Source organism: Paraburkholderia phenoliruptrix, from assembly GCF_047325075.1.
Taxonomy (GTDB): Bacteria; Pseudomonadota; Gammaproteobacteria; order Burkholderiales; family Burkholderiaceae; genus Paraburkholderia; species Paraburkholderia phenoliruptrix.
In genome coordinates this window covers 1,022,251-1,249,180 of sequence record NZ_CP168531.1, presented here as the reverse complement: position 1 = coordinate 1,249,180, position 226,930 = coordinate 1,022,251, and the positions used below count along the sequence as shown (strand labels likewise).

Below are 226,930 nucleotides of genomic sequence, written 5' to 3'. Positions count from 1 at the left end.
CGAAGAAATTCTCCGGATCGTAGGGCACGATATGCGGCGCGGCAATCGCCACCACGATCAGCAGCAGCACAAAGATGCCGGCGGCGAGCGCCACATGCTGCTTGCGAAACTTGCGCCAGAACTCGCTCCACGGCGTGCGGATCGCGCGCTCGGCGCGGGCGGTCTGGGCGGCATCCGGCCCGGTGGCTGTCGTGCTCATGCGGACCTCACTTGAAACGGATAGTCGGATTGATCACGGCGTACAGCACGTCCACGATCAGGTTGATGATGATGAATTCGAGCGAGAACAGCAGTACCTCCGCCTGGATCACCGGATAGTCGCGCATCGACACGGCATCCACCAGCAGGCGCCCGAGCCCCGGCCAGTTGAACACGACCTCGACCACGATCGAGCCGCCGAGCAGGAAGCCGAACTGCAAACCCATCATCGTGACGACGGGAATCATCGCGTTGCGCAGGCAGTGTTTGACGATCACGAGCGGCTCGGGCACGCCCTTCGCGCGCGCGGTGCGCACGAAGTCTTCGTTCATCACTTCGACGAACGAGGCGCGCGTGAAGCGCGCCATCACGGCCGCGACAGCCGCGCCGAGCGTGAGCGAAGGAAGAATGTAGCTCTGCCATGATCCGTCGCCGACGATCGGCAGCCAGCCGAGCTTCACTGAGAAGATCTCCATCAGCAGCATGCCGAGCGCAAAGGCGGGAAACGAAATGCCCGACACGGCGAGCGTCATGCCGAGCCGGTCTGGCCAGCGGTTACGCCATACCGCCGAAACGATGCCGATACCCATGCCGAGCACGACTGCCCACACCATGCTCGCGAGCGTGAGCAGCAGCGTCGGCATGAAGCGTTCGCCGATCTCCTGACTCACCGGCCGCTTGCTGCGCGTCGAGGTGCCGAAATCGCCGTGCGCGATCTTCACGAAGAAGTGGGCAAACTGCTGCGGCATCGGCTTGTCGAGGCCGAGATCGGCGCGTACGAGCGCGACGGTCGCTTCGTCGGCATCCGGACCGGCAGCAAGCCGCGCCGGGTCGCCGGGCAACAGATGCACGAACAGAAAGACCAGCACCGCGACGATGAAGAGCGTCGGCAGCAGGCCAAAGAGACGTTTGACGAGGAAGTTCAGCATTGAAGCTCAATCCGGCAATGATACGGGCAACGAAATGTCATGTACCGCCATGAGGCAGGCGCACGGCGCGGCGCGCCCGCTTGGGGCAGGTCGCGCCGCACGCGAGGCCCATTACTTGATCGCGATTTCGTCGAAGTTGAACGAACCATCCGGCGCGACATAAGCACCCGACAGACGCTTGCTGCGCGCATACACGACCTTTTCCTTGACGAGGAAAATCCAAGGCGCGTCGGCCCAGATGCGCTTTTGTGCATCCGTGTACAGCTCGTTCTTCTTCGTGCGGTCAGTGGTTTCCAGCGCCTGCTTCAGATCGCCGTCGACGGCATCGTTCTTGTAGTAAGCCGTATTGACCATCTTCGGCGGGAAGGACACCGAAGCAAGGAGCGGCGTGATCGCCCAATCGGCCTCGCCCGTCGACGACGACCAGCCCGCGTAGTACATGCGCACCGGCGCGCTGGCCGCGTCCTGCGCGCTTTCCACCTTCGCGACGCGCTGGCCTGCCTCGAGCGCTTCGACCTGCGCCTTGACGCCGACTTGCGCCAGTTGCTGCTGCACGAACTGAATGACCTTCTGCGCGGTCGAGTAGTTATACGCGGACCACAGCGTCGTTTCGAAGCCGTTCGGATAACCGGCTTCCTTCAGCAATGCGCGCGCCTTGGCCGGATCGTACGGCCACGGGCCGAGCTTCACCGCGTAATCGACACCTTGCGGCACCACGCCGTCAGCGGGCGTGGCATAGCCGCCAAACACGACCTTCGTCAGCGCCTCCTTGTTGACCGCGTAGTTGAGCGCCTCACGCACCTTCGGATTGTCGAACGGCTTCTGATTCATGTTCAGGCTGATATAGCGCTGAATGATGGACGGCGACGCGATCAGATCGACCTTCGGGCTCGACTGCAATTGCGCGGCCTGTTCGAACGGCACCTGGAAGGCGAAATCCGCTTCGCCCGTGCGCATCAGCGCGGCGCGCGTGTTGTTGTCGACCACCGGCTTCCAGTCGATTGCGTCGATCTTCGGATAGCCCTTCTTCCAGTAGCCGGCGAACTTCTTCACCGTCAGATCGCCTGCCGGATCCCACTTCACGAATTCGAACGGGCCTGTGCCGACCGGATGAAACGCGATGTCCTTGCCGTATTTCTTCAGCGCGTCAGGCGAGATCATGACCGCCGACGGATGCGCGAGCACGTTGACGAACGCCGAGAACGGCGCCTTCAGCGTGATCTTCACCGTGTACGGATCGACCACCTCGGTCTTCTCGATACGGTTGAACATGTTGTAGCGCTTCAGCTTGTTCGCCGGATCCGTCACACGATCGAAGTTCGCCTTCACTGCCGCCGCGTTGAAGTCCGTGCCGTCCTGGAACTTCACGCCGTGACGCAACTTGAACGTATAGACGCGCGCGTCAGGGCTCGCCTCATAGCTGTCGGCGAGCACGTTGACGAGCTTCATGTCCTTGTCGAAGCCGAAGAGCCCTTGATAGAACGACTTCGCGACCGCTTGCGAGAGCGTGTCGTTGGCGTCGTACGGATCGAGCGTCGTGAAGGTCGAGGCGACGGCCATCACCGCGGTGGTTTCGGCGTGCGCTACGTTGCCCGCGAGCATCGCGAACACCACTGCGCCGCCGCCGAGCAGCGCGCGCAAACGAAACGGGGAAGACGGGACCAGCAGGTTCATGAGTTGACTCCAGGCTGCAAGGTGAAACGGGTTAGATTGCTCTTGTGAGGATGGGCCCTGCGACATCAATAAGCACCGCCCACGCTGTGCTGGGCGACGAAGTGATCCGGTCCCACGGCGACGAGCGGCGCCACGGCGGGTTCATCGTCCAATGCGCGGATGGGGCTCGGGATTTCATCGGCGGTGAGCATGCGTTTCGCGTGACGCCGCGCCGGGTCGGCCACGGGCACCGCGCCCATCAGCTTTCTCGTGTACGGATGCTGCGGCGCTTCGAACACCGCGCGGCGCGGACCGATTTCGACGATCTGCCCGAGGTACATCACCGCCACGCGGTGGCTCACGCGCTCGACCACCGCCATGTCGTGCGAGATGAACAGGTATGCAACGCCCAGCTCGCGCTGCAAATCGAGCATCAGATTGACGATTTGCGCCTGCACGGAGACATCGAGCGCGGAAACGGATTCGTCGGCGATCACGACTTTCGGATTCAATGCGAGCGCGCGCGCAATCGCAATGCGCTGCCGCTGACCGCCCGAAAATTCATGCGGATAGCGGCGCGCCGCGTCCGCCGGCAAGCCGACTTTCTCCAGCAGCCACGCGACGCGTGCCTGCGCCTCGGCGCCCTGCGCGACGCCGTGCACGAGGAGCGGCTCCATGATGGAAAAGCCGACCGTCAGCCGCGGATTGAGCGATGCAAAGGGGTCCTGAAAAATGAACTGGATATCGCGGCGCAGCGACTGCAAGGCGGCGCCCGTCAGCGAACTGATTTCCTTGCCGTTGAATTCGATCGATCCGCTCTGGCTCTCCACGAGCCGCAACAGCGAGCGGCCCGTGGTCGACTTGCCGCAGCCCGATTCGCCGACGAGCGCAAGCGTTTCGCCCGGCCGTAAGTCGAAACTGACTTTTTCGACCGCATGCACGCGGCCCGTCAGCCGGCCGAAGAGCCCGCTTCTCACTGGAAAGCGCGTGACGAGATCGCGCACGCGCAGAATAGGCGGGGTGCTTTCGTCGACGCGCGGCTGCGCTTCTTTCGCGACGGACGCCGCGGGGCGCACCGGCTCGTCGGCGCCGCTCGCGCTCGCCTGCTCGAGCGTCAGGATCGGAAACTTCGCGGGTTGGTCGGTGCCCTCCATGGCGCCCAGACGCGGCACGGCGGCAAGCAGCGCCTTCGTATAAGCATGCGACGGCGCGGCGAAAAGCGCGTCGGACGCGCCCTCCTCGACCTTTTCGCCTCGATACATCACGAGCACGCGGTCCGCGACTTCCGCGACCACGCCCATGTCGTGCGTGATGAAAATCACGCCCATGTTCATCTCGTCCTGCAAGCCGCGAATCAGTTGCAGGATCTGCGCCTGAATGGTCACGTCGAGCGCGGTGGTGGGTTCGTCGGCGATCAGGAGCGCCGGTTTGCATGAGAGCGCCATCGCGATCATCACACGCTGGCGCATGCCGCCCGACAGTTGATGCGGAAAACGCGCCGCCACGCGCCGCGCCTCCGGAATACGCACGAGTTCCAGCAGCCGCAGCGTTTCCGCGAAAGCCGCGGAGCGGCTCTTGCCCTGATGCAGCGAAATGGCCTCGCTGATCTGATCGCCCACCGTGAAGACCGGGTTGAGCGAGGTCATCGGCTCCTGGAAAATCATCGCGATGTCGGCGCCGCGAATCGAGCGCATCGAGCCGGACGACGCCTTCGCGAGGTCGAGCACGCCGCCGTCGCGGCGCCGGAACACGATGCTGCCGCCGGCAAGGCGCCCACCGCCCTGCTCGATCAGCCGCATCAACGCGAGCGATGTCACCGATTTGCCCGAGCCCGATTCGCCGACAATCGCGAGCGTTTCCCCGCGCTCAACCGTGAACGACAAATTGCGCACCGCGTTGAAAGTCGTCTCGCCGCTGCGAAATGCAACCGACAGGTTGTCGACCGCCAGCACTCGCTGTGGCGGCAAGGTGTCGATAAGCGAGCTGGCGATGTGCGATGAAGTCGGCACGGTGGTTCCTTTGAATTCGAACGCGCTGGCGCGCTTCGGCAATATTCAGGGTAACGAACTAACGGTAGATGGCCGTGACCGGTGTCTCGCCTACACGCGCGAAACCACGGTACATGCCCTCGGTATTGAACGGCAGCGCGATGTTGCCGCGTGCGTCGACGGCGATCAGGCCGCCGCGTCCGTCGATCTTCGGGAGGTGGTTCATGACCACGTCGTGCGCGGCGTCCTGCAAGGACACGTTGCGGTAGGCCATTTGCGCCGCGACGTCGTAGGCAGCGACCATGCGCATGAACATTTCGCCGGAGCCGGTCGTGGACACGGCGCACGTCGCGTCGTCCGCATAGCAGCCCGCGCCGATCAGCGGCGTGTCGCCGACGCGGCCCACCTGCTTGTTCGTGATGCCGCCAGTGGATGTCGCCGCGGCCACGTGGCCGTGCGCGTCGAGCGCGACCGCGCCCACCGTGCCGAACTTGCGGTTGGGATCGAGCGGCTCGTGCGGCGTGGGATCGTCGCCACCGCTGGCAGACGACGAAAAAGCAAAGCTCGCGCCGTCGTGATCGAGCATCGCGCGTTGCTGATCGCGCGCGAGCAGCCATTGGCGATGACGGGCCTCGGTGTCGAAATAGTCGGGCTCGACGAATTCGAGCCCCTGCGCCGCGGCGAAACTTTCGGCGCCTTCGCCGGTGAACAGCACATGCTCGCTGTGCTCGAGCACGCTGCGCGCTGCGAGGATCGGATTGCGCACGCGCTTCACGCAGCAGATCGCACCGGCTTCGAGCGTGCTGCCGTCCATGATCGCCGCGTCGAGCTCGTGCGTGCCCGCCGCCGTGTACACCGCGCCTCGCCCCGCGTTGAAGAGCGGACAGTCTTCGAGCAGGCGCACCGCTTCGCTGACGGCGTCGAGCGCGCTGCCGCCGTCGGCGAGCACGCGTTGGCCGGCGGCGAGCACCGCGTGCAGCGCCGCGTGATATTCGGCTTCGGCGTTGGCGGTGAGGGACGCGCGCACAATCGTGCCCGCCCCGCCATGAATGGCAATGACTGCGTTGGTGTTCATCGTTTGAGTTTGGGTTTGGCTTGCGTCGCACCGGGTTTTGCAACTGCGGTACGCGCCGGTTCGCGCGCGGCTTGGCCTGGCGCCTGCGTTGGCGTTGCGGTTGGCGCTTTCGTTGTTGACGTTTTTGTTGACGCTTTCGCTGCCGCGTTCGGGACCGCGGAGAGCGGATCGGTGAGCCACGGCAAGACGAATTCGGTGACTTCCGCGGCGGCCTTCACCGAACGTTTCGCGCGATATGCGACTGCGTCGCACAGCGCTTCGATCACGGCAAGAACAGCCGCGTCCGCGTTGGCCGCGAGCCGGCGTTCCGAGCGCACGTACAACGACAGATCGGCGAATTGCGCGAGCGGCGAGCGCGGACCGTCGGTCAGCGCCAGCACGCGTGCGCCGCGCGTGGCCGCACGGCGCGCCAGTTCGATGGTGTCGTCGACATAACGCGGAAACGCAATGCCGATCACGAGATCGCCCTCGCCGCAATTGAACAGACGCCGCGCCGCATGCGACGGCCCGCCGATGAATGCCAGCGACTGCACATTGTCGTGATACGCCATCAGCCCGTGCTCCATCAGCCCGGCGAGAAAGGCGCTCGTGCCGGCGCCGAGCACAAACACGCGACGCGCGGCGAGGATCGCCTCGACCGCGGCTTCGGCGGCGGCATTGTCGATCGCGGTGCGCGTCAGGTGCAGATTGTTGGCCGCCTGTTCGAGCGACGCGTCGACCACGTCGTCGCCGTCGGCGAGCGATTCCTGCGCGCTGCGCAGCCGTTCCACCGGCGCGAGCGTCGCCTCGAAGCCGCGCACGAGCGCGTCACGGAACTGCGGATAGCCGTCGAAACCGAGCGCGCGCGCAAAGCGATTCGCCGTCGCCACCGAAGCGCCGACCACGCTCGCCAGCTCGTCGATCCGCATGGTGGCCGCGCGAAACAGATTGGCCAGCACGTACTCGCCCATGCGCCGATGAATGGGCGTGAGCGTAGACATGGCTGCCTCGATGCGGGCGGCGATGGCCTGCTCGGCGGGATTGGATGCGACGGACGGTTGATGAATCATGCGGGCGAATGAGCGAGCGAGATGGATGGCCTCATGGCGTAAGCGAAATGCATGAAAGTATATTTACATGGAAATCGTCCGGAAAAAAATTCATTTTCATTTTTACGGGTTTGTCCTGGCGCTCGGTTCGCGTGGCTTGACCGTGGTCAACGTGATGCGCGGGCGGCACGCGAGGCTCCTGGCGGTGTTATTCTTCGCTCGCCATGAATCTCGAAAGCATTCTCTTTAGCCAGGGCTTCGGCTCGCGCCGCCAGTGCCGCGCGCTGATTGCCGACGCGCGCGTGAGCATCGACGGCACCGTCTGCACCGACGCCGATGCCGATTTCCCCGCTGGCGACGCAGCGTTTTGCTTTAGCGTCGACGGCGTGGTCTGGCCGTATCGCGAACGCGCCTATCTCCTGCTCAACAAGCCGGCGGGCTATGAGTGTTCGCGCGACCCGCAGCATCATCTGAGCGTGTTCAGTCTGTTGCCGCCGCAATTCGCCGAGCGTGGCGTGCAGTGCGTGGGCCGGCTCGATCAGGACACGACCGGCTTGCTGCTGCTGTCCGACGACGGGAAGTTCGTGCACACGTTCACATCGCCGAAACGCAAGGTGCCGAAGGTCTACGTGGCGACCACGCGCCATCCGCTCGACGACGCACAGTTGAGCCTGCTGCGCGACGGCGTGTTGCTGCACGGCGAGTCGAAGCCCGTCGCGGCCGTCGCCGCTGAGGCGCGCGGCGGGCACTCTCTCGCGCTCACCGTGATGGAGGGCAAGTACCACCAGGTCAAGCGGATGATCGCCGCAGCCGGCAATCGTTGCGAAGCGCTGCATCGCGAGCGCATTGGCGGACTGGCGCTGCCCGCGACGCTTGCGCCGGGCGCGTGGCAATGGCTCGATGAAACGGAGATCGCGTCCCTCGGATCTTCACCGAGCGGGTAAACCGGTACGACGCGCGTAACTCGCTGACGCCGCTGCGAAGTCACTGTGAGCAAGCGCACATTCGCGCGAAGACTGCCCGCACGTAACGCTGCGCCGCAGCATGCGGTTCGTCACGGCTCGCCCTATACTCGTTTAAACAAAGACTACAAAGAGTTCAAGGAGGGGCCATGATTGTCCATGGCGGAATCATGATCTCGTATGGGATGGTGGCGTTTGTGTGCCTCGGGGTGCTGCTGATCGGCGGATTGCTGATCGCAATGCGGGTGCGGCACAAATACCATCCGAATCTGATCGGCGCGCTGATCGGCGGATTGCTGTGTTTCCTGCTGCTCGAGGCGCTGCCCGCGCTGACCTGAGCGACGCGCAGCTATCTGTTTGACTTTGGCTGCGCTCGCGCGCTGCGCGTTACGCACGTTACGCCGGGTGCGGCTTGCCGCTCGCGGCTTCGTGCAAAAAATCGTCGACGCTCGGGTAGCGCAGGCGCACACCCAGTTCTTCTTTCAGGCGGCGGTTCACGAGCCGCCTCGACTCGCGCATGAACGACAGCAAGGTCGGCTCGATCTGCTCCTCGGCCTGCGCCCGCGTGATGCGCGGCGGGCGTGCCAAACCGAATGCATCGGCAACCCGATCGAAGTACTCGCCCATTTTCAGCGACGAGTCGTCGGACGCGTGAATCGCGCGCGCCGGCCGCCCGCGCAAGGCAAGGCGCACGAGGATCGCGGCGAGATCGTCGGCGTGAATGTGGTTCGTGTAGACGTCGTCTGCAGCGACGAGCGCGGGCGTACCTTTTTCGAGCCGCCCAAGCGGCAGGCGATTGCCCGCATAAATCCCCGGAATCCGCGCGATGCTCGCGGCAATCGCGCCGCGCGCCGTCGCGCGCCGCAGTTGCTGCTCGGCGGACACACGGCGCTTTGCACGTGCATTGGCCGGCGCGACGACGCGCGTCTCGTCGATCCATGCGCCGCCGCAATCGCCATATACGCCCGTCGTGCTTGCGTAGACGAGGCGCGGCGGCACGCGCGAAGCGGCGGTACGGCGAAGGCCGTCGGGTACAATATTGGCTGGTTCCGCGGCTGCCCACGAGGCGCGCGCGCGGCGCAGACGTCCAACCGGCGCAAAGGCGGCGCGAGCCCGCGGCAAAGCGAGATCGCGGCGCATACCGAGGGTTGCGAGCAACGCGCGGGTGCGGCGGTCGTCGTCGCCGGTTTTCTGCGGCGGTGCGAGATGCAGCACGGTCGGCGCGAGGCCCGCGAGCCGCTTCAGGCTGCGGCGCGCGTCGAGGTCGCCGACGAGCGGAGACACGCCCGCCGCGCGCAATTCGGCGCTGCGCGCCGCGTGGCTGGTGAGTGCGAAGACGTGAGCGTGCGGGCGCAGCAGCGGCACGCAGCGCATGCCGACATCACCGCACCCTACGATCAACACGCGTGGACGGCGGAAGTTTCGTGTCGCTTTCATGGTGCACGCATTGTAGCCGTCAAGCGCCGCGGGCACCGGGCGGTGTGGCGTGCCGTCGCGGCGCCTGCCGAAGCGGCCTGCTGGGCCGGCCAATTAACGATTACCGACTTTTCCAATTCGAACACTTATGGCATTTAACGTCACGCTCCGGCAAAGCGGCCGGCAGTTTCAGGTAGAACAGGACGAACCGGTGCTGAACGCGGCCTTGCGTCAAGGCATCGGTTTGCCGTACGGCTGCAAGAACGGCGCGTGCGGTTCGTGCAAGGGTGCCGTGGTGAACGGCCAGGTCGAGCAGCGCGCGCATTCGTCGTCGGCTTTGTCGAACGATGAAAAAACTCGCGGCATGGCGCTCTTCTGTTGCGCGACGGCGTGCTCGGATCTGGAAATCGACATCCGCGAAGTCGCGGGCGTGGGCGACGTGCAGGTGAAGAAGCTGCCGTGCCGCGTCAATGCAATCGAGCGCAAGGCCGACGACGTCGTGGTGCTCAAGCTGCAACTGCCCGCGAATGAACGCCTGCAGTATCTGGCCGGCCAGTACCTCGAATTCATTCTGAAGGACGGCAAGCGACGCAGTTATTCGATGGCGAACGCGCCGCACACCGAAGGCCCGATCGAGCTGCATATCCGTCATATGCCCGGCGGCGCCTTCACCGACCACGTGTTCAACACGATGAAAGAGCGTGACATCCTGCGCTTCGAAGCGCCGCTCGGTACTTTCTTCCTGCGCGAAGAGTCGGACAAGCCCATCGTGCTGCTCGGCTCGGGCACGGGCTTCGCGCCGCTGAAGGCGATCGTCGAACATGCGGTGTTCAAGAATCTCAACCGCCCGATGACGCTCTACTGGGGCGCGCGTCGCAAGAAAGACCTGTATCTGCTCGAACTGGCCGAGCAATGGGCGCGTGAGATTCCGAACTTCAAGTTCGTGCCCGTGCTCTCGGAGCCCGACGCGAGCGATGCGTGGACCGGCCGCGTGGGCTTCGTGCATCGCGCGGTGATCGAAGATCTGCCCGATCTGTCCGCGTATCAGGTGTATGCGTGCGGCGCACCGGTCATGGTCGAATCGGCGCAGCGCGACTTCACGCAGCACCACGGCCTGCCCGAAGACGAGTTCTACGCGGACTCGTTCACGAGCGCCGCGGATCTCGCGAATGCGGTCTGAGCGAAACGCCGACACCACGCGCCGATGCAAATTCATGGTTTACACCGGCGCTTTCCTTGTCGTATTCTTTCGCGCATGAACCGCATCCAGTCCGAACTTCGACGTCGCCGCTCGCCGCTTCCCTAGGGACGCCGCCGGCTTCGTCACGGATTCGCGCTATAACAGAGCGCACGCTGTTCGAATCATGAAAGCCACGGCATGCCGTGGCTTTTTTGTTTTTCCGCCTCATTCACCTCTTACCCGCTGCCTGGAGCCTGCCGTCATGAATTTCAATGAGTACCCGATCGAGTCGCTGATGTACATCACGAACCGGCCCGAAATCGTTTTCACGCACGGCAAGGGCTCGTGGCTCTACGATAACAACGGCAAGCGCTATCTGGACTTCATTCAGGGCTGGGCGGTCAATTGCCTCGGTCATTGCAACGAAGGCATGATCGAAGCCCTGAACACGCAGGCCACACTGCTCTTCAATCCGTCGCCGGCTTTTTACAATGAGCCGATGGCGAAGCTCGCCGGGCTTCTCACACAACACAGCTGCTTCGACAAGGTGTTTTTCGCGAACAGCGGCGCGGAAGCGAACGAAGGCGCGATCAAGCTCGCGCGCAAGTGGGGCAAGAAGTTCAAGGACGGCGCGTTCGAAATCATCACCTTCGACCACAGCTTCCACGGCCGCACACTCGCCACCATGTCGGCAAGCGGCAAGCCGGGCTGGGACACCATCTACGCGCCGCAAGTGCCGGGCTTTCCGAAGGCGGATCTGAACGACATCGCCTCGGTCGAAAAGCTGATCAACGCAAAAACGGTTGCGGTGATGCTCGAACCGATTCAGGGCGAAGGCGGCGTGATCCCCGCGACGCGCGAGTTCATGCAGCAACTGCGCGAGTTGACCCGCAAGCACAACCTGCTTCTGATCGTCGACGAAGTGCAAAGCGGCTGCGGCCGCGCCGGTACCTTGTTCGCGTATGAGCTGTCGGGCATCGAGCCGGACATCATGACGCTCGGCAAGGGCATCGGCGGCGGCGTGCCGCTCGCGGCGCTGCTCTCGAAGGCGGAAGTGGCGGTGTTCGAAGCCGGCGATCAGGGCGGCACCTACAACGGCAATCCGTTGATGACCGCGGTCGGCTACTCGGTGATCTCGCAACTCACGGCGCCGGGATTCCTCGAAGGCGTGCGCGCGCGCGGCGAATACCTGCGGGCGAAGCTGCTGGAGCTGTCGGAAGAACGCGGCTTTAACGGCGAGCGCGGCGAAGGTCTGCTGCGCGCGCTGCTGCTCGGCAAGGACATCGGCAACCAGATCGTCGAAAAGGCGCGCGACATGCAGCCCGACGGCCTGCTGCTGAACGCGGCGCGCCCGAACCTGCTGCGCTTCATGCCGGCGCTCAATGTCACGAACGAAGAGATCGACCAGATGATGGCGATGCTGCGCTCGATTCTCGACACGCTCTAACGAAAGCGGAGCACCTGATGAGCACGAGCGCCGCGGTCTCCGTCTCGATTCGCCGCTTCGAGGCGCGCGACACCGACGCGGTGATCGCGCTGTGGCAGGAAGCGTTTCCCGAGTATCGGGATGCCACGAAGCCGCAGCGCAACCCGCGTCTGTCGATTGCAAACAAGCTCGCCACGCAGCCCGAGTTGTTTTTCGTCGCGGTGCTGGATGAGCGCGTGGTCGGCAGCGTGATGGGCGGCTACGACGGCCACCGCGGCTGGCTCTACTCGCTCGCGGTCGACGAGTCGTTGCGGCGGCACGGCATCGGCTCGCGTCTTGTCGCGCACGTCGAGGCCGCGTTGACCGCGCTCGGCTGCTCGAAGCTGAATCTGCAGGTGTTGTCCGCGAAGAGCGAGGTCCGCGCGTTTTACGAGGCGCTCGGTTATCGCGCCGATGCGGTGGTCAGTTTGGGCAAGCGTCTTGGCGAACTCGCCGATAGCTCGGCGGGTTGAATCCGGAGCGGCGCGTTCGCGCCGGAAAGAGAAAGGCCGCATACGTTTTTTAACGCATGCGGCCTTTTTTCATGGCGGTTGAACTGCGAGCGCTTATTTGCCCGCTTGTTCGTCCGCTTGTTCGTCCGACTTATTCACCCAGATAAGCCGCGCGCACCTTCGGATCGTCCAGCATCTGCTTTGCGTCGCCCGACATCGTGACGAGACCCGAGTCCATCACATAGCCGCGGTTCGCGGCCTGCAACGCGAGCCGCGCGTTCTGCTCGACGAGCAGCACGGTCATGCCTTCCGCCGAAATCGCACGCACCACCTCGAAGATCTTCTCGACCATGATCGGCGACAGACCCATCGACGGTTCGTCGAGCAGCAACAGCTTGGGGCGCGAGATGATCGCGCGCGCCATCGCCAGCATCTGCTGTTCGCCGCCCGAGAGCGTGCCCGCGTATTGCGTGGCGCGCTCCTTCAGGCGCGGGAAAAAGCCGAACATGCGATCGACGTCGGCCTTGATGCCGTCGCTGTCGCTGCGCAGGTAAGCACCCATCTGCATGTTCTCGACGATCGACATGCGCGCGAAGATGCCGCGGCCTTCCGGCACCATCGCGAGGCCGCGCTTCAGAAGCTCGTGCGGCGGCACGCCCTTGATCGACTGGCCCATGTACTCGATGTCGCCCGCCGAGTAGGGCTTGAGACCCGTGATCGCCTTCATCGTCGTGGTCTTGCCCGCGCCGTTCGCACCGATCAGCGTGACCAGCTCGCCCTGCGCGACTTCGAGGTCGATGCCCTTGACTGCCTGGATGCCGCCGTAATTGACCTGCAGGCCCTTGATTTTCAACATTGTTTGCGTCGTGGACATCAGTGGACTCCCGCACCCAGATAAGCTTCGATCACCTTCGGATCCTTCTGCACGTCTTGCGGCAGACCTTGCGCAATCACCTTGCCGTAGTCGAGCACCGTCATCTGGTTGCACAGACCCATCACGAGCTTCACGTCGTGCTCGATCAGCAGAATCGTCTTGCCGTCGGCGCGGATCTTGTCGAGCAGGCGCGTCAGTTCGACCTTTTCCGTCGCGTTCATGCCGGCGGCGGGTTCGTCGAGTGCGAGCAGCTTCGGATCCGTCGCGAGCGCGCGCGCGATTTCGAGCCGGCGCTGGTGGCCGTACGACAGATTGCGCGACGTGTAGTCCGCGTACTGCGCAATGCCGACGTACTCCAGCAGCTCGATGGCGCGCTCCTTGATTTCACGCTCTTCCTTGCGCTCGGCCGGCGTCTGGAACACTGCGCCGAGCAGGCCGTGCTTCGTGCGCACGTGGCGGCCCACCATCACATTTTCCAGCGCGGTCATGCCGCCGAACAGACGAATGTTCTGAAACGTACGCGCAATGCCTGCCTTCGCGACCTGATACACGGCCGTCGGCGTGTAGTTCTGGCCGTCGAGCTTGAAGTCGCCGGAATCCGGCGTGTAAAGGCCCGTGATCACGTTGAAGAACGTGGTCTTGCCGGCGCCGTTCGGGCCGATCAGACCATAAATGGTGCCTTCCTCGATCTGAAGGCCGACGTCAGACAGCGCCTGCAAACCGCCGAAGCGCTTGTTCACGCCCTTCACGGACAGACGGATTTTTTTATCGCTCATGTTCATTTGCTCCTATCCGTCCGTTACGCGCGCACCGGCTTTTTGCCAGCCCGCTTCGACAGTTTCGCAATCTTGTCTTCGTGCTTCGGCGACGGCCACAGGCCTTCCGAGCGATACAGCATGATCAGCACCATCGCGAGTGCGTAGACGAGCTGACGGATCACTTCGGTATCGACGATTTCATGGCCGAAGATCATGTGTTGCAGCGGACCCATCGTCGAACGCAGGAATTCCGGCAGCACCGCGAGCAGCACCGCGCCGAGAATCACGCCCGGAATGTGGCCCATGCCGCCGAGCACCACGCAGGCGAGCACGACGATCGACTCAGGCAGCGTGAACGATTCCGGCGACACGAAGCCCTGGAACGCACCGAACATCGCGCCCGACAGGCCGCCGAACGACGCGCCCATTGCAAACGCGAGCAGCTTCACGTTACGCGTGTTGATGCCCATGGCCTTGGCGGCGATTTCGTCCTCGCGGATCGCGGCCCATGCACGGCCGATACGCGAATGCTGCAAACGCGTACACACCCAGATCACGAGCAGCGCGGCCAGCACGAACAGGTAGTAGTACGAGTACACCGACGGGAACTGCAGGCCGAACAGCGAGTGCGTCTGCGAGAGACTGAAGTCGCCCACGTGCACCGGTGCAATCGCCGTGATGCCCTTCGGCCCGTTGGTGATGTTCACCGGTCGGTCGAGGTTGTTCAGGAAAATCCGCACGATTTCCCCGAAGCCCAACGTCACGATGGCGAGGTAGTCGCCGCGCAGACGCAGCGTCGGCGCACCGAGCAGCACGCCGAACAGCGCGGCGATCGCCATCGCGCACGGCACGATGATGAGGAACGGCACATGCAGGCCGTTCGGCGCGAGCTGGGCGATCCACTCGAATTGCGACGACAGGTGCGGCGAGCTGAGCAGCGCCGCCGTGTACGCGCCGACCGCGTAGAACGCGATGTAGCCGAGGTCCAGCAGGCCGGCAAAGCCGACCACCACGTTCAGGCCGAGCGCGAGCATCACGTATAGCATCGCGAAGTCGAGCACGCGCACCCAGTAGTTGCCGCCGGCGGTGCCGATGATCATCGGCGCGGCGATCACGAACACGGCGGTGATGATGCCCACCGTCAGCGTCTTCGCGAGGTTGCGTTCGGGAATGAGCGTCGTGGACGGCTCGATCGGTTGAATTGAGGTCATTTGATTTACTCCTTGGCCTGGATCAAGCGCGATCCGCAACGCGTTCGCCGAGCAGACCCGACGGACGGAACACCAGCACGATGATCAGCACGATGAATGCAAACACGTCCTGATAGTTACTGCCGAACACACCACCTGTCAGGTTGCCGATATAACCGGCGCCCAACTGTTCGATGAGCCCCAGAATCACGCCGCCGACCATTGCGCCGCCCAGGTTGCCGATACCGCCCAGCACCGCCGCGGTAAACGCCTTGAGACCAGGGATAAAGCCCATGTAGAAGTGCGCGTTGCCGTATTCGGACGCGATCATCACGCCGGCGAGCGCAGCCAGCGCCGAGCCGATCATGAAGGTGGCCGAGATCACGAAGTTCGGGTTCACGCCCATCAGCGAGGCGACGCCCGGGTTCTCGGCAATCGCGCGCATTGCGCGGCCGAGCTTGGTCTTGTGCACGAGGAGCAGCAGGCCCGCCATCACGAGGAACGCGACGACGATGATGACGATTTCAGTCATCGAGATCACGGCGCCGGGCGTCGTGTCGGTGGCCTTGATCACGTTCAGCGGATCGGTGGGCAGCAGTTGCGGGAACGGCAGCGGGTTGCGCGACCAGATCATCATGGCGAGCGTCTGCAGCAGGATCGACACGCCGATTGCGGTGATCAGCGGCGCGAGACGCGGCGCCTTGCGCAACGGCCGGTAGGCCACGCGCTCGATGGTGTAGCCGACCACCGCACAGACGACGGCGGCGATTGCAAGCGCGATGCATAGCGTCGGCACATTGCCTAAGCCGGGGAAGTGATTCTGCAGCACGCCTATGGCGGAAAGCGCAACCATCGCGCCCACCATCAACACATCGCCGTGAGCGAAGTTGATGATGCCGAGAATGCCGTAAACCATCGTATAGCCCAGTGCGATGATGGCATAAACGCTGCCAAGCACCAGTCCGTTTAGGATCTGCTGGATGAAGATATCCATTTAATGCTCCTTAGCCCGTGCGACTGGATTCGCGTTCTTCATCAGCCGGTGGGCGGTGATGCGTCACGCAATCTCAATGGCACTGCGGGTACTGATGTAAAAGACCGGTAAGGGTTTATCCGCCGCCGGTTTGCGAAGACGACTGGGTCACAGTCGCTGGCTCGCCTTCGGCGGATGCAAAAACGGCACCGTTGGATGGTTCGGTGCCGTCAGGCTGAACGTCCCGTCATCACATCTTCACGACGTCGAGAACCGCTTTTTTGCCGTCCTTGAAGTCGTAAAGCGTAATGGCGCCCTCTTTCAAATCACCCTTGTCGTCGAACGCGATCCGGCCGATTACCCCGTTGTAATCGGTTGACGGCATCGCAGCCAGCACCTTGGGCGCCTCGATCGAATTAGCGCGCTTCATTGCATCGACAATCACGTACACAGCGTCATACGTGAACGGTGCGTAAATCTGCACCGGCGTGTGGAAGCGGTCGACGTACTTCTTTTCGAAGTCCGCTCCCCTGTCCATTTTCGAAAGCGCGAGTCCCGCTTCCGAACAGACCAGGTTTTGCACGGCGGGTCCCGCCAGCTCACCCACCTTGTCGGTACACACGCCGTCGCCGCCAAGGATTTTTGCCCTGATACCGAGCGCCGCCGCCTGTTTGGCAAACGGCCCGCCCGTCGCGTCCATTCCGCCGAACATGATGGCGTCCGGATGAACACTCTTGATCTTCGTGAGGATGGCCCGGAAGTCCGTGGCCCGGTCGTTCGTCGCTTCACGCGCGACGATCTTCGCTCCGTTCGCCTCGACGGTCTTCGCGAATTCCTCCGCGAGGCCCTTGCCGTAGGCGGTTGCATCGTCCACTACCGCGATGCGTTTGGCGCCCAACGCCTTCGTGGCGTAATTGGCGAGCGCCGGACCCTGCTGCGCGTCGGTGGCGACCACGCGGTAGGTTGTCTTGAAACCCTGCTGCGTGTAAGCCGGGTTCGTCGACGACGGCGAGATCTGCACGATGCTCGCATCGCTATAAATCTTCGAAGCCGGAATCGACACGCCCGAATTCAGGTGGCCGACAACGGCCACCACATGATCGTCCACCAGTTTCTGCGCGACCGCGGTGCCCGCTTTCGGATCGGCGGCGTCGTCCTGCGCGTCCAGTTGCAAGTCGATCTTGTGGCCGTCGATGGTCAGGCCATGTGCATTGATTTCCTCGACCGCGAGACGCGCGCCGTTTTCGTTGTCCTTGCCCAGATGCGCGATGCCGCCCGTCAGCGGGGCCGCATGGCCGATCTTCACGACAATTGCCGCGCTTGCCGGCGCGGCGGACGCCGCCACTGCCGCCGATGCGCCTGCTCCCGCCTCGCCATCCTGTTTTTTGCCGCACGCGGTCAACATCGCAACCGCGGCCGCGATGGACACGGCGTAAGCAAACTTGACTCGCATTAATTAGGTCTCCCGCCCTTGCTGAAACTCATGTTCGGAAGGCCCTGAGGCCTTGAGAACGCGCGCATTGTAACTCCAATTTTGCGACGGGCAATATTGTTGAACCGGCAGGGTTTTCCTGCATTGCAACCGTATTTTGAGACCACTTTCGAACAAAAGGCGCAACCGGGTTGCGACTGATTTTCGTGCATCAGTTGCACCAGCGCAGAACACCGCCGCATCAAGTGTTGCAGCCGCGCCGCGGCGCGCCCGCTCACAGCACGGTTTGCGTCACATTGCGGTCTTAAAATGCGCCTCTCGTGCTCGGCACCATCTTAGTGCGTCAAAAAAGTTTGCGGGCGCCCTCCACGCTAAAAACGGGGACGCATCGAGCGAAAGGGAATTAAATGCCAGATCATTTTTCAAAAAAGATTCAGTGTGAGGCAGAGAAAAAGCGTGGGGAGCCGTGATCTGTCGCCTATTTTGTTAGATCACCGGCGGCGGCGCGCAAAAAAAAACGCGCCCGAAGGCGCGTGTTTGACGACCCGTTGGCAGGCCTATCAGGCAGGCAAGCCCAGCCCGCGCGGCAGCGGAAACGCGATATTTTCCTCGATGCCTTCCAGCGCGCGTACATTCCGCACGCCCAGTTCGCGCAGGCGCGCAATCACCGCCTGCGCCAGCACTTCCGGCGCCGAAGCGCCCGCCGTGACGCCGATGCGGCGCTTGCCCTCGACCCACGCCGGGTCGATCTGATCCGGCGAGTCCACCATATAAGAAGGCACACCGAGTTTTTCCGCCAGCTCGCGCAAGCGGTTGGAGTTCGAGCTGTTCGGGCTGCCCACCACGATCACCACGTCGCACTGCGGCGCCATGAACTTGACCGCGTCCTGACGATTCTGCGTGGCGTAACAGATGTCCTGCTTTTTCGGCTCGCGAATAGACGGATATTTCGCCTTGAGCGCGCCAATGATTTCCGCGGCGTCGTCCACCGAGAGCGTGGTTTGCGTGACGAACGCGATCCGCTCGGGGTCCGCGAGCTGCAGCGCCTCTACGTCTTCGATGTCCTCGACGAGATGCATGCCCTCGCCCGCCTGGCCCATCGTGCCCTCCACTTCCGGATGACCCTTATGGCCGATCATTACGATGTCGAAGCCGTCCTGGCGCATCTTTGCAACCTCGATATGCACCTTGGTGACGAGCGGACAGGTCGCGTCGTAGACACGCAGCCCGCGCGACTCGGCCTCGCTGCGCACTGCCTTCGACACCCCGTGCGCACTGAAGATCACCGTGTTGCCGGGCGGCACTTCCTCCAGCCGCTCAATGAAGATCGCGCCCTTCTTGCGCAGATCTTCGACGACGTAGGCGTTATGGACGATTTCGTGACGCACGTAGATCGGCGAGCCGTGCAGCTTGATGGCGCGCTCGACGATCTCGATAGCCCGATCGACGCCGGCACAGAACCCGCGCGGCTGCGCCAGCAGGATCTCCGTTTCGGCTAGGGTCGTATCCGCGATGCTCATGTTTACAGAATCCCGATGATTTTCACTTCGAACGCCAGCGCCTGGCCGGCAAGCGGGTGGTTGAAATCGAACAGGGCCGACGTTTCGTTCACTTCTTTCAGAACGCCAGCGTAGCGGCCGCCGCCCGGCGCGTTGAATTCGACCAGGTCACCCGGCGAAAAATCCTCGCCGATCATGCTGTTTTCGCGCAGCGTGGCCAGCGACACGCGCTGGATCAACTCCGGGTTGCGCGGACCGAACGCGGCGCCGGGAGCTAGCTGAAAGGTCGAGTGGTGGCCCACCTTCAAACCCAGCAAAATGTCTTCCAGCGGCGGCGCGAGCTGACCGGCGCCGAGCAGCAGCGTGGCGGGCTTGTCGTTGAAGGTATTGATGACTTCGGCGCCATCGGCAAGGGAAAGCCGGTAGTGAAGCGTCACGTGTGAACCGGGCTTCACTTCGGAAATGTCGATGATGCTCATGCAGTGCTCGCTCAGTCGAAGCGCGCTCTCACGCGTGCGCCGCGGGCGCAGCCGACGCGTGCGGCAAACCGTCGGCGTGCCGTGCGCAAAGCGTCTATTGTAAGCCACATGGCCGGGCTCGGCTTGCGTCCATCGCGCGCACTGGCCCGAAACCTGAAACGGAGGAACTGTCTGTATATGTCTGATTATGCGTCTCCAATCGTCGCACCAACGTTCGATTTCGCTCGTTCGCCGCCGGTTGCCCCGGCTACCGACAAACCCAAGGCGCGTCGCAGGCGCAAGTGGCCGAAGCGCGACATGCCGCGCGAGCGGCTGATCGATCAGGGCCCCGGCGTGCTGTCCGATACCGAGATGATCGTGCTCGTCCTCGGCTCGGGCCTGCCGGGCCACGACGTGTTCAGCGTCGCGCGCGATCTGCTCGAGCGCTTCGGTTCGCTGCGGGCGATGCTCGACGCGACTTACGCCGATTTCGACGGCTTGCGGGGCATCGGCCCGGCGAAGAAGGCGCAACTGCTCGCCATCATGGAAATGGCGCGCCGCTCGCTCGTCGACAAGATGCGCCGGCGTTCGCTGATGAATTCGCCCGAGGCCGTGGAAGATTACCTGCGGCTTCTGATCGGCGGGCGTCCGCAGGAAGTGTTCGTATCGCTGTTCCTCGACGCCCGGCATCGGCTGATTCGCAGCGAGGAAAGCGCGCGCGGCACGCTCACGCGCATGGCCGTGTATCCGCGCGAGATCGTGCGGCGCGCGCTCGCGCTCAATGCGGCGAGCCTGATCGTCGCGCACAACCACCCCTCCGGCGCGGTGCAGCCGAGCGCGAGCGACTGCAGGCTGACGCGCACGCTGCGCGAAGCGCTCGCGCTGATCGACGTGCAACTGGCGGATCATCTCGTGATCGGCGCGGACAGCGTATACTCGTTCGCCCGCGCCGGGTGGCCGTGAAGCTGACTTGACGCTCTCGGCCCGAAGCTCCGGCCTGAAGCTCCCGGCTTCCGGCCCCGCTTGAGGCCTCCATCTGGCAGCCCGGCGAGCGGCCCTGCACGGCTCTTCGACTGGCATGAAAAGAATGCGAGCGAAAAGGAAAAACTCGCCAGACCATGTCTCGCCGCCGCAAATAAGGTTTGATTTTGCGGCGTTTTTCCTGCTAGAATTCCGGTTTGCCTATTTCCAACCCCCTGTTCCGAAGCCACCAAGGCGTTCCGGAAAGGATACGTGCCTGATTTCAGCGCGACTCTTTTCGGGAAACTTTCACGGCGTTCGAACTCAGAATTAGCGTATTAGGAGTGCTCTCATGGCACGCGTATGCCAAGTAACTGGGAAAGCGCCGATGAGCGGCAACAACGTTTCCCACGCGAACAACAAGACCAAGCGCCGGTTCCTGCCGAACCTGCAAAGCCGCCGCATTTGGGTGGAAAGCGAAAACCGTTGGGTGCGTCTGCGTATTTCGAACGCCGGCCTGCGCCTGATCGACAAGAACGGTATCGACGCTGTGCTCGCAGATCTGCGCGCACGCGGTGAAGCCTAAGGAGTAAATCATGGCGAAAGGCGCACGCGACAAGATCAAGCTGGAATCGACCGCAGGCACGGGTCACTTCTACACGACCACGAAGAACAAACGCAACATGCCGGAAAAGATGCTGATCAAGAAGTTTGATCCGGTCGTCCGCAAGCACGTTGACTACAAGGAAACCAAGATCAAGTAAGTCTTGACTCCTGCCTTTTGACGAAGGCGAAGACATGTGCAAAGAAGCCTCGCATTCGTGCGGGGCTTTTTGTTTTTGGCCAGTGGAATTCGCCGACGGCACGCCCTCTTCGCGCCAACAACGTCCTATGCCGTCCGGCCGGCTTTCCCTCGGCGGTCGCGGCGCGTATCCTCTCTCGTTTCAGCAGTGCGTGAACAACGCGTTGGCACAGCAAAACGAAAGACGGAGATGCAAGCAATGGAATTCGATGTGGCGATTGTCGGTAGCGGTCTCGCGGGGCTGAGCGTCGCGCTCAATCTCGCCGAGACGCGGCGAGTCGCGGTGATCGCCAAGCGGTCGATGACCGAAGGCGCGAGCGACTGGGCGCAAGGTGGCATCGCCGCAGTGCTCGATTCCGCGGACAGCGTGGAAAATCACGTGCGCGACACGCTGATTGCAGGCGGCGGCCTGTGCGACGAAGCAGCCACGCGTTTTATCGTCGAAAATGGGCGGGCCGCAATCGAATGGCTGATCGAACAAGGCGTGCCGTTCACGAAAGACGACGCCGCGGAGCTCGGCTTCCACCTCACTCGCGAGGGCGGCCACAGCCACCGGCGCATCATTCATGCGGCCGACGCAACGGGCCACGCAGTGGTCACCACGCTAAGCGAACGTGTGCGTCGGCATCCGAATATCACGCTGCTCGAAGACCATTACGCGATCGACCTCATCACGTCGGACAGGCTCGGGTTGCCCGGCCGCCGTTGCCACGGCCTCTACGCGCTCGACGTGCAAAGCGGCCGCACGGTCACCATCGAGGCGCCGCACACGGTGCTCGCCACGGGCGGCGCCGGCAAGGTCTATCTGTACACCACCAATCCCGACACGGCCACGGGCGACGGCATCGCCATGGCGTGGCGCGCGGGCTGCCGCGTTTCGAACATGGAGTTCATCCAGTTTCATCCGACGTGCCTGTTCCATCCGTACGCGAAGTCGTTTCTGATTTCGGAAGCGGTGCGCGGCGAAGGCGGTCTGCTGAAGCTTCCTGACGGCACGCGTTTCATGCCGAATCACGACGAACGCGCCGAACTGGCGCCACGCGACATCGTGGCTCGCGCCATCGACTTCGAGATCAAGAAGCGCGGCATCGACTGTGTGTATCTGGACATCAGCCATCAGCCGGCCGACTTTCTTCGCGAGCATTTCCCGACGATCCTCGCGCGTTGCCTCGAATTCGGCATCGACATCACGAAGGAACCCATTCCGGTCGTGCCGGCGGCGCACTATACGTGCGGCGGCGTCGTCACCGACCTGGCGGGCCGCACCGACCTCGCGGGCCTCTACGCGGTGGGCGAAACGTCCTGCACGGGGCTGCACGGCGCGAACCGGCTCGCCAGCAATTCGCTGCTGGAGTGCCTCGTGATTGGACGCTCGGCTGCGCGCGCAATCGAAGAGGAAGGCTTCTGCGGCGCCGTTCATGCCCCTCTGCCGGACTGGGACGAGAGCCGCGTCTCCGATCCGGACGAAGAAGTGGTGGTCGCGCACAATTGGGACGAGCTGCGCCGGCTCATGTGGAACTACGTGGGCATCGTGCGCACGGACAAACGGCTCGCGCGGGCGCGGCACCGGCTCGCCCTGTTGCGCGACGAGATACACGAGTACTACGCGAACTTCAAGGTGAGCCGAGACCTGCTGGAGTTGCGCAATCTGGTGGATGTGGCTTCGTTGATCGTCGACGGCGCACGGTCGAGGCGTGAAAGCCGCGGCCTGCATTTCAGCCGTGACTGGCCGGCAACGTTGCCTAAAGCACTACCTAGCGTGCTTTCGCCCGAGCACGTGCGCAACCGCAACGTCTGATGCAAGCTGAAACGCCATCGCGGCACGCACGGGCCGCAGATGGCGTTTGACGAATTACGACCAGCAGAAAGCAGCGTCAGACGATTCGCAACGAGTAGTCCGTCGCGCGCACGTCCTTCGTCAGGGCGCCGATGGACACGCGGTCCACACCGGTCTCCGCAATCGTGCGCACCGTTTCGAAATTCACGCCGCCGGACACTTCCAGCACCGCGCGACCCGCGGTGATGCGAACGGCTTCACGCATCGCGTCGAAAGAAAAATTGTCGAGCAGGATGGATTGCGCACGATGGGCCAACGCCGTTTGCAACTGCTCGAGCGTCTCGACTTCGATCTGAATCGACACGCCCGCGTTGAATGCGAGCGCCGCGTCCATGGCCGCGCCCACTCCGCCGGCTGCGGCGATGTGGTTTTCCTTGATCAGAATGCCGTCGTACAAAGCGAGCCGTTGATTTGCCCCGCCTCCCACGCGCACCGCGTATTTCTGCGCGAGCCGCAAACCCGGCAGCGTCTTGCGCGTGTCGAGGATGCGCGTATGCGTGTGGGCGATTGCGTCGACGTAACGGCGCGTCGCGCTCGCCACGCCGGACAGCAATTGCAGGAAGTTGAGCGCGTTACGCTCGGCAGTCAGCAGCGCGCGGACCGGCCCACGCAGTTCGCATACGGGCGTGTCGGCCGTCATCCGGCTGCCTTCGCGATAATGCCAGTGCACTTCGATCCGCGAGTCGACCTGCCGCAGCACGGCGTTGAACCACGGCACACCGCACAACACCGCGTCCTCGCGAACAATGACGCGCGCACTGCGAATCTCCTCCGCGGGCACGAGGCGGCCGGTCAGATCGCCGGCGCCGATGTCTTCGGCGAGCGCCTCCGCGACATTGCGAGCGAGCGCTGCGTCGAAAGCCGCGCCGTACTGCGCGCGAACCTCGCCGAACAGCGGCGACACCGCTTCTTCCTCACGATAGCCGGCGAAACCGCCCTCTGCTGAACTCTGCGCGACCGCGTTCATCAAGCGGCTCCCACGTTCGAGTACAACTGTGCGTCGCGCGCGAGGTCGCCGCTCGCCTGCACGCGCTTCTTGTGACGCGCCGCGAAGTCGAGCATGCGGTCGATGGGCACGCGCGCCCGCTCGCCAATGGCACGGTCGACGAAAATCTCGTTGTGGCCACGCTCGAGCACGTCCGCGAGATTCGCGAGCCCGTTCATGGCCATCCACGGACAGTGTGCGCAGCTCTTGCACGTCGCGCTAGTGCCGGCGGTCGGCGCGGCGATCAGCGTTTTGCCCGGCGCGGCGAGTTGCATCTTATGCAGAATGCCGAGATCGGTTGCGACGATGAAGTGCGTCGCATCGAGCTTTTGCGCCGCGTCGATCAACTGCGTGGTCGAACCGACGACATCGGCCAGCGCCACCACGTTCGCCGGCGACTCAGGATGCACCAGCACTTTCGCGCCCGGATATTCGGCGCGCAGCAAATCGAGTTCGATGCCCTTGAATTCGTCATGCACGAGGCAGGAGCCCTGCCACATCAACATGTCCGCGCCGGTCTTGCCTTGAATGTAAGCGCCAAGATGCCGGTCCGGCGCCCAGATAATCTTCTCGCCGCGCGCGTGCAGGTCGGCAACGATTTCGAGCCCGATGGACGAAGTCACCATCCAGTCGGCGCGAGCCTTCACCGCCGCGCTGGTATTGGCATACACGACCACCGTGCGATCCGGGTGCGCGTCGCAAAAAGCCGAAAATTCGTCGACGGGGCAACCGAGATCGAGCGAACAGGTTGCGTCGAGATCCGGCATCAGAATGCGCTTGTCGGGACTCAGAATTTTCGCGGTCTCGCCCATGAAGCGTACGCCCGCGACCACGAGCGTCTGCGCGTCGTGGTCGCGGCCGAAGCGCGCCATTTCCAGCGAATCGGCCACGCAGCCGCCGGTTTCATCGGCAAGCTCCTGCAATTCAGCATCGACATAGTAATGCGCAACGAGCACGGCTTTCTCGCGCTTGAGCAACGCGCGGATGCGCTCCTTCAGCGCCACTTTCTGCTCCGCCGACGGCATGTCGGGCACCTTCGCCCACGCCTGTCCGATTCCGCAGGACATGCCCTGCGCCTGCGGCCGGTCGTATTCGACGGTCCTGATCGCCTGCTGATTCATGATCTCCTCTGCCTTCGCTCTGCCGCCGCGGACTGCTCGTCGCGTCGCGCTACATTTTCCGCGGCCCAAAAAGCAAAACCCCGCCAACGCGGGGTTTTGTGACGTAACGAAATTTTAATGGATTTCGTGGTCAAGCATAACGGCGCAGTCGCATCGCGAATTCCTGCAGCGCCTTGATGCCGCTCGCCTCTGCACGATGACACCAGTCCTGCAACTGCACCAGCAGCTGATCGCGCGATGCGTTCGAGCGCTCCCACATGGCCGCCAGTTCGTTGCGCATGTCGATGTAGGTCTTCAGCTTCTGGCTGTTCGCGAAGATTTGCGGCAGCAGACGCTTCTGCGGCTCATCGAGCCCCGCTTCTTCCTTATGGAACCAGCTGCGCGCGCCGCGCATGACCTGGTACTTCTCGCGTGCGCCGACTTCCTTCAGATGCGCAAGCTCCTGTCGGTACGCGCGCTTGAGCGCCTTGCCGTAACGCGCCATGACTTCATAGCGGTTGGCCAGCACAGCCTGCAGCGTGTCCTGGTCGAGCACCAGCTTGCCGGTGGTCAGACGCGGCGTGGGCGCGACCTTCTTCACCTTCGCGAGACGGAAAGCCGACATGATGCGGATATACATCCAGCCGATGTCGAACTCGTACCACTTGTTCGACAGCTTGGCCGACGTCGCATACGTATGATGGTTGTTGTGCAGTTCCTCACCGCCGATGATGATGCCCCACGGGAAGATGTTCGTGCTGGCGTCCGACGAATTGAAGTTGCGGTAGCCCCAGAAGTGCGCAAGACCGTTGACCACGCCGGCCGCCCAGAACGGGATCCAGACCATTTGCACCGCCCAGATGGTCAGACCGACCACACCGAAGAGCGCGATGTTCAGCACCATCATCAGGCTGACGCCGAGGATCGGGTACTTCGTGTAGACGTTGCGCTCCATCCAGTCGTTCGGCGTGCCGTGACTGAATTTGCGCATGGTCTCTTCGTTTTTCGCTTCGACGCGATACAGCTCCGCGCCTTCGAGCAGCACCTTCCAGATGCCGCGCGTTTGCGGGCTGTGCGGATCTTCTTCCGTTTCGCACTTGGCATGGTGCTTACGGTGAATGGCCGCCCATTGGCCGGTCAGCATGCCCGTGGTCATCCACAGCCAGAACCGGAAAAAATGACTGACAATGGGGTGCAGCTCCAGCGCGCGGTGCGCCTGGCAGCGGTGCAGATAAACCGTCACGCCGATAATCGTGACGTGTGTCACCGCGAGCGTGTACAGCACAAGTTGCCACCACGAGAAGTGCAGCAGGCCGTGGGCAAGGAAATCGAGCAAAGAATTCAACAAGGCAATTTACCTGTGGAACGAGAGATACGAGAGACACAAGACGCGCGCGATCTGCGCGTGTCAAGAAAGTGAAAGCATACAGCGGGATTGGACGACATTCTACTGGAAGCGTTCCAAGTGTTTGTAACAAATAGGGATTTTTTGTGCGGCATCAACGCGCGATAGCCTGCAACAAACGAGTCGGCGTCCGCTGCAAGCCCGAAGGAGCCCCTTACAGCGCGGTGTCCACCTGATTGGCCGCGGGAGCGGTCATTGTTACCGATGGGGGCGCGACGCCGCCGAGGTTTGCCACGTTTGCGACGCTACCCACAATGCGCACTTCGCGTTGCGCGAAAGGAATGGAAATGCCGTGCGCGGAGAATAGCTGCCAGATGTTGCGATTGACCGCCGAGCGCACGGCCGAGGTGCCGGTCGCCGCATCCGCGATCCAGAAACCGAGCTCCAGGTTGATGCCGTCCGCGCCGAAGCTCACGAGGTAAGGCGTGGGCGCCGGGTCGGCCAGCACGCGCGGCACGCCGTCGGCGGCTTGCACGAGGAGCGCCATGGCCTGTTCGACGTCGGCGGTATAGGCGATCTGCACGGCCGCTTTCGCATAGCCGCGCGTGAGGTAGGACGACTGGTTCTGCACGACGTCGGTAATCAGCTTTTCGTTGGGAATGAGCGTTTCGATGCCGTCGAGGCCGCGCACCACCGTGTAGCGGGTGCGGATCTGCGTGACCATGCCTTGCAGGCCACTCACGTTGATCGTGTCGCCGATGCGCAGCGACCGGTCGATGAGGATGATGAAGCCCGACACATAGTTGCTGGCGATTTTCTGCAGACCGAAACCGAGCCCCACGCCGAGCGCGCCGCCGAACACACCGAGCACGGTGATGTCGATGCCGACGAGCGACAGGCTGATCAGCACCGCAGCCAGCATGAACGCCGCGCGGCCGACGCGCGCGACCACCACTTTGAGATTGGCGTCGAGCGTCGTGGCGCGCATCAGCCGGTCTTCGAAGGCCGAGCCGAGCCACATCGCGACGATCATCGTGACGCACACCCACAACAGGCCGGTGACGAGCGAGAGCAGCGTCATATGCGCATTGGCGACGCGGAAGTGCACGCTCGCCATCCACGCGACCACGTCGTCCTGAATACCCATCACCGTCAGGACCATGGCGACCCAGACGACGAGCGAAACAATCTTCTCGACGAGGAAAAGCCACGGGTGCGTCTCGCCGTCCTGACTAAAGACACGTCGCGCGAAGAAAAACACGATGTAAATCAAGCCGATGCCGAATAGCGGCACCAAGGCCAGATCGAGCAGCGACGTATGAATGAACTGGCCGGCGACAGACCGCGCGAGCCACACCAGCACCGCGCCGATCAGCGGGAAAAACGCGCGGTTCAGGCTTTCGGCGCCGAAGCGCAGCGTCTGGTAACGCGTCTGCCGGCGCAAGTCGAGCGCGCGGCGCAGCAGGCGCGCAAGGAGCCAGGCGAGCGCGAGCGTTCCGACCAGCACGCCGACCTGCCAGAGCATCACCGGCTGGCCGAAGTCGCGCGCAAGATCGCCGAATAGATGAGAAAAGATACGGTTTTGCATGATGTCGCAGGAAGGGCCGGGCCGCGCTTCACACCCCCGCGCGAACCGGCCTATAAGGCCAGGGCATCGAGCCCCGGCGCTCAGCTCTGCCGCTCGAGCACGGCGGCGAAGAAGCCGTCAGTCGCGTGACGATGCGGCCAGAGCGACAGATAGTCGCCCATTTCGAGATCGATGCGCTGCTCGGCCAGCACCTCGCGCGCCGGGACGAGCGCGAAGTCCGGGTGATCCGCGAGGAACTGCTGCACGACCGCTTCGTTTTCCGCTTCCAGAATCGAGCAGGTCGCGTAGACGAGACGCCCGCCCTTCTTCACGAGGCGTGCGGCGCTCGCCAGAATCGACGCCTGCTTGGGCGCGAGTTCGGCAACCGATTCGGGCGACTGGCGCCATTTCAGATCCGGATTGCGGCGCAGCGTGCCGAGGCCGCTGCACGGCGCATCCACGAGCACGCGGTCGATCTTGCCCGCGAGGCGCTTGATCTTCGCGTCGTGCTCGCTGTCGATCAGCACCGGATTCACATTCGACAAGCCGCTGCGCGCCAGGCGCGGCTTGAGCTTGGCAAGGCGCCGCTCGGAAATATCAAATGCATAGAGACGCCCGGTCGAGCGCATGGCCGCGCCCAGCGCGAGCGTCTTGCCGCCCGCGCCCGCGCAGAAGTCGACGATCATCTCGCCGCGCTTCGGCGCAACCAGCGAACACAGCAACTGGCTGCCCTCGTCCTGTACTTCGAGCCAACCTTGCTGGAACGCGTCGAGCTTGGTGAGCGGCGGCTTGCCGGCCACCCGCACGCCGAACGGCGCAAATGGCGTAGCGCCCGCCTCGATGCCCGCTTTCGACAGCGCGCCCAGCACCTCGTCGCGGCTCGCCTTCATCGGATTGGCGCGCAGATCGAGCGGCGCCGGGTAATTCAGCGCGGCGGCCAGTTGCGCAAGCTCGGCGGCCTCGAACCGCTTGGCGAGCGCCTGATGAATCCAGTCCGGCAAGTTCAGGCGAATGCGCAGCGGCAGGCTTTCCGGGTCGATCGTCGCGACGTGATCGAGCCATCTGGACTCCGCCTCGGACACGAACGGCTTGAGCGCCGCGCGACCGGCCGTCTGCATCAGGCCGAGCAGGGCCATGCGGCGCGCCGGGCTGCCGGTGCCGCTTTCGGCCAGATGCGCGAATTCCATGCGCCGGCGCAGCACCGCGAAGACCGCTTCGGCGATCACGCCGCGCTCGCCGTGGCCGAGCTTCGGGTGCGCGCGGAAAAAGCGGCTGGTGGTGGCGTCGGCGGGACCGTTCAGTCTTAGGACTTCAGCCAGCAGCGTCTCAGTTTGTCCAATCAGAAAACCATGCAATCTCATGCGCCCTCTCCGGCGGTGTGACCGGCAAAGAGCCATTGCGGCTCCGGCGGCGTAAGCGTGACGCGCAGGCCGTCGAGCGCAAGGCGCCCTTCGACGAACCAGCGCACCGCGCGTGGATAAATGATGTGTTCGGTGGCGAGCACCTTGTCGGCGAGCGTGGCCGGCGTGCCGCCGGCCTCGACGGGCACCGCCGATTGCACGACGATCGGCCCGTGATCGAGCTGCGACGTCACGAAATGCACCGACGCGCCGTGCAGGCGCACGCCGGCGTCGAGCGCCTGCTGGTGCGTTTTGAGCCCCGGAAAGCTCGGCAGCAGCGACGGGTGCACGTTCAGCATGCGCCCCGCATAACGGTCGACAAAACCGGCCGTCAGCACGCGCATGAAGCCGGCCAGCACGACGAGGTCGGGCGCGAAGCTATCGATCTGTTCGGCGAGCGCCGCGTCGAAGCGCTCGCGATCGGAAAACTGGCGATGGTCGACCACCGCCGTGACAATGCCGCGCGACGCCGCGAAGGCCAGGCCCGCGGCGTCAGGACGGTTGGCAATCACGGCGGCGACCTGCGCCGGCCAGCCTTCGTCCGTACACGCGCGGACGATGGCTTCCATGTTGCTTCCCCGCCCCGAAATCAGGATGACGAGTTTTTTCATGCGCGGATTTTATCATTCGGGGACACCCAAACCGCTCGGCGCCGCCGTCGGCCGCGCCGAGCGTTTATAATCGTTTGTTTTGCGGCCCCGTGGCCGCCCTACCCGACGCGCTATCGTGAGAGTCTTCCGCGGTCTTCCCAACGCTGAAAGCCGTGCGCCCTGTGCACTGACCATCGGCAACTTCGACGGTGTCCACCGCGGCCATCAGGCTTTGCTCGCGCACGTGCGCGCGGCGGCCGACGCGCGCGGCCTGCCCGTCTGCGTGATGACCTTCGAGCCGCACCCGCGTGAATTCTTCAACCCGGCCGGCGCGCCGCCGCGCATCGCGATGCTGCGCGACAAGCTGGAGGCGTTGCGCACCAACGGCGTGGACCGCGTGGTCGTCGAGCATTTCAACCACACATTCGCGAGCCAGTCGCCGGATGCGTTCGTCGAACGGATCATCGTCAACGGGCTGCATGCACGCTGGGTGATGATCGGCGACGACTTCCGCTACGGCGCGAAGCGTGCGGGCGACTTCGCGTCGCTCAAGGCGGCGGGCCAGCAGCACGGCTTCGAAGTCGAGCAGATGGCCACGGTCGCCGACCCGTCCGGCGCGCGCATTTCCAGCTCGGGCGTGCGCGCGGCGCTGGTGGCGGGCGACCTCGACGCGGCGCGCGCCGCGCTCGGCCGCGATTATCTGATCAGCGGCCACGTCGTGCACGGCATGAAACTGGGCCGCGACCTGGGCTTTCCCACGCTGAATCTGCAGATCGCGCACAAGCGTCCGGCGCTCGCGGGCATTTTCGTCGTGCGCGTGCACGGCGTCGCGGACGAACCGCTGCCCGGCGTCGCGAGTCTCGGCCTGCGCCCCACCGTCGACGATTCGGGCCGCGTGCTGCTCGAAGTGCATCTGCTCGACTGGCACGGCGACGCATACGGCAAACTGGTGCGCGTCGAATTCCTGAAAAAGCTGCGCGACGAGGAAAAGTACGTCGACCTCGAAACGCTCACCGCCGCCATTGCGCGCGACGTCGCCAATGCGCGCGCGTGGTTCGCGGCCGTCGGCGCAGGCACGCCGGGCAGCCGCTCCACCGGTTTCGCGACGTCGGCCACCGACCGAATTAGATAGCCGCCGCGGTCCCTGCGCGCGTGTCAAGCCGCATGGACCCTCGCTCGCGCGCATCGAGGGGCGTCGGCGCATTTGCGCGACATGTCCGCCGGGCGCGCCCAGCGCTCTCGCGCATCGTGCGCCAACCGCGCCCCGCTGCGCTCACAAAGAATTCACCGCGACCACATCATGAGCAACAAGAAAGCCGATTCCAAACCGCAGTCCCGCTACCCCGTGAACCTGCTCGACACGCCGTTCCCGATGCGCGGCGACCTGCCCAAACGCGAACCGCAGTGGGTCAAGGAATGGCAGGAGCGCAAGGTCTACGAGACAATCCGCGCCGCCTCCAAGGGCCGCAAGAAGTTCATCCTGCACGACGGCCCGCCGTATGCGAACGGCGACATCCACCTCGGCCACGCGGTGAACAAGATTCTGAAGGACATGATCGTCAAGGCGCGCAACATGGCGGGCTTCGACGCGGTCTACGTGCCGGGCTGGGACTGCCACGGCATGCCGATCGAAATCCAGATCGAAAAGCAGTTCGGCAAGTCGCTGCCGGCCGCTGAAGTCATGCAGAAGGCGCGCGCCTACGCGACCGAGCAGATCGAGAAGCAGAAGGTCGGCTTCCGGCGTCTCGGCGTGCTCGGCGACTGGGACAATCCGTACAAGACCATGAACTTCGCCAATGAAGCCGGCGAAATCCGCGCGCTCGCGAAGATCATGGAAAAGGGCTACGTGTTCCGCGGCCTGAAGCCGGTCAACTGGTGCTTCGACTGCGGCTCGGCGCTCGCCGAGGCCGAAGTCGAGTACAAGGACAAGACCGATCCGACCATCGACGTGCTCTTCAGCTTCGCCGAGCCGGACAAGACGGCGCAGGCGTTCGGCCTCGCCGCGCTGCCGCGCAACGAAGGCGGCATCGTGATCTGGACCACCACGCCGTGGACCATTCCCGCGAACCAGGCGCTGAACCTGCATCCGGAAATCGTCTATGCACTGGTCGACACGCCGCGCGGCCTGCTGATCCTCGCCGAAGAGCGCGTCGAGGCGTGCCTGAAGACATACGGCCTGGAAGGCTCGGTGATCGCGGTCACGCCGGGCGCCAAGCTCGTCAATCTGCGCTTTAACCATCCGCTCGCGTCCGCGCATCCGGGCTACAAGCGCACGGCGCCGGTCTACCTCGGCGACTACGTGACGACGGAAACCGGCACCGGCGTCGTGCACTCGTCGCCGGCCTACGGCGTGGAAGATTTCGTGTCGTGCAAGGCGCACGGCATGGCCGACTCCGACATCATCAATCCGGTCATGGGCGACGGGCGCTACATCGAATCCCTCGCGCTGTTCGGCGGCCTGTCGATCTGGGCGGCGAATCCGCAGATCGTCGAAGCGCTGCAAGGCGCCGGGTCGCTCCTGCGCACCGAAAAGTACACGCACAGCTACATGCACTGCTGGCGCCACAAAACGCCGATCATCTACCGCGCGACCTCGCAATGGTTCGCCGGCATGGACGTGAAGCCGAACGACAGCGGCAAGACGCTGCGCGACACGGCGCTCGAAGGCATCGAAAACACGGCGTTTTATCCGTCGTGGGGCAAGCAGCGGCTTTTCAGCATGATCGCGAATCGCCCGGACTGGACGCTGTCGCGCCAGCGCCAGTGGGGCGTGCCGATGGCGTTCTTCGTGCACAAGGAAACCGGCGAGCTGCATCCGCGCACGCTGGAGCTGCTCGAGGAAGTCGCGAAGCGCGTCGAACAGGCCGGTATCGAGGCGTGGCAAACGCTCGATCCGCGCGAGCTGATCGGCGACGACGCCAACCTGTACGAAAAGAACCGCGACACGCTCGACGTGTGGTTCGACTCCGGCACCACGCACTGGCACGTGCTGCGCGGCTCGCATAAAGACGAACTGCAATTCCCGGCCGACCTGTACCTGGAAGGCTCGGACCAGCATCGCGGCTGGTTCCATTCGTCGCTGCTCACGGCGTCCATGCTGGACGGCCGCCCACCCTACAACGCGCTCTTGACGCACGGCTTCACCGTCGACGGCGAAGGCCGCAAGATGAGCAAGTCGCTCGGCAACGGCATCGATCCGCACGAAGTGGCGAACCGCCTCGGTGCGGAAATCATCCGCCTGTGGATCGCGTCGACGGACTACTCCGGCGAACTGGCCATCTCGGAAGAAATTCTCAAGCGCGTGACGGAAAGCTATCGCCGCATTCGCAACACGCTGCGCTTCCTGCTCGCCAATCTGTCGGATTTCGACTACGAGAAGAACGCTCGCCCGGTGGACGACTGGCTCGAGATCGACCGCTATGCGGTAGCGCTCACGGCGAATCTGCAGAACGAGATCCTCGCGCACTACGACAAGTACGAATTCCACCCGGTCGTCGCCAAGCTGCAGACGTTCTGCTCGGAAGACCTCGGCGGCTTCTATCTGGACGTGCTGAAGGACCGCCTGTACACCACGGCCCCCGATTCGGTCGCGCGTCGCTCGGCACAGACCGCGCTGTATCACATCGCGCAGGGTCTGCTGCGTCTGATGGCGCCGTTCCTCTCGTTCACCGCCGAAGAAGCATGGAAGGTGTTCCAGCCGAACAGCGAGACCATTTTCACCGAGACGTATCACGCGTACCCGGCGGTGCCGGACGCCGGCGCCCTGCTCGACAAGTGGACGCTGCTGCGCGCCGTGCGCGGTGACGTCACGAAGGCGCTGGAAGAGGCGCGCGTCGCGAACCTGATCGGCTCGTCGTTGCAGGCAGAAGTGGAAATCCGCGCGAGCGGCGCGCGTTACGACGCGCTCACGAGCCTCGGCGACGACCTGAAGTTCGTGCTCATCACGTCGGCTGCGAGCGTCGTGCAAGTCGAGAGCGAAGCGGAAGAAGGCGTCGAGGTCATCACCTCGAAGTATCTGAAGTGCGAACGCTGCTGGCACTACCGCGCGGACGTCGGCGCGAACGCGGAGCACCCCACGCTGTGCGGCCGCTGCATCAGCAATCTGTTCGGCAACGGTGAAGCGAGGAGCGCGGCATAATGGCGAGAACCATGGCGAAAACCACATCGAAAGCGTCCGCCGGAAACAGTTCGCTGGCGCCTTGGCTCGGCGTCGCGCTAATCGTCATCCTGTTCGATCAGCTGACGAAAATCGCGGTGCAGAAGGTGTTTGCCTACGGGGTTCCGCACGAGGTCACGTCGTTTTTCAATCTGATCCTCGTGTACAACCGCGGCGCTGCGTTCAGTTTCCTGGCAATGGCGGGCGGCTGGCAGCGCTGGGCTTTCACCGCACTCGGCGTGATCGCCGCGCTGGTGATCTGCTATCTGCTCAAGCGTCACGGCGCGCAAAAAATGTTCTGCACGGCGCTTGCGCTGATTCTGGGCGGCGCGCTCGGCAATGTGATCGACCGGCTCGCCTATGGCCACGTGATCGACTTCCTCGACTTCCACGTGCGGGCGTGGCACTGGCCGGCGTTCAATCTCGCCGACAGCGCGATCACGGTCGGCGCGATCCTGCTCGTGATCGACGAGTTGCGCCGCGTGCGCGGCTCGCGCTAACGGCACGTCGCTCAAAGGCGCGCGGCCCGCTCGCTTGGTCGGCCTCTCGGCCGCGCGCATGAAGTTCGCTTTGACGGCCGGCAACGGTGCAAGCACGCCGCGCCCGGCCACCACGCTTTGTCGGAGGCTTTCGTTGGCAACCGCAGAACTCGCAGGGAAACACCTCGTCCTCGGCATGACGGGCGGCATTGCCTGCTACAAGATCGCCGAACTCACGCGTCTGCTGACCAAAGCCGGCGCGAGCGTGCAGGTCGTGATGACCGAAGCGGCCACGCAGTTCATCACGCCCGTCACCATGCAGGCGCTGTCCGGCCGCCCGGTCTACACGAGCCAGTGGGACGCGCGCATGCCGAACAACATGGCGCACATCGATCTTTCGCGTGAAGCCGACGCGATCGTGATCGCGCCCGCCTCCACCGACTTCCTCGCCAAACTCGCGCACGGCATGGCGGACGATCTGCTCGCCACGCTGTGTGTCGCGCGCGATTGTCCGCTGCTCGTCGTGCCGGCGATGAACCGGCAAATGTGGCAAAGCCCGGCGACGCAGCGCAACGTCGCGCAATTGCGGGCGGACGGCGTGGAAGTGCTCGGCCCCGACTCCGGCCCGCAAGCGTGCGGCGAAATCGGCGACGGCCGCATGCTCGAAGCCGCGGCCACCTACGAAGCCATTGCCTCGTTCTTTGCGCCGAAAATTCTCTCCGGCCGCCGTGTGCTGCTCACCGCCGGCCCCACGTTCGAGCCGCTCGATCCGGTGCGCGGCATCACGAACCGCTCGAGCGGCAAAATGGGCTTTGCGCTCGCGCGCGCCGCGCAGCAGGCCGGCGCCGACGTGCATCTGGTCGCGGGCCCGGTCGCGCTCGACACGCCGTGGGGCGTGTTCCGCGAAGACGTGCAAACCGCTCAGCAGATGCACGATGCAGTGATGCGCTCAGTGGCGGATGCGGACATTTTCATCGGCGTTGCCGCGGTCGCCGACTGGCGCGTCGATCACGCGAGCGAGCACAAGATCAAGAAGGCCGCCGACCGCGCGCTGCCGGTTTTTTCGTTCGTCGAAAATCCGGATATTCTCGCCGCGGTCGCGAAGCTGCCGCATCCGCCGTTCGCTGTCGGTTTTGCCGCCGAAAGCGGCGACCTGGAAGTGCACGGCGAAGAAAAGCGGGTGCGCAAGAACGTGCCGCTTCTGATCGGCAATCTGGGACCGCTTACGTTCGGCATGGACGACAACGAAGTGATTCTCTTTGAAGCCGCTGGCGCCACGCGGCTGCCGCGCGCCGACAAGCAGACGCTCGCACGCGCGTTGATTGCGGAAATCGCGAAGCGTCTGCCCGACACCAGTCTGATTCGCTGAGCCCGCCGCCGCTCGCTTTTCACCTTTCGCGGCTCAGGAAAGCGAACCGAAGCACCTGGAGCACACTGACATGACGCTACTTTCCGTGCTCGATCAAACGCCCGTCATTGCCGGGCACTCGGTGGCCGACGCGATCGCCGCGACCGTCGAACTGGCGCAGCTCGCTGACGACCTCGGCTACACGCGCTACTGGTGCGCCGAACATCACGGCCTGCGCGGCGTGTCAAATCCTTGTCCCGAAGTGATGCTGGCGCGCCTTGGCAGTGTCACGCGGCGCATCCGGCTCGGCTCGGGCGGCATCATGCTGCCGTACTACAGCCCTTTCAAGGTTGCCGAGCAGTTCATGATGCTCGAGGCGCTGTTTCCGAATCGTATCGACCTCGGCGTGGGCCGCGCGCCCGGCGGCGACATGCGCACCGCCCAGGCCGTGGCCGCCGGCGACTACAATCGCGGCGAATTCTTTCCGCAGCAGGTCGCGGATCTTGTCGGACTCATACACGGCTCGCTGCCCGCCGACCACCTCGGCCAAGGCGTGCTGCTGCAACCGCAAGTTGCCACGCGTCCGCAGCTGTGGATGCTCGGCTCCAGCGAGTTCGGCGGTCTGCTGGCTGCGCAGCTGGGCATTCGCTTCGCGTTCGCGCATTTCATCAATGCGCATTTCGGGCATCAGGTTGCGCGTGCGTATCGCGAGCGATTCCAGCCGAGCCAGGAGGCGCAGCAACCGTATCTGGCAGCCGCCGTCTTCGTGATTTGCGCGGACACCGAACAGGAAGCGGCGGACCTCGAAAAAGCCGTCGACCTGCGCCGCGTGCAAATGGCGTACGGTCTCAACGAGCCGATCCCGACCGTCGAACAAGGTGTCGCGCAGGAATACGGCGAGCGCGAGCAACTGGTGATAGACCGGGAAAAGCCGCGCAGCATCATCGGCACGCCGCAAGTCGTGACCGAGCGGATGCATGCGTTACAGGAACAATTCCAGGCCGACGAGCTGATCGTGCTCACCGTCGCGGGCAGCTATCGCGCGCGCCTGCGCTCCTATGAACTTCTCGCCGAAGCGTTCGAACTCGGGCGCCCGGCTTCCACTTCTTAACCCTTCCGATCTGCATGAAACTCGACCTGAAGATTCTCGATGCGCGCATGCGCGAACAGCTTCCCGCTTACGCGACCACCGGCAGCGCGGGCCTCGACCTGCGCGCGTGTCTGAACGAACCGCTGACGCTCAAACCCGGCGAGACCGCGCTGGTGCCGACGGGGCTCGCCATTCACGTCGGCGATCCGGGCTATGCGGCGCTGATCCTGCCGCGCTCCGGCCTCGGCCACAAGCACGGCATCGTGCTCGGCAATCTGGTCGGCCTGATCGATTCGGATTATCAAGGTGAACTGATGATCTCCACGTGGAATCGCGGCGAGACGACCTTCGTGCTGAATCCGATGGAGCGCCTCGCGCAACTCGTGATCGTGCCGGTCGTGCAGGCGAAGTTCAATATCGTCGACGAATTCGAGCAGAGCGAGCGCGGCGCGGGCGGCTTCGGCAGCACCGGCAAGCACTAATTCTGGCGGCATAAAAAAACGGCGTGGACTCGAGGTCCACGCCGTTTCTATCTGGCGACTGCCGGTAACTGACGTTAAGGCTTACTCGACTTCGACCGCTTCCGGATTCGGATTGCGCGGCGCCGGATGCTCGTCGAAGGTCAACTGCACCTTGTCTTCCGCATCGACGTCGACGGACACGCGGCCGCCGTTCATCAGCTTGCCGAACAGCAGTTCGTCGGCCAGTGCACGACGGATCGTGTCCTGGATCAGGCGCTGCATGGGGCGCGCGCCCATCAACGGATCGAAGCCGTGCTTGGCGAGATGCTTGCGCAGCGCGTCGGTGAAGAGCGCGTCGACCTTCTTTTCGTGCAACTGATCTTCCAGCTGCATCAGGAACTTGTCGACCACGCGCATGATGATTTCCTCATCGAGCGCACGGAAGCTGATAGTCGCGTCCAGACGGTTACGGAACTCAGGCGTGAACATGCGCTTGATGTCGACCATCTCGTCGCCAGTTTCGCGGCGGTTCGTGAAGCCGATCACCGACTTGCCCATTGCCTCGGCGCCCGCATTCGTCGTCATGATGATGATGACGTTGCGGAAATCCGCCTTGCGGCCGTTGTTGTCCGTCAGCGTGCCGTGGTCCATGACCTGCAGCAGCACGTTGTAGATGTCCGGATGCGCCTTCTCAATTTCGTCGAGCAGCAGCACGCAGTGCGGCTTCTTCGTGACCGCCTCGGTCAGCAGGCCGCCCTGATCGAAACCGACATAGCCCGGCGGCGCGCCGATCAGGCGGCTCACCGCGTGACGCTCCATGTATTCCGACATGTCGAAGCGGATCAGCTCGATGCCGAGCGTGAATGCCAGTTGCTTCGCCACTTCGGTCTTGCCGACGCCCGTTGGGCCCGAGAACAGGAATGCGCCAATCGGCTTGTCGAGCTTGCCGAGACCCGCGCGCGCCATCTTGATGGCGGCCGACAGCGCGTCGATAGCCGGGTCCTGGCCGAACACCACGCTCTTCAGATCGCGGTCCAGCGTTTGCAGCTTGCTGCGGTCGTCTTGCGACACGCTTTGCGCCGGCACGCGCGCGATCTTCGAGATGATTTCCTCGATCTCGTTCTTGCCGATCGTCTTCTTCTGCTTCGACTTGGGCAGGATGCGTTGCGCGGCGCCCGCTTCGTCGATCACGTCGATCGCCTTGTCCGGCAGATGACGATCCGTAATGAAGCGCGCCGACAGCTCAGCCGCCGCCGACAATGCGCCCGACGAATACTTGACGCCGTGGTGCTCTTCGAAACGCGACTTGAGACCGCGCAGAATCGCCACCGTCTGCTCGACCGACGGTTCCGTCACGTCGACCTTCTGGAAACGGCGCGACAATGCCGCGTCTTTTTCGAAGATGCCGCGATATTCGGTGAAGGTGGTCGCGCCGATGCACTTGAGCGTGCCCGACGAGAGCGCCGGCTTCAGCAAATTCGACGCGTCCAGCGTGCCCCCCGACGCGGCGCCCGCGCCGATCAGCGTATGAATTTCGTCGATGAACAGAATGGCGTGCGGACGTTCCTTCAGTTCCTTCAGAACCGTCTTCAGGCGCTGTTCGAAATCGCCGCGGTACTTGGTGCCGGCCAGCAGCGCGCCCATGTCGAGCGAATACACTTGCGCGTCAGCCAGAATGTCCGGCACTTCGCCGCGCGTGATGCGCCATGCCAGCCCCTCGGCAATAGCCGTCTTGCCGACGCCGGCCTCACCGACGAGAAGCGGATTGTTCTTGCGACGGCGGCACAACACCTGCACCACGCGCTCGACTTCCGACTCGCGCCCGATCAGGGGATCGATGCGGCCGTCTTTCGCCATCTGGTTGAGGTTCTGCGTGAACTGGGCGAGCGGCGTTTCTTTCTGCGCGGCGGCCTCGTCGGACTCGGCATTGGCGTCGCTCGCTTTCGTGGCGTCCGAGCCGCTCGTCTTGGCGATGCCGTGCGAGATGAAATTGACCACGTCGAGACGCGTCACGCCCTGCTGCTGCAGGTAGTACACCGCGTGCGAATCCTTCTCGCCGAAAATGGCGACCAGCACGTTTGCGCCGGTGACTTCCTTCTTGCCATTCGAGGTGGACTGCACATGCATGATCGCGCGCTGGATCACACGCTGGAAACCCAGCGTGGGCTGCGTGTCGACGTCGTCCGTGCCGGGCACGGTCGGCGTGTTGTCATGAATGAAGTTGCGCAGGTTCTGGCGCAGATCCTCGATATTGGCCGCGCATGCACGCAACACCTCCGCCGCTGTCGGATTGTCCAACAGTGCCAGCAAAAGATGTTCGACCGTTATGAACTCGTGCCGCGCCTGGCGTGCTTCCATGAACGCCATGTGCAGGCTGACTTCCAGTTCCTGGGCAATCATGCTTCCTCCATCACACACTGCAGCGGATGCCCGGCCTGCCGTGCGTGGGTAACGACTTGCTCGACTTTGGTCGACGCGATGTCCCGCGTATAGACCCCACAAACTCCCCTGCCCTCGCGATGCACCTTCAACATCACCTGTGTTGCGGTTTCACGATCTTTATTGAAATATTCCTGCACGATCATCACGACAAATTCCATTGGCGTGAAGTCGTCATTCAGCAGCACCACCTTGTACATGGACGGCGGCTTGAGCTTTTTCTCCTGCCGCTCCAGTACGGTGCCGTCCTGCTTGTCCGGGATAATCGCCATACACCCATTCTAAACAACTAGGACAGGCCCGCAATCCTGTCAAAACCCGGCCAGCCGGCCGGTGAGCCCGAACGCTGCCGCCCGGCGGAAATGCACCGCCCGCGTGCGCCAATCAACGAGCCGATTGCGGAGCCGGCCCCGATCCTGATCATGCTCGCGGCCTTGTTGCGCCGCAGTCGGATCGAGTATCGCACAACCTGCCGGAGCTGGCTGGCTGCGGCCCGCTGGCGCCACCGGCGGCGAGCGACCCGCAGAACAGCATGTGAGACGATTATGCGACTTTTCAAGACAGCCCGCTTGCGCAACCGCACATAACGAAAGCGGGAAAAACCCTGGAAACCGCCTGTTTGCAACGGGTGCAACGGCGTCTCAAAATTTTCTTGACACCCGAATAAAGAGCCCCAACAATCAAGCTGGCACTTTTTTCACTGCGCCAAATTTCGAAAAAATGCCGATGGTGAGCTTGTGAGGAGGGAGCGGCTGCATCGCGCGGTCGTCGAGCTTTTCGAGGGCTCGTGGTAGTGACATGAGTTACAGGGGAAGTTGGAATGGCAACTGGTACGGTCAAATGGTTCAATGACGCAAAAGGTTTCGGATTCATCACGCCGGATGAAGGCGGTGAGGATCTGTTTGCACACTTCTCGGCCATCCAGATGAATGGGTTCAAGACCCTCAAGGAAGGCCAAAAGGTGACCTTCGAGGTCGTGCAAGGCCCGAAAGGCAAGCAGGCATCGAACATCCAGGCACCCGCCTGATATCTGTTCGATTCCCGTCCTTTTGAAACCCGGCTTCGCGCCGGGTTTCTTTTTGGGTGCGGGTTTTGGAGGTTTCTTCAAGGTTTCTGGATTTATCGCCGCGACCGCTAAAAAAACCGCAAACAAGCCGATTTTCCCAAATAACGGGCCGGCAATCGGCGCGCAATCGAGTGCCGACCCGCGTATCGAGCGCGCACCGCGCCGCGACCAGGATATTCCGTCACGAGCCGCAAAAAACCCCGGCCGCCTGACGGCAACCGGGGTTCGGGTCGACACCATTGCGGCAAGGCGTGCCGGCTTTAAGGCCGGCCGCGCCCTTACATATTCTCGATCATCACCTGCCCAAAGCCCGAACACGAAACCTGCGTCGCGCCTTCCATGAGACGCGCGAAGTCGTAAGTCACGCGCTTTTGCAGGATCGACGTTTCCATCGACTTGATGATGAGGTCCGCCGCCTCGAACCAGCCGAGGTGGCGCAGCATCATTTCCGCCGAGAGAATTTCCGACCCCGGATTCACGTAGTCCTTGCCGGCGTACTTCGGCGCCGTGCCGTGAGTAGCCTCGAACATCGCGACCGAATCCGACATGTTCGCGCCCGGCGCGATGCCGATGCCGCCCACCTGCGCGGCCAGCGCGTCGGACACGTAATCGCCGTTCAGATTCAGCGTGGCGATCACGTCGTATTCCGCGGGGCGCAGCAGGATCTGCTGCAGGAAGGCGTCGGCGATCACGTCCTTCACGACAATGTCGCCGCCCGTCTTCGGATTCTTGACCTTCATCCACGGACCGCCGTCGATCAGCTCGGCATTGAACTCCTTTTGCGCCAGCGCATAACCATAGTCACGGAATGCGCCTTCCGTGTACTTCATGATGTTGCCCTTGTGCACGAGCGTCACCGAGCGGCGGTCATTGTCGATCGCATACTGGATCGCCTTGCGCACGAGACGCTCCGTGCCCTCGCGCGACACCGGCTTGATGCCGATGCCCGAGGTTTGCGGGAAGCGGATCTTCTTCACGCCCATCTCTTCCTGCAGGAACTTGATGACCTTCCTGGCCTGCTCGGACTCGGCGGGCCATTCGATACCCGCGTAGATGTCTTCCGAGTTTTCGCGGAAGATCACCATATTGGTTTTCTCGGGCTCGCGTACCGGCGAAGGCACGCCCTTGAAGTACTGCACCGGGCGCAGGCACACATACAGATCGAGTTCCTGGCGCAGCGCGACGTTCAGCGAGCGAATGCCGCCGCCGACGGGCGTGGTCAGCGGCCCCTTGATGGACACGACGTATTCTTTCAGCACCTGCAGCGTTTCTTCCGGCAGCCACACGTCCGGCCCGTAGACTTTGGTCGACTTCTCGCCCGCATAGATTTCCATCCAGTGGATTTTTCTCTTGCCCGCGTAGGCCTTTTCGACCGCGGCGTCCACGACCTTGATCATGACCGGCGTAATGTCGACGCCGGTGCCGTCGCCTTCGATAAACGGAATGATCGGCTGATCCGAGACATTGAGCGAGAAATCCGCATTGACGGTGATCTTGTCACCACCCGTCGGAACCTTGATGTGCTGATACGGCATGATCGGACTCCAGTGAAGGCTGTGCTGAAAGCTGGTGGGAGACTGCGAAAAGGATGCTCCTCGCGACGCGCAATGCCGGACGCGCGCACGCGGCCTGGCCGTTATTCTAGCCCACGCGGACGCGGCATCGCGGCGCGGTCGGCTCGGGGTTTTCCAACATGCATGAAGCGACGAATCGCGGCGCCGGCCGTCTGTCCTTCTGTCATGTAGCGGACCGGGGCCGTGCTCCGGTGTCGTATGCTTTATTATCCCGCCATTCGCCACAGGCATTGCCTCCCGCGGCGCTGTGCCGGTGCGTCATGCAGACGCATCGCGGTGCGCCTCCCTGATTAGCTATGCGCCTTCTTGCACTGAACAAGCCGTTTGGCACCATCTGCCAGTTTTCTCCGCATGAGACGCGCGCGTCGCTCGCCGACTGGGTCAAAGTGCCGGGCGTGTATCCGGCCGGGCGCCTCGACTCCGACAGCGAAGGCCTGCTGCTTCTCACCGACGACGGCGCGCTTCAGGCGCGAATCGCCGAACCGCGTCATAAGCTCGTCAAACGCTATTGGGCGCAGGTGGAAGGCACGGTGGATGCCGCCGCGCTCAAGAAACTCGCGCGCGGCGTCGATCTTGGCGACTATGTGACGAAACCGTGTCGCGCCGATTATGTCGAGCCCGCCGACACGCTGTGGACGCGCACGCCGCCCATTCGCTATCGCGCCGCCATTCCCACCAGTTGGATCGAACTGTCCATCACCGAAGGCAAGAACCGCCAGGTGCGGCGCATGACGGCTGCAGTCGGCTTTCCGACGCTGCGCCTCGTGCGGGTCGGCATTGGCGCGCTCGATATTTTTTCGCTCGGTCTGCAGCCGGGCGAGTATGTCGAGGTGTCGCCCAATGCACCGTGGGAAGGCCTCGCGTAAATCGCTAACTCCTTGTATGCGCGAATAAAACGGCGCGTGAAACGTCACGATATAAACCGTGAAACATCAACGCGCGCAGCACTTAGGCAAAGCCTGGTTCACCTCAACGTCTCACATTGGAAGTTTTCCGCGACATTCACGTCAACCGGCTTGCAAGCTCACGCGTTATTCGACGCAGATGCCGCCCGAAGCTGTCCGGCATTCAGCCTTAAGGGCCTTTGTACAAGCCGTTTGCGCGGTGGGTGCAGGCAGTCTGAGCGCTCGGCAGACGCGTCGAAAATTTGTTCGATGCGACTGTCAACCGAAAGGTGGATGGCACGTTTACCGACATGACTCAAACATAACCGGGTCATTTGGTTAATTAACTCAAGCTGAGGATTTTCAAAATGAACAAACTGATCGCCGCTCTGGTCGCTGGCCTCTTCGCAACGGCAGCATTCGCACAAGCTTCGGCACCGGCAGCAGCTTCGGCAGCTCCGGCAGCAGCTGCTTCGTCGGCAAAGAAGACCACGAAGCACGCTCACAAGAAGTCGCACAAGAAGGCAGCTGCTGCTGCAGCCGCTTCGGCAGCTTCGGAGTAAGTTTGTTGTAAAAAGCAGTCAAGAACTCGCTTCATTGCCGTTCTTACGGCGTTGAAAGGCAGATCACCGCAAGGCGATCTGCCTTTTTGTTTTTGACGCGCTCGCGTAACATTCCCCGGTTAATTTCAGCAAGGAGTCATGCCGTGCGATTTCCCCTGCGCTCGTTGATGGCGCGTTTCGCCGTTGCCGCAATCCTGCCGTTCGCGGCGATGTCGTTCTCCGCTCTCAACGCGCTGCCCGCTCATGCGCAGCAGATGCCGGCCGGCGCGAAACAGCCGGGCGAATTTCCGCGCGCGAAGCTGACCGCCGGCATGTTCGTGATCGACGCGGCCGTCGCCGCCAACGACGCGGACCGCGAGCAGGGTCTCATGTACCGCTCGAGCCTCGCGCCGAACGAAGGCATGCTGTTCGTGTTCAACGAAAACGCGGTGCACTGCTTCTGGATGAAGAACACGCTGATCCCGTTGTCCATCGCGTTCATGCGCGCGGACGGCACCGTGACCGACATCGACGAAATGCAGGCCGAGACGACCAACAATCACTGCCCGAAGAACAACGGCGTGTATGCGCTCGAAATGAGCAAGGGCTGGTTCTCGTCGAAGGGCATCAAGCCTGGCATGAAGATTCAGGGGCTGCCGGCGGCGCAGTGAGCGCGCAGGCTGCACCCGCTGCGCAGCGCGCGGCACAAGACCAGGTCCGCTGCGCGGGTTCAGTTGAACCGAAGCGCTGAACACGCAAACCGCTGCACCTTCTAAAGCACTCCCCGCAAAGGCGGCGCCTTCCTGAGAGGCGCCGCCTTTCGTCTTTGTCGCGCTGCGCCGCGATAGCGGTGTCGCCGCCGCGCCGCGCTGCACCACTCCCGACGCCGCCGCCCCGCAGCTTCCCAGACCCGCCCCCGCCTGGCAAGATTCCTGCAAAAGACGGGCCGACGCGCTATCCTAGTATTCTCAGCAACGCAGCAATCCCGCGGTCCGGGCGGCACTGACTGCCGCCCGGTCAGCGTTTCAGGCGCGCTATTCCAAGGAGGTTCACGTGCCCCGCAAGACTCCCATCGAGCGCTACCGGAATATCGGCATCAGCGCTCACATCGATGCCGGCAAAACCACCACCACTGAACGCATCCTGTTCTACACCGGCGTGACCCACAAGATCGGCGAGGTTCACGACGGTGCGGCGACGATGGACTGGATGGAACAGGAGCAGGAGCGCGGCATCACCATCACGTCGGCGGCCACCACGGCCTTCTGGAAAGGCATGGCCGGCAATTATCCGGAGCATCGGATCAACATCATCGACACGCCGGGGCACGTCGACTTCACGATCGAAGTCGAGCGCTCCATGCGCGTGCTGGATGGCGCCTGCATGGTCTACGACTCGGTCGGCGGCGTGCAGCCGCAATCGGAAACCGTCTGGCGCCAGGCGAACAAGTACAAGGTGCCGCGCATCGCGTTCGTCAACAAGATGGATCGCGTCGGCGCGGACTTTTTCCGCGTGCAGCGGCAGATCGGCGACCGCCTGAAAGGCGTCGCGGTGCCCATTCAGATTCCGGTCGGCGCGGAAGAGCACTTCCAGGGCGTGGTCGACCTCGTCAAGATGAAGGCGATCGTCTGGGACGACGATAGCCAGGGCATCAAGTTCGAATATCAGGACATCCCTGCCGAGCTGGCCGCCACCGCGAAGGAATGGCACGACAAGATGGTCGAGGCCGCCGCCGAGGCGAGCGAAGAACTGCTCGACAAATATCTGGGCGGCGAGACGCTCACCGAAGAGGAAATCAAGCAAGGTCTGCGTCAGCGCACCATCGCCAATGAAATCGTGCCGATGCTGTGCGGCAGCGCGTTCAAGAACAAGGGCGTGCAGGCCATGCTCGACGCGGTGATCGACTATCTGCCCTCGCCGGTGGACGTGCCCGCGATTCTCGGTCACGACGAGCACGACAACGAAGCGGAGCGTCATCCGAACGACGACGAGCCGTTCTCCGCGCTCGCCTTCAAGATCATGACCGACCCGTTCGTCGGCCAGCTGATCTTCTTCCGCGTGTATTCGGGCGTGGTCAATTCGGGCGACACGGTCTACAACCCGGTCAAGGAAAAGAAGGAGCGCCTCGGCCGGATCCTGCAGATGCACGCGAACGAGCGCAAGGAGATCAAGGAAGTGCGCGCGGGCGACATCGCGGCCGCCGTCGGTCTGAAGGAAGCGACCACGGGCGACACGCTGTGCGATCCGAACAAGGTCATCATTCTCGAGAAGATGATTTTCCCCGAGCCGGTTATCTCGCAGGCCGTCGAGCCGAAGACCAAGGCCGACCAGGAGAAGATGGGCATCGCGCTCAACCGTCTTGCGCAGGAAGACCCATCGTTCCGCGTGCAAACGGACGAGGAATCCGGTCAGACGATCATCTCCGGCATGGGCGAGCTGCACCTCGAAATTCTGGTCGACCGGATGAAGCGCGAGTTCGGCGTGGAAGCGACGGTCGGCAAGCCGCAGGTGGCCTACCGCGAGACGGTGCGCAACAAGGTCGAGGACGTCGAAGGCAAGTTCGTCAAACAGTCGGGCGGCCGCGGTCAGTACGGCCACGCGGTGATCACGCTGGAGCCGGCGCAGCAGGGCAAGGGCTACGAATTTGTCGACGCGATCAAGGGCGGCGTGATTCCGCGCGAATTCATCCCGGCCGTCGACAAGGGCATCCAGGAAACGCTGAAGGCCGGCGTGCTGGCGGGCTATCCGGTCGTCGACGTGAAGGTGACGCTGACGTTCGGCTCGTACCACGACGTCGACTCGAACGAAAACGCGTTCCGGATGGCCGGCTCGATGGCCTTCAAGGAGGCCATGCGCAAGGCAAAACCGGTGCTGCTCGAACCGATGATGGCCGTCGAGGTGGAGACGCCCGAAGACTTCATGGGCAACGTGATGGGCGATCTGTCGAGCCGCCGCGGCCTCGTGCAAGGCATGGAAGACATCGCGGGCGGCGGGGGCAAGCTCGTGCGCGCGGAAGTGCCGCTCGCGGAAATGTTCGGCTATTCGACGTCGCTGCGCTCGGCCACGCAGGGCCGCGCGACCTACACGATGGAGTTCAAGCATTACGCGGAAACGCCGAACAACGTCGCGGAAGCCGTCATCAACGCGAAGCAGAAGTGAGCCTCTGCGGTCACCTGGAGAGCCGCGGTGCCGCAGTGCGGCAGTCCTGCTGAAACGCTCGGGCTGACACTCCGGGGGAAACGCAAGAAGCCCGTCCCTTCCGGACGGGCTTTTTTTCGCCCCGCGGTCAATCGCCTTGGCGCACCTGCAACCCACGCACCCCACGCGTTTTTTAGCGTGTAAAAATGCCGGACGGCGCCGCGCACTTGGCGCGCCTCCCAAGCCCACGAGGAGACATGCGATGAGCCAGGATCACGAACATCCGCATTACAGCGACGAACGGGACAAGGGGGCGGCGCCGGTCGACTGGCGCGAGCACGGCGTCAAGGTAATTCGCGGCGATCAACTCGATACCAACACGCCGCAGACACCCGGCATGAATCGCGCGGCCGCGATCAATGCCGCGCGAGTCGGCGCGCAAAAGATCTGGGCCGGCACCGTGACGATTCATCCCAATGCGAAGACCGGCGCGCATCATCATGGCGCGCTCGAAAGCGTGATCTACGTAGTGCGCGGCCAGGCGCGCATGCGCTGGGGCGAGCAGCTCGAATTCACCGCCGAAGCAGGTCCCGGCGACTTTATTTTCGTGCCGCCGTATGTGCCGCATCAGGAGATCAACGCGAGTACCGACGAGCCGCTCGAATGCGTGCTCGTGCGCAGCGACAACGAAGCGGTCGTGGTCAACCTGAACATCGAGGCCGTCGAACAGCCGGAAACGGTCTACTGGGTCGATCCGATTCACAAACATCCGCACGATCACTAATTCACTTTCACGCGACTCATGACGCCGACCGCTTCGCTGCGCCCTCGCCTTCTCACGCTGTACGCCGTTCTGATCGCCGCCAATCTCGCCGCGTGGGGCTGGGCGCTGCTCGCGTTTCGCCACTATCCGCTGCTGCTCGGCACGGCGCTGCTCGCGTATGGTTTCGGTCTGCGCCACGCGGTCGACGCAGACCATATCGCCGCCATCGACGCCGTCACGCGCAAGCTCATGCAGGCAGGCAAGCGCCCGCTCGGCGTGGGTCTCGCTTTTTCGCTGGGACATTCGAGCATCGTGATTCTCGCGACGCTCGGCATAGCATGGACCGCGCATTCGCTGCATGGCCGCTTCGAGTCGTTCAAGGCAGTGGGCGGCACCATCGGCACCATCGTCTCGGCATCGTTCCTCCTCGTGCTCGCGGCTGTGAACCTCGCAATTCTGCGCGACGTATGGCGCCGCTATCGTCATGTGCAAGGCGGCAGCGAACCGGCTCCCGCCACGCCCGGTCTCGCCGAGGCGTCCGCTCACGGCGGTCTTCTGTCGCGCGCGCTGCGGCCCCTCTTCAGGCTCGTGACCAAAAGCTGGCACATGTACCCGGTCGGCGTGCTGTTCGGCCTCGGCTTCGACACGGCAACGGAAATCGGCCTGCTCGCCATTGCCGCGTCGGAAGCCGGCAAGGGCCTGCCTCTGTATTCGATCCTCGTGTTTCCCGCGCTCTTCACCGCGGGCATGACACTCGTCGATTCGACGGATAACGTGCTGATGGTCCACGCCTACGGCTGGGCAATGGACGACCCGAAGCGCAAGCTCTACTACAACGCGAGCATCACGTTCGTTTCGGCAGTCGTGGCCATCGTGATCGGCGGCGTGGAAGCGTTGGGGCTGCTGTCCGACAAGCTCGGGCTCAATGGCCGCATGTGGGACGCGGTGGCGCGCATCAACGAGCAGTTCGGTGTGCTGGGCTACGGCATCGTCGCTGCATTCATGGCGTGCTGGATCGGCTCGGTACTGTTCCACCGTTGGCGGCGGCCCGCCGTCGCAACGCGGTAAATGCAACCGCTCTCGAGCGGGTTATCGCGTTCGAGCGGTCAAGCTTTCCACGGCTTTCTTGCCAGTTCGTTCGCTATAGCGCCGTGACGCGGCACATCATGGCGTGAATGCCGCGCGCAACGCGTCGCGCAGCTTGCGCATCTCACTCGATGACAGGCGGCCACACGCGCCCCGACCGTTGTGACAACGACACACACCGGCCCTTTTATCCGCCGATCGCGAACGCCACGCCGCCGCAAGCGCTCCAATCCACGAGCAATCGCTTAAACTGAAGCCGCCTTGCATCGCCGAAATTTCGCCCGCCGCGCAGTCGACCCGACGCGCATCCGGCGCGGCTCCTCAGAACCGGCAACCGAACGGACTGGACATTCCAACGATGAAGACTCCCGCTGACCGATTCCCCGCTCTCGACCTCGCCCGCCGCCAAGCCGACGCTTACGGCAATCACGCCATCGACGAGTTTTTCGCGGGCCGCATCACGCGCCGCGAACTGCTGCGCTACGCGAGTGTGATCGGTCTGTCGCTCGTGGGCGGCGGCGTGCTGAACGCACCGCGCGCGTCGGCACAGGGCAGCACGAAACCCGGCACACCGTCGAACCAGACGATTCGCGTCGCGCATCTGACACCTGCCGGCGCAGTGGACCCGCTCACTGTTACAGACGCCGCGAGTCTCGCGCTACTCAACCAGACAGGCGAATTCCTGATCGACGACGACGGCGAGAAACTGATGCTGAAGCCCGCGCTCGCGTTGTCGTGGAAGCCGAACGACAAGGGCGACGTGTGGACCTTCAAGCTGCGCGAGAACGTCAAATTTCACGACGGTCAGCCGTTCACCGCGAAAGACGTCGTGGCCACGTTCGACCGCCTGGCCGATCCGGCCAGCGGCTCGGCGGCGCTGTCCGTGTTGAAGGGCGTGCTGTCCAAAGGCGGCGCGAAGGTAGTCGACGAACACACCGTCGCCTTTCATCTGGATGCACCCAACGGCAACTTCCCGTACTACGTTTCCTCGGACAATTACAACGCGGTGATCCTCCCGGCAAGCTACGCCGGCGGCTATGAAAAGAGCTTCATCGGCACGGGACCGTTCAAGCTCGAAAAGTATCAGCCGAAAGTGGGCGCGTCGTTCGTGCGCAATCCCGATTACTGGGGCGAGAAAGCGTTACCGGAACGCGTACAGTTTTCGTTCTATGCGGACCAGCAGGCGCAGTTGCTCGCGCTGCAAGGCCATCAGGCTGACGTGATGGGCACCTTCACCGTGCAGGGCGGCGCCGCGATTCTGAACAATCCGGATTACAAGGCAGTGGGCGTGAAGTCGAGCGCGCATCGGCAGATTCATATGCGCAACGACAATCCGCTTTTCAAGGACAAGCGCGTGCGGCAGGCGCTGGCCTTGTCGCTCGATCGGGACGTGCTCGTGCGCGGACTCTTCAAGGGCCGCGCGCAGCTCGGCAACGACAGTCCGTTTGCGCCGGTGTTTCCTTCATCCGATGCCGGTGTGCCGCAGCGCAAAATCGACATCGCGAAGGCGAAGCAGCTGCTCTCGCAAGCCGGCGTGCCGAACGGTTTCGACGTGACGCTGACTACCGAAAAGTACATGGAGATTCCCGACCTCGCGGTCGTCGTGCAGAACGCGGCGAAGGCGATCGGCGTGCGCATCAATCTGAAGGTGGAGAGTCAGTCGCTGTATTACGGCGCCGGCACGCCGGGCAAATCGGACTGGCTCGACTCGCCGCTCGGCATTACCGACTACGGTCATCGCGGCGTGCCCAATGTGTTTCTGAATGCGCCGCTCACGAGCACCGGCACATGGAACGCGGCGCACTTCAGGAATCCTCAATACGATCAACTGGTCGCGCAGTTCGTCGCGGCCGTCGACCTCGCGTCGCAGAAAAAAATCTCCGGCCAGATCCAGACGCTGCTGCTCGACGAAACGCCGATCATCATTCCGTTCTTCTACGACCAGCTGATCGCGATGCGCAAAGGCGTGAACGGTGTGCGCTTCACCGCGCTCGCGCAGCTGTATTTCGACCGCGCGGTGTTGAGCGCTTGAGCGGCTCGTTCACGCACCGCGTTTGACGGCAAGGCGTTCAACATGTCGACCACGGTGAATTCCCCCGCTTCCGCGCCGAACGGCAACGCCGGGCGCGTCGTGCGTTTTCTGGCGACGCGCGTCGGCTTGTCGCTGATCACGTTGTGGCTGTTGTCGGTGATCGTGTTTGCAGGCGGCCAACTGTTGCCCGGCGACATCGGCCGCGCGGTGCTCGGGCCGCTCGCCGACGCGCGCGCGGTTGCCGCGCTCAATCATCAGTTGGGCGCAGATCGTCCGCTCATGACGCAGTACGTGCAATGGATTACGCATTTCGTGCGCGGCGACATGGGGCTTTCATACGCGTATCGCGAGCCGGTGGGACCGTTTATCGCCGACGCGCTCGCGCACTCCGCGAAGCTCGGCTTCTTCGCGTTCATCGTCGTCGTGCCGCTCGGTATTGCGGGCGGCGTGTGGTCCGCCATGCATGCGGGACGCTGGCTCGATCGCACGATCAGCATCGCAGGTTTGTCGGCCACCGTGGTGCCCGAGTTCGTGTCGTCGATCGTGCTGATTCTTGTCTTCGGCGTGTGGCTGCGCTGGTTGCCCATTGAGGCTTCGTATCCGCCCGAGGCCGGCGCACTCGAGCAGCTGCGCCATCTCATCCTGCCGGTTCTGCCGCTCGTGCTCGTGTTCTTCGGCTACATCGCGCGAATGGCGCGCGCCGGCACGGTCGAAGCGCTCGATGCCGACTACACGCGCACCGCGATTCTCAAGGGCTTGCCGCAACATGTCGTGATCTGGCGGCACGTGTTGCGCAATGCATTGCTGCCCACCATTACCGTGGCGGCCACCCAGCTCGGCTATATGATCGGCGGCCTCGTGGTGGTCGAGACACTGTTCCGCTATCCGGGCATCGGCTCGCTGATCTACAACGCCGCGAAAGCCAAAGATTTTCCGATGCTCGAAGCCGGCGTGCTGACCATCGGCGTGGTGTACACGGTCGCCAACCTGGTCGCGGATGCGTTGCACGTGCTGCTCAATCCGCGCTTGCGCGTGAGGAGCGCCGAATGAGCGCGATCGTTCCGCCGGCCGCGCCGCGCGCCGCCCGCGAACCGCGCTTCGATCAATTGCGCGTGCTGCTGCGCTCGCCCACCTTCGTCGTGGGTGTGCTCATTGTCGCGTGGTGGATCGTGTGTGCGATTGCCGGCCCGTGGTTCGTGCCGCTCGACCCCTACGCGTCCGATCCGCTCAATTCGCTGACGCCGCCCGACCGCGCTCACTGGTTCGGCACCGATCAGCTCGGGCGCGACGTGTTCTCGCGCGTGATCGTCGGCGCGCGCGACATTCTCACCATTGCCCCGCTCGCGACGCTGCTCGGCACCGCGGCGGGCACGGCGCTCGGCCTCGTCGTCGGCTACTTCGACGGCTGGGTCGACAACGTAGTGGGCCGCGCGATCGACGCGATTCTTGCGCTGCCGCTCGTCATCGTCGCGTTGCTCGCGCTCGCCGCCGTCGGCGCGTCGAACTTCACCGTGATCCTCGTGATCGGCATCACGTTCACGCCAATCACCGCGCGCACGGTGCGCGCCGCCGTGTTCGCGGAGCGTCATCTCGACTATGTCGCCGCCGCGCAACTGCGCGGCGAACGCGCGCCGTACATCATGTTTGCGGAGATTCTGCCGAACGTGCTGCCGCCGATCATCGTGGAAGCCACCGTGCGGCTCGGCTACGCGATCTTCGCGGTGGCCACGCTGTCGTTTCTCGGCTTCGGCATTCAGCCGCCTTCCGCCGACTGGGGCCTCGCGCTTTCCGAGTCGTACACGCTGATGGCGGGCGGCGCATGGTGGACCGTCGTGTTCGCCGCCGGCGCGATTGCAACGCTCGTCGTCGGCGTGAATCTGATCGCCGACGGCGTTCAAGGTGTGCTCGATCGATGAACGGACCGCCGCCCTCCTCGTTCCCCGCCTTCGACGTGTCGAAGAGCGACCGCACCGATGCGCTGACCGTGGTCGGCCTGACGGTCACCTACCGGATGCGCGGACGCGATCGCGAGGTGCTGCAGGACGTGTCGTTTCGCGTGCGGCGCGGCGAAGCGTATGGACTCGTCGGCGAATCGGGCTGCGGCAAGTCGACCGTCGCGATGGCGGCGTTGCGCTATTTGCCGCGCAACGGCAAGGTGAAGGCGGGCAAGCTCGTCATTGCCGGCGCGGACGTGAACAAGCTCGACGCCGACGCGCTGCGCACCCTGCGCGCGAATACGATTTCGATGGTCTATCAGGATCCGGGCCGCGCGCTCAATCCGTCGCTCACCATTGCGCGGCAGGTGTCGGAAGCATTCGAAGCAGCGGGCGCCGCACCGGACGAAGCCTTGCAGCGCTCGCTCGAGATGCTGCAACGGGTGCGCATTGCGTCGCCGGAACGCGTGATGGACAGTTATCCTCATCAATTGTCCGGCGGCATGCAGCAGCGTGTGGTGATTGCAATGGCGCTCGCCTCGAACCCCGCACTGCTGATTCTCGACGAACCGACCACGGGACTCGACGCCACCGTCGAAGCCGAAGTGCTCGACCTCGTCGCACAACTGCGCGCGGAGTTCGGCACCGCGGTGCTCTTCATCAGCCACAATCTCGCGGTGATCGGGCGCATGTGCGAACGCGTCGGCGTGTTGTATGCGGGCAAGCTCGTCGAAGAAGGCGCGACAGAAGACGTCTTCACGCGGCCGCGTCATCCGTACACGGTGGGGCTGTTGCGCTGTTTGCCCACAGCGGGCCGCAGCAAGGACAGCGAGCGGCTCGACACGATTGCGGGCGGCCTGCCCGCGCCGGGCTCGGTGACGCAAGGCTGTATCTATGCGGAGCGCTGCCGTCTCGCCGACGAGCGCTGCCGCCGCGAGACGCCGCCGCCGTACCGGGTCGGCGCGGCGCATGGCGATCAGATGTCGCGCTGCCACTATCACGAGCGCGCCATCGAATTGCCGCGCGGAAGCGCCCAACCGCGGACATCGCCCGCACGCGACGACGCGACAGCCGGCAACCCGCCGCGCGCGCTCGTGCTGCGCGCCGAGAACCTGTCGAAGACATTCCACGTTTCCGGCGCGGCGCTGCGCGCGGTGGACAACGTGTCGCTCGAGCTCGCCGCCGGCGAGACGCTCGGCCTCGTCGGCGAATCGGGCAGCGGCAAGACGACGCTCGCGAAACTGATGCTCGGCCTTCTCACGCCCGACGCCGGCAGCGTGCTCGAACTCGACGGCGCGCCGCTCGCCGCGCGCGTCACGCGACGCAACGACGAGCAGGTGAAATCGCTGCAGATCGTGTTCCAGAATCCCGACTCGGCGCTCAACCGCGCGCATTCGGTGAAGCGGCTGATCGGCCGTGCGCTGTCGCGGCTTGGCGCGCTGCGCGGTGCCGCCATCGACGAACGGCTTGCCAGCTTGACCGCCGCCGTGCGCTTGCCGGAGCGCTATCTCGGCTCGCGCACGCGCCAGCTGTCCGGCGGACTCAAGCAGCGCGTCGCGATTGCGCGCGCTTTCGCGGGCGAGCCGCGCGTCGTGGTGTGCGACGAACCGACTTCCGCGCTCGACGTCTCGGTGCAAGCCGCGATTCTCAATCTGCTTGCCGATCTGCAACGCGAGCGCGGCGTCAGTTATGTATTCATTTCGCACGATCTGCACGTGGTGCGCTATTTGTCTGATCGCATCGCCGTGCTGTATCTCGGCAGGCTGCTCGAAGTCGGACCGGCCGCTGCCGTGTTCGACGGGCCGCAGCATCCTTATACCGAAGCGCTGCTGTCATCGGTACCGACGCTCGACGGCCATCCAGGCAGAACCCGCATACGCCTGTCCGGCGATTTGCCGAGCGCCGCATCGCCGCCCTCCGGTTGTGTGTTTCATACGCGCTGCCCGCGCAAGCTGGGCGCAATCTGCGAACAGCAGGACCCGCCGTTTGCGAATGCGGGCGACGGTGGCGCGCATCGGATCCGCTGTCATATTCCGGTCGACGAATTGCGCGCGCTGCAGACCGCCTCGCGCGAGCAGGTGTCTGGCGCTCCCGACGATGCGCCAACCGGCCCGGCGAAAAACGCCGACGGCGACGCTTCGCGATAGATGTGCGCGCCGCGCGCCGGTCCGGAACGCAACCCGGAACCGAGCCGGAACCAGCCCGGAACCAAAGCGCAGCAATTGCCTCATATCAGATTCAACGTTCGATATGAGGGCACCACAACATGCAAGCAAACGTCCCCTGCTCCGCGGCACGCGCGGTCGCCGGCCTCGCGGCGGCCGCCGCTTTCGGCTTCGCCTCGCTCGCGCACGCGCAAACCGGCGTGCAGAAGCCGGCGCCTGCTGCGCAGCCGCTGTCGCCCACGTTGTCGCAGGCCGCGCCGCCTGTCGATCCCAGCTTCTCCGCCTACTCGCTCGCGCAGACCTGCAAGCAGAAAAGCGATAACGTCGCGCAGGGTCAATGTGTCGGCGCCATTCGCGGCATCATCCACGGCTATCAGTACGGCGTGCTGTTCCTCGGTCAGCGCGCGTCCTTGCCGGCCAACGAAACGCAGCGCGTGTCGCTGTGCCTGCGCAATACGCCGGTGTCGTCGATCGTCGACGAATTCGTCGCGGACGCGGGCGAGGTCAACGACGACTCGCTCAAGCACACGCCGGCCGAAGTCGCGGTGCTGGGCTCCGTGCACATGCATCACAGCTGCAATTGAGGACGCGCGCCGTGCTTGTGAGCGTGCTTGTCCGCATGCTTGCGACCGGCGCGGCGAGCGCGGGGCACGGCGAGCGCGGCCGGCGCGGCGCTCAGAGCATTTCCAGCGCGCGCTTGCCGCGCGGCGGCTTGAAATAGCCGTCGATGGCAGCCAGTTCGTCGGCCTCGAGCCGCAATTCGAGCGCGCGGTGATTGTCGCGCACGTGCTCGACGCGGCCCGCCTTCGGAATCGCGAACACACCGGGCTGCTGCAGCACCCAAGCGAGCGCCACCTGAAACACCGACACGCCGCGCGCGCCGGCAATGTCGTCGAGCGGCGAGCGTTTCGGCAGACGCGCGTGATCGACGGGGCTGTAGGCCATGGCCGGCATGTTGCGAGCGGCGAGCCAGGGCAGCAGATCGAACTCCGGCCCGCGCCGCGCGACGTTATACAGAATCTGGTTGGTCGCGCACGCCGCGCCGCCGGCCACGGCCACGAGTTCCTCCATGTCGTCGGTGTCGAAGTTGCTCACGCCCCAGTGGCGGATCTTGCCGGCCTCGCGCAGTGCTTCGAACGCCGCGACCGTTTCCGCGAGCGGCACGGAGCCGCGCCAGTGCAGCAGATACAGATCGAGCCGATCCGTCTTCAGACGTTTGAGGCTCTGTTCGCACGCGGCGATCACGCCGCGCCGGCTCGCATTATGCGGATACACCTTGCTGACGAGGAACACCTGGTCGCGCAGTCCTGCAAGCGCTTCGCCGAGCAGCGACTCGGTCGCACCGTCGCCGTACATTTCGGCTGTATCGATCAGCGTCATGCCGAGCTCGATGCCGCATCGCAGCGCGTCGATCTCCGCCGCGCGGCGCGCGGGCCGCTCGCCCATTTCCCATGTGCCCTGCCCGAGTTTCGGGATGCGCTCGCCGTCGGGCAAGCTCACGCTTGCGATATCGCTCGTCATGCTGACTCCTGAAGTGACTGACTGTGGCTGAAGCTCCGCACATGCACCGGCGCAGCGAAGCGGCGCGCAAACACGGCGGTGCGGCTCCATGCGTACCGACGAGTTTAGCGGCTGCGCCCGCATCCGACCGGCGACCAGGCAAAAGCCCGCTATAACGCGGCGCGCCGATGTCTTAGAATTGCTCCTCGCCCTTCTAGCGTAAGCCCCATGACCTCTGCCTCGGAAGACCGCTGGCGCGATCTGCGCCCGGACCCGGAAAACGACACGCCGCTCTATCTGCAACTTGCCCGCAAGCTCGGCACGGCGATTCACGAGAACCGCTGGAATGCCGGCGAGGCGCTGCCGTCCGAGCGCGTGCTCTCGGAGGCGCTTGGCGTTTCGCGAATCACCTCGCGCAAGGCGATTGCCTTGCTCGTCGAACAAGGCTTGATTCGACGCACGCAAGGCGCCGGCAGTTTCATCACGCCGCGCTATGAAGATCCGCTGTCGCGGCTGTCGAGCTTCAGCGAAATGCTGCGTCGGCGCGGTTTTACGCCGAGCTCGAAGTGGCTCTCCCGCGAAATCGAGCCGGCCAATCGCGAGGAAGTGATCCAGCTGGGGCTTTCGCCGGCCGCGGCCGTGACGCGCCTGCGGCGCTTGCGTCTGGCGGACGGCATTGTGATGGCGGTCGAGAATTCGACCTTTCCCGCCGCGGTGATTCCTGATCCGCAGGCAATCGGCGATTCGCTGTACACGTATCTGGAGAATCGCGGGCTGACGATCGTGCGCGCGCTGCAGCACTTCCGCGCGGTGAATGCGAGCGAGGAAATCGCGCAGCAGATGAGCATCGCGCCGAACGAAGCGCTGCTGTTGATTACACGCGTCGGCTACACCGCGGATCAGCGCGCGATTGAACTGACCGACACGTACTGCCGCAACGATTACTACGATTTCGTGGCGGAACTGCGCAAATAATTCGTCGCTTGGGGAAAGACGCTCAGACGCAGCCGCATCGCGCCGTCAAAGCCACTTCGCCTCGTGCGCGCCGATCCGCGATGACGGCAACGCGAGGAACGCCGGCGTCTCTTCCAGTTGCTCGGCCGGCTGCACCGCCCGCACGCGGCCGAACTCGGACTGAACGGTATCGAGGCAGTCGCGCACGTCGTCGAGCGTGATGTCAGGCGCTGTCTGTCCATCCGGAATCTGCCCGAGCGATTGCAGCCACCGGCCCGTCTGTGCCAGCGATACCTTCACGTGCCAGCTTCCGCCTTCGGTCGCGCGTCGGGCCAGCGCGATCATGGCGCCGAAAGCGGCGAGATAGCCGGTCGCGTGATCGAGCGCCTGGCACGGCAAATGTCTCGGTTCTGGCGATGCCGCTGCCTGCCGCTCAGTCGCCGCAATGCCGCTCGCGGACTGCACGAGACTGTCGAAGCCGCGCCGCGAGGCCCATGGTCCGTCATATCCATACGCGCACACCGATACATACACGATGCCAGGCCGCATGCGCGCGGCGTCGTCGGGACCGAAGCCGCGCGCCGCCAGCGCGCCGGGGCGATAGGCTTGCAGAAAGACATCGGCGGCGCGCGTCAGTCCGCGCAGTGTGTCGCGGCCTGCCGCGTCGCGTAAATCGAGCACGGCGGAGCGCTTGCCGCGGCTGTTGTCGATGACGAGCGGCGCGATGTTCGGCAGATGCGGGCCGTTGATCATCAGCACCTCGGCGCCATGCTGCGCGAGCGCGCGGCCGCCGACCGGCCCGGCGATGATCCGCGACAGGTCCAGCACGCGCACGCCGGACAGCGGCCGGGTGCCGCCCTGACCGGATGGCGACAGATGACGCCGCGCCAGTTCCTGCGGTGCATCGCCGATACGCTCGATTTCGAAAAGCGGCAGTCTCGCGATTGCTTTCGCCTGATCGAGCGCGGCCCACTCGTCGGGCGTGCGGATCAGTGCCGCGCAGAGGCCTGCATCGGCGAGCGTCTGGTCGAGCGCGGCGCCGTCCCAGCCGTGTATCGCCGACGCGACCGCCGCGCGCTCGTTCTCGCAGCCGAGCACCTTCAACACGCCCGCGAGGTGATGCGCGAAATTCGTATGCAGCTGAATCCAGCGGCCGTCGCGCGTCTCGTAGAACCCGGTCACCGGATCGCGCAGCACGGGCGGCGGGCCGCCGTCGATTCCCAGATACCGTTCGCTGCGAAACGACGCCAGTGCGCGCCGCATGTCCACGGTGACGCGCTGCCCGCGTCCCGTGCGCAGCCGATGATATTCCGCCGCCGCGAGCCCCGTCGCCGCAATGGTCGCCGACGCGAGCGCGCCGACGCGAAACACCGACGGCAGGCCCGGCTCCTTGCCGGTCAGGTGGACGGAGCGAAGCGCAGCGGGCTCACCGCGAGCGAGTGTCCAGATGTGATCGAGCGCGAGTTCGGGGGTCATGGCGTTCACATTCGAGTCGAAGGAATGTGAACGAGTCTAGAAGCGTGCCTTGCACGAATCAATCTTGATTATGATAATCAATATATATTGAATTCTTTGGTTGTCGGCCGCTTACTACACCGACTTCGTCGCTTATCTTTATGTCTTCTTCCGACTCGTTGACCGCCCCTGAAGCCGCCGCCGAACTCGGCATCAGCGTCGCCACGCTCTATGCGTATGTGAGCCGCGGCTTGCTGGGTTCGTCGCCGGATGCGCAAGGCAAACAGCGCCGCTATGACGCGCGCGAAGTGCGGCGCCTCGCGCGGCGCAAGGCAGACGGCAAGCGCGCCGGCAAAGTCGCGCAGAAGGTGCTGGACTGGGGTGTGCCGGTGCTCGAATCGTCGATCACGCTGGTTGCCGACGGCCGCCTGCTGTATCGCGGGCGCGATGCGATGGCGCTCGCGCGCACGGAATCGCTGGAGGATATCGCGGCCTTGTTATGGGAATGCAGCGCGGCGCGCATTGCCGATGCGCCCGCCGTGCCGCTCGCCGCTGCTCAATGGGCCGCGTGGCTCAAACTCTGGAGCGACAGCACGCCGCTCGACCGGGCGCTCGTCCTGCTGCCGGCCGCGGCCGCGCAATTGCCGCGGGTCTGGGCGCTCGGGCGCGAGGCGCAACTCGACAATGCATGCGCCGTGATGCGGCTGCTGGCCGCTGCGATGATGTCCGCCGCGCCCTCGAATGCGCCGCTGCATCGGCAACTGGCGTCGGCGTGGCAGGTGCGCAACCGGCAGCAGGCGGCGCTGCTGCGCGCCGCGCTGGTGGCGTGCGCGGATCACGAGCTGAACGCATCAACGTTCACGGTTCGCTGTATTACGTCGACGGGCACGCACCTGTTCGGCGCGGTTGCGGGCGGCCTCGCCGCGCTGGCCGGCCCGCGCCACGGCGGCGAAACCGTGCGCATCGCGGCGCTATTGGAAGAAGCGTCGCGCGCCGGCGATCTCGACCGCTTTCTGGCGACGCGTCTGTCGCGACACGAACAAGGTGTGCAAGGACCGGTGCTGTCGGGCTTCGGCCATCCGCTTTATCCGGACGGCGATCCGCGCGCGCGGTTGCTGCTGGACCTGCTGCGGGAATGCGCGCCGGCACGCTCACCGCTCGGCGAGATCGAAGCGCTGGCGCGCGCGGTCCGCGATACGACCGGCGCAAAGCCCACGGTCGACTTCGCGCTTGCCGCCATTGAGCGTGTGCTCGGCTTGCCCGCCGGCGCGGCGTTCACGCTGTTTGCGGTGGGACGCGTGGTCGGCTGGATTGCGCACGCCATGGAACAGACGCGCGACGGCAGTTTGATCCGGCCGCGGGCGCGGTATGTCGGAGAGGTCGGCGGTTAGCAACCGGCGGTTAGCTGCCGACGGTTAGCAGCCGGCGTTTAGCAGCCGGCGTTTAGCGGCGGGCGGCATGGGCGGGGGTGTAGCCGGCCGCCCGCCGTCAGGCAGCGCCAAGCCAGCGGGGCAGCCAGTTCGGCAGCGGCGCACCGCGCGTCGGCTTCATGGCGCCACGCTCGGAGCCGCTCGCGAGCGCGAAGCGCGCGCCGGCTTGCCCCGCACTAATCCACGCGACGGCTCCGCGCGGCAGTTCGACCGATTCGCCCGTGGCGAGCCAGTAGTCCTCGCTGTCACCCTCGACCGTCAACCAGATCTCGCCTGAAATCACCTTGAAAGTGGACGGACGCGCGACACGCCAGGCGGTCGCCGGCTCCTCGTGTTCCAGTTCGAAAATTCGCACTTCACGCATGACCGTTCTCCTTCAAAGAACTTTTCTGGTGTAGCGATTATTGTCGTGCGAAGATCGGATACCCATGCACAGTTCCGAACAGTTTCGTCGGAACTGTGCAGTCGGAAAACCGAACAGTTGGCGCGGGAGGTTGTGTGGGTAGCCCGCGCCTCTGGCTCTTTTGACTGCGCGTCTCGTCCGGAAGGAAAGTGCATGCGACTTCAAATTCAACTCGATAGAGACAACGGCGTGCCGCTGACGGAACAGATCGTGACTGGCGTCACGATGTGGATCCGCTCGCGCGCCGCCCATCCCGGCTCAAAATTGCCGTCGATCCGCCAGTTTGCAGCCGACTACGGCGTGAGCCGCTTTCCGGTAATCGAGGCGTATGACCGGCTGGTGTCGCTCGGTTATGTGGATTCGCGCCACGGCTCCGGTTTCTACGTGGCCGACCGGCCGCCCGGCGGCTCGCCATGCGACGGCACCTCGGACCCGCGACGCGCCGAAGACGAATCCGGCCACCTGCTGCAGCAGTTCAACCATCCCGGCGAAACGCTGAAGCTCGGCAGCGGATTCATCCCCGAGGCCTGGCGCGATACGGAAAGCATTGCCCAGGCGATACGCCATGTATTGCGCACCGATCCCGCGAGCATGGTCGACTACGCGACGCCGCTCGGCAACCTGAGCTTGCGCGAGCACTTGCAGGCTCGCATCGCGCAACTCGGCATCCGCGCAGACACATCGCAGATCGTGATTACCCATGGCGCGAGCCAGGCATTCGACCTGTTGATGCGCTACATGCTCAAAGCGGGCGACACGATCTTCGTCGAAGACCCCGGCTACTACAACCTGTACGGGCTGCTGAAGCTGCACGGCGTTCGTCTCGTCGGCATCCCGCGTACGCGCAGCGGGCCGGACCTCGATGTCATGCAGGCGCAGTTGAAACTGCATAGACCGAAGCTCTTCTTCATCAACACGGTGTTCCACAATCCGACCGGCACGACCGTTGCGCCGCCGGTCGCGTTCCGGCTGCTGCAACTCGCGCGGGAGCACGGCTTCACGATCATCGAAGACGACATCTACGCCGACTTCCAGACCGACGTCACGGATCGCCTTGCGACCCTCGACCAGCTCGAACACGTGATTTACATCGGCGGACTGTCGAAGACACTATCGTCGTCGCTGCGGATCGGCTGCGTGGTCGCGAGCCACGCGATCATCAAGGACCTCGTCGATATCAAGATGCTGACGAGCATCGGCGGGTCGCTTTTTGCCGAAACCGTCACAGCGTCGCTGCTCGAGCGCGGCGCGTATCGCAAGTACCTCGAACGACTCCGCCGCCGGATGCGCGACGCGCTCGGCTCGACCATCCAGACGCTCGAAGAGGCGGGCTGGGAAGTGTTCGAGAAACCGGTCGGCGGCAAATTCCTGTGGGCGCGCGTGCCGCACGTGGAGAATGCCGAGCGGCTGGTGGAATGCGGCGCGCCGCTCGGCGTGACGGTCGCGCCGGGTAGCTACTTCCGGCCGGGCATGGAGCCGAGTCCGTGGATCCGGATTCATGCGGCGTTCGGCAACGAGCCGCGCGCACAGGCGTTTTTTCGGGCCGCGGCGCAATTGCGGTGAAGCTGGCGCCGCGCGCACCCGGGCCTTCCTGCGTGGTCCGCGGCTTTTCCCTAGAATAGCGAGTCCCTGCCCGTCCCCGCGCCTCGCCGCCACTTCATGTCCACGCCGCCGACTCCGCCCGCCCCCGCAACTGCCGCACCCAGCACTCCTTCTGCGCGCTCGCTCACCGTCATGTTGTGGCTCGTCGCGACGGGCTTCTTCATGCAGACGCTGGATTCGACAATCGTCAACACGGCCCTTCCCGCGATGGCGACGAGCCTCGGCGAACTGCCGCTGCGCATGCAGTCGGTGGTGATTGCCTATTCGCTGACGATGGCCGTCATGATCCCAGTCTCGGGCTGGCTCGCCGACAAGCTTGGCACCCGGCGCGTGTTCTTCAGCGCGATTCTCGTTTTCGCCGTCGGCTCGCTGCTCTGCGCCAACGCTCATACGCTGAACCAGCTGGTGATCTTCCGTGTCGTGCAAGGCGTGGGCGGCGCAATGCTGCTGCCGGTCGGGCGCCTCGCCGTGCTGCGGACCTTTCCGGCCGAGCGCTACTTGCCGGCGCTTTCGTTCGTGGCGATTCCAGGACTGATCGGCCCGTTGATCGGGCCGACGCTCGGCGGCTGGCTCGTGAAGATCGCGTCGTGGCATTGGATCTTTCTGATCAACGTGCCTGTGGGTGTCGCCGGATGCATCGCCACCTTTATCTTCATGCCCGACAGTCGCAACGAACAGGTCGGCAAGTTCGACCTGAAGGGCTATGTGCTGCTGATCGTCGGCATGGTGGCGATTTCCTTTGCGCTCGACGGCCGCACCGAATTCGGCATTCAGCATGCCACCGTACTCGTGCTGCTGATTCTGAGCCTGGCCTGCTTTGTCGCCTACGGCTTGCACGCCGTGCGCGAGCCCGCACCGATTTTTCCACTCGATCTGTTCAAGATTCACACGTTCAGCGTCGGACTGCTCGGCAATCTGTTCGCGCGGATTGGAAGCGGCGCAATGCCCTACCTGATTCCGCTGCTCCTGCAAGTGAGCCTCGGCTACAGCGCATTCGAAGCGGGCCTGATGATGCTGCCCGTCGCCGCGGCCGGCATGGCCTCGAAGCGGCTCGTGACCAAGCTGATCGTCAAGTACAGCTATCGCCGCGTGTTGATCGCCAATACGGTCCTCGTCGGGTTGACCATGGCGAGCTTTTCGCTGACGAGCGCCGGGCAGCCGTTGTGGCTGAGAGTCGTGCAACTGGCCTTGTTCGGCGGCGTCAACTCGATGCAATTCACGGCGATGAACACGCTGACGCTCAAGGATCTCGGCACCGGCGGCGCAAGCAGCGGCAACAGCCTGTTCTCGCTCGTCCAGATGCTCTCGATGAGCCTCGGCGTCACGGTCGCCGGCGCCCTCCTCGCCACGTTCACGGGCCTCCTGCCGCGGGTGACGGCGGCCAACTCCCTGCCCGCGTTTCACGCGACGTTCCTTTGCGTCGGCATCATCACCGCGGGTTCCGCGTGGATCTTCGCGCAGTTGTCGCCGGAAATCCGCACGCCGGGCAAGAAGACGGATCCTTCCGAGCGAACGTGAGTTTCTTTGACCCGCCGCGCTTGGGTCTGAGTCAGCACTCCTCTTCCCACCGGCACATACGCTTGCCCTGAATCCGACTTAATGTCCTCTAGGTCCACTTCGGTCCGCAATAGGGCGCGGCGCGCACCAGCAAAGTGCGGATTGCGGGCGCACACGCCAGGCTGATGCCCGACGTTCAGGGACGCACGCGTCAACTACACGCCTCCTCAGCGCTTCTGCATGCGCATAAATCTTGCTCACCTATCCTGTAAACTGCCGTGTTGCGCATGCAGATTCCGCATTCAACACGCCATCTCGCCGCCACCCACACGACTGACATGATGAGCATGATCGAACTCGATCCTCCCGGCTTCCAGCCTCCCCGCCCAATGGCCGGCGACGAAGGCTCGCGGCGCACAGTACTTTACGGCGCATACACCGTTTTCAGCGTGTTTCAGCCAGTCTTCTCCGTCTCGCACCGGCGCGCGATCGGCTATCACGCCTCGTTGCGTGCGCACGACGAGCATGCGCAGCAAGTGCCTTCGCACGAGGTTTTCACCCAGGCCGCGCGCCGAGGCGACCTGCTTGAACTTGGCCGACTGGCCGAGTCGCTGCACCTCGGCAACTTCAACGCGTTCGACAGTCACGACGAATGGCTCTTCTTGAGCCTCCATCCGGCCGCGCTGATGGATACCAGCTATGGCGACGCGTTGCTCGCCGGCCTGAAGGCGTTGGGCTTGCCGCCGCAGCGCGTGGTGCTCGAAGTGTCCGAGCAGGCCGGCGGCGAAACGACGCGCTTTGCCGAGATCATCGACGCGTTGCGCAAATCCGGCTTCCTCATCGCGCTGGACGGCTTTGGCGCCAAGCACTCGAACATTGACCGCGTGTGGAATCTGCGCCCCGACATCGTCACGCTTGACCGCTGCATCCTTGCACAGGCTAGCGAGCATTCGCATATTGAACGCGTCCTGCCGGGCCTCGTTTCGCTGCTCCACGAGTCGGGCCAATTGGTCTTGATGGGCGGCCTGACCACGGAGCGCGACGCCCTGATCGCGCTCGAATGCAACGTCGACTTCGTGCAGGGCGCGTTCTTTGCCGGCCCGAGCGTCGAGCCGGTCAAGCCCCAAACCGCTGCCGGCCTGATGGACTCGCTCTCCGCAGCGCTGCGCGAGCGCGTCGCCGCACGCGAACGCGCACAGGCCGCGCGGCTCGCCCCGTATGTCAGCGCGCTCGAAACGGCGGCGGCACAACTCGTTGCCGGGCAGCCTGCGGCTGAGGCGACAGCCCCGCTGCTCAAGCTCGGCGAGACGGCGCGCTGTTTCATTCTGGATGGCTCCGGACGGCAAATCGGCGATAACGTGCTGCCCCCCGGGCGCGCCTCGCAACGCGCGAAACGCTTTCGTCCGCTGTTGCATTCGGAAGGTGCAAGCTGGGAGCGCCGCCCTTATTTCATCCAGGCGATGCGGGCACCGGGCCAAGTACATCTCACCCCTCCCTATCTCTCAATCAATGAAGCACACCTGTGCGTGACGGCGTCTATTGCAGCGCATACACCGGGCGGCACGCAGGTGCTATGCGTAGACATCAACTGGGAAGTCGCGGCCCATCGCAATTGAATCCAGTGAGCGCTGCTGGATTCGCGCCAGCATTTCGGTGACAGCCGCGCGGCCGAGCAGGCGGTTGGCGGCCTCTAACCGCGACGCGCTCGTCACCGCGCGCAACGAGACGATCTTTGCCGCGCCGTCTGCGTAGCCGTAGACCGGGCTTGGGCCTCGCGGCTCGTCGCTCGTTAGGTGAGTTGTGGCGCCGGCTGCCGTGTCGGCTGCCGCGTCGGTTGTGACACCGGTTGCAGCACCGCTTCTCGCGCCGCCCCTGGCTGCAGCTGTCAGGCCTCTGTCAAAGCCTTCGGTTGAAACGTCGATCAACGCAACGACCTCGCCTTCGACAAGCAGCGCAATGGAAAGCGCTCCGTCCACCGACACCAGTTCCGCATGACTCGCCTGCTGCGCGAGCGACGTCACCCGCTCCATCCAGTCGCCGAATGCGAAATCCAGCGCGCTGGGCCCCGTCTCGGCGAGCGCCTTTGCCGGCACCCGGTGCGCGTGGGTGGCCGCCTCGGTAGGCGCAATGGCCGCTGAATGAGCCGCCGCGCTCGTCGCTCGGCACACCGGCTGGTCGGTGACGACTTCCGGCGCATCGCTAAACAACTCGAGTAAGCTCGCCCTGTCCTGCGCCTGCAGCGCATTGCGCAAACGCTCGACGATCCGCGCGTGCGCCTCCGGATCGCGCCGTTGCAACGGCGCACCCGCGCGCTGCAAGCGCGCCCTGGCCCGATGGACGATCTGCCGGCAACTCGCTGGCGCGCGCTCCAGGATCTTGCCGATTTCGGCGTAGTCGCAATCGAAGGCTTCGTGCAGCACGAAAGCCGCGCGCTCGTCGGGCTTCAAACGATCGAGCAACAGCATCACGCCATAGGACATTTCCGCAGCACGCAAGGCAAGTTCTTCAGCCGATGGCGCAACTTCGTCCAGCCACGGCTCAGGCGGCCATCCGGTAGCCTGGGAGTCGCGCTCGCGCTGCACATTTCGCAGACGGTCGATCGCCGTGCGCGTGGTGAGCGTAGTGAGCCACGCGGCCGGTGTTTGTACCTCATGCGTATCGGCAAGATGCCACTTCAGCCAGACGTCCTGCACGATGTCCTCCGCTTCCGCGCGGCTGCCGAGCATGCGGTACGCCAACGCGAGCAGACGGGCCCGCACCGCCCCGAAGCTGGATGCCTTGTCGATTTCGTGTTCTTTCATGCGTGGACCTCCAGATCATGCGTGGTGAAAAGCGCGTGCGCCGCCTACAGGATGCTTCGACGGCGCGCCGCAAAGGCATCCATTAGCAGCTTGACGGTTGGGCGGACTGCCGCGTGACAGGCGGGCGAAAAAAATTTCCTGTCACGCTGCCTGCAGCTGGGTCGTCATAGGGACAGTAGCCCACTTTGACGAGACAACCATGCAACCCAGCTATCTACCCGCCACAGGCCTCGGCCTCGTGCCAACCGTTATCGAGCAGTCCGGCCGCGGCGAACGTGCCTACGACATCTATTCGCGCCTGCTGCGCGAGCGGATCGTGTTTCTGGTCGGCCCGGTGAACGAGCAGTCGGCCAGTCTCATTGTGGCGCAACTACTGTTTCTGGAGTCGGAGAACCCGGACAAGGACATTTCGTTTTATATCAATTCGCCGGGCGGGTCGGTGTACGACGGGCTCGCAATCTACGACACCATGCAATTCATCAAGCCGGAGGTATCTACCTTATGCACCGGGTTCGCTGCGAGCATGGGCACGTTTTTGCTGTGTGCGGGCCAACGCGGCAAGCGGTATGCCTTGCCCAACGCGCGCATCATGATTCACCAGCCTTCCGGCGGCAGCCAGGGCACGGCCGCGGACATCGACATTCAGGCGAAAGAAGTGCTTTACCTGCGCGAACGCCTCAATGCCATGATGGCCGAACGAACCGGGCGCAGCGTGGAGGAAATCGCGCGCGACACGGACCGCGACAATTTCATGTCCGCGTTCGCGGCAAAAACGTATGGCCTCGTCGACGAAGTACTGGAAACTCGCGCGGCACTCGGCGCCTCTTCCAGCTCCTCTTCCGTCGCCTCCTCCGGCGCATCAAGCAGGCGCAATGACGTGTAGCCCGGCGCGGCTCTCTGCGTTGCCAGGACAAAATCTGATCCCGTTGGCTGGAATCGCTATCATGGTCGCGATTCGTCGACTCCGACGAGCGCTTCAATGGAGATCTACATGGCGTCATCCAACGAAACCGTCAGCATGGCGCTATTTTGCGACTTCGAGAATGTCGCATTGGGCGTGCGCGACGCGAAATACGACAAGTTCGACATCAAGCTGGTGCTCGAGCGTCTGTTGCTCAAGGGCAGCATTGTCGTCAAGAAGGCGTATTGCGACTGGGACCGCTATAAGAGTTTCAAAGGTGCAATGCACGAGGCCAATTTCGAGTTGATCGAGATTCCGCACGTGCGTCAATCGGGCAAGAATTCCGCGGACATCCGGCTTGTCGTCGACGCGCTCGACCTTTGCTATACGAAGTCTCACGTCAATACGTTCGTCATTATCAGCGGCGATTCGGACTTTTCACCCCTCGTGTCGAAATTGCGTGAGAACGCGAAACAGGTCATCGGCGTCGGCGTCCAGCAATCCACGTCGGACCTGTTGATCGCGAACTGCGACGAGTTCTTTTTCTACGACGACCTGGTGCGCGAGAGTCAACGCGCGGTCGCCAAACGGGAGTCGTCGCGGCAACAGAAAAGCGCTCAGCCGGCAGCCAAACCGTCGCAGGACGAAGAGAAAAGCCGCAACAAGGAAGACCTCGAAAAGCGCCGCACGAAGGCTGTCGAGATCGCCGTGCAGACGTTCGACGCGCTTGCTTCGGAGCGAGGCGACAGCGGGAAAATCTGGGCGTCGGTGCTCAAGAACGCGATCAAGCGGCGCAAGCCCGATTTCAATGAAACATATTACGGTTTTCGCGCGTTCGGGAACCTGCTCGAAGAAGCGCATGCGCGCGGCCTGCTTGAATTTGGCCGCGACGAAAAGTCAGGCGCCTATGTGTATAGGAGCACGGTTTCAGGCGTTCTCGGAGAAAGCGCGAGCGAGCCCGTGGCCGAGCAGACAGGGGCACCTGCGGGCACGCCTGTCGACATAACGGAGGAAGCGGAACAGCCTGACGTTCACCAGACCGTTGGAGCGGCGCAAGCGGATCAGGGAAAAAAGCAGGACTCTCGCCGTCGGGGTCGCGGTGAGCGAAAGCGAGCCGCGAGCCAGCCAGCCGCCCGCGAAGTCGCACATGAACGGGCGCGCCAAAGCGCGCGTGATACCACGCAGGAAAGCGCGCACGAAACAGGACCGCAAACAGCACAACAAACAGCATCGAAATCCACAAACGCAGGACACAGCGAAGAAGAACGAGAAGGAGAACACCGGCACGGTCAAGCCGAACCGGGAGATCCGCCAACCGTAACGACGCATGCGCCGGCGCGGGGAAACGACGCCTCGTCGGAATTGCAGCGACCGCCGACGGCAGAATCGGGCCATGCTTTAGACCACGATGCCACCGCCGAAAGCGCCGAATTGCAGCCCGCCGACGCGACGCAGTCCAAGCGTCGCAAGCAACGCGAGCCACGTAAGGCGGCGGCGAAGAAAACCAGCAAGCCGGCAGCCGCAGCGTCGGGCGGCAAGGCAGACACCGCGGAGACCGCAGACACCGCGGATACCGCTGAGACCGCACTATCCTCGACTCCGTCTTCGACCATCGCAGACGAAACACCCAAGGCCCGCAAAAAAGCGGCGCGAAAGACCACCTCGTCGCGCAACCGCGGGCCGCGCAAGACAGCGGGAGGCAATGACGCCGAATAGGTCACACCTGCGTCACGCCTCTCAGCCGCGGCATGCGGGCCTCAGTAGTAGGGGTAAGGCGCGTAAATAACCGGCGGCGGTCCGTAATAGCGGCGCGGCGGCGGCGCAACGTAGACGGGTGCCGGCGCATAGACCGGCTGCGGCACATACACCGGCATTTGCGGCTGCGAGATCGTATTGCCCTTCGAGGTCATGCATTGCGAGTAGGCCGCGTCGTACCGTGCTTGCAGGCTATTTGCCGAATACTGCGCACCGTTCGCGCCCGCGGCGCCGCCCACCAGCAAACCGCTGCCAGCGCCGATAGCCGCGCCCGCCCCTGCATTACCGGCTGCCGCGCCAATGAGCGCGCCGACAGCCGCCCCACCCAACGTGCCCACCGCAGCACTGTTGACGCTGTTCGTGGTTGCGCTCTGGGAAGCACCGGCCGGATCAGACGAGCGGAACGCATAGTCGCGGCAAGCGTAGTCGTCTTGCTGGAATTGACCGAGCGGCTCGCCGCTGCGCGGCAGAGCCACCACCGAAGGACCGCCCGGCGGCACCACGGCGCAGCCGCCCAGCAACGCAAGCGCGGCGGCGCACAGAGGAAACGCGACGCGTATGGGTGTGAGACTCGGAATCATGATGGTGCGATTAGCATGAGATTGGAAATCACACGTTATGCCAATGCACGCACGCAATGTTTACCGGATGGTTACCGTATGTTTTGCGCCGACCGCAAAGCCGCGCCGGGAGCCCGAGCCGCGCGCCTCGCCTCATCGCACGGTTACGAACGGTGACAAAGATTGCACGAGCCCGAAACCTCGAGCTACAGCGGCGCGCAAAAAGCAAAAAGCCCTCGCGCGGAGGGCTTTTCCCGATGCCTGGCTGATGCCTGGCTACAGTCAGAAATTACGCGAAGTTCTTCGACGCAAATTCCCAGTTGACGATGTTCCAATACGCTTCGACGAACTTCGGACGTGCGTTGCGATAGTCGATGTAGTACGCGTGTTCCCACACGTCAATGGTCAGCAGCGCTTTTGCGTCCGTGGTCAGCGGCGTGGCAGCGTTGCTCGTGGACACGAGATCCAGCGAACCGTCGGCCTTCTTCACGAGCCATGCCCAGCCCGAGCCGAACGTGCCGATCGCGGTCTTCGCGAACTCTTCCTTGAACTTGTCGAACGAGCCCCACTTCGCGTTGATCGCGTCCGCCAGCGCGCCGGTCGGTGCGCCGCCACCTTGCGGCGAGAGGCTGTTCCAGAAGAACGTGTGGTTCCACACCTGGGCTGCGTTATTGAACACGCCGCCCGACGACTTCTTCACGATTTCTTCGAGCGACAGGTTCTCGAACTCCGTGCCCTTGATCAGATTGTTCAGGTTGGTCACATAGGTCTGGTGATGCTTGCCGTAGTGAAACTCGAGCGTCTCTTCCGACATGTGCGGAGCGAGCGCGTTTTTCGCGAACGGCAACGGCGGGAGCGTATGTTCCATGGTGCTTTCCTTCAGTCTGTATCTGTTGTGGGGAGTCTGCGGATAACGCTTCAGAGCATTCGATTGTAGGCGACTTGGAATAACCCCGCAAACCAACGGACTTTATGTCCGACATCGGCGAGTGGTCCGCAAAAACGGCGTCATCGCTGCGTGCGTTTTGCTGCATTTTGCCGAGTTTTGCGGAGGAGGCGCCGCGTCGGACAGTCAAAACTACACGCACGCAATAAAGCCAACCCGATGTCAGAAACCATCGGCAAGACGCGGCTGCACGTCGGCCAATGCGACGTCGGCGGTGCCCTCGGCGAGATGCATCGTCAAGCGGCGCCCCGGTTTGAGCGACGAAGGCGCGCGCACCGCGCGACCGGTCTGCGCATCGAGCACGGCCGCGTAACCGCGCTCGAGCGTGCGCTGCGGACTCAACACCTCGAGCCGCGCCGACAGCGTGGCAATCCGCGCGGCCTGACGTTCGTGCTGGCGCAACAACGCGGCGTCGAGCCGTTGCGCGAGACTGCCGAGCCGCGCCTGATGCGCGGCGAGATCGGGACGCCAGCGCTGCCAGCGCATCTGCAGCAGCGAAAAACGCGCTCGAGCATCGCGCACGGGCCTTGCGCCCGCCGACGCGAGTCGCGCGCTCAGCTGCTGCAAATGCGTGCGCTGCCGCGCGAGACGTTCGGCGGGCGACACCAGCCGGCGCGAGAGCCAGTCCAACTGCTGGGCGCGCCGCTCCATCATCCGGCCGAAGCCGCGCGCCAGCGCCGCATGCCGATGATCGAGCTCGCGCAACAGCAGCACGCGCTGCGGGCTCACCAGTTCGGCCGCGCCTGTGGGCGTGGGCGCGCGGACATCGGCGGCGAAATCGGCAATCGTGAAATCGGTTTCGTGACCGACGCCGCTCACGACCGGAATCGCGCTCGCGGCAATGGCCCGCGCGAGCACTTCTTCGTTGAAAGCCCACAGGTCTTCAATCGAGCCGCCGCCGCGGCATACGATCAGCACGTCCACCTCGCGCCGCGCGCTGGCCGCATCGACCATCGCCGCCAGCTTCGCGCTCACGCCCGCCCCTTGCACCGGGGCGGGATAGATGATCACCGGAATATGCGGCGCACGGCGCGACAGCGTGGTGAGCACGTCCCGCAGCGCGGCTGCCTGCAACGACGTCACGATGCCGATGGCGCGCGGGTGCGAGGGCAGCGCACGCTTGCGTTCCGCGGCGAAAAGGCCCTCGGCTTCGAGCTGGGCCCTGAGTCGCAGGAACGCTTCGTAAAGACGGCCCTGACCGGTCCGCCTGACCGCCTCGACGTTCAGTTGCAACTCGCCGCGCGGCTCGTACATTGTGACGAGCGCCCGCACTTCGATACGGTCGCCTTCTTTCGGCATGAATTCGGCGTACTGTGCGCGGCCGCGGAACATCACGCAACGCATCTGCGCTTGCGCGTCCTTGATCGAGAAGTACCAGTGTCCGCTGGCGGCGCGCGTGAAGTTCGAGACTTCGCCCGCGACCCACACGAGCGGAAACGAGCGCTCCAGCATGCTGCCGATTGCGCGGTTCAGAGCGGAAACAGGAACGACGACTTCGCCGCCGGGCATCGTCGACGAGGTAAAGGGACTGTCGGAATTCATGCGAGGGATCGTGGTGACTGGCGGGACAGACGATAGACCGACCGGCCATTCCCGTCCAGCGCGCCGAGCAAATTGTTAAAAGTGTCCACATGTCGGGACTCACAAGGCAGATTCCGCCACGCGCCGGGCGAAACTACGGAAAAGAGGGGCATCCTCTTGATTTTTATGAAATTTAATGATGCCCCTCGCGGTGGTTTGCCGATGCAAGGCGCCTGCAACGGCCCTCGCGGCGAGGCGGTGGGCCGGTTCTCCACAAAGTTATCCACAGGCGCTACGAGGCCCACACGGCGCGGCGACGGCATAAGACGCAGTGCGCGCGACTTGCAGCCGGGGACGCGTGCGCGCTAGAGTGGCGGGTTCGGCAGTAACGGTAAGCCGCGCCGTGGGGCGCCGCCTCGGGCCTGCAACGGACGACGTCAACGCACGCCGCCCGCCTTGCCGCCACTTTTCCTTCTGTGCCACATTTCTCGACCGTCCGGAGAATCGCGCTGATGCCTGTCCCGCGTATTGCCCCTGGCGCCTTTACGCCGCCCTCGCGCCGACCCGCGAGCAGTGCGCCGCCTGCCCGCCCGGCTTGCCGATGAGTGGAATCTTCGATCGTCTCGAAACGCGCGTCGCGCGCGAGTGGCAGCACCGCGGACCGCTTGCCTGGTCGCTGACGCCGCTCGCGTGTCTGTTCGGCGCTGTCGCCGCGTTACGCCGCGCCGCCTTCTCGCTCGGCTGGTTGAAGTCCGTGCGCGTGGGCGTGCCGGTCGTCGTGGTGGGCAATGTGACCGTCGGCGGCACGGGCAAGACGCCGACTGTGATTGCGCTCGTCGAAGCGTTGCGCGCCGCCGGCTTCAATCCCGGCGTGGTGTCGCGCGGCTACGGCGCTCGCGTGAAGACGCCGACGCCGGTGACGCCCGCGTCGGCGGCCAGCGTGGGCGGCGACGAACCGTTGCTGATTTCGCGGCGCACCGGCGCACCGGTCTGGGTATGCCCCGACCGCGTGGCGGCGGCCGAGGCGCTGTGCGACGCGCATCGCGATGTAGATGTCATCGTCAGCGACGACGGCCTGCAGCACTACCGCCTCGCGCGCGACGCCGAACTCGTCGTGTTCGATCACCGTCTTGGGGGCAACGGTTTTCTGTTGCCGGCAGGTCCGTTGCGCGAGCCGCTCTCGCGCCCGCGCGACGCCACGCTGATCAACGACCCTTACGCCAAGACGCTGCCCGCGTGGCCGAACACCTTCGCACTTCAATTGGCGCCCGCCGATGCGTGGCACCTCGAGAACCCCGCGTTGCGGCGTCCGCTCGCGCAGTTCAGCGGCGAGCGCGTGCTGGCGGCCGCCGGCATCGGCGCGCCCGAGCGTTTTTTCGCCACGCTGCGCGCCGCCGGCCTCTCGCCGCAGACCCGCGCGCTGCCCGATCACTACGCGTTCGAGCGCAATCCGTTTGCCGACGCCCACGCCGATGCCATCCTGATAACAGAAAAGGATGCGGTAAAATTAGGGTCCTGGCGCGACGCGCGCATCTGGGTCGTTCCCGTCGAAGCCGCGCTCGATCATCGCCTGATTGCAATAGTTGTGGAGAAAGTCCGTGGACGCTCGCCTGCTTGAAATCCTCGTCTGCCCCATCTGCAAGGGCCCGCTCAGCTACGACCGTTCCGCGCAGGAGCTGATCTGCAACGCCGACAAGCTTGCGTATCCGATCCGCGACGGCATCCCGGTCATGCTGGTCGACGAGGCGCGGCAGACAGTCGAAGGCACGCCCGTCGATCTGAATCCGGGCTCCGTGGCCTGACGCACGACCGGCTAGCGGGCGGCGAATCCACGTTGAGGCACGACGGCGTCAGGCTTGCGCCCCGCGCAGGCGGCACGTGCCAGCAGTGTTCCGAGCGCGCCTGCGTGGTAGTTTGAACCTTGACTGCCTGTCGCCCGCCGGCTCCTGGCGGCGGCGTCGTTGCTGATCCGACGTCGCGGCCGTCGTCGCCGACCCACCTCCTGCATTCTCACCTTTGCCCTCTCCGATGAACCACATCGACACCGTCACGCCTCCGTTCATCGCCGTCGTGCCGGCGCGCCTCGCGTCGACCCGCCTGCCCAACAAACCGCTCGCCGATATCGGCGGCAAACCGATGGTGGTACGGGTCGCCGAGCGCGCACGCGAGTCGGGCGCACAGCAGGTGTTGATCGCGTCGGACGCGCAGTCGGTGCTCGACGCCGCCCGCGAACATGGTTTCGAAGCAGTGCTGACGCGCGCCGATCATCCGTCGGGCACCGACCGTCTCGCCGAAGTCGCGTCGCAATTCGGCTGGAGCGACGAGACGATCGTGGTCAACGTGCAAGGCGACGAACCGCTGATCGATCCGTCTCTCGTGTGCGGCGTCGCGTCGCACCTCGCGGCGCGCAGCGATTGCGCGATCGCGACCGCGGCACATCCCATTGCCGATGCCGCGGAAATCTTCAATCCGAACGTCGTCAAGGTCGTGCTCGACGCGCGCGGCGTCGCGCTTTACTTTTCGCGCGCGCCGATTCCCTGGGCGCGCGACGCCTACCAGCCGCACTGGCCCGACGTCGCGTCGATGCCCGTGCCGCCCGCGCCGGCAGTGGTTCATCGGCACATCGGGCTGTATGCGTATCGCGCCAAATTCCTGCGCAGCTACCCCGACCTCGCGATCTCGCCGATCGAACAGGTCGAAGCGCTCGAGCAATTGCGCGCGATGTGGCACGGCGAGCGCATCGCGGTTCTGGTCACGCCCGAGATGCCGCTTCCGGGCGTCGACACGCCTGCGGATCTCGCGCGTGTGCGGGCTTTATTCGGGTCTTGAGCGCAAAAACCCGTGGCATAATCGGACGCTTGTGCGCGCCTCCTGTTGTTAGCGAGAGCCAGGGTTTGCCCGGTCGCACCGCACGTGTTTCTGCAGCGCCGTCCTCGACGTGCAGCGCGAAATGCGAAGCGGCAGCCGACGCGGGTCCCTCGCCCCTCGTAGGATGGCTGCAGCGCCACCAAGAATTCACATAGATCTGGAGATACACATGCGTTTGATCCTTTTGGGTGCACCCGGCGCGGGCAAGGGCACTCAGGCAAACTTCATCAAGGAAAAGTTCGGCATTCCGCAGATTTCCACCGGCGACATGCTGCGCGCGGCCGTCAAGGCCGGCACGCCGCTCGGTCTCGAGGCGAAGCGCTTCATGGACGCGGGCGAACTCGTCACGGACGAGCTGATCATCAACCTCGTGAAAGAGCGTCTGCAACAGCCGGACTGCGCCAACGGCTATCTGTTCGACGGCTTTCCGCGCACCATCCCGCAAGCCGAAGCAATGAAGCAGGCGGGTGTCGCGATCGACTACGTGCTGGAAATCGACGTGCCGTTCGACGAGATCATCATGCGGATGAGCGGCCGCCGCTCGCACGCCGCGTCGGGCCGCACGTATCACGTGAAGTTCAATCCGCCGAAGGTCGAAGGTCTCGACGACGTGACGGGCGAGCCGCTGATCCAGCGCGAGGACGACAAGGAAGAAACGGTCAAGAAGCGCTTGCAGGTGTACGAAGCGCAAACCAAGCCGTTGATCGACTACTACAACGGCTGGGCAAAGAACGGCGACGCCACGACGTCGTTGAAGGCACCGCAATACCGCCGCATCTCGGGCCTCGGCACGGTCGAGGAAATCCGCGACCGCGTGTTCGAGGCGCTGAAGTAATCCAACGCTTCGGCCCTCACAGGCAAACGAAACCCGCCCTCTTCCGGCGGGTTTTTTATTGCCCGCTCGACTGCGTTCTTCACGCCCTTCCGCACGATCGTTTTAATTTGCTCCTCGGCGATGACGATGTGGGATCATCCATGATCGACAAGCGATTCAATCTGGACTTTATTTACCGCATCAAGCAAAGGAGCAGAGATGGAGATTCGTGACAACGCATTCCTGATCACCGGCGGCGCCTCGGGCCTCGGCGCCGCCACGGCGCGTCTTCTCGCGGAGAACGGCGGCAAGGTCGTGCTTGCCGATCTGAACCAGGACGCGGGCGAGGCGCTGGCGGGAGAACTCGGCGGCGTCTTCGTCAAATGCGACGTGAGCCGCGAAGACGACGCGACGCGGGCAGTCGAGGCGGCGACGAAGCTCGGCACGCTGCGCGGCCTCGTCAATTGTGCGGGCGTGGCGCCCGCCGCCAAGACCGTCGGCAAGGACGGTCCGCATCCGCTCGACTCGTTCACGCGCACCATCTCGATCAATCTGATCGGCACGTTCAACATGATTCGGCTTGCGGCCGCCGCGATGTCGAAGAACGAGCCCAATGCAAACGGCGAGCGCGGTGTGATCATCAACACGGCTTCGGTTGCTGCCTACGACGGCCAGATTGGCCAGGCGGCCTACGCGGCGTCGAAAGGCGGCGTGGTCGGCATGACGCTGCCCATCGCACGCGACCTGTCGCGCAACGCCATCCGCGTGATGACGATTGCGCCGGGCATCTTCGAAACGCCGATGCTGCTCGGCATGCCGCAAGAGGTGCAGGACGCCCTCGGTGCCATGGTGCCGTTCCCGCCGCGCCTCGGCAAACCGGCGGAATACGCAATGCTCGCGAAGCAGATTTTCGACAATCCGATGCTCAACGGCGAGGTGATCCGTCTCGACGGCGCGATCCGGATGCAGCCAAAGTAAGCCCATTTGCGCCGCACGCCGCTTTTTCCGCGCGGAGCGAAGCGGCGCAGCGCATTGCACTCCACTGCAATCCGGGCCAACGAAAAACGCCTGCACATGAAGCATGTGCAGGCGTTCGGTATTAACGCGCCCGAAAGCAGCAAGTGCCGGTTGCTAATCGCCTTCGTTGTGCTGCGTGCGCTGACGCAATTCCTGCAATTGCGACTCGACGACCGTTGCGTCTTCCGCATCCGGACATTCGCCGAGATAACGCTCGAGGTCTTCGAGCGCCGGGCGCAGATAATCGAGGCGCGCGTACGCGAAGCCGCGGTCGCGGACTTCTTCGATACTCTCGGGCAGCAGAATCACGAGACGCTGCTGCACGGCAAGCAGACGCTGCCAGCGCTCCGTCTGCAAGTAAGTGGACTTCAGATTGCGCAACATGCGCGCGATGATCTCGCGCCGCGTAGCCGGCTGCAGCAGCATGCGCAGCGCCCGGCTGACCGATTCGCCGGCCGAGGCCACATAGGGCTCCAGCATGTCGACCATTTCGGACTCCGACAGCGAATGTCCGCTGGTGGGGTCGAGCATGACGTCGCCGTCGGGTGTGGTGACGCGCAGCAGGAAATGGCCGGGAAACGACACGCCGCGCGCCGGAATCCCGACCTGCTCGGCCATCTCCAGATACAGCACCGCGAGCGAAATCGGAATGCCGCGGCGACGCTTGAGCACCGCGTTCAGGTGGCTGTTGTCCGGATCGTAATAGTCGTTCAGATTGCTGGCGAAACCGAGTTCGCGGAAGAAAAACCGGTTCAGAATGCCGACCTTCTGGCGAATGTCGGCGTCGTCCGGCATGCGGCGCTGCAGGCGCACCACGAGCTCGTCGATCTCGGCCAGCGTGCCTTGCAGATCGAGGTCGGGGTAAGCGTCCTGCGCGAGCGAGAGCGCCGCCTCGGTCAGCGGCAAACTGTCGTCTTCGGCGACGAGCGTGCTGAAATAGTCGAGAACTCGCGTCATCGTGATCACTTCACTCGCCTTTTGAAATACGCGTACTTGAAGCCCATCAGCCAAAGCATACCGAAATATAGCGCAGCAAACAGCACGAGGCAGGCCGCGAGCAGCGCGATACGGTCGAGTGGCCGGTCATGCATGCCGATCCAGTCGAAGCTGCGCGACAGCCAATGCATGGCACCCGCGAGGACGAGACACGCGCCGAGCAACTGCACGAAGAACTTGAGCCAGCCGCTCGACGGCATATAGATGCCGCGCTTGCGCAGGCCGAGGAACAACAGCAGCGCGTTGCCGCAAGCACCAAGCCCGACGCTCAGCGTGAGCCCCGCGTGCGCGAAAATCGGCACGAATACGTAGTTGCTCAACTGCGTGAGAAGCAGCACGACGATACCGATTTTCACCGGCGTCTTGATGTCCTGCTTCGCGTAGAAACCGGGCGCGAGAATCTTGATCAGGATGAGGCCGATGAGGCCGACGCCATAAGCCGCCAGCGCGCGCCCCACCATCACGACCGCGTTGCCGTCGAACTTGCCGTAGTGAAACAGCGTGGCCGTCAGCGGCTCGGCGAAGAAAAACAGCGCGACGGCGCTCGGCGCGGCCAGCAGAAACGTGACGCGCAAGCCCCAGTCGAGCAGCGAGGAATATTCGTGCGGGTCGGCGTCGACGTGCGCTTTCGAAAGGCTCGGCAACAGGATGGTGCCGAGCGCGACGCCGAGGAGCGCGGTCGGGAACTCCATCAGCCGGTCGGCGTAATTGATCCAGGACACGGCGCCCGGCCCGATGCGCGACGCGATATTCGTATTGATGATGAGACTGATCTGCGCGACGGACACCGCGAACATCGCCGGCACCATTTTCCAGAGCACACGCTTCACGCCGCGATGCGCGAGCGCGCGCAGCGGATTGAGCCCGATGCGCGGCACCATGTCGATTTTCTTGAGACCAGGCAGTTGCACGAGAAACTGCAGCAGGCCGCCGGCGATCACCGCCCACGCGAGCGCGTAGACCGGCGTATGCATGCGCGGCGCCACAAACACCGCGGCCACGATGAACGATACGTTCAGCAGCACCGGCGCGAACGCGGGCAGCGAGAAGTTTTTGTACGTATTCAGCACGCCGGACGCGAGCGACGTCAGCGATATGAAGATGATGTACGGGAACATGATGCGCGTCATGGCGACCGCGAGCGCGTAGGCCTGGCCTTCGTGAGCAAGGCCGGAGGCGACCACGAACACCACGCCCGAGGCGCCCAGCACGCCGAGAAGCGACAGCACCGCGAGCGCCCAGGCGAGCACCGTCGACGTGGCGTCGACGAGCGCCTTGGTCGCGTCATGTCCCTGCTGGTTCTTGAACTCGGCGAGGATCGGCACGAAGGCCTGCGAAAACGCGCCTTCGGCGGAAATGCGGCGCAGCAGATTGGGAATGCGGAAGGCGACGTAGAACGCGTCAGTGTATTGACTGGCGCCGAACGCGCGAGCGATCAGCGTTTCGCGGGCCAGTCCGGTCACGCGCGACAACAGCGTGAAGCCGCTGACCGTCAGCAGGGCTCGGAATAGATTCATGGGGCGCTTATTATACGGGTGCCGCAAAGGCGGACGACGAGCCAGGAAGCGATTCGGACCGGTTTGGCTCGCAGACGTTCGGCGGCGGCGGCGAAATCCGCTGGATTTTCTTGTCCGCGGGGTGCGCGGCGCGCGGCCGGCCGCGTCCCTGAGCAAAGTTCCGGCGGCCGAACCTTGCAGCGCCCGCAGCTCGGAGGCGCTGGCGCTCTAGTGCATTTCCGTTGCCACGTCCCTGATTTTGTTGCTATAATCGCCGGTTTCGAAGCTCGCTCAGTTGTCGAACGTTCGCGGACGGCTTCCGGATGAGGTCCAGGTCGGCACGAAGTTGCCTGCAGTAGTTACCTGCAGCTGCCGCCCATTCCTCCCTACATGCCGGAACATGGCGCCGCAAACGCGGGCCCGGCTTCGCGTAGTAGTTCGATCGTTTTTAGTTCGATCTCTTTCGACACTTTTGCGCTCTTGGACAATCGCTTCCAAGAGTTCGGATCTAAAAGCAGCGCCTCACCACTTGAAGGTCAGGTACTGGAAACAGGAACAGGATAAGGAACCGTCATGGCTAACTCCGCACAAGCACGCAAGCGCGCCCGCCAGGCCGCCAAGGCAAACTCGCACAACTCGGCACTGCGCTCGAAGTTCCGCACGGCTATCAAGGCAGTGCGCAAGGCGATCGACGCCGGCGACAAGGCTAAGGCCGCTGAAATCTTCCAGGCATCGTCGAAGACCATCGACATCATTGCCGACAAGAAGATCATTCACAAAAACAAGGCGGCTCGCCATAAGAGCCGCCTCGCCGCAGCCATCAAGGGTCTGCAGGCGTCCGCAGCACAGTAATTCCGGTCAGCCCGCTCCGGCGGGCTACCTCCTGTTTCCGCTGCGCATGAAAGCCCGCTTTGGCGGGCTTTTTTGTTTGCGCTGCATTTGCGCTGCATTTGCGCGTCGTCGCTCGCCGCCGCCGGAACCGCCACCGCCGCGCATAAAAAAACCCGCCGATTGCGGGTTTTGCTTTGCGGCGAGCCTGCTCGCCTTGCCTCAGATGATGTGCCGCTTCGCTTGCGGCGGGGGCGCATGCTCGAGTTCGAGCTCGCAGGCCTCGGTCACCACGAGGTCGTTGTCTTTCGCGAAGTTCATGACGAAATCGAACGCCATGGGTTCGATGTCACGCAAACGGGAATCGAGAATCACGCATTTCAGGTCACCAATCATGGTGGGCCGGACATACAGCGAGTACTGCATGTAAGCGTTCGGGCCTTTCTTCGCGCCCGGTCCAAATGCCGACATCACACCCGCGAGACGCTCCGACCAGTCGCTCGGCCGGAATCTTTTTCCCGTCGACGTGATGCCCTGAATGAAGTATTCGGTTGGAGCTGCTTCGGCCATGTAGAAATACCTGTGTGACTGCCCAGCGGAAGACGGCGACAGCAAACAATAGACGGACTGTAAAGCGCTGTGCCCCGCTTTGTGCCCGCTTTGTGCCCGCCGTGTGCCCGGCCTCCATGCGCCGATCGGGAGCGCCCGCACCGCGCAGACCGTAACTGTGCAGGACGGGCGGCCCTACGCTGACCGCGGTGTGGCGGCTTTGACGCGTGCCGCGCGCGGCGCCGCGCGTGCAGCGGCGACCCGTGTGCACCACGAACCGGCCTTGCGAACGGCGCTAGCGATGCCGTGCCCCGACGAGCCAGGCACCGGCCTGCTGGGCCTTGGAAGAACCCGCAGATTATAGCGCAGCGAGTGTTTTTCCGCACTGCACACAAGCTTGTTCCGACAGCGCAGCGAGACTTTCAAACCGCTTTCCCGGGCCTTACCCGGCCTTTTGGCCGACTCGTCAAACGAGGCGAAATCCTTTATGCTGCATTGAGTTACCACAAAACGACGGCGGCGCCGTCCGGCACTCCTACCGGGTGAGACCGCCGTATTTGTTTCATGACCGCCAAGAAAATTCGCCACTATCTGCAGTTCAAGGATTTCTCGCTAGACGACTACGAGTACGTGCTGGAGCGCGCGCGAATTCTCAAGCGCAAGTTCAAGAACTACGAGACTTACCATCCGCTGCACGACCGCACGCTCGCCATGATCTTCGAAAAGAATTCGACGCGCACGCGCCTGTCGTTCGAAGCCGGCATTTTCCAGTTGGGCGGCCATGCCGTCTTCATGAGCACGCGCGACACCCAGCTAGGGCGCGGCGAACCTATTGAAGACGCGGCGCAGGTTATCTCGCGCATGGTCGACATCATCATGATCCGCACGTTCGGTCAGGACATCATCCAGCGCTTCGCCGAAAACTCGCGCGTGCCGGTGATCAACGGGCTGACGAACGAATATCATCCGTGCCAGGTGCTGGCCGACATCTTCACGTACTTCGAGCATCGCGGTCCGATTCGCGGCAAGACGGTCGCGTGGGTCGGCGACGCCAACAACATGCTCTACACGTGGATCGAAGCGGCGCAGATTCTCGGCTTCAGGCTGCGCCTCTCCACGCCGCCCGGCTACAAGCTCGACCGCGCGCTCGTCGCGGCGGAAAGCGCGCCGTTTTTCGAGGAATTCGACGACCCGAACGAAGCGTGCGCAGGCGCGGATCTCGTCACCACCGACGTGTGGACCAGCATGGGCTTCGAAGCCGAAAACGAAGCGCGCAAAAAAGCCTTCGCCGACTGGTGCGTCGACGCGGAAATGATGTCGCGCGCTCATCCGGACGCGCTTTTTATGCACTGCCTGCCGGCCCATCGCGGCGAAGAGGTGAGCGCGGAGGTGATCGACGGTCCGCAAAGCGTCGTGTGGGACGAAGCGGAAAACCGTCTGCATGTGCAAAAGGCGTTGATGGAATATCTGCTGCTCGGCAAGCTCAACCACTGAGTTCGAGCGCCTTGCCGCGGCGGCGGCGTCTGGCGCGACGGGGCCTCGACCGCGAGGGGACGTGCGCCGCCTGGCGGTCGCAGCCGCGCGTGAAGCCGCAGCGCTCCTCGCAGCGCGCCGGCAAACTGCACCACCGGACGCCAAAAACGCGGACTCCCACCGATTTAGTGTCAAAATAGTTGTTTTCCGCGCTCCGGAACCGCCGGCGCGCCTTGTGTTCCCGCTTTCTCCAGCTACGAGTTCATCATGAGCGATATCAAGAAAGTCGTGCTCGCCTATTCGGGCGGCCTCGACACCTCCGTCATCCTGAAGTGGTTGCAGGACAACTACGACGCCGAAGTCGTCACGTTCACGGCCGACATCGGCCAGGGCGAAGAGCTGGAACCGGCGCGCAAGAAGGCCCTGCAATTGGGCATCAAGCAGGAAAACATCTTTATCGAAGACTTGCGCGAAGAATTCGTGCGCGATTTCGTGTTCCCGATGTTCCGCGCCAACACCATTTACGAAGGCGAGTACCTGCTGGGCACGTCGATCGCGCGTCCGTTGATCGCCAAGCGCCAGATCGAGATTGCCCGCGCCACCGGGGCGCAGGCCGTGTCGCACGGCGCAACCGGCAAGGGCAACGACCAGGTTCGCTTCGAACTCGGTTACTACGCGCTCGAACCGGGCATCAAGGTGATCGCGCCGTGGCGCGAATGGGACCTGCTGTCGCGCGAAAAGCTGCTCGCTTACGCCGAAAAAGCCGGCATTCCGATCGAAATGAAGCACAAGCAAGGCGGGGCGCCGTACTCGATGGACGCGAACCTGCTGCACATCTCGTTCGAAGGCCGTCACCTGGAAGACCCGAAAGCGGAAGCCGAGGCCGACATGTGGCGCTGGACGGTGTCGCCGGAAGCGGCACCCGATCAGCCCGAATACGTCGACATCGAATACGAACACGGCGATCCGGTCGCGCTGAACGGCAAACGTCTGTCGGCAGCGGAAATGCTGACTGAACTGAACCGCCTGGGCGGCAAGCACGGCATTGGCCGTCTGGACCTGGTGGAAAACCGCTACGTCGGCATGAAGTCGCGCGGCTGCTATGAAACGCCGGGCGGCACGATCATGCTCAAGGCGCACCGCGGCATCGAGTCGATTACGCTCGACCGCGAAGTCGCGCACCTGAAGGACGACCTGATGGCCCGCTACGCGTCGCTGATTTATAACGGCTACTGGTGGAGCCCGGAGCGCCGCGCGCTGCAAGTGCTGATCGACCACACGCAGGAAAAGGTCAACGGCTGGGTGCGCGTGAAGCTGTACAAGGGCAGCGTCTCGGTTGTCGCCCGCGATTCGAAGGAAACGCTGTTCGACAAGACCATCGCCACGTTCGACGACGACGGCGGCGCCTATAACCAGGCCGACGCCGGCGGCTTCATCAAGCTCAATGCGCTGCGTATGCGGATCGCAGAGAACGCGCGTCGTCAGCGCGGCTAGGCGCTAGCGCCGGCAAGGCTTGGCCAAAACGCTCCGGCGGGGGTGCGTTTGTCGCCTGCGCCGGCGCAGGCATCGAACGCCAGCGCAATAAACAGGCCAAAAAGAAAGGCGCCGGGAGGACACTCCGGCGCCTTTTTTTCATGTGCGACTCAAACCTCGGCCAATTCATGCAGTTCGCCTCACGCGATCACGAGCACACGAGCACACGAGTTCGCGCGCTCACAAGCAAACCGGCTCGGCTTCCAGCTCGACGCCGAATTTCTCCATGACGTCATGTTGGATCGCACGCGCAAGCGTCAGCATGTCTGCCCCGCTCGCGCCGCCGCGATTGACGAGCACGAGCGCCTGACGCTCGTGGACGGCCGCTGCGCCGATTGAACGGCCCTTCCAGCCGCATCGGTCGATCAGCCAGCCGGCTGCGAGCTTCACACGTCCGTCCGGCTGCGCGTACGAGACGATATCCGGCTCGCGGCGCTTCAGCGCGTCGAACTGGTCGGCGCCGATCACCGGATTCTTGAAGAAGCTGCCCGCGTTGCCCAGTTCGAGCGGATCGGGCAGCTTGGCGCGCCGCACGGCGACCACCGCGTCGAAAATGGCCCGTGCGTCGGGTTCCTCGCCGCCCGCCTCATAGCCGTTGGCCGCCAGTTGCCGCGCGAGATCCGCATAGCTCGCTCGCGGCTGCCACACCTTCGGCAAACGGAAGGTGACCGATGTGATGACGAAACGGCCGCGCCCTTCCCGCTTGAAAAAACTGTCGCGATAGCCGAATGCGCAGGCCCGCGCGTCCAGCTCGACGGTGTTGCCTGACGCCAGCTCGACGGCGCGCAGCCATGCGAAGCGCTCGCACATTTCCAGCCCGTACGCGCCGATGTTCTGAATGGGCGCCGCGCCGACCGTGCCCGGAATCAACGCGAGGTTTTCGAGACCCGGCAAGCCTTGCGACAGCGTCCATGCCACGAACTCGTGCCACGACTCGCCGGCAGCCGCCTCGACATAGATCGCCTGGGGGTCCTCGCCGACGACGCGGCGACCGCGCAGCGCAACGATGAGCACGAGTCCCGCGAAGTCGCGCGTCAGCACGACGTTGCTGCCGCCGCCCAGCACGAGCCGCGGCAAACCGGCCGCGCGCGGATCGTTCGCCGCGGCGAGCAACTGCGCTTCATGCTCGATGCGGCACGCCCATTGCGCGCGGACATCGAAACCAAAGGTGTTATGCGCCTTCAGCGGAAAGCCGGCAATAAACTCGGCGGAATCGGATTGGGACATCGGAATAGAGCGTTGACGACTGACGAAACTGCTGCGGGCTGCGGGGCCCGCGCGGCGGCGTTGGGCAAATGAGGGTGGCGTCGGTAAAATGACGTCGGTCCGTGATTATAGCGAGTGCCTCGCGACGAGCCGCCGGCCGCGTCGCGCACCGCCGCACTATTGGGAGAATGCAATGCCATCGTTTGACGTCGTCTGCGAAGCGAACATGATCGAAGTCAAGAACGCGATCGAGCAGTCCAACAAGGAAATCTCAACCCGCTTCGACTTCAAAGGGTCCGACGCGCGCGTCGAACACAAGGAAAACGAGATCACCGCCTATGCCGACGACGACTTCAAGCTCGGCCAGGTGAAAGACGTGCTGCTCTCGAAAATGGCCAAGCGCAATGTGGACGTGCGCTTTCTCGACTATGGCAAGATCGAGAAGATCGGCGGCGACAAGGTCAAGCAGGTCATCAAGATCAAGAAAGGCGTGTCGGGCGATCTGTCGAAGAAAATCGTGCGCCTTGTGAAGGACAGCAAGATCAAGGTCCAGGCGAGCATTCAGGGCGACGCCGTGCGCGTCACCGGCGCAAAGCGCGACGATCTGCAAAGCGTGATCGCCTTGCTGCGCAAGGACGTGACCGACACGCCGCTCGACTTCAACAATTTCCGCGATTAAGGTCTATTTGTCGAGGCTGACCGACGCTTACAGGCGCCTATCGACTCAGCGCCGGGCCCAAGCCGCAGCCGGCGCTGGGCAACCGTTCAACGTTCCTTGCCCGCCCCCACGCCGGCCGCGGCCGCCGCCTTCTTCTTGTCGCCGATCCTGCTTTCCTCGCCGCGCATCAGCTTGCCGATGTTGCCGCGATGACGCCACACGAGCAGCGAGCTCATCACGACAATGGCGAGCGCGATGATGTGCGGCCCGAACAGAAAGCCGTCGAAGATCGGCGCGAACACCGCCGCAGCCAGCGCTGCCAGCGACGAATAGCGCGTGAAGAACGCCACGATCAGCCAGGTGAGCAGCGTGGCCACGCCGAGAATGGGGTTGATCGCGAGCAGCACGCCGGCGGCCGTCGCCACGCCCTTACCGCCCTTGAAACGGAAGAACACCGGGTACAGGTGGCCCAGAAACACGGCGACCGAGGCGATCGCCACCGAGGTATCGTCGAGCCCGTAGCGCGCGCCGAAATGCACGACGAACCACACCGGCAGCCAGCCCTTGAAGGCGTCGCCGATCAGCGTGAGAATTGCGGCCGTCTTGCTGCCGCTGCGCAGCACGTTGGTCGCGCCCGGGTTGCCCGAGCCGTAGGAGCGCGGGTCGTCGAGCCCCATGGCGGCGCTCACGATCACGGCGAACGACACCGAACCGATCAGGTAGGCAACGACAGCAACGATCAGGTTTTGCATCTGTGACTCTTATAAGAATCGGCGGTCTGTAGCTGGATACCTCAACCGCAACGAGGGAACGGAAACCGGCCGGCACCGCAAGGCGGCGGGCCAAAACGGCGCACATTCTACCCAACGCACGCGCCGCGAAAACATTCAGGCAAACGTCAATCCACGCTCGCGCACTGCACCGGCTTCCCGCCCAGCAGATCGACCAGCACCTTCGGCTCGATACTGATGAGAAAACCGCGCCGCCCGCCGTTCAGCCAGATCCGGTCCAGCTCCAGAATGCTCGACTCCACGTACACCGGCATCTGCTTGCGAGTGCCGAACGGCGACGTGCCGCCGATCAGATAGCCGGAATGCCGGTTCGCCACTTCGGGCTTGCACGGCTCGACGCGCTTTGCGCCGATCTGCCGCGCGAGGTTCTTGGTGCTGACCGTGCGGTCGCCGTGCATGAGCACGATCAGCGGCTTGGCGTGCTCGTCTTCCATGACAAGCGTCTTCACGACATGATGCTCGTCCACGCCGAGCTGGCGCGCGGATTCGCCCGTGCCGCCGTGTTCGACATAGTCGTAGGGATGCTCGCCGAAGACGACGCCGTGCCGGCGCAGCAACTGCGTGGCGGGCGTCTCGGAAACGTGTCTGGATTTGCTCATCGGCGCATTGTAATGGCGACTTTGCACAACGCCTATTTGCCGAATGGCCAATTGTGCGGACCCGGGCATTGTGGCACGATCGTTCGAAAATGTTCCGGCGCGATGCACACCGGGCACGCAACCGCATTCAGGAGACGCCCTTGAGCAACCCTTCGCCCTCTCGTCCCGCCCTCGACGTTCCCGCGCTGCTGGCCGCGTTGCCCGCGCGCATTTCCGATCTTCCCGCGCTGGCCGCCGCGCGCGATCCGCAGCATGTCGCGCTCATCGAGGACGCGCGCCGCCTGAGCAACGCGCAGCTGCAGGAAGCCGTCGAGGCCGCCGCCGCTCTGTTGCGCCAATGGGGCGTGCGCGGCGGCGATCGCGTGATGATCGTGGCGGAGAACAGCATCGCTCAGATCGTGTTGCTGTTCGCCACCGCGCGGCTCGACGCGTGGGCACTGGTGTCGAATGCGCGGCTGTCGGCGGCGGAACTGGACGCGATTCGCGCGCACGCGCAGCCGCGCGTGACGGCGTACGTGACGGAAAGCTCCGTCGATGCCAGCCAGCACGCGCAGCGTCACGGGGCGACGCCTGCGCCGACCCTGGCGCCGGACATCGGTGCATGGTCCCACACGGTGGACGCTGCGGCCCAAGCGGAACCGGTCGAAGCCGCGAACCACCGCCAATGCGCGGCGCTGATCTACACCACCGGCACTACCGGCGCGCCGAAAGGCGTGATGCTGTCGCATCGCAATCTGCTTTTTATCGCCGCGGTGTCGAGCCGTCTGCGCCAGGTGCGTCCCGACGATGTCGTGTATGCGGTGCTGCCCATTTCGCATGTGTACGGCTTCGCGTCGGTGTGCCTCGGCAGTCTGCACGCCGGCGCGACCTTGCGCCTCGCGCCGCGCTTTGCGCCGGAAGCGGTGCGCCGCGCCCTCGCCGACGAACGTGTGTCGATATTCCAGGGCGTGCCGGCCATGCACGCGAAATTGCTGGAGCATCTGAAAACGCACGGACACGCGTGGCGCGCGCCGCATCTGCGCTTTGTCTACTCGGGCGGCTCGCCGCTCGACGCCGCGCTCAAGGCGCACGTGGAGAGCGTCTACGGTTTGCCGCTGCACAACGGCTACGGCATGACCGAAAGCAGTCCCACCGTCTCGCAGACCCTGCTCGACGCGCCGCGCAGCGACTGCTCCGTCGGCGCGGTGATTCCGGGCGTGGAAGTGCGCTTCGTCGGTCTGGACGGCGTGGATGCCGCGCCCGGCGAGATCGGCGAGCTATGGGTGCGCGGCCCGAACGTGATGCTCGGCTACTACCGCAATCCGGAGCAGACGCGCGCCGCCGTCACGCAGGACGGCTGGCTCAAAACCGGCGACCTCGCGCGGCAGGACAGCGACGGCGCGCTGCATATCGTCGGGCGCAGCAAGGATTTGATCATCCGCTCGGGCTTCAATGTGTATCCCGCCGAAGTCGAGCATGTGTTGAACGCGCATCCGCAGGTCGTGCAGTCGGCGGTGATCGGTCGTGCGGTCGAGGGCAATGAGGAAGTCATTGCATTCGTCGAACTGGCGGCGAACGCGACCGTCACACCCAACGAACTGGTTGCGTGGTGCGCCGAGCGTCTCGCGCCTTACAAGCGTCCCGCGGAAGTCAAGGTGCTCGCGGCGCTGCCGGCGGCATCGACGGGCAAGATCCTGAAGCACCGGCTGCGCGAACTGGTTTGAACGCGTAGCGGCATCAGCCCCGCGGATGATGCGTGGCATGCAGCGACTTCAGCCGTTCGCGCGCCACGTGTGTGTAGATTTGCGTGGTCGAAATGTCGGTATGTCCGAGCAGCAGCTGGACCACGCGCAGATCGGCGCCATGATTGAGCAGATGCGTCGCGAACGCATGCCGCAACGTATGCGGCGACAGCGGCGCATGCACGCCCGCGGCCGCCGCGTGACGCTTGATGATGTTCCAGAACTGCTGGCGCGTCATGCCCTCGGCGCGGTTCGTCACGAACAGCGCATCGGCTGCGCGCGCACCGAGCAGCGCGGGCCGCGCGTCGCGCAGGTAACGCTCGATCCACCCGTGCGCCTCTTCGCCGAACGGAATGAGCCGCTCTTTCGAGCCCTTGCCCATCACGCGGACCACGCCTTCGTTCAGGCCCACTTCCACGGTCTTCAGCGTGACGAGTTCAGTGACGCGCAAACCGCTCGCGTACATCAGTTCGAGCATGGTGCGATCGCGCAGACCCAGGGGCGTCTCGATGTCGGGTGCGCCGAGCAGCGCCTCGACCTGCGCCTCGCTGAGCGTGGACGGAAAGCGCGGCGGCTGCTTCGCCGAACGGATGCGCAGCGTCGGGTCCACTTTCGCGCGATGCTCGCGCACGGCCCAGCCGTAATAGCGGCGAAACACGGAGAGCCGCCGGTTGGCCGACGTCGATTTATCTTTCTGACGCGCCGCGCTGTAGGCGTTCAGATCGGCCTCGCTGGCCGTGTCGAGCGACGCGCTGCGCGTTTGCGCGAGCCATTCGCTGAAGAGGCGCAGGTCGCGCCGATACGCGTCGAGCGTGTTGCGCGACAGGCCGTGCTCAAGCCACAGCGCGTCGCAGAATGCGTCGATTGAAGCGGAGCTCGCCGTGAACAAAGGCGAGTGCGACAACTGCGCGCTTGCGTCGTCAACCAGGGTATCGCTCATGCGTAGGAACGCCTTCGTGCGCAAGCAGCCAGCGCTTGACGTTGCGAAAAAAGCCTTCTTCGGCATGATGCGCGAATCCGCCGATTCCGCTCGAACTCACCACACGGTGGCACGGGATCACGATCGGAAAGCAGTTGTCGCCGCACGCCTGGCCGACCGCGCGCGGCACGCTGCCAAGCTGCTTCGCCAGTTGACCATAAGTGACGACCGCGCCAGGCGGAATCTCCGCGAGCGCCTGCCACACGCGCCGCCGGAACGCTGTGCCGACGGGCGCAAGCGGCAATTCGAATTTCGCCGACGGCTCTGTGAAATACCGCTCGATCTGCTCGGCCACGCGCCGTGCCAACAGCGTGTCCGGCGCAACGTTTGGCGTCGACTCCGGCAGATAGACGATCTCGCGCACCGCCTCCCCTTCGAGACGAATGCCGACCTTGCCGAACGGCGCATCGATCACTGCGTTGAACATGCCGCCTCCTTTCTGCTTACTGCCGCCGCACCCATGAATGGCCGACGGATAGTTTACGCCGCTTCCAGCGCCCACTGCACATGCTCGCGCACGAGCGGCGAAGGGTCGTCGGCCCGGCGCGTGAGCGCCTCGACGATCGCCTCGCGCGCCTCGTCGCTCAATGCGTCGGGCGAGGCCCGCAGCGCATTGCCCATGCCCACGGCGAGGTTGCGCAACCAGCTTTCGTAGCCGATGCGCCGGATCGCGCTGCCCTGCATGCGCGTGTCGAACTCGTCCGCGCTCCAAGCGAAGAGTTCCAGCAGCGACGCGCGGTCGAGCCCATGCCGCACGTCGAAATCGGCGACCGGCGCCGCCTGCGCGAACTTGTTCCATGGACACACGAGCTGGCAATCGTCGCAACCATACACGCGGTTGCCGATCAGCGGACGCATCTCGACGGGAATGCTGCCCTTCAGTTCGATCGTCAGATACGAGATGCACAGACGCGCATCCACTTTGTAAGGACCGACGATCGCGCCTGTCGGACATGCGCCGATGCAGCGCGAGCAACTGCCGCAATGCGAGCCCGGCGTTTCGGGCGCGACTTCCGGCGACGTCTCGGCGTCCGTCGGCAAAGGCACATCCACATAGATCTCGCCGAGAAAGAACAGCGAGCCGGCATCGCGTTGCAGCAACAGCGTATGCTTGCCGCGCCAGCCGATACCGGCCTTCTGCGCAAGCTCCACTTCGAGCACCGGCGCGGAGTCGGTAAACACGCGATAACCGAACGCCCCGATCTCCGCCTGAATTTTCTCTGACAGATGTTGCAGACGGTTACGCATCACCTTGTGATAGTCGCGGCCGCGCGCATAAATCGATACGACGGCCGCCGACGGATCGGCGAGCCGTGCCTGCTCGGCGGCCCGCCAGTCGCGGTTGTGCGGGGCTTCGTGCCGCTCGCTCTCGGCTGGCTTTCCGCTCATGGACTGCTGGGGCAAATAGGCGATGCGGGCAGTGATCACACGTAGCGTGCCGGCCACAAGCTCAGCAGGCCGTGCGCGTTTCATGCCGTGTTTGGCCATATAATCCATTTCGCCGTGGCAACCCGCTTCCAGCCAGGCTGCAAGCGGCGCTTCGGCAGCGGAGAGATCGGTATCGCTAATGCCGATCGCCCCGAACCCCAGTTCGCGGCCCCACGTTTTGATGTTCTGCGCGAGCGCGCGCAGCGCCGCCTCATCGAATTGACGCTCGGCACGCGCCTCGCCGCCAGAGGCAGACGCGTCGGACACAGGGCTCACGGGGGATTCCGGACTTCGGTTCATCACGCCATTTTACGAGAATGCCTGACCATCCCGATCGCGCGATCGCGCCGCCCGCCGAAGTTCTGCTCGAACGCTTCTTCGCGTTCGCGGACGAAGCCGCCACACTCGCATTCGGCGAGCGCTTCGCACGGGCTATCGAAAGCGTGGCCCTTGCTCAGGAAGGCGAGCGCGGCGAGCTCAACGCGCAGGCATTTCACGGTCTACAAGTCCAACTGGTCGGCGACCTCGGCGCCGGCAAAACCACACTCGTGCGCGCCACCTTGCGCGGCCTCGGTCACACCGGCCGCGTGCGCAGTCCGACGTACACGCTCGTCGAGCCCTATGTGCTGGAACGGCCGGCCGGGGAACTCGCGCTTTACCACTTCGATCTGTACAGATTCACCGATCCGGCCGAATGGGCCGACGCAGGCTTTCGCGAATATTTCGACAGCGGCGCAGTGTGCCTCGTCGAATGGCCGCAGCGCGCGGGCGTGCTGCTCGGCGTGCCGGATCTCGTCTTCTCGCTCGACCTGGCGAGCGAAGGCGACGGCCGCGTACTCGTCGCACGGGCATACAGCGAAACAGGAAAGGCATGTCTCGAAAGATGTTGATCAAACCGTTCCGCTCGATCGAATCGGCGGCCACCGCCACGCATAACTGGCGGCGCCGGCAGATTCTCCGCGCGGGCGCGTCCACCCTCGTGCTGGGCCTCGTCGCGCCGCGTCTCGCGCGGGCCAGCTCGGTGCTCGGCGTGCGCGTGTGGCCCGCGCGAGACTACACGCGCGTGACGATCGAATCCGATCAGCCTCTGCAGAACGCGCAGCAGTTGCTGCAGAGCCCGGACCGGCTCGTGGTCGACCTGAGCGGTCTCGATCTGGACCAGGCGCTGAAGGATCTCGTCTCGAAGATCACGCCGAACGATCCGCAGATTCAATCGGTGCGTGTGGGGCAGTTCCAGCCGCACGTCGTGCGCATGGTGTTCGACCTGAAGGGCTCGGTGAAGCCGCAGGTGTTCACGCTGCCGCCTGTCGGCGCGTACAAGTACCGGCTCGTGTTCGACCTGTATCCGGCCGTCGCGCCCGATCCGTTGATGGAACTGCTCGCGCAAAGCGAGCGCAAGCAGCAAACGCTGAACGAAGAAAACAGCGCGCCGCCCGCCACGTTGAGCGGCCCGGGCACGACGCCGCCGCTCGCCGACAACAGCGAAGCGTTCTTCGAGCGCTATGCGCAGAACGGCGGCAACGGCTCGGCACAGGCCGTGCCGCATCCGCCGGCGCACGGGGGATCGCCGTCCGGATCGCCCTCTTTGCCGCCCATCATCGCCAAGCCGTCGACGCCCGGCGCGCCGGCCACGCCGCCCAGTGCGCTCGCCCGCAACAAAGGCAGCGGCAGCAGCGCGAACAGCACCAGCAGTCCCGGCAACGAGGACAGCGGCGAAGACACCTACGCGTTCACCACGCCGAAGTCCGGCAAGAGCAACACAGTGCGCCTGTTGACCGTCGCGATCGACCCGGGACATGGCGGCGAGGACCCGGGCGCGATCGGCGGTTCGGGCACTTACGAAAAGCATGTCGCGCTCGACATCGCGAAGAAGCTGAGGGCCAAGATCGACGCCCAGCCCAACATGCGCGCCATGATGACGCGTGACGCCGACTTCTTCGTGCCGCTGAACGTGCGGGTGCAAAAGGCGCGGCGCGTCGGCGCGGACCTGTTCGTGTCCATTCACGCGGACGCGTTCACCACGCCCGAGGCGCGCGGTTCGTCGGTGTTCGCTTTGTCGGAGCATGGCGCCTCGAGCGCGGCCGCGCGCTGGATGGCCAACAAGGAAAACTCGTCGGACCAGATTGGCGGCATCAACATCAAATCCGCCGACGCCACCGTCAACCGCGCGCTGTTCGACATGTCCACCACTGCGCAGATTCGCGATTCGATGCGCTACGGCAACTTCGTGCTGAAGGAAATTGGCGGCATCAACAAGCTGCACAAGGGATCCGTCGAGCAGGCGGGGTTTGCCGTGCTGAAGGCGCCGGATATTCCGTCCATCCTCGTGGAAACGGCGTTCATCAGTAATCCGGACGAGGAGCGGCGCCTGAACGACGACGCGTATCGCGACAAGATGGCGGACGCGATCATGAACGGCATCAAGCGCTATTTCGCGGCAAATCCGCCGCTTGCGAAAAACCGCATGACGTAGGGCGCGCGCAAAGCGCCTGCGCCGCCGGACAATCCAACGACAAACGGCCGCAGCAATGCGGCCGTTTTCGTTTCATGCAGCGACTCAGCGCGCGGGCGACAGGCGCTGCACGACCCAGCCGCCGAACACATTCACGGCCAGCCCCGCCATGACCAGCAGCGCACCGGCAACCTGCGCTCCGGACAGATGTTCGTCGAGAAAGACGGACGCGGACGCGAGGCCCACAATCGGCACGAGCAGCGAAAACGGCGCGACCTGGCTCGCCGGGTGGCGCGCCAGCAGGCGGCTCCACAAGCCATAGCCGAGCAGCGTGGCGATAAACGCGAGATAAACGATCGCGAAAATCGACATCGCGCTGATGCCGGAGAGCGCGGCGGCAATCCGCTGCGGCCCCTCGAACGCATAAGACAGCGCGAAGAACGGCAGCGGCGGTATCAGACTGCCCCACACCACGAGCCCCACCAGATCCACCTTGCCGACCTTCTTCGTGACGATGTTGCCGAGCGCCCACGAGCACGCGGCGCACAGCGTGAGCAGAAAGCCGGCGAGCGTCATGGCGTGGCCGCCCTGCATGCCGATGACGGCAAGCCCGGCGGCCGCGATCAGCAAGCCGACGACATTCGGCAAGCGAAAGCGCTCGTGCAGGAACAACGCGGCGAAGATCAGCGTGAAAAAAGCCTGCGCCTGCAATACGAGCGACGCGAGCCCGGCCGGCATGCCCACATACATCGCGGAAAACAGAAACGCGAACTGCCCGAATGAAATGGTGAGGCCGTAGGCAAGCAGCCAGCGCCACGGCAATTGCGGGCGCTTGACGAAAAACACGGCCGGCACTGCCGCGAGCGAGAAGCGCAGCGCCCCGAGCAGCATGGGCGGCACGCCATGCAAGCCCACCTTGATCACGACGAAATTGACGCCCCACGCGATCACGACGACCAGCGCGAGCAGCAGATCTTTGGGCGACATCCCCGTCTCCAATGAAGTATTGAACCCGTCAGTTTAGCGGAGGGTGGCACGGCATGGGATCACCCGCCCTACGGGTTTCCGCACGGCGGTGTCGGTAAAAACTCGTCGTTTCGCCTGCCGCAGTAGAATCGTCCATTCAAGCCTCTTCCCTTCTCAGCCGAGCCCGCCCATGTCCTCTTCCATCAAGGCAGTTCTCAAACCGCATCTGCGCGATGTCGGCAGTCTGACTGTGCGCCGTGTGCTGCCGGCAATGGCCGCCCGTCTGATCGGACCTTTCATTTTCTTCGACCATATGGGCCCCGCGACACTCGCTCCCGGCGTCGGCCTCGACGTGCGTCCGCATCCGCATATCGGCCTCGCCACGGTGACCTTTCTGTTCGAAGGCGCGATCATGCATCGGGACAGTCTCGGCTCCGAGCAGAAAATCGTCCCCGGCGACGTCAACTGGATGACGGCCGGACGCGGCATCGTCCATTCGGAGCGCACGCCCGCCGAAGACCGCGCGAACGGCCAGACCATCCACGGCATTCAGACGTGGGTCGCGTTGCCGCTCGAAGACGAAGACGTGGAGCCCTCTTTCGCGCATCACGCCGCGAGCACGCTGCCGGTCGTCGAGCGCAACGGCGTGACGCTGCGCGTGATCGCGGGCACCGCCTTCGGCGAAAGCTCGCCCGTCAGCACGTTTTCCGGCACGCTCTATGTGGCGGGCGAGTTCGCGCCGGGCAGCGCGTTTGCGCTGGAACCGGAGCACGAGGAACGCGGCGTCTACCTCGTGGAAGGCGATCTGGAAATCGACGGCACGCCGCTCGAAGTCGGCCAGATGGCCGTGCTCGCGCTCGACGAAACCGTCACGCTCGCGAGCACGCACGGCGCGCGCGTCATGGTGCTCGGCGGCGAGAAGCTGGACGGCGAGCGCTTTATCGAATGGAATTTTGTCGCGAGTTCCCGCGAGAAAATCGAAGCCGCGAAACTGGCGTGGACGAATCAGGAAATGGGCCAGGTGCCGGGCGAAACCGAATGGATTCCACTGCCGCAAAAGAAATGACGGCGGAAATGACGGCGGTGGCGGCAGGCGGCGCGACGCGCATTGAATCCGCGCCGTTCGGCCCCATGTAACAGACCAACCGTTTTATCGACGAGGATGCAATGGACACCACTCTGGCCACATTCGAAAAGGACGTCATCGCGGCGTCGACACTGGCCCCTGTGCTGGTCGATTTCTGGGCGCCGTGGTGCGGCCCCTGCAAGACGCTCGGCCCAATGCTGGAAAAACTCGAAGCAGAAGCCGGCGGCAAATGGAAGCTCGTCAAGGTGAACGTCGACGAGAATCAGGAACTCGCCGCGCACTTCCAGGTGCGCAGTATTCCGCACGTCATGGCGTTCGCGGACGGCCGGCCCGTCGACCAGTTCGTCGGCGTGCTGCCTGAAGGGCAACTGCGCGAATTCATCGAACGGCTCGTGCCGCAAGGCGCGGACGCGGCGCGCGTCGAGGCGCAGGCCGCGCTTGCCGAGGGCCGGCGCGAAGACGCGTACGAGGCGTTGCAAGCCGCGCTGGCATTCGACCCGGGTTTCGACGAAGCGCGCCTCGACCGCATCGAAATGCTGCTCGACGACAACCGTATCGACGAAGCCCGCAACGAAGTGGACCTGCTGTCGCCGAAGACGACGCAAGGCATCGACGCGCGCTTCAACGCGATCAAGACGCGCCTCGACGCGGTGGACGCCGCCGCCGACCTGCCGCCGACCGACGCACTGGAAGCCCGCGTGGCCAGTCATCCGGACGACCTTGAAGCGCGCTTCGATCTGGCGAGCGCGCTGATCGCTCACCGCAAATATGCGGGCGCGCTGGAGCATCTGCTTGCCATCGTGCAGCGCGACCGCACGTTCCGCGACGATATCGGCCGCAAGACGATGCTGTCGGTGTTCGATCTCGCCGCGCATCAGCCGGAGCTGGTGTCGCAATGGCGGCGTAAGCTGAGCGCCGCGCTGTACTGAGCCGCCCAGCCTCTCTCGCGCGGGCCGCGCATGCCAGGCGCGCGCTACCGCGCCTCTTTCGCCAAGGCCCGCAGCACATGCGCGGCCGCGGCGAATCCGAAGCTTGCCGTCACGCACACGCTCGAACCGAAGCCCGCGCAGTTCAGGCCCACCGGCCCGGTATGTCCGGGCGACGTCGTGACGTGCTCCGCTTCCTCATCCATATCGCAGACCGCGGCTTCCGGATAGATGAGCGGCTCGTCCGAATACACCGCGCTCACCTTGAACTTTGCTTTCGGCCCGCGCGGAAAACCGTGCTGCTTGCGCAACTGGCCGCGCACCTTGGAGAGCAACGGGTCCTGAATCGTCAACGCAAGATCGTCGATGCGAATGCGCGTCGGATCGAGCTGGCCGCCCGCGCCGCCAATCGTGATCAACGGCTGCTTGCGCTCGACGCACCACGCAATCAGCGCAGTCTTGGTGCGCACGCTGTCGATCGCATCGATCACATAGTCGAAGCCGCCGCCGAGCGTCGCCGCGAAATTATCGGGCTCGACGAAGTCTTCGACGAGGCGCACGTCGCAAGCCGGATTGATGGCGGCGATGCGCTCGGCCATCGCTTCGACCTTCGGTTTTCCGTAGTTGCCGTCGAGCGCGTGAATCTGCCGGTTCGTGTTGCTCTCCGCCACGTTGTCGAGATCGATCAGCGTCAGGGTGCCGACGGCGCTGCGCGCCAGCGCCTCGGCGACCCACGAGCCGACTCCGCCGATGCCGATCACCGCGACATGCGCGCCTTCGAAAGCGGCGAGCGCCGGCGTGCCGTACAGACGTGCAATGCCGCCGAAGCGCCGCGCGTGGTCGGCGGTTTCGCCGCCGTGGAGGCTGGTAGTAAGATCGGATTGCGCGGTGGTCGACATGATGGAACTCGGTGAACGGGCGGAAAACAGAGCGCGCGTCGAGCGCGCGCAGTCCGTATTTTGCCTGAACGTATCGATTCGCATGGCAGGCGCCCTTCTCCGGCAACCGACCGGGACATCGACCGCGAAGCGCGCGCAGAAGCCTTGGCGCTTGATCTGCCTGCGCGCAAAAAATCGGCGCCTTAGCTATACTGGCCTGACTGTAGCGTGCGCATAAGAACATGACCTCACTCGCCGAACTTCGAAAAAACTATTCGCTGGGTTCTCTGGACATCGGCGATGTGGACCGCAGCCCGTTCCGACAATTCGATGTCTGGTTTCAACAGGCTGTCGAGGCGAAACTGCCCGAGCCGAACACCATGACGCTCGCCACCGTCGACTCGCGCGGCCGTCCGTCCGCGCGCATTGTGTTGATCAAGGGTGTGGACGAGCGCGGCTTTGTGTTCTTCACCAACTACGAGAGCCGCAAGGGCCGCGAGCTGGCCGCGAATCCATACGCAAGCCTGCTGTTCTACTGGATCGAGCTGGAGCGCCAGGTGCGCATCGAAGGGCGCGTCGTCAAAGCGAGCGCGGAGGAAAGCGACGCCTATTTTGCGTCGCGTCCGCTCGGCTCGCGCATCGGCGCGTGGGCATCCAACCAGAGTCAGGTGATTGAAAGCCGTTCGCAGCTCGAAACCCGCGAACGCGAAATGCGCCTGCAATACGGCGAAGAACCGCCGCGTCCGCCGCATTGGGGCGGCTATCGTTTGGTGCCCGAAGCAATCGAATTCTGGCAAGGGCGGCCGTCGCGTCTGCACGACCGCCTGCTCTACACGCGCGCGAGCGAAACCAGCGACTGGCAGATCTGCCGTCTGTCGCCCTGAATCAGAAACAGCAACATCGCCGGCGCGTTGCCGACGCAGCAGCGCGCGGCACGGATTGCATCTCGCGGCATTGGAGTTGCGCCGCACCGGGCTGCGGTCTGCACAAGCTTTGCTTTAATTCAACGGACACGGAGAAATCGCATGTTCTGGGAGAAAAAGCTGGCGCAGTGGGTGGAAGAAGTCAAAACCAAGGCTGACTTACCGGCACGTCTCGTGCTGTGGGACGGCCAGCAGCACGATTTCGGGCGCTTCGCCGCGCCTCAGGTCACGCTGCACGTCAAGAGCGCAACGGCGCTGCCTTATCTGCTCGAACCGAGCCTCGACAATCTGGGCGAGGCGTACGTCAAGGGCAAGATCGACATCGAGGGCAAGCTCTCGGACATCATCAACGTCGGTTATCAGCTCGCGCGCAACACGGTCAATAGTGCGAGCAAGCTCGCGCGGGTGCGGCGCTATTTCCAGCATTCCAAAGCGTCCGATAGAAAAGCGATCCAGTACCACTACGACGTCTCGAACGAGTTCTACAAGCTTTGGCTCGACGAGAATATGGTGTACTCGTGCGCTTACTTCGAGAACGGCGACGAAGACCTCGCCACCGCGCAGCTGAAGAAGATCGACCACATCCTCACCAAGATCCAGTTGCAGCCGGGGCAGCGCCTGCTCGACATCGGCTGCGGCTGGGGCGCGCTCGTGCTGCGCGCGGCGCAGAAATTCGGCGCGCAATGCGTGGGCGTGACGCTGTCGCAAAACCAGTTCGATCTCGCCACCGCGCGCGTCAAAGCCGCCGGTCTCGAGAATCAGATCGAGATTCGTCTGCAGGATTATCGCGACGTCGAGGGTCAGTTCGACCGCATCACGAGCGTGGGCATGTTCGAGCACGTCGGCCGCAAGAATCTGCCCGGCTACTTCAGGAAAATGCACGATCTGCTCGCCGACGACGGCATCGCCATGAATCACGGCATTACGTCGAGCGACGCCGACAGCGGCGAGACGGCGCTCGGCGGCGGCGAGTTTATCGACCGTTATGTGTTCCCGGACGGCGAACTGCCGCATATCAGCCTCGCGCTCGAGTCCATGCAGCGCGGCGGCCTCGAAGCGGTTGACGTGGAAAGCCTGCGCCGTCACTATGCGCACACGCTCGACATCTGGGCGGAAAATTTCGAGGCGCACGCGGAAGAAGCCCGCAAGCTCGTCGACGACGAAAAATTCCGCATCTGGCGCGTGTATCTCGCCGGCTGCGCGTACGCATTCGAAAACGACGACGTCTCCATCTATCAGGTCGTCTGCCGCAAGGCCGGCCGCAGCGCGAAAACCTTGCCGTGGTCGCGCCACTACATGTACGAAAAGCCGCTGTGAGGCAAGCGACGCGGCGTCGTGCACGAGCGTGCCGCCGCGGTGCGCACCACTGAACAGCAGGTCGAATCTCGATGGGCCAGAGCAGGACAAGCGAAGTTACAGAGACGCCCGGCAAGGCCGATGCGCCACGTCGAGCAGAGGCGCAAGAGGCACGAGAAGTGCAAGCGGCAGCCTCGAGCGAAGCGATACAGTGCGATCTCTTCGGGATGCCGGTGCAAGCGCCGCCGGCCGCTCTGCCGCAAGCCGAGACCCGTGCGAAGCCTTCCCGGGCTGACATTGGGAGCGACACTGGGACCGACGCCCGGACCGATGCACCGCCGCAAGAAAAGAGCCGCGCGCCGTCTTCCGCGCAGCCGCCCCAAGCTGGAAGCCGGCGCGCTGCCCGCTCGAAAGCGGCTGGGGCCACGCCCCTCTGGCAGGAAGACGAACCGCCGCAGTCCGCTGCGCAAAGCGGCGCGCCCGCCGCCGCCGTCGCCGTGGAAGCGCCCAAAAAACGCCGCACGCGCGACGTTCTTCCCGCACCCCCCTCGCCGGACGTGCTCGCGCTCGCCGCGCAACTGCCGTCGCAAGTGCACCTCGGGACCTCCACCTGGTCGTTTCCCGGCTGGAACGGCATCGTCTACGGCGACGACTACAGCAACAGCAAGCTCTCGCGCGACGGCCTCACGGCCTATGGCGCGCATCCGCTGCTCAAAACGGTGAGCATCGACCGGTCGTTCTATCAGGCGCTCAGCGTCACCGAATACCTGCGTTACGCGCAGCAGGTGCCCGAGCATTTCCGCTTTATCGTCAAGGCGCCGATGACCATCACCGACGCCACCATGCGTGCCGAACGCGGCGAGCCGGTATCGCTGAATCCGTGCTTTCTGAACGCGCACATGGCGATCGACGAGTTCGTCACGCCGTGTCTGGAAGGTCTCGGTGCGAAGGCCGGCGCGCTGGTGTTCCAGCTTTCGCCACTGCCCGACCAGATGCTGGCGCAGCCCGCGGCGTTCATCGAACGGCTGGGCGATTTTCTGACGGCGCTACCGAAGCTGCCTGACGGAACCTGCTACGCCGTTGAAATCCGTGACGCGAGTTTGTTGACGCCGCGCTTCATTCGTACGCTGAAAGCGGCGGGCGTGCGCTACTGCGTGGGCATTCATGCGCGGATGCCGGATCCGCTACGGCAGGCAGCCGCCCTCGCGCTGCTGGACGGTGAGCCGGCGGGTCCGCTCATCGTGCGCTGGAGCCTGCATGGCGGTTTCAAATACGAGCAGGCCAAGGCGAAGTATGAGCCGTTCGACAAGCTCGTCGACCGCGATCCGGCCACCCGCGCGTCGCTCGCCGAACTGGCCGCGCGCTATGCGCTTGCCGGCCAGCCGGTGGTGATCGCGGTCAACAACAAGGCGGAAGGCTCGGCCCCGCTCAGCTGTATCGAACTGGCGCGCGAGATCGTGGAAGCGTACGCGCGGCTCGCGCACGAGCAGGCGCACGCGCCTGCATGAAACTGCCGTAGGCCGCTCAGCCCGCCTTGATCCGGTGCGCGAACTTCTGACGGAACTTCGCGACCTTCGGCGCAACCACGAACGAACAATAGCCCTGATTCGGGTGCTGCGCGAAATAGTTCTGATGATAGGCTTCGGCCGGCCAGTAATTGCCGTCGAGCGGCAACACCTGCGTGACGATCTGGCCGTCGTAGATGCCTTCCGCGCCGATTTCGCGGATCGCCTGCAAGGCCGCCTCGCGCTGCGCGTCGGAGTGCGTGAAGATGACCGAGCGGTATTGCGTGCCGACGTCGTTACCTTGCCGGTTCAGCTGCGTCGGATCGTGGATGGCGAAAAAAATCTCCAGAATCTCGCGGTAGCTGATTTTTGACGGATCGAAGTCGACCTTGACCACTTCGGCATGTCCCGTGTCGCCGTCGCACACCTGTTCATAGCTCGGATGCTGCGTGTGACCGCCCGCATAGCCCGATTCCACCGAGTTCACACCGTCGACGCCCAGATAGACCGCTTCGAGGCACCAGAAACATCCGCCACCCAAAGTGGCGATTTCGCCTGTCTGACTCATGCTGCTCGCTCCTTCAAACTCGTGATCGGCCGATGCCGCTTCCGCTTTGCCGCAACGCCCGTGCCATCGGCGTAGCGTTCCAGCTTAGCCGGTTTTGCGGTGCGCCGGTTGCGTCGCGGCCCGTGCGCCGCGATTGCAGTTAAAATTGGGACAAATCGACGATTTTCACTATGACTTTCGAATCATCTGCTTTCCGCCGTGCGCGCGAGCGCTCCAGCGCGGCTTTCGGCCACCACGCACCGGCGGCTTGCGCGTAATGAAGCAAGCCAGTCCGCCCAACTTCGACCAGCCCGCCTTCCGGCAGGCGCTCAGCCAATTCGCCACCGGCGTCACCGTGATTACAACGCGAGCGCCGTCGGGACAATTGATCGGCATCACCGCCAGCTCGTTCAACTCGGTTTCGCTCGACCCGCCGCTCGTGCTGTGGAGTCTCGCGACGCGCTCGGCGTCCATGTCGGTGTTTCGCGCGAACAGCCACTATGTCGTGAATGTGCTGGCCGCGTCGCAGCTCGATTTATGCAAGCGCTTTGCCACGTTGAAAGGCGACCGCTTCGAAGGCGTGTCGCACGCGGCGGGCGACAGCGGCATGCCGGTGCTCGACGGCGCGCTCGCGTGGTTCGAATGTCATAACCGCAGCCGTTATGAAGAAGGCGATCACGTGATTTTTGTCGGCGAGGTGGAGCGTTGCGGCGTGCACGAGAATGCCGCTCAGATTGCGCCGCTGGTTTTCCAGAACGGCCAGTTTCACGGATTAAAGCCGCTGTAGGCGGCACGCGCCACCCGGTCTGGGCCGCTGTCTCGGCGGCCGCAGCCACGGCCCGCCGAGACCGCGCAGGAAAGCGCACTGCGCGCCAGGAGGGCCGCCCGGCCAGCGCCGCGGCGCCTCAGCGATCGTTGTGCGGAGCGCCGTGCGTGCCCGTGCGCGTGACCAGCGAAACGGGCACGCCGGAATCTTCCTTCAAGGTCTGCAGCACGATATTCGAGCGGATATCCAGGACGCCCGGCGCCTTGTAGAGACGCTGCAGCACAAAATCCGAATAATGCTTGAGGTTGTGCGCGAGAACGCGGAGCAGATAATGCGTCTCGCCTGTCACCACAAAAGCGCCCACCACCTCCGGCCAGTCGCGCAGCGCCTCGGCGAAGCGCTCGTGCCAGTTCTGCTGTTCGTTGCGCATGGACACCTGCACGAACGCCTCCAGTTCGAAGCCCAGCACCTCGCGGTTCAGACACGCGCGATAGTGCTCGATCACGCCCTGCTCCTCCAATAGACGCAAGCGCCGCAGACACGCCGACGGCGACAGCGAAATGCGTTCCGCGAGATCCAGATTGCTGATTCGTCCTTCCTGCTGAAGCACCGTCAAGATACGGCAATCGGTGGCGTCGAGCGAGATTGCGTTCATATTCGGTCTCCCTTTCCCATTTGACTCAAATTATGTTCCAAGAGCGGGGCAAGAAGGAGATTTTTTCGCAATCACATTTCGCGGCCGGCCACCTATCATTCCGTATAGACATCCACTTCAGTGCGGACATGCAAACACTCTGGGACATCACCCCCGCCGTCGATACGGCGACGCCCGTCTGGCCGGGCGACACGCCGGTGGGCATCGAGCGCGTCTGGCGAATCGAGGCCGGCTCGCCCGTCAACGTCGCGCGGCTCACGCTCTCGCCGCACACCGGCGCGCATACCGACGCGCCGTTGCACTACGACGCCGATGGTGCCGCGATCGGCCACGTGCCGCTCGACGCGTATCTCGGACGATGCCGCGTGGTTCATTGCATTGGCGCGTCACCTGTTGTGACGCCACAACACCTGCAGGACGCGCTGGCCGATGTGCCGCCGCGAGTCTTACTGCGCACTTACAAAAACGCGCCAACCGCGGCGTGGGACAGCGGCTTTTGCGCGGTCGCGCCGGAAACCATCGACCTGCTCTCGGCCCGCGGCGTGAAGCTGATCGGCATCGACACGCCGTCGCTCGATCCTCAGGAGTCGAAAACGATGGACGCGCACCATCGCATTCGCGCGCACGGCATGGCAATTCTCGAAGGCATCGTCCTCGACGAGGTCGCGCCCGGCGACTACGAACTGATCGCGCTGCCGCTCAAGCTGACCACGCTCGACGCGAGCCCGGTGCGCGCGGTCCTGCGCGCGCTGCCCGACACGCACTGATTTTCCATCCGCCCCCATCCGTAATCCGTAATCCGCAATCCGCGAACGAACGAGACCCACCATGAATCACCGCGAAGAAGCCCTGGCGCTCGACAGCGCCGACCCGCTCGCGACATTGCGCGACCAGTTCGCGCTGTCGCCGACCACCATCTATCTGGACGGCAATTCGCTCGGCGTGCCGCCGGCCGCCGCCGCGCAGCGCGCGCAGACCGTGATCGCCGCCGAGTGGGGCGAAGGACTGATCCGCAGCTGGAATGCCGCCGGCTGGTTTTCGCTGCCCCGCCGTCTCGGCAACAAGCTCGCGCCGCTGATCGGCGCGGCGGACAACGAAGTGGTCGTCACCGATACCATTTCGATCAACCTGTTCAAAGTGCTGTCCGCCGCGCTGCGGCTCGCCCATGCGCGCGACCCGAAGCGCCGCGTGATCGTCTCCGAGCGCTCGAACTTTCCGTCGGATCTGTACATCGCGCAGGGGCTGATCGAGCAACTGGACCGCGGCTATGAACTGCGTCTCGTCGACGATCCGTCAGAACTTCCCGAGGCGATCGGCGACGACACCGCCATCGCGATGATCACGCACGTGAACTACCGCACCGGCTACATGCACGACATGGCCGCGCTGACCCAGCTGATTCACGACAACGGCGCGCTCGCGCTGTGGGACCTCGCGCATTCCGCCGGCGCGGTGCCGGTCGACCTGAATGGCGTCGGCGCGGACTATGCCGTCGGTTGCACCTACAATATCTGAACGGCGGTCCCGGCTCGCCCGCGTTCGTGTGGGTGCCGAAGCGGCATCAGAACGATTTTGCGCAGCCGCTTTCCGGCTGGTGGGGACATGCCGCGCCGTTCGAGATGGACCCGACGTATCGTCCGGACCCGGGCGTAGGCCGCTATCTGTGCGGCACGCAGCCGATGGTGTCGATGGCGCTCGTCGAATGCGGGCTCGACGTGTTTCTGCAGACCGACATGCAGGCGATCCGCCGGAAGTCGCTCGCGCTGACCGATCTCTTTATCGAGCTGGTGGAAAAGCGTTGCAGCGAGTTTCCGCTGAAGCTCGTCACGCCGCGCGCGCATTCGCAGCGCGGCTCGCATGCGAGCTTTGAGCATCCGCATGGCTATGAGGTGATGCAGGCGTTGATCGCGCGCGGCGTGATCGGCGATTATCGCGAGCCGCATGTGCTGCGCTTCGGCTTTACGCCGCTCTATACGCGCTTCGTCGATGTCTGGGACGCCGTCGAAACCTTGCGCGACGTGCTCGCGCGCGAGACCTGGCGCGCGCCCGAATTTGCCGCACGCGGCGCCGTGACCTGAGGAGCGCACGAATGAACGATCACATGCAAACGCCGGGCTTGCCCGAAGAAGTGCCCGCGCAGGGTTGCCCGTTCGGTCATGGGCGCGCTGCGTCCGCGAATGCGCCCGCCGCAAACGCGACCGCAGCCGACGGCTGGCACGACGCGCAGCTCGATTTTTCCGAGTCGATGAGCTACGGCGATTATCTGTCGCTCGGCACGGTGCTGAACGCGCAGCATCCGTTGTCGCCCGATCACAACGAGATGCTGTTCATCATTCAGCATCAAACGAGCGAATTGTGGATGAAGCTCGCGCTGTACGAGTTGCGCGCCGCGCTCGCCGCGGTGCATCGCGACGAGCTGCCGCCGGCGTTCAAGATGCTCGCGCGCGTCTCGCGAATCATGGAGCAGCTCGTGCAGGCCTGGAACGTCCTCGCGACGATGACGCCGTCCGAATACACGTCGATGCGCCCCTATCTCGGCAGCTCGTCGGGATTCCAGTCTTATCAATACCGGCAGATCGAGTTTCTGCTCGGCAACAAGAATGAGCAGATGCTCAAGCCGCATGCCCATCGCGCCGATGTGCTCGCCGAAGTGAAGGCTTCTCTCGAAGCACCGTCCTTCTACGACGAAGTGGTCAAGCTGCTGGCGCGTCGCGGCTTTGCGATTTCACCTGCGCGGCTCGCGCGCGACTGGACGCAGCCCACGGTCCATGATGCTTCCGTCGAAGCCGCCTGGCTCGAGGTGTATCGCAATCCCTCGCAGCATTGGGAGTTGTATGAGATGGCCGAAGAGCTGGTCGATCTCGAGGACGCTTTCCGGCAGTGGCGCTTCAGACACGTGACGACGGTTGAGCGGATTATCGGGTTCAAGCAGGGGACCGGCGGGACGAGCGGCGCGCCTTATTTGCGCAAGATGCTCGATGTGGTTTTGTTTCCTGAGCTTTGGCAGGTTAGGACGATGTTGTAAGTCCACGAGCAGTCGACAAGCGGGCCGGCGAGTGCACGCCGAAGTCGGTCCCGAACGCTTCGCTGCCACGTTCGTTCTTGCTTCGCTCACCGAACCACATACCCCCCATCCACCGCCAAACAAACCCCACTCACCATAGAAGCCGCATCGCTCAACAAGAACATCACAACCGAAGCCACTTCCGCAGGCTCTGCAAAGCGTCCCAGCGGAATGGCCTTCAAGGCAGGCTCCCGCTTCGCGGGCTCGCTCCACGCCTGCACCGCCATGGGCGTCAACGTCACAGTCGGATTCACGCTATTCGCCCGGATTCCGAACGGGCCGAGCTCGATGCACAACGCCCGCGTCACTGCATCGAGCGCGGCTTTCGAAGCCGAATAGCTCAAGTGATCGTCAAGCGCAACAAGCGCCGCCTGGCTGGAAACATTCACAATGCTGCCGGCGCGTTTCGCCTCGATCATTCCACGCGCGACATGCTTCGCGACCAGCACCGCGCCCCGCGCGTTCACCGCCATCACGCGATCGAAACTCGCGGCCGTGGTGTCCACCGCTCGCTCAAGCAACGCAATGCCGGCGCAATTGACCAGACCGTCGAAAGCACCGAGCGAGAGAAACGCCTCGTCTATCGCGGCCTCGTCGCTGACGTCGAGCTTCAACGGCTCACAGCCGGTCTCTTCAGCAAGACGCGCAAGCTCGTTCGCATTGCGCGCCGCGGCCACGACCTCCGCGCCGCAAGCGCACAACATCTCGACCGTTGCCCGCCCTATCCCACTCGATGCGCCCGTCACGAGAATCGAGCGGCCCGAGAAATCAAAAGTAGCATTCATGATGTTTGCAAGCGATGCATGACCGGCTTCAGTGCCGGATACAGGTCCTTATAGATGCCGAACCGCTCGTCGTAGCGCGCCATGCGCGCGGCGTCGGGTTGCGCTCGTTCGATCAGCGTGATCCAGCCGCCTTGCGCCGCCTCGCGCGAAACCAGTCCCACGCCGAGCGCGGCGAGCAACGCGGCGCCCATCGCCGCTTCCACTTCCTGCTCGATCGTATAGACCGGATAGCCGGTGACGTCGGCAATGATCTGCATCCACAGGTCCGAATGCGCGGCGCCGCCCACGACGATCAGCTTGTCCTCCAGCGACTGAGCACCCTGCCGCCCCGCCTCGATGTTGTGCTTCAACGCGAAGGACACGCCCTCCAGCACCGCGCGATACAGATGGGCCCGCGTATGAAAAAGACTCAGCCCGACGAACGCGCCGCTCGCCTTCGCGTCCCACACGGGGCTGCGTTCGCCCATCAGATACGGCAGAAACATCACGCCATCCGACCCGGCCGGCACTTTGGCTGCGCTTTCTTCAAGCAGGCGATGCGGATCGCCATGCGGCGTGGCGCGTGCGGCTTCAATCTCCGCCTGACAGAACTGATCGCGATACCAGGTTACCGACGCCCCCGCGGTAATCGCCCCGCCGAACACATAGATGTCGCGCTGGCCGTTGAAAACGTGAGGCATGCTAATCAACCCGTGACGTGCATCGACGGTCTGATTGATGTAGCCCCAACACATGCTCGTGCCGATCATCGCCACATGCTGGCCGGCGCGGCTCACGCCGGCGGCGAACGTCGCGACCGCGGCATCCACGCCGCCTGCCACAATCGCCGTGCCTGCTGCGAGACCGAGCTGCTCGGTCCATTGAGAAAGCAAACCGCCCACCACTTCCGACGATTCCACGAGACGCTCGGGCATCATCGTCGCAGGAATGCCGAGCATATCGAGCGCCTCGTCGGACCAGTCGCGCTTCGCGATATCGTAGATGCCGCCAATGTTGCCCGCGGAGCTGTGATCCACGGCAATTTCGCCCGTCAACATGTAGATCACGTAAGCGTTCGGCGGCAGGAAGTAGCGCGTTTGCGCCCACACCTCCGGCTCGTGATCGCGCAGCCACAGCATCTTCGTGTAGCCGTAATAGCTGTCCACGCCGTTGCCGGTGATCGAGTAAAGCCGATCGAGATCGACGTTGGCCCGCACCCGCTCGACCTGATCGGTCGCGCGCCGGTCCATCCATATCAGACACGGATACAGCGGCCGCATCTCGCTATCGACGGGAATGCCGGAACCGCCGTACAGGCTGCTTACGCACACGGCCTGGATGGAATCCGCGGCCACGCCCGCCTCCTTTGCCTGTCGCACGCAGGCGGCAATGCATTCGGTGACGGCCTTGAACCATACCGCCGGCCATTGCTCGGCCCACAGCGGCCTCGGCGTATCCGGCTGATAACTCGACGCATGCTGCGCCACGATAGCGCCATGCCGGTCCACCAGCAGCGCCTTCGTGCTCTGCGTCCCGATATCCACGCCGATGACGTATTCCATACAGTCTCCGTTGTTATGTCACGCCGATCCGCTAGAGGCGCAGGATCAGACTCAAACTCACGCGCGCGGCCTCATCAGCACCTTGATCGAATCGAGCGAATTGGCGACCTTGATCGCTTCGTCCCATTCTTCCAGCGAAAACCCGTGTGTGACAATGCCTTTCGATGTCACGAGTCCGCGCGCGAGCAGATCGATGGCGATCGGATAGCAATAAGGCCCGAGATGCGCGCCGCGCACATCGAGCTCCTTGCGGTCGCCGATCACGGACCAGTCGAGCGTGGTATCCGCGCCGAACACCGAAAATTCCACGAAACGCCCGAGCTTGCGAATCAGGTCCATCCCCTGGTTGACGCCGATCGGCGCGCCGGTCGTTTCAATGTAGACATCGCAGCCGTAGCCGTCAGTCAGCGAATGGACGATCGCGAGCGCGTCGTCCTTTTTCGGGTTGATCGTCACGTCGGCGCCGTACTCGCGCGCGAGCGCAAGGCGCTCTTCCACCAGATCGATCACGACCAGCTTCTTCGGCGTTTTCAGGTGCGCGACCTGCGTCATCATCAAGCCGAGTGGACCCGCGCCTGCAATCACGACGACGTCGTCCAGCTGCAGATCGCCGCGATTCACGGTGTGAATTGCGCACGCGAGCGGTTCGATGATGGCGGCGTCTTCGAGAGAAATGCCATCGGGAATCTTATGGACGATCGCGGTCGGCGGAATGCGCATGTACTCGGCCATGCCGCCGTCCGCGACTTCGCGTTGAAAGCCGAAGATGTTGTGCACCTCGCACATCCAGTATTGGCCCGACTTGCAATAGCGGCATTTGCCGCACGGCACGATCTGCTCCGCAATCACGCGGTCGCCCACCTCCACGCCGAAGTGCCCGGCTGCGCCTTCACCGAGCTCCTCCACGTAGCCGAAGAACTCGTGCCCCGGAATCACCGGCGCTTTGACCCACGGACTCGGGCCGCCCCAAAACATTTTTGCGCCCGAATGGCATTTGCAATCGCTCGCGCAGATTCCGCAAGCCGCAATGCGGATCACCAGTTCGTGCGCTCGCGGGCGCGGCCGCGCCACCTGTTCGACGCGATAGTCTTTCGGCGCGTGGCAGACAATCGCCGTCATGTTTTGCTTGTCGGATGGTGTGAATGGATTCGTCATTGCATATCCTGCCAGGTGGAAATCGATGAAAAGAGAGCGTCACTTTCTGCGGTCGCGGCTGATATAGATCGCAAGCAGAATGATTCCGCCCTTGATCACGTTCTGCACATATGGATTCACGCCGACCATGTTCAACCCGTTGTTCAGCACGCCGAGCAGCAGCGCGCCGATCAAGGTGCCGATAATCGAACCGCGCCCGCCGGAGATCGACGTGCCGCCCATCACCACGGCGGCGATGGCGTCGAGTTCGAAGCCCACGCCCGCGTTCGGCTGGCCGCTCATCAGACGCGCGGTCAATACGATCGCGGCAAACGAAGACGTGAGCCCCGCTATCGTGTAGACGATCAGCTTCACGCGCGCGACGCGCACGCCCGATAGCCGCGTCGCCTGTTCATTGCCGCCGATCGCATACACGTAGCGGCCAAACGGCATGCGCTCGAGCAGCACCCATGCGATCACATAGATCACGGCCATGATCACCACGGGCGCCTGAATGCCGAGAATCTTGCCGCTGCCGAAGAAGCTGACCCAGTCGGGCAAGCCGTCAATCGGATAGCCGCCGGTATAGATAAGCGCGAGGCCGCGCGCGATGCCCATCGTCGCGAGCGTGACGATGATCGGCGGCATGCCGGCGAACGCGACGAAGAACCCATTGGCCGCGCCGAAACCGAGGCCCACTGCAACGCCGATTGCCAACGCAGCGAGCGCATTCATGCCGGCCACCATCAGCCCGGCGGCGAGCGTGCCCGACAGCGCCATCACCGAGCCGACCGAGAGGTCGATGCCGCCCGTCAGAATCACGCACGTCATGCCGACCGCGATGATCGCGTTGATCGACACCTGACGCAGCACGTTTTCGATGTTCGCCGCTGAGAGAAAGCTGTCGCTCGCGAACACCATCACGATGCACACCACGACCAGGCCGATGAACGGGTAGAACAATGTCGAGCGCTTCAACGCGGCCCACGTGAAGCGAACCGGCGCGCCCGGCGTATTGCTGCTCACGCTCGATGTTTTCGGCGACGAAGAGGAATTAGGCGTGTTCATGCAGGGCTCCACGAGTGCCGGCGGTTGCATAAGTCATGACGGCGTTCGAGTCGATCTGATCGCCTTCGAGCAGCGCCTCGATACGGCCTTGCCGGAATACGGCGACGCGATCGCACATGCCGACAATCTCCGGCAGTTCCGACGAAATCATGATGATCGAATAGCCGCGCGCGGTGAGTTCGCGCATCAGCAGATAGATTTCCGCCTTTGCGCCGACGTCGATGCCGCGCGTCGGTTCGTCGAAGATCAGAATGTTGGTGTGATGGTTCAGCCAGCGCGCGATCACCACCTTCTGCTGGTTGCCGCCCGACAGCGTAGCCACTTCGGTGTGCATGGTCGGCGCCTTCACGCCCACGCGTTTCATGATGTCGGCGGTGGCGCGCGCTTCGCTGCGCTGATCGATGAAAAAGCGCAGCAAGCGATACTTGCCGAGGTTATTGATCGAAATGTTCTGCTTGATCGAAAAGTCCGTAATGAGCCCTTCCGTCTTGCGGCTTTCGGGAAGAATGCCCACGCCCGCGCGCAATGCATCGGCGGGATCGGACAATTTCGCGGCCTCGCCGTTGATGCGAATCTCCTTCGCATGAGCCGGGTCCGCGCCGATCACGGCGAGCGCGGTCTCGGTGCGGCCCGAGCCGACGAGTCCCGCGAAGCCCAGAATCTCGCCTTCGCGCAGCGTGAATTGCAGCACCGGGCCGTCTTTCAGCAACTGCAGCTTCTGCACGTCGAGCACGATTTTCGCGCTGCCGGAGAGCGGCGGCTTCGGCGGAAAGCTGCTTTCGATGCGGCGCCCCACCATCATCTCGACAAGACGGCTCACATCGGACTGCGCGACCTCCGTCATGCCGACGTATTGACCATCGCGCAGCACTGTGATGCGGTCGCACACCTCGAAGATTTCTTCCAGATGATGCGAGATAAAAATCATCGCGACGCCCTGCTTTTTCAGGTCGCGCATGATCGCAAACAGGTGCTCGGCTTCGGCGGGCGTGAGGGTCGCGGTGGGTTCATCGAGAATCAGAATGCGCGCTTCGAGCGAGAGCGCCTTGCCGATTTCCACAAACTGCTGCTGCGCAACCGACAGTTCGCGAATCGGCACGGACAGATCGATCGACACCCCGAGCCGCGCGAAAATATCCGCCGCCGCGCGCCGCATCTTGCCGCGTTCGAGGAGGCCCAGACCGGTCCTCATCTCGCGACCGAGAAAGATGTTCTCCACCGCATTCAGATACGGGATCAGACTGAACTCCTGAAACACGATGCCGACGCCCGCCGCCACCGCGTCGTGATAATTCGCGAAGTGGCGCGGCTCGCCTTCTATCGTGATCGTGCCTTCGTCGGGCTGATAGATGCCGCATAGGATCTTCATCAGCGTCGACTTGCCCGCGCCGTTTTCGCCGAGCAGCGCGTGAATCTCGCCGCGTGCAATCTCCAGGTGAATGCCCTGCAGCGCCTTCACGCCGGGAAAGCTTTTGCTGATGTTCTCGAGCTTGAGTATCGTGTCCATCGGTGCTCCATGGCTGCCCGCCGCCCTGTCGGGCGGCCATGTCGGCCGCGCGCGGCGGCAACGGCGGGCATTCGGCTTACCAGCTGAAACCCTTCGCGTTGCTGCGGTCGATCATCTTCACATCGACGGGAATGGCTTTCGGCACATTGGCGCCCCATTTCTTCGCGTACGCGATGCCGAGCGCAATGCGCACCTGGTCCGCGGGAAACTGCGCGGACGTTTCGACGAACTTCGAATTCGGCTTCTGGATCGCGGCGATCGCTTCCGGCGCGCCGTCGACGCTCGTCAGCTTGATGTCCTTGCCCGAAGACTCGATCGCGGACAGCGCGCCCATCGAACCGCCGTCGTTCACGCTGAAGATGCCCTTCAGGTTCGGATGCGCCTGGATCATGTTCTCGGTGACGGAGAGCGCGGTCGCACGCTCCTGCTTGCCGTTTTGCGTATCCACGAGCTTCACGCCCGGTGCCTTCGCGAGCGCCGCCTTGCAGCCCCGCACGCGTTCCAGAATCGGCACGACCGGAATGCCGTCGAGAATCGCCACTTCGCCGCTGCCGCCGATCGACTTCGCGAGGTACTCGCAGGCCATCTGTCCCGCGTCGAAGTTCTTCGAGCCGACGAACGAGTCGACCGGACCGTTCGCGTTCGCATCCACCGCGACCACCACGACGCCCGCTTTTTTCGCCGACGTCACCGCGGATTGAATGCCCGTCGAGTCGGTCGGGTTCACGAGCAGAATGTCGATCTTCTTCTGCAGCATGTCCTCCACGTCGCTCACCTGCTTGCTCACGTCGTGATGCGCGTCGGTCACGACAACCGTTGCACCCGTCGATGCAGCGGCCTCGTTCAACGCCTTCTGCATGGTCACGAAGTACGGGTTGTTCAGTTCCTGGAAGGTCATACCGATCTTGAGCGGCGCCGCCTGTGCGGCGGGCGCGGCGATGCATGAAAGACTCAATGCCAGGCTCGCGAAGAGAAGGCCGCGGCGCGCGAATGGGGTCGACGAGGCCTGTTTCAGGGTGGTTTGCGTCATGGTTGTCTCCGTTTTTGAAGTGAGCACGTCCGTCACGCTGTCGTGGGACAGCGCGATACGTGTTGGTACACGGGTCATGCAAGGCGCCTTGCCAGAAACGGCGCGGCGGTGGATCAAGCGGGCGCTACGTTGGCGGATACGCGGCCGCCGCCGCAGAACGCGGCAAACCGGGCGCGACCACGATCGGGGGCGCGTCGTCGATACCCTTGCCGCGCGCGGCGGCTTCTTCCGAGGCATCGCGGCTCGCGTCGTTCAGTTGCTGATAGCGGCGAAACTTCGAAGGCGCCATGCCCTTCGCCGCGAGAAACTGCCGGTTGAAGTTCGACAGGTTGTTAAAGCCTGCCTTGAAACAGATATCCGTCACGCTCAGTTCGCTGTCCGTCAGCAACTGACATGCGAGATTGATGCGCATGCGGTTCACGTACTGCACGAACGGCAAGCCCGTATGGCGGCGGAAATAGCGCGAAAACGCGCTCACGCTCTGGCCGGCCAGTTGCGCGAGATCCGATTCGCGCAGCTCGTTCGCGAGGTTTTTGCCGATATACGAAAGCACATGATTGATGCGCGTCGACGCGAAGCCCGTCGGGTCCGCCTGATAAGCGGGGCTCGCGAGCGTCTCGCGGTCGTCGGCGTTCATCAGGATTTCAAGCATCGACATGAACAGCACCAGACGACGCAGCCCGCGCGCCGCCAGCAATTCGAGGAAGAGCGGCTGGATAGCAGCGCTCGTGCGCGCGCCGAACGACACGCCGCGGCGCGAATCGGCGAGCAGCGCCTCGACCTGACGCCATTCCGGAAAGCTCTCGACACAGCTCGACACGAATTCCTGGCCGAACTGCACGACGAGATTGCGCTGCGCAATGCTCTCGCCTTCGGGCACGTCGCTCACCCAGTTATGCGGCAGGTTCGGGCCCATCAACACGAGATTGCCCGGCGCGAAGCTGCTGATGTGATCGCCGACGAACATCTTGCCCGTCGTCGCCACGATCAGATGGATCTCGTATTCCGGATGAAAATGCCAGCGTACCGTGCGATACGGATAGCCGTGCGACCACACCTTGAACGACTCGTCGCGGCGTACTTCCACAATCTCGAGATCGGGTTGCACTGTCTGCCTCCATGATGCGGCGCGGGAGAGCGGCCGCTCGTCTTCGTCTTGTAGAGCGAAAAGTAGCCTTCAAACGCGCCGGCCACCACTAAAAATGAGACCGCGGACCGATACTTTTTTGCATTCGGGTAAGTCCTGGCGCGTGGGAGGTCAAGAATGATGCAATGCAAAAGGCCCGATAAAGCGCGCTCCACCGCGTCCCTTCACGCGCTCAACGAAGCGCGGCGGCCCCCGCCCGCCGCGGCGCGCCACGAAAACAGCGCGTGCTCGCCTTGACTTTCGTTTCGGCGGGTACGATCATTCGCTCACATACAGAGCAAATGCTCTATCGACCGATAAATGCGCGCGACAAGCCGCGCAGCAGCTGAGACAGATGGAGACGCACAATGAGCAGCGAGCAAGGCAGCGGCGCGGCCGCACAGGTGATTCTGCATATCGGCGCGGGATCGTTTCATCGCGCGCATCAGGCGTGGTATCTCCACAGGCTGAATGAAGCGAGGCGGCCGGACGAGCCGCGCTGGTCGCTCACCGTCGGCAATATTCGCAGCGACATGAACGCGGTGCTCGAAGCACTGGCTGCGCAAAACGGCACCTATACGCTCGAGACGGTTACGCCGCAGGGCGAGCGCGCCTACGAGACGATCCGCTCCATTGAACGCGTCCTACCGTGGACCGAAAGCCTCGATGCGCTGATCGAAGCCGGCGCCGATCCGGCCTGCAAGATCATTTCGTTCACGGTGACGGAAGGCGGCTACTACCTCGACGAACACGATCGACTGGACACGGCCAATCCCGATCTTTCGACCGACCTCCAGGGCGGACACACCACGATCTACGGCGCGCTGGCGGCGATTCTCGACGCGCGCATGAAAGCCGGCGCCGGTCCCGTCACGCTGCAGACCTGCGACAACCTGCGGCGCAACGGCGAGCGTTTTCATGCGGGCATGAGCGCGTTCCTCGAACTGCGCGGCGCGGGCGAACTCGCACGATGGTTCGACGACAACACGGCGTGTCCGAGTTCGATGGTCGACCGCATCACGCCGCGCCCGACGTCGGACGTGCGCGAGCGCGTGAAGGCCGCGACGGGCGTCGACGACGCCTGCCCCGTGATGGGCGAAGCGTTTATCCAGTGGGTGATCGAGGAGCGCTTCATTGCGGGCCGGCCGGCGTGGGAGAAGGTCGGCGCGGAACTGGTGGATTCGGTGCTGCCCTACGAAGAAGCGAAGATCCGCATTCTGAACGCGACGCACAGCTGTATTGCGTGGGCCGGCACGCTCGTCGGTCTGAATTACATTCACGAAGGCACGCACGACGCGGACATCCGCCAGTTCGCTTTCGACTACGTGACCGAAGACGTGACTCCCTGTCTCACGCCGAGCCCGCTCGATCTCGAACGCTATCGCGACGTCGTGCTCGAACGCTTCGGCAATCCTTATATCCAGGACACAAACCAGCGAGTTGCGGCTGACGGCTTCTCGAAACTGCCCGGCTTCATTGCGCCGACGCTCGCCGAATGCTTCGAGCGCGGCGTCACGCCGGCGGCGACCGCGATGCTGCCCGCGCTGTTCTTCCGCTTTCTCGAACGCTGGCAGGCGGGCACGCTGCCCTACACCTACCAGGACGGCGTGATGGACGAGCGCGTCGCGCGAGGTTTCTTTGCGGCGCCCGATCCGTTGCAGGCGTTCGCGGCGGACCGGCTGCTGTGGGGCAGCATGGCAGGCACGCAGGAACTCGAGTCCGCGTTGGCCGGCGCGTTGGCGCGCGTCGACGTGTGGCTCGCGAAACGCGGGCAGCTGTAACGCAGCACGGCATCTTCACGGTCAGTTCACGGCGCACACGGCGCGCGGTGCCAGGCTTAATGCGCATGGCACCGCGCGCCGTGTGCGGCTAAAGTAGCGCATCTCCAACGACGAAGGTTTCGCGCCCATGTATCTCGGCATCGACCTCGGCACGTCCGAAGTGAAAGTCCTGCTGCTCGCCTCCACCGGACGCGTGATCGGCACCGCTGGCTCTCCGTTCACCGTTTCGCGCCCGCATCAGCGCTGGGCCGAGCAGAATCCCGAAGATTGGTGGACCGGCACGCGTAGCGCGCTCGCCGCCTTGCGCGCGAAGCATCCCGACGAGTTTGCGCAGATTCGCGGCATCGGCCTGTCCGGCCAGATGCACGGCGCCGTGCTGCTGGATGCCGAGGACCGCGTGCTGCGGCCCGCGATCCTGTGGAACGACATGCGCAGCGACAAGGAATGCGCCGAACTCACCCAGCGCGCACCGGACCTGCACAGCGTGGCCGGCAATCTGGCGATGCCGGGTTTCACCGCGCCCAAGCTGCTGTGGGTCGCGCGTCACGAACCCGACATCTTCGCGCGGACGGCGTGCGTATTGCTGCCGAAAGACTACTTGCGTTTGCAACTGACGGGCGGCAAGGTGTCCGATCCATCGGATGCGGCCGGCACGCTGTGGCTCGATGTCGCCCAACGCGACTGGTCGGATTCGCTGCTCGCCGCCTGCAACATGACGCGCGCGCAGATGCCGAGCCTCGCCGAAGGCAGCGCGCCGTCCGGCACGTTGCTGCCGGAAGTCGCGCGCGAGCTGGGTTTGAGCGACGGCGTGATCGTCGCGGCCGGCGGCGGCGACAACGCGACGAGCGCAATCGGCATCGGCGCGACGCAACCGGGCGACGGCTTCGTGTCGCTCGGCACGTCCGGCGTGCTGTGTGTGGTCGGCGACAGCTTCCGGCCGAACCCGGCTTCCGCCGTGCATGCGTTCTGCCACGCGATTCCGGACCGCTGGCATCAAATGAGCGTGGTGCTCTCGGCGGCGAGCTGTTTGCGCTGGGTCTGCAAGCTCACGTCCACCGACGAGCCCACGCTGCTCGCCGAAATCGAAGCACTGCCCGCGGACGCGCTCAACACCGCGCCGCTCTTCTTGCCGTACCTGTCCGGCGAACGCACGCCGCACAACGACCCCTATGCGCAGGGCGTGTTCTTCGGCATGAATCACGCGACGGATCGCGCGCTGCTCGGCTATGCGGTGCTGGAAGGCGTCACGCTCGCGCTCACGGACGGCCTCGACGCACTGCGCGCAGCCGGCACCGAAGCGAAGGCACTGTCGCTGCTCGGCGGCGGCGCACGCAGCGATTACTGGGCGCAACTGCTCGCCGACGCCCTCGACACCGCGACGCGCAAGCACGGCGGCGGCGAAACAGGCGCGGCACTCGGCGCGGCGCGCCTCGGCTGGCTCGCGGCGGGCGGCGATCCGGCGACCGTACTCAGCAAGCCGCCCATCGAGAAGGAATTCACGCCGAATCCGCGCCGCCACGTCGAATTGCGCGCGCGGCTCGAGGCTTACCGCGCGCTGTACCGTCACGTGCGGCCGCTTTTCGACCCCGCGCGCGAACGGCTCGCCTGAGCGCGAGAGCACCGCGCAAACCGCAGCCGGCCGGGTCGCGCGTCGACCCCGCTGCGCCGGCTGCTATCATCGGCGCCCTTCAAGCGGATCGTCACCGTGCCCAAGTCCACAGAAAAACTCGACCTTGCTACTCGCGCCGCGTGGCTCTACTACGTCGCGGGCAACACCCAGAACGAGATCGCCGAGAAGCTGCAGGTGTCCCGGCCGGTCGCGCAGCGGCTCGTCGCTTTCGCGGTGGAAAAGAACCTGATTCGCGTGCGCGTCGATCATCAGCTCGCCGACTGTCTGTCGCTCGCCGATCAGTTATCCAAACGCTACGGCCTTTCGATGTGCGAAGTCGTGCCGATCGACAGCGACACGCCCGAAGAGGTCGACCGCAAGCTCGCGGTGGCGGGCGCGCAGGTCATGGAGCGCTACCTCGCCGAAGAAAAACCGATGGTGGTGGCCGTCAGCAGCGGCCGGACGCTCAAAGCCGCGGTCGATCAGATCGCGCAGCTGGACCGTCCGCAGCACCGGCTCGTGTCGATGGTCGGCGCCATCGCTCAGGACGGCTCCTCGAACCGCTACGACGTCGCGCTGCACATTTCGGAGAAGACCGGCGGCAAGCATTTTCTGCTGCCCGCACCGCTGATCGCGGACAGCGAGGCCGAACGCGCGCAGTGGTGCAATCACAGGCTGTATCGCATCGTCGAATCGTTGTCGGCAGAGGCGGACGTGGCGTTTGTCGGCATCGGCAATATCGGGCCGAAGTGTCCGCTGCACGAGGACGGCTTCATCACGTCGGCGGAAGTGAAGGAACTGGTGCAGAACGGCGCAGTGGCCGAAATGCTAGGACTGCCGATCGATGCCGCCGGCGCGCGCGTGGAATCGCCTACGGGCCGGCGCGTGACCAGCATCTCAATCGACTCGCCGCCGCGGCGGCCGACCATTGGTTTCGCAGGCGGCAAGCGCAAACGCGAGGCGCTGATCGCCGTGCTGAAAGGCGGCTGGCTGTCGGGGCTCGTGACCGACGAGCTGTGCGCGCGCGCGGCGTTAGACGCGTAAGCACGGCGCTCGCCGCCTGCGATCCAGGCTGAAAAACAGGAAGGCGCCGCCCGCGCCTTCCTCGCGCCATAAGCTCAAGCCGCCAGCACTTCGACGATCTTGCGCTGGAACGCCTTGCCCTGGCTGTCGAACAGATGGCAATGCTCGGGCGTCGCGCCGAGCTTCTGCGTATCGCCTTTCGCGTGACGTTCGAGCGGCGGAATGCGCGCGATCAAACCATCGGGCGCAACGCTCGATTCGGCATACAGGTACGCTGCGTCGCCGAGCGATTCCACGGCCATCGTCCGCGCCGACACGCCGTCCTCCGTCATGCCCACATGCAGATGCTCGGGCCGGATGCCCACCGTCACCTTGTCACCCTGCTTGACCGAGCCGGGCTCCACCGCGACACGCTGCGTCTCGCCGGTTTCATAGCGCACGGTGACGCCGTCGTGCGTGACCGACTGCACGACACCTTCCATGAAGTTCATTTTCGGCGAACCGATGAAGCCCGCCACAAACCGGTTGGCCGGCGCGTGATACAGCATCGTCGGACTGCCCACCTGTTCGAGGTTGCCCGCCGACAGCACGACGATCTTGTCCGCCAGCGTCATCGCTTCGACCTGGTCGTGCGTCACGTAGATCATCGTGGTCTTCAGCTCGTCGTGCAGGCGCGCAAATTCGAGGCGCATTTTCACGCGCAATGCGGCGTCGAGGTTCGACAGCGGTTCGTCGAACAGAAACACTTTCGGCTTGCGCGTGATCGCCCGGCCAATCGCGACGCGCTGGCGCTGGCCGCCCGAAAGCTGCTTCGGCTTGCGATCGAGCAGATGATCGATATGCAGGATCTTCGCCGCGTTGCGCACCGCCGCGTCGATCTCCGGCTTCTTGGTGCCGGCGAGTTTCAGGCCGAAGGCCATGTTGTCGTAGAGCGTCATGTGCGGATACAGCGCGTAGGACTGAAACACCATCGCAATGCCGCGCTTGGCGGGCGGCACGTCGTTCATGCGCGTGCCGTCGATAGTCAGATCGCCGCCGCTGATGTCCTCGAGGCCGGCGATCATCCGCATCAGGGTGGATTTGCCGCAGCCGCTCGGGCCCACGAACACGACGAACTCGCCGTCGGCAATATCGAGGTTGATGTCGCGCATCACCTCAGTGTCGTCGTAGGCCTTCCGGATGTTGCGCAGAGTGACGCTTGCCATGATGTGTCTCCGTGTAATGCTGCGTGTTGCTTTGTCTGTTGCGTGGCTGTTGCCTGGCTGTTGCCTGGCTGTTGCCTGGCTGTTGCCTGGCTGTTGCCTGGCTGTTGCCTGTCCGATGCCTGTTTGCTGCCATTGCGTTGCCGATGCCCGGCGCGCGCACCGCTGTGCGCTCAGGGCGCCGCGGCGGTCGCGCTCAGCGTCCACTGCGCGACGAGCTCCGGCAACTGAAGCATGTCGTCGAAGACATGCCGCGCGCCGGCTGCATGCAGCTTGTCGATCTGCGCGTCGCTCGCATGACCTCCGCCGATAAAACCGAGCACCGTCATGCCCGCCGCGCTCGCCGCCGTGACGCCGGTGACGCTGTCCTCGACGACGAGGCACGCGGACGGCGCGAGGCGCAAACCCCGCGCGGCTGCCAGATAGACGTCGGGCGCGGGCTTCGGATTAGCCACGCTGTCGGCGCAAAAGAGCCGGTCGCCGAAGAACCTCACGAGTCCCGTGCGCGCCAGAACCGTCTCGACGTAGGGCCGAAAACTGTTGCTCGCGCAGCCCTTCAGAAGCGGGACCTGCGCCAGCGCATGCTCGATGCCTTGCACTGCCGATGCCTGCACGGCGGCGGCTTCGACCGACCGGCGAATCGCACGGATGTCGTCGAGCCCGAGGCTCTTGCCGAGCTGCATGGCCGTGCCTTCCAGCACGCTTTCGATACGCAGCCCGAGAAGCGGCAACACCACCGGTTCGACGTCCGCGCCGGGCCAGCGCGCCTGCAGTTCCTGCACGAGCATGCGCGCCGCCACCGCCTCGCTGTCGATCAACACACCGTCGCAGTCGCAGATCAGCGCGAGATTGCCTGCACTCATGCCTGCCGTCATTTGACCGCCCCGAACGTGAGGCCGCGCACGAGCTGCTTCTGCGACAACCAGCCGACGATCAGGATGGGCGCCACCGCAAGCAGCGAAGCGGCCGACAGCTTGGCCCAGAAAAGGCCCTCAGGACTCGAATACGAAGCAATGAACACGGTCAGCGGCGCCGCATTCGAACTGGACAGATTGATGCTCCAGAATGCTTCGTTCCACGAAAGAATGACGAGCAGGAGCGCAGTGGAAGCGAGCCCCGGCAGCGCCATCGGCATCAGCAGATAGACGATTTCCTGCCAGGTCGCCGCGCCGTCGATTCTTCCTGCCTCCAGAATATCGCGCGGAATTTCAGCGAAATAGGTGAACGACATCCATACCGCGATCGGCAGATTGATCAGCGTGTAGACGATCACGAGACCGGACACCGTATCGAGCAGGCCGCTGTTTTTCCACAGCAGATAGATCGGCACCAGTACGCCGACGGACGGCATCATCTTGGTCGACAGCATCCAGAGCAGCACTTTCTGCGTGCGGCGCGTGGGGAAAAACGCCATCGCGTAGGCGGCTGGAACGGCCAGAATCAGGCACAGCACCGTGACACCCACCGAGATCAGAATCGAATTCCACGCGAACGCAAAGTAGTTGCTGCGCGCAAACACCTCGCGAAAGCTGTCGAATGTGGGCGTGAAGAAGAGCGACGACGAATACGCCTGCTGTTCGGTCTTGAATGCGGTGATCGTCATCCAGAAGATCGGGAAAAACAGCAGCAGCGCGACGAGCCACGCAATCACGCCGGGAATCGCGCGGCGGACCGCGTCGAACGGCGATTTCGCCGGCACTGTAATGGGCGTCGCGCTCGACGCGGCAGTAGAAGCAACGTGGCTCATTTTTCGTACTCCCCTTTGAGGTTCTTCGCGAGCATCCGCACGAGGAAGAACGACACGATATTGGCCAGCACGACAGCGAGAATGCCGCCCGCCGACGCAAGACCGACGTCGAACTGTTGCAGGCCGAGCGAATAGATGAGGTACGACAGGTTCGTGGTCGCGGTGCCCGGGCCGCCGCCCGTCGTCGTATAGATTTCGGCGAAGATGGAGAGGAGAAAGATTGTTTCCATCATCACCACCACGGCAATCGCGCGTTTCAGGTGCGGCAGCGTGATGTAGAAGAACATCGCGAACGGTCCCGCGCCGTCAATGCGCGCGGCTTCCTTCTGCTCCTGGTCGAGCGACTGGATCGCCGTGAAGAGAATCAGGAATGCGAACGGCAACCATTGCCACGCGACGATCATGATGACCGCCGTCAACGGATACTCGGCGAACCAGTCGATCGGCTGCATGCCCAGCGCGCGCATGCCTTGCGCGATCAGACCGTAGACCGGATGCAGAATCATGTTCTTCCAGATGAGCGCGCTCACCGTGGGCATCACGAAGAACGGCGCGATGGCAAGCAGCCGCGCGACGCCCTGGCCGTAGAACTTGCGGTCGAACAGAATCGCCATCAGCACGCCGCCCACCACCGTGATGACGAGCACGGAGACGATCAGTTGCAGCGTATGAACGATCGACGGACCGAACGACGGATCGCCCGCCAGGAACTGATAGTTGTCGAAACCGGCGAAGCCCTTCAGATCCGGATTCAGCAGGTTGTAGCGCGAGAACGAAAACCAGATCGTCATCGCGAGCGGAATCGTCATCCATAGCAAAAGGACGGCGACCGACGGCGACACGAGCCAGCGCGCCGAATTGGCTTTGCGGACTTCGCGTTCTTTTTCTGTCTGGGGATGGGCATGCATGAGAGGCAGGCGCAGAGGACGCATGATTGACCACCTGTTCGGTAATGCGCGGGCCGCACGAACCGCGCGGACTGCCGTGTCGCTTGCATGCGGCGACAAAACGGCGTTGCGGCATGGGCGCGGCGATAACGGCCCGCTGTGCTGCGTGAGCCGGCTGACGGGCGTCAGCCGGCGCGTGCCACGTGCTTCAAGTGACGAGGTTCTGCCTTATTTCCGGATTACTTCCGGATCACTTCTGGTAGCCGGCCTGCTTCACCGCGCGATCCGCGGTAGCCTGGCCTGCCGCCAGCGCCTGGTCGACGCTCATCTGACCGGCAATCGCACCGGAGATGCTCTGACCGACCACCGTACCGAACGACTGAAACTCAGGAATCCCGACGAACTGCACGCCCGTGTACGGCACCGGCTTCAAGGTCGGATGATCCGGGTCGGCGGTTTCGATCGCCTTCAGCACGAAGTCGCTGAACGGTGCGGCCTGCTTGTACTCGGCGCGCGCGTAAGTGGACTGACGCGTGCCCGGCGGCACCGAGGCCCAGCCTTCGTCCTTCGCGACCAGTTCAATGTACTGCTTCGACGTGGCCCACGTGATGAACTTCTTCGCCGCATCCGTCTGTTTCGACGACTTCGGAATCGCGAGCGCCCACGCCCACAGCCAATGCGAGCCCTTGGGCGTGACCTGCACCGGCGCGGCCGCGAAACCGACCTTGTCCGCGATCTGCGACTGCTGCTTGTTGTACAGCATGCCGGCTGCCACGGTCGCGTCGATCCACATCGCGCACTTGCCCGAGGACATCAGCGTGAGGTTTTCGTTGAAGCCGTTCGAGCTCGCTCCCGGCGGCCCGTCTTTCTTCAGCAGATCGACGTAGAACGTGATGGCCTTCTTCCATTCCGGCGACGTGAGCTGCGCGTGCCATTTTTCGTCGAACCAGCGGCCGCCGAAGGTGTTCACCACCGTCGTGCCGTAAGCCATGTTTTCGCCCCAGCCCGCCTTGCCGCGCAGGCAGATGCCGTAGACGCCGTTGGCTTTGTCGGTGAGCTTGTCGGCGAATTGCGCGATCTGGTCGTAGGTCGGCTGATCGGGCATTTTCAGACCCTTCGCCGCGAACAGGTCCTTGCGGTAATACGTCATGGAGCTTTCGACGTAAAACGGTAGCGCGTACAACTGGCCGCCTGCGGACAGGCCGTCGCGCGCGGTCTTCACCACGTCGTTCAGATCGTAGTCGGCGGGCAGGTTCGTGAGCGGCGTGAGCCAGCCGCGCTTGCCCCATTGCGGCGTTTCATAGGCGCCGATCGTCATCACGTCGAACTGGCCGCTGCCCGTCGTGATGTCCGTCGTGGCCCGCTGACGCAGCACGTTTTCTTCGAGAATCACCCAGTTCAGCTTGATGTCCGGATTGGCCTTTTCGAATTCGGGCGAGAGCTTCTTCAGCTCGATCATGTCCGGATTGTTCAGCGTCGCGATCGTGACCGTGGCCGCCGACGCGCTAAGCGCAAAGCATGCAGCGGCGCCTGCGCTGACCACTCTGAGCGCGGATTTGAGGGCTGGTTTCATGTGCGTTGTCTCCTTTCTCGTGCGTTATGTGATGCTGCGTTTGTTGTACGAAATGGCGCTGGACGATGCATTGGGGCGCATTGAAGCGCTCAGCTCATCCAGTTGCCGCCGTCGACGTTAAGCGTTTGGGCGGTGATGTAGTCCGCATCCGCCGATGCGAGGAAAAGCGCCGCGCCCGTCAGATCTTCGGGCACGCCCATGCGCCCGAGCGGCACTGCTTCGCCGACGAGGCGCTTCTTCTCGCCGAGCGGCCGGTTTTCGTAACGGGCGAAGAGCGCGTCGACTTCTTTCCACATCGGCGTATCGACGACACCCGGCGCGATGCCGTTCACATTGATCTTGTGCGGCGCGAGCGCCAGTGCCGCGGATTGCGTGTAGCTGAGCACGGCGGCCTTCGTCGCGCAGTAATGCGACACGAGCGCTTCGCCGCGCCGCCCCGCCTGCGACGACATATTGATGATCTTGCCGCCGCGGCCTTGCTCGACCATGTGTCGCGCCACGGCTTGCATGAGGAAGAACATGCCCTTCACATTGACCGCGAAGAGGCGGTCGAACACGTCCCATGATTCGTCGAGAATCGGGCGCATGTCGAAAAGCGCCGCGTTATTGAAGAGAATGTCGATCCGGCCGAAACGCTCCACCGTGCGCGCGACGATGCGCTCGATGTCCTCGCGGCGCGTGACGTCCGCGCTGATAGTCAGCAGGCGCTCGCCATGCGAGGCGCGCAGCGCGTCGGCAAAACTGTCCGCCGGCTTGACGTCGACCAGCACGCATTGCGCGCCCTCGTCCAGATAGCGCCTCGCCACGGCTTCACCGATGCCGCTTGCCGCGCCCGTCAGAATGGCCACCTTGTCTTGCAGTCGTGCTGCCACGCTTTGTCTCCGGTTCGTTCCGCTTTCGACGCGTAGTGAGCGTTCGCTCATTGCGCGATCAATTGCTCTGTTTGTGATCGAATGATCGGATACGCACCGGGCCATGTCAAGGCGCTCGGGCAGATTTCGATGGTGCAGCGCGCAACGAGCGCGCCGCGCCTCCCAGCGGCCCCCGCCGGTTTACTGACAATGAAATGAGATACGTTATATCATTGCGGACTCGCGTTCCCGCCCGCTGTTGCGTCCGCACGAGGTCATGCGGGCGCTCGCGCCACATGCTGACGGACGCGCCCGGCACCGGCATGGGCGTCGGCCAGAAACGCCGCAGCCGTCCTCGGGTTCGCGATTCGTTCAACCTCCTGCAGCAGGACACACAATGAAGAAGATCGTCACCATGTTGCTCCCGAAGTATGTCGCTGCAGTCACAGCCGCGTTCGCGTTAAGCCAGGCAGCGCTCGCCGGGGATGCGAAAATTCCCGTGGTGGCGGCGGAAAACTTCTACGGCGACGTGGTGCAGCAACTGGGCGGCGACCGTGTCGACGTGACGAGCATTCTCAGTAACCCGGACCAGGACCCGCACCTGTTCGAGGCGAGCGCAAAGACGGCGCGCGCGCTGCAGCATGCGAGCCTTGTGGTCTACAACGGCGCCGACTACGATCCGTGGATGGCAAAATTGCTGGCCGCATCGAAGAACGCCGAGGGCGGCAAGCGCACGACCATCGTCGCGGCCGAGCTGACCGGCAAGAAGAGCGGCGACAACCCGCATCTCTGGTACGACCTCGCGACCATGCCGAAGGTGGCGCGCGCGGTCAGCGCGGCGCTCATCGCGGCTGACCCGGCGCACAAGTCGGCGTACGATGCGAACCTCGCGAAGTTTCTCGATTCGCTGAAGCCGGTCGAAGGCAAGGTCGCCGAACTGCACGGCCGCTATGCGGGCACGCCGGTCACGGCGACTGAGCCGGTGTTCGGCTACATGTCGGACGCCATCGGGCTCACCATGCGCAACATGCGCTTCCAGATGGCGGCCATGAACGACACGGAGGCAAGCGCGTCCGACATCGCCGCGTTCGAACGCGATCTCCGCGAAAAGCGCGTGCGCGTACTGATCTATAACAGCCAGGCAACAGAGGCCCTGACAAAACGCATGTTGAATCTCGCGCAGCAATCGAAGGTGCCGACTGTGAGCGTCACCGAGACGGAGCCCGCTCACACCACCTATCAGACGTGGATGCTCGCGCAACTGGACGCGCTCGGCGCGGCACTCGGCAAACGTGGCGACGCAAACGCGGCGGCCGGCGTCAAAGGAAAGAGCCAATGAACGACACTGGCCGCAGCACGCCAGCCAATGCCTCCCTGAGCGAAGCGACACTCGCGGCAAACCGCGCGCCCGTGCTCGAACTCGATCACGTCACGCTCGAACTGGGCGAGCGCACGATCTTGCGCGATACGGGCTTCGTCGTGAATCAGGGCGAATTCGTCGGCGTGCTGGGACCGAACGGCGCGGGCAAGACCACGCTGATGCGCGCGGTGCTCGGCCTCGTGCCGGCAGCAAGCGGCACGATCCGCGTGCTGGGAGAAGCGGTGGCCCGCGGCAACCCGTCGATCGGCTATATGCCGCAAACGCGCAGCGCGCTCGCGGGGCGGCGCGTGCGCGGCCGCGATTTCGTCGCGATGGCGGCAGACGGCCACCGCTGGGGCCTGCCTCACGCGGACGCGACAACCCGCGCGGATGTCGAGCGCGTGCTCGACCTGGTGGGCGGGCGTCAACTCGCCGAACGGCCGCTGTCCGAACTGTCCGGCGGCGAGCGCCAGCGCCTTTTGCTCGCGCAATGCCTGCTCGGCAATCCGAAACTGCTGCTGCTGGATGAACCGCTGATCAGCCTGGACCCGCATCATCAGAAGAGCGTGGTGGAACTCGTACGGCGCGTGCAGCAGGAGCTTGGCATTGCCGTGCTGTTCTCCGCACACGAACTCAATCCGCTTTTGAACTCGATCGATCGCGTGCTGTATCTCGGCAGCGGCGTCGCGGCGCTCGGCACCGTCGACGAAGTCATCACGCGGCCCGTGCTGTCGCGCCTTTACGGCTCGCCGATCGACGTGATGCGCGTGAACGGCCGCATCTTCGTGATGTCGGGCGGCGTCGAAGTGGAAAAGCACGATCACGAACACGAGCACGACGAAAACGGCGGGCACGCGCATTCCCACGCTCACGCGCACGGTCATGCTCATAGCCATGCACACGGCCACTCCCACGGGCACGCTCATGGCGACGCGAACGGCGACTCGAACGGCCACGCGAATGGCCACGAGAACGGCCACGAGAATGGCCACGCCAATGAGCGCGAGCACCCGCACAACCCACGCGACGGACACAAGCACGATGTTTGAATACGACTTCATGGTGAACGCGTTTGCGGCGTCGGGAATCGTCGCCGTGCTCGCGGGCGTGGTCGGCTATTTTCTCGTGATGCGGGGACAAACCTTCGCGGGCCACGCGCTTTCGCATGTCGGCTTCACCGGTGCGACCGGCGCGGTGCTGATCGGCATTTCGCCGATCTGGGGCATGGTCGGCTTCACGCTCGCGGCAGGCGTCGGCATGGGGGCGCTCGGCGAGCGGCTCGCCGGGCGCGATGTCGCCATCGGCGTGATTCTTTCGCTGTCGCTTGGCTTCGGGCTTTTGTTTCTGCACTTCTTCACGGCCTATGCGACGCAGGTCACGGCGCTGCTGTTCGGCAACGTGCTCGGCGTGAACGAATCGACCCTGGCGGTGCTGGCGGGACTCGGCGCGGTCAGCCTGCTCGCGCTCGCGGCGATCATGCGGCCGTTGCTCTTCGCATCGCTGCAGCCGGAACTGGCCGAAGCCAAGGGCGTGTCCTTGCGGCTCGTGTCGGTGCTGTTTCTGGCGATTGCGGCGCTCGCGGTGGCCGCGTGCACGCAGATCGTCGGCGTATTGCTTGTCTTCACGCTCATGGTGGGCCCGGCCGCCGCCGCGCAAAACATGACCACGCGGCTTTGGGCCGGCCTCGTGCTCGCGGCCGGTCTGGCGCTGCTGCAAGCATGGCTCGGCGTGACGCTCGCGTTTTATACCGACTGGCCGACGAGCTTCTGGATCACGGCGCTCTCGGCGGTGGTGTACGGCGCGAGCCTGCTGAAGCGCCGCTGAAGCACACATTCGATGGCGGCCCGCACGGCGCCGCCATCGACACGATGACCCTCAGCCGAGCAGCACCTTCGCGTGATGCGCGATGTGATCCTCGATAAACGTCGAGATGAAGTAATACCCGTGGTCGTAACCCGCGTGACGGCGCAACGTCAGCGGCTGGCCCGCAGCCTCGCACGCGGCTTCGAACACGTCCGGATACAGCTGCTCGGCGAGAAACGCGTCGGCGAGTCCCTGATCGACCAGAATGCCTTCCTCGAACCTGCGCGATGCGCGCGCCACGAGCTCGCTCGCGTCGTACGCTTTCCACGCCTCGCGGTTGTCGCCCAGATAGCCGCTGAACGCCTTCTCGCCCCACGGGCAGCGCGAGGGCGCGGCAATCGGCGCGAACGCCGACACCGAGCGATAGATGTCCGGATTGCGCAGCGCCAGCATCAGCGCGCCGTGCCCGCCCATGGAATGCCCGAAGATGCCGAGCCGCGCAGCGTCCACGGGCAGTTCGGCCAGCACGGTCTCGCGCAGCTCGTCGCGCACATACGAATACATGCGATAGTGCCGCGTCCACGGCTCCTGTGTGGCATCGACGTAAAAGCCCGCACCCACGCCGAAGTCCCACGCCGCGCTCTCGCCCGGCACGCCCGCGCCGCGCGGACTCGTGTCGGGCGCGACGAGCGCCACGCCATGTTGCGCGGCAAAGCGCTGCGCGCCCGCCTTGATCGCGAAGGTCTCCTCGGTGCAGGTCAGCCCCGCGAGGTAAAACAGCGCGGGCACCTTCGCATTGGACTGCAAGGCCTGCGGCGGCAGATACACTGAAAAGCGCATCGGCAGGCCGATGGTCCGCGACTCGTGCCGGTAGAAACGCTGCACGCCGCCATGGCAGGCGTGCGACGACAATAGTTCGAGCATCGCAACGCTCCTCGCTTAGTACAGCACAACCGAGCGGATCGACTCGCCCTTCTTCATCAGATCGAAGCCCTCGTTGATGCGCTCGAGCGGCAGCCGGTGCGTGATCAGATCGTCGATGTTGATCTTGCCTTCCATGTACCAGTCGACGATCTTCGGCACATCCGTTCGGCCGCGCGCGCCGCCGAACGCGGAGCCCTTCCACTCGCGGCCCGTGACCAGCTGGAACGGACGCGTGCTGATCTCTTCGCCGGCCGCCGCCACGCCGATGATGAACGACTGCCCCCAACCCTTGTGCGTGCATTCGAGCGCCTGGCGCATCAGCTTCACATTGCCGACGCATTCGAACGAGTAATCCGCGCCGCCATCGGTCAACTGCACGATGTGGTCGACCACGTTCTCGACTTCATTCGGGTTGATGAAGTGCGTCATGCCGAACTTCTTCGCCAGTTCGACGCGGCCCGGGTTGATATCGACGCCGATGATCCTGTCGGCGCCGACCATTTTGGCGCCCTGAATCACGTTGAGGCCGATGCCGCCCAGACCGAATACGACCACGTTCGTACCTGCCTCAACCTTCGCCGAGTACACCACCGCACCGACGCCCGTCGTCACACCGCAGCCGATGTAGCAGACCTTGTCGAACGGAGCGTCTTCACGGATTTTCGCGACGGCGATCTCCGGCACGACGATGTAGTTCGAAAACGTGGACGTGCCCATGTAGTGAAAGAGCGGTTTGCCGTCCAGCGAGAAACGGGACGTAGCATCAGGCATCAGTCCCTTTCCTTGCGTCGCGCGAATCGCCTGACAGAGGTTCGTCTTGCGCGACAGACAGAACTTGCATTGCCGGCATTCGGGCGTGTAGAGCGGAATCACGTGGTCGCCCTTCTTGAGCGTGCCGACGCCCGGCCCCGTGTCGACGATCACGCCTGCGCCTTCGTGGCCGAGAATTGCCGGGAAAATGCCTTCGGGGTCCGCGCCCGAGAGCGTGTAATAGTCGGTGTGACAGATGCCGGTTGCTTTCACTTCGATCAGAACCTCGCCGGCGCGCGGGCCTTCCAGGTCGACTTCCTCGATCGTCAGCGGGGCGCCGGCTTTCCATGCGATGGCTGCTTTGGTTTTCATCGTGACTACTCCTGTGAGTCGGTGAATGCGATGGATCTTGAAGGTTGCGTGTCGAGCGTTGCACGCCGCGAAGCGCTGTGTCGCGGCATGCGGATTCTGCAGTCGAGCTGGGCTGCGCGTGCTACAGGCTAGCGCACGAAAAGCGTCATGGTATTGCAAAGTGCGTCACCGCCTTGTCAGCGCGTGACATCGCGGCCTGGTGGCTGAGCTGCTGTGGAAGCGTCGAACCATGTTTCGACGCGACCGTACAGATCGAGAAAGCGTGCATAGCGGTCGGCGAGCGCGCGGTCGCCTCGCGGGCTGGCCACAGGTGTGGCGCCGGGCGCCAGTGCGGCGAGATCGTGCACATGCCAGTGGCCGCTCGCGATACCGCCGAGAATCGCCGCGCCGCGCGGCGCCGCGTTCGGGCAATCCACCGCGTGAAGCTCCGCGCCCAACGCATCGGCGAGCAACTGGCGCCAGCGTGCATCGACGGAACCGCCTCCTGCAAGTTTCAGTGTGGTCACCGTCGCGCCGCTTGTGCGGATCGCATCGAGACCCGCGCGCAGTGAAAACGCGACGCCTTCGAATGCGGCGCGCATCATCGCGCCGCGCGTGTGATCGAGCGCGAGCCCGAGCCACCCGCCGCGCGCCGAGGGATTGAGCCACGGCGTGCGCTCGCCTGTCAGGTACGGAAGAAAGGTGAGCGGTGCGGCTGGTGTTGCGGTGGCCGCCGCGCGCGCGGTCGCGCGCAGGTTTGCCTTTGCGCTTGCGCCGGCTTGTCCGCTCGTGCCCACAGCGTGAGCCGACGGATCGCCAGGCCCCTCGCCGAACGCGTCACGATAGGCCTCTGCCCACTCGTACGACAGCCACCCGCGCGCGCGTTCGAGCGCGATGCCGACGTTTTGCATCGCGGCCATCCGATACCAGTGGTCGCTCGCCGCCCGATAGCGATGCAAGCCTCGCGCAGCCGCAGGCTCGTGCTCCGCGAGCACCACGATCTGGCCGCCGGTGCCGGTTGTGAGGAGCGCGTCGCCGTCGCGTGCAAGACCGCTGCCGAGCGCGGCGCACGGCGTGTCCGCGGCGCCGGTGGCCAACACGATGCCGGCGCGCAAACCCAAGGCCTGTGCGGCGTCTGGCGACAGCACGCCGGCGGCCGCATACGACGGCCCCGGCGGCGCCAACCACTCGTGCGGGATGCCGAGCCGCTCGAGCAGCGCCGCGTCCCACGCGCCGTCGGGATCGGCGAGCGCAGTCGCGCAGGCGTCGGATGGATCGGTGGCGACCGCGCCGCCCAGCGCGACGCGCAGCCAGTCCTTCGGCTGCAGCGCCCAGCGGGTGCGGCGCGCGGACTCCGGCTCGTGCAGCACGATCCAGCGCAGCAACGGACCGGCCATGCCCGGCGCGACCGGATTCGGCTGTGGCTCGGGCCACGCGTCGAGCAGATCGAGCGCGCGCGTGTCGGGCCACAGCATGGCGGGCCGCACCGCGTTGCCCGACGCGTCGGTCAACACCACGCCGTGCATCTGGCCCGACAAGCCAATCGCCTTGACCTCCCGGCGCAGCGCCTGCGGCAAGCGCGCCGCGGCTTCGGTAAGCGCGCGCCACCACGTTTGCACCGATGTCTCCGCCCAGCCCGCGTGCGGCGTCTCAAGCGCATAAGCGACGCTGGCGGCCGCCTGCTCGTGGCCGTCTTCATCGACGATTGCAACTTTGAGGGAACCGGTGCCGAGGTCGATGCCGAAAAAGCTCATGAGCGATAACGTGGGATGGGTTAACGCACGCAGAAGCGCGTGCCGGAGATGCGGAAAGACGTATTTTTACGCGCCGCGCGCGCTGCGCAAAGCCTCGCGGCGGCGAGCCGGAAAACCGGCCGTCGCAGGCGAATCGCGGGTTAACCCCGCCCCACGGCGCGCCGCACGAAAATCCGACTATGCGCGAGGCCGGATACACGTTATCGATTCTCACATATATCGCCGCGGCCCGGGCACGCGGCGCGGCGGCGCGCGCTGCGCGGCTGCAAGGGGCTGCCCGCCGGTGAAACCGCCGCTCGCGGCAAATTCGCGTTTCCGGGCGCACCCACCCATATCGTGACCGGGAATGCGGGAATAGGCGCCAGCGGTCTTGTTGCGCTTTTTCGTCCCCGATACCTTGGAGTCCATCCCAAAACTAGACGGTGGAGAGAGACGTTATGCAATCGAACACGGTTCACCCGTGCGACGAGCGGCTGCCCGCGGGCCAGTTGCTGACCCTCGGCATTCAGCACGTCCTGGTGATGTACGCCGGCGCCGTCGCCGTGCCGCTGATCGTGGGCGCGGCGCTCAAGCTGCCGAAAGACCAGATCGCCTTCCTGATCAGCGCGGATCTGTTCTCCTGCGGCATCGCCACGTTGATCCAGACGCTCGGCCTGTGGATCTTCGGCATCCGCCTGCCGGTGATCATGGGCTGCACCTTCGCCGCGGTCGGCCCGATGGTGGCGATCGGCACGAATCCGTCGCTCGGCATTCTGGATATCTTCGGCTCGACCATCGCCGCCGGCGTGATCGGCATTCTGCTGGCGCCCGCCGTCGGCAAGCTATTGCGCTTTTTCCCGCCGGTCGTGATCGGCGTGGTGATTTCGGTGATCGGCTTGTCGCTGATGGGCGTCGGCATCAACTGGGCGGCCGGCGGCGTCGGCAATCCCGACTACGGCAATCCGCTGTACCTCGGCCTGTCGCTGATCGTGCTGATGCTGATTCTGCTCATCAACAAGTTTGCCAAAGGTTTCCTCGCCAACATCTCGGTGCTGCTTGGCATTGTGGCGGGCTTCGTGATCGCGCTCGTGCTTGGCCGCGTCAACATGGACGGCGTCACGCACGCGCCGTGGGTCGGTTTCGTGATGCCGTTCCACTTCGGCTTGCCGCACTTCGATCCGCTTTCCATCGCGACCATGGTCACCGTGATGTTCGTCACCTTCATCGAATCGACGGGTATGTTCCTCGCGGTCGGCGACATGGTCGACCGGCCGGTCGATCAGAAAACGCTGGTGCGCGGCCTGCGCGTAGACGGACTCGGCACGCTGATCGGCGGCATCTTCAACTCGTTTCCGCATACGTCGTTTTCGCAGAACGTCGGCTTGATCGGCGTGACGGGCGTAAAGAGCCGCTTTGTCTGCGCGATGGGCGGCGTGATTCTCGTGCTGCTCGGCCTCTTTCCGAAGATGGCGCAGGTCGTCGCCTCGGTGCCGGCGTTCGTGCTGGGCGGCGCGGGCATTGTGATGTTCGGCATGGTCGCGGCGAACGGCATCAAGGTGCTGTCGAAGGTGGACTTCGTGAAGAATCACCACAACCTGTTCATCGTCGCGGTGAGTATCGGGCTCGGACTCGTGCCGGTGGTGTCGCCGCACTTCTTCTCGCGGCTGCCGGCGGCCTTGTCGCCGCTCTTGCACAGCGGGATTCTGCTGGCTTCGGTGTCCGCGGTCGTGCTGAATCTGATTTTCAACGGCGTCAAAAGCGAGAAGAAGGCGCAGTGCGACATCCGCAGGGCTGGCCATGATTTCGACGGACGCGGCGGCCAGGAACCGCAACGCGATGAGATGTTCCGCGCGGCGGATCTGCATTGAGGCTCACGGCCGGGAGCCCGCGCCGGTCGCGCGTCGGGCTTCTTTGCTGTCGCAAACCATAAACGGCCCGCCGGTCGCTGCAGTCGCAAGGTTCGGTGCAAAAAAAAACGCCACGGCATGCCGTGGCGTTTTTTGTTACGTGCTTTAGAACCGCTGCGACATTCAGCCCGCAGTGGCCGCCGAAGCTGCCGCCGGCGCACTCGCCGCGCCGTAGTCGACGGGAGCATCGGCCGGACGCGGCTGATCGCCGTTATGCTCGATCCAGCCGCCGCCAAGCGCCTGGTACAGCGTGACCAGGTTCTGCAGACGCTCCATGCGCGCAGTGATCAACGACTGCTGCGACGAGTACAGATCGGTCTGCGCCGTCAGCACCGACAGGTAGCTGTCGACGCCGTTCGTATAGCGCAGATTCGACAGATCCAGCCGGCGCTGTTGCGCGAACGTGTTGCGCTCGAGCGACTGGATCTGCTGATCGTACGTGCCGCGCGCGGCCAGCGCGTCCGCCACTTCGCGGAAGGCCGTCTGGATCGCCTTTTCATACGTGGCGATCTGGGCGTTCTTCTGGATGTTGGCGAGATCGAGGTTGGCCTTGTTCTGGCCGCCCTCGAAGATCGGCAACGTGATGGACGGCGCAAAGCTCCACGCGGCCGAGCCCGGCTTGAACAAACCGCCGAGTGTCGGGCTCAACGTGCCGAAACTGCCCGTCAGCGAGACCTTCGGGAAGAACGCCGCACGCGCCGCGCCGATATTCGCATTGGCCGCGAGCAGGTTCTCTTCGGCCTCCATGATGTCCGGACGACGCGTCAGCAGATCGGACGGCAGACCCGCCGGAATATCCGTGAGCAGGTTCTGGTCGCTCAACGTGAGGCCCGGCGGCAGATCGGCGGGCAGCGGCTCGCCGAGCAGCAGCACCAGCGCATTCTCGGCCTGAGCCCGCAAGCGCTCCTGCGACTGCAGGTTCGCGCTCGCCTGCTCGACCACGGTTTGCGCCTGGCGCAGGTCGAGTTCCGAACCCGTGCCGTTGTCGAACTGCAGCTTCGTGATGCGATACGACTCCTCGGCGGTTTTCAGCGTGCCTTGCGTGACTTTCAGCAGGTCGTCGAGTTCGAGCACCGTCAGATACTGATTCGCGACCTGCGAAACCAGCGAAATTTCCGCTGCCTTGCGCGCCTGTGCAGTGGCCAGGTATTGCGCCAATGCCTGATCCTTCAGGCTCTGAACGCGCCCGAAGAAATCGATTTCCCACGAGGCGTTCAGACCGACCGAATACGAATTCGAAATCGTATTGCCGAACACCGACAGATTTTTCGGCGTGCGCTGCTTGGTTTGCGAAGCCGCGGCGTCGAGCGTAGGGAACAGACCCGCGCGAACAATGCGGAACTGCGCCTGCGACGCCTGCATGTTCAGCACCGACACGCGCAGATCGCGGTTGTTCTTCAGCGCGATCTCGATCAGCCGCTGCATGCGTGGATCGACGAAGAAATCGCGCCAGCCGATGTCGGCCGCGGCCATGCCGTTGGCGCTGCGCGCGCCCGGCTGGGCGGCGCCCGGCTGCGCGTCGTACACACCGCCGGTCGGGAAAGTGCTCGTTACCGGCGCGGCGGGGCGCTCGTACTTCGGCGCCATCGTGCAACCGGCGGCGAACAGTGCGACCGCTACTGCAATCAAAGAGTGTTTTTGCATCTCAATGTCCGTCCTTGCCCGAGCCATTGCTGTCCGGATCATGCGGATGGTGCTGGTTGTAGTGTGCGAGCGCCACATCCGGGTCTTCCTTCTCGCCGCCGAACTTCGCGCGAATCACGACGAAGAACATCGGGATCATGAAGATCGCGAGGAAGGTCGCCGTCAACATCCCGCCGATCACGCCCGTGCCGATGGCGTGCTGGCTCGCCGAGCCGGCGCCGTTGCTGATCGCAAGCGGCATGACGCCGAGAATGAACGCGAGCGAGGTCATCAGAATCGGGCGCAGCCGCAGGCGCGCCGCTTCCAGCGCGGCCTCGATCGGCCCCATCCCTTCGCCCTGCTGCAACTCGCGCGCGAATTCCACGATCAGAATCGCGTTCTTCGCCGACAAGCCCACCGTGGTCAGCAGGCCGACCTGGAAGAACACGTCGTTTTCGAGCCCGCGCAGCGTGGCGGCGAGCAGTGCGCCGATCACGCCGAGCGGCACCACCATGATCACCGAGAACGGGATCGACCAGCTTTCATACAGCGCCGCGAGACACAGGAACACGACGAGGATCGAGATGCCGTACAGAATCGGCGCCTGCGAACCGGACTGGCGCTCCTGCAGCGACAGACCCGTCCACTCGTAGCCGATACCCGCGGGCAACTTCGCCACGAGCGCTTCCATGGCGGACATCGCCTGACCCGTCGACTTGCCGGGCGCCGCCGCACCCTGAATTTCCACCGCGGAAATACCGTTGTAACGCTCGAGCTTCGGCGAACCGTAAGTCCACTCCCCGCTGGCGAACGACGAGAACGGCACCATGCTTCCGCCCGTGTTGCGCACATACCAGGCGCTCAGGTCTTCGGGTTTCATGCGGAACGGTGCATCGCCCTGCATGTAGACCTTCTTGATCCGGCCGTCCGTATCGAGGAAGTTGTTCACGTACTGCGACGCCCACGCGATCGAGAACGTCTGGTCGATCGCTGACAACGACACGCCGAGCGCCGCCGCCTTTTCGTGGTCGATATTCACCTTGAACTGCGGCGTATCGTTCAGGCCGTTCGGACGGACCTGAGCCAGCGTCGGATCTTTCGCGGCCATGCCGAGCAGCATGTTGCGCGCTTCCATCAACTTGGCGTGGCCGACGCCCGCGCGGTCCTGCAGCTCGAAGTCGAAGCCCGCGGCCGTGCCGAGTTCAGGAATCGACGGCGGGTTCACCGGATACACCAGCGCGTTCTTGTAGCTGCCGAAGTGCATGAAGAGACGGCCCACCAGCGCCTGCACCTTTTGATCGCCGTGCTGGCGCTGCGCGTAGTCCTTCATCCGCACGAACACGAGGCCGGCATTCTGACCGCGGCCCGCGAAACTGAAGCCGTTCACCGTGAAGGTGGATTCGACGATCGCCTTTTCGCTGTTAAGCAGATAGTCGGACACGTCCTTCAGTGCGCGCGCAGTGGTTTCCTGCGTCGAGCCCGACGGCGTCTGCACGAGCACGAACATGGTGCCCTGGTCTTCGTCCGGCAGGAACGATTTCGGCAGTCGCACGAACAGCAGGCCGACCGCGACGATCACCACCATATAGATGATGAGCCAGCGGCCCGAACGCTTGATCACGTGGTGCACGCCCGAGTGGTACTTGTCGCGGCTCTTGTTGAAGGTGCGATTGAACCAGCCGAAGAAGCCCTTCTTCTCTTCGTGATGGCCTTGCGGAATCGGCTTGAGGATCGTCGCGCACAAGGCCGGCGTGAGAATCAACGCGACCAGCACCGACAGCACCATTGCCGCCACGATAGTGAGCGAGAACTGCCGGTAAATCGCGCCGACCGAGCCGCCCGAGAACGCCACCGGCACGAACACCGCCGACAGCACGAGCGCCACGCCGACGAGCGCGCCGGTAATCTGGTCCATCGCCTTGCGGGTTGCTTCGCGGGGCGATAAGCCCTCCTCCGCCATCACCCGCTCGACGTTTTCCACCACCACGATCGCGTCGTCCACCAGCAGGCCGATGGCGAGCACGAGACCGAACATGGACAGCGTGTTGATGGAAAAGCCCACCACGCTCATGATCGCGAACGTGCCGAGCAGCACCACCGGCACGGCGATCGTCGGGATCAGCGTGGCCCGCAGGTTCTGCAGGAACAGATACATCACGAGGAACACGAGCACGATGCCTTCGAGCAGCGTCTTGACCACTTCCTCGATGGACAGGCGCACGAACGGCGTGGTGTCGTACGGGTACTTCACGACGAGGCCGTGCGGGAAGTACTTCGACAGCTCGTCGATCTTCGCGCGCACCGCCTTCGCGGTGGCGAGCGCATTCGCGCCCGTGGCGAGCTGAATACCGAAGCCGGCGGTCGGCTGACCGTTGTACTTGGTGTCGAAGTTGTAGTTTTCGCCGCCCAGCTCGACGCGCGCCACGTCCTTGATGCGGACCTGCGAGCCGTCCGGATTCACCTTCAGCAGCACGTTGCCGAACTGTTCGGGTGTATTGAGCAGCGTGGCTTCCGTGATGGTCGCCTGCAACACCTGCCCCGGCACCGACGGCGTGCCGCCGAGCGAGCCGCCCGCAACCTGAACGTTCTGCGCCTGCAACGCGGTTTGCACGTCCACCGGCGTGAGGCCGAAGTTGGTGAGCTTGTTCGCGTCGAGCCAGATCCGCATCGCGTACTGCGAGCCGAACAGCGTGACCGTGCCCACGCCGTCGATACGGCTGACCGGGTCCTGCACGTTCGACGCGACGTAGTTCGCGAGGTCGTACTTGTTCATGCTGCCGTCTTCGGACACGAACGCCATGACCAGCAGGAAGCTGCTGCTCGACTTCGTGACCTTGGTGCCCAGTTGCTGCACCGCTTGCGGCAGGAGCGGCGTGGCGAGCTGCAGCTTGTTCTGCACCTGCACCTGCGCGATGTCAGGATTGGTGCCGGCCGCGAACGTCAGCGTGATGGTGGCGGTACCCGAGTCGTCCGACGTGGACGACAGGTACAGCAGGTGGTCAAGACCACTCATCGACTGCTCGATCACCTGCGTCACGGTGTTTTCCACCGTTTTCGCCGAAGCGCCCGGATAAGTCGCGCTGATCTGCACGGCCGGCGGCGCGATGGTCGGGTATTGCGCGATCGGCAATGTAAACACCGACGCGATACCCGCGAGCATCAGGATGATGGCGATCACCCATGCAAAAATCGGGCGATCAATAAAGAACTTTGCCATGTGGCGGGCTCCCTGTTATTACGCGCCCGATGCAGCGGAGGCAGGTTGAGCCGTCTGCGCACCGCCGCTGGCGGCCGGCGCGCCCGAAGCGGCTGCGCCGGAGGCAGGCGAGGCGGGAAGTTGCGCGGGAACGGCCTTGACCTGCATGCCCGGTTTCGCCTTGTCGGTGCCCTGCACGATCACGCGGTCGCCGGGTTTGAGGCCGCTTTCGACCACCCAGTTGGAACCGTACGTGCCCGACGTGACGAGCTGACGCAGGGCAACCTTGTTGTCGTCGCCGACGACGAGCGCGGTGGGCTGACCCTTCTGGTCGTGCGTGATGCCGACTTGCGGCACGACGAGCGCATTCTCGTTCACGCCTTCCTCGATCTTCGCGCGCACGAACATGCCGGGCAGCAGCACCTTGTCCTTGTTCTGGAAGATCGCGCGCACGGTGACCGAGCCCGTGCTCTGGTCGACCGTCACGTCGGTGAACTGCAGCTTGCCTTTTTCGGAGTATGTGCGGCCGTCTTCGAGGATCAGCGAAACCTTGGCGGCGTCGGGACCGTTCGTTTTCAGACGCCCTTCCTGGATCTCGCGGCGTAATTTCAGGCCGTCGAGGCTCGACTGCGTCAGATCGACATAGACCGGATCGAGCTGCTGCACGGTGGCGAGCAAGGTCGCGGCGCTCGCCTGCACATAGGCGCCCGGCGTGACTTGCGACACGCCGACCTGGCCGGTCACGGGCGAAGTCACGTCCGTATAGCCGAGGTTGATCTGCGCGGTCTCGACCGCTGCCTTACCGGCGGCGACGTCGGCCGCGGCCTGGCCTTCTGCGGCCACGGCGTTGTCGTAGTCCTGCTTGCTCACCGCGTTGGCGGCCACTAGCACCTTGTAGCGATTCGCCTGCGCCGTGGTGGACGCGAGGTTCGCCTGCGCCTTGGCGAGCGTGGCCTTCGCGTTGTTCAACGTGGCGATGTACGGCGCCGGGTCGATCTTATAGAGACGCTGACCGGCCTTGACCTGACCACCTTCGGTGAATTCGCGGCGCAGCACGATGCCGTCGACCCGCGCGCGCACTTGCGCGACGAGGAAGGCGCTGGTGCGGCCCGGCAATTCGGTGACGACAGGTACGGTAGTCGGCTGGACGGTGACGACGCCTACTTCGGGCGTCTGTTGCGGCGGGGCAGATTGTTTTGGTCCGCACGCTGCCAGCAATACGGCAGCCGTCGCGGCACTGATTAAGCGGAATGGAACCCGTTCGACGCGCATGGAGCGACCTCTGTCTATGACTGAGAATGAAAAAGTGCGCGCATCCCTACCCCGGGGACGACGGCGCACACATGCGTCTTGCGACGCTCGACCGGAAGCCCGCGGATACCTGCCTGAACTGCGAGGCACCTGGGGCGACTGCGCCAAACCGGGAAAATGCGGCACGGCGCCGCCCGTTCGGGCGCGGCGCCAAAAGCTTTTGAAAGGCAACAGTGACGGATATTAACCGGTTTTAACCGGCCGTCACGGCTTGGGCGATCCGATCGTGGGGTGCTATTATATATACATTCACGAATGGATGTAAAAGTGGGTTACTTCTCTTGCAGGCGGGGGACCGGCAAGAAAGCTTTCACGAAACACTTCACGGCAAACGGATTGTCACCGGGTGTACTTAAAAGAACCCGGGAAAACCCCACAATCACGGCAGGTCATACAAATATGGTCCGAAGAACCAAGGAAGAGGCGCTGGAGACGCGCAACAGCATTCTCGACGCGGCAGAAAGAGTGTTTTTTGAAAAAGGCGTATCGCGCACGTCCCTCGCGGACATCGCGCAGGCGGCCGGCGTCACGCGCGGCGCCATCTATTGGCACTTCTCGCACAAGAGCGACCTGTTTACGGAGATGTTCGACCGCGTGCTGCTGCCGCTCGACGAACTCAAGGCCGCATCGCTCGACCCGAACGAGCCGGATCCGCTCGGCCGTCTGATGGAAATCTGCATTGTCTGTCTGCGCGACACCGCGAACGATCCGCGCCGCCGCCGCGTGTTCGACATCCTGTTTCTGAAGTGCGAACTGGTCGAGGAAATGGGACCGGTCATGGTCCGCTATCAGACCAACATGCGTGAAGGCCTGACCAAGATTGAAGGCGGCTTGCGCAACGCGATCTCGAAAGGACAGTTGCCGGAGGACCTCGACACCAGACTGGCCGCGGCCATGGTGCATGCTTTTGTCGGCGGCTCGCTGCGCGACATGCTGTTTTTGCCGGACGCAACGGACTTTGCCGCGCTCGGCGAACGCATGGTCGAAGGCATGTTCGACGCGCTTCGGTTCAGCCCGGCGCTGCGCAAGCGCGCGCCGGGCGGGCCATATTCCACGGCGGCTGGTTAGCCGCCTGCGTCACTGCGAGTTCAGCGGTTCCTGCTGCGCGCTTTCTGATTCGACGCATAGATGTTGCCGCGCTCGAGCGGCACGCCGCTTCTGAGCGCGGCGAGCCATTCGTCGGTGCCGGCGACCGCCGCGAAGCGCGATTGCAGCACCACGCAAAAGACCCGGTGGATGTCCTCGGCGCTCGCGAAGCCCGCGCTGTTTTCATAGGGCACCGAGCCGGCCGCGTCGTGCAGGAACTCGACGGCGAGCCCAGCGTGGAGCGCGTGGTTGATCGTCGAGGCGTCGCAGTTGTGCGTCATGTAGCCGGCGACCGTGAGCGTGTCGATTTGCCGCGCGGCCAGCCAGTCCGCGAGATCTGTGCCGGTGAACGTGCTCGGCAGCGACTTCTCCACATAATGATCGCGCTCGCGCGAAGCGACCACCGGGTGCAGTTGCGCGCCCTCGCTGCCGCGCGCAAACAGCGGCGAGCCGGCGGGCGCGAAATTCTGCACGACGACGACCGGCACGCCGGCGGCGCGCGCCGCATCCATCGCCCGGCCGATGTTGGCGAGCGAGCTGTGTATGTCCGGATATTCGATCGGCAGGTCGCCGCTCACGTATTCGTTCTGCACGTCGATAACGATGAGCGCACGGCGCGGTGTGGTCATGGCGAAAGCTCCTCAGGAAGGGGTGATGTCGCGCGCCGCCGGGTTGCGGGTTCCGAAGCCCAGCCTCAGAGCGAGCCCAGACAGCGGCGATGACGCATTGTTCGCCAGCCGCGCCTTCGACAACAGCGGCCCGTTTGACAATATTCGCTAGAATCGGGCCATTGCTGTTCGCCACTGCTATCGTCGGTTTCATGAGGTGCCCGAGACATGGCCGCATCCGCAGCATCCGCCGCAAGGCCCGCGCAACCTGATTCGCACATCGTCGCCGTGGTCGCGTTCGACCGCATCAGCCCTTTTCACCTTTCGGTGCCGTGCGTGGTGTTCGGCGAAGACCGCCGCGGCGGCGGCGTGCCGCATTTCGACTTTCGCGTCTGCGCGGCCGAAAGCGGGCCGCTCACCACGACCGCCGGCTTCTCGATCGCCGTCACGCATGGCCTTGAAGCGCTCGCCGAGGCGCAGACGATCATCGTGCCGAGCTGGCGGGACCCCGACGAGCCGCCGCCGGCCGCCTTACTCGACGCGCTGCGCGCGGCCCACGCACGCGGCGCGCAACTGGTCGGCCTCTGCCTTGGCGCCTTCGTACTCGCCGCCGCCGGCATTCTCGACGACCGCCCGGCTTCGACACACTGGGCGTGGGCCGACGACTTCGCGCGCCGCTACCCGCGCGTGAGGCTCGACCGCGACGTGCTCTATGTCGACGACGGCAACGTGCTGACATCGGCGGGCACGGCAGCGGGACTCGACTGCTGTCTGCACGTGCTGCGCAAGATGTGCGGCGCCGAAGTGACGAACTTCGTCGCGCGCCGGCTGGTCGTGTCGCCGCACCGGCAAGGCGGCCAGGCGCAGTACATCCAGCAGCCGGTTCCGCCGAACGTCCGCGAAGACCGGCTCTCGGGCCTGCTCGACTGGATGCGCGGCAATCTGGACGCCCCGCATACGCTCGACAGCCTCGCCGCGCGCGCGCTGATGAGCCGCCGCACGTTCACGCGGCGCTTCAGGCTCGCCACCGGCACGACCGTCGGCGCGTGGCTGCTCGCCGAGCGACTCGGGCGTGCACAGCAGTTGCTTGAAAGCACGGATGAGTCGGTGGAGGCGATTGCGGGCATGGCCGGCTTCGGGTCGGCGGCGTCGTTGCGCCAGCATTTCGCAGATGCATTCCGCACGTCCCCCTCGGCCTGGCGGAGGGAGTTTCGCGGCGGCTGACGGCGTGGCGCGAAAGCGCGCTGCAACGCGCTTTCGTAGTCCGTCACCGCTATTTCGTAGTCGCGCCGACGCGACACTTCAGGCGCACACCGCCGCGACACTCGATCCGCACACCGACGCAACGTCGCGCGGCCCGCGCTCAGCGCTCGCTGATCCAGCGCGCCACATACAGGAGCAGCGCGACGAGAAAAATCATCGCCGCCCACGCCCAGTTCGGGACCGCATGCGGAGTCGGCTCCGGGTGCGACACGCTCGCGGCCCGCCCGCCGAGCCCGCTGCCGTGTTCGGCGCGCGTGCGCCGCGCCATGCCGCCGAGCGTGATGGGCCGCAGGAACACATGCTGACGGCGCGCCGCCGCGCCGCTCGCGCGATTCGGCCCTTGCCCGTGCTTCGCGCATACCACTGCGCTGAACTCCGTGAAGAAATCGTCGGCGAGTTGACGAAGCGCGTTTTCCAGCTGACGCGCAGGCAATTGCGCGAGCGGTCCCGAAGACGTCGCCCAGATCGTGTAGTCGATCCGGGTGCTGCGCTCCCTGCCGCCAGCGGCGCCCTCTTCCGGGCGCAGGCGCACTTCGATCTGTCCGCGCAGCGAGCCGACCCCTTCGGCGCGCGCCTTGAAGTTGATGGTGCGGCGTTCGGCGTCGGCGGGACCCGAATCCTGGCCCGCGACATGCGCGCGCGCTTCGTAATGCGCGCGCAGCGGCCCGAGCGGCACAGTCATGGTGAGCGCGTATTCGCCGTGCGAAAGGCGCGTGAACGACTCGCAGTTATCGAGGCTCGCGCGCAGCAGCGCGAGGTCTTGCAACGCGTCCCAGACATCGGACGGCGCAAGTGGAATCCGCAACGCGTCGTTCAGTTCCATCCCAGCCTCCCGATGAACACGCGGCACCGAATCAGGACGTCTGATCGATGCGGTCGACGCGCGATGAGTAAAACGCCAGATACCCTTTGATCCTGGCCGCCTGCTCGAACGGCGTCTCATAACTCCACACGGCGTTTTCGATCAGGCCGTCTTCGGTGCGCAGATGGAAGTACGACGCGTCGCCCTTGAACGGGCAATGCGTGCTGTGCGTCGAGCGTTCCAGCCGCGCCATGTTCACGTCTTCGCGCGGAAAGTAGAACACGTCGGGCAGACCGGTTTCGCTGAGCGTCAGCGCCGCGTGCGTGTCGGCCATCGTGACGCCGCCGTGAATCACGCGCACACGGTGATCGTTGCCCGTGATCGCGATGGTGTGTCCGCCGGCGGATTTCTCCGGGCTTGCGTGAGGTCTCAAGGCATCGCTCATGTCTTCGCTCCGTGAAAGTGGGCGGTCGTGCAAACAGCAAAGCCACGGGACAGGCCCGTGGCTTCATTATCTGTCAAAGTGCCCGCGATTGCGCGGCCGCCCTGCCGCCCGCGCGGCAACCTCGGGTTTACTGGGTGTTCCAGTAGAACGCAGCTTTCGCCGTGCCCTTGGCCGGGACCGTCAACGACTTCGACTGATCGCGGTCCTTGTACGACGCGTGCACGGTGTAGCGGCCGGGCCGCAGCTTGACGAGCATGTACGGTCCACGCGACGTGGTGCTCAGCACCTCGCCGTTATGGGCATCCACGATTCGCACGTGGACGTCGGCGAGATAGTCGGAGCCCGGCCCCGTGAAGCGCAGCGACAGCGGCCACTGGCTTTGCGCCTGCTGCAGCGCCTTCGACTCGTCAAGACCGACGCCGCCCGAGACGAACGACACGTCGCCTTGCTGCTGGATTTGCGGCAGACCTCCGCCATTGGCGTTGCCTGCGCTCGTCTGGTCGGTGGTCGTGCCGCCGGTGACTTCGCTCGCCTGCTGCGCGTACGCGCCGCCCACCAGACCGAGAGTGAGCGCCACGCTGGCCGCGGCGGCTACGATCTTTCGCTGAGTGCGTTGGTTTTTCATCGGTTTGCTCCTTATTGACATCCTTCGCCCGGCGCTCGCGGATGAGACCGGATTCAGAATGGTTGCAACCGGCGTGCCACGCGCGCGCTCGCCAGCCGGGCAAACCGCTGCGACGCACGCCACCTGCCGCGAAGCGCCCACCTCGCGGCTTCAGGCCTGAAACAAAAATGCCGGTCTGATTGCAGTAAGTGCAAACAGACCGGCAAGGCTTACTTCATCCGATATGTCGAATCGGCATTCGACCCGGCATGTCGATCAGCCGAGATCCACCGGCACGAAAATCTGCGCGTTATCGCGCTGGATCAGCAACGCGATGCTGTTGCCCGCGCCCGCGATCATCTGCTTCAACTGATCCACACTTGTGACGGGCCGGCCGTTGACCGCAAGAATCACGTCGCCCGGCTGGATGCCCGCGCTTTCCGCCGCGCCGCCCGACTGCTGCACGAGCAGGCCGTGCGAGATCGACGCGCTGCTCTTCTCCTCCGGCGTCAGCGGACGCACGGCGACGCCGAGACGTCCTTGCAGCTGCGTCGGCTGGTCGGCCTTGTCGGAGGCAAGCTTGCTGTCGGACAACGAACCGATCGTCACCTTGAGATCCTTCGTGCCTTTGTCGCGCCACACCTGCACCGTCGCCGTGCTGCCGGGCGCAAGACTCGCGATCTGCGACGGCAGCGCCGACGAATCCGCCACCGGCTCGCCGTTCACCGAGAGAATCACGTCGCCCGGCTGCAAGCCGGCCTTTGCGGCGGGGCCGCCCGGATCGACGGAACTGACGAGCGCGCCCTGCGGTTTCTGCATACCGAACGAGTTCGCGAGCGTCTGGTTCATGCCCTGCACCGCGACGCCGAGGCGCCCGCGGCTCACGTGGCCGGTCTTGACAATCTCGTCCTTGACCTTGATTGCCTCATTGATCGGGATTGCGAACGAAAGTCCCTGGAAGCCGCCCGTCTGCGAGTAGATCATCGAGTTGATGCCGATCACCTCGCCTTGCAGATTGAAAAGCGGTCCGCCCGAGTTGCCCGGGTTCACCGGCACGTCGGTCTGAATGAACGGCGTGTAATTTTCGTTCGGCAGCGAACGCGACTTCGCGCTGATGATGCCCGAGGTCACCGTATTGTCGAAGCCGTACGGCGAACCGATGGCGACCACCCACTGCCCGACCTTGCTGCGGCTCGGATCGCCGATCTTCACGGTGGGCAGATTGCTCGCGTCGATCTTAAGCACGGCCACGTCCGACTGCTTGTCGGCGCCGACCACTTTGGCTTTGAATTCGCGCTTGTCGGTGAGCTTCACCGTGACGACGTTTGCGCCGTCCACCACATGCGCGTTGGTCAGGATATAGCCGTCGCTGCTGACGATAAAGCCGGAGCCGAGGCTCGCGCTCGGCTGATCCGGCGCGTCGCCGCCGTCGCCGCCCTGCATGCCGGGCATGCCGCCGAAGAAGTGCTTGTAGAACTGGTAAAACGGATCGCTCGGGTCGATCGGCAACTGATTGCCGCCCATGCCGCCATTGCCGCGCAGCGCCGTGCGCTTCACCACGTGCTTCGCGCTTATGTTGACGACGGCGGGCCCGTAGGTTTCGACGAGGCCGGAGAAATCGGGAATGCCGGTTTTGGCGGCGGCTTCGGCAGGCATCATCGCGGCTTGCGCCGGCGTGATGACCTGCGGCGCGGGCACGTCGCGATGGCCCGCCACATAGCCGGCGGAAAGCGCCACGGCGACAGCGGCTGCCACAGCGCTGCGGGACAAGGTTTTCGCGTTCATTGTGTGCTCCTGACTGGAGAAAGAAACTCGGATGTCAGGAAGCGTAAGCGGCATCGCTTAAAAGAGTCTTAAGCAGCGACACATCGCAGCCGGTTGCGCTTAGATGCGTTTATGAATGCGTTTATGAATGCGTTTATGAATCCGTTTAGCCCTTATTTGAAGCGCTTTTCTGCAGAAAGCAAGTTGAAAACCTGGCACTCAGAAACGCACGGTGACCTGTAGCCCGCCCGCCGCCGATTCGTCGAGCGACACTTGCGCTTGATGCTGGGTCGCGATGCGCCGCACGATGGCAAGTCCCAAACCGCTGCCCGCCACGTCGGTGCGCACGCGATTTTCCCCGGCGCCCGCGCGATAAAAGCGGTTGAAGACGCGCTCGCGTTCGGCGGGCTCGATGCCCGGTCCGCTGTCCGCGATACGCACGACCGGATGCCCCTCTTCCACCTGCAGACTCACGTCGACGCGGCCGCCTCGCGGCGTGTATTTGGTTGCGTTGTCCACGAGATTGTTGAACATCACGCGCAACGACTCGGGGTCGCCGATCACGGTGGCCGCCTGCGTCGCCTCGATGCCGAGATCGACGCCGCGATTCTCCGCGAGCGGCGCATACGCGAGCACGCAGTCCTGCAGCAGCGCGCGCAGGTCGATGGCATCGGTCACGGCAAGGCCGTCCGGCTCGGAGCGCGCGAGTGCTAGCAACTGCTCGGCGAGGCGCGTGGCGCGCGTCACGCCGGCTTGCAGATCGGCGAGCGCTTCGCTGCGCGCGGCGTCGTCTTTCGCACGCGAGACCAGTTGCGCCTGAATCTGCACGGCGGCCAGCGGCGTACGCAACTCGTGCGCCGCGTCGGCGACGAACGCCTTCTGGATGTCGAGCGCGGTGGCGAGCCGCTGCAACAGTCCGTTGAGCGCGCGCACGAGCGGCTGCACCTCGAGCGGCAGGCGTTGATCCGGCAACGGGTCGAGCGCTTCCGGATGCCGCATGTCGAGTGCGCTCGTCACGCGCCGCAGAGGACGCAGCCCGCGTCCGATAATCACCCACACCGCGAGTCCCAGCACCGGCAGCAGCACGATCAGCGGCCACAGCGTGCGCAATGCGACGTCGGCGGCGAGGCGGTTGCGCACCGACAGCGGCTGCGCGAGCTGCACGACGTTATCGCCGACAATCGCCCCATACACGCGCCAGTCGCCGCGTTCCGTGTGTTCGGTCGAGAAGCCGAGTTCGGCGCGCGGCGCGAGCGGCGCGCGCGGCCGGGAGTAATACATCAGCACGCCGTTGCGGTTCCAGATTTGCAGCACGATGCCCTCGTCGCCCGTATCGCGCGAGCCGAGCACTTGCGAGAACGGTTCGGCGGGCAGCGCGGCGGCGATCTGCTCGAGCTGGTAATCGAACAGTTCGTTGGCTTCGGCGAGCGCCTGACGATAGATCAGCCAGCCCGCGATACCGACGCCGAGGAGCACGAGCGCCAGCAGCCAGACCAGCAATTGACGGCGGATGGATCGCATCGGCTCAGGCTTCCTTCGCGATCATGTAGCCGAGGCCGCGCACATTGCGGATCAGGTCCGCGCCGAGCTTCTTGCGCAGCGCGTGAATGTAGACCTCGACGGTATTGCTGCCGATCTCCTCGCCCCAGCCGTACATTTTTTCCTCGAGCTGACTCTTCGACAGCACTGCGCCCGGCCGCGCGAGCAGCGCCTCGAGCAGCGCGAACTCGCGCGCGGACAGGGCGACCGGCGCGCCGTCGAGCGTCACCTGATGCGACGCGGGATCAAGCGTGAGATTGCCGTGGCGGATCGTCGAATCGCTGCGGCCCGCCTGGCGGCGGATCAGCGCCCGCATGCGGGCGCCCAGTTCGTCGAGATCGAAAGGCTTGACGAGGTAATCGTCCGCGCCGGCGTCAAGGCCTTTCACGCGGTCGGCCACCGCGTCGCGCGCAGTCACGATCAGCACCGGCAACGCGTGGCCCCGCGCGCGCAAGGTGCGCAACACGTCGAGGCCGTCGCGCTTCGGCAAGCCCAGGTCGAGCAGCACGAGATCGTACGGCTGGTTCGCGGCCGCGCTGAGCGCCGCTTCGCCGTCTTCCACCCAGTCGACCGCGAAGCCTTCGCCGCGCAGCGCCTTGCGCACGCCTTCGGCGATCATCCGGTCGTCTTCGACTAGCAAGATGCGCATGGTCACGTTTCCTCAACATTCGATGATGCCGCATTCTAGCGCCCGCCCCGCGATGCGCGCCGTGTGGCGCTTTTTTCACCGCAGGCCGGCGGCATGTCACTACAATGGGCGCTTTGCGTCGCGCGCCCTCCACGCCCTGACATTTCGCTTTCTCGCCCGTTCATGACGCACGCTTTCCTGTCTTCCGTCGCACGCCGTCTCCGTCACGCGGCGCAGCGTTCGCGCTTCACTTCCGCTGTCATCGCTTCCTCAACCGACGCTGGTATTCCGGCGCTGTCGCCGCGCCGCCGCGCGCCGCGCGCGAACGCATGGCTGCTCGTGGGCGCCGCGCTCGCCGGCGCCGCGTCGCTGCCGCTGGCCGCCGAGGCGCGCGGCCGGACCACGCATCCGAGTGTCAACGTCAGCACCGTGCTGCCGCAGTCGGTCATGACCGGCTTGCAGCGCGCGCACGTGCCCTTGTCGTCGATCAGCGTGGTCGTCGAGAAAGTCGGCGACCGCACGCCGATCATTGCGTTGAACGCCGCCAAGCCGATGATGCCCGCGTCGACGATGAAGCTCGTCACCACCTACGCGGGCCTCTCGATTCTCGGTCCGGACTACCGCTGGCGCACGAGCGCCTATGCCGACGGCACGCTCGACGCCAACGGCGTGCTGCACGGCAATCTGTACATTCAGGGCACCGGCGACCCGAAGCTCGTGCCCGAGGAACTGATCGACCTCGTGGAGAAGATCCACAAGGCGGGCATTCGCGGCCTGGACGGCGCGCTGGTGCTCGACAAGCGCTACTTCGACCCGTCGACGCGCGACCTGCCCGCCTTCGACGACGACGTCACCGCGCCGTACAACGTCGGCCCCGATCCGCTGCTGTACGCGTTCAAGTCGCTGTCGTTCACGCTGACGCCTGCATCGGACGGCACCATTGCAATCGAGGTGCTGCCCGCCCTCGCGCAACTGCAGATCGACAATCAGCTGCGCGCGGTCAACGGCCCTTGCCGCGGCGAAGCGGCGTCCGTCTCGCCCACCGTGACGCCCACGCCGAACGGCACGGTCGTCGCCTCCTTCGCGGGCGACTACTCGGTGCGCTGCGGCCCGCGCACGGTCAACGTGGCGGTGCTCGATCACTCGGCATTTTTTGCGGGCGGCTTTCTCGCGCTGTGGCAGCAGACCGGCGGCACCTTCAACGGCACGACGCGCGAAGGCGCCGTGCCGGTCGGCGCGAAACTGGTGGCCACGCATCAGGGGCCGCTGCTGGCGGACATCGTTCGCGACATCAACAAGTTCAGCAACAACACGATGGCGCGCAACCTGTTCCTGTCGATCGGCGCGGCCGAAGAGAAGCCGCCCGCGACGCCCGCCAAATCGGCCCGCGCGATCGAGGCGTTCTTGCGCCGCGACAGCATCGAGATGCAATACCTGTCGCTCGACAACGGCTCGGGGCTTTCGCGCGACGAGCATCTCACGGCGCTCTCGCTCGCCGATCTGCTGCAGCGGGCCAACGCAAGCCCGGTCGCCCAGGTGTTCGTGCAGTCGCTGCCGATTGCGGGCGTCGACGGCACCATGCGCAACCGGCTCACCAACCAGGGCGCGGGCGGCAACGCGCAGATCAAGACCGGCACGCTGCGCGACGTGCGGGCCATCGCGGGCTACGTGGCATCCGCGGACGGCAACAGCTATGTCGTGGTGAGCTTCATCAACGATCCGCATTCGGAAGCCGCGCGCGCCGCGCACGACGCGCTGCTCGAATGGGTCTATCAAGGACCGACCGCGGGCTTCAGCCGGGTATCCGCGCCCGCGGCCGAACCGGCAAGCGCGACGCCGCGCGGCAAACCGAGGAAAAACCCGCGCAGGCACGACGCCCATTGAGGATTCCTTCTAGCGAAGGCCGCGCGCGGCAGGCGCTTAACCGTGTACGCTGTCGGGCAGTGTTCGGGACGCGCGGCGCGCCCGAACCATAACAACAACACGACAGAACACCGCGGCATGTCACGCGGCGGCAAGGGACCACGGAGGAAGACACCATGCAATTCGACGCCGAATTGCTGCTGCTCGCCATGGCGCCAGTCTTTCTCGCATGTATCGGCTGGGAGGCGTGGCACCTGCGGCGAACGCGCCCCGGCGCGGCGCTCTACAGCTGGCGCGACACGCTCTGCAACGCGGCGCTCGCGCTGATGCAGCAAGCCGCCGAGAAGCTCGCGTGGCTTGCTGTCATCCCCGTTTATGCGTTTTTCTACGACCACTACCGCGTGCATACCTGGCACGCGGGTTGGCTCTCGTTTGCCGTGCTGTTCGTCGCCCAAGATCTGCTCTACTACGCGTTTCACCGATGCAGCCATCGCGTGCGCTGGCTGTGGGCCGCGCATGTCGTGCATCACTCGTCGGAGCGCATGAACTTCTCCACCGCCTTCAGGCAAAGCCTGATGTATCCGGTTGCCGGCATGTGGGTCTTCTGGATTCCGCTTGCCGTGCTCGGCTTCCCGCCGAAGCAGATTGTCGCGATCGTGTTGATCAATCTCGGCTTCCAGTTTTTCGTGCACACGCAGGCTATCGGCCGATTCAACGGCAAGTTAGGCTGGATCGAATATGTGTTCAACACGCCGTCCATTCACCGCGTGCACCACGCGCGCAACGACCGCTACATCGACCGTAACTATGCCGGCGTGCTCGTGATCTGGGATCGCCTGTTTGGCAGCTACGTCGACGAAGACCCGCGCGAGCCGCCCGTCTACGGCATCGTCGAACCGCTTCACACGTTTAACCCGCTGAAGGCGACGTTTCACGAATGGGCGTCGATGGCGCACGACGTCGCGAGTGCGCGAGGCATGCGCGACAAACTGCGCGCGCTGTTTGCGCCGCCCGCGTGGGCCGCCGATTATCATGCGCGGAGCATGGCCGGTGCGACAAGCGCCGCGCCTGCACGGACAACCCATAACAACAGCAACAACGACATGGCTGCGTTTTCAGCAAGACGCAGACCGTAGAAGATTCTGTAAGCTGTCGTCACGCCGCCGACTCGGCGGACGCGGCCTGCAATACATGGCGCAAGGGCCAAACATACGAGGAGATGTAGCCAACATGAATCAAACAGCATCGAGGAAACAGCATTGGTTGCGCGTCACGCAAATCGCCGTAGCAAGCGCCGCGTTTGCGCTCGTCGCCGCTTGCGGCGGTGGCGGCGGCAGTGACAACACCTCCAGCAGCACGCCGGCAGGCGGCGTCAAATTGCAGGTGGTGTCGTTCGGCGACAGTCTGTCGGACGTCGGCACCTATGCGCCGGTCATCCAGTCGAGTTTCGGCGGCGGCCGCTTCACGACCAACCCCGGCGAAGTGTGGACACAGAAGGTCGCCGAGTATTACGGCGACACGCTGAAGCCGGCCTACCTCGGCGGCTTCGGTCAGCCGCTCGTCGCGGCAGGTGGCCTCGGTTATGCGCAGGGCGGCTCGGACGTCGTCAATGCGCAAGGCAAAGGCTGGGCGCCGAACAACATGGCGGCCACGACCGTGCCGATCGTGACGCAGGTGGCCAACTACCTGAGCGCGCACACGAGCTTCAATTCGAACCAGCTCGTGCTGGTGAACGGCGGCGCGAACGACATCTTCCAGTTCGCGGAAAACACCGCGAATCTGACGGCACTCGCCACCGCGCTGCAGACGCAATATCCGCTGCTCGTGCAGGCGGGCACGCTGCCGAACTCGCAGGCCGGGCAGGTTGCGTTTATCGTCGGTTATCTGTCGCAACTGCCCAATCCGCAGGTCGCGCAGGCCGCGAGCCAGCTCGCCGCGCAAGTGAAGACCATCGTCAACTCGGGGGCGACGCACGTGGTGGTGTCGACGGTGCCCGACATCGGCAATACGCCGCTCGGCGTCGCGGCCAACGCGAGCACGCCCGGCTCGGCCGCGCTGCTGACGGGAATCGCCGCCGCGTACAACTACATGTTCGTGCAGAACCTCACGGCGCTCGGCGTGCTCGGCACGGGCAAGGTGATCGTGGTCGACGCGTTCACCTGGCAGGATCAGCAGTTGCCGAACTACAAGGCGCTCGGCTTCACGGTATCGAACACCGGCACGGCCTGCAACCTGGCCGCGATGCAGAGCAACGCCACCGCTTACGCCCGCGCCAATCCGAGCGCGACCAATGGCCTGACGCCGGAGCAGTACGGCGCCCAGTTCGGCTCGTCGCTGTTCTGCTCGCCGCAGACCTACACGGTGGCCGGCGCCGACCAGACCTACATGTTCGCGGACACCGTCCACCCGAGCACGCACATGCACGCGCTGTTTGCACAGTTCGTGCAACAGCAGATCGCGGCGACGGGTCTCGGCAAATAAGCTGAAGTCGGCCGCATGGTCGTTTGTCTGGGAGAAGTGAAAAACGCCTGGCTTACCTACAGCCAGGCGTTTTTTATTGGGCGAGGTTCTCAGACGCTCGCGGCGAAAGAAAGAAGTCTTAACTCACACGTGGCTTTGCGCCTCGAACGCCGCCGCGGCGCGGCCAAGCCGGTCGTTCACGGCGATCCATTCGATGGTATCCGGCAGCTTCTCAATCAGAATGCGCGCGACGTTGGCGCGATCCAGCGCGCGCAGCAAGCCGTACAACTCGCGTGCATAGACATGCGGATCTTCCGGCGCGGCGATGAAATACACACCCTCGGCGTCCGCCCACTGCCCTGCCCGCGAGGCCCGCGCGACGAGCGCGACGCGCTCGCCGGCTGCGCGCGCGGCGAGCAACGGCTCGAGTGCAGGGAACGGCAGCAGCGCGAGCGGCGTGCGCGGCGCGTAATGTGCCTTCAGCGTGCCAGAAGCGCGCGGCGCGGTCGCGTCGGAGCCGTCGGGCAGGCGCGGCGCTTCGCCGAGCACGTCGGCGATCTCTTGCGGCGTGACGCGACCCGGCCTCAGTAACGCGGGAAACCCGCGCGACAAATCCAGAATAGTCGACTCGATCCCGACGTCCGACGCGCCGCCGTCGAGCACATGAATCGCGCTGCCGAATTCGTCGCGCACGTGCTGCGCGGTGGTCGGGCTGACGTGCCCAAAACGATTCGCCGACGGCGCCGCCACGCCGCCATGCCCGCTGCGCAAGGCGCTGAACGCCTCGAGCAGCGCTTGCGCCACCGGGTGCGACGGACAGCGCAAGCCGACGGAATCCTGACCGCCGCTGACCGCCGCGGGAATGCGCGCGGCACGCTTGAGAATGAGCGTCAGCGGTCCGGGCCAGAAGGCGTCGATCAGACGCTGTGCCTCTTGCGGCAAATGCTCGACCCAATAGTTCGGATCGCCCTGCGGGGCCAGATGCACGATCACCGGATGGTTCGCCGGCCGCCCTTTCGCCGCGTAGATGCGCGCGACGGCGTCGGGGTTTTCGGCGTCGCCGCCGAGGCCATAGACCGTCTCGGTCGGAAACGCGACAAGACCGCCCGCGTCGAGCAGCGCCGCGGCATGCGCGATCTGCTCGGCGCTCACCGGCAGCGCAGTCACGCCGGCTTGCAGAGGCACGCCAGCCGCGCCGGCCTGAACGGGTTTCTGTTGATCGGGCATGGCGCGCGCGTCAGCTCGTGGCGATATGCAGAAGCCGCGCGCAGTCGCGCGCCGCCGTGCGGGCTTCTTCGAGCGTCGCGGCCGTGAAGTTCACGTGGCCCATCTTGCGGCCGCAACGCGCCTCTTCCTTGCCGTACAGATGCAGGCGCGCGGCCGGCATCGCCGCCACCTCGTGCCACGGCGGCGTCACCGACGCGCCCTTCGGCCCGTCGGGAAACCACACGTCGCCGAGAATGTTCAGCATGACGGCCGGCGAATGCTGACGCGTGTCGCCGAGCGGCATGCCGGTCATCGCGCGGACCTGCTGTTCGAACTGGCTCGTCGCGCACGCGTCGACCGTGTAGTGGCCCGAGTTATGCGGACGCGGCGCCATTTCATTCGCCACCAGCGAGCCGTCTTCGAGAATGAAGAACTCGACGCACAGCACCCCCACATAGCCAAGCTTGTCGGCGATTTGCAGCGCGGCCTGCTGCGCCTGCTCGACGAGCGTCGCGCTCGCGTCCGGCGCCGGCACGATGGTGTGCGCAAGCACGCCGTCGCGGTGCGTGTTCTGCGCGAGCGGATAGACAACCGACGCGCCGCTCGACGCGCGCGCGATCAGCGCGGACACTTCGAACTTGAGCGGCAGGCGCTTTTCGAGCACGCACGGCACGCCGCCGAGCGACGCGTGCGCCTCGCGCACTTCCTCGGCATTGCGCACGCGGATCTGGCCCTTGCCGTCGTAACCCATGCGCGCCGTTTTCAGAATGCCGGGCAGCACCGCTTCGAGCGCGGCATCGTCGAGCGCGGCGAGCGCGTCCGACGATTCGATCACGACATGCGGCGCGACCGTCACGCCCGACGACGCGATAAAGCGCTTTTCGGCAATGCGGTCCTGAGCCACGGCGACGCAGCGGCCCGCCGGGCTCACGAAGGTCGTCTTCGCGAGAAAATCGAGGCTCGCGGCCGGGACATTCTCGAATTCCGTCGACACGGCCGCGCACAGTCGCGCGAGTTCGGTCAGCGACGCTTCGTCGTCGTAGGCGGCGCGCAGATGGCGGTCCGCGACCGCGCCCGCCGGGCTGCTTTCGTCCGGGTCGAGCACGGCAACGCGGTAGCCCATTGCCTGTGCGGCAAAGCAGAACATGCGGCCGAGCTGGCCGCCACCGACCATGCCAAGCCATGCGCCGGGCAGAATCGGTGAAACCGGTGTGTTGTCTGGGTTCATCTTGGTGGTCGGTCGCGGCCCGGCGTGCCTGCAGTTGCGCAGAGGCAAGCGCCTGGCCGGTAGGTCAGACAGGGAACGTCCTGCAAAAAATCACTCTGGCGCTCACAGCGCCGGCAACACCATTGCGTGAGCCGCTTCGTTCTGGCGCACGCGGAAGGCGGCGAGCTTGTCCGCGTATTCCGCGCTCGTGCCGCTCAGGATCGACACCGCGAAGAGCGCCGCATTCGCCGCGCCTGCCTCGCCGATCGCAAACGTGGCGACGGGCACGCCCTTCGGCATCTGCACGATCGAATGCAGCGAGTCGACGCCCTTCAGGTACTTGCTCGCCACCGGCACGCCGAGCACCGGCACCGTGGTCTTGGCGGCCAGCATGCCCGGCAGATGCGCCGCGCCGCCCGCGCCGGCGATGATTGCGCGGATGCCGCGCTCGCGCGCGCTTTCAGCATAGGCGAACATTTCGTCCGGCATGCGGTGGGCAGAGACGACCCTGGCTTCGTACGGCACGCCGAATTCCTGCAGAATCGCCACGGCGTTTTTCATGACTTCCCAGTCGGAGCTGGAGCCCATCAGCACGCCGACAACCGGCGCGCCATGCGTATGGGCGGTTTGTGCTTCACTCATCTTGCGGCTTCCTGTTTGCGGCTTGTGTTGCGGCTGCTGCTTGCGCTTCCGTTCGCGGATCCGGTCAGGCGAGCTTGTGTCCGGTCAGACGTTCGAGCGCTTCCTGATACTTTTCGCCCGTCTTCTGCACGACCTCGTCCGGCAGCTTCGGCGCGGGCGGTTCTTTCGCCCAGTCCTGCGTTTCCAGCCAGTCGCGCACGAACTGCTTGTCGAACGACGGCGGATTGGTGCCCACCTGATACTGGTCGGCCGGCCAGAAACGCGACGAGTCGGCGGTGAGCGCCTCGTCCATCAGGTACAGCTTGCCGTGGTTGTCGAGACCGAACTCGAACTTCGTATCCGCGATGATGATGCCGCGCGTGGCCGCGTAGTCCGCGGCTTCCTTATACAGGCGAATCGAGATGTCGCGGATCGTGGCCGACAGCTCGGTGCCGATGCGGCGCTCCATCTCGTCGTAGGTGATGTTTTCGTCGTGATGGCCCATTTCGGCCTTGGCGGCCGGCGTGAAAATCGGCTCGGGCAGCTTCTGCGCATTCTGCAGGCCCGGCGGCAACTGCACGCCGCACACCGAACCGGTGGCCTGATAGTCCTTCCAGCCGCTACCGGCCAGATAGCCACGCACCACGGCTTCGACCAGAATCGGCTCGAGGCGCTTGACCACGACCGCGCGGCCTTTGACCTGCTCGACTTCGTCGGCGGCCACCACGGATTCCGGCGCGACGCCCGTCAGGTGGTTCGGCACCACGTGCTGAAGCTTCTCGAACCAGAAGTTCGCCATTTCGTTGAGCACGCGCCCCTTATTCGGAATCGGCTCGCCCATGATGACGTCGAACGCCGACAGACGGTCGGTCGTGACGATCAGCAGCTGGTCGTTGCCCACCGCATAGTTGTCGCGGACTTTTCCGCGGCCGAGCAGCGGCAGCGAGCGGAGCGTGGATTCGTAGAGGGTAGACATCGTCGTGGTTCGCTAAAAGTGAGGCAAAAAAGTGTGACCGGAACAAAAGGGAAACGCCGTTCCCCGGATGATGCGGGAACGGCGATCTAACGACAACCTGGCCGGACGGCCAGGTGCGGAGCCACGCGGTGACTCACGTACCGCTTATCAAACGTCCGACGCGGACGCTCAGCGGACGACCTGCGCGAGCTCGCCCGACTTGTACTTCTCCGCGATTTTATCAAGCGAAACCGGCTTGATCTTGCCTGCCTGGCCTTCGCAGCCGAATTGCGTGTAGCGCTCGATACAGATCTTCATCGCCGCTTCGCGCGCCGGCTTCAGGTAGTCGCGCGGGTCGAACTTCGACGGATTCGTCGCCATATAGCGGCGGATGGCGCCGGTGATCGCGAGACGCAGGTCGGTGTCGATATTGACCTTGCGCACGCCGTGCTTGATGCCTTCCTGAATTTCCTCGACGGGCACGCCGTAGGTTTCCTTCATGTCGCCGCCGAATTCGCGGATTTCCGCGAGCAATTCTTGCGGCACCGACGACGAGCCGTGCATCACCAGGTGCGTGTTCGGAATGCGCTGGTGAATCTCCTTGATGCGCTGGATCGACAGAATGTCGCCCGTCGGCTTCTTGCTGAACTTGTAGGCGCCGTGCGAGGTGCCGATCGCGATGGCGAGCGCGTCGCATTGCGTGAGCTTGACGAAGTCGGCGGCCTGTTCCGGGTCGGTCAGCAGTTGCTCGCGGGTCATGGTGCCTTCCGCGCCGTGGCCGTCTTCCTTGTCGCCCTTCATGGTTTCCAGCGAGCCGAGCACGCCCAGTTCCGCTTCCACCGTGACGCCGATCGAGTGCGCGGCTTCCACCACCTTGCGCGACACCTCGACGTTGTACTCGTACGATGCGACCGTCTTGCCGTCGGCTTCGAGCGAGCCGTCCATCATCACGCTGGTGAAACCGCTGCGGATCGCCGCCATGCAAACCGCCGGCGACTGCCCGTGATCCTGATGCATCACGACCGGAATATGCGGGTACGACTCGACTGCGGCTTCAATCAGGTGACGCAGGAACGCTTCGCCCGCGTACTTACGCGCGCCGGCCGATGCCTGCATGATGACCGGCGCGTTGACCTTGTCGGCCGCGGCCATGATGGCCTGCACCTGCTCCAGGTTGTTCACGTTGAATGCGGGGAGGCCATAGCCGTTTTCAGCGGCGTGGTCCAGCAGTTGACGCATTGATACGAGAGGCATGCTGTAACTCCTTAGATTGAAACGAATTCTTGTGCCGCCGGCATCTTTTGGGCGATTTTATCGCGAAGCAAACCGCGTACCTACGGGCACCGCCGCGCACGCGGGGAGACGGCTTCATGCCCCGCGCGCCGACCGCCGCTGCGTCGCCCAAAGCGACGCGTCGCGCGGCACGGCAGTCTGCTTCGCTCATTCAGCCTGTGCCGGTCGAGCAATACCGCCGATCAATACGGCTCGCCGACCCGTACGATCTTCAGCGTATTCGTGCCGCCGGCCTGCCCCATCGGCTCGCCGACGGTCAGCACGACCATGTCGCCGCGCGATGCGTAACCCTTGCTGACCACTGTCTCCAACGCCTGTTGCAACGCCGTGTCGCGGTCGGTGTTGGTGTCCAGATGCAGCGAGGTCACGTTGCGGTACAGCGCCATGGCCCGTTCGCTGCCGACGCGCGGCGTGAGCGCGAAAATCGGCACGTGCGTCCAGTGACGCGACATCCACAGCGCGGTCGAGCCGGATTCCGTCAACGCCACGATCGCCTTCGCGCCCAGGTGATAGGCGGTGAAAAGCGCGCCCATCGCGATGGACTGGTCGATGCGCGTAAACGTGCGGTCGAGGAAATCCTTGTCCAGCTCCGACTGCTCCGACTTCTCGGCTTCCACGCAGATCGCCGCCATGGTCTCGATGGTCTGTACCGGGTACTTGCCCGCCGCCGATTCCGCGGACAGCATGACCGCGTCCGTGCCGTCGAGCACCGCGTTGGCGACGTCCGACACTTCGGCGCGCGTCGGCACCGGCGCGTAGATCATCGACTCCATCATCTGGGTCGCGGTGATCACAAACTTGTTCGACTCGCGCGCCATACGAATCATGCGCTTTTGCAGCGCCGGGACTGCGGCATTGCCCACTTCCACGGCGAGATCGCCGCGCGCGACCATGATGCCGTCCGACGCGTCCAGAATGCCTTGCAGCGCCGGAATGGCTTCCGCGCGCTCGATTTTGGCGATCATCTTCGGCTTGATGCCGTACGGCGCGCCGGCGATGTTCGCCAGTTGGCGCGCCATTTCCATGTCGGTCGCGTTCTTCGGGAACGATACCGCGACGAAATCCACACCGAGCGCCATCGCCGTGCGGATGTCTTCCATGTCCTTCGCGGTCAGCGCAGGCGCAGACAGGCCGCCGCCCTGGCGGTTGATACCCTTGTTGTTAGACAGGTCGCCGCCGATCTTCACGATCGTATGGATTTCGTTGCCGATCACGCGCTGCACATTCAGCACGATGAGGCCGTCGTTGAGCAGCAGCACGTCGCCCGGCTTCAGGTCGCGCGGCAGGTCCTTGTAGTCGAGGCCGGCGCGCTCCTGGTTGCCGAGCTCGCAGTCGGCGTCGAGGATGAACGGCTCACCCGAGGTGAGCGTGACCTTGCCGTTTTCGAATTTGCCGACCCGGATCTTCGGGCCCTGCAGGTCCGCCATGATGGCGACCTCGCGGCCCGCCTGGCGCGCCGCCTCGCGCACGAATTCGGCGCGCTGGCGGTGATCGTCCGCCGTGCCGTGGGAGAAATTGAGCCGCACCACGTCGGCGCCTGCCTGAATCATTTGCAGCAGGATTTCCGGCGTGCTGGAAGCCGGTCCGATGGTGGCGACAATCTTGGTGGCGCGATGCATGAGTCTCCTCGTCTGGATGGGATCGCTGGGAAAAGCGCTGCGAGTCGGATGCGGAGGCTGCGCACCGAAAGAAGGTGCCTGGGGCTGCGCGCCGGTTGAAACCAGCGTCGCTTTATGGGGTGATGCGGTGTTCGACACCAGCGCGCGGAGCGCCGGCGGGGGTGCGGACACGACTTCGGCGTCCGGGAGTTCCGTGCCCGGCGCGGCGGATTCGTCAGCTGCAAGGCTGGACGATTTCGCTACGCCGGTCGCGGTGGTCGACTCCACGGGCGCTTCGGTCGGCCCGGATTCTTCTGACTGGCTGGCCGCCGGCCCGGCTTCGCCGGCAGCGGCAAGCGTGGTGGCCAGCGCGGCGGCAACCGTGCTGGCCAGTTCGGACTCTCGTGCCGCCGTCGCGGCGTCGGAGCGCGCGCTGCGCTCCCCTGCCGTGGCTGCCGCGGTGTCACGCGGCTTGCCGCGCTGAGCGTTCGCTTTTGCAGACTTCGCCGATGGGGAGCGCGCCGCCACGTTAAGCCCGCGATTCCAGAACTTCGACCGCCGGCAGCTTCTTGCCCTCGAGGAACTCGAGGAAGGCGCCGCCGCCCGTCGAGATATAGCTGACCTTGTCGTGGATGCCGTACTTGGCAATCGCCGCGAGCGTGTCGCCGCCGCCTGCAATCGAAAACGCCGACGACCTCGCAATCGCGTCGGCCAGCGTCTTCGTGCCGTTGCCGAACTGGTCGAATTCGAACACGCCGACGGGGCCGTTCCACACGATGGTGCCGGCTTTTTCCAGCTGCGCGGCGAGCGTCTTCGCGGTTTCCGGCCCGATGTCGAGAATCATGTCGTCGTCCTCCACATCGGCGACGGCCTTGATTTCGGCCTTGGCGGTCGGCGAAAACTCCTTGGCCGTGACCACGTCCGTCGGGATCGGCACGGAGGCGCCGCGCGCCTTCGCTGCGTCGATAATGGCTTTCGCCTCGCTCACGAGGTCGGCTTCGGCGAGCGACTTGCCGATCTTCAGGCCCGCGGCCAGCATGAACGTATTGGCAATGCCGCCGCCGACGATCAGCTGATCCACCTTCTCGGCGAGCGACTTCAGAATGGTCAGTTTGGTCGACACCTTCGAACCCGCGACGATCGCCACGAGCGGACGCTTCGGCGCGCCGAGCGCCTTGCCGAGCGCCTCGAGCTCGGCGGCGAGCAGCGGGCCCGCGCACGCCACGGGCGCATATTTCGCTATGCCGTGCGTGGTCGCTTCAGCGCGATGCGCGGTGCCGAATGCGTCGTTCACATAGATGTCGCAGAGCTTCGCCATTTTCTGCGCGAGCTCGTCCGAATCCTTCTTTTCGCCCTTGTTCACGCGGCAGTTTTCCAGCAGCACGACCTGGCCCGGCGCGACGTTCACGCCGTTTTCCACCCAGTTCGCGACGAGCGGCACGTCGCGGCCGAGCAGTTCGGCGAACCGCTTCGCGACCGGCGCGAGCGAGTCTTCCGGCTTGAAATCGCCTTCGGTCGGGCGGCCCAGGTGCGAGGTGACCATCACGGCGGCGCCTGCGTCGAGCGCGGCCTTCACGGCCGGCACGGACGCGCGGATGCGGGTGTCTTCGGTAATGTTGCCTTGATCGTCCTGCGGCACGTTCAGGTCGGCGCGGATGAACACCCGTTTGCCGGACAGCTTGCCTTCGGCGATCAGATCGGAGAGACGCAATACCTTGTTCATGGGCGTTTGTGTGCGAGTTGATGGGAAGGCGGTGGCGGACGGCGCACACGGCTTTGCGCCCAGCGAACCCAAGCGCGTCGGCACGGCGGCTCCACGATGCGGGAGCGCGGCGACAAGCCCGCGGCGCAGGCGCCAGGCATCGGCGCGGTCATCCCGGAAAGCGGCATTTTAACTGATCCCCACTGCCTTCTGACCCGCGCGGGCGGAATCTCCCGTATTCGAGTACCGGGCCGCCATGACGCAATGCAGCACGCCCAGCCCGCGAATTACATGACGAGCCGCAAGAACGTGAACACGACCATTCCGACGACGATGGTGCCGAGCATGGTGCGGCGCCACAAAAACCAGCCGAGGCCTGCGAGTGCGGCATAGAACTCGTGGTTGGACGGCGCGAACGACAGGCCCTCGGGCGTGCCAAGCACGTCCGGCAACACGACGGCGGCCAGCGCCGCGGCGGGCGCGTAGCGCAGCATGCGCTGCACGCGCGCCGGCAAAACCATGCGCTCGCCGCCGATCAGAAACATCGCCCGCGTTACAGCCGTGACCAAGGTCATGCCGAGAATGGTCAGCCAGACTTCCACGGATGTCATTGCGAATCTCCCGCGCTGTTTCGGATGCGGCGCAAATCGGCGCGCTCGGCAATCAGATCGGCCGCGCTGCCGGCGATGATCGCGGCGATCACCGCGAGCGGCAGCCCGAGCCGGTACGGGAGGTCGAACGCGAGCAGCGCGACGATGCCCGCGATGCACACCGCCACGAGCGTGGAACGCGTTGCGATCGCCGCGACCATGATGGGCAGCAGCGCCAGCGTGCCGGCGAGCGCGAGCCCCCAGGTGTCCGGAATCAGGCTCGCGAGCAGGATGCCCGCAATCGACGCCACCTGCCACGACAGCCAGCTGGCCACCGCCATGCCCCAGAAATACGCCTCCTTGCCCGGCACATAGCCGTTCGCGAAGTTTTTCTTCAGAAACAGCAGATAGATCACGTCGCCGTTGAAATAGCCGAGCAGCACGCGCCGCCACATCGACAGATAGGAAAAATGAGGCGCGAGGCCGACGCTGAAGATCACGAAACGCGTATTGACCATGGCGGCCGTCAGCAGCACCGTCCAGATGGGCAGCTTGGCGGCGAGAAGCGGCAGCACCGCCAGTTGCGACGAACCGGCGTAGCACAGGAGCGACATGGCGAGCGCCTGCGGCAGCGTGAGCACCGACTTGCTCATGGCGATGCCGGTGACGAGGCCCCACGAGCAGATCGCCATGAGCGTGGGCGAATAGTCGCGCGCGCCCTCACGGAAGGCGCGGCGATCGATATCGGACAGACGAGCGAGCATGAGGCGAAAAGCGCGGGCGCGGATGGCCGCGATGAGGGAAATTGGGGGAAATCGGCGCCAGCGCGTCAAGGAGCCGCTGGCGCAGCCGGATGCGAATTATGCGTGTGCCGAATTATAGCGCCCGGCATGCGTCCAAATGCCCGTTTGATGTGCAAAAGACGCTAAAATAACGCTCTTCGCTGCACCCCATCGGAAATTTCGGGCGCGTCCCGGCTTTCCGGGCCGTCGGGCGCCCCGTGCGCCGCCGGGCTTGGGGTCTCACACCAACACGCACCTGCTGGAGAACCGTATGTCAATGGCCGACCGCGACGGCAAGATCTGGATGGATGGCAAGCTGATCGACTGGCGCGATGCCAAGATCCATGTGCTGACCCACACGCTGCACTACGGCATGGGTGTTTTCGAAGGCGTGCGCGCCTACAAGACGGCCGACGGCGGCACCGCGATTTTCCGTTTGCAGGAACACACCAAGCGTCTCCTGAACTCGGCCAAGATTTTCCAGATGGACGTGCCGTTCGACCACGAAACGCTCGCGGCCGCGCAGCGCGAAGTGGTCCGCGAAAACAAGCTCGAATCGTGCTATCTGCGGCCCATCATCTGGGTGGGTTCCGAAAAGCTCGGCGTGTCGGCCAAGGGCAACACCATCCACGTGGCCATCGCGGCGTGGCCGTGGGGCGCTTACCTCGGCGAAGACGGCATCGCCCGGGGCATCCGCGTGAAAACGTCGTCGTTCACGCGGCATCACGTGAATGTGTCCATGGTCCGCGCGAAGGCGTCCGGCTGGTATGTGAACTCGATTCTCGCCAATCAGGAAGCCGTCGCGGACGGCTACGACGAAGCGCTGCTGCTCGACGTGGACGGCTACGTGTCGGAAGGCTCGGGCGAGAACTTCTTCCTCGTGAACAACGGCAAGCTGTACACGCCCGACCTGTCGTCGTGCCTCGACGGCATTACGCGCGACACGGTCATCACGCTCGCACGCGACATGGGCATCCCGGTGATCGAAAAGCGCATTACCCGCGACGAGGTCTATACCGGCGACGAGGCGTTCTTCACCGGCACCGCCGCCGAAGTCACGCCGATCCGCGAGCTGGACAACCGCACGATCGGCTCGGGCACCCGCGGTCCGATCACGGAGAAGCTGCAATCGGCGTTCTTCGACATCGTGAACGGCAAGAGCGAAAAATACGCGCACTGGCTGACCAGGATCTAACGCGCATTGGCCGCGCGCCGGGCTGCCGGGGCTCCCAGGGCAGCCGGCCTACCCGCGGCGCGCACCGCACGCACCCTGCATACAACGAGAAAGTCTTATGAGCGATATCAAGGAAATGCCGCTGGTCGAACTCACGGCAAAGGACCTCCCGGCGTACTGCCCGAACCCGGCCATGCCGCGTTGGAGCACGCATCCGCGCGTCTTTATCGACGTCTCGCACGGCGAAGCACGCTGCCCGTACTGCAGCACGCGTTACAAGCTGCGCGACGGCGAAGTGATCAAGGGTCACTAAGCCCCGGGCGCTCAACGTGCACGCTGCTCGCTCGCGTGCGGCATCCGCTGTCTGACCGGTTGTTGTCCCCTCTGTTTGCGCGCTTTCGCCAGTCGTTGTGCTGGCGGATCGCGCGGAGCTGTCGGTTGCATGAGCCGCCTTCGCTAGCGGACTGCGTATCGAGGGGTTCGCACAAGTCAGGCAGGCGGCAGCACGACGATGTTGCGTCGCGAGCGCGGTGCCTCGGCTGCGTGGGCATTGCGCCTCCCGGCCGGCGCCGTTTTCCCTTTTACTTTGACCCTTCCGAAGCGCCCTGCATCGCGCGGCGCTTCGTTTCGACACCGGACACTCATTCTGATGCGTCGCGCGTTGGTTATCGCACCGAACTGGATCGGTGACGCATTGATGGCGCAGCCGCTCTTTGCGCGCCTCGTGAAACTGCATCCGCGCATCGCGATCGACGCGGTCGCGCCCAGCTGGGTCGCGCCCGTGCTCGAACGCATGCCGGAAATCCGCGACGTCTACGCCACCGACCTCGCGCACGGCAAGCTGCAGATGCTGCGCCGCTGGCAGCTCGCGAGCGACTTGCGCGACGTCGGCTACGACGCCGCCTACGTGCTGCCGAACTCGCTGAAATCGGCGCTGATTCCGTGGATGGCCGGCATCCGGCTGCGCGTCGGCTATACCGGCGAAAGCCGCTACGGCCTCCTGAACGTGCGCCACGCTAATCCGCGCAAAGACGAGCGCCCGCCGATGGTCGGACATTACGCCGCCCTCGCCTACGCACCGGGCGCAAAGCTTCCCGACGACCTGCCGATGCCGCGGCTCGACACGGACCTGAACGAAGCGTCGCGCGTATCGGCGCGCTTCAATCTCGACACGCGCGTGCCCTTGCTCGTGTTCTGCCCCGGAGCCGAATACGGTCCGGCCAAGCGCTGGCCGCCCGAGCACTTCGCGGCGCTCGCGCAAATGGTCGGCCAGTCGTTTCCGTACACGCAGATCGTCGCGCTCGGTTCGCCTAAAGACGCGCCGCTCGCCCAGGCCATCGCCGAGAAGGCGCCGAACGTGCGCAATCTGTGCGGCCAGACGGCCCTCGGCGAAGCGTGCGCGCTAATCTCGCGGGCCAATGCGGTGGTCACGAACGATTCGGGGCTGATGCACGTCGCCGCGGCGCTGCGCCGCCCGCTCGTGGCCGTCTACGGTTCCACGGATCCGCGCCACACGCCGCCCCTGTCGGAGCTTGCGAAGGTACAATGGCTTCATCTCGAATGCAGCCCCTGTTTTCAGCGCGAGTGTCCGCTCGGTCATCTGAACTGCCTGAAGCAGTTGAGCGCCGAGCAGGTTTTCGGCGATTTGCGCGGCATGTTGCTCGCGCAACGCTGAGCCGGCTGACACTTGCACGCAACACCGCACGCCCCTGAGCGCGTCGCGTCATGTTCGCGCCTTGCGGCGCGGGCATTCTGGCGCTCGGGTGCGATTGTCCGGTGCCCCGGACTGCCCCGCTCACCGCTGACCCGCAACCGCGCGCCGCGCACAAGAGACTGACGAGCCATGCCACGTTTTGCCCACATCTTCGAAGCCGCCGCCGATACCCTCAACGCCTATTACCAGGCCGTCGCCGAGGTCAATATCGACAGCCTGATGGGCCTGTGGATCGATGAAGAGTTCGTGAGCTGCATTTGCGCCGACGGCTCGCATCTGCACGGCCTCGACAGCATTCGGGCGGGCTTGCAGATCCAGTTCGAGGCAGCGCCGGTCTCGATCGAACCGCTCGACATTCGCGTCTACGACAGCCTCGGCACCGTCGTCTACGCGATTGCGGAAGCGCATCGCCCCGTCGATCCGAAAGCCACGCCCGCCATGGTTTTCACCACGTATGTGATGGTCCACGAACGCGGCGAATGGCGCATCGCGCACATTCACGCGAGCCCGATGCCGAACGAAGCGGCCAGCCAGTTCGCCACCAAGATGCGGCACGGCCAAGGGCCGCTCCACTAACGCGCGCGACGCGCCGCGGCGCTTCGCCCCGACCTTCGCACCGAATTTGGCTTCTCTACCGGCATGAGCACGCCCCGCAGCAAGTCGTCTTTACCGACGACACCCCAGCATGCCGACAGCTCCCGTGCAGTTGGCGCGGATGCCGCTGTGGAAGCCACCCTCGAGGCCGCCAAAGACCTGCTCTACCGGGCGCCGCTGTGGCTGCCCAACAAGCATGTGCAGACCATCGTGCCGTCGCTGTTCGCGCGTCGCCCCGCGGTCTCGTTTCGCCGCGAGCGCTGGGATACGCCTGACGGCGATTTCATCGACGTCGACTGGGTCCGGCACGACGACTCGCCGGCCTCTGTCATAACAAGTGACGCCGCACGTCAGACTCCTGCCGCCGACGCGCCGTTGCTCGTGCTCTTTCACGGCCTGGAAGGCAGCTCCGCTTCGCACTATGCGTCCACGCTGATGGCCGCCGCCCGCGAATACGGCTGGCACGGCGTCGTGCCGCACTTTCGCAGTTGCAGCGGCGCGCTCAACCGCTTGCCGCGCTTCTACCATCTGGCCGACAGCAACGAAGTCGACTGGATTCTGCGACGCCTGCGCGCCGCGCATCGCGGGCCGCTCGTCGCGGCGGGCGTGTCGCTCGGCGGCAATGTGCTGTTGCGCTGGCTCGGCGAGCGGCGCGACGAGGCGGCGTCGGTGGTCGCTGCCGCGGCCGCGATTTCCACGCCCATCGACGTGCACGCCGGCGGCCGGGCGTTGTCGCAAGGCTTCGGCATGATCTATACGCGCAGCTTCCTCAAGACGCTCAAGCAGAAGGCCGACCAGAAACTCGTGCAGTTTCCCGGCCTGTTCGACCGCGAGGCCATGCTGGCAAGCCGTACGATGTACGAGTTCGACAACGTGGTGACGGCGCCGCTGCACGGCTTTCGCGATACCGACGAGTACTGGAGCGTCGCCACTACGCGGCCCTTGCTGCCGCATATTCAGGTGCCCACGCTCGTGCTGAATGCGCGCAACGATCCGTTTCTGCCGGCCGAGGCGCTGCCGTCGCGGCATGAGGTGTCGGCGGCGGTCGAACTCGATCAACCGAGGCACGGCGGCCACGCCGGCTTCATGACCGGACCGTTTCCAGGCCGCATCGACTGGCTGTCGCGGCGCGTGTTCGGCTACCTGGAGCAGCACGTCGATCATGGATGACATCGTCAAACAGGCCTTGGCCAAATGGCCGAACGTCCCGAGCTGCACGGGCTGGCTGATGCTCGACCGGCGCGGCCAGTGGCGGATGCGCGACGAAGCCGCGCAGGCGAGCGGCTCGTCCGGCGTGCCGATTCGCCATGAAGCGCTGCTCGGCTTCATCAACCGGAACTATGAGTGCGACGAACGCGGACAATGGTTCTTCCAGAACGGGCCGCAGCGCGTGTACGTGGAGTTGGGTTATACGCCGTGGGTCGTGCGTTTGTCGGTGGAGGCCGATGGCGCGCTCGCCTTGAGAGACCAGGCGGGCAGCCCCTTCGAACCCTCGGCCGTCTATGCCGACGACGAGGGCGGCATTCTGTTCGCCGGCGCGTCCGGTCCTTTGCACACTTCGGCGCCGCTGCGCATCGCGGTTCTGCACGATCACGACCTGGACGTTTTCGCCGACCACACCACGCTCGCCGACGATCCGGTCAGCGGCAACTTCCACTGGAACGGCGGCGCAAGCTTGCCGCTTCAGTCGATACGGCGCGAGGAAGTCGCGTCGCGCTTCGGCTTCGTGCAGAGTCCGGCAGCGAACGTTTGAGGCGCCAAGCTCTGGCACGCAGCAACCTGTCTCGGTGCGTTTGCGTGCATGCGTGAACGCCCGGCCGGATCTGCCTGGCTGTCGCGCCCGCGCACTTCCCGCCTAGCCCTTTTCATCCAGCCGCTCTTCCTTGTAGCGGTTCTCCATCTCGTGGAGCCTCGCGTCGACAGTGGCGAGGTCGTAGTAGCCGATCGTCTTCATATCGCGCGCGTCCTTCAATTGACGGATCGCGGACGGCCACGCGCCCTCCAGCGCGAACTTCTCGGCGAGCGCGCGATGACGCGTGAGCGCGTCGCCCGTGCCCGCGCTTGCCTGCGCGAGGTAGAGCCACCACGCGGGCTGATCGGGCTGCGCCTCGGTCTCTTTGCGCGCCAGGGCCTGCGCCTCGGCGAAGCGCCGCAAGCTCAGCAAGGTGCGAATGTGCATGTCAATCGCGGCGTTCGATTGCGGCCAGCGCTTGTGCGCGAGATCGGCGAGACGCACCGCGTCGTCGTCACGCCCCGCACGCCGCGCGATGTCGGCCGCGAGCACGTCGAGACTCGGCGAACTGCGCGCGGCGTCGCCGTCCGCCTGAGCTCCCGCCGCGAAAACCGCACGCGAGGCAGCCAGCGATCTCGCCGCGTCGTCGTAACGTTCGAGCAGCATCTGGCCGTACGCGATGCCGTACCAGTTCGCGGCCACGTTCAGCGCCGTGCGGTCTTCGATTTCCGAGCGCAGCCGCGACACCTCGTCGGCGTATTCGCTGCGCGAGTGATCCTGCAACAGCCGGGCCCGGGCGCGCACGAAACCGTACTCGGCCGCCTGATGCGGTTGCCGGTAAGGCGCGCGGCGCGCGCGGTCTTCCATGTCGGCGATCCGCTCGCCTGTCAGCGGATGGGTGCGCGCATAGGCCGGAACGCCGGTGTCGCTCATCGCCGCGCGGTCGAGGCGGCCGAAGAACGTGGTCATCGCGTACGGATCGTAGCCCGCGCCGGCAAGCAGCAGGAAACCGACGCGGTCCGCTTCCTGCTCGGCCGAACGCGAAAAACGCAACTGGTTGTCGACGGCATAGGCCTGGCCGCCGACCGCGATCGCGCTCCCCAGGTCGCCGCTGTGCGCGAGCACGCCCGCGAGGACGCCGAACAGCATGCCGGCGAGTGCCGCATAGCCGCTGCGCTCGCCGGCGGTCATCATCCGCGAAATATGGCGTTGCAGGACGTGGCCCATTTCGTGGCCGAGCACGGATGCAAGCTCGGACTCGGTTTGCGTCGCGACAATCAAGCCGGTGTTCACGCCGATGAAGCCGCCCGGCAGCGAGAACGCGTTGATCTGCGCGTCGCGCACCGCGAAGAGGTCGAAGTCCGGCCGGTAGCCGCCGATATACAGCGTGTTGGCCGCCGCAGCCAGTTTCGCGGCGACCGAGTTCAGATAGTCGCGCACGAGCCAGTCGTCGAGATAGTCGGGGTCGCGGCGCAGTTCGCGCATCACGCGTTCGCCCAGCTTGCGCTCGGCTTGCGGCGTGAGCGAACCGGCGCCGCCGCTGCCCAGGTCGGGCAGTTGCTGCGCGACAATCGGCGCCCGCCAGCCGGCGCCGACGCCGCTATTCGCGCCGCGGTTCACGCCTGAATTGCCGGAAAAACGGCTTTGCGCGCCGCCGTACACGCCGAACACGCCTTGCGCGATGTCGGGCGGCACGGCCGCGCCGGCCGGGGCAGCATAGGATTCCACCGGACCGCTGACGAGCGGCGGCTCCGCGGACTGCTCAGTGGACTGCTCAGCGGCCTGCTGCGTGACCGGTCGCGCTGGCCCGGCGCCGGACGCGGCGCGGGCCTGCGCGAACGCGCCTGGCGGCGCCGCCAGCGCAACACACAGCAACGCAGCAAGGAACCGTTTGGGACGCATTGCGAGTTCGTATGACGGAGTCGAAAAGCGACGCCCGCTGCTCGGACCAACGCACGACTAAGATAGCGGGCATGGCGCCATTGTAATCAGTCGACGCGCGAAGCCGGCTTGCCCGGGCGCGCCGGGCGGCCGCGCCGCACTGCTATGATAGGCGCCCTCTGAAGGAGCCAACCATGCCTGAACTCACTCACTTCGACGCTGCCGGCAAGGCACATATGGTGGATGTCGGCGGCAAGCAGGAGACCAAGCGCATCGCGGTTGCGCGCGGCTCGATCCGCATGCTGCCGGAAACCTTCGCGCTAATCCGCGACGGCAACGCCAAAAAGGGCGACGTGATCGGCATCGCGCGCATTGCCGCGATTCAGGGCGCCAAGCGCACGGCCGACCTGATTCCGCTGTGTCATCCGCTCGCGCTCACGCGCGTCAAAGTGGACTTCGAACTGGACGACACGTTGCCGGCCGTGCACTGCACCGCGCAAGTCGAAACGCTAGGCCGCACCGGCGTGGAGATGGAAGCGCTCACCGCCGTGCAGGTCGGGCTGCTGACGGTTTACGACATGTGCAAGGCCGTCGATCGCGGGATGGTCATCACCGATGTGAAGGTCATGGAAAAGCATGGGGGCAAGTCGGGGGATTGGGTGGCGCAGCGTTAAGTCATTGTTTTGCAAGTCTTAACATGACGCTCTGCCGAATTTCGCCGCATCGCCAACGCCTGACGAAGTCACTACAAATCTGACTTTCGGCATTCGAAGAATCGATCTTGTCCCACTCCTGTCCCACAGGAGACTGGAATGGCATCGATACGCCAACGTGACGGCAAATGGCAAGTCCGAGTTCGCCGCAAAGGATTCGCCGACGAAGTGAAGACCTTCACCACTCGCGCAGACGCGGAACGATGGGCGCGATCTGTCGAAACGGAGATGGATCGCGGTAGCTTCATCAGTCGCAGTGAAGCCGAAGCCAACACGCTCGCAGACATCATCGAGCGGTACATCACCGACGTGTGTCCGACACAGCGGGGCGGTGCTGACGCAGTCATTCGGCTTCGTGCGACCTGTCGCAAGACACTGGCAAAACTCAGCATGGCGGCACTGACGCCGAAGGCTGTCGCAGCTTATCGGGATGAACGGCTGAAACAGGTGAAACCGGCGACCGTGATTCGGGAACTGGCGTTCCTATCGGCCATCATCAACCACGCACGCCGGGAGTGGGACATCAACATCACCAATCCCGTCGCATTGATCCGCAAACCACCTTCGCCCCAAGGTCGGGACCGCGTGCTCTCGTCCGATGAAGAAGCGCAGCTTCTTGCAGAACTTGTCCCGACTGGCCGCATCAACGTGTGGCTGCTTCCGGCAACCATTCTGAGCTTGGAGACGGGCATGCGACGCGGCGAACTGACCGAACTTCAGTGGTCAAACGTCGATCTCGAAGCCCAGACTGCGCATTTGCCGATGACCAAGAATGGGACAGCACGGACGGTCCCACTGTCCAAGAAAGCTGTCGCCACCTTGGCTGCGCTTCCACGATCCATTGATGGTCGGGTCATCCCCGTCAAAGGGATCACGCTGCATAAAGCATTGGGAAAGGCTTGCAAACGTGCGGGCATCAAGGACTTCCACTGGCACGACATGCGGCATACGGCCATCACGCGTCTGGCGCAGAAGCTGCCAAACGTCATTGAACTTGCCGCGGTGTCGGGACACCGCAGCTTGGCGATGTTGAAGCGGTATTACCATCCTTCAGCAACCGAGTTGGCCCGAAAGCTAGGTTGATTCATTTTACAGGCGACGCTTTCGGGGGTCGCCCATTCCGCCAGCTTCCGTAAAACTGACTCGTCTTGGTCAGATTGATCGCGCACCGGCCAATAAGTGCGCCTTGTTCATCGCATAGTCCAGCAAGACCACACCGTCGAACGATGTGCAGAAGTGATGCTCCAACACTGAATCGTGTACTGACCACGACGCCGACCCACTGAATCCCTGCAATACGATCAACAGCCAGACGTCTTCGACGCGTTTCCTGTACGCAGCAACCTTGCGTTCCTTTCTGTCAATCGTGGCTTGTACATCCGCTGGCAATGCCACTGGAACCCACCATGCACCCACCGGTTGCCATCGAGAGCGCGGACAGTTCGGATGATGGTGCAGCCAGACCGAAGTAAACAAATCCGACTCAAAGTCCGTCCCGCACTCCAATCTGGCCGACAGCACACCTGAAGGTATCAAAGCGATCCGGGAACCGACTATTGCGGCAAGATCACTCGCTGCGGCATCTTTGGCTTTCGGACTCAGAGCGGCGTGCTCCCGAAAGACCACCTTCACGTCAAGGCAGTCCGCGTTGATCCTTCGCAGGAACAGCTTCTGCGCCTTTTCGCAAATCAATCTGCGAGATTCTTCAACTGCACGCACGTCACTACGAAGCAGTTCGGTCACTTCAACCCCGTACCGTCCTGCGGGTCCGTCAACAAGGATGTCCGGTTCTTCACCCGTTGCATCCACGGTCCCACGCGGCCAGCATGCCAGCAACCCCTGAGCACGCTCGAAATAATACGACTCGGCGTGCTTTCTACGTTGGGCTTTGGTCAAATTCACGTCGCACCTTTTCTAGTCAGAGTGCGGCATCCTTCCTTGGACCGCCAACGCAAACTTGGTGGAGAAACTCACCGCGAACTCTGCGTCGGAAATAGTCAAGCCCGATGCATCCTGCATACGGTCCCAGACGTAGTTTCCTGCTGCCATCCGATGAATGAAAGGAACAATCGATTCGAACCGAACAAGGTCAGTAATGTTTACAGCCAAGGCCAGCATTATCGCCATGCGTTCGCTTCTGGACGCCGTACCGTCAACGTAGCCTTCAAGATCGCGGACCAAACGCATCGCCGCATCATCGAATCTCATGGAAGATGGCGGCGGCCAGCGGCTCCACCGCCTAGTAAGCAAAGCGACCAACTCACCCATCGCCACGTCAACTGCTTCCGCGCTATACCCGAACGCACTTTCCAGTTCTTCTTCCCGTAGACCGCGCTCGGCCTGTTTGAGACGCTCCCGCACCGCTGTTGATGTCACTAGGTCGGTAACGGACAGGTCCGCAAAACGGACATCGAAGAAGCGTACCGCTGCAACGTCGAAAAAATCTCCAACGTACCCGAGTAATCGTCGCGCATCCGCTTTGTCGGGGATCAGGCCATAGTGTTTGAAATTTACGCGAGCCTTATTTAATTCGATCAACCTTGCGCGGAAGGGAACGTACTTGTTCTCATCATGGTTCGCTGCGGCGTCGATGTAGTCCATGCAACTGATGAAATCGTCAGCGATTTTTCGTCCCGGAACGGGTCGGTCCTTCATAACAGCCCGCAGAAAAAGTTCGACGGCATCTTGCGCAATCGAGACGGCGAGTCCGACATGAATGCCTTCATTGCGGCCAAGGTACGTCTCCGCTTCCGCATACAAGGCACGACACAGAACAACTTGGTGAAGTTCCATAAATCTCCTATGGGAAATCGCACACGCACCGGCAACAGTCCTTTGTCCACTCGCCGTTCATCCCGCATGACAATACACACAGCGTGAGCCGCACACACGGCACAACGCACTGACATCGATCTTACAATCACATGCAATACACAATTACATCGCGGGGAACCCATGAAGATGCTGACGACGTGCTTGGCTATCGGGCTGCTGAGTGCATGCGGGAAATCTGGCGAGACGACCACAGCAGCGCCGGTATCGAATCCAAGCGCACCGACAGTTACCGCTCTCCCGTTCAACATCGAAGCGGCCATGTTGAGCGACATGTTTGAGAACAACATCAAGGTTGCAAAGGTGCTGGTCGGCGTCAACGGTGGATCGGCAGCGCAATGGTCTGCAACGTCCATCGCAATTGCCGAGAAGGTCGCGACGTTCGGCGCAGATTCAGTCGAAGTATCAGTGCGTCGCAATGAAGTGACCCAATCGCAAGGCGGCAGATTCAGGGAAGTAGCGCACGCTTACTATAGCCCGAATCCAAGCCATTCCGTTTGGGACGACAAGGACAAGTGGAAAGTCTTGCAGGCCGATGCGGCGCATCTGTCCACGCAGCAAGACGTGGACATCTACGATGATTTCTCGGACCTGAATCAGAAGCTGATCGACAAGGGCATGGACACGGACGCCGCCGATCAAAAGGCCGGGGCGGCTATCGCGAAGAAGTACCACTTGCCGAAAGACTGGCGACTGCCGGTCGGAAATTTTTTGAACGACATGCCCCGCGACTCGATGAACGTAGATACTGCGCCCGCCGCTGACGGGCTAGCCAGACTGGACAAATGCCTGAACGGCAAGATCGTCCGCATGCTAAGCACATGCGACGACGCCAGCTAACATAGCGGGGAGACTCGCCGATCAGTGCAGCAATTCGCTGCTGGTCGGCCCTGATCCAGCGTCGGCCACGGCGGGCACCGTTGTCGGCGCACCGAAGTCAATCAGCGTGTTCTCGTTGTACGTCTCCACAACGAATTCCAGCAGCGATGCGAACCGGTTGACAATGGAAACAAAGGTTCCAGCCACCATGCCCCCGGTGTATGGCAGCGAGTACGCCACGATCAGGTCTCCATCTCGGTCGATGGTGAAACACGGAAGGAATACGTCTTCATTAAGACGCCGCGCCAGTTCATGCTTCTGGTCGATGCTGGCGTGCCGATTCAGGGGAAGGTATGTGCTGAACCGGATGAACTTCCGGTACGCGATGATCGAGATTGTGAACGCTATGCCCTGTTCCGTGCGTAACCGAATGCAGTCGGGCTGCACATTGTACGGGACCACGCCGCTGTCGCGAAGATGGGCTTCAAGAGTTTCGATGGTAACTGCGGGTTCTTCAAAGATTTTCGTCAATAGGCGCTCCCGATAGGAAGTAACGTCTGGCTGTCTTGCCGTGACCCCACAAGAAAAACCGCCGATGAACGGCGGTTACTGGTTCTCTGCATACGTCGCTAACCACACAAACTACATGGCCGCGAGCTTCTGAATCCGGGCTTCGGTGACTTTGACCAAACACTCCGCGTCGGAACAAGCATCACGCTCGCTCTTCATCCACTTCCGCTGATCGGCCTTCAGGGCAGCCGGATCACTCGCCTTGGCGCGGGCGGCGGAATACGCCGACGCAAGACGTAGGTCTGCATCTGCGGCTTGCGGCGTCGAACAGATCAGATGTTCGATGGCCGAAGACGCCTTCGCGCAGTCAAAGCTGGCACGAACGCTCATCGTGCCGTTTGCATCCGGTTTCAGTGTCGTCGTCGATGCCGACTGCTGTTCTGCGCTGGCTGTCGATGCCGATAATGCGAGCGATACGTTAACGGCCTTCTCCTGATCCGTTGGTTGTTGCGCCGTTTGCGTTGCATTGTCCGACGACGCCTGTACCGGGGCCGCAGAAGTCGCTGCATCACTGCCCGCCGACTGACCATCTGCGACGGCCTTTGTTGCTTCATCACTGGACGCCGAACTAGCGGCTGCTTGTGCGTCTGCTGCGGCACTCGCCGACGACGACTTCGCTTCCGACGACGCAGCGACCTGAGTGCCCGGTCCGAAGACGATGCGGTCGAGCGGCACGACGAAATATAGGACGGCCAGAAGAACGATGAACAGCCCACCAGTCAAGAAAACCCGCGCACCGTATTCGTAGTAAAAGCGTTGCTTCGCCAACTCGCCCGCACTGCTGGCAATGATGATGTCGGGTTGCCCCGCATTTCGAGCGAGAAACCCAACCTGCCATGCCTTTGGGGCCAAGAACAGGAAGACCAGCCCGAATGCAACGCAGATCGCGATGTCGATGTAGAGCCGTTCCGTGTACGCGCCAAAGGCAAGTGCCCCGAAGATCAGAGCACCGACCACGGCCCAGAACTTCCCAAATCCGCTGCTGTACGACTGTTCGAACTTCGCTTCCTTAGCCGCTGCTTCGGCAGCAGCGATGTCGCCACCGCAGTGCTTGCATCGAATCGCAGAGTCCTGAATCTCTTCTGCACAGAAAAGGCATTTTTTCATTGTGAGTCCCCCGTAGTCCCATTCCCAAAGCCCGGACGCCAGCACGGCATACGTCAGCCATCACCACCGCCCGGGGACGAATACTACCAAATCGGTAGTAGTTGCAACGCACCAAAACCCGACGATTCTTGTCTTCGTACTGCAAAGGCAAGCATGTCGGTACTCGCAAAGCGGCTGAAAGAAGCGCGTCTACGGGCTGGACTGTCTCAGGAACGGCTTGGAATCGAAGCCGGACTAGACCCGATGTCGGCCAGCACGCGCATGAACCGCTATGAACTTGGCAAGCGTATGCCCGACCCACTGGTCATCGAACAGCTTGCCGCGATCCTGAGAGTGCCCGTTGCCTACCTTCATTCAGTCGATGACGAAGAAGCCGAACTACTGCTGAAGTTTCACCGCCTGAACAAGAAACAACGCGCCAAGGTGATCGCCTTCGTAGACGAAGTGTCGGGTTAGCGAACCCGGTTTATGAGACAGCTACCGATTGTGCGGGTGTTGATCGCCGATCCCGCATGGTCTGATGGCTGATGTTCATGCGCCGCGCGACTTACGACGATCCGACCAATCAACGAGCGCACATGGGACGCCATCCGGTCCCATGCCAGTCGGTTCACGTGACGGATTCACCACCGCCAGCACGCTCGCCCGCGAGATGCCGTAGGTTCGCGCCAAAGCACTGATCGTTTCACCCGCCGCGTACTTCGTCATCATCTCTTCGCGCTGCGCTGGCGTCGTCTTGGATGGACGACCAAGGGCTTTACCTTCCGCTTTCGCGCGTGCGAGTCCCGCTTGTGTGCGCTCGACCAGCAGTGAACGCTCCATTTCCGCAACAGCCGATAGCATCGTCAGCATCAGCTTCCCGGCAGATGACCCGAGATCGAGTTTCCCAAGTTGAAGCACGATGACTTCGATCTTTCGTTCGGCCAACGTCCGCACGGTCCGCAGCACATCTTCGGCATCGCGGCCAAGCCTGTCGAGACGGGAGACAACCAACGTCTCGCCATCCCTGATCTTGTCCAACATCGCGACGAACTGCGGGCGCTGCGACGCATGGGTCTTGCCGCTGATGCCTTCGTCCGTGAACCAGTAATCGACCTTGAAACCAGCGTTCTCGATTTCGAGACGCTGATTCTCGGTTGTCTGTTCGCGCGTGCTGACCCGACCATACCCGAAGATCGCCATAGACACCCCGAAGGCGTTGGAAAAGGGTGTCAGAATATCACCAAATGTCGGAAATAGTCAACCCTATATTTCCAACAGCCTAAACCGATACATCCGACGACTGTTAGGAAACGGTGGTTTCGCAACGGTTGGTTGGCGCGCACCACAACGGCGAAGATGAAAATTCGGTCGCGGTTCGGTAGCATTCAAACCAAACCTGAGAACAGTCGGCAGAGAAACCAACAAACCACTTAGACCAATCAAGAAAGCGACAACATGGGAAATCCACGCGCGTGGTCACTACTCGCCGTTGACGGTGCACGACAGTACGGCGGCAACACCGGCTATCAAGACGATCCGTCGCTGGTTTACCGATACGACAGTTTCGTCGCGAACCATCAGCAAGTCTCCACGAACGACGTGGTGGTCATTCGGTCGCCATCCCAAGTTCTTGGGCTTGCACGAATCACTGACATTGAACCCGGCACCGGTGAGAAGGAGCGCCAACGTTGTCCAACGTGCGGCGTCAGTGACATCAAGCGCCGGACGACGATCCTGCCGCCGTGGGTGTGCCGAAACCGGCACGAATTCGTAGAACCAACGCGCGAAACAGTCACGGTTGACACCTTCGCCGCACACTATGGGGAAACGTTCCGATCAGCACCGTCAGGACTGACTCTGGACCGATTGGCTGCCGCGGTAATTCGGCCCAATGACCAGATGTCCATCAAAGAAATCGACTTGGCACGGATCGAACCTTGGTTGCGAGATGACGCCGACTGCAATGCATTGGTGAAAAAGTTCGCCAGCAGCATCGGCATTGACGCTTTGAATAGCCCTGAGCACGATGACGCGCCGCATTCTGTCATCGAAGCCCGAAGGCGGGTACTTCGAGAAGTGAATCAGAGACGCGGGCAGGCGAAGTTTCGGAACAGGCTTATTGCTCGGTACGGTTTCGCCTGTCAGATAAGCGGTTGCGCATTTCCGGGGTTGGTCGAAGCCGCCCACATCCGACCTTACGCTGAGACAAATGACAATGGACCGCACAACGGGCTGCTGCTGAGAAGTGACCTGCATACCTTGTTCGATCTCGATCTGCTGGCAATTGACCCAGCCGACCTAACGGTCGCGATTCACCCTGACCTTGTGGCAGCGGGCTACGATATGTTTGACGGCAAGCCGCTCGTCGTGAATGGAACATCGGGTCCCGATCTGGCCGCCTTGCAAGAACGATGGGATTCTTTCCAACTGAAGCTGGCGCCCAAACCGACTGCGAGCGCGCCGGAAATGGTTACGACGGCCTTAGCTTGATTCGCGTGATTCGGTACGGGTACGGATTGCGCGATCCCCTTTCCGAATCACAGAGAGTTCAATAACTAAATTTCAAGGGGACCGATATGGCCTTCGCTGACGTGAACGATCCGGCAGCCGTACTCAAAGCTGTTGAAGAATTCGACCGAAAGGGTCGAGACGTTTTCCTTGAAGAATACGGCTTCGGCAAAGCGCGAGACTACTTTCTGCTTATCGATGGCAAGCGATACGACTCCAAGGCGATCTTTGGCGCTGCACACAAATATCAGTTCCCGAAACTTGGGCCATTAGGTTGGCGAGACTTCAGCGGCGGCGCGACAACGGTCGAGCGAAAACTCGAAGCCATGGGGTTTCGAATCGAACGGCGGCACCCGAAAGCGGGCGGCGTCACATCAAACGTCGAGATAACCAGCGCGCAGGACGAAGCCGAAGCAGCGGGTGCATTTGATCCACACAACGTCGAAGATGCGAGAACGAAGACTATGGCAGCTATCGTTCGACGACAGGGCCAGCCAGCATTCAGAAACAACTTGCTTCGAGTCTATGGCAATCGTTGTGCGATCAGCGGCTGCAAAGTATTGGAAGTCTTAGAAGCGGCACACATTGTCCCTTACCAAGGACCTGAAACCAATCATGTCAGCAACGGGCTTCTGCTACGCACGGACCTGCATACTCTCTTCGATTTGCAACTTTTGACTATCGAACCCAGCGCGACAATAGTAGTGATTGCGGCGGAATTGCGTTCAACCGAATACGGGGCACTGCATGGGAAGAAGCTACAGCTTCCTTCCGCTGACAAGGGTGGTCCGAATGCAGATGCGCTGGCGCTTCATTACGAGAAAAGCGGGTTGACACCATAACCGCACATTTTCTATTGAAACTATCAAGGAGATTCGAGCGTCAGTCGGCATCCCGATAGGCGACGAAACATGAGCGATGAAAATCGTAATCCAATGCGCTGGAAGCAAAATTCAACCCAAACCTGATGCAGGATTTCGATCATCGGACAACCGGAGAATTAAGTTCGTCGCTCATCCAGAACTTGCGCCGCATGGCGACAGCTATGTCTACGTTCGGCCAGATGACTCGTTTGACGGCGTGCAGACTTGGCGACAACATCTTTTGAGTTACAACAGGGAATATCAAAAAAACCCGTCTCAGCTACTTCCGGCCTACCATCTATACTCTAATCCAATCTACCGAAAATTGGTTGAGCGATTTGGGATTGAGAAAATCTTCATTCTATCGGCGGGATGGGGGCTGATTCGCTCAGACTTCCTGACGCCAGACTATGACATCACATTTAGCGCCGCAAAAAATGTCGCACCTTACGCACGAAGAAGAAAATCGGATTCATTTTCCGATCTTAGCCTTCTCGAAGACAATAGCGATAAAATCACTTTTCTTGGCGGGAAAGACTACTTGCCGTTATTCACCAAACTGACAGCCAACCTTATTGGCCCGAAGGTGGTATTTCACAATACAAAATCAGATTTACAGTTGGGAACGGGCTTCAGCACCAAAAAATTTGAAACCAATCGACAAACGAACTGGCAATACGAATGCGCCCAAATGCTGATTGACGGAAAGATTGAGCTATGATTTAGGTCTGGAGCACACGGGCACTCGTCGTGTCGGAAACAGGCGTCGATGCATCGTTCAATGCCGTATTATTCGGAAGATGCTTGGCTTCGGGTCTGCTTTCTTTCAGGCAGCTATCGTTCGAGTCTTCGCCGAAAAGGACTTCATCCATATGCGACGTTGCCGCGATGAATTTGTTGTATTTTGTGCGTTGCTTTCTGGATACTTGTTTCATGAGTTGATTTCTGAATGCTTGTTAGGTTTGCGCACCCATTGTCAGTGGCTTTGTTGTGAAGGGCAGGACGCGCGGGCACTTCTTTATTAGCCACAGGTGAAGAGAGAAAATCAATTTCAAACTTCACCTATGGACAACCGGGCACCCCTTATAGGGGTGTGTCCGTGTCCGTCCTTATTAGGTCGGCGGTCAAGTTCTTGGACTTCTTGTTACATCGACTTGTCCGGCTTGTCCGTCTGTCACTTCACCCAGACGTAATCGCCGTGGGTTGCGATCAAGTTCGCGTGATTCACCAGTCGGTCAAGGGCACGATCAAATGCCCTGCGACATGCGTCCGGGCTTCCGTTACTGATACCTGCGTCAATTGATGCCTGTTTCAACTTGTTCTTCGGGACGACAAGCGGCGGATACATCAAGCCCAACGCCTGTTTCAGTTCGTCTGGCGGTTCGACACCGTAGATGTCGGTAATATCTCGCAGCACGCACAAGCACTTTCTCGCTGCATCACTGAGTTTGGCACCAACAGCTTTCTTCGATGTCGCATCAAGCATTACAAGGGCAGCAGAAGACATTCCATCGTCAAGTGGCACGCGCTCGATTCGGAAGTGGTATTCAGTACCTTCTTCACCTTCTTTGTTCTTCTTGGAAACCAAGGAACGTTCGTCACCTTTCTTGTCCACGCGATATTCGTAGTCAACAGCGCCAGTCAAGCCAGATGCGCCGCGCAACCTGTCTTTGTCACCATTCCCCGAGTGATGCACGATGACGACAGATGCGTTGAAAGGAAGACGCAAGTGGGTATCCAGCAGGTTCATGAGAAGGCCCATGTCCTTGTTGCTGTTCTCGTCGGAGTTGCCGATGTTCCGTGCCAGTGTGTCGATGACGATCATTCGTGGCGGTTCGTTCTCAGATGCGGCTTTCGTGATGTCGTCGGCCAACCGCTTCACGCTGTTGGGATCAGACAGCGGAACCGGTGAGCGCAACAGGTATAGCGGTGCGGTTTGCAGGGATACATCGTTCGCTTTTTCCCATGCGTGCAGGCGTCGGTTGAAGCCCTTCTGACCTTCGCCGACGATGTAGAAAACCGCACCCGGTGCGACTTCTTGATCGTGCCAGTCGGTGCCGGTCGCGATGCAACATGACCAGTCGATGGCAACGAAACTCTTGCCACTGCCGGATGCACCGAACAGCATGCAGGACGTGCCTTGTTCCATCACGCCATCGATCAGCCAATCGACAGTGGAAGTTTCGGCCATCGCGTCGGCGGCACGGACGAATCCACCAGTGCGCGGAACAGCGGCTTCGACTTGCTTCGTGGCGTTCTCGCCGGTCAACGCCTTCAAGATCGTCATCTGGCCGTAGGTCTGATCGGCAGTACGCAGTTCGTCCCACTTTTCACGGTACAGGGCGGATCGCCGGAAGAGTCCATCAATTTGATCGGCGTCACGCGTGAAGCGGGCGAACATGTTGCACAGGGCAAGGTCTGCTTCAGACGCGCTCGGATGATCGACGTAGTGACCGTCATAGAACAGCTTGCGGAATCGCTCGCCGTCACCGACGCGGGAAGCCTTTTCGATGATTTCATCGTCAGTCAGGACCTTGCCCTGCGGCTGCACCAGTTCAACGACATTCGAATCAACAGGCTTGGTCGATTGGCTGTAGTAGTGTTCGTACAGCCAGTGCTGCCCGTCTTGCTGTTCAGTGACATTGAAGCCGCTGCGGAACTCATGGCCCGTCATCGTGAAGTAGCGCGGACTCTTCTGGTCGTAGCATTCGAGACGATTGCCCGGACCGGCCTTGCCGCATTCGACCAGTTCACCGAGACCGAAGAGATGAAGACCATCGCCACTCGGCGAAATCTCGACGTATGTACCCGGAAACCGTCGCAGCACTTCGTCAGCCCATGCTTCTGGGTTGCGGTTCGCATCCAGCACGTGATCGAAATCGATACCGAACAAGTCATCGACAAGAACGATGCCGATACCGTCGAACTCACCGGTCTGATATTCGTCACGGACTTTATCGAACGTCGTCCACGTGTCGGGATTCTTCGTGCTTGCGTGGCGTCCGTTCGATTGCTTTGGAACCTTGGTCCACCGCTGACCGTCATACTCGTACTGCCATAGAAGCCACTGCGAACGCTTTTTCAGGGATGCAGGAATGCCTTCGAACTTGACCGGCAAGGCGACCGGCTTTTGTTGGACAGGTAGCGCCGACATCATTCGGCACCACGGGAGAGCGTAACCGCAGGCAGCGGAATGCCAAACGGCGATTGGACAATGGTTACATATGTATTACAACGCAACATTTTTGTACGTGCGAGTGCACTTAATAAATTCGCAATCCTTATCGAATGACCATCATGGGCGCGAAGGGTCGCATTGCGTCTCGCGCTGATGCCGACAAACGACAAGGAAGCCTGTTGTTAGACTGAGTCCCCGGACGGCTTTTCATCAGGCGCAACAACGCCATAAGAAACATGCGAACGCAATGGGTCTGGGAACGGCTGGGTACTGCTAGAAGGATCATATAGACGCTTGACCAGAACAGTCGAAGCGTTGCGGCAGAAGCCGCGTCAGGTAGGTTCCGCAGAAGGCGCGAACACATCAAATTGAATGCCTATTGTGCCAGAGCGCAGTCACTTTGTCAACTCTGCTCTTGACATCGTAGCATTTTGTTGGGTCGCGCCAACACTCGATTCCGACCGTTGCAGTCAGCTACCACGTTGCAGCACGGCCATTGATGGTTGTCCACGAGAGCAACCATACAATCGACGCCCTACCCACCGTGCAACACCATAACGACCAGTTGCACTGGTACTGTCCGATCCGCAGCTTCAGTGGTATCAGGTGTATCAGCAATGGTAGACGGTGTACCGACCACTACGCCGATAGTGTCACCGTGACGGGTGCCAGTGTTGCAGTCACCGGTTGCAGCTCCGCCGTCGTGTCGCCGCAGCGGTAACAGTGTCATCACCAGTGGTAACAGCGGTCCATTGCAACGGTGACAACAGCATCAATGCCACCTACCACTGTAACAACGACCCGCATCCGCAGTGGTAATGGTGGGCCATTGCAGGCCAGTCAGTAACCAATGTAGCGTACCGTTGCGCGTCCACTGTAACAATTGTTGCTTCGGTCCGGTCCACCGCAACAGTCGGCGGCACCATTGCGGTGCCAGCAGTGTTGCCCTTGCCGGTGGTGTGCCGTTGATGATGTCACCAGTAGCGATGTCACTGGTAGCTGCCGCCGATGATGGTGTCGCGGTATCCGGTGTCCGTCACCGTCAGGGATGATAGTGCATCGACACTGATGGTGGCTGTTGCCGTGCTACTGCACACCGGGCGACCGTCACTGCACACCGACCATGACTGCACAACCATCATTCGGCGACGACCGACCACTTTACATCCAACCGCACCGTTGGCAGGACTGCTGTACTAATCGCCCAGTCGGAACACCGGCAACGCCAGCAACCGAATCGCCATACTCATCGCGAATGTTGCATCGGTAAGCAGGTGAGTCTCTGCCGGAAGACGGGTGTCCAACATGCGACGCTCAAGATTCGACGGGTCATCGACAGAGCGGTAGTGCGTGAGTGGATTACGCTGGTTCATGAGACGCCGAAGGTCGTCCGCGTCCCGCTGCGTGATGACATCTCGCGCGACGCACCGGTTCAACGTCTCGGTGAATGAAACCCGACTTGGCAACTCTTCGGCATCAAGGCCAAGGGTAAGGTGCGCCGCGAGTACCTGTTCGGCAAGACCTTGGCAAAGCAGCACGGTCGCCACGTAGTTACCGTGAACGAAGCTGGACCGCGCTTCCGTCCATGCGGCCAAGGCCGTCTCACCATCCGGCATCATCGTCCCTGATGAACCGAGCGCAGCAGAAAGGTCGGCAAGTTGCCTGAACCGCGCGACCTTACCCGCCAGATCGTCATGTAGGTCCGCAAGCAAGATGCGGAAAACGTCTACGTCCTTGACGGTGGACAATAGTTCGGACTGGACCTGATCTTGCACGGCTGGTTGCCCTACCGTCGTTTGCCTGTTCGAATCTCTTCGCCAATGCGCTGCATCTCCGCATCAGCAGCGTGCCATTCAGCATCGGCTGCGTCTAGTTCATTGAGATCATCGGCGGACGGATTCCCCGTCCCGTGTGGGCGAAACTGCTTTGTGACGTTGATGAAGGCTTTTTGTCGCCGTTCGAACGCCCGACGCTCGCGTTCGAGTGCCGCTTGCTCTTCAACGCGTTGCTCTTCCGGGGTCATCGCCATCTCCTGTCAAGAAAACCAATGAATGAACGCTATCTGACTACGTTCGTCACTGCGCATTCGGACCCGACCGCGACCGTCACTTGATACCGTAGTAGCTGCCAATAGCATCGGCCAGCAACTTCCCACCGGCAGCAATGCCGATGGTCCATGCGCCGCTAATTGCCTTCTCGGACATCTTTCCCATCCAAGCCTTGACCTTCGGGCCAAATTGCTTCGTTTCGGCTACGGCCTTTGGATCGTCATCGTCTACAGCGGCCTTCAGTTCGTCCATGTCCGCTTCGGCGACGCCGGTGTCCTTGAAGGCTTTCGCCAGCGCGGCGAAGTCGCCCTTGGTCACGGTGTTCGTAATCGTGGTTTCGTTGCTATTCCCTATCACGACCGTCGCGTTGTCGCCGAACACCGCTGATGCGAACATCCCGGCAGCATCGATGCCTTTCGCCGCTTCCTTCATATTGTCTTCCGCCACGTCACCAAGTTGATCTTGCACATTTAGCACGAAATCCAACAAGCGCGACCGAATCTCGATCAGAACACTTAAAATTTGGGTCGCTTCAATCTGCGTCCAAGCACTCGTGACCCACGCATTTTGGATCGCCTTGCCAAGCAAACCGTTGAATTCTGGTGGGATGGGGATCGACAGACTAGTGTCTGGCTTCGCCGCGAACTGTTCGAGCACACCCACCGATTCGCGCAACGGAGCTTCCAACAGACTCTTGCGCACATCGTCCGGCAAATGCGCGGTTGGTAGTCCGTGCTTGGAAAACTGCCACGCACTGTTCTGAACGTTTCCCAACAATCGTGCGCCGACGACGCGATAGGCGGGTACCGACTTGCCGTCGCCGTATCCGTTCAGTTCGTCGTTAACCCAATCGGCAAGTTCCTTGTGTCCGATCCGGTGCAGCAGAACCTTCGTCTTCAGAAGCGCATCCGTCAGCGAACCGTCTTTGTCGCTCAACAACGTCACGATGTCTTTTAGCAGTTGCATCTCGACCTTACGTCCGAACAGGATGGTCAATTCTACGTGAAGGAGATAACTGACGAGAGTAACGCCGCCTGAATCTGTTCCAGCGGCCCTGCGACATCGCGAGCATTAAGACTGACGTAATGCCGGTGCAGCACGTCGCCGCGCTTCGGCGCACGTCCAAGGATGCGGTAGATCGCGTAAACTTACACCCGGCGAATGGACAAGAATTGTTGTGCCAGTCTTGTCCCAACGCAGTCCCACTTCATCAACCGAGTGGGACAAGATCGAACGCTTCGAGTACGGTAAGCCTTTGATTTATAAGACCGTAATCCGAAGGCTATATACCGAAACCAGAATGTGCAAGGCGGTGGATCGCGGGATGACCATCACCGATGTGAAGGTGATGGAGAAGCATGGTGGGAAGTCGGGGGATTGGGTGGCGGAGTGACCGCGCGCAGCGCTCCTGTTCGTCGCGCGCCGGTCGGTACCTTCAGCCGCCGCCCCGCCGCTCACTCCTCGTCGCCATCGTCTTCCTGCTCCACATCGCTCGAAGGCAAGCCGTAGCGCTTCACCAATTCCGCCTTGAAACCGGCGAGCGTCTTCTGCTCATCGCACAGCTGATACAGATAGCTCAACTGCGCCGGCCAGTCCTTCAGCTCTTCGGCGAAAATTTTCAGTCGCTCGACCGTGTCGAATGCCGCAGCCGTGTCTCCGCTCAACGCCTGCAGCACGGCGTAACGGCGCAGCACGGTTTCGCCGGGCAGGAGCGCCATCGCCTGGCGGTGCATGGCGAGCTTGTGCTGAAGGTCCATGGCGTTCATCGGCAAAAGCGTCGCCATGCCGTACTCGCCCCAGGCGCGGAACAGGAACGACGGATCCGCGCGATATTGTTCAGCCGGACGCGAGCCGTAATACAGCACCTCCGCGCGAGCGTAATCGCGATACACCGGATAAAGCGCCGCGATGCCGCCGAACACGATCACGGCGAATGCGCCGAACGACACGCGCGCGGGCACGAGCCGCAGCGGCCGCGTCTCGAGCAGGCCAAACACGAACATGGCCGGCAGCAGGAAGAACATGTACTGCTGCGGATATTCGACGAGCGCGTGCATGACGAGCACGCCGATCAGCGCAATGCCGAATACGCGCGCCGCGCTTTGCGGCGCGCGCACCACTCGCACGAGCCACGCGACGAGGCCGAACAGCACGATCGCGAGGCCGATCAAACCGGTCTTCGCGAGCAGGTCGATAAAAATGTCGTGTGAGTTGTTGGCGATCTCCACTCCGCCGAGCGCCTTCGCGAACTGATACTGATAGCTCGGGAACTCGCCCCAGCCGACGCCCAGCAACGGATGCGTCCGGAACATCGTCCAGCCGTATTTCCATAGCGCGATCCGCGGCGCGATCTGGCCGGCGTCCTTGAAGCGATCCGCGGCGGACTGCCCCAGTTCGAGGTGATACCGCACATTGGCCCAGCGAATCAGCGCATTGACGACGAAGAACAGCACAGCCAGCGCAACCGGAATCAGCCACTGCCGATGGCTGCGGCGCAACTGCGGTTCGGCGCGCGTCTGCACGAGCGCCATCCACAGGCCGGCCACGACGATCACACCCATTTGCAGCCACGGGCCGCGCGACACCGTCAGCGCGAGCCCCACCGCGAAAATGGTCGACACCAGCGCCCAGATCGCGACGGCGATCCGGCGCGTCTGCACGAGGAAAAGCGCGCCCGCCATCGCAAACGCAATATAGGTGGCGAGGTGGTTCGCCTGCGCCATATTGCCGAACGGCCTGCGCTCCACCGTCACGTTATACGCGACGACGAGCGGCGACACGCGCGCCTCGAGATGAAAGAGCTGAATGACCTGGCAGAACACCGCAAACAATCCGCCGACAACCAGCGCGCCGGCCGCCCAGCGCAACGCCGTCTCATTGAGCTTCGCGCGTGCGAAGCCATAGCCCGCGTGCGCCGCCATGAAAGCGGCCAGCAGGAAACCGCCGCCGAGCCAGTTCATCGACGGCTGAGAGACGGGCAGAAGCACCGATTGTGCGACGAGCAGCAAGCCGAACAGCAACGGCACAAGGGCTACGACAGGCGAGGCAAAGCCGATGCGCGGCTGCGAGGTCGCCACCAGCAGAACCACGCCGGCGCCCATCAACAGGTACAACGCGAGCGCCGTGAATTCAGCGTAGAACGTCGGAATCGGGTACGTATGGTTGACGACTGCATAAGGCAGCACCAACGCGAGAGCCAACAGAACGAGAGAAAGGTAACGCGCGAAAGGGGTGGGCATCGGGTAAGCGGGTGGGCGTCAGCAACCGGCGCACTATACAAAAAAATCCTTGCGCTGTGCGCCGGCTGGGCCGAAATATCCCGAAAATCAGCGATTTACACTTGAACCGTCAGATTTCCGTGCGCGCGTTGCGCGTTGACGGCTGCTGAATCTTCTATCACGCACGGCATTCCGGCGGCGCGAGGTTCGAGGGCAACGTGGGCGCTTGCGCGGGCATCGGTCCTGCGCCCGGCGCCGGCAACGACGACGCCGTCTTGCCGCCCGCGAAGCATTCCCACGCGAGCGCGCCCGCCTGCACCGAGCCCTTCGTCAACGCAACGCGCGCGGTCGGCGCGTCAATGTTGTCGGGCACCGACGGCACCAGCGTGATCGTGTTCGAACCGGCCGGCGCCACCCGCGTCGTGAAGGCGACAGTGATCTGGCCGGTGTCGTCGTCGACGTGCACCGACTCGACGTTGCGCGTGGCGGGCGGCGACGCGTATCCGCCGCCGAACGCGTTGCCGCTCGCCGCGTTTTCCGAGACGGCGAGCCGCGCGGAGGCCGCAAGCGACAGGCCCTCGCCCACGCGGCTGCGCGCGAGATAGTCCTGATACGCGGGAATCGCATAGGCGGCGATCACGCCGACAATCGCAAGCACGATCATCAGCTCGATCAGCGTGAAGCCGAAGCCGAGACGCGAGCCGACGCGGCGGCACGCTCGCGCGAGTCTCGCGGACCAACGCGCTCGCGAGCGCCGCGCGTGCGCCCGCGAGGACTGGGAATAGGGGGAATAAGGCAAGGTGACGATCATCGGCAGGCTCCTGAAACGAAAAACGCCTGCTCCGCGGATCGGGAACAGGCGCTTTAATCGTAGCGAGCGACGCTCGTGTCAGACAGTCAGCCGAATGGCTAACGTTGAATGTGTAGAGGCGCGCGTTCGGCGCAACGCGCCGCTTCAGGCCGCCGCGGATTTCGCGTTGCGGCGCTTGATCACATAGCCAAGAACCACGACGAAGAGCGCGCAGGCGACGCTCATTCCGTATTCGGCAAGCGGCGTGTCGAGGACCGGCCAACGGTCGCCGGCCGGATCGTTGATGATGAGCCCGCCCGCGATCCAGCCGAGCAGTGCCGCGCCGAGCGTGATCACAATCGGGAAACGGTCCAGCAGCTTCAGCACCAACTGGCTGCCCCATACGATCAACGGAATGCTCACCACCAACCCGAAAATCACGAGCGCGAGGCGATGCTGCGGGTCGGCTGCCTCGGCCGCGCCCGCAATGGCGATCACGTTGTCGAGACTCATGACGGCATCGGCGACGATGATCGTCTTGATCGCCGAGATCAGCTTGTCGGCCGGCTTCACATTCTCGTGCGCGTCGTGCGCCGGCGCCATGAGACGAACGCCGATCCACAGCAAAAGCAGCCCGCCCGCGAATTTGAGCAAGGGCACGTCGAGCAGCGCGACCGCGAACGCAATCAGAATCACGCGCAGCAGAATGGCGCCCGCCGTGCCCCACAACACGCCCTTCGTGCGCTGATCCGCCGGCAGATTGCGGCACGCCAGCGCGATCACGACGGCATTGTCGCCGCCGAGCAGAATGTCGATAACGATGATCTGAATGACTGCGCCCCAATGGAGCGTGGCGAGAAACTCGAGCATGAGCAAAAGAATAAAGAGGAACGGAAGGCGCGGCCAATAAAAAAGCGGAGGAGTGTTGAACTCCCCCGCTTTTGAACCGCACGCTGACGAAAGGATCTCGTAAGCGTATCAAAAAAGGCGCCGCAACTGGGCGCCCATTTCGATTTACAACATCGCCTTCAGAAGACGCGCCATTTCCGACGGGTTCTTCGTGACCTTGATGCCGCAGGCGTCCATGATTTCCAGCTTCGCTTCGGCCGTGTCCGCACCGCCCGAGATCAGCGCGCCAGCGTGGCCCATGCGCTTGCCCGGAGGCGCCGTGACGCCGGCGATAAAGCCGACCACCGGCTTCTTCATGTTGTCCTTGATCCAGTAAGCGGCGTTCGCTTCGTCCGGACCACCGATCTCGCCGATCATGATGACGGCGTCCGTGTCCGGATCGTCGTTGAACATCTTCATCACGTCGATGTGCTTCAGACCGTTGATCGGGTCGCCGCCGATACCGACTGCCGACGACTGGCCGAGGCCGATTGCCGTCAACTGGCCGACTGCTTCATACGTCAGCGTGCCCGAACGCGACACGACGCCGATGCGGCCCTTGCGGTGGATGTGACCCGGCATGATGCCGATCTTCAGCTCGTCCGGCGTGATGGTGCCCGGGCAGTTCGGTCCGAGCAGCAGCGTCTTGCGATTCTCGCGACGCATGCGGTCCTTGATCTCGATCATGTCGCGCACGGGAATGCCTTCCGTGATGCAGATGGCGAGATCCAGGTCGGCTTCGACCGCTTCCCAGATTGCAGCAGCAGCGCCTGCCGGCGGAACGTAAATCACCGACACGGTCGCGCCCGTTTCAGCCTTGGCTTCCGCGACGCTTGCGTAGATAGGAATGCCTTCGAAGTCTTCGCCGGCACGCTTCGGGTTCACGCCTGCAACGTACGCTTCGCGGCCGTTTGCGTATTCACGGCAAGCACGCGTGTGGAACTGACCGGTCTTGCCGGTGATGCCCTGCGTGATGACCTTGGTGTCTTTGTTAATCAGAATCGACATGTATTGACCTCTGTTCGTTTGGCGCCGCCCGGTGGCGCGACGCGGCGAGATGTTCTTCGCCCGCGCCGCTCATGCCTCACACGCGCGCCGCCATTCGTAATCCTGGTTAATCCTGTAAAGCCGCTCGATGAGTCCGCTTGTGAAAGCCTGACGCGGACCCGGCTTACGCCTTGCCCGCAGCAGCCGCGACGACCTTCTGAGCCGCTTCTTCCATGCTGTCCGCCGAGATGATCGGCAGGCCGGATTCAGCGAGCATCTTCTTGCCCAGGTCTTCGTTGGTGCCCTTCATGCGGACCACGAGCGGCACCTTCAGCGACACGGCCTTCGACGCCGCGATCACGCCTTCCGCGATCACGTCGCAACGCATGATGCCGCCGAAGATGTTGACCAGAATCGCAGTCAGGTTCGGGTTTTTCAGCATGATCTTGAAGGCTTCCGTGACCTTCTCCGTCGTGGCGCCGCCGCCCACGTCGAGGAAGTTTGCCGGTTCGCCGCCGAACAGCTTGATGGTGTCCATGGTCGCCATCGCGAGGCCCGCGCCGTTCACCAGACAGCCGATGTTGCCGTCGAGCGAGATGTACGCGAGGTCGAACTTCGACGCTTCCACTTCAGCCGGATCTTCTTCGTCCAGATCGCGATACGCGACGATTTCCGGATGACGGAACAGCGCGTTCGAGTCGAAGTTGAACTTGGCGTCGAGCGCGATGACCTTGCCGTCGCCCGTCAGGATCAGCGGGTTGATTTCGGCGAGCGATGCGTCGGTTTCCCAGAATGCCTTGTAGAGGCCTTGCAGGATCGCGCGCGCTTGCGGGATCGACGCGTCGGGCACGCCGATCTTCTTCGCGAGGTCGTCTGCTTCGGCGTCCTTCAGGCCGGTCGACGGGTCGACGGCAACTTTATGGATCAGCTCGGGCGTCTTTTCCGCGACTTCTTCAACGTCCATGCCGCCTTCGCTCGATGCCATCACGACGATCTTCTGCGAAACGCGATCGATCACGAGGCCGACATACAGTTCCTTCTTGATGTCGGCGCCTTCTTCGATCAGCAGACGATTGACCTTCTGGCCTTCCGGACCGGTCTGATGGGTGACGAGCTGCATGCCGAGGATCTGGTTCGCGTATTCGCGGACCTGCTCCAGCGACTTGGCAACCTTCACGCCGCCGCCCTTACCACGGCCACCCGCATGGATCTGAGCCTTCACGACCCACACCGGGCCGCCGAGCTCTTCCGCGGCCTTGACCGCATCATCCACCGAGAAGACCGGCTTGCCGCGCGGTACCGCGACGCCGAATTTCCGCAGGATTTCCTTACCCTGGTACTCGTGAATCTTCATGCGTGATTCCCTTCAGTCTGAGAGTTGGATTAAACATCGCTTCCGCTACCGTCCAACATGCCGGGCGCATTGCCCCTGCCTTCGTGGCGGGCCGCCCCGTTGTCTGGCGATGCCGGGCGGTCTGCTGGGCGTGGCGCATGGCCATACCAGCGCGGGTAAAACTGCTGCACTGCCTCCCCGTCGAAACGCAGCGCATGGCAGCGTCCCAACTGGAACGGCGGTTTTTCGTTTAAACGTTCGGCGTCGCCGTCAGTCGACCCGTTTTCTGAACTGGCACTCCCGCCTCGCGTGTCGTCACCGGTGTTCCATACGTCGCCGGCGAACGCCTGAATCGCGGCGGTCGGCAGGACCGCGCACAACTCGGTGAGATGCGTGCAACCAGCCGTGCCGGCCAGCAAACGGGCAGCATCGCGACGGAAGTTGTGGAACAGATTGAGCCCGATGAGGGCACGATAGGCGGGATTGCTGGCTTGGCAGAGCCCAGGATAGGGCACCCAGTCGGACGACGCCTCGGCGTCGACGACATTGAGCTTGCGATCGATGGTGATGCGAAGCCAGAGTTCATGGATCGGTTGACCATTGGGCCGGACGCCCGACGCAAGCACCACGTCGCGTGGCTTTTCGTCGGTCAAGCACGCTTCCACATCCCACAAGCCGTCCGCTCGTTCATAAGCTTCCGCCCGGATTGCGCGGCGATGGCGCAACTGACGGGGCACTGACGAGGAAAGCGGCATGCGAAAAGGAAAGGCCGAATTGGAAAACCCGCGAATTTTACCATACTGGGTATTTGAGACAGGCGGGAGTGCGGCAGCGGCCGGCTGCGCGCCCGTTATGGGCGGGATTATGGCGGGGTTGGCCGCCCGCTTATTCGCCGCTCCAGTCTTCGTCGATGCCCTTGAGAATCTTGCCGATGGTCGCGCCCGAGAAACCCCGCGACGCGAGAAAACGCGCCTGCTTGGCACGCTCGGCTGGGGTTTGCGGAAGCTGGCCGAACTTCTTGCGCCATACGGCCTGCGCGCGCGCCAGCTCGGTTTCGCGCAACTGGGCGCTGGCTTCCTCGACGAGTGCCTGATCCACCGCGTGCTGCTTCAATTCGCCGACGATCCGGCTAGCGCCGAGCCGCGACGACCGGCGATGAATCAGGCTTTCTGCGAATCGGGAGTCCGACAGCCAGTTTTCGGCCTCCAGTGTGTCGAGCAGCGTATCGAGCGAGTCGTTTTCTTCGACGAACGGCTTCAGCTTGCGTGCGAGTTCGCTACGGCTGTACTCGCGACGCGACAGATAGCCTAGCGCGCGCCCTTTGAGCGAACGCGCGGGACGTTGCGATTTCTTTACTTCGCCTTGAGTGTGCTCGGTGTCTGGGCTCGGCGAGCCGGGGCTGTGGCGAGAGCCGGACGATCGTGATGAACCCCGAGAGCCAGATGAACCACGCGAGCGCGTGTAAGTGGGCTCGGCGGATGGGTCGGGTTGGGTTGACTGGAACTGCGCGCGCCGCGGGCCACGGCCTGCGGCGCGATCGTGCGCGTCGAATGATTCGAAGGGATCGAATGGGTCGACAGGCTGGAAGGGAGCGGGGGAATGCGACGGATGCGATGAATCCGGCAGGTTCGCCGGACCCGAAAGTTCGCGCGAACCGCTACCTTCATCGCGCGGGCCGGCCGCGTTGCGTCCGGTATCGGACAATGACCGGCCCTTGCGTATCACGTAGTGGTTACTCTTCTTCGTCCGCGACTTCTGCGCCTGCGCCGGTCACTGCTTCGGCCATTGCATTCACGCCCAGCGATTCGCGGATACGGTTTTCGATCTCACGCGCGATGTCCGGATTTTCGCGCAGGAATTCACGCGCGTTGTCCTTGCCCTGGCCAATACGCTCGCCGTTATAGCTGTACCACGCACCGGCCTTGTCGACGATCTTGGCCTGCACGCCCAGGTCGATGATTTCGCCCTGTCGCGAAATACCTTCGCCGTACAGAATGTCGAAAATTGCCTCGCGGAACGGCGGCGACACTTTGTTCTTGACCACCTTGACGCGGGTTTCGTTGCCGATCACTTCGTCGTTCTTCTTGATCGAACCGATGCGGCGAATGTCCAGACGCACCGACGCATAGAACTTCAGCGCGTTGCCGCCCGTGGTGGTTTCCGGATTGCCGAACATCACGCCGATCTTCATGCGAATCTGGTTGATGAAGATGACGAGGCAGTTGGTGCGCTTGATCGTGCCGGTGAGCTTGCGCAGCGCCTGCGACATGAGACGCGCTTGCAGACCCGGCAGCGAGTCGCCCATTTCGCCTTCGATTTCAGCCTTCGGCACCAGTGCCGCGACCGAGTCGATCACGATCATGTCGATCGAGCCCGAGCGCACGAGCGCGTCGGCGATTTCCAGCGCCTGTTCACCCGTATCCGGCTGCGAAACCAGCAGGTCGCTCACGTTCACGCCGAGCTTGCCGGCGTATTGAATGTCCAGCGCGTGTTCCGCGTCGATAAACGCTGCCGTACCGCCGAGCTTCTGCATTTCGGCGATGACCTGCAACGTGAGCGTGGTTTTACCCGACGACTCCGGGCCGTAGATTTCGACCACGCGGCCACGCGGCAGACCGCCGACGCCCAGTGCGATATCCAGGCCGAGCGATCCAGTGGAAACGACCTGGATGTCTTCGACTGCCTCACCTGCGCCGAGCCGCATGACCGACCCTTTGCCGAACTGCTTTTCGATCTGCGCGAGGGCGGCAGCGAGTGCCTTGCTCTTTTCAGCAGTCAGTCCAGCCGAGCCTTTCTTGCTTTCTTCCATGAATCGTCCTTTGCTATGATGAACGGCGTCTGAGGCAGATGTGTCGTCCATTTTTAAAGGACAGCACACGAAACCCAGACACTGTATAAAAAAACAGTAGTTTTGGCAAGCGCGATTCTCATGCGAACGCGCATTTTTACCGTCGCGCTGCCCAAACCACCCACAATAATTTTCGGAGACCGCTGTGCGCCGCGGGGACACCCGAGGTGCCGGCCACAGGCCCTGAGCTGGCGCATCATGCGAATTCTGATTGCCGAAGACGACAGCATACTCGCGGACGGTCTGGTTCGATCACTCCGCCAATCGGCCTATGCCGTGGATCACGTGAAGAACGGCGTCGAGGCCGACACCGCGCTGTCGATGCAAAGTTTCGACCTGCTGATTCTCGATCTCGGCCTGCCGCGCATGTCCGGGCTCGAGGTGCTGCGCCGCCTGCGCGCCCGCAATTCCAATCTGCCCGTGTTGATCCTGACGGCCGCCGACAGCGTCGACGAGCGCGTCAAGGGCCTCGATCTCGGCGCCGACGACTACATGGCCAAGCCGTTCGCCCTGAACGAACTGGAAGCGCGCGTGCGCGCGCTCACGCGGCGCGGCGCTGGCGGCGGCCCGACCGTCGTGCGGCACGGTTCGCTGTCGTTCGATCAGGTGGGCCGGATCGCTTATATCAACGATCAGGTGATCGACCTGTCGGCGCGCGAGCTCGGCCTGCTCGAAGTGCTGCTGCAGCGGATCGGCCGGCTGGTGTCGAAGGAACAGCTGGTCGACCATCTGTGCGAATGGGGCGAGGAAGTCAGCAACAACGCAATCGAGGTGTATGTGCACCGGCTGCGCAAGAAAATCGAGCCGAGCGGCGTGCGTATCATCACCGTGCGTGGACTCGGCTACTGCCTCGAAAAGGCGGTCGCAGCCGCGAACGCCAATCCGGGCGGCCATGCAGCCAATGCAGGCACCCCTGACACGCCCGCCGCCCCTGAGCCGGCGCCGTCGCCCTCCTCGCCGGCACCGTCCGGCGGAATGCCGACAAGCCATCACTATAAGTAGAGCACTTTCATGTCCGCACGCGCAGATCGCGCGGCGGCTCGCGCGGCGGACCTCGACGAGGCGCGCGACGAGCGCTACGCCAATCCGTTCGCCCCGCCCGACGAAACCGAAGCCGCCGCCGAGGCGCGTCCGCGCTCGTTGTTCGGCGAAATCCTCGACTGGATGCTGGCGCCGCTGCTGCTGCTCTGGCCGATGAGCCTCGCGGTGACTTACCTCGTCGCCAAGTCGATTGCCAACGGGCCGTTCGACCGCGCGCTCGAAACCGACGCCTACGTGCTCGCGCGCCAGATCCATCCTGTCAACGGCGTCGCCGAACTGACGCTGCCCGATTCCACGCGCGACTTTCTGCGCACCGATAACGTCGACAGTGTGTTCTATCAGGTGCTCGGCACGCGCGGCGAGCTGGTGGCGGGCGAGCGCGACATGCCGCTCCCGCACGAGGACGACCGGCCGCAGCCGGGCCTCGTGGCGTTCCGCGACGACATGCTGCGCGGCAACGACATCCGCGTCGCCTATACGACGGTCGAGTTCCCGCAGACGCCGGGCGCGGAGCCGGTGCTCGTGCAGGTGGCGGAGACGCTCGACAAACGCAGCCAGCTTGCCAACGACATCATCAAGGGCGTGATCCTGCCGCAGTTCGTGATCCTGCCGCTCGCGATCCTGCTCGTGTGGTTCGGTCTGTCGCGCGGGCTTGCGCCGCTGCACGCGCTGCAGGCGCACATCCGCGCGCGGCGTCCGGACGACCTCTCGCCGCTCGAGGCGCGCCGGGCGCCGCCGGAAATCGAGCCGCTCGTCACGTCGTTCAATGACCTGCTGACGCGCCTCGAACAGAATATGGAGCTGCAAAAGCGCTTTATCGCCGACGCCGCGCATCAGATGAAGACGCCGCTCGCAGGTCTGCGCACCCAGGCCGAACTGGCGCTGCGGCAGGACGCGTCGGAGGAAGTGCACCGCTCGCTCGAACAGATCGCGACGAGTTCCGAGCACGCGGCCCGCCTCGTCACCCAGCTGCTCGCGCTCGCACGCGCGGAAAACCGTATGTCGGGGCAGATTTTCACGCCGGTGGAAGTGACGGAGGTGGCGCGCAACGCCGTGCGCGACTGGGTGCAGGCCGCGCTCGCCAAGCAGATGGATCTCGGCTACGAGGCGCCCGACGAGCCAGTCGAAGTGGAAGGCAATCCGGTCATGTTGCGCGAGATGCTGTCGAACCTGATCGACAACGCGATCCGCTACACGCCGGCGGGCGGCCGCATCACGGTGAGAGTGAGGCACGACGCCGCCGCGCGGCTCGTGCATCTGGAAGTGGAAGACACGGGGCTTGGCATTCCGGTGGCCGAGCGCGCGCGGGTGCTGGAGCGCTTTTACCGGATTCTCGGCCGCGAAGGCGACGGCAGCGGCCTCGGGCTCGCCATCGTCCGCGAAATTGCGACCATGCACGGCGGCGAGCTGACTATCGAAGACAACGTCTATCAGAGCTCGCCGAGGCTCGCGGGAACGCTCGTGCGTGTCAGTTTGCACGTGCTGGAACGGGGCAGGACTTACCCTAACGCGACCTGACCACCACCAACGCCGCAGGACAGATTCAACGACGTTGGCGCCAGACTGTGCGCGCTTGCACGCAATTTGACAGATTTTCCGAAGAATTCGCGGCTGATTGCGAGGCTGCGAGCGTGGCCGTCCGCGTCAGTACGCCGTAAGTTTTCACTCCAATAATCGGTTGCACGGTGCACAGCGGGCCGGTGCGCCGCGTGCATATCAAATATTGGAGACGACAAATGGCTACCGTTGGCGGACACATTGCGCCCGTACCCATGACGCGCGATGAGAAGCGGGTGATCTTCGCATCGTCGCTAGGTACGGTTTTCGAATGGTACGACTTCTATCTCGCCGGCTCGCTGGCGGCCTTCATCAGCAAGAGCTTCTTCTCCGGCGTGAATCCCACGGCCGGCTTCATCTTCACGCTGCTCAGCTTTGCCGCGGGTTTTGCGGTCCGGCCGTTCGGCGCGGTGGTGTTCGGGCGGCTCGGCGACCTGGTCGGCCGGAAGTACACCTTCCTCGTCACCATCGTGATCATGGGTCTGTCGACCTTCCTCGTCGGCTTTTTGCCGGGTTACGCGGCGATCGGCATTGCTTCGCCGGTGATCTTCATCGCAATGCGCATGCTGCAGGGCCTCGCGCTCGGCGGCGAGTACGGCGGTGCCGCCACTTATGTGGCCGAACACGCGCCGCCGGGGCGCCGCGGTTTCTACACGGCCTGGATTCAGACGACGGCCACGCTCGGCCTGTTCCTTTCGCTGCTGGTGATTCTCGGCGTGCGCACGGCTATGGGCGAAGACGCGTTCGGCGCATGGGGCTGGCGCATTCCGTTCATCGCGTCGATTCTGCTCCTGGCCGTGTCGGTGTGGATTCGCCTGCAACTGCATGAATCGCCGGTGTTCGAGCGCATCAAGGCCGAAGGCAAGACGTCGAAGGCGCCGCTTTCCGAGGCGTTCGGCCAGTGGAAAAACCTGAAAGTCGTGATTCTTGCGCTGATCGGCCTGACGGCCGGCCAGGCCGTGGTGTGGTACACGGGCCAGTTCTACAGCCTCTTCTTCCTGACCCAGACGCTCAAGGTGGACGGCGCCACCGCCAACATCATGATCGCGCTCGCGCTTCTGATCGGCACGCCGTTCTTCCTGTTCTTCGGCTCGCTGTCGGACCGCATCGGCCGCAAGCCGATCATCATGGCAGGCCTTCTGATCGCGGCGCTCACCTACTTCCCGCTCTTCAAGGCGCTCACGCATTACGTCAACCCGGCGCTGGAAGCGGCCACGGCCAAGGCGCCTATTGTCGTGATCGCGAATCCGGATGAATGCTCGTTCCAGTTCAACCCGGTCGGCACGTCGAAGTTCACGAGTTCGTGCGACATCGCGAAGAGCGCGCTGTCGAAGTCCGGCTTGAACTACGACAACGTGGCGGCCCCCGCGGGCACGCTCGCGCAGATCAAGGTCGGCGACACGGTGATCAACACCTATGACGGCAAGGCCGCCGACGCGAAGGACCAGGGCAAGACGTTCGACAAAACGCTGGCAACGACGCTGAAGTCCGCCGGCTATCCGCCGAAGGCCGATTCGTCGCAGATCAACTGGCCGATGAGCGTGGTGATTCTCACCATCCTCGTGATCTACGTGACCATGGTCTACGGGCCGATTGCGGCAATGCTGGTGGAGATGTTCCCGACGCGGATCCGTTATACGTCGATGTCGCTGCCTTATCACATCGGCAATGGCTGGTTCGGCGGCTTCCTGCCGGCTACCGCGTTTGCGATCGTCGCGGCGAAGGGCAACATCTATTCCGGGTTGTGGTATCCGATCGTGATCGCGGTGATCACCTTCGTGATCGGCATGCTGTTCGTGCGCGAGACCAAGGACTCGGACATTTACGCGAAAGACTGAGGCCCGCGCGGGTTCGTGAGGCGGCGACTTAAAAAGTTGCGTGCCGGGGGGTTGACAGCCTCCGGCGCTGTCCTCATAATCTCGCTTCTTTCGGCGAATTAGCTCAGTTGGTTAGAGCGACGGAATCATAATCCGCAGGTCCGGGGTTCGAGTCCCTGATTCGCCACCAGTTGCAAGAAAAAGCCGCTGATCCGCAAGGTTCAGCGGCTTTTTCGTTTCTGGCTGTCCACGTTTCATCCGGGCAGCGACACCCGCAACTTAAGGAGGATTGTTGATGACGTTCCGCACCGCTGCGCACACCGTGGCCATCGCATCCATCGCGCTTCTCGGCGCCGCTTCCGTCACCGCGGCACAAGCGCAAACGCCCACCGACAACCAGTGGCGCGCAAGCCAGAGCACGCTGTCCACGCTTTTGCAGAACGGCTACAAGATCGTGGCCGTCGTCAACACGCCTCGTGGAGAGGCCGGTCCGGCCGACACCATCTTCGTGCAGCGCGACCAGAGCGCGTTCAAATGCATCGACCCGCAGGGACCCGAGCCCGGGAAAAAAGCGCCGGCCTGCTTTGAGCTGGCGCCGCCGTCGGGCGCCACCACCGGCTCGGAAGCCAAGTAGCCGCTGCCGCCGTGAGGTCGACGGCGGCAAAACGGATCACCGATCCACCAGCCGGCTCAAATTGCCGCGCACGCGCTGCAACAGCGTGATCAACTGCGCGGCTTCTTCCTTGCTGAAGCCGTTCAACGCTTCCAGCGCGACCGCGTCGCCCACTTCGCGCGCCTTGCCCAGCGCGCGCTCCGCCTTCGGTGTCATGCGCACCTGGCGCTCACGGCGGTCCTGCGGATTGGCCGCGCGCTCGATCCAGCCGCCCTCCTCCATCCGGTCGAGCAGTCGGCCCGCCGAAATCGGCGCAACTTCCAGCAGATCGGCGAGCCGCGCCTGGTTGATGTCGCCGTAATGCGCGAGATAAGCCAGCACACGGCATTGCGCGCGCGTCAGATCGACCGACGATTTCGCGAGATCGTCGAAACGCTTGCCGCTCAAGCGGCCGACGTCCGAAACAAGGAAGCCGAAGCGCTCTTCGAGCTGAGCAAGCTGGGCGGGTCGGGCGGGTGCGGCGGGTTGGGTCTCCATGCGCGGATTATACGAAAGAGCTTCCTCCCGAAACCCCGTGGTCAAGTTATTCAGCCTCCGCATAATTCCCGATGTGAGCCGGTCCACGCGTCGATATACTAAGCATGCTTACTATATCGACGATCTCCCACAGTCATGCCCGCCGCCTCCTCGCCGTCGAGCGTCGCCGCCGCGCCGCTCAACCGGCCGATGATCACCGTCTCGATCATGCTCGCCACGCTGATCCAGACGCTCGACAGCACCATCGCCAACGTCGCGCTGCCGCATATGCAGGGCACGCTATCGGCGTCGCAGGACGAGATCACGTGGGTGCTGACCTCGTACATCGTCGCCGCCGCGATTGCGACGCCGCTGACCGGCTGGCTGTCCGACCGGCTGAGCGTGAAGCGCCTGCTCATCCTCGCGATCGGCGGCTTCACGGTGTCGTCGGCGTTATGCGGTCTCTCGGAGACGCTCGCGCAAATCGTCGCGTCACGTTTGCTCCAGGGCGTTTTCGGCGCGTCGCTCGTGCCGCTGTCGCAGTCCATCCTGCTCGACATCAATCCGCGCGAGAAGCAGGGCCAGGCCATGGCCGTGTGGGGCATGGGCGTGATGGTCGGCCCGATTCTCGGCCCGACGCTCGGCGGCTGGCTCACCGACAGCTACAACTGGCGCTGGGTGTTCTTCATCAATGTGCCGATCGGCGCCTTTGCGCTGTTCGGCGTGGCGACCTTTCTGCCCTCGCGCGCGCCGAAACCCGACGCGAAGTTCGACGCGTTCGGCTTCGCGACGCTCGGCCTCGCGATTGGCGCGCTTCAGGCGATGCTGGATCGTGGCGAGCAACTCGACTGGTTCGGCTCCCATGAGATCGTGCTGGAGGCGCTGATTGCCGCTATCAGCTTCGCATTCTTTCTCGTGCATACGGCAACCGTCGGCAAGACGTCGTTTTTCAAATACGAATTGCTGAAGGATCCGAACTTCACGACGGGTACGTTCTTCATCTTCGTGATCGGCGCGGTGATGTATGCCACGCGCGCGCTGCTTCCGCCGATGTTGCAAAACCTGATGAGCTATCCGGTCGCGACCACCGGTCTCGTCACCGCGCCGAGCGGCGCGGGCACTATGGTCGCGATGCTGTTCGCCGGCCGCTTGCTGAAGCGGATCGACGCGCGGCTTATGCTGCTCGCCGGCTTCCTGATTTCGGCTTTCGCGCTATGGCAGATGATGCACTACACGATCGTGCTGTCGGCCTCGGACATCGTGTGGCCCGGCGTGATCCAGGGCTTCGGGCTCGGTCTGGTGTTCGTGCCGCTGAGCGCGCTGACATTCTCGACGCTCGCGCCGGAACTGCGCGCCGACGGCACGGCCACCTACAGCCTGATGCGCAACATCGGCAGCAGTATTGGCATTTCGATCGTGCAAACGCTAATGACGCGCAATACGCAGATTTCGCACGCGGACCTCGCGGCCAATGTCACGCCCTTCAACCCCGCCATTCAGCCGATGCTCGAAAGCGGCTCGCATTACGACATCGCGGCGCTGAACGCGTCGATCACACAGCAGGCCTCGATGATCGCGTATCTCAACGACTTCAAGCTGATGTTCGTCGCGACGCTGCTCGTCATTCCGCTGCTCGTGCTGATCCGCCCGGGCAGCAAGAGCCACGACGCTTCGGCGGCCCACGCCGCCATGGATTGATCACGCCTCGATGCGCCCGCGCGTGACGCCGAGCAGACGCGCCATGGCGTCGCGCGCGGCGGCGGCGTCGCGCGCGCGAATGGCCTCGAACACGGCCGTATGCTCGGCGAGCGACGCGTTGAACACGTCGGCGCGCTTCGCGTTCAACCGAAGCTGCGCCTCCAGCGTGCGCTCGATCAGCGTGCCGAGTGGAATCAGTAGTTCGTTGCTGCAGGCAATGAGCACGCTCAAATGGAATTGCAGATCCGCGCGCACCCATTCGTCGACGTTGCGCGCGGCGGCCATGGCGGCGTGAGCGGCAGAGAGCGCGCCGAAGGTCTCGTCAGAATGCGAAGCGGCGGCAAGACCCGCGGCATATGGCTCGATCATCTCGCGCATTTCCTGCAGCTTGAGCGCGAACTGCATGGGCGCAGCCACGCGCGAGTACCAGTCGAGCACGTCGGCATCGAGCAGATTCCACGCGTGCCGCGGCCTCACGCGCGTGCCCACGCGCGGCCGCGATTCGATCAGCCCCTTGGACGTCAACGTGCGCAGCGCCTCGCGCAACACCGTGCGGCTGACGCCGAACGTGTCCATCAGTTCGGCTTCGCGCGGCAGGATCGACTCGGGCGCGTAGTCGCCGCGCAGAATCGCCGTGGCCAGCAGATGGGCGACACGCCCGTGCAGATCGTGCTGAATAGCATTCTCCCGGCGGCCGTGCCGCTCAATATGTGGCAAATAGTACTATTAATAGTACTTTAACTCACGTTTGTTGTAGCATGGAAACCCTCGACTATCCGCATGCGACCACCGGAGACGCACGTCATGAAAATCACCAAGCTTGAAACCTTCATCGTTCCGCCGCGCTGGTGCTTCCTGAAAATCGAAACGGACGAAGGCATCGTCGGCTGGGGCGAGCCGGTGGTCGAGGGCCGCGCGCACACGGTGGCCGCGGCCGTCGAAGAACTGTCCGATTATCTGATCGGCAAAGACCCGCTGCTGATCGAAGACCATTGGCAGGTCATGTACCGCGCGGGCTTCTACCGCGGCGGTCCGATCACCATGAGCGCGATTGCCGGCGTCGACCAGGCGCTGTGGGACATCAAGGGCAAGCATCACGGCGTGCCGGTTCATGCGCTGCTTGGCGGCCAGGTGCGCGACAGGATCAAGGTGTATTCGTGGATCGGCGGCGACCGTCCGAGCGACGTCGCGAACAACGCGCGCGCCGTGGTCGAGCGCGGCTTCAAGGCCGTGAAGATGAACGGCTCCGAGGAGTTGCAGATCATCGACACCTTCGACAAGGTGCAAGGCGTCATCAACAATGTCGCGGCGGTGCGCGAGGCGGTGGGGCCGGACATCGGCATCGGCGTGGACTTCCACGGCCGCGTGCATAAGCCGATGGCGAAGGTGCTCGCGAAAGAACTCGATCCCTACAAGCTGCTTTTCATCGAGGAGCCCGTGCTGTCGGAAAACGCGGAAGCGCTGCGCGACATCGTCAATCAGACCAACACGCCGATCGCGCTCGGCGAGCGTCTCTATTCGCGCTGGGACTTCAAGCACATCCTGTCGGGCGGCTATGTCGACATCATTCAGCCGGACGCGTCGCACGCGGGCGGGATCACCGAGTGCCGCAAGATCGCGTCGATGGCAGAGGCCTACGACGTCGCGCTCGCGCTGCACTGCCCGCTCGGCCCCATTGCGCTCGCCACCTGCCTGCAGATCGACGCGGTGAGCTACAACGCGTTCATCCAGGAACAGAGCCTCGGCATCCACTACAACCAGGGCAACGACCTGCTCGACTACATCAGGAACCCGGAAGTCTTCAAATACGAAGACGGCTTCGTGTCGATTCCGCAAGGGCCTGGCCTCGGCATCGAAGTGAACGAGGAGAAGGTACGCGAGATGGCGAAGGTCGGGCATCGCTGGCGCAACCCGGTGTGGCGTCACGCGGACGGCAGCGTCGCGGAGTGGTGAGGCTCGCTCATCGGCTGAGCTGGTTTGCCGGCGCAGTCGCCGACAGACGTCGCCCGCGGGCGGCGTTTTGTCTTGCGTTTTGTTTTGCGCTTCGTTTTGCCCGTGCTCGCGGGAACCTCTCTCGGGCAATGCAGCCGCGCGTTACGGTGACGTGACGCGCGCGCCCGTCTCAGTAACGTAACATCCCGGACCGAATGGACCCGAGCGGCGCTCGGGCGACACCTCCCGCGTCGCGCGGCCAACCCCACGAAGCCCTGCCAAGCCCCGTCGGCAAAGGCTCTCACTCATTCTGTTCGGCATCAGACGGAGACATGGCCTGGAGCTTGCTGAAATGCATTCAAACAACGAATGCATCAGGGGGCTTCATGGGCGAATTCATTCCGGACTATTTGCTGCGCGAGCAGGCTGCCGTCGGCGCGCTCGCGCTGTTCGGCGTGCTGCGCATCATCGGCGCGATGCTGGCGTACGAGCGCGGCTGGCGCATTACGGCCATCGAGAAGTGGTTCGTCCTCGCCGCTTTCGTCTATTGCGTCCCGCAGCTGTTCGATCTGCTCACACACGTCTATAACGCGCACGCGGCGGCAGCCGAACTCGAAGGCAAAGCCGCGGGCTGCGCAATCGCGCTCTTTTGCGCGCCGATCGTCGGCCACCGGCTGGGGCTGGAATGATTGCGGCCGGCGGCCGGATGCCGAGCAGACTGTCCACGCGCCTGTCGAGGCCGGGCCGGCCCGCAAGACCGCGTGTCTTGCGCCGCACGCTGACACCGTGCGGTGCTTCTTGTGCGACGCGTGCAGACCGCGCCACTCGCCCCACCTGACAAACGCAACGACGCGCATCGGGGAGCGCCGGCGCGCCGGGCGTTTCGAACGTCTCGCTCGCGAGGCTCAGCCGAGCGCAGCGAAGGCCGGCACGCTATGCGCCAGCACGGCCGCCGCGATGAAGACACCGACCATCGCAAGCGCCTCGAGATAAAGCACGTTGACGAAGGTATGCGCGTCCATTGTCGACGCCGTGCGGCGCAGGCGCGGCAACGCGAGAAAACGGTTCAGGCCGCCCAGCACCAGCGCGAGTCCGACGAGCGTGAGCTTGAGGATCAGGACATGGCCCCATGTGCTGGACGCAATCGCCTCGAACGAACCGCCCGAGCCCCGCACGGCATTGAAGATGCCGGACAGCAGCACGAACCCGACCGCCACCAGCGACACGTTCGACACCTGCGTCGCCGTGCGGATCAGCACGCCGCGCGCGGTCGACGCGCCGAGCGCCGGCAGCACGACGAGCCCGGCCGCGATCGCGAGGCCGCCCCAGACGCTCGTCACGAGCACGTGCAGTGTTTGCATCGCGATCGCGGCGGACGCGAGGCCCGCGTCCGCCGCGTGTCCGAGCGAGGCCTTGCCGGCCGCGATCGCGATCACCGCGAGCCACAGCAGCGCGTTGCGCAGCACGCCGCCATGGCTCGTCAGCGCTGTGCCGAGCAGGACCAGCGCGCCGGCAAAGGCGATGCTCCAGCCGTAGCCGACATGGGTTTGCGAGAGCACCGTCGGCACAATCGCGAAGGCGGCGGGCAAGGACACGCCGCTCATCGACGCCGCCTGATAGAGCAGCCAGCCGAGGTCCGCGAGCACCAGCACCGCGCTCGCCGTCAGCAGCGAACGTTGCGCGCGCAACCAGGCAGGCTGTGCGGGCGCGATCTTGGCCTTCGCGTCATTCGCGAGCCACGCCCCGAGCAACGCCGAGCCGACGGCAAACGCAAACGCGACATTCATGAGCGCGGCCATGGCGACCTGCCCGATCCACAGTCCGTCGACGCTCATTTGACGGTGAACGCAAAGTCGCCCTGCGTGCGATGCCCATCCGTGGCGACCGCCGTCCAATGCACCGCGTAACGGCCGGCGCGGAGCGTCGGCAGCGGCAGATGCATGACGCGCGCGTCATGCTTGTCCACCTGCGACGCCGCGGGCGCGGCCGGCTTGCCGCCGGCATCGGTGAGTGCGATCTTGCTGAAGGCCGGCTCGAGCGGCTCGCTGAAGTGGATCGTAATGTCGGCGGGAGCGGCGACTTCGGCATTGGCAGCGGGCTCGCTCGAAACGAGATGAGCATGCGCGAATGCTGCGGAACTCAGCAGCAGCAGCGCGGCGGCGCCGAGCGCGGACGAAAGCCGCGCCGGACGAGAAAGGTTAATTAGCTTCATGTAAGGCCGATAGCGGGTGAACAGTAAAACGGCGGGAAAACGGCGATGGCCGGCCGGTCCGATGGAACGGACCTGGTGCCCCGGCACATCGGACGTGCGGCCCGGCGGGCCCCGAAGTGTACGCTTCGATGGTTCGGGCGCGGTTCGGTTCAACATCGCGCGGATAAGTTCGCCGGGTACAGCGCTTGCATTTGCCGACTAGCCGGCCACGAGCCGGAGACCGCGCCGTGAGTTCCGCACCGCGACGCGCGGCAAACTGTCGCACGCCTGTGACAGCCGCAAGCGTCCCCGATGCGGCAAATAGTCATCATCACCCTTCGATGATAGAATGCTGCGTCGCCGCAGCGCCGGCTGCCCTTCACACCGAGCCGCTCGAAGTTCGGTCAGGTCCCCGATTTTGATGGAGTTACGCGTGTCTTCAAGACGCATTTTCCGCCCGTTGCTTGCCCTTCTGCTGATCGGCTCCGCGGGTGTCTATAGCGCTGCGAAAGCGCAGACTCAACCGAAGGCCCCCGATACGATGGAAGCGCGCGTGCAAGGCTGCACGGCCTGCCACGGCACGCACGGGCAAGGTACCGACAACGACTACTTTCCGCGCCTCGCAGGCAAGCCGGCCGACTATCTGTACAACCAGTTGCAGAATTTCCGCGAAGGGCGCCGCAAGTATCCGCCCATGAACTACCTCGTCACGTATCTCTCCGACGACTATCTGCATCAGATCGCCACGTATTTCTCCAAGCAGCGTCCGCCTTATCCGCCGCCCGCCAAGCCGACTGTGTCGTCGGCCACGCTCGCTCGCGGCCAGCAGATCGTGCTGAACGGCGACGCGTCGAAGCAGATTCCGGCTTGCGCGGCCTGCCACGGCAAGAGCCTGACGGGTATGGAACCGGCCATCCCCGGTCTCGTGGGCCTGCACTCCGACTACATCAGCGCGCAGCTCGGCGCATGGCGTTCGGGCACGCGCCACGCCATCGCACCTGATTGCATGCACACCATCGCCACGCGCCTCACGGACGAAGACGTGAACGCAGTTGCTGCCTGGCTTTCCACGCAACAGGCTCCACAAAACCCCGTGCCGGCTCCGGCCCGCTCGATGAAGACTCCGCTTGCCTGCGGCAGCGAACCGCAATAAGGCACCGGGAGAGACACTCAAATGAAACGCAAGTCTTTGTTCGCCCTCTCGGCAGTGGTCGTCGTCGCGGCTGCTGCACTCGTCCCCGTCCTGTGGTCGGGCGGCGACAATCTGCACAACGGTACGGCCGTGGCCGCCACGCCCGCCGACCAGGCTGCGCTCGTGAAGAAGGGCGAGTACCTCGCCCGCGCCGGCGACTGTATCGCCTGCCACACGGTCCGCGGCGGCAAGCAGTTCGCCGGCGGCCTGCCCATGGCCACGCCGTTCGGCACGATGTTCACGCCGAACATCACGCCTGACGACCAGTACGGTATCGGCAAGTGGACGCAGGACGACTTCTACCGCGCCATGCATACCGGCCGCTCGAAAGACGGCAGCCTGCTCTACCCGGGCTTCCCGTTCACGAGCTACACGAAGGTCACGCGCGCCGACTCGGACGCGATCTACGCGTACCTGCGCTCCATCCCGCCCGTTGCCGTGCCGAGCCGTCCGCACGAACTGAAGTTCCCGTTCAACCAGCGCAACATGCTGATCGGCTGGCGTACGCTCTTCTTCCGTGAAGGCGAGTACAAGCCGGATCCGACCAAGTCGGTCGAGTGGAACCGCGGCGCATATCTGATCGAAGGCCTCGGCCATTGCGGCATGTGCCATACGTCGATCAACGCAATGGGCGGTCCGGTCAGCTCGGCGGCCTTCGCGGGCGGTCTGATTCCGCTGCAGAACTGGTACGCGCCGTCGCTCACGTCGAACAAGGAAGCGGGTCTCGGCGACTGGGAAACGAAGGACATCGCCGACCTGCTGAAGACCGGCGTGTCGAACCGCGGCGCGGTGTTCGGCCCGATGGCGGAAGTGGTCCACAACAGCCTGCAGTACATGAGCGATGCGGACATCAACGCCATGGCCACGTACCTGAAGACGATTCCGCAGAAGAGCGAGGCACCGGAGCCCATGCAGCTCGAAACGTCCGAAAAGTTCGGCGGCGAACTGTTGAAGCAAGGTCAGAAGATTTACGCTGACAACTGCGCGAAGTGCCACGCGGACAACGGCCTCGGCATGCCGCCGGCCTTCCCGCCGCTCGCGAACAACCAGTCGATCCAGATGCCGTCGGCGGTCAACCCGATCCGCATGGTGCTGAACGGCGGTTATCCGCCGAGCACGGACGCGAATCCGCACCCGTACGGCATGCCGCCGTTCGCGCAGTCGCTGTCCAACCAGGAAGTGGCCGCCGTCGTGACGTACATCCGTATGTCGTGGGGCAACCACGGCACGGCTGTGTCGCCGCAGCAAGTGTCCGATCTGCGTTCGGCGCCGCTCGACTAAGCAGCGTTCGTTGCACCCGGGGCGCGGCCTGCGACTTTCGCGGCCGCGCCCTTCGTTTTTGAGGACCGCATTTGACAATCGCGCTTTTCGGTACCGCGTCTGAAGTCCCGGTATCATGCAGCAACTGACGGCGCCACGCGTGGCGCGGCAATTGCTTGATAAAGCGGTGTAGGAGGAAAGACCGTGCATGTCGGTGAGCGTTTGAACAGCATTACCCACCTCGTCGGCGCCGTGCTGTCGGTGGCGGGGCTGGTTACGCTCGTGACGATGGGTGCGGTCGAGGGCGACGCGTACAAGGTAGTCAGCTTCAGCGTGTACGGTGCGATGCTGTTCGTGCTGTATGCTATTTCGACGCTCTACCACAGCGTGCGCGACCCACGCGTGAAAGCAGTGCTGCAGAAATGCGACCATTCGGCCATCTATCTGCTGATTGCCGGCAGCTATACTCCGTTCACGCTGGTCACGCTGCGCGGGCCGTGGGGCTGGTCGCTCTTCGGCGTGAGCTGGGGGCTTGCCGCTCTCGGCATCGTGCAGGAACTCACGCTCGGGCGGCGCACCCGCAGCGTTTCGATGGTGCTGTATGTCCTGATGGGATGGCTCGCGCTCGTAGCCGTCCGTCCGCTGCTGGAGGCATTGCCGGCAGCGGGCACTGCCTGGCTCGTGGCCGGCGGGGTCATCTACAGCGCCGGTATCTACTTCTTCATCAACGACGAGCGCATCCGGCACGGGCATGGTATCTGGCACCTGTTCGTACTGGCGGGCAGTCTGTGTCAATTCGTCAGCGTCGCGCGCTATGTCGCGTGACGTCCACGGCGGCGAAATGCAACTTAAGGCCAGTCAACGTGTCTGCATAGCGCGTTGAAGCACTCGGCACGCATCTCGAGCGTGCCGCCGATTTCCCTGCGAACGGAACTGGGCTTCGGCCTCGCTCTGGCTTACGCCAGGCGGCGCATTCGTGCGGCATGCATGCCGCATGTGCCCGGCGGGCCTTCATGTGCCGTTCGCGAAACTGCATTGCAAAGAGCATTTATGTCTTTTGATTCCCTCGGCTTGTCCGAACCGTTGGTCCGCGCTGTACACGAACTCGGCTACACCACTCCGACTCCCATCCAGACTCAGGCCATTCCGGCCGTGCTCAACGGCGGCGACCTGCTGGCCGGCGCACAGACCGGCACCGGCAAGACGGCTGGCTTCACGCTGCCCATCCTGCAGCGTCTTCATTCGATGCCGCCGCTCGCCGCGGCCTCCGGCAAGCGCGCCGTGCGCGCGCTGATTCTCACGCCTACGCGCGAACTGGCCGCCCAGGTCGAAGAAAGCGTGCGCGCCTACGGCAAATATCTGAAGCTGAAGTCAACGGTGATGTTCGGCGGCGTCGGCATCAATCCGCAGATCGGCGCATTGAAGAGCGGTGTGGATATCGTCGTCGCAACGCCTGGCCGTTTGCTCGACCACATGCAGCAGAAGACCATCGACCTGTCGCATCTCGAGATCCTCGTGCTCGACGAAGCGGACCGCATGCTCGACATGGGCTTCATCCACGATATCAAGCGCGTGCTGGCCAAGCTGCCGCCGAAGCGGCAGAACCTGCTGTTCTCGGCCACCTTCTCCGACGAGATCAAGGCGCTCGCCGACAACCTGCTCGACTCGCCCGCGCTCATCGAAGTCGCGCGCCGCAATACGACCGCCGAAACCGTCGCGCAAAAGATCCACCCGGTGGATCGCGACAAGAAGCGCGAGTTGCTCACGCATCTCATCAAGCAGCACAACTGGTTTCAGGTGCTGGTGTTCACGCGCACCAAGCACGGCGCGAATCGCCTTGCCGAACAGCTGACGAAGGACGGCATCAGCGCGCTCGCCATTCACGGCAACAAGAGCCAGTCGGCGCGTACCCGCGCATTGGCCGAGTTCAAGGACGGCACGCTGCAGGTGCTGGTCGCCACCGACATCGCCGCGCGCGGTATCGACATCGACCAGTTGCCGCACGTCGTCAACTTCGATCTGCCGAACGTGCCCGAGGACTACGTGCACCGCATCGGCCGCACGGGTCGCGCGGGCGCGACGGGCGAAGCGGTGTCGCTCGTGTGTGTCGACGAATTGCAGTTGCTGAAGGACATCGAGAAGCTCATCAAGCGCCCGGTGCCGCAGGAAGTGATCGCCGGCTTCGAGCCGGACCCGACGGCGAAGCCAGAGCCGATCCTGCGCCGCGGTCAGGGCGGCGGCGGACGTTCGCCGCGTCAGGGCCAAGGCCAAGGAGCACCGAACGGCGGCAATGGCGGTGCGGCAAGAGGGGCCAGAGGGTCGAGCCAAGGCGCGAATCAAGGCACGGCGCAAGGCACGGCGCAGCGCTCGGGGCAGCGTCCCACGAACGGCCAGCAACAGCCCAAGCCGCAAGCCGCAAAACCGCAAGGCGCGAAGCCCGCCGGCAACGGCGGACAACCGCGCCGTGACGGCCAGCGTCACGACGACCGTCCGCGCGCCATCGCGCACGAGGGCGGCGTGGCGCATGCACCGCGCAAGCCGCAAGGCAGCAATCCGGGCGCGCTGCTGGGCGGCGGCGCCAAGCCGCGTACGGACGCGCCGCGCGGCGCTCATCCGGCGCGCAGCGGGCAGCGCGGGCGCTAAGACGTGAGATGACGCTGGCGGCTCGCGGCTCCCGCTGCGAGCCCCATCTCACGCACGCGCCGCCGCGCGCTTCACATGCTCGATCTGCCGTTCCCACCGGTCGAGCACCTGCCCTTTCCCGCCCTCCAGCTCGAACGTAATGCCGCTCGTCAGGCGCGCATAACGCACGCTTTGCGATTCCGCCGATTCGATCGAACAGTTCATATAGACGAGACCGCTGTCGTCGCCCTCGGCGGCCGGCAGCGGCGCGGCGAGCAATTGCACCTGATAGAACTTCTCTTCGAACACGAAGGTGAGCGCCGCGCGCCCGCTCTGTGCGATCGCGCGCGCCGCCCGCGCTTGCGGCCACAGCGCGATGCAAAGCGTGCGCGAATCGGGCGCATATAACTCGCCGATGCCAAGCAGCGACGTGCGAATGTGCTGATTGGCGTCGACGGTCAGCAACGACGCCGTGAAGCCGGTCTTGCTCGCAAGCGACGAGCCGTCGAACAGCGCGCGAACCGCATCGGGCCATTCGTCGAATACCGTCTGGTCGAGCGGGCGTTGCGGCAGTGAGGAGTCGCTCATCGCAGATGTCCGGTGAAAGGGTAAGGCCTTCATCATGCCTCGAAAAGCAGATGGCCCGCATCGCGCGGGCCATCGCTGCACGCCGGCGCCTCTACCGCTTCACCGGAAGAACACGTGCTGCGTGATTTTCGCGAGCGGATAATGCACGCCCGGTTGAATCTTCGCGGGCAGATCGAGCGGCTTGAGCAGCATCTTCACGCACATGTCCGCCGACAGGTTGCGCCTCACCAGCGCATTGATGCGCGCGGCGCGCTCGCGGTTATAAGCCTGATCGCGCACGCGCTCCGGATAGCGAATGGCGAAGACATGCCGCAACGCGATTTCCGAATCTTCGTTCTTGATTTCCATGACGCGGCGCATGAGCGCGCCGAGCACCGCAAGCCGGCCATTTCCCTCGATCTTGTTGTACTTTTTGAAGTACTTGAAAAAGTGCTTGTAATGGCGGACTTCGTCGGTCCGAATGTTGTCCGTAATCTCTTTGAGCACGGGTTCGTCCGAACACTCGCCAATCGCGCGATACAACGTGGCCGTGCCGGTTTCGACGACGCAGCGCGCGACCATTTCCAGCGCACGCGTCTTTTCGAAATCTTCCACGGAACAGGTCAGCGAATACTCGTCCATGAAATTGCGAAACGCCGTGTCCCAATCGTACTCGGGCCAGACGTACGCGATATACGTCTTGAGCGCGCGGCCGTGCTGCATTTCCTCGGGCTCCCACTCGTTGTTGAGCCACGCGGAAACTTCCGGATCGTCGTCGAAGAACTGACTGAGATTACTGGTGTAAAGGTCGGTGCCGCTTTCAATAAACGAAGCGGCGCACAGCAGCAACAACAGGTCTTCGTTTGCGACGGCCTTCTGGCGGTCAATGCGCGTGAGGTCGATGTCCTCGATTCGCCAGGGCATGACATGGTTCAGCTCTGTGTGCATCGTGTCTTGCTCCGAAAGCTGTATCGACTCGTGGAGCATGCTCGCAACCGCTGCTATCGCGCTGCCTTGCGTTGCGGTTCGCCGTGTCGGATACAGCGCCGTGAATTAGAGTTAACCCCTTGTGTCTGCATCTTAGCCTCTGTTTCGCAACTCTGCAGACAACCCAGCACAGACCATGCCGATTGGCCGCAGTTCCAATTCCACGATAGACGAAAGTTTCGGTGACGCAAGCGCGAGTGCAACGCGCAACCAAAAGCCAGCTCGACGAGCTGGCTGTGCTTCGCGAAATGCGACGAGGCGCGCTTCACGCATGAGGGGCGCCCGGAGCACCGGAAACGCCCCAGCACACACCGCGCTGAATCGCCGCGAAGCGCGCTTAGCCGCGCGAGACGTTCAGAAGCCGGCCGCCAGACCGTCGCGGCGGCTGTCGCTCGCGGCCACATAACCGCGCTCCGGATCGTTGCGATCGAGCTTCCAGATGTACTGGCCCGAACCGAAATCCATGTAAGGATCGTCGACGGACTTGATCGTGTGGCCGAGCTTCTGCAGCGCTTCTGCCGTCCGTGCGTCGAGCGTCGATTCGATGTCGATCGTGAAGTCGCGGTTGACCTTCCAGCGCGGCGCGTCGCACGCGGCCTGCGGCTGTTGCCCGTAGTCGAGCATGCGCACGATGGATTGCAGATGACCTTGCGGCTGCATGTCCCCGCCCATCACGCCGAAGCTCATCACCGCCTCCTGCTGGCCGTCCACCTGCTGCGTGAGGAACGCGGGGATGATGGTATGGAACGGCCGCTTGCCGCCTTCCACCACATTCGGCGATGCCGGATCCATCGAAAAACCGCAGCCGCGGTTCTGCATCGAGATGCCCGTGTCCGGCACCACGATGCCCGAGCCGAAGCCCATATAGTTGGACTGAATAAAACTGACCATCATGCCGCGCTCGTCCGCGACCGACATATAGATCGTGCCGCCCGCCTTCGGCATGCCGAAATCGAATTGTGTGGCGCACCTCGGGTCGATCAGCCTCGCGCGCGACGCGAGGTAAGCGGGGTCGAGCATCTGCTCGGGCGTGACTTCCATGGAACGCGGATCGGCCACGTAGCGGTAGACGTCGGCGAACGCGAGCTTCATCGCCTCGATCTGCAGGTGCTGAGACTCGACGTTGTCGACCGTCAGCTCTTTCACGTCGAATTGTTCGAGGATGCCGAGCGCGATCAACGCGGCAATGCCCTGCCCGTTCGGCGGAATCTCATGCACGGTATAGCCGCGATAGTTCTTGCCGATCGGCTCGACCCAGTCCGCACGATAGTTGCGCAGGTCGTCCGCCGTCAGCGCGCCGCCGCATTCGCGCGAAAAGGCCGCGATTCGCTCGGCGATCTCGCCTTCGTAGTAGGCGCGCGGGCCTTGCTCGGCGAGCTTGCGCAGCGTCTTCGCGTGGCCGGGAAAGCGCACGAGTTCGCTCACTTGCGGCGCCCGTCCGCGCGGCATGAAGGTCGACGCGAAGCCCGGCTGGTCCTTCAGTTCCGGCACCGCCGCCGCCCATTTGTGCGCGACGATGCTGGCCACCGCATGGCCGCGCTCCGCGATCTCGATGGCGGGCTCCATCAGATCGGCAAACGGCAGCGAGCCGAACTTCTGATGCAGCGCTTCCCAACCGGCGATGACGCCGGGCACCGTCACCGCATCCCAACCGCGCTTGGGCTGAATCGCGAGGCCCGCTTCCTCGCCGTACTTGCGCCTGAAGTAGTCGACGCTCCACGCCGCCGGCGCCACGCCCGACGCGTTCAGGCCATGCAGCTTGCGACCGTCCCACACCAGTGCAAACGCGTCGCCGCCGAGGCCGCATGAAACCGGCTCGACAACCGTGATCGCGGCCGCTGCGGCGATGGCTGCGTCGACGGCGTTACCGCCTTTCCACAACATGCGCAGCCCCGCCTGAGCGGCAAGCGGATGGGACGTCGAGACGATGTTGCGCGCGAATACAGGCAGGCGCGGCGTCGGGTAAGGGTTCTGCCAGTTAAAGCCAGTCATGTCGAACACTCTCGCAAGCACGGGTCGGGCGACGCACGCCGCCGGACAATAGGAAGATGAAGGAAGATGAAGCACGGACGGAACGGAAAACCTTCGATTGCATCGCGATCCGGTCCAAAAAACAAATTCATTTATCGCATGGATCAATGCGCTTGTAGCCTGAATGCAGGTGAACCGGCGCCCGCAGTCTTATGGATGTCGCATGAGTTGCCGGGCGGCTCTCGCGATGGTCTTACAATACACGCACTCGTTCACGCATCCTGGCCGCCCGCTCGCGGGCAGGCGCCGATAACAACCCCACGACCCGAGACCATGACCCGAGACCCCCGCCTCACGCTGAACGCCCGGCAACAGGAATTGCTGGAGTGGGTGCAACGCGACGGCTTCGTGACCGTGGACGATCTCGCCGCGCATTTTGACGTGACGCCGCAGACGATTCGCCGCGACGTCAACTGGCTCGCCGACATGAACCTGCTGCGCCGCTACCACGGCGGGGCGAGCCTGCCGACGAGTTCCGAAAACGTCTCATACACCGCGCGCCAGCGCATGTTCCACGACGAAAAGCGGCGCATCGGAGCGCTAGTGGCCACTCACATTCCCGATCAGGCTTCGCTCTTCATCAATCTGGGCACCACCACTGAGGAAGTCGCGCGCGCGCTCAACCGGCACCGCGGCTTGCGTGTCATCACCAACAATCTGAACGTCGCCAGCATGATGAGCGGCTATCCCGACTGCGAAGTGCTCGTCACCGGCGGAATCGTGCGGCCGTGGGACAAAGGCATTGTCGGCGAACTCGCGATCGACTTCATCCGCCAGTTCAAGGTGGACTTTGCGATTATCGGCACCTCCAGCATCGAGACCGACGGCACGCTGCGTGATTTCGATACCCGTGAGGTGCGCGTGGCCGAAGCCATCATCCAGCATGCGCGCACCGTTTTTCTCGCCGCCGACAGCTCCAAATTCGGCCGCCCGGCACTCGTTCGCCAAGGCCATCTCGATCAGATCGACGCGCTTTTCACCGACGCCGCGCCGCCCGCCGACATGGCCGAAACGCTCAGTGCCGCCAATTGCCAGGTCTACGTAGCCGCCTGACCAGGCGTTCCCGGCCATGTTGCAGCGCAAGCGGAACTTCAAGTGAAATCAAGGATTTTCCCGCCGCTTCGAACCGCCTCTGCGGCTGACAATTGTCAACGGGAAAATTTACAGGGGCCGGTTTGGTGTTTAACGTTCGCTTGACTACACTCCAGTTCCCCGGCGTTCGTTGCGCGCTCGCGTGCCGCCGGAGCGAAATCAACCTGTCGTAAGCCGTACCTCCCGCCCGATCTTTTTGCGGACCACCTGGCCATGGCCCTGCCACCTGATGCCAGTCGCCGTCGAGGCCGTCCGCGTTTGCTTGACATGGAGAGAAACGATGCTGAGTCCGCACGAATTCGCCACGTTGTTGCTCGTCAAGGACGCTCCGAATCAAGTCGACATGGAGCGAGAAGAACTCGACGCGCTCCTCGAACGTCAGCTCGTCCAGCTGGAGCGGCTCGCCTCGGGCAATGAACAATGGCGTGTAACGGAATCCGGCGATAGCGCACTCCGAGCCATCAAACGTCTTTCCTGAATAACGACCCACGCGTCGTGGGGCCGAACCGCCGCTTCCGCCCAGGCGCGGCGGCTGGCGGCAACGCGATGCCATGCGCGTGGCCAACCGCCGCGCTCACCTCCGCCTGGCCTGCTTGCGTCACCACGTCACCCCGGGCGCCCATTGCGGCGCCCGCTTTCGTTGTGCGCGCCTCCATCGACCCAGCGCGCCCACGCTCGCCACTAGCCTGATGCCGTCGCTTTTTCTGCCGGGCGCTCATCCGCTGCGCAACGTCGGATCCACTGCCGCGCGCCAGCTGATCGCCCGCGCGCGCTGCTCGGTCAGGAACGCGACCCACTGATTGCGGACCTGCGGGTCGGCACTCGCGCCCTGGCTCCTGTAGCGCTCGGCAATCGACGTCTGGAACGCGCAGTAATCGTCCTTCGACAGGCGCCCGCGCCGGTTCGCCACATACGCGTCGAAGAGCATCGCATACACGCCTTGCGCGTCGTTCCCGTAGTCCACCGTCTGCGCGCTGCACATCTGTTGCAATGAGACGAACGACGGCGCGCCCATCGTTCCTGTGAGGCTTGGCGAAGCGACACAGCCGGCAAGAAGCGCAGCCGCGCCCAGCATCAAAAGTCCACGCATGAATTTCACCCGGAAATGGCCAGTGCCAAGAGTATCGTCCGTGGCCGCGCGCCGCGCCACTCCCCTAGCCATTCGACAGAGTCTCCTTCCGAGCAGAGCGAACTTTACTTTTTCGAATATGTTCATTAAAGTTCGAAAACGAACACTATCGGTTCGATAGATTTTCAGACAGCTGTCCGCAGCCCTTAACGACGCAGGAGACGCAGCAGGTGACCCAAGGCACGAAATTCGATTTGCTCGTCGTGGGCGGCGGGATCAACGGCGCGGGCATCGCGCGCGACGCGGCCGGCCGTGGGCTCTCCGTGCTGCTGTGCGAACAGGACGATCTGGCGGCGCATACCTCGTCGGCGAGCACCAAGCTGATTCACGGCGGCTTGCGCTACCTCGAATACCGCGAGTTCGGGCTCGTGCGCAAGGCCTTGCAGGAGCGCGAGACCTTGTTGCGCGCCGCGCCGCACATCATGTGGCCGCTGCGCTTCGTGATGCCTCACATGCCCGATCTGCGCCCGGCGTGGCTCATTCGCGCGGGCCTGTTCCTTTACGATCACCTCGCCCGGCGCGAGCTGCTGCCCGGCTCGCGCGGCATCGTCATGCGCGACCATCCGGCCGGCGCGCCGCTCGTTGAATCGATCAAGCGCGGCTTCGTGTACTCGGACGGCTGGGTCAACGACGCCCGCCTCGTCGTGCTCAACGCGCTCGACGCCGCCGAACACGGCGCGACCATCCTCACGCGCACCAAGCTGCTGAGCGCCGTGCGCGCCGGCGGCGAATGGCGCGCGCAACTGCGGCGCGCAGACGGCACGATCCTCGACGTGCGTGCGGCATCCATTGCAAACGCGGCGGGTCCGTGGGTCGGCGAACTGCTGCAAGGCGCGCTGGGCCGTCCGGCGTCGCACAGCGTGCGGCTCGTCAAGGGCAGCCACATCGTCACGCGGCGCCTGTTCGAACACGACCACGCGTACATTTTCCAGAACCCGGACAAGCGGATCATTTTCGCGATCCCGTACGAGCACGACTACACGCTGATCGGCACGACCGACATCGAATATCGCGGCGACCCCGCGCAGGTGGCTATCACCGGCGACGAGACGCAGTATCTGTGCGACTCCATCAACCGCTACTTCAGGCAAAAGATCACGCCCGCGGACGTGCGCTGGACCTATTCCGGCGTGCGGCCGCTGCTCGAGGAAGAAGGCGCCGACAACCCTTCCGCCGTCACGCGCGACTATTCGCTCGAACTCGACGCGCCGGCCGGCGAAGCGCCGCTGCTCTCGGTGTTCGGCGGCAAGATCACGACGTTCCGCAAGCTCGCCGAGGAAGCCGTCGTCAAGCTCACGGCAGCGCTCGGCAAGAGCGCGCCGTCATGGACCTCGGGCGCGCCCCTGCCCGGCGGCGACATTGCACACGCGAACTTCGAGCGCTTTCTCGCCGAGTTGAAGCAACGCCATGCGTGGCTGCCGGCGGATCTGGCCCATCGCCTCGCGCGCGCCTACGGCACGCGTGTGAAGAACGTGCTCGGCCACGCGCATTCGCTCGCCGATCTCGGCCGCGCATTCGCGCCGGGCCTTTTCGAAGCCGAACTGGCGTATCTGCGCGACGTCGAATGGGCGCGCAGCGCCGAGGACGTGCTGTGGCGCCGCTCGAAGCTCGGGCTTCATGTCGAGCCGGGCACGCTCGAGTCGGTCACGCGCGACATCGACGCATGGTTCGCCCGCGAGCCCGAGCGACAGAGCGCGTAAGAAAAAAATAGCTTCACCCTCGGCCCGTTCGGCCGGCCGCCTGCAGGGACAAGCGTACGGCCGCCCGACATGACGAGCCGTTCCCGTCGCCGGTAGGCTGTTTCAGGCTGTCGCGGCGATTCATAAAATGCATGGAGAAGAGACAATGCAGGATCAGTACATCCTCGCGCTTGACCAGGGCACCACCAGCTCACGTGCGATGCTGTTCGACCGCCTCGGCAATGTCGTGTCGACGGCGCAAAAGGAATTCGAGCAGATCTATCCGCGTCCGGGCTGGGTCGAGCACGATCCGCAGGAAATCTGGTCGACGCAGGCCGGCGTCGCCGCCGAGGCCGTGACGCGCGCCGGCATGAACGGCACGTCGATCGCCGCGATCGGCATTACGAATCAGCGGGAAACCACCATCGTGTGGGACCGCGAAACCGGGCACCCCATCTACAACGCCATCGTGTGGCAAGACCGCCGCACCGCCGACTTCTGCGACCAGCTCAAGGAACAGGGCCTCGAGGCGAAGGTGCGCGCGAAAACCGGCTTGCCGATCGACTCGTATTTTTCCGCGACCAAGATCCGCTGGATTCTCGACAACGTCGAAGGCGCGCGCGAGAAGGCAAAGCAAGGCCGGCTCGCGTTCGGCACGGTGGACAGCTGGCTCGTGTGGAATTTCACCAAGGGCGGCCTGCACGTCACCGACGTCACCAATGCCTCGCGCACGATGCTCTTCAACATCCACACGCTGAAGTGGGACGACGAACTGCTCGAGGCGCTCGACATTCCGCGCAGCATGTTGCCGGAAGTGCGGGCGTCGTCGCAAGTGTATGGGCCGACCAAAACGACGGTGTTCGCGTCGAAGATTCCGCTCGCGGGCATCGCCGGCGACCAGCATGCCGCGCTTTTCGGCCAGATGTGCACGCAATCCGGCATGGTGAAGAACACCTACGGCACCGGCTGCTTCCTCGTGATGAACACCGGCGACAAGCCGATCGAATCGAAGAACAATCTCGTCACGACGATTGCGTGGCAAATCGGCGACCAGATCAACTACGCGCTCGAAGGCAGCATCTTCATCGGCGGCGCGGTCGTGCAATGGCTGCGCGACGGTCTCGGCATCATCAAACATGCCGCTGAGATCGAGGCGCTCGCGGCGAGCGTGCCGCATTGCGACGGCGTCTACCTCGTGCCCGCATTCGCCGGCCTCGGCGCCCCGCATTGGAATGCACGCGCTCGCGGCACGCTGTTCGGCGTGACGCGCGGCACGACGTCCGCGCATATCGCGCGCGCCGCACTCGACTCGATCGCCTATCAGTCGCTCGACGTGCTGAAGGCCATGGAGGCCGACTCGGGCATTCGCATCGGCGAACTGCGGGTGGACGGCGGCGCGTGCGCGAACAATCTGCTGATGCAGTTCCAGGCGGACATTCTCGGCGTGGACGCGGTCCGCCCGAAGGTGTCGGAAACCACCGCGCTCGGCGCCGCGTATCTGGCGGGCCTCGCGGTCGGCTACTGGAAAGACGTCGACGAACTGCAAAGCCAGTGGAAGCTCGACCGGCGCTTCACGCCCGCGCGCGAGCAAGCGGACGTGCAGGAATGTCTGGACGGCTGGAAGCGCGCGATTCGCGCCGCCAAGGCATGGGCCGACACGCCCTGAGCGCGCGCGCTGCGATGTTCACGCACGAACATCGCAGAGGGCTTGCGAAGACCTGGGACAAAACCGCAGGAAGCCGCCGCGTGGCGCGGCTTCCCTAACAACAATACTTTGGATACCAAACCATGTCTCCATACATTGCGGAATTCATCGGCACGGCGCTCGTCGTGCTGCTCGGCGACGGCGCTGTCGCCAACGTGCTGCTCGCGCGCACCAAGGGCAAGGGCGCGGATCTGATCGTCATCGTGATGGGCTGGGCGATGGCCGTGTTCATCGCCGTCTACGTGACAGCGTCGTTCAGCGGCGCGCACCTCAATCCGGTCGTGACGGTCAGCCTCGCGCTCGCGGGCAAATTCGCGTGGGCGAAAGTCCCCGGCTATATCGCGGCGCAGATGCTCGGCGGAATGGCGGGCGCGCTGCTCGTATGGGTCGCGTACCGGCAGCACTTCGCGAAGGAAGGCGACGCCGACGTGAAACTCGGCGTGTTCTGCACCGCGCCCGCCATTCGCAGCGTGCCGCACAATCTGCTGACCGAAATGATCGCGACCTTCGTGCTGATTCTCGGCGTGCTGTACCTGGCGTCGCCGCAAGTCGGCCTCGGCGCGCTGGACGCGCTGCCGGTGGGCCTGCTCGTGCTCGGCATCGGCATTTCGCTCGGCGGACCGACCGGCTACGCAATGAGCCCCGCGCGCGACCTGTCGCCGCGTCTGATGCACGCGCTGCTGCCGATTCCCGGCAAGCGCGACAGCGACTGGCGCTACGCGTGGATTCCAGTGTGCGGCCCGCTTCTGGGCGGCGCGGTGGCGGCGGGTCTTTATCTTTATCTGCACGCACGTTGATCGCGCGGTGCGGTCCCGAACCGCATGCGATGGAATCGAAGGAAAGCGGCGGCGCGGCGCGGGCCGCGTCAAAGCACGTATCATGGCGCTTTCACACGGACGCGTGAGCCGGTTTCTTCCCGGCGACTGAGCTCCACCACGCGCCCCGCTTTCCGTTCCTTCAGGCATGATCGACCACCTTATCTGCGACTGCGACGGCGTGCTCGTCGACAGTGAAGTTATCGCCGACCGCGTCATGTTCGAGACGCTCTCGGCCAATTTTCCCGGCCTCGACTTCGAGCCCGTCGTCAAAACGGCGTTCGGCCAGCAAACGTCGCGCTTTCTCGAAGGTATCGAAAAGGCGTTCGACATCGCATTGCCGGCCGATTTTCTGAACACGATCGAACATCAGGTCGAGCTGGCGCTCGCCGCGTCGCTCAGTCCGATCAACGGCGTGCGCGACGCGCTGCAGCGCGTGACGCTGCCGGCTGCGGTGGTGTCGAACAGCCGCATGTCGCGGGTGAGCGCGTCGGTGCGGCGCGCCGGCTTGCAGCACGTTTTCGGCGAGCGCGTTTTCAGCGCCGAACAGGTCGCGCGGCCCAAGCCATTTCCCGATGTGTACCTGTTCGCCGCACAGACGCTCGGCGTCGACCCGTCGCGCTGCATCGTCGTGGAAGACAGCGTCGCCGGATTGAACGCCGCGCGCGCGGCTGGCATGAAGACGATCGCGTTCGTCGGCGCGAGCCATATTCCCGACGGCTACGCGGACGCGCTGCGCAAGATGGGCATGACGCGCATCATGAAGCATATGGACGAACTGCCCGCGTTGATCGACGCGGGCGTGCGCGGCGAGTTCGGCGACGTGCAGTCGTAGCCGCCGCCATACTACGGCGTTCGAGAAAAAGGCCGACTGCCTGCAGTCGGCCTTTTGTCTTGCGGGGCGTGCGCCGCTTACATCACGAACTCAAGCTTCCTCGACGCACTCCCGCGCCTGCGCCAACGCCTGACGAAACTCGACCAGTTCGGCGATGGTCAGCATCGGCAGACCGTGTTGCCCGGCAAAGCGCGCGACGTCGGCGCCGCGCGTCATGGTGCCGTCGGCGTTCATCAATTCGCACAGCACGCCGGCGGGCTTGAGCCCCGCCAGAATCGCGAGATCCACCGTGCCTTCCGTGTGTCCGCGGCGCGCGAGCACGCCGCCTGGCATGGCGCGCAACGGGAACACATGGCCGGGCCGGACGATGTCGGCCGGTTTGGCCGTATCGGCAATCGCGGCGCGGATCGTGGTGACGCGGTCGAGCGCGGAGACGCCGGTCGTCACGCCCTCGCGCGCCTCGATCGACACGGTGAACGCCGTGCCGTGGCGGCTTTCGTTGTTGACGGCCATCGGCGGGAGTTCGAGCGCGCGGATTTTCGCGTCGGGCAGGCACAGACACACAATGCCGCTGCATTCGCGAATCAGGAGCGCCATGGTTTCGACGGAAAGACGCTCGGCGGACACGACCAGATCGGCCTCGTTCTCGCGGTCGTCATCGTCTTGCAGGACCACGGCGCGGCCCTCGCGCATGGCTTGCAAAGCGGCGGCGATACGTGGCGGAACAGGTTCCGTAGCGAGTAAGGGGAGATCGGCGAATGCGTCGTCCGCAAGCGTCGAGGGTGCAGGAAAAGTGGCAAAGGACATGGTTGAAACGCTCATCGCAAAAGTTGGGCGAGAAACGTTTCAGGGCATTGCAAACAGGCAAAGACGCGCCGTGCGGCGCCGCTGACGACTCAGGCGGCGTTCGCGCACCGCTCGAACCTGCAAGCGGCGCCACGGAAACGAACATGACTATCTGCACATCTTCTTCCATCCGGACTGTGACCGTCGGCTCTGGCTTCGCACCAGATCTGCTGACCCCGCGGCGGCTTTCGATTCGCTGAAAACCGCGCTGCTGCGGGCGCTCGCGGGCTCGCCGGCTTGCGCTTTCGCGCTGCCGGCATACCGCCGGTGGGGAATTTCGCCCCGCCCTGAAGACGCACTGATTGCCGGACGAGCCGGCGGGCCAAGCATACAACAGCCGCGCGCGAAGCGCAGCGCAACCCCTACTGGCCGGACGGGATTCGCGCGAGCGGACGCGTCCGGCACATTCGATCAGACCGGCGCGGCTCCGTGCGCCGTGTCGTGGTGCGGGGGCACGTCCCAGCGCGGCGGCGTCTCCGCCTTCAGCGTCACACGGAACGCGCGGGCCTCCGTGTCGCCGGGATTGCGCAGACTATGCGGCTGATCCGCGTCGAACACGATAGCGTCGCCCGTGGCGAGCAACTGGCGCTGGTCGTGCACGCTGACTTCGAGCGTGCCCTCGCTGACCACCAGATTGACCGTCGTGCCGGGCGCGCGGCGCACGCCGGCTTCCGTATGCAAGGGCGCGATGCGCAGCTCGTGGAATTCGGCGGCCGTCGGCTCGTTCTCCGGATACAGCGGGCGAGCCGAGTAGCGTCCGTTCGAACTGACGATGCGCGATGAGCGCTCCGCCGGCAAGTGCTCGAAACCATTGGTCGCGTGGCGTCGCAAGAACGCGGCGACGGACACCTTGAGCGCCGCCGCCACCTTGCACAGCACCTTGATGGACGGCACGCTGCGCGCCGATTCGATCTGCGCGAGCATCGCGCGCGAGACGCCGGACGCGCGGGCGAGCGCGTCGAGCGACAACTGGCGCTCCGCGCGCAACCGCGCGAGATTCACGCCGACGAGGTGTTCGAGCGCGTCGAAGGGTTCGGCGGCACGCGGCGCGGCGTCATCGGCAGCGGGATCGCGGACCAGAGCTAGCGGGGAATGCATGATTGCCTCCAGGAGCGCCGCCGGGCGGCGGGCAAGCAGTGAGTGGAAGCAAGATAGCATTGCGCCCCGCCGCGCCCAACGAAGTTATCTTCACACTGTTATCAGCATTGCGGAGGACGCGCGTCTAGGCCCGCTCGCGGACCTCCGCGCCGCGCTGCCCGGCGTGCACCGCGGCGGGCGCGTCCCGACGCGACGCGAACCAGGTCAGCAGCAAAGCGGCCACGCTCACCGCCGCGGCGACCCACGGCAAGGTATCGAGCGAATGGCCGTGATCGATCACGAGACCGCCGAGCCACGCGCCGCCCGCATTGCCGACATTGAACGCGCCGATGTTGAGCGTCGACGCGAGGTTCGGCGCCTTGGCGGCCTTCTCGACGACGCGCATCTGCAAAGGCGGCACCGTGGCGAACGCGGCAATGCCCCACACGAAGACGGTGATCGCCGCGGCCACCTGCGAATGGCTGGTGCGCGCGAACAGCGCCATGACGACGGCGAGCGCCGCGAGAATGCCCATCAGCGAAGGCATCAGCGCCCGGTCCGCGAGCTTGCCGCCGACCGTATTGCCGATGGTCAGCCCGACGCCGAACAAGACGAGAATCAGCGTGACCGCGCGCGGCGAGAAGCCGCTCACCTGCTCGAGAATCGGCGCGATATAGGTGAACACGACGAACACGCCACCGAAGCCGAGCACGGTCATCGCGAGCGCGGTCCAGACCTGCGGGTCCTTCAGCACGCGCACTTCATGGCCGAGACCGGCGGGACCACTGTCGTGGCGGTTCGGCACGAGCGCCGTCACCCCGGCCAGCGAGAGCACGCCGAACGCGCTCACAATCCAGAACGCGACGCGCCAGCCGAACTCCTGGCCGACAAACGTGCCGAACGGCACGCCGAGCACATTGGCGAGCGTCAGGCCGGTGAACATGAGCGCAATCGCGCTCGCGCGCTTTTCGGCGGGCACGAGCGACGCCGCCACCACGGCGCCGATGCCGAAAAAGGAGCCGTGCGCGAACGACGTCACCACGCGCGCGACCATCAGCACCGAATAGCTCGACGCCATGGCGCACAGCGTATTGCCGACGATAAACACGCCCATCAGCAGCTGCAGCGCGAGCTTGCGCGGCATTCTGCTCGTCACGACTGCGAGCAGCGGCGCGCCGACGGCGACGCCGAGCGCGTAGCCGCTCACCAGCAATCCCGCCGACGGAATCGACACCGCGAGATCGCGCGCGACCTCGGGCAGCAATCCCATGATGACGAACTCGGTCGTTCCGATCGCGAACGCGCTGATAGCGAGCGCGAGTAAGGGAATCGGCATTGTTTTTCTCCCAGGTTTTACGGTTGAGCGTGCTCGAGCGCCGTCACGAATTCGACGACGACGCAAGGCGCCAGCGCCACGAAGATCTGCATGGCGGCTTGCTGCGGACCCATCGGCGGGACTTGCGCGATCTGATAACCGACGCCCGATGCGCGCAGACGCGCGAGCAGCGCCTGCCATTCGCCGGCGCTGTCCAGACGAAAGGCGATATGGTCGATGCGCGGCGCCGCGCGGACCGACGGGTCCGGCGCGCTCGCCTGAACGAGATGCACCACCGGGCGGCCGTCGGCGTAAAGCCAGTAGCCGTCGACTGCAAAAGGCGGACGAGCGCCCTCCGGCAGACCGGCGATCTCGACGAAGAAACGGCGTGCGGTGGCGAGATCGGCTGTCACAATGGTCGCGTGGTCGAGCTGCATGATGTCCGGCGGCGGCGAGTGCGCAGGGGTTGTTGGAAAGGTGAATTGTGGGCGCGCGGCGCCGATTTGATAATTGGCGTAGCCTTTGAAGCATTTTCAAATGCCATTTGAAACCAGCCATGGATAATCTCGGCGACATTCGCCTCTTTGTGGAGGCCGCGCAGCACGGCAGCCTGTCCGCGGCCGGCCGCAAGATGGGACTCACCCCTGCCGCCGCGAGCGCGCGCCTCGCAAAGCTCGAGGCCGGCCTGAAGGCGCGGCTTTTCGAGCGCACCACGCGCCAGCTGCGGCTCACCGACGAAGGCCGCCTCTATCTGAACTGCTGCCGGCAGGCGCTGCAATCGCTCGACGACGCGAAAGCCGCGCTGCAGGCCGGGCAAGGCGTGGTGCGCGGCAAGGTGCGCGTGTCGGCGACCTCGGACTTCGGGCGCAATCTGCTGATGCACTGGCTCGACGAATTCAACGCGCTCTACCCTGACGTGACGTTCGCGCTGACGCTGTCGGACTCGCTGTCGAACCTCGTACAGGAGGACATCGACCTCGCGATTCGCTTCGGCGTGCCGCAGGACAGCTCGCTCGTCGCGCGCAAGTTGGCGCGCAACCGCCGCGTGCTGTGCGCGTCGCCGGAATATATTGCGCGTAAAGGCGAGCCGAAAGATCCGCACGACCTCGCGAACTTCGACTGCATCGTGCTCAGCACCGGCTCCGGACCGGTCAACGAATGGCGCTTCACGCGCGGC

Annotated in this window: 207 protein-coding genes, 1 tRNA gene, 2 pseudogenes and 1 riboswitch (2 of these 211 running past the window's edge); of the genes and pseudogenes, 101 read left to right on the top strand and 109 right to left on the bottom strand. The window is 63.9% G+C overall.

Going from position 1 to position 226,930, the window contains the following annotated elements; translation table 11 throughout:
• From gsiD to ACEN8U_RS17755, 6 genes are all read right to left on the bottom strand, one after another.
• Positions 1-199, bottom strand: partial view of a glutathione ABC transporter permease GsiD gene (gsiD, locus tag ACEN8U_RS17780; protein WP_015003561.1) — the 5' portion only. 707 nt of this gene lie to the left of the window's left edge; 199 of the gene's 906 nt are visible here — the first part of the coding sequence; the start codon lies at positions 197-199; its stop codon lies beyond the left edge, outside the window.
• Between the two features lie 7 nt (positions 200-206).
• Positions 207-1,127, bottom strand: coding sequence for a glutathione ABC transporter permease GsiC (gene gsiC, locus ACEN8U_RS17775; RefSeq protein WP_013589376.1), 921 nt, complete (start codon positions 1,125-1,127; stop codon positions 207-209).
• Between the two features lie 111 nt (positions 1,128-1,238).
• Complete coding sequence (gsiB, locus tag ACEN8U_RS17770; protein WP_015003562.1) at positions 1,239-2,801, bottom strand: glutathione ABC transporter substrate-binding protein GsiB; 1,563 nt, start codon at positions 2,799-2,801, stop codon at positions 1,239-1,241.
• A gap of 65 nt (positions 2,802-2,866) precedes the next feature.
• Positions 2,867-4,789, bottom strand: coding sequence for a dipeptide ABC transporter ATP-binding protein (locus tag ACEN8U_RS17765; protein WP_041746371.1), 1,923 nt, complete (start codon positions 4,787-4,789; stop codon positions 2,867-2,869).
• A gap of 58 nt (positions 4,790-4,847) precedes the next feature.
• The gene (locus tag ACEN8U_RS17760) at positions 4,848-5,843 is read right to left on the bottom strand and encodes an isoaspartyl peptidase/L-asparaginase (protein WP_310107130.1); all 996 of its coding nucleotides are present in this window, start codon (positions 5,841-5,843) and stop codon (positions 4,848-4,850) included.
• Positions 5,840-6,892: a MurR/RpiR family transcriptional regulator gene (locus ACEN8U_RS17755; protein ID WP_175126329.1), complete on the bottom strand. Its 1,053-nt coding sequence runs from the start codon at positions 6,890-6,892 to the stop codon at positions 5,840-5,842. The genes ACEN8U_RS17760 and ACEN8U_RS17755 overlap by 4 nt, the downstream gene beginning before the upstream one ends.
• A 203-nt stretch (positions 6,893-7,095) precedes the next feature.
• On the opposite strand from ACEN8U_RS17755, the gene ACEN8U_RS17750 reads away from it, so the two are divergent.
• Complete coding sequence (locus ACEN8U_RS17750; protein ID WP_015003566.1) at positions 7,096-7,815, top strand: pseudouridine synthase; 720 nt, start codon at positions 7,096-7,098, stop codon at positions 7,813-7,815.
• A 167-nt stretch (positions 7,816-7,982) separates the two neighbouring features.
• Entirely contained in the window at positions 7,983-8,171 is a 189-nt protein-coding gene (locus tag ACEN8U_RS17745) for a hypothetical protein (RefSeq protein WP_013589382.1), read from the top strand.
• 58 nt (positions 8,172-8,229) lie between these two features.
• Here ACEN8U_RS17745 and ACEN8U_RS17740 read toward each other — a convergent pair whose 3' ends face one another.
• Positions 8,230-9,270 (bottom strand): NAD-dependent dehydratase, encoded by a 1,041-nt coding sequence (locus tag ACEN8U_RS17740; protein WP_041746372.1) that lies wholly within the window; start codon positions 9,268-9,270, stop codon positions 8,230-8,232.
• Positions 9,271-9,397: 127 nt separating this feature from the next.
• On the opposite strand from ACEN8U_RS17740, the gene ACEN8U_RS17735 reads away from it, so the two are divergent.
• The 3 genes from ACEN8U_RS17735 (at position 9,398) to ACEN8U_RS17725 (ending at position 12,367) form a co-directional block, all read left to right on the top strand.
• Positions 9,398-10,429, top strand: a complete 1,032-nt coding sequence (locus tag ACEN8U_RS17735; protein ID WP_013589384.1) for a CDP-6-deoxy-delta-3,4-glucoseen reductase — start codon at positions 9,398-9,400, stop codon at positions 10,427-10,429.
• 262 nt (positions 10,430-10,691) lie between these two features.
• Positions 10,692-11,876 carry an acetylornithine transaminase gene (locus ACEN8U_RS17730; RefSeq protein WP_015003568.1) on the top strand — a complete coding sequence of 395 codons (1,185 nt, stop codon included), beginning with the start codon at positions 10,692-10,694 and terminating at the stop codon, positions 11,874-11,876.
• 17 nt (positions 11,877-11,893) lie between these two features.
• Complete coding sequence (locus tag ACEN8U_RS17725) at positions 11,894-12,367, top strand: GNAT family acetyltransferase (RefSeq protein WP_015003569.1); 474 nt, start codon at positions 11,894-11,896, stop codon at positions 12,365-12,367.
• A gap of 130 nt (positions 12,368-12,497) precedes the next feature.
• On the opposite strand, the gene ACEN8U_RS17720 is transcribed toward ACEN8U_RS17725, so the two are convergent.
• From ACEN8U_RS17720 to ACEN8U_RS17690, 7 genes are all read right to left on the bottom strand, one after another.
• Positions 12,498-13,202, bottom strand: coding sequence for an ABC transporter ATP-binding protein (locus ACEN8U_RS17720; protein WP_028360906.1), 705 nt, complete (start codon positions 13,200-13,202; stop codon positions 12,498-12,500).
• 17 nt (positions 13,203-13,219) lie between these two features.
• Positions 13,220-13,996 (bottom strand): ABC transporter ATP-binding protein, encoded by a 777-nt coding sequence (locus ACEN8U_RS17715; RefSeq protein ID WP_041746374.1) that lies wholly within the window; start codon positions 13,994-13,996, stop codon positions 13,220-13,222.
• A 23-nt stretch (positions 13,997-14,019) separates the two neighbouring features.
• Positions 14,020-15,189, bottom strand: coding sequence for an ABC transporter permease subunit (locus tag ACEN8U_RS17710; protein WP_013589389.1), 1,170 nt, complete (start codon positions 15,187-15,189; stop codon positions 14,020-14,022).
• A gap of 22 nt (positions 15,190-15,211) precedes the next feature.
• Positions 15,212-16,162: a branched-chain amino acid ABC transporter permease gene (locus ACEN8U_RS17705; RefSeq protein WP_013340266.1), complete on the bottom strand. Its 951-nt coding sequence runs from the start codon at positions 16,160-16,162 to the stop codon at positions 15,212-15,214.
• Positions 16,163-16,391: 229 nt separating this feature from the next.
• Positions 16,392-17,594, bottom strand: a complete 1,203-nt coding sequence (locus ACEN8U_RS17700) for a branched-chain amino acid ABC transporter substrate-binding protein (protein WP_015003571.1) — start codon at positions 17,592-17,594, stop codon at positions 16,392-16,394.
• Between the two features lie 539 nt (positions 17,595-18,133).
• Entirely contained in the window at positions 18,134-19,093 is a 960-nt protein-coding gene (ispH, locus tag ACEN8U_RS17695) for a 4-hydroxy-3-methylbut-2-enyl diphosphate reductase (RefSeq protein WP_015003572.1), read from the bottom strand.
• 2 nt (positions 19,094-19,095) lie between these two features.
• On the bottom strand, positions 19,096-19,551 hold the full coding sequence (locus ACEN8U_RS17690) for an FKBP-type peptidyl-prolyl cis-trans isomerase (protein ID WP_013589392.1): 456 nt from the start codon (positions 19,549-19,551) through the stop codon (positions 19,096-19,098).
• Positions 19,552-19,728: 177 nt separating this feature from the next.
• On the opposite strand from ACEN8U_RS17690, the gene radC reads away from it, so the two are divergent.
• From radC to nadB, 4 genes are all read left to right on the top strand, one after another.
• Entirely contained in the window at positions 19,729-20,493 is a 765-nt protein-coding gene (gene radC / locus ACEN8U_RS17685; protein WP_015003573.1) for a RadC family protein, read from the top strand.
• Positions 20,494-20,842: 349 nt separating this feature from the next.
• Positions 20,843-21,076, top strand: coding sequence for a 50S ribosomal protein L28 (gene rpmB, locus ACEN8U_RS17680; protein WP_006050117.1), 234 nt, complete (start codon positions 20,843-20,845; stop codon positions 21,074-21,076).
• Between the two features lie 10 nt (positions 21,077-21,086).
• Positions 21,087-21,254 (top strand): 50S ribosomal protein L33, encoded by a 168-nt coding sequence (rpmG, locus tag ACEN8U_RS17675; RefSeq protein ID WP_006050116.1) that lies wholly within the window; start codon positions 21,087-21,089, stop codon positions 21,252-21,254.
• A 237-nt stretch (positions 21,255-21,491) separates the two neighbouring features.
• Positions 21,492-23,090 (top strand): L-aspartate oxidase, encoded by a 1,599-nt coding sequence (nadB, locus tag ACEN8U_RS17670; RefSeq protein WP_015003574.1) that lies wholly within the window; start codon positions 21,492-21,494, stop codon positions 23,088-23,090.
• A gap of 76 nt (positions 23,091-23,166) precedes the next feature.
• Here nadB and nadC read toward each other — a convergent pair whose 3' ends face one another.
• The 6 genes from nadC to purN all read right to left on the bottom strand — a co-directional run bounded on the left by nadC (position 23,167) and on the right by purN (position 30,137).
• Complete coding sequence (nadC, locus tag ACEN8U_RS17665) at positions 23,167-24,096, bottom strand: carboxylating nicotinate-nucleotide diphosphorylase (protein WP_015003575.1); 930 nt, start codon at positions 24,094-24,096, stop codon at positions 23,167-23,169.
• On the bottom strand, positions 24,096-25,235 hold the full coding sequence (nadA, locus tag ACEN8U_RS17660; RefSeq protein WP_015003576.1) for a quinolinate synthase NadA: 1,140 nt from the start codon (positions 25,233-25,235) through the stop codon (positions 24,096-24,098). Before nadA ends, nadC begins: the two co-directional genes overlap by 1 nt.
• 130 nt (positions 25,236-25,365) lie before the next feature.
• Positions 25,366-26,562, bottom strand: coding sequence for an acyl-CoA desaturase (locus ACEN8U_RS17655; protein ID WP_015003577.1), 1,197 nt, complete (start codon positions 26,560-26,562; stop codon positions 25,366-25,368).
• A 211-nt stretch (positions 26,563-26,773) separates the two neighbouring features.
• Positions 26,774-28,147 carry a mechanosensitive ion channel family protein gene (locus tag ACEN8U_RS17650; RefSeq protein ID WP_015003578.1) on the bottom strand — a complete coding sequence of 458 codons (1,374 nt, stop codon included), beginning with the start codon at positions 28,145-28,147 and terminating at the stop codon, positions 26,774-26,776.
• An 80-nt stretch (positions 28,148-28,227) separates the two neighbouring features.
• Entirely contained in the window at positions 28,228-29,487 is a 1,260-nt protein-coding gene (locus ACEN8U_RS17645) for an RsmB/NOP family class I SAM-dependent RNA methyltransferase (protein WP_015003579.1), read from the bottom strand.
• Positions 29,484-30,137 carry a phosphoribosylglycinamide formyltransferase gene (gene purN / locus ACEN8U_RS17640; protein ID WP_413658617.1) on the bottom strand — a complete coding sequence of 218 codons (654 nt, stop codon included), beginning with the start codon at positions 30,135-30,137 and terminating at the stop codon, positions 29,484-29,486. The genes ACEN8U_RS17645 and purN overlap by 4 nt, the downstream gene beginning before the upstream one ends.
• A gap of 115 nt (positions 30,138-30,252) precedes the next feature.
• Here purN and ACEN8U_RS17635 point away from each other — a divergent pair, with 115 nt between their 5' ends.
• The 6 genes from ACEN8U_RS17635 to dut all read left to right on the top strand — a co-directional run bounded on the left by ACEN8U_RS17635 (position 30,253) and on the right by dut (position 37,671).
• Positions 30,253-31,248 carry a bifunctional riboflavin kinase/FAD synthetase gene (locus ACEN8U_RS17635; protein WP_013589401.1) on the top strand — a complete coding sequence of 332 codons (996 nt, stop codon included), beginning with the start codon at positions 30,253-30,255 and terminating at the stop codon, positions 31,246-31,248.
• A gap of 168 nt (positions 31,249-31,416) precedes the next feature.
• Positions 31,417-34,254 carry an isoleucine--tRNA ligase gene (gene ileS / locus ACEN8U_RS17630; protein WP_013589402.1) on the top strand — a complete coding sequence of 946 codons (2,838 nt, stop codon included), beginning with the start codon at positions 31,417-31,419 and terminating at the stop codon, positions 34,252-34,254.
• 11 nt (positions 34,255-34,265) lie between these two features.
• Positions 34,266-34,772 (top strand): signal peptidase II, encoded by a 507-nt coding sequence (gene lspA / locus ACEN8U_RS17625; RefSeq protein WP_015003581.1) that lies wholly within the window; start codon positions 34,266-34,268, stop codon positions 34,770-34,772.
• Between the two features lie 133 nt (positions 34,773-34,905).
• On the top strand, positions 34,906-36,120 hold the full coding sequence (gene coaBC / locus ACEN8U_RS17620; protein ID WP_041746376.1) for a bifunctional phosphopantothenoylcysteine decarboxylase/phosphopantothenate--cysteine ligase CoaBC: 1,215 nt from the start codon (positions 34,906-34,908) through the stop codon (positions 36,118-36,120).
• Positions 36,121-36,190: 70 nt separating this feature from the next.
• Positions 36,191-37,210 carry an LLM class flavin-dependent oxidoreductase gene (locus ACEN8U_RS17615; RefSeq protein ID WP_015003583.1) on the top strand — a complete coding sequence of 340 codons (1,020 nt, stop codon included), beginning with the start codon at positions 36,191-36,193 and terminating at the stop codon, positions 37,208-37,210.
• Positions 37,211-37,224: 14 nt separating this feature from the next.
• Entirely contained in the window at positions 37,225-37,671 is a 447-nt protein-coding gene (gene dut, locus ACEN8U_RS17610) for a dUTP diphosphatase (RefSeq protein ID WP_013589406.1), read from the top strand.
• An 81-nt stretch (positions 37,672-37,752) separates the two neighbouring features.
• On the opposite strand, the gene clpA is transcribed toward dut, so the two are convergent.
• Both clpA and clpS read right to left on the bottom strand, forming a co-directional pair.
• Positions 37,753-40,050, bottom strand: coding sequence for an ATP-dependent Clp protease ATP-binding subunit ClpA (clpA, locus tag ACEN8U_RS17605; RefSeq protein WP_015003584.1), 2,298 nt, complete (start codon positions 40,048-40,050; stop codon positions 37,753-37,755).
• Entirely contained in the window at positions 40,047-40,361 is a 315-nt protein-coding gene (gene clpS / locus ACEN8U_RS17600) for an ATP-dependent Clp protease adapter ClpS (RefSeq protein WP_006050100.1), read from the bottom strand. Before clpS ends, clpA begins: the two co-directional genes overlap by 4 nt.
• Before the next feature lie 548 nt (positions 40,362-40,909).
• Here clpS and ACEN8U_RS17595 point away from each other — a divergent pair.
• On the top strand, positions 40,910-41,116 hold the full coding sequence (locus tag ACEN8U_RS17595; protein ID WP_007180614.1) for a cold-shock protein: 207 nt from the start codon (positions 40,910-40,912) through the stop codon (positions 41,114-41,116).
• Positions 41,117-41,433: 317 nt separating this feature from the next.
• Here ACEN8U_RS17595 and icd read toward each other — a convergent pair whose 3' ends face one another.
• Complete coding sequence (gene icd, locus ACEN8U_RS17590; RefSeq protein ID WP_015003585.1) at positions 41,434-42,690, bottom strand: NADP-dependent isocitrate dehydrogenase; 1,257 nt, start codon at positions 42,688-42,690, stop codon at positions 41,434-41,436.
• 335 nt (positions 42,691-43,025) lie between these two features.
• On the opposite strand from icd, the gene ACEN8U_RS17585 reads away from it, so the two are divergent.
• From ACEN8U_RS17585 to ACEN8U_RS17535, 11 genes are all read left to right on the top strand, one after another.
• Complete coding sequence (locus ACEN8U_RS17585) at positions 43,026-43,595, top strand: pseudouridine synthase (protein WP_015003586.1); 570 nt, start codon at positions 43,026-43,028, stop codon at positions 43,593-43,595.
• 386 nt (positions 43,596-43,981) lie between these two features.
• Complete coding sequence (locus ACEN8U_RS17580; RefSeq protein ID WP_027212290.1) at positions 43,982-44,176, top strand: hypothetical protein; 195 nt, start codon at positions 43,982-43,984, stop codon at positions 44,174-44,176.
• Between the two features lie 143 nt (positions 44,177-44,319).
• Positions 44,320-44,826, top strand: coding sequence for a DUF192 domain-containing protein (locus ACEN8U_RS17575; protein WP_041745717.1), 507 nt, complete (start codon positions 44,320-44,322; stop codon positions 44,824-44,826).
• A 382-nt stretch (positions 44,827-45,208) separates the two neighbouring features.
• Positions 45,209-47,314, top strand: coding sequence for an elongation factor G (gene fusA, locus ACEN8U_RS17570; protein ID WP_015003588.1), 2,106 nt, complete (start codon positions 45,209-45,211; stop codon positions 47,312-47,314).
• Positions 47,315-47,555: 241 nt separating this feature from the next.
• Positions 47,556-48,077, top strand: a complete 522-nt coding sequence (locus tag ACEN8U_RS17565; RefSeq protein ID WP_013589419.1) for a cupin domain-containing protein — start codon at positions 47,556-47,558, stop codon at positions 48,075-48,077.
• Positions 48,078-48,095: 18 nt separating this feature from the next.
• The gene (locus ACEN8U_RS17560; RefSeq protein ID WP_015003589.1) at positions 48,096-49,124 is read left to right on the top strand and encodes a HoxN/HupN/NixA family nickel/cobalt transporter; all 1,029 of its coding nucleotides are present in this window, start codon (positions 48,096-48,098) and stop codon (positions 49,122-49,124) included.
• Positions 49,125-49,500: 376 nt separating this feature from the next.
• Positions 49,501-51,174: an ABC transporter substrate-binding protein gene (locus ACEN8U_RS17555; RefSeq protein WP_015003590.1), complete on the top strand. Its 1,674-nt coding sequence runs from the start codon at positions 49,501-49,503 to the stop codon at positions 51,172-51,174.
• A gap of 42 nt (positions 51,175-51,216) precedes the next feature.
• Positions 51,217-52,224, top strand: a complete 1,008-nt coding sequence (locus ACEN8U_RS17550) for an ABC transporter permease (protein ID WP_015003591.1) — start codon at positions 51,217-51,219, stop codon at positions 52,222-52,224.
• On the top strand, positions 52,221-53,090 hold the full coding sequence (locus ACEN8U_RS17545) for an ABC transporter permease (RefSeq protein ID WP_015003592.1): 870 nt from the start codon (positions 52,221-52,223) through the stop codon (positions 53,088-53,090). Before ACEN8U_RS17550 ends, ACEN8U_RS17545 begins: the two co-directional genes overlap by 4 nt.
• Positions 53,087-55,255 (top strand): ABC transporter ATP-binding protein, encoded by a 2,169-nt coding sequence (locus ACEN8U_RS17540; protein WP_015003593.1) that lies wholly within the window; start codon positions 53,087-53,089, stop codon positions 55,253-55,255. The genes ACEN8U_RS17545 and ACEN8U_RS17540 overlap by 4 nt, the downstream gene beginning before the upstream one ends.
• Positions 55,256-55,374: 119 nt before the next feature.
• Positions 55,375-55,857, top strand: a complete 483-nt coding sequence (locus tag ACEN8U_RS17535; RefSeq protein WP_015003594.1) for a hypothetical protein — start codon at positions 55,375-55,377, stop codon at positions 55,855-55,857.
• A 91-nt stretch (positions 55,858-55,948) separates the two neighbouring features.
• On the opposite strand, the gene ACEN8U_RS17530 is transcribed toward ACEN8U_RS17535, so the two are convergent.
• Positions 55,949-56,794 carry an aldo/keto reductase gene (locus ACEN8U_RS17530; protein ID WP_015003595.1) on the bottom strand — a complete coding sequence of 282 codons (846 nt, stop codon included), beginning with the start codon at positions 56,792-56,794 and terminating at the stop codon, positions 55,949-55,951.
• A gap of 207 nt (positions 56,795-57,001) precedes the next feature.
• Between ACEN8U_RS17530 and ACEN8U_RS17525 the strand changes: the two genes are divergently transcribed.
• Positions 57,002-57,748 carry a GntR family transcriptional regulator gene (locus ACEN8U_RS17525; protein WP_013589427.1) on the top strand — a complete coding sequence of 249 codons (747 nt, stop codon included), beginning with the start codon at positions 57,002-57,004 and terminating at the stop codon, positions 57,746-57,748.
• 45 nt (positions 57,749-57,793) lie between these two features.
• On the opposite strand, the gene ACEN8U_RS17520 is transcribed toward ACEN8U_RS17525, so the two are convergent.
• Positions 57,794-59,203: a CoA transferase gene (locus tag ACEN8U_RS17520; protein WP_041745719.1), complete on the bottom strand. Its 1,410-nt coding sequence runs from the start codon at positions 59,201-59,203 to the stop codon at positions 57,794-57,796.
• 140 nt (positions 59,204-59,343) lie between these two features.
• Here ACEN8U_RS17520 and ACEN8U_RS17515 point away from each other — a divergent pair, with 140 nt between their 5' ends.
• Complete coding sequence (locus ACEN8U_RS17515) at positions 59,344-60,573, top strand: citrate synthase family protein (RefSeq protein ID WP_015003597.1); 1,230 nt, start codon at positions 59,344-59,346, stop codon at positions 60,571-60,573.
• A gap of 97 nt (positions 60,574-60,670) precedes the next feature.
• Here the strand turns inward: ACEN8U_RS17515 and ACEN8U_RS17510 are convergent, their stop codons facing one another.
• Positions 60,671-60,976, bottom strand: a complete 306-nt coding sequence (locus ACEN8U_RS17510; protein ID WP_015003598.1) for a DUF2917 domain-containing protein — start codon at positions 60,974-60,976, stop codon at positions 60,671-60,673.
• A 192-nt stretch (positions 60,977-61,168) separates the two neighbouring features.
• Between ACEN8U_RS17510 and ACEN8U_RS17505 the strand changes: the two genes are divergently transcribed.
• The 3 genes from ACEN8U_RS17505 to ACEN8U_RS17495 all read left to right on the top strand — a co-directional run bounded on the left by ACEN8U_RS17505 (position 61,169) and on the right by ACEN8U_RS17495 (position 65,730).
• A complete protein-coding gene (locus ACEN8U_RS17505) occupies positions 61,169-62,578 on the top strand; it encodes a PLP-dependent aminotransferase family protein (RefSeq protein ID WP_015003599.1) in 1,410 nt (469 codons plus the stop codon).
• A 96-nt stretch (positions 62,579-62,674) separates the two neighbouring features.
• A complete protein-coding gene (gene mdtD, locus ACEN8U_RS17500) occupies positions 62,675-64,135 on the top strand; it encodes a multidrug transporter subunit MdtD (RefSeq protein WP_049799264.1) in 1,461 nt (486 codons plus the stop codon).
• Positions 64,136-64,455: 320 nt separating this feature from the next.
• Positions 64,456-65,730 carry an EAL domain-containing protein gene (locus ACEN8U_RS17495; RefSeq protein WP_035492875.1) on the top strand — a complete coding sequence of 425 codons (1,275 nt, stop codon included), beginning with the start codon at positions 64,456-64,458 and terminating at the stop codon, positions 65,728-65,730.
• Here the strand turns inward: ACEN8U_RS17495 and ACEN8U_RS17490 are convergent.
• Positions 65,686-66,915 (bottom strand): sigma-70 family RNA polymerase sigma factor, encoded by a 1,230-nt coding sequence (locus tag ACEN8U_RS17490; protein WP_310107160.1) that lies wholly within the window; start codon positions 66,913-66,915, stop codon positions 65,686-65,688. The two genes, ACEN8U_RS17495 and ACEN8U_RS17490, sit on opposite strands and share 45 nt — an antisense overlap.
• Positions 66,916-67,114: 199 nt before the next feature.
• Here ACEN8U_RS17490 and clpP point away from each other — a divergent pair, with 199 nt between their 5' ends.
• Positions 67,115-67,798, top strand: a complete 684-nt coding sequence (gene clpP, locus ACEN8U_RS17485) for an ATP-dependent Clp endopeptidase proteolytic subunit ClpP (protein WP_041745721.1) — start codon at positions 67,115-67,117, stop codon at positions 67,796-67,798.
• 108 nt (positions 67,799-67,906) lie between these two features.
• A complete protein-coding gene (locus tag ACEN8U_RS17480; protein WP_310107162.1) occupies positions 67,907-69,532 on the top strand; it encodes an NYN domain-containing protein in 1,626 nt (541 codons plus the stop codon).
• 41 nt (positions 69,533-69,573) lie between these two features.
• Here the strand turns inward: ACEN8U_RS17480 and ACEN8U_RS17475 are convergent, their stop codons facing one another.
• The 3 genes from ACEN8U_RS17475 to xseA form a co-directional block, all read right to left on the bottom strand.
• On the bottom strand, positions 69,574-70,152 hold the full coding sequence (locus tag ACEN8U_RS17475) for a glycine zipper family protein (RefSeq protein WP_015003604.1): 579 nt from the start codon (positions 70,150-70,152) through the stop codon (positions 69,574-69,576).
• 268 nt (positions 70,153-70,420) lie between these two features.
• Complete coding sequence (sodB, locus tag ACEN8U_RS17470; RefSeq protein ID WP_015003605.1) at positions 70,421-70,999, bottom strand: superoxide dismutase [Fe]; 579 nt, start codon at positions 70,997-70,999, stop codon at positions 70,421-70,423.
• 240 nt (positions 71,000-71,239) lie between these two features.
• On the bottom strand, positions 71,240-72,619 hold the full coding sequence (gene xseA / locus ACEN8U_RS17465; RefSeq protein ID WP_015003606.1) for an exodeoxyribonuclease VII large subunit: 1,380 nt from the start codon (positions 72,617-72,619) through the stop codon (positions 71,240-71,242).
• A gap of 580 nt (positions 72,620-73,199) precedes the next feature.
• Here xseA and lpxK point away from each other — a divergent pair.
• The 5 genes from lpxK to ACEN8U_RS17440 all read left to right on the top strand — a co-directional run bounded on the left by lpxK (position 73,200) and on the right by ACEN8U_RS17440 (position 77,258).
• A complete protein-coding gene (gene lpxK / locus ACEN8U_RS17460; RefSeq protein WP_041745723.1) occupies positions 73,200-74,216 on the top strand; it encodes a tetraacyldisaccharide 4'-kinase in 1,017 nt (338 codons plus the stop codon).
• The gene (locus ACEN8U_RS17455) at positions 74,197-74,400 is read left to right on the top strand and encodes a Trm112 family protein (protein ID WP_006050060.1); all 204 of its coding nucleotides are present in this window, start codon (positions 74,197-74,199) and stop codon (positions 74,398-74,400) included. Before lpxK ends, ACEN8U_RS17455 begins: the two co-directional genes overlap by 20 nt.
• A 226-nt stretch (positions 74,401-74,626) precedes the next feature.
• Positions 74,627-75,427, top strand: a complete 801-nt coding sequence (gene kdsB / locus ACEN8U_RS17450; protein WP_015003608.1) for a 3-deoxy-manno-octulosonate cytidylyltransferase — start codon at positions 74,627-74,629, stop codon at positions 75,425-75,427.
• A 208-nt stretch (positions 75,428-75,635) separates the two neighbouring features.
• On the top strand, positions 75,636-76,301 hold the full coding sequence (gene adk, locus ACEN8U_RS17445) for an adenylate kinase (RefSeq protein ID WP_013589442.1): 666 nt from the start codon (positions 75,636-75,638) through the stop codon (positions 76,299-76,301).
• A 198-nt stretch (positions 76,302-76,499) separates the two neighbouring features.
• Positions 76,500-77,258 (top strand): 3-hydroxyacyl-CoA dehydrogenase, encoded by a 759-nt coding sequence (locus ACEN8U_RS17440; RefSeq protein ID WP_015003610.1) that lies wholly within the window; start codon positions 76,500-76,502, stop codon positions 77,256-77,258.
• Between the two features lie 153 nt (positions 77,259-77,411).
• Here the strand turns inward: ACEN8U_RS17440 and ACEN8U_RS17435 are convergent, their stop codons facing one another.
• Both ACEN8U_RS17435 and murJ read right to left on the bottom strand, forming a co-directional pair.
• A complete protein-coding gene (locus ACEN8U_RS17435) occupies positions 77,412-78,254 on the bottom strand; it encodes a SirB1 family protein (protein WP_013589444.1) in 843 nt (280 codons plus the stop codon).
• A gap of 5 nt (positions 78,255-78,259) precedes the next feature.
• Positions 78,260-79,810: a murein biosynthesis integral membrane protein MurJ gene (murJ, locus tag ACEN8U_RS17430; RefSeq protein ID WP_015003612.1), complete on the bottom strand. Its 1,551-nt coding sequence runs from the start codon at positions 79,808-79,810 to the stop codon at positions 78,260-78,262.
• A gap of 552 nt (positions 79,811-80,362) precedes the next feature.
• On the opposite strand from murJ, the gene rpsT reads away from it, so the two are divergent.
• Entirely contained in the window at positions 80,363-80,641 is a 279-nt protein-coding gene (rpsT, locus tag ACEN8U_RS17425; RefSeq protein WP_013340322.1) for a 30S ribosomal protein S20, read from the top strand.
• 198 nt (positions 80,642-80,839) lie between these two features.
• Here the strand turns inward: rpsT and ACEN8U_RS17420 are convergent, their stop codons facing one another.
• Positions 80,840-81,187 carry a DUF3579 domain-containing protein gene (locus tag ACEN8U_RS17420; protein WP_013589446.1) on the bottom strand — a complete coding sequence of 116 codons (348 nt, stop codon included), beginning with the start codon at positions 81,185-81,187 and terminating at the stop codon, positions 80,840-80,842.
• Positions 81,188-81,730: 543 nt separating this feature from the next.
• Between ACEN8U_RS17420 and argF the strand changes: the two genes are divergently transcribed.
• Positions 81,731-82,660, top strand: a complete 930-nt coding sequence (gene argF / locus ACEN8U_RS17415; protein ID WP_013589447.1) for an ornithine carbamoyltransferase — start codon at positions 81,731-81,733, stop codon at positions 82,658-82,660.
• A 246-nt stretch (positions 82,661-82,906) separates the two neighbouring features.
• Positions 82,907-84,133 (top strand): argininosuccinate synthase, encoded by a 1,227-nt coding sequence (locus tag ACEN8U_RS17410; RefSeq protein WP_015003613.1) that lies wholly within the window; start codon positions 82,907-82,909, stop codon positions 84,131-84,133.
• A gap of 219 nt (positions 84,134-84,352) precedes the next feature.
• Here ACEN8U_RS17410 and murB read toward each other — a convergent pair whose 3' ends face one another.
• Entirely contained in the window at positions 84,353-85,399 is a 1,047-nt protein-coding gene (gene murB / locus ACEN8U_RS17405; RefSeq protein WP_015003614.1) for a UDP-N-acetylmuramate dehydrogenase, read from the bottom strand.
• Positions 85,400-85,571: 172 nt separating this feature from the next.
• Here murB and ACEN8U_RS17400 point away from each other — a divergent pair, with 172 nt between their 5' ends.
• Positions 85,572-86,057: a YajQ family cyclic di-GMP-binding protein gene (locus tag ACEN8U_RS17400; RefSeq protein ID WP_013589450.1), complete on the top strand. Its 486-nt coding sequence runs from the start codon at positions 85,572-85,574 to the stop codon at positions 86,055-86,057.
• An 86-nt stretch (positions 86,058-86,143) separates the two neighbouring features.
• Here the strand turns inward: ACEN8U_RS17400 and plsY are convergent, their stop codons facing one another.
• Positions 86,144-86,788 carry a glycerol-3-phosphate 1-O-acyltransferase PlsY gene (gene plsY / locus ACEN8U_RS17395; protein ID WP_015003615.1) on the bottom strand — a complete coding sequence of 215 codons (645 nt, stop codon included), beginning with the start codon at positions 86,786-86,788 and terminating at the stop codon, positions 86,144-86,146.
• Between the two features lie 146 nt (positions 86,789-86,934).
• Entirely contained in the window at positions 86,935-87,426 is a 492-nt protein-coding gene (gene ybaK, locus ACEN8U_RS17390; protein ID WP_015003616.1) for a Cys-tRNA(Pro) deacylase, read from the bottom strand.
• Positions 87,427-87,566: 140 nt separating this feature from the next.
• On the opposite strand from ybaK, the gene ACEN8U_RS17385 reads away from it, so the two are divergent.
• Entirely contained in the window at positions 87,567-89,129 is a 1,563-nt protein-coding gene (locus tag ACEN8U_RS17385) for a class I adenylate-forming enzyme family protein (RefSeq protein ID WP_041746382.1), read from the top strand.
• 13 nt (positions 89,130-89,142) lie between these two features.
• On the opposite strand, the gene xerD is transcribed toward ACEN8U_RS17385, so the two are convergent.
• The 3 genes from xerD to queG are packed head-to-tail and all read right to left on the bottom strand — an operon-like array spanning position 89,143 to position 91,854.
• A complete protein-coding gene (gene xerD, locus ACEN8U_RS17380; protein ID WP_015003618.1) occupies positions 89,143-90,087 on the bottom strand; it encodes a site-specific tyrosine recombinase XerD in 945 nt (314 codons plus the stop codon).
• Positions 90,068-90,553 (bottom strand): methylated-DNA--[protein]-cysteine S-methyltransferase, encoded by a 486-nt coding sequence (locus tag ACEN8U_RS17375; protein ID WP_015003619.1) that lies wholly within the window; start codon positions 90,551-90,553, stop codon positions 90,068-90,070. Before ACEN8U_RS17375 ends, xerD begins: the two co-directional genes overlap by 20 nt.
• A 53-nt stretch (positions 90,554-90,606) precedes the next feature.
• A complete protein-coding gene (queG, locus tag ACEN8U_RS17370; protein WP_041745725.1) occupies positions 90,607-91,854 on the bottom strand; it encodes a tRNA epoxyqueuosine(34) reductase QueG in 1,248 nt (415 codons plus the stop codon).
• 17 nt (positions 91,855-91,871) lie between these two features.
• On the opposite strand from queG, the gene tsaE reads away from it, so the two are divergent.
• On the top strand, positions 91,872-92,444 hold the full coding sequence (tsaE, locus tag ACEN8U_RS17365) for a tRNA (adenosine(37)-N6)-threonylcarbamoyltransferase complex ATPase subunit type 1 TsaE (RefSeq protein WP_015003621.1): 573 nt from the start codon (positions 91,872-91,874) through the stop codon (positions 92,442-92,444).
• On the top strand, positions 92,426-94,027 hold the full coding sequence (locus ACEN8U_RS17360; protein ID WP_041745727.1) for an N-acetylmuramoyl-L-alanine amidase: 1,602 nt from the start codon (positions 92,426-92,428) through the stop codon (positions 94,025-94,027). Before tsaE ends, ACEN8U_RS17360 begins: the two co-directional genes overlap by 19 nt.
• 84 nt (positions 94,028-94,111) lie before the next feature.
• Here ACEN8U_RS17360 and ACEN8U_RS17355 read toward each other — a convergent pair whose 3' ends face one another.
• Entirely contained in the window at positions 94,112-94,993 is an 882-nt protein-coding gene (locus ACEN8U_RS17355; protein ID WP_013589459.1) for an O-acetylserine/cysteine exporter, read from the bottom strand.
• A gap of 169 nt (positions 94,994-95,162) precedes the next feature.
• Here ACEN8U_RS17355 and ACEN8U_RS17350 point away from each other — a divergent pair, with 169 nt between their 5' ends.
• The gene (locus tag ACEN8U_RS17350) at positions 95,163-96,038 is read left to right on the top strand and encodes a pirin family protein (RefSeq protein ID WP_015003623.1); all 876 of its coding nucleotides are present in this window, start codon (positions 95,163-95,165) and stop codon (positions 96,036-96,038) included.
• Positions 96,039-96,139: 101 nt separating this feature from the next.
• Positions 96,140-96,988 carry a thioredoxin gene (trxA, locus tag ACEN8U_RS17345; RefSeq protein ID WP_015003624.1) on the top strand — a complete coding sequence of 283 codons (849 nt, stop codon included), beginning with the start codon at positions 96,140-96,142 and terminating at the stop codon, positions 96,986-96,988.
• 44 nt (positions 96,989-97,032) lie between these two features.
• Here the strand turns inward: trxA and tcdA are convergent, their stop codons facing one another.
• Positions 97,033-97,884, bottom strand: coding sequence for a tRNA cyclic N6-threonylcarbamoyladenosine(37) synthase TcdA (gene tcdA, locus ACEN8U_RS17340; protein ID WP_015003625.1), 852 nt, complete (start codon positions 97,882-97,884; stop codon positions 97,033-97,035).
• Positions 97,885-98,105: 221 nt separating this feature from the next.
• On the opposite strand from tcdA, the gene pdxH reads away from it, so the two are divergent.
• The 3 genes from pdxH (at position 98,106) to ACEN8U_RS17325 (ending at position 101,590) form a co-directional block, all read left to right on the top strand.
• The gene (gene pdxH / locus ACEN8U_RS17335; RefSeq protein WP_015003626.1) at positions 98,106-98,747 is read left to right on the top strand and encodes a pyridoxamine 5'-phosphate oxidase; all 642 of its coding nucleotides are present in this window, start codon (positions 98,106-98,108) and stop codon (positions 98,745-98,747) included.
• A 141-nt stretch (positions 98,748-98,888) separates the two neighbouring features.
• Entirely contained in the window at positions 98,889-100,103 is a 1,215-nt protein-coding gene (locus ACEN8U_RS17330; protein WP_015003627.1) for an SAM-dependent methyltransferase, read from the top strand.
• A gap of 71 nt (positions 100,104-100,174) precedes the next feature.
• The gene (locus tag ACEN8U_RS17325; protein ID WP_041745729.1) at positions 100,175-101,590 is read left to right on the top strand and encodes a DUF72 domain-containing protein; all 1,416 of its coding nucleotides are present in this window, start codon (positions 100,175-100,177) and stop codon (positions 101,588-101,590) included.
• A 16-nt stretch (positions 101,591-101,606) separates the two neighbouring features.
• Here ACEN8U_RS17325 and msrA read toward each other — a convergent pair whose 3' ends face one another.
• Positions 101,607-102,155 carry a peptide-methionine (S)-S-oxide reductase MsrA gene (gene msrA, locus ACEN8U_RS17320; protein ID WP_013589468.1) on the bottom strand — a complete coding sequence of 183 codons (549 nt, stop codon included), beginning with the start codon at positions 102,153-102,155 and terminating at the stop codon, positions 101,607-101,609.
• A gap of 256 nt (positions 102,156-102,411) precedes the next feature.
• Between msrA and ACEN8U_RS17315 the strand changes: the two genes are divergently transcribed.
• Entirely contained in the window at positions 102,412-102,921 is a 510-nt protein-coding gene (locus tag ACEN8U_RS17315; RefSeq protein WP_013589469.1) for a flavin reductase family protein, read from the top strand.
• A 118-nt stretch (positions 102,922-103,039) separates the two neighbouring features.
• Here the strand turns inward: ACEN8U_RS17315 and ACEN8U_RS17310 are convergent, their stop codons facing one another.
• Positions 103,040-103,555 carry an Lrp/AsnC family transcriptional regulator gene (locus tag ACEN8U_RS17310; protein ID WP_013340345.1) on the bottom strand — a complete coding sequence of 172 codons (516 nt, stop codon included), beginning with the start codon at positions 103,553-103,555 and terminating at the stop codon, positions 103,040-103,042.
• 128 nt (positions 103,556-103,683) lie between these two features.
• Between ACEN8U_RS17310 and kynB the strand changes: the two genes are divergently transcribed.
• The 3 genes and pseudogenes from kynB (at position 103,684) to kynA (ending at position 106,580) form a co-directional block, all read left to right on the top strand.
• Positions 103,684-104,322 (top strand): arylformamidase, encoded by a 639-nt coding sequence (gene kynB, locus ACEN8U_RS17305; RefSeq protein ID WP_041745731.1) that lies wholly within the window; start codon positions 103,684-103,686, stop codon positions 104,320-104,322.
• A gap of 61 nt (positions 104,323-104,383) precedes the next feature.
• Positions 104,384-105,633, top strand: a pseudogene (gene kynU, locus ACEN8U_RS17300) (kynureninase).
• Between the two features lie 11 nt (positions 105,634-105,644).
• Positions 105,645-106,580, top strand: a complete 936-nt coding sequence (gene kynA / locus ACEN8U_RS17295) for a tryptophan 2,3-dioxygenase (RefSeq protein ID WP_015003631.1) — start codon at positions 105,645-105,647, stop codon at positions 106,578-106,580.
• Positions 106,581-106,666: 86 nt separating this feature from the next.
• On the opposite strand, the gene ACEN8U_RS17290 is transcribed toward kynA, so the two are convergent.
• The 7 genes from ACEN8U_RS17290 to ACEN8U_RS17260 all read right to left on the bottom strand — a co-directional run bounded on the left by ACEN8U_RS17290 (position 106,667) and on the right by ACEN8U_RS17260 (position 114,792).
• Complete coding sequence (locus tag ACEN8U_RS17290; protein WP_015003632.1) at positions 106,667-107,404, bottom strand: SDR family oxidoreductase; 738 nt, start codon at positions 107,402-107,404, stop codon at positions 106,667-106,669.
• Positions 107,401-108,945: an FGGY-family carbohydrate kinase gene (locus ACEN8U_RS17285; RefSeq protein ID WP_015003633.1), complete on the bottom strand. Its 1,545-nt coding sequence runs from the start codon at positions 108,943-108,945 to the stop codon at positions 107,401-107,403. The genes ACEN8U_RS17290 and ACEN8U_RS17285 overlap by 4 nt, the downstream gene beginning before the upstream one ends.
• A gap of 57 nt (positions 108,946-109,002) precedes the next feature.
• The gene (locus ACEN8U_RS17280; RefSeq protein WP_015003634.1) at positions 109,003-110,100 is read right to left on the bottom strand and encodes an erythritol/L-threitol dehydrogenase; all 1,098 of its coding nucleotides are present in this window, start codon (positions 110,098-110,100) and stop codon (positions 109,003-109,005) included.
• Between the two features lie 39 nt (positions 110,101-110,139).
• Positions 110,140-111,147, bottom strand: a complete 1,008-nt coding sequence (locus ACEN8U_RS17275) for an ABC transporter permease (protein WP_015003635.1) — start codon at positions 111,145-111,147, stop codon at positions 110,140-110,142.
• On the bottom strand, positions 111,134-112,654 hold the full coding sequence (locus tag ACEN8U_RS17270; protein ID WP_015003636.1) for a sugar ABC transporter ATP-binding protein: 1,521 nt from the start codon (positions 112,652-112,654) through the stop codon (positions 111,134-111,136). Before ACEN8U_RS17270 ends, ACEN8U_RS17275 begins: the two co-directional genes overlap by 14 nt.
• A gap of 76 nt (positions 112,655-112,730) precedes the next feature.
• Entirely contained in the window at positions 112,731-113,684 is a 954-nt protein-coding gene (locus ACEN8U_RS17265) for an ABC transporter substrate-binding protein (protein ID WP_041745733.1), read from the bottom strand.
• 124 nt (positions 113,685-113,808) lie between these two features.
• Positions 113,809-114,792, bottom strand: a complete 984-nt coding sequence (locus ACEN8U_RS17260; protein WP_015003638.1) for an AraC family transcriptional regulator — start codon at positions 114,790-114,792, stop codon at positions 113,809-113,811.
• Between the two features lie 386 nt (positions 114,793-115,178).
• Between ACEN8U_RS17260 and dalD the strand changes: the two genes are divergently transcribed.
• The 3 genes from dalD (at position 115,179) to ACEN8U_RS17245 (ending at position 119,244) form a co-directional block, all read left to right on the top strand.
• Positions 115,179-116,591: a D-arabinitol 4-dehydrogenase gene (dalD, locus tag ACEN8U_RS17255; RefSeq protein WP_015003639.1), complete on the top strand. Its 1,413-nt coding sequence runs from the start codon at positions 115,179-115,181 to the stop codon at positions 116,589-116,591.
• 127 nt (positions 116,592-116,718) lie between these two features.
• Positions 116,719-118,200 carry a xylulokinase gene (gene xylB, locus ACEN8U_RS17250; RefSeq protein WP_015003640.1) on the top strand — a complete coding sequence of 494 codons (1,482 nt, stop codon included), beginning with the start codon at positions 116,719-116,721 and terminating at the stop codon, positions 118,198-118,200.
• A 96-nt stretch (positions 118,201-118,296) separates the two neighbouring features.
• Positions 118,297-119,244, top strand: coding sequence for a sugar-binding transcriptional regulator (locus tag ACEN8U_RS17245; RefSeq protein ID WP_015003641.1), 948 nt, complete (start codon positions 118,297-118,299; stop codon positions 119,242-119,244).
• Positions 119,245-119,318: 74 nt separating this feature from the next.
• On the opposite strand, the gene ACEN8U_RS17240 is transcribed toward ACEN8U_RS17245, so the two are convergent.
• The 6 genes from ACEN8U_RS17240 to ACEN8U_RS17215 all read right to left on the bottom strand — a co-directional run bounded on the left by ACEN8U_RS17240 (position 119,319) and on the right by ACEN8U_RS17215 (position 125,555).
• The gene (locus ACEN8U_RS17240) at positions 119,319-120,428 is read right to left on the bottom strand and encodes an ABC transporter ATP-binding protein (protein WP_015003642.1); all 1,110 of its coding nucleotides are present in this window, start codon (positions 120,426-120,428) and stop codon (positions 119,319-119,321) included.
• Between the two features lie 170 nt (positions 120,429-120,598).
• Positions 120,599-121,300 (bottom strand): HAD family hydrolase, encoded by a 702-nt coding sequence (locus tag ACEN8U_RS17235; protein WP_013589484.1) that lies wholly within the window; start codon positions 121,298-121,300, stop codon positions 120,599-120,601.
• Positions 121,297-122,172 (bottom strand): carbohydrate ABC transporter permease, encoded by an 876-nt coding sequence (locus ACEN8U_RS17230; RefSeq protein WP_013589485.1) that lies wholly within the window; start codon positions 122,170-122,172, stop codon positions 121,297-121,299. Before ACEN8U_RS17230 ends, ACEN8U_RS17235 begins: the two co-directional genes overlap by 4 nt.
• Positions 122,169-123,104, bottom strand: a complete 936-nt coding sequence (locus tag ACEN8U_RS17225; protein ID WP_015003643.1) for a carbohydrate ABC transporter permease — start codon at positions 123,102-123,104, stop codon at positions 122,169-122,171. The genes ACEN8U_RS17230 and ACEN8U_RS17225 overlap by 4 nt, the downstream gene beginning before the upstream one ends.
• A 205-nt stretch (positions 123,105-123,309) precedes the next feature.
• Positions 123,310-124,632, bottom strand: a complete 1,323-nt coding sequence (locus ACEN8U_RS17220; protein WP_013589487.1) for an ABC transporter substrate-binding protein — start codon at positions 124,630-124,632, stop codon at positions 123,310-123,312.
• Positions 124,633-124,721: 89 nt separating this feature from the next.
• Positions 124,722-125,555: an L-iditol 2-dehydrogenase gene (locus tag ACEN8U_RS17215; RefSeq protein ID WP_051156763.1), complete on the bottom strand. Its 834-nt coding sequence runs from the start codon at positions 125,553-125,555 to the stop codon at positions 124,722-124,724.
• Between the two features lie 325 nt (positions 125,556-125,880).
• Between ACEN8U_RS17215 and ACEN8U_RS17210 the strand changes: the two genes are divergently transcribed.
• Genes ACEN8U_RS17210 through ACEN8U_RS17200 form a run of 3 tightly spaced genes read left to right on the top strand, consistent with a single transcriptional unit; the run spans position 125,881 to position 128,667 of the window.
• Entirely contained in the window at positions 125,881-126,822 is a 942-nt protein-coding gene (locus tag ACEN8U_RS17210; RefSeq protein WP_015003646.1) for a metal ABC transporter solute-binding protein, read from the top strand.
• The gene (locus ACEN8U_RS17205) at positions 126,819-127,892 is read left to right on the top strand and encodes an ABC transporter ATP-binding protein (protein ID WP_015003647.1); all 1,074 of its coding nucleotides are present in this window, start codon (positions 126,819-126,821) and stop codon (positions 127,890-127,892) included. The genes ACEN8U_RS17210 and ACEN8U_RS17205 overlap by 4 nt, the downstream gene beginning before the upstream one ends.
• Positions 127,885-128,667, top strand: coding sequence for a metal ABC transporter permease (locus ACEN8U_RS17200; RefSeq protein WP_015003648.1), 783 nt, complete (start codon positions 127,885-127,887; stop codon positions 128,665-128,667). Before ACEN8U_RS17205 ends, ACEN8U_RS17200 begins: the two co-directional genes overlap by 8 nt.
• A gap of 51 nt (positions 128,668-128,718) precedes the next feature.
• Here ACEN8U_RS17200 and fghA read toward each other — a convergent pair whose 3' ends face one another.
• The 3 genes from fghA to ACEN8U_RS17185 all read right to left on the bottom strand — a co-directional run bounded on the left by fghA (position 128,719) and on the right by ACEN8U_RS17185 (position 132,425).
• On the bottom strand, positions 128,719-129,570 hold the full coding sequence (gene fghA, locus ACEN8U_RS17195) for an S-formylglutathione hydrolase (protein WP_015003649.1): 852 nt from the start codon (positions 129,568-129,570) through the stop codon (positions 128,719-128,721).
• 15 nt (positions 129,571-129,585) lie between these two features.
• A complete protein-coding gene (locus tag ACEN8U_RS17190) occupies positions 129,586-130,692 on the bottom strand; it encodes an S-(hydroxymethyl)glutathione dehydrogenase/class III alcohol dehydrogenase (protein WP_413658616.1) in 1,107 nt (368 codons plus the stop codon).
• Positions 130,693-130,868: 176 nt separating this feature from the next.
• Complete coding sequence (locus ACEN8U_RS17185) at positions 130,869-132,425, bottom strand: xylulokinase (protein ID WP_015003650.1); 1,557 nt, start codon at positions 132,423-132,425, stop codon at positions 130,869-130,871.
• Between the two features lie 437 nt (positions 132,426-132,862).
• Here ACEN8U_RS17185 and ACEN8U_RS17180 point away from each other — a divergent pair, with 437 nt between their 5' ends.
• A complete protein-coding gene (locus ACEN8U_RS17180; protein ID WP_013589495.1) occupies positions 132,863-134,272 on the top strand; it encodes a nucleobase:cation symporter-2 family protein in 1,410 nt (469 codons plus the stop codon).
• Between the two features lie 162 nt (positions 134,273-134,434).
• Here ACEN8U_RS17180 and ACEN8U_RS17175 read toward each other — a convergent pair whose 3' ends face one another.
• Genes ACEN8U_RS17175 through ACEN8U_RS17165 form a run of 3 tightly spaced genes read right to left on the bottom strand, consistent with a single transcriptional unit; the run spans position 134,435 to position 140,402 of the window.
• Positions 134,435-135,955 carry an efflux transporter outer membrane subunit gene (locus tag ACEN8U_RS17175; protein ID WP_041745738.1) on the bottom strand — a complete coding sequence of 507 codons (1,521 nt, stop codon included), beginning with the start codon at positions 135,953-135,955 and terminating at the stop codon, positions 134,435-134,437.
• Position 135,956: 1 nt separating this feature from the next.
• Positions 135,957-139,151 (bottom strand): efflux RND transporter permease subunit, encoded by a 3,195-nt coding sequence (locus tag ACEN8U_RS17170; protein ID WP_015003652.1) that lies wholly within the window; start codon positions 139,149-139,151, stop codon positions 135,957-135,959.
• A gap of 18 nt (positions 139,152-139,169) precedes the next feature.
• Positions 139,170-140,402: an efflux RND transporter periplasmic adaptor subunit gene (locus ACEN8U_RS17165; RefSeq protein ID WP_013589498.1), complete on the bottom strand. Its 1,233-nt coding sequence runs from the start codon at positions 140,400-140,402 to the stop codon at positions 139,170-139,172.
• A 438-nt stretch (positions 140,403-140,840) separates the two neighbouring features.
• Between ACEN8U_RS17165 and ACEN8U_RS17160 the strand changes: the two genes are divergently transcribed.
• On the top strand, positions 140,841-141,509 hold the full coding sequence (locus ACEN8U_RS17160; protein ID WP_015003653.1) for a TetR family transcriptional regulator: 669 nt from the start codon (positions 140,841-140,843) through the stop codon (positions 141,507-141,509).
• Between the two features lie 20 nt (positions 141,510-141,529).
• Here the strand turns inward: ACEN8U_RS17160 and ACEN8U_RS17155 are convergent, their stop codons facing one another.
• A complete protein-coding gene (locus tag ACEN8U_RS17155; RefSeq protein WP_310107204.1) occupies positions 141,530-142,156 on the bottom strand; it encodes a cysteine hydrolase family protein in 627 nt (208 codons plus the stop codon).
• 207 nt (positions 142,157-142,363) lie between these two features.
• Here ACEN8U_RS17155 and ACEN8U_RS17150 point away from each other — a divergent pair, with 207 nt between their 5' ends.
• Positions 142,364-143,359 (top strand): helix-turn-helix domain-containing protein, encoded by a 996-nt coding sequence (locus ACEN8U_RS17150; protein WP_015003655.1) that lies wholly within the window; start codon positions 142,364-142,366, stop codon positions 143,357-143,359.
• Positions 143,360-143,498: 139 nt separating this feature from the next.
• Here ACEN8U_RS17150 and ACEN8U_RS17145 read toward each other — a convergent pair whose 3' ends face one another.
• From ACEN8U_RS17145 to ACEN8U_RS17120, 6 genes are all read right to left on the bottom strand, one after another.
• Entirely contained in the window at positions 143,499-144,221 is a 723-nt protein-coding gene (locus ACEN8U_RS17145; protein ID WP_015003656.1) for a CoxG family protein, read from the bottom strand.
• A 31-nt stretch (positions 144,222-144,252) separates the two neighbouring features.
• On the bottom strand, positions 144,253-144,645 hold the full coding sequence (locus tag ACEN8U_RS17140) for a DUF427 domain-containing protein (RefSeq protein ID WP_013589503.1): 393 nt from the start codon (positions 144,643-144,645) through the stop codon (positions 144,253-144,255).
• 127 nt (positions 144,646-144,772) lie between these two features.
• Positions 144,773-145,270 carry a hypothetical protein gene (locus tag ACEN8U_RS17135; protein WP_013589504.1) on the bottom strand — a complete coding sequence of 166 codons (498 nt, stop codon included), beginning with the start codon at positions 145,268-145,270 and terminating at the stop codon, positions 144,773-144,775.
• Positions 145,271-145,525: 255 nt separating this feature from the next.
• Positions 145,526-147,034: a DegQ family serine endoprotease gene (locus ACEN8U_RS17130; RefSeq protein WP_015003658.1), complete on the bottom strand. Its 1,509-nt coding sequence runs from the start codon at positions 147,032-147,034 to the stop codon at positions 145,526-145,528.
• A 198-nt stretch (positions 147,035-147,232) separates the two neighbouring features.
• Positions 147,233-148,534, bottom strand: a complete 1,302-nt coding sequence (locus ACEN8U_RS17125; RefSeq protein ID WP_015003659.1) for an ATP-binding protein — start codon at positions 148,532-148,534, stop codon at positions 147,233-147,235.
• 4 nt (positions 148,535-148,538) lie between these two features.
• On the bottom strand, positions 148,539-149,201 hold the full coding sequence (locus ACEN8U_RS17120) for a response regulator (RefSeq protein ID WP_041745740.1): 663 nt from the start codon (positions 149,199-149,201) through the stop codon (positions 148,539-148,541).
• 162 nt (positions 149,202-149,363) lie between these two features.
• On the opposite strand from ACEN8U_RS17120, the gene dacB reads away from it, so the two are divergent.
• The 3 genes from dacB (at position 149,364) to ACEN8U_RS17105 (ending at position 153,524) form a co-directional block, all read left to right on the top strand.
• Positions 149,364-151,064: a D-alanyl-D-alanine carboxypeptidase/D-alanyl-D-alanine-endopeptidase gene (gene dacB, locus ACEN8U_RS17115; RefSeq protein ID WP_015003661.1), complete on the top strand. Its 1,701-nt coding sequence runs from the start codon at positions 149,364-149,366 to the stop codon at positions 151,062-151,064.
• 155 nt (positions 151,065-151,219) lie between these two features.
• A complete protein-coding gene (locus ACEN8U_RS17110) occupies positions 151,220-152,179 on the top strand; it encodes a sterol desaturase family protein (protein ID WP_015003662.1) in 960 nt (319 codons plus the stop codon).
• Positions 152,180-152,273: 94 nt separating this feature from the next.
• Entirely contained in the window at positions 152,274-153,524 is a 1,251-nt protein-coding gene (locus ACEN8U_RS17105) for an SGNH/GDSL hydrolase family protein (protein ID WP_013589510.1), read from the top strand.
• A gap of 123 nt (positions 153,525-153,647) precedes the next feature.
• Here ACEN8U_RS17105 and ACEN8U_RS17100 read toward each other — a convergent pair whose 3' ends face one another.
• From ACEN8U_RS17100 to pyk, 6 genes are all read right to left on the bottom strand, one after another.
• On the bottom strand, positions 153,648-154,730 hold the full coding sequence (locus tag ACEN8U_RS17100; RefSeq protein ID WP_015003663.1) for an L-threonylcarbamoyladenylate synthase: 1,083 nt from the start codon (positions 154,728-154,730) through the stop codon (positions 153,648-153,650).
• 10 nt (positions 154,731-154,740) lie between these two features.
• Entirely contained in the window at positions 154,741-155,937 is a 1,197-nt protein-coding gene (locus ACEN8U_RS17095) for a 5-(carboxyamino)imidazole ribonucleotide synthase (protein WP_013589512.1), read from the bottom strand.
• Between the two features lie 102 nt (positions 155,938-156,039).
• Positions 156,040-156,558 (bottom strand): 5-(carboxyamino)imidazole ribonucleotide mutase, encoded by a 519-nt coding sequence (purE, locus tag ACEN8U_RS17090; RefSeq protein WP_013340392.1) that lies wholly within the window; start codon positions 156,556-156,558, stop codon positions 156,040-156,042.
• A gap of 64 nt (positions 156,559-156,622) precedes the next feature.
• Positions 156,623-157,513 carry a phosphoribosylaminoimidazolesuccinocarboxamide synthase gene (locus tag ACEN8U_RS17085; protein WP_013589514.1) on the bottom strand — a complete coding sequence of 297 codons (891 nt, stop codon included), beginning with the start codon at positions 157,511-157,513 and terminating at the stop codon, positions 156,623-156,625.
• A 168-nt stretch (positions 157,514-157,681) separates the two neighbouring features.
• The gene (fba, locus tag ACEN8U_RS17080) at positions 157,682-158,746 is read right to left on the bottom strand and encodes a class II fructose-bisphosphate aldolase (RefSeq protein WP_013340394.1); all 1,065 of its coding nucleotides are present in this window, start codon (positions 158,744-158,746) and stop codon (positions 157,682-157,684) included.
• Positions 158,747-158,967: 221 nt separating this feature from the next.
• On the bottom strand, positions 158,968-160,404 hold the full coding sequence (gene pyk / locus ACEN8U_RS17075; protein ID WP_013589516.1) for a pyruvate kinase: 1,437 nt from the start codon (positions 160,402-160,404) through the stop codon (positions 158,968-158,970).
• 127 nt (positions 160,405-160,531) lie between these two features.
• Between pyk and ACEN8U_RS17070 the strand changes: the two genes are divergently transcribed.
• Positions 160,532-160,867: a hypothetical protein gene (locus ACEN8U_RS17070; RefSeq protein ID WP_041745742.1), complete on the top strand. Its 336-nt coding sequence runs from the start codon at positions 160,532-160,534 to the stop codon at positions 160,865-160,867.
• A gap of 45 nt (positions 160,868-160,912) precedes the next feature.
• On the opposite strand, the gene ACEN8U_RS17065 is transcribed toward ACEN8U_RS17070, so the two are convergent.
• The 3 genes from ACEN8U_RS17065 to ACEN8U_RS17055 form a co-directional block, all read right to left on the bottom strand.
• The gene (locus ACEN8U_RS17065) at positions 160,913-162,106 is read right to left on the bottom strand and encodes a phosphoglycerate kinase (RefSeq protein WP_015003666.1); all 1,194 of its coding nucleotides are present in this window, start codon (positions 162,104-162,106) and stop codon (positions 160,913-160,915) included.
• 266 nt (positions 162,107-162,372) lie between these two features.
• Positions 162,373-162,696 carry an AzlD domain-containing protein gene (locus ACEN8U_RS17060; protein ID WP_041745746.1) on the bottom strand — a complete coding sequence of 108 codons (324 nt, stop codon included), beginning with the start codon at positions 162,694-162,696 and terminating at the stop codon, positions 162,373-162,375.
• Positions 162,693-163,439 (bottom strand): AzlC family ABC transporter permease, encoded by a 747-nt coding sequence (locus ACEN8U_RS17055; protein ID WP_015003668.1) that lies wholly within the window; start codon positions 163,437-163,439, stop codon positions 162,693-162,695. The genes ACEN8U_RS17060 and ACEN8U_RS17055 overlap by 4 nt, the downstream gene beginning before the upstream one ends.
• 289 nt (positions 163,440-163,728) lie before the next feature.
• On the opposite strand from ACEN8U_RS17055, the gene ACEN8U_RS17050 reads away from it, so the two are divergent.
• The 6 genes from ACEN8U_RS17050 to ACEN8U_RS17025 all read left to right on the top strand — a co-directional run bounded on the left by ACEN8U_RS17050 (position 163,729) and on the right by ACEN8U_RS17025 (position 168,692).
• Positions 163,729-164,652 carry a branched-chain amino acid transaminase gene (locus ACEN8U_RS17050; protein WP_041746384.1) on the top strand — a complete coding sequence of 308 codons (924 nt, stop codon included), beginning with the start codon at positions 163,729-163,731 and terminating at the stop codon, positions 164,650-164,652.
• 97 nt (positions 164,653-164,749) lie between these two features.
• Complete coding sequence (locus ACEN8U_RS17045; protein ID WP_013589521.1) at positions 164,750-164,944, top strand: zinc-finger domain-containing protein; 195 nt, start codon at positions 164,750-164,752, stop codon at positions 164,942-164,944.
• Between the two features lie 336 nt (positions 164,945-165,280).
• On the top strand, positions 165,281-166,306 hold the full coding sequence (gene waaF / locus ACEN8U_RS17040; protein ID WP_041745748.1) for a lipopolysaccharide heptosyltransferase II: 1,026 nt from the start codon (positions 165,281-165,283) through the stop codon (positions 166,304-166,306).
• 168 nt (positions 166,307-166,474) lie between these two features.
• Complete coding sequence (locus ACEN8U_RS17035) at positions 166,475-166,921, top strand: nuclear transport factor 2 family protein (protein ID WP_013589523.1); 447 nt, start codon at positions 166,475-166,477, stop codon at positions 166,919-166,921.
• A gap of 63 nt (positions 166,922-166,984) precedes the next feature.
• Entirely contained in the window at positions 166,985-168,109 is a 1,125-nt protein-coding gene (locus ACEN8U_RS17030; RefSeq protein ID WP_041745751.1) for a YheT family hydrolase, read from the top strand.
• Complete coding sequence (locus ACEN8U_RS17025) at positions 168,102-168,692, top strand: DUF2946 family protein (RefSeq protein ID WP_015003672.1); 591 nt, start codon at positions 168,102-168,104, stop codon at positions 168,690-168,692. The genes ACEN8U_RS17030 and ACEN8U_RS17025 overlap by 8 nt, the downstream gene beginning before the upstream one ends.
• Positions 168,693-168,794: 102 nt before the next feature.
• On the opposite strand, the gene ACEN8U_RS17020 is transcribed toward ACEN8U_RS17025, so the two are convergent.
• Positions 168,795-170,573, bottom strand: coding sequence for a M48 family metalloprotease (locus ACEN8U_RS17020; protein ID WP_015003673.1), 1,779 nt, complete (start codon positions 170,571-170,573; stop codon positions 168,795-168,797).
• Between the two features lie 173 nt (positions 170,574-170,746).
• Here ACEN8U_RS17020 and moaC (ACEN8U_RS17015) point away from each other — a divergent pair, with 173 nt between their 5' ends.
• Both moaC (ACEN8U_RS17015) and ACEN8U_RS17010 read left to right on the top strand, forming a co-directional pair.
• Positions 170,747-171,226 (top strand): cyclic pyranopterin monophosphate synthase MoaC, encoded by a 480-nt coding sequence (gene moaC / locus ACEN8U_RS17015; RefSeq protein WP_413658615.1) that lies wholly within the window; start codon positions 170,747-170,749, stop codon positions 171,224-171,226.
• Between the two features lie 138 nt (positions 171,227-171,364).
• Complete coding sequence (locus ACEN8U_RS17010) at positions 171,365-172,348, top strand: tyrosine-type recombinase/integrase (RefSeq protein ID WP_413658614.1); 984 nt, start codon at positions 171,365-171,367, stop codon at positions 172,346-172,348.
• A gap of 69 nt (positions 172,349-172,417) precedes the next feature.
• Here the strand turns inward: ACEN8U_RS17010 and ACEN8U_RS17005 are convergent, their stop codons facing one another.
• Entirely contained in the window at positions 172,418-173,167 is a 750-nt protein-coding gene (locus ACEN8U_RS17005) for a hypothetical protein (RefSeq protein WP_413658639.1), read from the bottom strand.
• Positions 173,168-173,179: 12 nt separating this feature from the next.
• On the bottom strand, positions 173,180-174,058 hold the full coding sequence (locus ACEN8U_RS17000) for a hypothetical protein (RefSeq protein ID WP_413658613.1): 879 nt from the start codon (positions 174,056-174,058) through the stop codon (positions 173,180-173,182).
• A gap of 162 nt (positions 174,059-174,220) precedes the next feature.
• Between ACEN8U_RS17000 and ACEN8U_RS16995 the strand changes: the two genes are divergently transcribed.
• Positions 174,221-174,937, top strand: a complete 717-nt coding sequence (locus ACEN8U_RS16995) for a hypothetical protein (RefSeq protein ID WP_413658612.1) — start codon at positions 174,221-174,223, stop codon at positions 174,935-174,937.
• 21 nt (positions 174,938-174,958) lie between these two features.
• Here the strand turns inward: ACEN8U_RS16995 and ACEN8U_RS16990 are convergent, their stop codons facing one another.
• Both ACEN8U_RS16990 and ACEN8U_RS16985 read right to left on the bottom strand, forming a co-directional pair.
• Positions 174,959-175,447, bottom strand: a complete 489-nt coding sequence (locus ACEN8U_RS16990; protein ID WP_413658611.1) for a YbjN domain-containing protein — start codon at positions 175,445-175,447, stop codon at positions 174,959-174,961.
• A 111-nt stretch (positions 175,448-175,558) separates the two neighbouring features.
• Positions 175,559-176,593, bottom strand: coding sequence for a lysozyme inhibitor LprI family protein (locus ACEN8U_RS16985; RefSeq protein ID WP_413658610.1), 1,035 nt, complete (start codon positions 176,591-176,593; stop codon positions 175,559-175,561).
• 153 nt (positions 176,594-176,746) lie between these two features.
• Here ACEN8U_RS16985 and ACEN8U_RS16980 point away from each other — a divergent pair, with 153 nt between their 5' ends.
• Positions 176,747-177,049, top strand: a complete 303-nt coding sequence (locus ACEN8U_RS16980) for a helix-turn-helix domain-containing protein (RefSeq protein WP_413658609.1) — start codon at positions 176,747-176,749, stop codon at positions 177,047-177,049.
• Between the two features lie 75 nt (positions 177,050-177,124).
• Here ACEN8U_RS16980 and ACEN8U_RS16975 read toward each other — a convergent pair whose 3' ends face one another.
• Complete coding sequence (locus tag ACEN8U_RS16975) at positions 177,125-177,775, bottom strand: recombinase family protein (protein ID WP_413658608.1); 651 nt, start codon at positions 177,773-177,775, stop codon at positions 177,125-177,127.
• A gap of 255 nt (positions 177,776-178,030) precedes the next feature.
• Between ACEN8U_RS16975 and ACEN8U_RS16970 the strand changes: the two genes are divergently transcribed.
• From ACEN8U_RS16970 to ACEN8U_RS16960, 3 genes are all read left to right on the top strand, one after another.
• On the top strand, positions 178,031-179,065 hold the full coding sequence (locus ACEN8U_RS16970) for an HNH endonuclease (RefSeq protein ID WP_413658607.1): 1,035 nt from the start codon (positions 178,031-178,033) through the stop codon (positions 179,063-179,065).
• A gap of 86 nt (positions 179,066-179,151) precedes the next feature.
• On the top strand, positions 179,152-179,925 hold the full coding sequence (locus tag ACEN8U_RS16965; RefSeq protein ID WP_413658606.1) for an HNH endonuclease: 774 nt from the start codon (positions 179,152-179,154) through the stop codon (positions 179,923-179,925).
• Positions 179,926-180,001: 76 nt separating this feature from the next.
• Entirely contained in the window at positions 180,002-180,667 is a 666-nt protein-coding gene (locus tag ACEN8U_RS16960) for a hypothetical protein (protein ID WP_413658605.1), read from the top strand.
• A gap of 1 nt (position 180,668) precedes the next feature.
• Here the strand turns inward: ACEN8U_RS16960 and ACEN8U_RS16955 are convergent, their stop codons facing one another.
• The 5 genes from ACEN8U_RS16955 to ACEN8U_RS16935 form a co-directional block, all read right to left on the bottom strand.
• Entirely contained in the window at positions 180,669-180,881 is a 213-nt protein-coding gene (locus tag ACEN8U_RS16955) for a hypothetical protein (protein WP_413658604.1), read from the bottom strand.
• 239 nt (positions 180,882-181,120) lie between these two features.
• A complete protein-coding gene (locus tag ACEN8U_RS16950; RefSeq protein ID WP_413658603.1) occupies positions 181,121-183,103 on the bottom strand; it encodes an AAA family ATPase in 1,983 nt (660 codons plus the stop codon).
• A 1,217-nt stretch (positions 183,104-184,320) separates the two neighbouring features.
• Entirely contained in the window at positions 184,321-184,899 is a 579-nt protein-coding gene (locus tag ACEN8U_RS16945) for a hypothetical protein (protein ID WP_413658602.1), read from the bottom strand.
• A gap of 11 nt (positions 184,900-184,910) precedes the next feature.
• Positions 184,911-185,147, bottom strand: a complete 237-nt coding sequence (locus ACEN8U_RS16940; protein WP_413658601.1) for a hypothetical protein — start codon at positions 185,145-185,147, stop codon at positions 184,911-184,913.
• 82 nt (positions 185,148-185,229) lie between these two features.
• Positions 185,230-186,168 carry a hypothetical protein gene (locus tag ACEN8U_RS16935; protein ID WP_413658600.1) on the bottom strand — a complete coding sequence of 313 codons (939 nt, stop codon included), beginning with the start codon at positions 186,166-186,168 and terminating at the stop codon, positions 185,230-185,232.
• Positions 186,169-186,454: 286 nt separating this feature from the next.
• Between ACEN8U_RS16935 and moaC (ACEN8U_RS16930) the strand changes: the two are divergent.
• Positions 186,455-186,565 (top strand): annotated as a pseudogene (gene moaC / locus ACEN8U_RS16930) (cyclic pyranopterin monophosphate synthase MoaC); the annotation flags it as partial.
• A gap of 61 nt (positions 186,566-186,626) precedes the next feature.
• Here the strand turns inward: moaC (ACEN8U_RS16930) and ACEN8U_RS16925 are convergent.
• The 8 genes from ACEN8U_RS16925 to recA form a co-directional block, all read right to left on the bottom strand.
• The gene (locus tag ACEN8U_RS16925) at positions 186,627-188,411 is read right to left on the bottom strand and encodes a PglL family O-oligosaccharyltransferase (RefSeq protein ID WP_041745753.1); all 1,785 of its coding nucleotides are present in this window, start codon (positions 188,409-188,411) and stop codon (positions 186,627-186,629) included.
• A 157-nt stretch (positions 188,412-188,568) separates the two neighbouring features.
• On the bottom strand, positions 188,569-189,201 hold the full coding sequence (locus ACEN8U_RS16920; RefSeq protein WP_015003676.1) for a pilin: 633 nt from the start codon (positions 189,199-189,201) through the stop codon (positions 188,569-188,571).
• A 144-nt stretch (positions 189,202-189,345) separates the two neighbouring features.
• A complete protein-coding gene (locus tag ACEN8U_RS16915; protein ID WP_015003677.1) occupies positions 189,346-190,050 on the bottom strand; it encodes a TerC family protein in 705 nt (234 codons plus the stop codon).
• 144 nt (positions 190,051-190,194) lie between these two features.
• Entirely contained in the window at positions 190,195-191,076 is an 882-nt protein-coding gene (gene sucD, locus ACEN8U_RS16910; RefSeq protein ID WP_013589531.1) for a succinate--CoA ligase subunit alpha, read from the bottom strand.
• Between the two features lie 163 nt (positions 191,077-191,239).
• On the bottom strand, positions 191,240-192,409 hold the full coding sequence (sucC, locus tag ACEN8U_RS16905) for an ADP-forming succinate--CoA ligase subunit beta (protein WP_013589532.1): 1,170 nt from the start codon (positions 192,407-192,409) through the stop codon (positions 191,240-191,242).
• 29 nt (positions 192,410-192,438) lie between these two features.
• Positions 192,439-193,143 (bottom strand): DUF2889 domain-containing protein, encoded by a 705-nt coding sequence (locus ACEN8U_RS16900; protein ID WP_013589533.1) that lies wholly within the window; start codon positions 193,141-193,143, stop codon positions 192,439-192,441.
• Positions 193,144-193,273: 130 nt separating this feature from the next.
• A complete protein-coding gene (gene recX / locus ACEN8U_RS16895; RefSeq protein ID WP_015003678.1) occupies positions 193,274-194,113 on the bottom strand; it encodes a recombination regulator RecX in 840 nt (279 codons plus the stop codon).
• Between the two features lie 7 nt (positions 194,114-194,120).
• Positions 194,121-195,197 (bottom strand): recombinase RecA, encoded by a 1,077-nt coding sequence (gene recA / locus ACEN8U_RS16890; RefSeq protein WP_013589535.1) that lies wholly within the window; start codon positions 195,195-195,197, stop codon positions 194,121-194,123.
• Positions 195,198-195,434: 237 nt separating this feature from the next.
• Between recA and ACEN8U_RS16885 the strand changes: the two genes are divergently transcribed.
• From ACEN8U_RS16885 to ACEN8U_RS16865, 5 genes are all read left to right on the top strand, one after another.
• Entirely contained in the window at positions 195,435-196,238 is an 804-nt protein-coding gene (locus ACEN8U_RS16885; RefSeq protein ID WP_015003679.1) for a response regulator transcription factor, read from the top strand.
• A gap of 9 nt (positions 196,239-196,247) precedes the next feature.
• The gene (locus ACEN8U_RS16880) at positions 196,248-197,795 is read left to right on the top strand and encodes a sensor histidine kinase (protein ID WP_013589537.1); all 1,548 of its coding nucleotides are present in this window, start codon (positions 196,248-196,250) and stop codon (positions 197,793-197,795) included.
• Between the two features lie 218 nt (positions 197,796-198,013).
• Positions 198,014-199,672, top strand: coding sequence for an MFS transporter (locus tag ACEN8U_RS16875; RefSeq protein WP_041745756.1), 1,659 nt, complete (start codon positions 198,014-198,016; stop codon positions 199,670-199,672).
• Positions 199,673-199,764: 92 nt separating this feature from the next.
• Positions 199,765-199,841, top strand: a tRNA-Met gene (locus ACEN8U_RS16870).
• 105 nt (positions 199,842-199,946) lie between these two features.
• Positions 199,947-200,285 carry a hypothetical protein gene (locus tag ACEN8U_RS16865; RefSeq protein WP_015003681.1) on the top strand — a complete coding sequence of 113 codons (339 nt, stop codon included), beginning with the start codon at positions 199,947-199,949 and terminating at the stop codon, positions 200,283-200,285.
• Between the two features lie 36 nt (positions 200,286-200,321).
• Here ACEN8U_RS16865 and ACEN8U_RS16860 read toward each other — a convergent pair whose 3' ends face one another.
• The gene (locus tag ACEN8U_RS16860; protein WP_015003682.1) at positions 200,322-200,801 is read right to left on the bottom strand and encodes a MarR family winged helix-turn-helix transcriptional regulator; all 480 of its coding nucleotides are present in this window, start codon (positions 200,799-200,801) and stop codon (positions 200,322-200,324) included.
• A 135-nt stretch (positions 200,802-200,936) separates the two neighbouring features.
• Here ACEN8U_RS16860 and ACEN8U_RS16855 point away from each other — a divergent pair, with 135 nt between their 5' ends.
• A complete protein-coding gene (locus ACEN8U_RS16855; RefSeq protein WP_015003683.1) occupies positions 200,937-202,478 on the top strand; it encodes a DHA2 family efflux MFS transporter permease subunit in 1,542 nt (513 codons plus the stop codon).
• Here ACEN8U_RS16855 and ACEN8U_RS16850 read toward each other — a convergent pair whose 3' ends face one another.
• Entirely contained in the window at positions 202,479-203,195 is a 717-nt protein-coding gene (locus ACEN8U_RS16850; protein WP_015003684.1) for a FadR/GntR family transcriptional regulator, read from the bottom strand. It lies immediately after the preceding gene.
• Positions 203,196-203,282: 87 nt separating this feature from the next.
• On the opposite strand from ACEN8U_RS16850, the gene dgoD reads away from it, so the two are divergent.
• Together dgoD and ACEN8U_RS16840 are read left to right on the top strand one after the other, a co-directional pair.
• Entirely contained in the window at positions 203,283-204,431 is a 1,149-nt protein-coding gene (dgoD, locus tag ACEN8U_RS16845; RefSeq protein WP_015003685.1) for a galactonate dehydratase, read from the top strand.
• Between the two features lie 365 nt (positions 204,432-204,796).
• A complete protein-coding gene (locus ACEN8U_RS16840) occupies positions 204,797-205,099 on the top strand; it encodes a hypothetical protein (RefSeq protein ID WP_013589544.1) in 303 nt (100 codons plus the stop codon).
• Positions 205,100-205,315: 216 nt separating this feature from the next.
• On the opposite strand, the gene ACEN8U_RS16835 is transcribed toward ACEN8U_RS16840, so the two are convergent.
• Complete coding sequence (locus ACEN8U_RS16835) at positions 205,316-206,245, bottom strand: CopD family protein (RefSeq protein WP_015003686.1); 930 nt, start codon at positions 206,243-206,245, stop codon at positions 205,316-205,318.
• A complete protein-coding gene (gene copC, locus ACEN8U_RS16830; RefSeq protein WP_015003687.1) occupies positions 206,242-206,622 on the bottom strand; it encodes a copper homeostasis periplasmic binding protein CopC in 381 nt (126 codons plus the stop codon). Before copC ends, ACEN8U_RS16835 begins: the two co-directional genes overlap by 4 nt.
• A gap of 400 nt (positions 206,623-207,022) precedes the next feature.
• On the opposite strand from copC, the gene ACEN8U_RS16825 reads away from it, so the two are divergent.
• The 4 genes from ACEN8U_RS16825 (at position 207,023) to ACEN8U_RS16810 (ending at position 211,696) form a co-directional block, all read left to right on the top strand.
• Complete coding sequence (locus ACEN8U_RS16825; RefSeq protein WP_035482825.1) at positions 207,023-207,754, top strand: c-type cytochrome; 732 nt, start codon at positions 207,023-207,025, stop codon at positions 207,752-207,754.
• Between the two features lie 21 nt (positions 207,755-207,775).
• On the top strand, positions 207,776-209,074 hold the full coding sequence (locus tag ACEN8U_RS16820) for a c-type cytochrome (protein WP_013589548.1): 1,299 nt from the start codon (positions 207,776-207,778) through the stop codon (positions 209,072-209,074).
• 183 nt (positions 209,075-209,257) lie between these two features.
• Positions 209,258-209,878: a PAQR family membrane homeostasis protein TrhA gene (gene trhA / locus ACEN8U_RS16815; protein WP_015003689.1), complete on the top strand. Its 621-nt coding sequence runs from the start codon at positions 209,258-209,260 to the stop codon at positions 209,876-209,878.
• A 225-nt stretch (positions 209,879-210,103) separates the two neighbouring features.
• The gene (locus ACEN8U_RS16810; RefSeq protein WP_015003690.1) at positions 210,104-211,696 is read left to right on the top strand and encodes a DEAD/DEAH box helicase; all 1,593 of its coding nucleotides are present in this window, start codon (positions 210,104-210,106) and stop codon (positions 211,694-211,696) included.
• Positions 211,697-211,744: 48 nt separating this feature from the next.
• Here ACEN8U_RS16810 and ACEN8U_RS16805 read toward each other — a convergent pair whose 3' ends face one another.
• The 3 genes from ACEN8U_RS16805 to ACEN8U_RS16795 all read right to left on the bottom strand — a co-directional run bounded on the left by ACEN8U_RS16805 (position 211,745) and on the right by ACEN8U_RS16795 (position 215,221).
• Entirely contained in the window at positions 211,745-212,263 is a 519-nt protein-coding gene (locus ACEN8U_RS16805) for a hypothetical protein (RefSeq protein ID WP_015003691.1), read from the bottom strand.
• Between the two features lie 99 nt (positions 212,264-212,362).
• Positions 212,363-213,190 carry a ferritin-like domain-containing protein gene (locus ACEN8U_RS16800; RefSeq protein WP_015003692.1) on the bottom strand — a complete coding sequence of 276 codons (828 nt, stop codon included), beginning with the start codon at positions 213,188-213,190 and terminating at the stop codon, positions 212,363-212,365.
• A gap of 393 nt (positions 213,191-213,583) precedes the next feature.
• Positions 213,584-215,221 (bottom strand): gamma-glutamyltransferase family protein, encoded by a 1,638-nt coding sequence (locus ACEN8U_RS16795; RefSeq protein ID WP_041746386.1) that lies wholly within the window; start codon positions 215,219-215,221, stop codon positions 213,584-213,586.
• A gap of 312 nt (positions 215,222-215,533) precedes the next feature.
• Here ACEN8U_RS16795 and ACEN8U_RS16790 point away from each other — a divergent pair, with 312 nt between their 5' ends.
• Together ACEN8U_RS16790 and ACEN8U_RS16785 are read left to right on the top strand one after the other, a co-directional pair.
• Positions 215,534-216,313: a DeoR/GlpR family DNA-binding transcription regulator gene (locus ACEN8U_RS16790; RefSeq protein ID WP_015003694.1), complete on the top strand. Its 780-nt coding sequence runs from the start codon at positions 215,534-215,536 to the stop codon at positions 216,311-216,313.
• A 319-nt stretch (positions 216,314-216,632) separates the two neighbouring features.
• Positions 216,633-216,830, top strand: coding sequence for a hypothetical protein (locus ACEN8U_RS16785; RefSeq protein ID WP_006049938.1), 198 nt, complete (start codon positions 216,633-216,635; stop codon positions 216,828-216,830).
• 237 nt (positions 216,831-217,067) lie between these two features.
• Here ACEN8U_RS16785 and ACEN8U_RS16780 read toward each other — a convergent pair whose 3' ends face one another.
• Positions 217,068-217,442, bottom strand: coding sequence for a hypothetical protein (locus ACEN8U_RS16780; RefSeq protein WP_175126330.1), 375 nt, complete (start codon positions 217,440-217,442; stop codon positions 217,068-217,070).
• A gap of 209 nt (positions 217,443-217,651) precedes the next feature.
• Here ACEN8U_RS16780 and glpD point away from each other — a divergent pair, with 209 nt between their 5' ends.
• The 4 genes from glpD (at position 217,652) to ACEN8U_RS16760 (ending at position 222,515) form a co-directional block, all read left to right on the top strand.
• Positions 217,652-219,181 carry a glycerol-3-phosphate dehydrogenase gene (gene glpD / locus ACEN8U_RS16775; protein ID WP_015003697.1) on the top strand — a complete coding sequence of 510 codons (1,530 nt, stop codon included), beginning with the start codon at positions 217,652-217,654 and terminating at the stop codon, positions 219,179-219,181.
• A 145-nt stretch (positions 219,182-219,326) separates the two neighbouring features.
• Positions 219,327-220,826 (top strand): glycerol kinase GlpK, encoded by a 1,500-nt coding sequence (gene glpK / locus ACEN8U_RS16770; protein WP_015003698.1) that lies wholly within the window; start codon positions 219,327-219,329, stop codon positions 220,824-220,826.
• Between the two features lie 122 nt (positions 220,827-220,948).
• Positions 220,949-221,662, top strand: coding sequence for an MIP/aquaporin family protein (locus tag ACEN8U_RS16765; RefSeq protein ID WP_015003699.1), 714 nt, complete (start codon positions 220,949-220,951; stop codon positions 221,660-221,662).
• Positions 221,663-221,828: 166 nt separating this feature from the next.
• On the top strand, positions 221,829-222,515 hold the full coding sequence (locus ACEN8U_RS16760) for an HAD family hydrolase (protein ID WP_015003700.1): 687 nt from the start codon (positions 221,829-221,831) through the stop codon (positions 222,513-222,515).
• A gap of 90 nt (positions 222,516-222,605) precedes the next feature.
• Here ACEN8U_RS16760 and ribB read toward each other — a convergent pair whose 3' ends face one another.
• The 4 genes from ribB to ACEN8U_RS16740 form a co-directional block, all read right to left on the bottom strand.
• Positions 222,606-223,322, bottom strand: a complete 717-nt coding sequence (gene ribB / locus ACEN8U_RS16755; protein ID WP_041745762.1) for a 3,4-dihydroxy-2-butanone-4-phosphate synthase — start codon at positions 223,320-223,322, stop codon at positions 222,606-222,608.
• A 153-nt stretch (positions 223,323-223,475) separates the two neighbouring features.
• Positions 223,476-223,660, bottom strand: a riboswitch (FMN riboswitch).
• Between the two features lie 112 nt (positions 223,661-223,772).
• Complete coding sequence (locus ACEN8U_RS16750; RefSeq protein ID WP_015003702.1) at positions 223,773-224,459, bottom strand: helix-turn-helix domain-containing protein; 687 nt, start codon at positions 224,457-224,459, stop codon at positions 223,773-223,775.
• Between the two features lie 124 nt (positions 224,460-224,583).
• Positions 224,584-225,774: an MFS transporter gene (locus ACEN8U_RS16745; RefSeq protein ID WP_015003703.1), complete on the bottom strand. Its 1,191-nt coding sequence runs from the start codon at positions 225,772-225,774 to the stop codon at positions 224,584-224,586.
• Between the two features lie 17 nt (positions 225,775-225,791).
• Positions 225,792-226,190 carry a VOC family protein gene (locus ACEN8U_RS16740; RefSeq protein ID WP_015003704.1) on the bottom strand — a complete coding sequence of 133 codons (399 nt, stop codon included), beginning with the start codon at positions 226,188-226,190 and terminating at the stop codon, positions 225,792-225,794.
• Positions 226,191-226,309: 119 nt separating this feature from the next.
• On the opposite strand from ACEN8U_RS16740, the gene ACEN8U_RS16735 reads away from it, so the two are divergent.
• On the top strand, positions 226,310-226,930 hold the 5' portion of the coding sequence (locus ACEN8U_RS16735) for a LysR family transcriptional regulator (protein WP_015003705.1). The gene runs 354 nt beyond the window's last position; the window shows 621 of its 975 coding nt (coding positions 1-621); it begins with the start codon at positions 226,310-226,312; its stop codon lies beyond the right edge, outside the window.

Excerpts from the sequence above, each read along its gene's own strand:
- ACEN8U_RS17540 (WP_015003593.1), top strand. The coding sequence starts at position 53,087 with ATGAACGGACCGCCGCCCTCCTCGTTCCCCGCCTTCGACGTGTCGAAG.
- ACEN8U_RS17110 (WP_015003662.1), top strand. The coding sequence starts at position 151,220 with ATGCAATTCGACGCCGAATTGCTGCTGCTCGCCATGGCGCCAGTCTTT.
- dgoD (WP_015003685.1), top strand. The coding sequence starts at position 203,283 with ATGAAAATCACCAAGCTTGAAACCTTCATCGTTCCGCCGCGCTGGTGC.
- ACEN8U_RS17525 (WP_013589427.1), top strand. The coding sequence starts at position 57,002 with ATGACCTCTGCCTCGGAAGACCGCTGGCGCGATCTGCGCCCGGACCCG.
- xylB (WP_015003640.1), top strand. The coding sequence starts at position 116,719 with ATGTATCTCGGCATCGACCTCGGCACGTCCGAAGTGAAAGTCCTGCTG.
- ACEN8U_RS17715 (WP_041746374.1), bottom strand. The coding sequence starts at position 13,996 with ATGAGCGATAAAAAAATCCGTCTGTCCGTGAAGGGCGTGAACAAGCGC.
- ACEN8U_RS17150 (WP_015003655.1), top strand. The coding sequence starts at position 142,364 with ATGGCCGCATCCGCAGCATCCGCCGCAAGGCCCGCGCAACCTGATTCG.
- ACEN8U_RS17185 (WP_015003650.1), bottom strand. The coding sequence starts at position 132,425 with ATGAGCTTTTTCGGCATCGACCTCGGCACCGGTTCCCTCAAAGTTGCA.
- icd (WP_015003585.1), bottom strand. The coding sequence starts at position 42,690 with ATGCCGTATCAGCACATCAAGGTTCCGACGGGTGGTGACAAGATCACC.
- ACEN8U_RS16985 (WP_413658610.1), bottom strand. The coding sequence starts at position 176,593 with ATGAAAAAATGCCTTTTCTGTGCAGAAGAGATTCAGGACTCTGCGATT.
- tcdA (WP_015003625.1), bottom strand. The coding sequence starts at position 97,884 with ATGTCGACCACCGCGCAATCCGATCTTACTACCAGCCTCCACGGCGGC.
- rpsT (WP_013340322.1), top strand. The coding sequence starts at position 80,363 with ATGGCTAACTCCGCACAAGCACGCAAGCGCGCCCGCCAGGCCGCCAAG.
- ACEN8U_RS16880 (WP_013589537.1), top strand. The coding sequence starts at position 196,248 with ATGTCCGCACGCGCAGATCGCGCGGCGGCTCGCGCGGCGGACCTCGAC.
- ACEN8U_RS16885 (WP_015003679.1), top strand. The coding sequence starts at position 195,435 with ATGCGAATTCTGATTGCCGAAGACGACAGCATACTCGCGGACGGTCTG.
- ACEN8U_RS16965 (WP_413658606.1), top strand. The coding sequence starts at position 179,152 with ATGGCCTTCGCTGACGTGAACGATCCGGCAGCCGTACTCAAAGCTGTT.
- ACEN8U_RS17155 (WP_310107204.1), bottom strand. The coding sequence starts at position 142,156 with ATGACCACACCGCGCCGTGCGCTCATCGTTATCGACGTGCAGAACGAA.
- ACEN8U_RS17745 (WP_013589382.1), top strand. The coding sequence starts at position 7,983 with ATGATTGTCCATGGCGGAATCATGATCTCGTATGGGATGGTGGCGTTT.
- ACEN8U_RS17220 (WP_013589487.1), bottom strand. The coding sequence starts at position 124,632 with ATGAAACCAGCCCTCAAATCCGCGCTCAGAGTGGTCAGCGCAGGCGCC.
- xseA (WP_015003606.1), bottom strand. The coding sequence starts at position 72,619 with ATGAATTCCGACAGTCCCTTTACCTCGTCGACGATGCCCGGCGGCGAA.
- ACEN8U_RS16785 (WP_006049938.1), top strand. The coding sequence starts at position 216,633 with ATGCTGAGTCCGCACGAATTCGCCACGTTGTTGCTCGTCAAGGACGCT.
- ACEN8U_RS17560 (WP_015003589.1), top strand. The coding sequence starts at position 48,096 with ATGACGCCGACCGCTTCGCTGCGCCCTCGCCTTCTCACGCTGTACGCC.
- ACEN8U_RS17010 (WP_413658614.1), top strand. The coding sequence starts at position 171,365 with ATGGCATCGATACGCCAACGTGACGGCAAATGGCAAGTCCGAGTTCGC.
- ACEN8U_RS16915 (WP_015003677.1), bottom strand. The coding sequence starts at position 190,050 with ATGCTCGAGTTTCTCGCCACGCTCCATTGGGGCGCAGTCATTCAGATC.
- ACEN8U_RS17690 (WP_013589392.1), bottom strand. The coding sequence starts at position 19,551 with ATGAGCATCATCGACATTTCCGAAGTGAAGCCCGGTTCACACGTGACG.
- clpA (WP_015003584.1), bottom strand. The coding sequence starts at position 40,050 with ATGATTGCCCAGGAACTGGAAGTCAGCCTGCACATGGCGTTCATGGAA.
- trxA (WP_015003624.1), top strand. The coding sequence starts at position 96,140 with ATGGACACCACTCTGGCCACATTCGAAAAGGACGTCATCGCGGCGTCG.
- pyk (WP_013589516.1), bottom strand. The coding sequence starts at position 160,404 with ATGCATCGCGCCACCAAGATTGTCGCCACCATCGGACCGGCTTCCAGC.
- ACEN8U_RS17545 (WP_015003592.1), top strand. The coding sequence starts at position 52,221 with ATGAGCGCGATCGTTCCGCCGGCCGCGCCGCGCGCCGCCCGCGAACCG.
- ACEN8U_RS16825 (WP_035482825.1), top strand. The coding sequence starts at position 207,023 with ATGGAGTTACGCGTGTCTTCAAGACGCATTTTCCGCCCGTTGCTTGCC.
- ACEN8U_RS17175 (WP_041745738.1), bottom strand. The coding sequence starts at position 135,955 with ATGCAAAAACACTCTTTGATTGCAGTAGCGGTCGCACTGTTCGCCGCC.
- ACEN8U_RS17565 (WP_013589419.1), top strand. The coding sequence starts at position 47,556 with ATGAGCCAGGATCACGAACATCCGCATTACAGCGACGAACGGGACAAG.
- ACEN8U_RS17310 (WP_013340345.1), bottom strand. The coding sequence starts at position 103,555 with ATGAACGCAATCTCGCTCGACGCCACCGATTGCCGTATCTTGACGGTG.
- ACEN8U_RS17535 (WP_015003594.1), top strand. The coding sequence starts at position 55,375 with ATGCAAGCAAACGTCCCCTGCTCCGCGGCACGCGCGGTCGCCGGCCTC.
- ACEN8U_RS17275 (WP_015003635.1), bottom strand. The coding sequence starts at position 111,147 with ATGAACACGCCTAATTCCTCTTCGTCGCCGAAAACATCGAGCGTGAGC.
- ACEN8U_RS17350 (WP_015003623.1), top strand. The coding sequence starts at position 95,163 with ATGTCCTCTTCCATCAAGGCAGTTCTCAAACCGCATCTGCGCGATGTC.
- pdxH (WP_015003626.1), top strand. The coding sequence starts at position 98,106 with ATGACCTCACTCGCCGAACTTCGAAAAAACTATTCGCTGGGTTCTCTG.
- ACEN8U_RS17505 (WP_015003599.1), top strand. The coding sequence starts at position 61,169 with ATGCGACTTCAAATTCAACTCGATAGAGACAACGGCGTGCCGCTGACG.
- ACEN8U_RS16760 (WP_015003700.1), top strand. The coding sequence starts at position 221,829 with ATGATCGACCACCTTATCTGCGACTGCGACGGCGTGCTCGTCGACAGT.
- ACEN8U_RS17200 (WP_015003648.1), top strand. The coding sequence starts at position 127,885 with ATGTTTGAATACGACTTCATGGTGAACGCGTTTGCGGCGTCGGGAATC.
- ACEN8U_RS16840 (WP_013589544.1), top strand. The coding sequence starts at position 204,797 with ATGGGCGAATTCATTCCGGACTATTTGCTGCGCGAGCAGGCTGCCGTC.
- ACEN8U_RS17270 (WP_015003636.1), bottom strand. The coding sequence starts at position 112,654 with ATGGACACGATACTCAAGCTCGAGAACATCAGCAAAAGCTTTCCCGGC.
- ACEN8U_RS17760 (WP_310107130.1), bottom strand. The coding sequence starts at position 5,843 with ATGAACACCAACGCAGTCATTGCCATTCATGGCGGGGCGGGCACGATT.
- ACEN8U_RS17360 (WP_041745727.1), top strand. The coding sequence starts at position 92,426 with ATGTCTCGAAAGATGTTGATCAAACCGTTCCGCTCGATCGAATCGGCG.
- ACEN8U_RS17225 (WP_015003643.1), bottom strand. The coding sequence starts at position 123,104 with ATGCGTCCTCTGCGCCTGCCTCTCATGCATGCCCATCCCCAGACAGAA.
- ACEN8U_RS17120 (WP_041745740.1), bottom strand. The coding sequence starts at position 149,201 with ATGCGCATCTTGCTAGTCGAAGACGACCGGATGATCGCCGAAGGCGTG.
- ACEN8U_RS17705 (WP_013340266.1), bottom strand. The coding sequence starts at position 16,162 with ATGGATATCTTCATCCAGCAGATCCTAAACGGACTGGTGCTTGGCAGC.
- recA (WP_013589535.1), bottom strand. The coding sequence starts at position 195,197 with ATGGAAGAAAGCAAGAAAGGCTCGGCTGGACTGACTGCTGAAAAGAGC.
- ACEN8U_RS16790 (WP_015003694.1), top strand. The coding sequence starts at position 215,534 with ATGACCCGAGACCCCCGCCTCACGCTGAACGCCCGGCAACAGGAATTG.
- ACEN8U_RS17145 (WP_015003656.1), bottom strand. The coding sequence starts at position 144,221 with ATGGAACTGAACGACGCGTTGCGGATTCCACTTGCGCCGTCCGATGTC.
- adk (WP_013589442.1), top strand. The coding sequence starts at position 75,636 with ATGCGTTTGATCCTTTTGGGTGCACCCGGCGCGGGCAAGGGCACTCAG.
- ACEN8U_RS17235 (WP_013589484.1), bottom strand. The coding sequence starts at position 121,300 with ATGACGGCAGGCATGAGTGCAGGCAATCTCGCGCTGATCTGCGACTGC.
- msrA (WP_013589468.1), bottom strand. The coding sequence starts at position 102,155 with ATGAGTCAGACAGGCGAAATCGCCACTTTGGGTGGCGGATGTTTCTGG.
- queG (WP_041745725.1), bottom strand. The coding sequence starts at position 91,854 with ATGAACCGAAGTCCGGAATCCCCCGTGAGCCCTGTGTCCGACGCGTCT.
- ACEN8U_RS16995 (WP_413658612.1), top strand. The coding sequence starts at position 174,221 with ATGAAGATGCTGACGACGTGCTTGGCTATCGGGCTGCTGAGTGCATGC.
- ACEN8U_RS17285 (WP_015003633.1), bottom strand. The coding sequence starts at position 108,945 with ATGGAATACGTCATCGGCGTGGATATCGGGACGCAGAGCACGAAGGCG.
- sodB (WP_015003605.1), bottom strand. The coding sequence starts at position 70,999 with ATGGAACATACGCTCCCGCCGTTGCCGTTCGCGAAAAACGCGCTCGCT.
- ACEN8U_RS16745 (WP_015003703.1), bottom strand. The coding sequence starts at position 225,774 with ATGCCGATTCCCTTACTCGCGCTCGCTATCAGCGCGTTCGCGATCGGA.
- glpK (WP_015003698.1), top strand. The coding sequence starts at position 219,327 with ATGCAGGATCAGTACATCCTCGCGCTTGACCAGGGCACCACCAGCTCA.
- rpmG (WP_006050116.1), top strand. The coding sequence starts at position 21,087 with ATGGCGAAAGGCGCACGCGACAAGATCAAGCTGGAATCGACCGCAGGC.
- ACEN8U_RS17095 (WP_013589512.1), bottom strand. The coding sequence starts at position 155,937 with ATGAACCCAGACAACACACCGGTTTCACCGATTCTGCCCGGCGCATGG.
- ACEN8U_RS17160 (WP_015003653.1), top strand. The coding sequence starts at position 140,841 with ATGGTCCGAAGAACCAAGGAAGAGGCGCTGGAGACGCGCAACAGCATT.
- ACEN8U_RS17215 (WP_051156763.1), bottom strand. The coding sequence starts at position 125,555 with ATGAGCGAACGCTCACTACGCGTCGAAAGCGGAACGAACCGGAGACAA.
- waaF (WP_041745748.1), top strand. The coding sequence starts at position 165,281 with ATGCGTCGCGCGTTGGTTATCGCACCGAACTGGATCGGTGACGCATTG.
- rpmB (WP_006050117.1), top strand. The coding sequence starts at position 20,843 with ATGGCACGCGTATGCCAAGTAACTGGGAAAGCGCCGATGAGCGGCAAC.
- ACEN8U_RS16740 (WP_015003704.1), bottom strand. The coding sequence starts at position 226,190 with ATGCAGCTCGACCACGCGACCATTGTGACAGCCGATCTCGCCACCGCA.
- ispH (WP_015003572.1), bottom strand. The coding sequence starts at position 19,093 with ATGAGCATCGCGGATACGACCCTAGCCGAAACGGAGATCCTGCTGGCG.
- ACEN8U_RS16920 (WP_015003676.1), bottom strand. The coding sequence starts at position 189,201 with ATGATCGTCACCTTGCCTTATTCCCCCTATTCCCAGTCCTCGCGGGCG.
- ACEN8U_RS17490 (WP_310107160.1), bottom strand. The coding sequence starts at position 66,915 with ATGAAAGAACACGAAATCGACAAGGCATCCAGCTTCGGGGCGGTGCGG.
- ACEN8U_RS17125 (WP_015003659.1), bottom strand. The coding sequence starts at position 148,534 with ATGCGATCCATCCGCCGTCAATTGCTGGTCTGGCTGCTGGCGCTCGTG.
- ACEN8U_RS17330 (WP_015003627.1), top strand. The coding sequence starts at position 98,889 with ATGTTCTGGGAGAAAAAGCTGGCGCAGTGGGTGGAAGAAGTCAAAACC.
- ACEN8U_RS16955 (WP_413658604.1), bottom strand. The coding sequence starts at position 180,881 with ATGAAACAAGTATCCAGAAAGCAACGCACAAAATACAACAAATTCATC.
- ACEN8U_RS17205 (WP_015003647.1), top strand. The coding sequence starts at position 126,819 with ATGAACGACACTGGCCGCAGCACGCCAGCCAATGCCTCCCTGAGCGAA.
- ACEN8U_RS17045 (WP_013589521.1), top strand. The coding sequence starts at position 164,750 with ATGAGCGATATCAAGGAAATGCCGCTGGTCGAACTCACGGCAAAGGAC.
- ACEN8U_RS17400 (WP_013589450.1), top strand. The coding sequence starts at position 85,572 with ATGCCATCGTTTGACGTCGTCTGCGAAGCGAACATGATCGAAGTCAAG.
- ACEN8U_RS17165 (WP_013589498.1), bottom strand. The coding sequence starts at position 140,402 with ATGCGCGTCGAACGGGTTCCATTCCGCTTAATCAGTGCCGCGACGGCT.
- clpS (WP_006050100.1), bottom strand. The coding sequence starts at position 40,361 with ATGGCGATTATCCCGGACAAGCAGGACGGCACCGTACTGGAGCGGCAG.
- ACEN8U_RS17495 (WP_035492875.1), top strand. The coding sequence starts at position 64,456 with ATGAGCATGATCGAACTCGATCCTCCCGGCTTCCAGCCTCCCCGCCCA.
- purN (WP_413658617.1), bottom strand. The coding sequence starts at position 30,137 with ATGAAAAAACTCGTCATCCTGATTTCGGGGCGGGGAAGCAACATGGAA.
- ACEN8U_RS16975 (WP_413658608.1), bottom strand. The coding sequence starts at position 177,775 with ATGGCGATCTTCGGGTATGGTCGGGTCAGCACGCGCGAACAGACAACC.
- ACEN8U_RS17595 (WP_007180614.1), top strand. The coding sequence starts at position 40,910 with ATGGCAACTGGTACGGTCAAATGGTTCAATGACGCAAAAGGTTTCGGA.
- moaC (WP_413658615.1), top strand. The coding sequence starts at position 170,747 with ATGCCTGAACTCACTCACTTCGACGCTGCCGGCAAGGCACATATGGTG.
- murJ (WP_015003612.1), bottom strand. The coding sequence starts at position 79,810 with ATGAATCTATTCCGAGCCCTGCTGACGGTCAGCGGCTTCACGCTGTTG.
- ACEN8U_RS17100 (WP_015003663.1), bottom strand. The coding sequence starts at position 154,730 with ATGCCCGATCAACAGAAACCCGTTCAGGCCGGCGCGGCTGGCGTGCCT.
- ACEN8U_RS17315 (WP_013589469.1), top strand. The coding sequence starts at position 102,412 with ATGAAGCAAGCCAGTCCGCCCAACTTCGACCAGCCCGCCTTCCGGCAG.
- kynB (WP_041745731.1), top strand. The coding sequence starts at position 103,684 with ATGCAAACACTCTGGGACATCACCCCCGCCGTCGATACGGCGACGCCC.
- ACEN8U_RS17355 (WP_013589459.1), bottom strand. The coding sequence starts at position 94,993 with ATGTCGCCCAAAGATCTGCTGCTCGCGCTGGTCGTCGTGATCGCGTGG.
- ACEN8U_RS16810 (WP_015003690.1), top strand. The coding sequence starts at position 210,104 with ATGTCTTTTGATTCCCTCGGCTTGTCCGAACCGTTGGTCCGCGCTGTA.
- ACEN8U_RS17065 (WP_015003666.1), bottom strand. The coding sequence starts at position 162,106 with ATGAACAAGGTATTGCGTCTCTCCGATCTGATCGCCGAAGGCAAGCTG.
- ACEN8U_RS16865 (WP_015003681.1), top strand. The coding sequence starts at position 199,947 with ATGACGTTCCGCACCGCTGCGCACACCGTGGCCATCGCATCCATCGCG.
- ribB (WP_041745762.1), bottom strand. The coding sequence starts at position 223,322 with ATGTCCTTTGCCACTTTTCCTGCACCCTCGACGCTTGCGGACGACGCA.
- lspA (WP_015003581.1), top strand. The coding sequence starts at position 34,266 with ATGGCGAAAACCACATCGAAAGCGTCCGCCGGAAACAGTTCGCTGGCG.
- ACEN8U_RS17720 (WP_028360906.1), bottom strand. The coding sequence starts at position 13,202 with ATGTTGAAAATCAAGGGCCTGCAGGTCAATTACGGCGGCATCCAGGCA.
- argF (WP_013589447.1), top strand. The coding sequence starts at position 81,731 with ATGACCGCCAAGAAAATTCGCCACTATCTGCAGTTCAAGGATTTCTCG.
- ACEN8U_RS17050 (WP_041746384.1), top strand. The coding sequence starts at position 163,729 with ATGTCAATGGCCGACCGCGACGGCAAGATCTGGATGGATGGCAAGCTG.
- ACEN8U_RS17060 (WP_041745746.1), bottom strand. The coding sequence starts at position 162,696 with ATGACATCCGTGGAAGTCTGGCTGACCATTCTCGGCATGACCTTGGTC.
- ACEN8U_RS16855 (WP_015003683.1), top strand. The coding sequence starts at position 200,937 with ATGCCCGCCGCCTCCTCGCCGTCGAGCGTCGCCGCCGCGCCGCTCAAC.
- copC (WP_015003687.1), bottom strand. The coding sequence starts at position 206,622 with ATGAAGCTAATTAACCTTTCTCGTCCGGCGCGGCTTTCGTCCGCGCTC.
- ACEN8U_RS17515 (WP_015003597.1), top strand. The coding sequence starts at position 59,344 with ATGTCTTCTTCCGACTCGTTGACCGCCCCTGAAGCCGCCGCCGAACTC.
- ACEN8U_RS16780 (WP_175126330.1), bottom strand. The coding sequence starts at position 217,442 with ATGCGTGGACTTTTGATGCTGGGCGCGGCTGCGCTTCTTGCCGGCTGT.
- xerD (WP_015003618.1), bottom strand. The coding sequence starts at position 90,087 with ATGAGCGATACCCTGGTTGACGACGCAAGCGCGCAGTTGTCGCACTCG.
- ACEN8U_RS17130 (WP_015003658.1), bottom strand. The coding sequence starts at position 147,034 with ATGAACGCGAAAACCTTGTCCCGCAGCGCTGTGGCAGCCGCTGTCGCC.
- ACEN8U_RS16805 (WP_015003691.1), bottom strand. The coding sequence starts at position 212,263 with ATGAGCGACTCCTCACTGCCGCAACGCCCGCTCGACCAGACGGTATTC.
- ACEN8U_RS17290 (WP_015003632.1), bottom strand. The coding sequence starts at position 107,404 with ATGAATGCTACTTTTGATTTCTCGGGCCGCTCGATTCTCGTGACGGGC.
- ACEN8U_RS17480 (WP_310107162.1), top strand. The coding sequence starts at position 67,907 with ATGGCGTCATCCAACGAAACCGTCAGCATGGCGCTATTTTGCGACTTC.
- ACEN8U_RS17755 (WP_175126329.1), bottom strand. The coding sequence starts at position 6,892 with ATGATTCATCAACCGTCCGTCGCATCCAATCCCGCCGAGCAGGCCATC.
- dacB (WP_015003661.1), top strand. The coding sequence starts at position 149,364 with ATGACGCACGCTTTCCTGTCTTCCGTCGCACGCCGTCTCCGTCACGCG.
- ACEN8U_RS17055 (WP_015003668.1), bottom strand. The coding sequence starts at position 163,439 with ATGCTCGCTCGTCTGTCCGATATCGATCGCCGCGCCTTCCGTGAGGGC.
- clpP (WP_041745721.1), top strand. The coding sequence starts at position 67,115 with ATGCAACCCAGCTATCTACCCGCCACAGGCCTCGGCCTCGTGCCAACC.
- ACEN8U_RS17020 (WP_015003673.1), bottom strand. The coding sequence starts at position 170,573 with ATGCGTCCCAAACGGTTCCTTGCTGCGTTGCTGTGTGTTGCGCTGGCG.
- ACEN8U_RS17085 (WP_013589514.1), bottom strand. The coding sequence starts at position 157,513 with ATGTCTACCCTCTACGAATCCACGCTCCGCTCGCTGCCGCTGCTCGGC.
- ACEN8U_RS17135 (WP_013589504.1), bottom strand. The coding sequence starts at position 145,270 with ATGAAAAACCAACGCACTCAGCGAAAGATCGTAGCCGCCGCGGCCAGC.
- ACEN8U_RS17140 (WP_013589503.1), bottom strand. The coding sequence starts at position 144,645 with ATGAGCGATGCCTTGAGACCTCACGCAAGCCCGGAGAAATCCGCCGGC.
- ACEN8U_RS17730 (WP_015003568.1), top strand. The coding sequence starts at position 10,692 with ATGAATTTCAATGAGTACCCGATCGAGTCGCTGATGTACATCACGAAC.
- ACEN8U_RS17580 (WP_027212290.1), top strand. The coding sequence starts at position 43,982 with ATGAACAAACTGATCGCCGCTCTGGTCGCTGGCCTCTTCGCAACGGCA.
- ACEN8U_RS16860 (WP_015003682.1), bottom strand. The coding sequence starts at position 200,801 with ATGGAGACCCAACCCGCCGCACCCGCCCGACCCGCCCAGCTTGCTCAG.
- ACEN8U_RS17700 (WP_015003571.1), bottom strand. The coding sequence starts at position 17,594 with ATGCGAGTCAAGTTTGCTTACGCCGTGTCCATCGCGGCCGCGGTTGCG.
- fba (WP_013340394.1), bottom strand. The coding sequence starts at position 158,746 with ATGCCTCTCGTATCAATGCGTCAACTGCTGGACCACGCCGCTGAAAAC.
- ACEN8U_RS16795 (WP_041746386.1), bottom strand. The coding sequence starts at position 215,221 with ATGACTGGCTTTAACTGGCAGAACCCTTACCCGACGCCGCGCCTGCCT.
- ACEN8U_RS17475 (WP_015003604.1), bottom strand. The coding sequence starts at position 70,152 with ATGATTCCGAGTCTCACACCCATACGCGTCGCGTTTCCTCTGTGCGCC.
- radC (WP_015003573.1), top strand. The coding sequence starts at position 19,729 with ATGTCTGATTATGCGTCTCCAATCGTCGCACCAACGTTCGATTTCGCT.
- ACEN8U_RS16750 (WP_015003702.1), bottom strand. The coding sequence starts at position 224,459 with ATGCATTCCCCGCTAGCTCTGGTCCGCGATCCCGCTGCCGATGACGCC.
- ACEN8U_RS17230 (WP_013589485.1), bottom strand. The coding sequence starts at position 122,172 with ATGAGCCACGTTGCTTCTACTGCCGCGTCGAGCGCGACGCCCATTACA.
- ACEN8U_RS17035 (WP_013589523.1), top strand. The coding sequence starts at position 166,475 with ATGCCACGTTTTGCCCACATCTTCGAAGCCGCCGCCGATACCCTCAAC.
- dalD (WP_015003639.1), top strand. The coding sequence starts at position 115,179 with ATGAGCAGCGAGCAAGGCAGCGGCGCGGCCGCACAGGTGATTCTGCAT.
- sucD (WP_013589531.1), bottom strand. The coding sequence starts at position 191,076 with ATGTCGATTCTGATTAACAAAGACACCAAGGTCATCACGCAGGGCATC.
- ACEN8U_RS17030 (WP_041745751.1), top strand. The coding sequence starts at position 166,985 with ATGAGCACGCCCCGCAGCAAGTCGTCTTTACCGACGACACCCCAGCAT.
- fghA (WP_015003649.1), bottom strand. The coding sequence starts at position 129,570 with ATGCTCGAACTATTGTCGTCGCACGCCTGCCATGGCGGCGTGCAGCGT.
- ACEN8U_RS16950 (WP_413658603.1), bottom strand. The coding sequence starts at position 183,103 with ATGATGTCGGCGCTACCTGTCCAACAAAAGCCGGTCGCCTTGCCGGTC.
- ACEN8U_RS17435 (WP_013589444.1), bottom strand. The coding sequence starts at position 78,254 with ATGACGCGAGTTCTCGACTATTTCAGCACGCTCGTCGCCGAAGACGAC.
- ACEN8U_RS16925 (WP_041745753.1), bottom strand. The coding sequence starts at position 188,411 with ATGCCCACCCCTTTCGCGCGTTACCTTTCTCTCGTTCTGTTGGCTCTC.
- ACEN8U_RS17510 (WP_015003598.1), bottom strand. The coding sequence starts at position 60,976 with ATGCGTGAAGTGCGAATTTTCGAACTGGAACACGAGGAGCCGGCGACC.
- ACEN8U_RS17740 (WP_041746372.1), bottom strand. The coding sequence starts at position 9,270 with ATGAAAGCGACACGAAACTTCCGCCGTCCACGCGTGTTGATCGTAGGG.
- dut (WP_013589406.1), top strand. The coding sequence starts at position 37,225 with ATGAAACTCGACCTGAAGATTCTCGATGCGCGCATGCGCGAACAGCTT.
- nadC (WP_015003575.1), bottom strand. The coding sequence starts at position 24,096 with ATGAACGCGGTCGCGCAGAGTTCAGCAGAGGGCGGTTTCGCCGGCTAT.
- ACEN8U_RS16800 (WP_015003692.1), bottom strand. The coding sequence starts at position 213,190 with ATGCACACAGAGCTGAACCATGTCATGCCCTGGCGAATCGAGGACATC.
- gsiC (WP_013589376.1), bottom strand. The coding sequence starts at position 1,127 with ATGCTGAACTTCCTCGTCAAACGTCTCTTTGGCCTGCTGCCGACGCTC.
- ACEN8U_RS17420 (WP_013589446.1), bottom strand. The coding sequence starts at position 81,187 with ATGGCCGAAGCAGCTCCAACCGAATACTTCATTCAGGGCATCACGTCG.
- ACEN8U_RS17190 (WP_413658616.1), bottom strand. The coding sequence starts at position 130,692 with ATGAAAACCAAAGCAGCCATCGCATGGAAAGCCGGCGCCCCGCTGACG.
- ACEN8U_RS17210 (WP_015003646.1), top strand. The coding sequence starts at position 125,881 with ATGAAGAAGATCGTCACCATGTTGCTCCCGAAGTATGTCGCTGCAGTC.
- ACEN8U_RS17375 (WP_015003619.1), bottom strand. The coding sequence starts at position 90,553 with ATGTTCAACGCAGTGATCGATGCGCCGTTCGGCAAGGTCGGCATTCGT.
- ACEN8U_RS17645 (WP_015003579.1), bottom strand. The coding sequence starts at position 29,487 with ATGAGATTGCATGGTTTTCTGATTGGACAAACTGAGACGCTGCTGGCT.
- ACEN8U_RS17735 (WP_013589384.1), top strand. The coding sequence starts at position 9,398 with ATGGCATTTAACGTCACGCTCCGGCAAAGCGGCCGGCAGTTTCAGGTA.
- ACEN8U_RS17555 (WP_015003590.1), top strand. The coding sequence starts at position 49,501 with ATGAAGACTCCCGCTGACCGATTCCCCGCTCTCGACCTCGCCCGCCGC.
- ACEN8U_RS17520 (WP_041745719.1), bottom strand. The coding sequence starts at position 59,203 with ATGACCCCCGAACTCGCGCTCGATCACATCTGGACACTCGCTCGCGGT.
- ACEN8U_RS16900 (WP_013589533.1), bottom strand. The coding sequence starts at position 193,143 with ATGCCGCTTTCCTCGTCAGTGCCCCGTCAGTTGCGCCATCGCCGCGCA.
- kynA (WP_015003631.1), top strand. The coding sequence starts at position 105,645 with ATGAACGATCACATGCAAACGCCGGGCTTGCCCGAAGAAGTGCCCGCG.
- ACEN8U_RS17280 (WP_015003634.1), bottom strand. The coding sequence starts at position 110,100 with ATGACGAATCCATTCACACCATCCGACAAGCAAAACATGACGGCGATT.
- sucC (WP_013589532.1), bottom strand. The coding sequence starts at position 192,409 with ATGAAGATTCACGAGTACCAGGGTAAGGAAATCCTGCGGAAATTCGGC.
- purE (WP_013340392.1), bottom strand. The coding sequence starts at position 156,558 with ATGAGTGAAGCACAAACCGCCCATACGCATGGCGCGCCGGTTGTCGGC.
- ACEN8U_RS17325 (WP_041745729.1), top strand. The coding sequence starts at position 100,175 with ATGGGCCAGAGCAGGACAAGCGAAGTTACAGAGACGCCCGGCAAGGCC.
- ACEN8U_RS17650 (WP_015003578.1), bottom strand. The coding sequence starts at position 28,147 with ATGCAAAACCGTATCTTTTCTCATCTATTCGGCGATCTTGCGCGCGAC.
- ACEN8U_RS16970 (WP_413658607.1), top strand. The coding sequence starts at position 178,031 with ATGGGAAATCCACGCGCGTGGTCACTACTCGCCGTTGACGGTGCACGA.
- ACEN8U_RS17170 (WP_015003652.1), bottom strand. The coding sequence starts at position 139,151 with ATGGCAAAGTTCTTTATTGATCGCCCGATTTTTGCATGGGTGATCGCC.
- ACEN8U_RS16835 (WP_015003686.1), bottom strand. The coding sequence starts at position 206,245 with ATGAGCGTCGACGGACTGTGGATCGGGCAGGTCGCCATGGCCGCGCTC.
- lpxK (WP_041745723.1), top strand. The coding sequence starts at position 73,200 with ATGAGTGGAATCTTCGATCGTCTCGAAACGCGCGTCGCGCGCGAGTGG.
- ACEN8U_RS16960 (WP_413658605.1), top strand. The coding sequence starts at position 180,002 with ATGAAAATCGTAATCCAATGCGCTGGAAGCAAAATTCAACCCAAACCT.
- ACEN8U_RS17180 (WP_013589495.1), top strand. The coding sequence starts at position 132,863 with ATGCAATCGAACACGGTTCACCCGTGCGACGAGCGGCTGCCCGCGGGC.
- ACEN8U_RS17025 (WP_015003672.1), top strand. The coding sequence starts at position 168,102 with ATGGATGACATCGTCAAACAGGCCTTGGCCAAATGGCCGAACGTCCCG.
- mdtD (WP_049799264.1), top strand. The coding sequence starts at position 62,675 with ATGTCCACGCCGCCGACTCCGCCCGCCCCCGCAACTGCCGCACCCAGC.
- ACEN8U_RS17710 (WP_013589389.1), bottom strand. The coding sequence starts at position 15,189 with ATGACCTCAATTCAACCGATCGAGCCGTCCACGACGCTCATTCCCGAA.
- ACEN8U_RS17265 (WP_041745733.1), bottom strand. The coding sequence starts at position 113,684 with ATGACGCAAACCACCCTGAAACAGGCCTCGTCGACCCCATTCGCGCGC.
- ACEN8U_RS17585 (WP_015003586.1), top strand. The coding sequence starts at position 43,026 with ATGCGCCTTCTTGCACTGAACAAGCCGTTTGGCACCATCTGCCAGTTT.
- ACEN8U_RS16940 (WP_413658601.1), bottom strand. The coding sequence starts at position 185,147 with ATGACCCCGGAAGAGCAACGCGTTGAAGAGCAAGCGGCACTCGAACGC.
- ileS (WP_013589402.1), top strand. The coding sequence starts at position 31,417 with ATGAGCAACAAGAAAGCCGATTCCAAACCGCAGTCCCGCTACCCCGTG.
- ACEN8U_RS16765 (WP_015003699.1), top strand. The coding sequence starts at position 220,949 with ATGTCTCCATACATTGCGGAATTCATCGGCACGGCGCTCGTCGTGCTG.
- ACEN8U_RS17440 (WP_015003610.1), top strand. The coding sequence starts at position 76,500 with ATGGAGATTCGTGACAACGCATTCCTGATCACCGGCGGCGCCTCGGGC.
- ACEN8U_RS17615 (WP_015003583.1), top strand. The coding sequence starts at position 36,191 with ATGACGCTACTTTCCGTGCTCGATCAAACGCCCGTCATTGCCGGGCAC.
- ACEN8U_RS17240 (WP_015003642.1), bottom strand. The coding sequence starts at position 120,428 with ATGGCAAGCGTCACTCTGCGCAACATCCGGAAGGCCTACGACGACACT.
- plsY (WP_015003615.1), bottom strand. The coding sequence starts at position 86,788 with ATGCAAAACCTGATCGTTGCTGTCGTTGCCTACCTGATCGGTTCGGTG.
- ACEN8U_RS17750 (WP_015003566.1), top strand. The coding sequence starts at position 7,096 with ATGAATCTCGAAAGCATTCTCTTTAGCCAGGGCTTCGGCTCGCGCCGC.
- ACEN8U_RS17530 (WP_015003595.1), bottom strand. The coding sequence starts at position 56,794 with ATGACGAGCGATATCGCAAGCGTGAGCTTGCCCGACGGCGAGCGCATC.
- nadB (WP_015003574.1), top strand. The coding sequence starts at position 21,492 with ATGGAATTCGATGTGGCGATTGTCGGTAGCGGTCTCGCGGGGCTGAGC.
- tsaE (WP_015003621.1), top strand. The coding sequence starts at position 91,872 with ATGCCTGACCATCCCGATCGCGCGATCGCGCCGCCCGCCGAAGTTCTG.
- ACEN8U_RS17105 (WP_013589510.1), top strand. The coding sequence starts at position 152,274 with ATGAATCAAACAGCATCGAGGAAACAGCATTGGTTGCGCGTCACGCAA.
- ACEN8U_RS17725 (WP_015003569.1), top strand. The coding sequence starts at position 11,894 with ATGAGCACGAGCGCCGCGGTCTCCGTCTCGATTCGCCGCTTCGAGGCG.
- ACEN8U_RS16820 (WP_013589548.1), top strand. The coding sequence starts at position 207,776 with ATGAAACGCAAGTCTTTGTTCGCCCTCTCGGCAGTGGTCGTCGTCGCG.
- ACEN8U_RS16875 (WP_041745756.1), top strand. The coding sequence starts at position 198,014 with ATGGCTACCGTTGGCGGACACATTGCGCCCGTACCCATGACGCGCGAT.
- murB (WP_015003614.1), bottom strand. The coding sequence starts at position 85,399 with ATGTCCCAATCCGATTCCGCCGAGTTTATTGCCGGCTTTCCGCTGAAG.
- ACEN8U_RS17410 (WP_015003613.1), top strand. The coding sequence starts at position 82,907 with ATGAGCGATATCAAGAAAGTCGTGCTCGCCTATTCGGGCGGCCTCGAC.
- ACEN8U_RS17550 (WP_015003591.1), top strand. The coding sequence starts at position 51,217 with ATGTCGACCACGGTGAATTCCCCCGCTTCCGCGCCGAACGGCAACGCC.
- gsiB (WP_015003562.1), bottom strand. The coding sequence starts at position 2,801 with ATGAACCTGCTGGTCCCGTCTTCCCCGTTTCGTTTGCGCGCGCTGCTC.
- nadA (WP_015003576.1), bottom strand. The coding sequence starts at position 25,235 with ATGAATCAGCAGGCGATCAGGACCGTCGAATACGACCGGCCGCAGGCG.
- kdsB (WP_015003608.1), top strand. The coding sequence starts at position 74,627 with ATGAACCACATCGACACCGTCACGCCTCCGTTCATCGCCGTCGTGCCG.
- ACEN8U_RS17000 (WP_413658613.1), bottom strand. The coding sequence starts at position 174,058 with ATGGAACTTCACCAAGTTGTTCTGTGTCGTGCCTTGTATGCGGAAGCG.
- ACEN8U_RS16980 (WP_413658609.1), top strand. The coding sequence starts at position 176,747 with ATGTCGGTACTCGCAAAGCGGCTGAAAGAAGCGCGTCTACGGGCTGGA.
- ybaK (WP_015003616.1), bottom strand. The coding sequence starts at position 87,426 with ATGAGCAAATCCAGACACGTTTCCGAGACGCCCGCCACGCAGTTGCTG.